Consider the following 167,126-nt stretch of genomic DNA (forward strand, 5'->3'; position numbering starts at 1 on the left):
GGTTATCGTCAAAGAACATGAACAGTCGCTCGATCATGCCTTGCGCATGGGTAGTGTTTTCATCGTCTTGCCAGAGAAACTGGGTAACGCCCAAGGTCGCAGCATTACGCCCTTCATTGATCAGGCCTGCTGCTCTGTACCCTTTGGCGTAGGGGTCGGGCGGCCCAAGCGCAAACACCGGGATTGGCCAGTACGCCACTGATTCACCTGCCGAATTCTTGAATGCGATACGGGTTTTGATGCCTGCAGAGTTTCTCCTGGAGGTTAATGACGGATTGTAGTCTTTCGCATCCTGCGAGTAGATCGAAGCGAAGTTGTCGTTCTTCTTTTTGATGAACTGCCAGATCTTGGACTGGCCGTCTGTGTAAATTCCAAGTCCAACTCCCCGAATTTCCAAGGCGTAGGTGCGGGCTTGGATAGCCTGGTGTTCGGCGTTTCTGAGCTCTATCTGGTTTCGATAATTGGCAAGCTCTGCTTTCTCACTTGCCAAGGCATTGCCCCACCAGTGAGTGCTAAATATCACCAGGAGTAAGCCGACGATAGCGGCAATGCCCCAGGCCATGACGGGTTTCATGTCGCGAAGTACCATGTCGGCTTCCTGTGCTTTGAGTTGGACGACCCAGATGAAGCTAAGCCAGAGCACAATGAGCACCCCGGCGATCAGTTGATAAGGTTTCAAGTTGGGCCGTGACTTAGGGGAAGGGGATAAGTCCTTCATCGGCCATCTCCTTTTACAGGTGCATCGGCTAGCAAGGACGGTGGCGTTAGCGAGACCAGTTCAGCAGACGGGAACACCCCCCGTTGATAATACTTACTACTGGCAGTCACCAATGCCTGAGCTTCCCTGCTCAGGCACGCCCAAGCTGGTAATTCTTTGATTATCTGAAAGACTTTTTTGTCCATCTTCCAATCCGCAATCGCAACCAACACCTCCCGCATAGCCGGATCATCGAGGCTGTGCGCCTGGCCAATCGCAATGTCCATCGCCGTTACCCAGCGTTGGTTCTCCGGGCTGCGCAAAACCGCCGAATGATAGCTGTTAGGGTCCATTTCATCCGGATCTGTGGGCATCCGGGCCTGGATTTCATTAGGCGTTTCTTCACGGAAAATGACGTAATGATCCTGGGTCTTCAGCATCGGATTACCCGACACGGGTTCTTGGCGTATGGCTGCTGTTTGATCGCCGGGCTCTTTGCCAGCGTTCCACCGAGCACGTTCTTCTTCCCGGTCGACCCGGGTAGGGTTGGTACGGACCTTGATCGATTTGAACTCGGCCATCGGGTTGCCCAACGCAGAGCGGATGCTGACGTCATCGGGGCCGTCCATACCTGCCTGGGTGGGGGTGCCGGTTACCGCCTCACCGCCGAACATCTGAGGCGCGTGGGGTGGGTTCAAGGATTCGGCATTGATCAGGCGTTCTTCACCTTTTGCTATAGGCGCTTGCGAGACCACTGCGGCCCCTGACCAGCCGCCTGGGTATCGGGGCTCTCCCTGCGCCCGCAGCACTGTTTGTTGTATGGCGTCACCGACCAGCACCGGCTCGCCGTTGCGATACCGCTTGGTCCACATGCGCTGGTAAAAGCGCAAGGCCTGCAACGCCGCCATCGCTGGTCTTCCGTCAGGCAAGGCGTTGGGCACGCCATAGGTACCGATGCCCTGGACGTCGTCCAGCGCGACAGTGGTGTCGTCCGGACTGAAGTACAGGTATACCTTGCCGCGATTATCACGCTCTGGAAAAACGGTGATGTTGCCGACCTTGTCCTTGCGCGTGCCCTGTGTGGGCGACCACTTTGGGCCCGTGCGACCGCCGTAGGTTTTGTTGTCCCTGAGTGCGGACAGCGGCGGCTGGGTATGAGGTGCCTGGGTGACCGCCGTGGCGATGTTGATCAGCGTCGCGAGTGTGTCATGGCCTTTGGGCGTGGCCTTGGGCAGGACACTGTAAGGCGTGTCCACCATGATGACTGTGTCGGCGCAGCGTTGGCCCTTATCGATCAACAAGGCCTGGGCCAGCAGGGTAATCAAGGTGCCTTGACTGTGGCCCATGATGGTAATGGTTTCATCAGGCGATATGCGACGGATCTCACTGACCAGCATGGCCAGTCGCGTCGCCGCCAACACAAAGTAACGCCGATGCGGCCCTTTTCCCATGTACTGAGGGTTGGATAGCGAGGGTTGCGCAAATATCCGGAGGAGCTTGGCAAAGCCTTTACCGTACATCTCCAGCAGGTTGTTGGTGGCGTTGGCGAAAAAACCGCCGCCCTTGGCAAAGTGCCGGTCCAGACGATTCTCGAAGACGTCCTGGTATTGGTCGCGCAGTTTGGTCGGATCGTTATTTTCATCGCGCTTGATCTCGCCAGGCTCGGCGCGATAGCCCCAGTAGAATGGGATCATCAGGCTGCGGGTTTTGGGATCGTCCGCGTCTCGCTGATAAAGGTACGTATCTGGATCGTCGAGTGTGGCTTTGTGATCCTCACCGCGTTCCTCAATCGGGATAACTTTCGCAGCATTGTAATCAGTCCCATACCGCCCCGCCTTCAGATCAGGCCGATCCAATCGCTCATTCACCCCCTGGCACAACCCCGTCTCTACCGACTCGTATGAAGCCCCCGGGTCATTCACGCCGTGCAAGAAGATCACCACCCCTGGCAGGTCGGCGGGCACCTCCATTTTGCGTTCGGTACTGAAGTTGGGTACCAGCCGGGTGACACTTTCAGCCACGGTAATTTGATCGCCACTCATTGGCTGCCTCCTTTGCTGCCGGTGCTGCGCAGGGCAGCCACTTGTGCCTGGTGCATCGCTTCGCGCTCGACGTGTTCGGTGAGCCCGCTGGCGTCGGTCAGGCCTTGTACAGTGCTGCCGTCTTCGAGCTTGATCTGGTAGGCGTGGTCAACGGCCATTCGCACGCTGTCGTCGGCGTGCCCCGGGTAGTGGAAAGCCAGGCGTTGCGCCGCCGGGTCGCGGGTGAATGCCGGTACCTGGGCGCTGTCGGTGTTGGGCCCGACCCAGTCATGCTCGCTGGCATGGACGATCACCTTGCCTTGGCTGCCGATTTCGACGCCGCCCCCGATCTTGATGTAACTGCCGTCATCGGCCACCAGGCGGATGGTTGGCGCGGTGACGACCACCTCGCCTTCGGCGGCCGACAGGTGCAGGTTTTTCTGTGCGTTGACGGTGATGTCGTCTTCCTGGGCCTGGACCAGCACTTTGCCGCGGTTGGCGATAGCACTGATACCCTCGTCCTGGGCGAAGGCAGCGATGCCCTTGCCGGCTTGCAGGCGCATGGCCGCGCCGCTGGTCAACTGCAGGTGGTCCTGGGCGGTGGTGTCGTGGTTAGCACCGGCATAGTGGATTTGCGAACGCGGTGTGGCACTGGTGATACCTGCCTCGGCCGCAACGGCCATGACTGGCTTGCCCGGGCTGTCGCTGTCGGGCGTTGGCCACTGTTTCAGCGCCTGGCTCAAGGCGTCGATGCCCTCGCTGTTTACCGCTGCCCCGCCTCGTGCGGCAGCGGTTTGCCCGAGGCTTTTGAACAGCGCCCCGCACTCGGCCAGCAGCGTCAGCAGCTCTTCGCGGTCCAGTTGCGCCCCCGTGGCGTCCTGGCGTGCATAGGTGGTCAGCAACATGCCTTGGGCCGCACGCAGGGCAATCGCGGCGTCGGTGCGCAATTCGGCCCCGTTGCCACGGGCCTTGGCCTGGCCATCAGTGCGTGGCTCGGTGAGCTTGCCCAGGTTGAGTGCTGTGGCCTGGTGCGTGGTGCCGACGCGGGCCCGCAAGGCGCCCGGTGTGTCATCGAACAACAGCTCGTTGAACCCACGGCCCTTGTGCTCCTGGGTCTGGATGCCGGAAAGCGCACGGTTGCCGGGCAGGCCGGAGGCTTTGCTGAAACGCGGCGGCGTTTGGTCGGCGTTGTACAGCACCGAGGTGACCACGGGGCGGTCGATATCACCTGCCAGGAAGGTGACCAACACTTCCTGGCCGATACGTGGCAAGAACTGATGACCGAAGCCACTGCCGGCGCTGGGCATCGCCACCCGCACCCAGGTGGTGCCCTGCGGCAGGCTGCTTGCGCGCTGCCAATGGAACCTGACCTGGACCCGCGCCAGTTCGTCGGTAAAGACTTCTTCCCCCTCCGGCCCGACCACGATCGCACTGAGCGGCCCATTGATGGTGGGGCGCGCCACGGTGATCGGGTGGCGATAAGGGATGCGCTGGCGAATACAGACAAATTGATTGTCGTAACCTGCCGGCTCATCCGAAAAGTAGTTGTTACGCCCGCGGTGCTCGACCGACACCAGCAGGAACTGGCGATCATCTGTTGCGCCGCCTTCATGGTCGAAGTGCTGGGTCAGCTCGAAGCTGTAGCCCGGCCGCATGGCCCGGCAGTTGCTGGTGCCGGTAAAGGTCTTGGCTTGGGCTTCGATGATCTCCAGGTGGCGACGGACCAGGGACTCACCCTCGTCGTGCAGGCCATGGCTGTAGGCACCGAAAAAATCATAGACCTCGTAGGGCGGGACGTCGCCCTGTTCATTCAGGCTGTCCATGTGGATGGACAATGGATTTCTTGGCTGCTTGTAATCGAAGGTCTGGATGGCCATCTTGCCCGGTTGCAAGGCCCGGTGACTACGCCACTGGGTGATCGAGTCACTGGTCTCGGTGACGAAGGCGCTGTGGTAGCGGATCTGCGGTTGTTCGGGCAGCGCTTCCAGGCCTTGGGATCGATCCGTGATGATCAGGCTGTGGCCGTCCTTGCAATGATCGAAGTAGAAGAACAGGCCGTCCTGCTCCAGCAAGCGCAACACGAAATCCAGGTCGGTTTCGCGGTACTGGGTGATGTAGCTGTGTGACTTGAGCGGCCTGAGCAGGCGAAACTCGTATTCGCGCAACCCACCATAATGCTCGAACACCCTGCGGATGACCGTTTCAACGGTCTTCTCTTGAAAGATCCGCGAATCCACACGACGCGACAGCATCCATAGCCATGGGCTCAGGGTCGCGCTGTAACGCGCCAGGCCACCGTCACTGCCGAGCAGGTTGAACCGGGTGATGTGACCATGGATGTGGCGGGTGCCGCCGTCGGCCAGTTCGATCTCCAGATGGGCGGGTTGCCCCATCAATGACTTGAGTTCGAGCCTGGCATCCTGGCTGATCAGTGCCAGCTCGAAGCTGAACAGCGTGGACAACCCTTCATTGCCGCTGAAATGCTCCAGCAATAACGCCTGGTCATCCTGAATAGGGGTAGTGAGTTTGATCAGACGGCGGTTCTGGGGTGCAAAAATACTCGTCAATTCCATTGACGTTGAATTCCTTGGCAAAACAAGCTGCGCAACCTATCACAGGTTGCGACAAAACCCGACGCAACGCGTCGAGCCATAGTTTGTCAAGTCGTGACGATCGTTCCAATAACAGGGCTTTTCCCCTATCGTCGAAGGTCCGTCCCCTGAACGATCCGTTAAACACCATGCACAAAGTCATCGTCATCACCGGCGCCAGCCGCGGCATCGGCGCGGCCACCGCCTTGCAGGCCGCCCGAGAGGGCTACCGCATCTGCATCAACTACCACGCCGACGACCAGGCCGCCGAAAACCTCCTGGCACAGGTCCGTGCGCTCGGTGCCGAGGCCATCACCGTGCGTGCCGACGCCAGCGTCGAAGATGAGGTGATCCAGCTGTTCCAACGCGTCGACCACGAACTCGGGCCGGTCACCGCGCTGGTCAACAATGCCGGCACCATCGGCCTGCAGAGCCGTGTCGAGGACATGTCCGAGTTTCGCCTGCTCAAGGTGATGAAAACCAATGTCGTCGGTCCGATGCTTTGCGCCAAGCATGCGCTGCTGCGCATGGCCCGACGGCACGGCGGCCAGGGCGGCGCCATTGTCAATGTGTCCTCGGTGGCCTCGCGCCTGGGCTCACCCAACGAATATGTCGACTACGCCGCCTCCAAAGGCGCCCTCGACACCTTCACCATCGGCCTGGCCAAGGAAGTGGCGGGCGAAGGCGTGCGCGTCAATGGCGTGCGCCCCGGTTACATCCATACCGGCTTTCATGCGCTGTCCGGTGACCCCGACCGGGTGGCCAAGCTCGAGCCAGGCCTGCCCATGGGGCGCGGTGGGCGCCCCGAAGAAGTGGCCGAGGCGATTCTCTGGCTGCTGTCGGAAAAAGCCTCCTACAGCACCGGCAGCTTCATCGACCTCGGCGGCGGCCGCTGATCGCGGCCCTCAGGGCAGCTCATCGGCCAGCAACTGGCGCACGCGTTCGGCCAGTACGTCCAGGTCAAAAGGCTTGGTCAACACGCTGGCCCCCTGCAGCAGCTGGCCGTCACTCAGCGCCGCCCTCTCGTCGTAACCGGTGATGAACAACACTTTCAGGTCGGGGTACTCAAGGCGGCAACGCTCGGCCAGCTGGCGGCCGTCAAGGCCATCGGGCAGGCCGATGTCACTGAGCAGCAGGGCTGGCGGCTCGGCATGTTGCAGGTAAGCCAGCGCTGCCGGGCCACTCTCGAACGCCTCGACCTGGTAGCCCAGCTCCTCCAGTACCTCGGCGACGACCAGGCGCAAGGCCATCTGATCTTCGACCAGCAGGATGCGTTGGCCGCTGGCGCGGCGGCTGTCCAGCAATGCCCGTCTGGGCGCGCTGGCCGGCACCTGGGGCTGCTCAGGGTGACGCGGAAGGTACAGCGTGATCCGAGTGCCTTCGCCAGGCGTGGAGAGCAGACGCACTTGCCCCCCCGACTGGCGGACGAAACCGTAGGTCATCGAGAGCCCGAGGCCCGTGCCTTGGCCCATGGGTTTGGTCGAGAAGAATGGGTCAAAGGCCCGCGCTGCCACCTCGGCGCTCATGCCGCAGCCGTTGTCGACCACGCTCAGGCGTACATAGTCCCCGGGTGGGAGATCCAGCGGTTGCGCGAGCTCAGGGTGCAGCACGATATTCTCACCCAGGATATCGACCGTGCCGCCGGCTGGCAGCGCATCGCGGGCATTGATGCACAGGTTGAGCAGCGCACTTTCCAGTTGCGGAGGGTCGATGAAGGTGGGCCACAGTTCGCTCGCGAAGTGGCTGCGCAGTGTGATGGATGGGCCAATGGTGCGGCGGATCAGTTCTTCCATGCCGCTGACAAGCGCGGTGACCTGGGTCGCGAGCGGTTGCAAGGTCTGCTGACGCGAGAAGGCCAGTAGCCGGTGTACCAGCGACGAGGCCCGTTGCGCGGAGTTGCTGGACAGGTCCAGCAAATGGGCCAACTCCTTGTAACGGGCCTGGGCCAGGCGTTGGTGCATCAATTCCTGAGCATTGAGAATGCTCCCCAGCAGGTTGTTGAAGTCGTGGGCGATACCGCCGCTCAGCTGGCCCACAGCCTCCATCTTCTGCGCCTGGCGCAGCGCCTGTTCGGCCTTGGCCAGGCGTTGCTGCTCCTGCACACGCTCGCTGATGTCGTAGGCGAACAGGTAGGCTCCCTGAACAGTGCCCTCGGGGGTGAGCAAGGCATTGAAGCGTAACTCGAAGTGACGCCGGTTCGGTGCCTGGCCAAAGGCCCCGGATGTGGTGAACTGCTCACCGGCCAGCGCGCGTTGCCACAGCGGCAGTATCAGGCAGTAGTCCGGCGAATCTTCACCCATCAGCGCGGGCATGTGGTCGCCGACGTCCGGCGTGCGCCCGTACAGGTGGTGAAAGTCCTCCTGTGCCTGGCGATTGACTGCCAGCCAACGCATGTGCTTATCGATCACATGCACATTGGCCATGCTGTGGTCGACCAACTCGGCGAACAACCGACGCTCGGCCAGCGCTTCGCTGACACGCTGTTCGAGTTCTTCGTTGAGCCGTTGCAGCGCTTGCTCGGCCTTGCGCCGTTCCGTCATATCCTGGAACAACACGGCCACCTGGCGCCGCTCGGGTGGTTCAACGCGAAACGTCGAAACGGCAAGCACGTGGCCGGTGGCAATCAGCTCCTGTTCGAACTGCAGAGGTTCGCCGGTACGCAGCACGGCGCCGTAACGCGCCACCCAGTCGTCGGCCTCGTCGGGGACCATCTCGCGCAGCTTCTGCCCCACCACGTTCGGGATCCCGGCATGCTTGGCATAGGCCGCATTGGCCATGACGTGAACATAGTCACTCAGCGGCCCATGCGGGCCGTCGAAGAACTCGATGACGCAGAAGCCTTCGTCCATGGTGTCGAACAGAGAGCGGAACAGGTCACTACCCAGCGCCTGCTGGTGTGCCTGGGCTGACTCAAGCTCGGCATTGCGCCGTTGCAGGGCTTCGACCTGCTGGCGCAGTTGCTGCAATTCGCGGTGGGGCATTGGGGCGTCCGGCACAGAGCAGTGCACAACTTTAGCCTGTGCGCCCCGGTGGCGGCTAGAACGATCGCACGATGCGCCCCAAGGTCTCCATGGCACGCTCGGCATCGTCATGCCAGGGGCTGCCGTAGTTCAGGCGGATGCAGTTACCGAAGCGTCGGGTGGGTGAGAAAATCGGCCCCGGTGCGATGCTGATGCCCTGGGCCAGGGCCATGTGGAACAGTTTCAGCGCATCCATCTGCTCGGGCAACTCCAGCCACAGGAAGTAACCGCCGGATGGCTGGCTGACCCGCGTCTGCGGCGGGAAATAGTTGGCGATGGCGGCGAGCATGTTGGCTTGTTGCCCTTCCAGGGCGTAGCGCAGCTTGCGCAGGTGACGGTCGTAGCCGCCGTGTTGCAGGTAGTCGGCGATGGCGGCCTGGGCCGGCATCGACGCGCACAGCGAGGTCATCAGTTTGAGCCGTTCGATTTTCTGCGCGAAGCGCCCGGCGGCTACCCAGCCGATGCGGTAGCCGGGCGCCAGGCTCTTGGCGAACGAACCGCAATGCATCACCAGGCCTTGGGTGTCGAAGGCCTTGGCCGGCTTGGGCGCCTGTTGCGAGTAGTACAGCTCGGCGTACACATCGTCCTCGATCAGCGGCACCTGGTGGCGCCGCAGCAGCTCGACCAACGCCTGTTTCTTCGCCTCGGGCATGCTCGCACCTACCGGGTTCTGGAAGTTGGTCATGCACCAGACGGCCTTGATCGGGTGCTTGTCCAGCGTCTGGCCGAGCGCGGCCAGGTCCATGCCTTCGCGCGGGTGCACCGGGATCTCCACCGCCTTGAGCTTGAGCCGCTCGAGCACCTGCAGGCAGGCGTAGAAGGCCGGCGCCTCGATTGCCACCAGGTCGCCAGGCTCGGTGACCGCCTGCAGGCACAGGTTCAGCGCTTCCAGTGCGCCGTTGGTGATCAGCAATTCTTCCATCGGCAACATCAGCCCGCCGACCATGTAGCGCAGGGCGATCTGCCGCCGCAACTGCGGGTTGCCCGGCGACAGGTCGGTGACCACCATGCGCGGGTCCATGGCCCGGCTGGCGCTGGCCAGCGAGCGCGACAGGCGCTGCAGCGGGAACAGTTCGGGGCTGGGGAAGGCTGAGCCGAACGGCACGGTGTTCGGGTCCTTGATCGATTCGAGAATGGAAAACACCAGCGCGCTGACATCCACGTCGGTCGATTCGCTCAGCGGCTCCAGCGGTTGCGGTTCGCTGAACTGGCGCGGCGCATGGGCGTTGACGAAATAGCCCGAGCGCGGCCGTGCACGGATCAGCCCGCGGCGCTCCAGCAGGTAGTAAGCCTGGAACACCGTCGACGGGCTGACCCCGTGGGCCTGGCTGGCATAGCGTACCGAAGGCACGCGCTGGCCGGGGCCGAGCACCCCGGAGCGGATCAGTTCGGCAATGTCGTCGGCAAAGCGTTCGTAGCGTTTCATGGGGGCTCGGCAAGCAAGGTGAACAGTGAGTGTAAGGGATCAGCGGTTGACCGGTGCGACGAAGCGGCTGTGGGCCACGCTGCGGATCGCCGGTTGATCGCTGTCCTGGATTTCAAAGGCCAGTGCCTGCGAGCTGCTGGCGGGGCGCTCGGCAAGCATGGCCACCGACACCGGCAGTTCGCTCATCTCGCCGGCGGGGATGACCAATTCGGTCTTGCCATGCAGCTCGAAGCCGTCGGCGTCCAGCAGGCGCAGATGATAGCGCTGGCTTTGCTCGGTCTTGTTGATGACCTTGAGCAAGTAGATGTTCTCGATCTGGCCGAGGGCGTTCTCACGGAACAGGCCACGGTCCTTGATCACATCCAGCGACACCATGGGGCGCAACTGCAAGGCCGCCACCAGCGCACCGATCATCACCAGCAAGGCCACCGCATAACCCACCAGCCGCGGCCGCAGCCAGTGCGTGGTGCCGCCTTGCAGGCTGTGCTCGGACTTGTAACCGATCAGGCCGCGCGGGTAACCCATTTTGGCCATCACGTTGTCGCAGGCATCGATACAGGCGGCGCAGCCGATGCAGGCCATCTGCAGGCCTTGGCGGATGTCGATGCCGGTGGGGCAGACCTGCACGCACAAGGTGCAGTCGATACAATCGCCCAGGCCTTGCGCGCGCGCGTCGCTGCCCTTTTTGCGTGGGCCGCGTGATTCGCCGCGGCGCGGGTCGTAGGCCACGGCCAAGGTGTCCTTGTCGAACATCACGCTCTGGAAGCGCGCATAAGGGCACATGTGCAGGCACACCGCCTCGCGCAGCAAGCCTGCGTTGATGTAGGTGGCAGCGGTGAAGAACACGACCCAGAACAACGCCACGCCGCCCAGTTGCAGGCTGAACAGCGCTTGGGCCAGTGGGCGGATGGGTGTGAAGTAGCCGACGAAGGTCAGCCCCGTGAGCACACCAATCGCCAGCCACAAGCTGTGCTTGAACGTACGGCGCGCCAGCTTGTTCAGGCCCCAGGGCGCGGCGGCCAGTTTGATGCGTTGGTTGCGGTCGCCTTCAGTGACTTTTTCGCACCACATGAACAGCCAGGTCCACACGCTTTGCGGGCAACTGTAGCCGCACCACACACGGCCGGCGTAAACGGTGATGGCAAACAGGCCGAACGCGCAGATGATCAGCAGTGCCGACAGCAGGATGAAGTCTTGCGGCCAGAAGGTGGCGCCGAAGATGTGAAACTTGCTGCGCGACAAGTCCCACAACACGGCCTGCCGGCCGTTCCAGTCGAGCCAGGCAGTCCCGAAGAACAGCATGAACAGCAGGCCGGCGAAGCCAATGCGCAGGTTGCGGTACAGGCCCGTGAAACTGCGGGTATGGATACCGCTGACGGCAGGCCGCTTGGGGGCGGCCAGTTCGATGACTTCGATTCGGTCGTTCATGGCTTCGGTGCTCATCGCGCCTCGATCAGGCATGAGCACTATGAGCGCCGAGCTGTTTCCAGCACAGGCTCAGATTTCACCATTAAAACCGTATCAGATTGCCGCCAAATGTTGCTGAAGCCTTAAATCACCGAGCCTGGAACGCTGGCTTTCAGATGCCTGCGGCTATCCACCGCACCGGCTACAGTCAGCGCGTCGGCTTCGCTTTCGGTAATCGGTACACGCTGACCGGCCAGCAGCGCCACGGACATGTGCAGTTGTTCATCGGTGATGATCTCGATGTCCGGGCCTTCGCCTTCGATGCGCAGGTCTTCGCCAATGAGCGTGCAACGGCGTGTGCTTTCTTCGATTTCGATGGGCATGGGGTGGCTCCTCCGGGGTGCGGTTAACAGTTGTGACCGCAGGCCATGCAGGGTTGCTGCATTGTTCGGCCGGGCGGGCACTTTGCCTGATGTGCAGGGGTCAACCATCCAGGTGCCTGTATCGGCCTTTTCGCGGGCAACACATGAGTACTCACCCATGGACGTCATCTGGCAAACCATCCAGGCGGAATTCGCCGACATCACTGACGAACAGGAAGTCACGCGCATCCTCCTGCGCTTGTTGATGGCAGCGGTGCTGGGCGCTGTGCTGGGCTTCGAACGCGAGCACAAAGGTAAATCTGCCGGTGTGCGCACGCACATGCTGGTGTCCATGGGGGCCGCGCTTTTCGTGTTGGCGCCCAGCATGGCCGGGGCCGACGATCAGGCGCTGAGCCGGGTGGTCCAGGGCATCGTCGCGGGCATCGGCTTTCTCGGCGCGGGTACCATTCTCAAAGGTAACGGGCGGGATCCCAGCCATGTCAAAGGCCTGACCACCGCTGCCGGGCTGTGGATGACGGCTGCGATCGGCACGGCGGCGGGTATGGGGCGCGAGGCGACCGCCCTGATCAGCACGCTAATGGCATTGCTGGTGCTGGCAACGATGCCGTTGGTTGTGGACAAGGTAGAAAGGGAGAACGAAGAGAAGCAGAGAGAGGAGGGGAGCGGGAAGCACTGAGGGGAGCCGAAGCTCCCCTCAAAGCGTTGTTGCCTGCTCTTTTCTTATTATTGAGACCGGCCTTTTGTTGTTTTTGTAAGCCTGTCCTGGTGTTACGGGCGACCCCCACCCGGGGTCAAGAGCAAACGTATTTTTTTGAGCGCTGACCTGCTTTCATCCTGAGGATCCGATGCTGACTGCCGCTACCTTGAGGTAGTTTTATTGTTCTGTGCCAGCTCGCGGGGGCGTACCCCTGAAAAACCTGCCTACTTCAAAAAGATCTGCTTGCTGCGCCTCTGCCGTGTTGTTTTTGTTATGTCAGAGCCGGTGCATGTTGTTTTTATTGGGTGTCACGTTTTTTTTTGTTGTTGTACCAAAGATATAGCAGGTGCCGTGCCAACTTTAGAAAACCCTTTAAAATCAAAGACTTGATCGAAAATGGAAAAATCGGGCCACCTGAAATTCTGTCGAATTGTTTCCCTGTTACCCGATTTTTTGCTGGAGCCTGTGGGGGCGGTAACACTCCACCCACACAGATGTGACAGGCGTGTGAACCCTAGTGCGCGCTGCGTGCCCGCGCCACGCGCGAACCATTGGCCCGGCCCAGTACGCCGCTGATGCGTTGCCCGGCCGCGATCAGCCGGTCGAGGTCGATACCGGTTTCGATCCCCATGCCGTGCAGCAGGTACACCACGTCTTCGCTGGCGATGTTGCCCGTGGCGCCTTTGGCGTAAGGGCAGCCCCCCAGCCCGGCCACCGAACTGTCGAACACACTGATGCCTTCGAGCAGGCTGGCGTACACATTGGCCAGCGCCTGCCCGTAGGTGTCGTGAAAATGCCCGGCCAGTTGCGCACGCGGCACCACGGCCGAGACCACCTCGAAAAGCCGCCGGGTATCACCTGCGGTGCCCGTGCCGATGGTGTCGCCCAGCGATACCTCGTAGCAGCCCATCTCATGCAGGGCCTTGGCCACCGGGGCGACCTGTTCGGCACTGACCTTGCCTTCATACGGGCAGCCCAGCACGCAGGAAACGTAACCGCGCACCCGCACGCCGTGGCTGCGCGCTGCCGCCATGATCGGCTCGAAGCGCTTCAGGCTGTCGCTGATCGAACAATTGATGTTGCGCTGGGAAAACGCCTCGGAAGCGGCGGCGAATACGGCCACTTCCTTCACCCCGGCCGCCAGGGCGTCCTCGAAGCCACGCAGGTTGGGCGCCAGGGCCGCATAGGTGACGCCTGGGCGCTGCTGGATGCCGGCGAACACTTCGGCAGAGCCGGCCATCTGCGGCACCCATTTGGGCGAGACGAAACTGCCAACTTCGATGTAGGCCAGGCCAGCGTCGGTCAGGTCATCGACCAGCCGCACCTTGTCGGCGACGCTGATGGGCTGGGCTTCATTCTGCAGGCCGTCGCGGGGGCCGACTTCGACCAGGCGGACTTTTTCGGGCAAAGGCATGGCGGGGTTCCTGTGGCGGGTCAACGGTTGTCGTTATTGTTCAAGGTGGCGGCCAGGGCTTGTTCGCAGCGTTCCTGGGCGGTGTCCAGCTCCAGTTGCATCTGGTGGATGTCTAGCATTTGTTGTTCAAGCTGGGCGCGACGCTCGGCGATCTTCCCCAACATGCTGTTGAGCTGCTTGAGGTTGCCGCTTGTGGGGTCGTACAGTTCGATCAGTTCACGGCATTCGGCCAGTGAGAAGCCGATGCGCTTGCCACGCAGGATCAGCTTCAGGCTGACCTTGTCGCGTGCCGAATAGATGCGCTCCAGGCCGCGCCGCTCCGGGCTCAGCAGGCCCTGTTCCTCGTAAAAGCGAATGGCGCGGGTGGTGATGTCCAGCTCGCGGGAAAGGTCGGAGATGCTGTAGGTCTGGCTACTCATGCTTGGGCTCGGCGTGGGGTATGCCAGTATCCTGAATGCAGGTTGACGTATACGTCAAGCAGGGCGGTGGAGATGTGCTTGTTCACCGGCCTCTTCGGGCTACCGCCAATCATTCAGGCTGCACTGAACGCCGATAGCCATTGGGCGTCTGCCCGCTCAGGCGTTTGAAGAACCGCGCAAAGTAGGTCGGGTCACTGAACCCCAGGCTGTCCGACAGCTGCCCGATGCTCATGCGTGTGTAGATGAGGTTGCGCCGGGCCTCCAGCAACAGCCGTTGATGCACCACTTGCAGTGCGGTCTGCCCGCTCAATGCCCGGCACAGCTGGTTGAGCTGCAGGCTCTGGATGTTCATCCGGGCGGCGAAGTCCTCCACCGACAAATGCTCACGGTAGTGCGCCTCGACCAGGCGCAGGTATTGCCCCAAGAGCTGCCGGTCACGCTCATCGCGGTTACGCGGCGCCTGGCCCAGTTGCTGCCGGCGGCTGATCCACACCATCAGCGCGGTCACCAGGGCTTCGAGCAGGGTTACCCGTGCCGGCTCGTGGCCCTGGTATTCCTGCTGCAGCGTCTCGACCAGGTTGCGCAGCCGCACGCGGTCCTTGCCCAGCGGGTAACACGCAGCCTTCGTCAATACGCTCAGCGGCGCGCCCAGGCGTTGCTCCAGGTCGGCCACCAAGGCCGTACCGAAGGTCAGCACATGGCCCTGGATGTCGGCGCTGAAGCGAAAGCCGTGCACGGTCAGCGGCGGCACCACCTGGATGGCGGCCTCGTCGACGACGCTGCGCACGCCCTCGATCTCCACCTGGGCCTGGCCACGCTGCACATACAGCAACTGGAACAGCTCGGCGTGCTGGTGCGGCTTGATCTCCCAATGGTGCAAGCGGCTGCGCGCGGGGATCGACTCGCAATGCAGCAGGTCGGTACCGGGCCAGGCCTGGTTTTCGCCATAGAGCTGGAACAACGGTACGCCGGGGAGGCTGGATTTCATGTTGAGAATACCTGTCCGGTAATCGAACGCTTTTTGTAAAAGTGCAGGTTTTGCATGGGATAGCACACTTAATTGGCCAGAGTTGCCAGTAAAAATGCAAGTGCGAACCCTAATAGCACGAGACAACAACAATGAAAACTCAGGTTGCAATCATCGGGGCTGGTCCGTCCGGCCTGCTGCTTGGCCAATTGCTTTACAAGGCCGGAATCGACACGGTCATTCTTGAACGCCAAACCCCTGAATACATACTCGGCCGCATCCGTGCCGGGGTGCTCGAGCAAGGTACCGTAGACCTGCTGCGTGAAGCGGGGGTTTCCCAGCGCATGGACCACGAAGGGCTGGTCCATGAAGGTGTCGAGTTGCTGATCGGCGGCCGGCGCCAGCGCTTGGACCTCAAGGGCCTGACCGGTGGCAAGACGGTCATGGTCTACGGCCAGACCGAAGTTACCCGCGACCTGATGCAGGCACGCGAGGCCAGCGGCGCGCCGATCATCTATGCCGCCAGCAATGTCCAGCCACACGAACTGAAGGGCGAACGGCCCTATGTCACGTTCGAGAAGGACGGGCAAACCCACCGCCTGGACTGTGATTACATTGCCGGTTGCGACGGCTTCCACGGTGTTTCCCGGCAGAGCATCCCGGAAGGCGTGCTCAAGCATTACGAGCGCGTCTACCCCTTCGGCTGGCTGGGCCTGTTGTCCGACACCCCGCCGGTCAATCATGAACTGATCTACGCCCACCATGAGCGCGGCTTCGTGCTGTGCAGCCAGCGCTCGCAGACGCGCAGCCGCTACTACCTGCAGGTACCGCTGGAGGAACGGGTGGAGGACTGGTCCGACGAGCGCTTCTGGGGTGAGCTCAAGGCCCGATTGCCCGAGGATGTGGCGGGGCGCCTGGTGACTGGCCCGGCGCTGGAAAAGAGCATCGCGCCGTTGCGCAGCCAGGTGGTCGAGCCGATGCAGTATGGCAACCTGTTCCTGGTCGGCGACGCCGCGCACATCGTGCCGCCCACCGGCGCCAAGGGGCTCAACCTGGCGGCCTCGGATGTCAATTACCTGTATCGGATCCTGGTCAAGGTTTACCGCGAGGGGCGTACCGACCTGCTGCAGCAGTATTCACCGCTGGCGCTGCGCCGGGTATGGAAAGGCGAGCGCTTCAGCTGGTTCATGACCCAGTTGCTGCATGACTTCGGTGAGCACAAGGATGCCTGGGACCAGAAGATGCAGGAAGCGGATCGGGAGTACTTCCTGTCGTCCGAGGCGGGGTTGGTGAACATTGCCGAGAACTATGTGGGGTTGCCGTTTGAGGAGGTGGTGTAAGGGTGTGTAGGTGCATGCCGGGAGGTTTTTGGCGCGCTTGAGATCGAGCGCCGCCCGCGCGGCGCATCGCGAAGCGCTTGCCTTGAGATCTTCAGCGCCCTTGAGATCGAGCGCCGCCCGCGCGGCGCTTCGCGGGGCAAGCCCGCTCCCACATTTGTTGCAACGTGCCATGGCCTGATAGGCCATAGTTGTCAGCCTTGGAGGCTCGACGAGGTTTTTCGGCTGGCGCTGCTGCCGCCTCGCCTGACTTAAGTCATGCGCCAAGGCGAACAACCATGGCCTGACTGGAACGGCAGGTTGCAATAAATGTAGGAGCGGGCTTGCCCGCGATGCGCCGCGCGGGCGGCGCTCGATCTCAAGCGCGCCAAAAGCCCCGCGTCATGCACTTCGAAAGGACACCCCCCAATGCAATTCCCGACCCACCTCATCTGCACCATGTCCCTGGCCCTCGCCACCCAATACGCCTCTGCCGACCAACTGCTCCCCGCACCCCCCGAGCTGCAATCCGGCTACCGCAGCGGCCTGCAACCCGTGCACGCCACCCGCCATATGGTCGCCGCCGCCAACCCCCTGGCCAGCGAGGCCGGGCGGGCCATGCTGCGGGCCGGCGGCAGCGCCATCGATGCGGCAATCGCCATGCAGATGGTGCTCACCCTGGTCGAGCCGCAATCCAGCGGCATTGGTGGCGGAGGGTTCATCCTGTACTGGGATGGCCAGCGTGTGCAGGCGTACGACGGCCGCGAAACGGCGCCGGCGACGGTAACGGAAAAGTTGTTCCTGCAACCGGACGGCACACCGATGCCGTTCAGGGACGCACAGATCGGTGGACGCTCGGTGGGCGTGCCCGGCGTGCTGCGCGCCCTCAAGCTGGCCCACGACCAGCATGGCAAGCTGCCGTGGAGTGAGCTGTTTGCCCCGGCCATCGCCCTGGCGCGCAAGGGTTTCCCGGTTTCGCAGCGCTTGCACACTCTGGTGGCCGGTGACCCTTTCATTGCCGGCTCACCGGCAATGGCCCGGTATTTCCTCGATGGCCAGGGCCGGCCACTGGCAGTGGGCACGTTGTTGCGCAACCCGGAGCTTGGGCAAACCTTCGAGCGGATCGCAGCGCAGGGTGTCGACGCGTTCTACACCGGTGACATCGCCGAGGCCATGGTTGCCCAGGTGCGCAGCCACGCCAATGCCGGGCAACTGTCGATGCAGGACTTGCGCCAGTACCAGGCCCGGGAGCGCACACCGCTGTGCGGCCCTTACAAAGCCTGGCAAGTCTGCGGCATGCCGCCGCCGTCCTCGGGCGGGGTGGCCGTGCTGCAGACCCTGGGCATCCTTGACGCACTGCAGCGCAGCCACCCGCCGCGCGACCTGGCAACCCTGCCGCCGCGCATCACGTCGTCCGTGGCAGGCCTGGAGCCGGCCCCACTGGCAGTCCACCTGATCGCCGAAGCCGAGCGGCTAGCCTACGCCGACCGCGCCCAGTACCTGGCCGACACCGACTACGTGCCGGTCCCGCTCAAGGCGTTGACGGCTCCTGCCTACCTGGCCGAGCGCGCCAAACAGGTCGGTGACTTCAGCATGAAGTACGCGCGCCCAGGCAAGCCGCAGGGCGCGGACCTTGCCTTGGCCCCCGACCGCTCCCCCCTGCGCATTTCCACCTCGCACCTGTCGGCGGTGGACGACAGCGGCCAGGCCCTGGCCATGACCACGTCGGTGGAGGCGGCGTTCGGCTCGCACCTGATGGTCAGGGGCTTCCTGCTGAACAACCAGCTCACTGACTTTTCCTTCATCCCGCAGGAAAACGGCAAGCCCGTGGCCAACCGAGTGCAGCCTGGCAAGCGCCCGTTGTCCGCCATGGCGCCGACCTTGGTGTTTGCACAGGGCTCGGGCGAGCTGGTCGCCAGCCTCGGATCGCCGGGTGGTTCACAGATCATCGGCTACGTGAACAAGGCGCTGGTCGGCCTGCTGGACTGGCGGCTCGACCCGCAGCAGGCCAGCAACCTGCCGAACTTTGGCAGCCGCAACGCCGGTACCGAAGTGGAAGCCGGGTTGACCAGCCAGGCGTTGATCCGCCAACTGGCAGCCTGGGGCCATGAGGTCACGCCCATGCCCATGACCAGTGGCATGCAGATCATCCAGCGCACTGCCACCGGGTGGGCGGGTGGCGCCGACCCGCGCCGCGAAGGCGTGGCACTCGGTGATTAGCCGTGGTAGAAGTCAGCTTTGCCATCCATTAGTTGAATACCAAGATGTCCATCAGCGTGAAATCGAATAGAGCCCTGTTCGACCTCGACCTGCTGCGCGCCATTGTCGTGGTGGCCGATTGCGGCAGCTTCACCACTGCCGCTGCACGCCTGCACTCGACCCAGTCGACCATCAGCCAAAAAGTCCGGCGCCTGGAGGACATGGTCGGCCACCGCCTGCTGGTGCGAGGCAACCGCGACGTGCTGCCTACCGACGCCGGCCAGACCTTGCTCGGCTATGCCCGGCACATGCTGGCGCTGAACGACCAGATGCTCGAAGCGCTGGCCGGGGCCATGGTCGGCGTTACCGTGCGCCTGGGCGTGCCGGAAGACTTTGTCGGTGGGCGCACCACCAATGCGTTGTCGGCCTTCAGCCGGCTGCACCCGCAGGTCAAGCTGGAAGTCACCAGCGGCCTGTGTCGCGACCTCAGCCAGGCCTACGACAACGGTGAACTCGACCTGGTGCTGCTCAAGCAGCGGCGCAATACCCGCGAAGGCGTCGCCTGCTGGCCCGAGCGCCTGCAATGGATCGACAGCGCGCGCATGCCGTCCTTCGAGCTCGACCCGATCCCGCTGGTGACCTTCCCGCCACGTGGGCTGTACCGCGAAGACATGATCAGCGCCATCGAAGGCATGGGCCGGCGCTGGCGCATCAGCTTCACCAGCTCCAGCCTCAGCGGTATCCAGGCGGCAGTGGCCGATGGCATGGGCATCAGCCTGCTGCCACCGCGCGCTGCCACCCGCGAACATCGGGTAATGGGGCAGCAGCAGGGGTTGCCGGAGGTGGACAGTTACGAAATCGTCATCCTCCACCGGCCGACGGCGGACGTGATGATCAAGGCGCTGGCCGAAGTGATGACAGAGTTGCTGGCGGGGGGAGGGATCTGACGCCATGCCCCCGCAGGCTAAAAGAAGCTGCGCTGGGCCTTGAGCGTGACCATGCTGTCGCAGTAGGTGTTGATGCCCGCGTAGGCATCACAGCCACCACCGCTGAGGTTGGAGTTGCTGTAGATCAGGTTGAGGTCGATGCCAAGCCAAGGCCGCGACAGCTCCAGCGACCAGTCCGAAAACCCGTTCACCTGGCTGCCGTCACCGATGGTGAAGGGGGTGCCCAGGCGATGGTGGGCGAGCTTGACGGTGAAGTCGGCATCGAGCAACGGCAACTGGCCGAAGTCGGCGAACAGGGTACCGGTGCGGTTGTCCGGGTTGTCCCGCCAGGCGCCGCCGATGCGGCTGCCCATGATCGATATGCCGCCATACAGGGCATAGCTGTCGGGCCCGGCGATATTGGGCTGGCTGTAGTGGATCAGGCCCACTTCGTAACCCAAGGTGCTGTCGAAATGGTCCTTGTAGCCCAGGTAGCTGTCCAGGCGCAGGGTGGAATCGGGTGTCACGCCCATGCTCGGCGCGTATTGGCCGAGGTACCAGCCGCTGGGATGGCTGAGGTCCAGGCCACCGTGGAAGGCGCCGACCGCGCTCGGCGAGATCAGCCCTTGGGCCATGCTGCGTGAAGGCGTGGTGCCGAGCTTGAAGTCGAAATCGCCCAGTTGGCGCTGGATCTGCTGCGCCTGCAGCGCCTGGCTGAACAGAAGGGCCACACTCAACAACAGAAGGGGCCTGATCATGGTCACCGTCCTGGAAGGCTTGCTCTTGAGCGGCACAGGATACCCGTGTTGCCGAGCAGGGAAAACCACATGGCACTCATTGAAGGGGTTGGGAAATCTCGATCAGGTTGAGGTCCGGGTCCCGCACGTAGACCGACAGGATCGGCCCGGTCGCCCCGGTGCGCTCGACAGGCCCCTCGATGATGGGCCATTGCGCCTGCTCCAGGTGGGCGATCACTGCCTCCAGGCTGACGCTGGCGATGAAGCACAGGTCGAGTGCCCCAGGCACGGGCAGGTGGGCCTTGGGTTCGAACTCATGGCCGCGCACATGCACGTTGATTTTCTGGTTGCCGTATCGAAAGGCCAGGCGGCCAGCGCCGAAGGTTTCCAGCTGCATGCCCATTACTCGGGTATAGAAGTCGGTGCAGGCTTGCACGTCGACGGTAGTCAGCACCAGATGGTCCAGGTGGTCGATCATTGGCAACCTCAGTGGTAAGGGCTGAAGGGTTCAGCCCGGCAGCCACCATGATAGAGCGCCCCGCACGTCTTTCAACTCAGCCACTGAACCCAGGTTGCGTCTCGACCACCTCGGTCACCACTTGCGGGCTTGCCGCGCGCAGGATCACGCGCTTGCGCAGTTCGTACTCATCCAGCGACAGGGCTTGGCGCTGAATGGCTTCGAGTTGCAGCTGGCGGTTTTCTTCGGCGGTGTAAGGGCGCAGTTCGGGGTGGCTGGTGCAACCGCTGAGCACGGCAATGCCAGTGGCGGTCAGGGCAGCGAGCAGCAGGCGGGCCGTGGTGTTCATTGGAAGCTCCAGAGTACGGGGGCAAGTGGCGAATCGATGGAGCTAGGTTATGGGGTGAGCGCGATCAGTAGAAATTGCCCCTCTCGATAGTGACTATTGATGTCGGCAAGTACGGTGTGCAAAACGCAGCCTTTGCTAGGCTTACACCCCACGCGGCTTCACCCCGAGGGAACTGTGATGCGCATGCCATTGCTATGTATCGTGTCGGCGGTGCTCTGCCTGAGCGCTGCGTCGGGTTTTGCCCAGGGCGAATCGCCTCCCGCACCTGCGCCCTCGGCCGCTGAAGCACAGTCGGCCAAACAGCCGGTGTTCAATCAGGAACAGCTCGACCAGATGCTCGCGCCCATCGCGTTGTACCCCGATGCACTGCTGGCGCAGGTGCTGATGGCTGCCACCTACCCCGGGGAAGTGGCCGAAGCGGTGACCTGGTCCAAGGCCAACCCCAAGGCCCAGGGCGATGATGCCGTCAAGCAAGTCGCCAAACAGCCCTGGGACCCTAGCGTTCAGGCGTTGGTAGCGTTCCCGCAGGTGCTGGTGGTGCTCGGGCAGGACCCGGTCTGGGTGCAGCGCCTGGGGGATGCCTTCCTGGCCCAGCCCGATGATGTGATGGGCGCCGTGCAGCGTTTGCGCCAGCAAGCGAAGGCGGCAGGCAACCTGCAAAGCAATCAGTACCAGAACGTCACGGTGCAGGCTGCCCCGGCTTCGACCGCCAGCAGTGCGCCGGCCAGCACCATCATCATCCAGCCGGCCGACCCGCAAGTGGTCTATGTGCCCACCTACAACCCGACCACCAGCTACGGCACCTGGGCCTACCCGGCTTCGCCGCCCGTGTATTACCCGCCCTCGCCGCTGTATTACGCGGGGACGGCGCTGATGGCCGGGCTGGCCTTTGGCACCGGGGTGGCAATTGTCAATTCGTTGTGGGGCGATTGCGATTGGGGGCGCAACGACATCGATATCGACGTCAACCGCTACAACAACATCAACGTGAACAACCGCATCGGCAACAACCAGAACACCTGGCAGCACAACGCCGTGCACCGTGATGGCGTGCCGTACCGCGACAACCGCAGCCGCCAGCAATATGGGCGACAGCTTGACGGGGCGAGCCAGCGTGCGGCGTTCCGAGGCGACGACGCCCAGCGTGCCCAGGCCCGCGACCGCGCCCGCGCGTCAATGGACAAGGCGGGCATCGAACGGCCGGCCACCAGCAACCGCCAGGCCCGTGACCAGGTGCGCGAAGCCCAGGCCAACCGCCCGCGTGCCACCGACCGCCAGCCGCAGGCCAGAAGCAACCGCGACAATCCGCAGGCCCGCCAGACGCTGCAGAACAGGCCGAACAACAGTGCCGGCAGGGCGCGCGACAATGCCTTCGAGGGCGTACGCTCACCCGCGCGTACCACGGCCCTGGCCGATCGCGGCCGCACCAGCCAGACGCTCGCCCAACGGCCGAATGCATCGCGCGCGGCGGGGCACGCCATCTCCCGGCCCAGCGCGCCCATGCGCCGCGGCGGCGGAGGAGGCCGGCGATGAACAGGACAATCCTCACGGTTTGCCTGGTTGCCCTGGGCAGCGCAGGGTCAAGCCTGGCCGCCGCTCAGCAGGCATTCCCGACACCTGAAAAGGCCGTCGAAGCCTTCGTCCAGGCGTTGGGCACGGAGCATGCCGACCAGGCGCGCCTGGCGCAGTTGCTCGGTGACGACTGGCGCACCTACATCCCTCGCGAAGGCGTGCAGCGCAGCGACGTCGATGCCTTCCTGCAGCAGTACCACCAGCAGCATCAGGTCGAACAGAAAGGTGATCGCCAGGCGGTACTGGCGGTAGGCAGCGAGCACTGGACCTTGCCGATTCCGTTGGCACAGAGTGCCAGCGGCTGGCGCTTCGACCTCAAGGCTGGCAGCGCCGAGATCCGTGCACGGCGCATCGGCCGCGATGAGCTGGCGGCCGTGCAGTCGCTGCTCGCCTACCACGATGCGCAGATGGAGTACGCCTCGCAAGACCGCAACGGCAACGGTGCCCTGGAGTACGCCCAACAGATCTTCAGTACCCCCGGCAAGCACGACGGCTTGTACTGGGAGGGCGAGGCGGACGGCCAGGTCAGCCCGTTAGGCCCGCTGTTCGGCCAGGATGCAGTGGGTGACGACTGGTACGGCTATCACTTCCGCATCCTCGACGCCCAGGGCCCGTCGGCCCCGGGCGGTGCCTACAGCTACCTGATCGGCACGCAAATGAGCCGTGGCTTCGCCATGGTCGCCTGGCCTGCAAGGTACGACGACACCGGGGTGATGAGCTTCATGGTCAGCCACGACGGCCAGGTGTTCGAGAAAGACCTGGGGCCGCAGGGCGACAAGCTGGCCAAGGCCATGCAGCGCTTTGACCCGGATGACAGCTGGCAGGTGGTTGCAGTCGACGGCAGCGACTGAGCGGCTTGGCCCTACCGATTATCGTGGACAACGGTGGAGGTTTTGGCATGTCGAATCAGAGCCGGGGCGAACCACTCGGCCGTTCGCATATCGAAAGAAATAACTAGAGCGCTTTGAACAACTCGTCATCCAAGAAGCCGGCGACAAGGAATATCTCATGGCAAAAATTGAGGAAAACGACATATTCACCCAGGTCGTACGCTTTGATGTAACCGCCGACAAGCAGCTAGTGCTGATTGAAGCCATTGCGGCCGAGGTTGAGCGATGGGTGCGATACAGGCCGGGCTTCGTCTCCTCAACCTTCCATGCAAGTCTCGATGGGAAGGCGGTACTCAACTACGCGCAATGGGAGAGCGAAGATGACTTTGAAGGTTTTACTCAGGACTCTGAAACCGCGCGATTGCGAAAAGCCGTCACCGATGTCGACCCCTCTCTAAACCCGCACGCCATGCAGTGCCGGGTGGTTAGAAGCATCGACAGGGCGTCGTAACAACGGAAGTTCGTGCGGTGAGAACAGCTGCTACGAAGCGAACCGCCGCAGCACGCGGTGGTTCAATCAGCCGATAACGCGATCCCAAGTATTACAGCCACTTGCCAGAGCGCTGGCCAAATGCGTCGCAAGCGGTCGAGCACGTTGTTCTTGAGCGCTTGGCTGACAGCCTTGGTGGGTGGTGATGAGTGTGAGGTCCGCTGCGGTGAGAAAGAAGTACCCCGCGCCTTGCGGGGTACTGTGACTGGGGCTCACTCAGCCGCTGAACGACTCCATGAGCACCTGTACCAACTGACCGCCTTCAGGCGTTGCCCAGCTCCCGGCCAGTTCGGCAATCAGCTGGTTGGTGGTGGTCAGCGTTACCCCAGCCTTGTCCATCCGGCGCAGCGCGATGTCATCAGCCATTGCGGTTGGCGACGCGCCCGCGTCGGCGACAACCTGTACTTCGAAGCCGTCACGGACCAGCGAAAGTGCCGGGTAGACGGTGCAGACATCATTGGTTACGCCGGCAATGATGAGCTTCTTGCGACCAGTGGCTTTGACGGCTGCGGCAAAATGTTCATCGTCCATCGCGTTGACGATGCCCAGGCGCTTGATGCGCCCCGCGAACTCGGCCGGGAGGATTTCTTCCAGTTCACTCAGCAACGGCCCTTGCGCATGCTCCTCCATGCTGGAGGTGAGCACGACCGGCAGCTTGAGAATACGCGCCGCCTTGGCGAGCATCAGGGCATTGCGTTTGAGCTCATCGAAGGGCATGGATTTGGCCCAGCCCATGGTGCCAACCTGATGATCGATCAGCAGCAGAGCAGCGTTGTCAGCATTGAAATTTTCGTGAGTCATGATGATCTTCTCGCTAAGTAGGGGAACGGTTGTTGGCTCATTGGCTGTGCAGGCTGCCGAACAACCCGCGTTGGTAGCGCTGCACGGCTTCGCCCAGGGCACCGGGTGACGCCAGCGCCATTGGGCCTTGCCAATGAATGGGCTGGTTCAGCGGCGTACCTGAAAAAACCACTGCCTTTGCGGCGCCGTTTTCTGCCTGCATCGTGATAACCCTCCTTTGCCCTTGGGGCAGATTTACTGGGGCCTTTGGATCAAGCGGACTGAACGGCTGACCCTCCACAGCGACCTCACCATCAATCGGCACGACGAACGCGACATGCCCGACAGGGATTGGAATTTCTACCTCGCTGCCCGCTTCCAGCAGGATGTCCAATAATCGGACATCGGTGGGTAACGAAAGGGGGGAGGCGATCTCGCCGAAGGCCCCAAGGGGGACACGAATCTTCACTCCCGGCAGGCGTACAACGGGTACATCGCGTGCTTCCAGGCTGAAGGCATGGGGAGCCTGCGCCTGTTTGTCCTCCGGCAGATTGATGAAGATTTGCAGCATGTGCACGGTCTTGCCGGGCTCCGCTGGTACCTCTTCATGCACCACGCCGCTACCCGCCGCCGTCCAGTGCAGGCCACCGGGATGAATCAAATTGCGATTGCCCAGTGAGTCCCGGTTATCGATCCCCGTTTCTGAATCCAGAAACAGGTATGACACTGCGGAGAAACCCGCATGCGGATGCGGTGGGAAGGTCGGTCCGCTGATCCAGGCATGATCCACGCCCAGAAACGGATCAATTGGTTTCGCAAACTGATCGCCACGAAGGCTGAACGCTCGGAACTGGCTTCCGTGATTCATACGCTGCAGGCGTGCGGTGGGTAGCATGGTGGCGCTCCTCAGGCCCCTTGGGTCAGGGATGGGTAATCGATGTAGCCCTCTGCGCCAGGCGCATAGAAGGTGTTTTTATCCGGGGCGTTGAGCTCGGCACCGACGCGCAGACGCTCTGGCAAGTCCGGGTTGGCGAGGAACGCACCACCAAATACGGCTGCATCCGCTTTGCCGCCGGAAATAAGCGCCTCGGCGCTTTCTTTGTTCAGGCCACTGCCGATCAGGTAGCTGCCATTGAAGTGCGGACGCAGTGCACTGTGGTAGTCGAACTCGGCACCAAACAGGGCGACGTGCAGGTAGGCGAGGTCGAACGGCCGCAGGTGCTTTACCAGGTAGGTGTAGGTCTCTTGCGGATTGGCATCGACGATATCGTTGAAGTTCATTTCCGGAGAAATCTTGATACCCACGCGATCGCCGCCCACTTCCTCGACTATCGCGGCAAGCACTTCGAGAACGAAGCGAACGCGGTTTTCAACTGAACCCCCGTATTCGTCTTCGCGCTGGTTGCTGCCGCTGGACAGGAACTGTTCCGGCAAATAACCCGACGCTGCATGCAACTCCACACCGTCGAAGCCAGCCTCGATGGCCCGGCGAGCAGCCTGGCGGTAACCTTCAACGACGCCGGCAATTTCGACGATGCTCAGTGCATGCGGGATGACGAAGTCCTGCAGGCCGGTAGCGGTATAGGTTTGGCCCGCGGCCTTGATGGCTGATGGTGCCTGTGGCTGGGCGCCGTCGATCAATGACGGGTGAGAAACACGGCCGCAGTGCATCAGTTGCATGAAGATACGGCCGCCACGGGCGTGAACGGCTTCAGCGACCTTTTTCCACGCTGCTACCTGCTCATCGATTTCAATACCCGGGGTCCGTACATAACCTTTGCCAAGCGCAACCGGGAAAACACCTTCGGAGATGATCAGACCAGCACTGGCGCGTTGCTCATAGTAGGTGGTGACGAGATCGGAAGGAACGCCAGCATCGTCTGCACGTGAACGCGTCATGGGGGCCATGACCATGCGGTTGGACAGCGTGTAACGGCCTACTTGGACTTCGGAAAAAAGAGAGTTCATTACAGTGCTCCTTTGCGGTGATGGGGTTATCATCATTCAATCCGTTGTCGGGATAAATCCGGCAAAATTGAAATGACTGATCCATTTTTGGAGCAATGCTTGGAATACCTGAACGACATGGCTCTGTTCGTCGAGGTCGTGAAGATGCGCAGCTTTCGGGGCGCAGCGGAGTCCATGAACATGCCAAGCTCGACGCTTTCAAGGCGTATCACCAGCCTGGAGAAGCAGATAGGGTTGCGCCTGCTGCATCGCACCACGCGCAAGATTGAGCTGACAGAGGCCGGCCAACTTTACTTTGATCGGTGCAAACGCATTGTCGACGAAGCGAGGCTGGCGCATGAGCAGCTGGGTGAGTTGCTCGCAAGGCCAAGCGGCCTGTTGCGCGCCTCGTTGCCAGTGGACTTCGCCAACATCTACCTGGCGCCGTTGATTGCGGATTTCGCAAGACTGTATCCAGGCATCACCTTTGACTTCGATCTCACACCACGGCAGGTCGATTTGGTCAGTGACCCCGTGGATGTCGTGATTCGGATGGGCGAGCCGGCCAATTCCAACTTGATTGCGCGGAAACTGGCCACCTTGCAACGCGGCCTCTACGCCTCACCTCAATACCTGGGTGTTTCCGGTGTGCCCCACGACCCAGCGGAGCTTGTGCATCACGAATGCCTGCGGATGTCAGGGGCGAGCTCGGACAAGTGGACCCTGACCAGCGAGGGTGCGGTCGAGCAGGTTCAGGTAGGTGGCCGCTTTGAGCTGAACAGTGTGGGGATGTTGCGACGACTTGCCTCGCTGGACCTTGGCATCGCACTCCTGCCTGCCGGTATCGCTGCGCCAGATGTCGAGGCAGGGGTTTTGCAACGGGTATTGCCGAAGTGGCAAGCGACACCGGTACCCGTGTACGCATTGACAGAAACCCGACTGCTTCCCGCGAAAACCCAGCGCTTTATCGAGTATCTGCGAGATCAGCTGGAGCGGCCTTGATGACGAAGACCGGGGCGCCCGCGAAGCGGGAGGGCCCCGATCGTTGCGCGTGGTGCCAAGTCAATCCGCCAGGCTTGAACGCAGCATTTCACCGTCGACCAAACGACTGATACCCAGCGGATTGGCGTTTTGCAGCGCTGGGGGGAGGAGCGCATCCGGGTAGTTCTGAAAGCATACCGGACGCAGGAAACGGTCGATCGCCAGGGCACCGACGGAGGTGCCGCGAGCATCCGAGGTAGCCGGGTAGGGCCCGCCATGCACCATGGCGTCGCACACCTCGACACCGGTTGGATAACCATTGAGCAGCACCCGACCGACCTTTTCCTGTAGCAATTGGCTCAGCCAACCATAGCCGACCAGTTCCTCGGCTTGGCCAATCAACGTAGCGGTCAGTTGCCCGCGCAATGCCTGCACCGCCGTAGCCAGTTGCGCTTGGTCCTCGATCTCGATGATGACCGTGGCCGGCCCGAACACTTCTTCCTGCAGCAATGGATCGCCGCCCAACAATAGGCTGACATCCGCCTTGAACAACTGCGGCTGCGCTTGACGCTCACCTTGCACGGCACCCGCCAAGTGGGTCACGCCTGGGTGGTTGTACAGTTGCTCAAGGCCATGGCGATAGCTGGCCAGTGTGCCTTGGTTGAGCATGGTCTGCGCCGGTTGCTCGGCTATCTGACCCTTGAACACTTCGATGAAGTCAGTGAATGCCGCAGAGCCCATACCGATGATCAAACCGGGATTGGTGCAGAACTGCCCGCACCCCATCGTCACCGAGGCCGCCAACTCACGCGCCACCTGCTCGCCCCGCGCCTGCAACGCTTCAGGCAGCAGGATAACCGGGTTGATGCTGGACATTTCGGCAAACACCGGGATCGGTTGAGCGCGCTCTGCAGCCATGCGGCTCAGCGCATTTCCGCCCTTGAGCGAGCCAGTAAACCCCACCGCCTGAATTGCCGGATGCTTGACCAACCACTCGCCGACACCGCCGCCATAGATCATGTTGAACACCCCGGCCGGCATGCCGGTGCGGATCGCGGCACGCAGGATCGCGTCGGCCACCGCCTCGGCGGTGGCCATGTGGCCACTGTGCGCCTTGAATACTACCGGGCAGCCTGCGGCCAGCGCCGCAGCGGTGTCACCACCGGCAGTGGAGAACGCCAGGGGGAAGTTGCTGGCGCCAAATACCGCCACCGGGCCGACGCCGATCCGATACTGGCGCAGGTCAGGGCGGGGCATGGGTTGGCGCTCCGGCAGCGCGCGATCGATCCGCGCACCGTAGAAGTCGCCTCGGCGCAACACCTTGGCGAACAGGCGCAGCTGGCCGCTGGTACGGCTGCGTTCGCCCTGGATACGCCCGCCAGGCAGGGCAGTCTCGCGGCACACCGTGGTGATGAAGTCATCGCCCAGGGCATCGAGTTCGTCAGCGATGGCCTCGAGAAACGCTGCGCGCTGCTCGGCGGGCAGGTTGCGGTAGGGCTGGAAGGCGGACGCTGCAGCGACGCAGGCGGCGTGAACCTCAGCCTCGGTGGCCTGGCTGAATACGCCTGGCAACGGCTCGCCGGTAGTGGCATCGAGGCTGGTTAGCAGGGTGTTGCTTTGCGCCGAGCGCTGGCCGGCGATGTAGTTGTGACCAAGAATTCGGGTCATGCGGGCTCCGGTTATGAAGGCTGGGGGATCAGGTAATGGCGCCGATCTGCCATGGCACGAACTCATTCTGGCCGTAGCCATGCTGTTCGCTCTTGCTGCGTTCGCCCGAGGCAATGCTCAGCATCATTCGGTAGATGTGTTCACCACGCTCTTCGATGGTCATGCTGCCGTCGGCAATGCCGCCGCAGTTGACGTCCATGTCCTCTTCCTGGGTTTCCCAAAGGCGGGTGTTGGTCGCCAGCTTGATCGACGGCGAGGGCGCGCAGCCATAAGCCGAGCCGCGCCCTGTGGTAAAGGCGATCAGGTTGGCGCCGCCGGCGACCTGGCCGGTGGCAGAGATTGGGTCGTATCCGGGCGTGTCCATGAACACCAGGCCGTGGGCGTGCACTGGTTCGGCGTACTCGTATACATCGATCAGGTCACTGGAGCCGGCCTTGGCCACGGCACCCAGGGACTTTTCCAGGATGGTGGTGAGGCCGCCGGCCTTGTTGCCCGCCGACGGGTTGTTGTTCAGTTCGGCGCCCATCCGCTGGCAATAGGCTTCCCACCACTGGATGCGGGCGATCAGCTTCTCGCCCACCTGCTGGCTGACCGCGCGGCGTGTCAGCAGGTGTTCGGCGCCGTAGATTTCCGGGGTTTCCGAGAGAATTGCGGTGCCGCCGGCCGCCACCAGGCGGTCGACCGCATTGCCAAGCGCCGGGTTGGCGGTGATACCCGAATAGCCGTCCGAGCCCCCGCACTGCAGGCCGACCGTGAGGTGGCGGACGCTGACCGGCTGGCGTTCGACCTGATTGGCTTCGGCCAGCAGCGACTTGACCTGGGCGATCCCGCTGGCAATGGTCTTCGAGGTGCCGCCAGTACCTTGGATGGTGAACGTGCGCAGTGCATGGCTGCTTTGCAGGCCCTGGGCCGCCAGCAGGTCGGGGATCTGATTGGTTTCGCAGCCCAGGCCGATCAACAGCACCGAAGCGAAGTTGGCATGCACGGCATAGCCGCCAAGGGTACGGCGCAGCATGGCAAGTGCCTCGCCACCGGGGTCGACTGCGCAACCGACGCCGTGGGTCAGGGCGACCACGCCATCGACGTTAGGGTAGGGCGCCAACGCCTCGGGGTGGATGTCACGGCGAAAGTGGTCGGCGATAGCCCGCGCCACCGTGGCCGAGCAGTTCACCGAAGTGAGGATGCCGATATAGTTGCGCGTGGCGACCCGGCCATCGGCGCGCACTATACCCATGAAGGTATCGTCATCGGGCGCCTGCTGCCCCTTGGCGTCGACGCCAAAGGCGTAGTCGCGGGCAAAGTCGCCCATCGCCAGATTATGCACGTGCACATGTTCGCCAGCCCGGATGGCCTGACTGGCAAAGCCGATGATTTGCCCATAGCGGCGCAGGGGTTCGCCTGCCTTGATATCGCGGCCTGCGACTTTGTGGCCGGCTGGAATCGGTTGGCGCACCGTGATGCCTTCGTCCAGCAAGAGGCCTTCGGTCAGGGGCTGGCGAGCAACGAGGACATCGTCCAGCGGGTTGAGCCGGATCACGGCGTTGGCAGCGCTTGCACTGCCTGTTGTTGTAATGAGTTGCATGACATTCACCTCAATGGGGCGCCTGGCTCAGGCCAGCCCGCGCTCGCGATAGTCGATCAGGCCAGAAAACAGCATCAGGCCGAAGGCCATGACCACGAAGAAGATCAGGGCCAGGAAATAGGAACCGGTGAACTGCACGATCAGGCCGATCAGGATCGGCACCAGCACGCCGACCATGTTGCCGCAGAAGTTCATGCTGCCGCCCAGCACCCCGGCCTTGGACTTACCGCCCAGAATGGCTGGCAGACACCAGTACATACCGCACCAACGGATGAAGAACAGCGCCACGCAGAGCAGGGCGATGACCAGGCCGGCATCCGGCGTGTAGGCCACCAGCAGGATGCACAGTGCGGCGACCGCGGCGGAGCCGGCGAACATGCTGCGCATCACAGTATTCGGTTTACCGCCGCTGGCTTTCCATTTGTCGGAGACCCAGCCGCCGATCAGCTCGCCAACGAAGCCACACATGAAGATCAGGAAGGTCGCCCCGCCCATGGCCTTGATGTCGAGGTTATGCGCTTGGTGCAGGTAGCTCGGCATCCAGGTCAGCAGGCCGTAGAACACGCTGTTGTAGCAGGCGTAGCCGGCGAACATGCACAGCACAGAGCGGCTTTTGAGTAATTCCTTGAGTACGGCCTTACGGTTGCCGTTGCCCTTGCTCGCGGTATCGTTGGCCTGGGTGATGTAAGCCAATTCAGCGGCATTGACGTGCGGATGTTCGCTGGGGTGGTTGCGGATGTACCACCAGGCCCAGATACCGGCGGCCACTGTGCCGACCCCAGCGACGATAAAGGCGATGCGCCAAGAGTCGAACCAGGTGATCAGGCCGGCGATGATAATTGCGCCGAATGCAGTGCCCAGCGGCGCGCCTCCGTCGACCAGAGTGGCACCGCGGCCACGCTCGTTGGGCGTCAGCCAGGCGCCGTTGAGCTTGGCGCCAGCGGGCATGATTGGCGACTCTGCCACGCCCAGGCCAATGCGCGTGACCAGCAACGTGATCCAGTTATGGGCAAACCCGCCCAAGGCCTGGAATGCGCCCCAGCCGATGGTTGCGACGCCAATGATATTGCGCACCTGGAAGCGATCGAGCAGCACCCCTGCAGGAATCTGCATCAAGGCGTATGACCAGAAGAACGCGCTGAGGATCAAGCCTTCAAGCGCAGGCGTCAGCTCGAATTCGGCGGAAATCATCGGCAGTGCTACCGACAGCGAAGCGCGGTCGATGTAGTTGATCGCCGCCAGCAACAGCAGGATCAGGAAGATGCGCCAACGCACAGTGGTCGGCTTGGCGTTATCGGTCATCGCCAAAGCAGGCGCGGGAGCTGCAGGGGAAGGGCTGTTGTTCATGCTCATCTCACTTTTGTGATTGTTATGAAATGCAGCGGCGGCGCGGCCCTGGCCGCCGTCGGGTCAGAGCGTCTTCACCGCGCCGGGTGCGATGGCCGCAGGCGTCTTGCTGATGCCGTTTCGCAGGGGGGCGCCGAACTCCGCCAGGCTGATTTCGAACACATCGCCCTCGACGGCCTTGACCTGGTCGGCAAACGACAGCGTCGCGGTGCCGAAGAAGTGAATGTGCACATCACCGGGGCGCAAAAACTGGCTGTACTTGAAATGGTGGTACTCCAGATTCTCCAACGAGTGGCACATGTTGTCCTCACCGCTAAGAAAATCCTTTTCCCATATCACCTGGTCACCGCGCAGTATTCGGCTGGTGCCCTGCAGATGGCGTGGCAACTCGCCGACACGCAGTTCGGGACCGAATGAGCAATTACGCAGTTTGGAGTGCGCCAGGTACAGGTAACTACGCCGCTCCATCACGTGGTCGGAAAACTCGTTGCCGATGGCAAAGCCCAGCCGGTAAGGCAGGCCGTCATCACCGATCACATACAGGCCAGCCAGTTCCGGTTCTTCACCCGCATCCTCGGCAAAGGCGGGGGGCTGCAAGGCTTGCCCTGGGCGGACGACGATCGAACCATCGCCCTTGTAGAACCACTCTGGCTGCGCGCCGGCACTGCCTGCTGGGGGGCGGCCACCCTCAATCCCCCATTGGAACATGCGCGCGGTGTCGGTGAGCGCCGCCCCGTCGGCGATTTTCTGCTGGTGCATCTTGTCGCGGGTAGAGGCACTGCCCAGGTGCGTGAGCCCGGTACCGCTGATCAAGCAGTGTGCTGGGTCTTCATGATCGAGCGGCGGCAGCACTCGGCACTCGTTCAAGGCATCGCTGTAGCGCTGGTCGGTGCTGTCCAGACCGCGTTCGAGCACTTGCGCGGCGAGGCTGCGCTGGTTGCGGATGGCTGCAAGGGCCAGTTCCCGCAGGTGCGTGGTGTCGCGCACAACCTGAATCAGGTCGCCTTCGACGACGCCGACGTGGCGCTGGGAGGGTGCGGTTTCGAATTGGATCAGGCGCATGCTGGCTCCGGGTTGTTGTTGTGGGGAAGCACGTGCCAGCCACTTTAAATATCCCTGCCATTGGTGCCTAATGAGAGCTGTTGACCCCGTGATAACTTTTAGTGATCCCCTATGCTGCCACCCTTGAGCTTCATGGCTTCGCGCCTGCGCCTACGTCAGTTGCGGCTGCTGATCAGCCTCGACGAGCTGGGTTCGATCCACAAGGCCGCCGAGGCCATGTCGATTACCCAGCCCGGGGCGACCAAGGCGCTGAACGAGATCGAGTCGACGCTGGGCGCGGTGCTGTTCGAACGGACCAGCAAAGGCCTTGAAGCCAATGACCTGGGCCGTTGCGTGGTGCGCTATGCACGCTTGATTGGTAACGACCTTGCGCATCTGCGTGAGGAGATGCTGGGCATTCTCCAGGGGCATGGGGGACGTTTGTCGGTGGGCACCATCATGGGCGCCGTGCCGATCATGGTGGAAGGCCTGGCGCGTTTGCGCGAGAACCAACCGGACCTATCGGTATCGGTGGTAGAGGACACCAGTGACCGCTTGCTCAACCTGCTCGACCAAGGGCGCGTGGATGTGGTGATTTGCCGAACCAGCGTCAGCTCAAGGCCTACAGCCTATGAGAGCCGGGTTAAACATCAGGAGCAGTTGGTGCTGGTGGCAAACCCGGCGCATCCGCTGGCGGCCTGCGCAGAGTTGACGCTTGAGCAGTTGGCGCAATCGCGCTGGGTGGTGTTCCCGGTAAACATGCCTATGCGTCTGACCCTTGAGCGGGAGTTTCGCGAGGCCGGCTTGAGCTTCCCGCAATACCCCATCGAGACTTCGTCGACTTTCACGACCCTGTCCATGCTCATGCAAGATCGTGATCTGCTCGCGGTGATGCCGTGGGATGTCGCCAGGATGGCCCTGGACCACGGCATGCTGGTGCGTTTACCGCTGCAACTGAAGTCGCGGAGCGAGCCCTACGAGGTCGTGACCCGGGTTGGTGTCGAGTTGAGTAAGCCTGCACAAATGCTCGTAGACATTCTGACGGCCTAACCCTTTCGAGCGCCTGAATACACCGCCTGTAGCGCTCGCGGCGTGTTCTTCGGCCGGCTGTATGCCCCTCCTGGGCGCTGGCCTCCCATCGGCCATGGCGGCTTCATGATTGACAACCTAGCGCTGGAACCCGCAGTGCGGCGGGTCTAGTCGTTTCCAGTACTTGTAATCAGCACCTCGTAGAGCGGTTCACCATCGCGCAGCCGCGCCAGTAAATCGGGCTCAGTAAGATCGGCATGCAGCGCTTTGTCTATTACGGTTGCCAGCTCTCCTGCTGGCAAGATGAGCACACCGTTGTCATCGGCCAACACAAGGTCGCCTGGATTCACCGTAACACCAGCGCAGTTCACTGCTACATTCACCTGGCTTGCGGCGCTTGCGATCAGCTTGGTAGTCAGCTGCGTGGTGCCGCGGGCGAAGACCGGTAATTGGCAGGCACGCAGTTCGTTGATGTCGGTAACTACGCCATCAACGATGATGCCGGCTGCACCTGCGCAGCGAGCCGCGAACTGCGTGACGGCGCCAACGCAAGCGTGGGCATGGTCACCCGCCATGTCGATCACCAGAGCGTCGCCTGGCTGCAGGGAGACCAGGGCGCGATTGACTGCGATGGCATCCGGCTGTGCAAGCCGCAACGTCACTGCCCGGCCGACAATGCGTCCGCCCGGTACCATTGCGCGGATCTCATGGCTGACGAACCCTCGTTCGAGGAAGTGGCCCAGTGTGGCGAAGCTGACTTCTCGCAGCTTTGCGATCAGATCGTTGTCGGTCATTGCCCACGCTCCATGTCGACCAGCTCGGCTATACAGTCGATTTCCAGGCTCACGCCCCACAACTGCACGCAGACGGTTGTACGAGCGGGTGGTGCATGGCCAAGGATTTCCTTGTACACCTCATTGAAGGGCACCAGTTGATCGGGGTCTGTCAGGTAGGCGTTGACCTTGACGATGTGGGACAGGCTGGAGCCCGCCGCTTCGAGGATCGCGGCAAGGTTGGCGAAGGTCTGCCTGACCTGGTCTTTGAAATTGTCGGGCTGCTCTTCCAGGCTGCCCAGTGATGGGATCTGGCCGGCGGTGAACACCAAGTGGCCGCTGACCACGGCTTGGGAATACGGGCCTACCGGGCTGATAGTGCCAGGGGCGCTGTGGATGCGTTGCATTGAGAACTCCTTGGAGCGAAAGAGTGCCACCGGCTCGCCGGCAGCACTGGGTCAGAAATCAGAAAAGCGCCAGGGTGTAGCTGACGATGAGTCGGTTCTGTTCCTGGTTGGGGTCGATTTCGGAGTGCAGCAACCCGTGGCGCCAAGCCAGGCCGAGGCCTTTGAGCGCACCGGCCTGCACGACATAGTCCAGGCCGATATCCCGCTCCCATTCGCTCGCGTCATTTGCGCTGGTGGTGCGGATGTCGTCACCCTTGAGGTACATCAGGGAGAACTTCAGGCCAGGTACGCCGGCAGCGGCGAAGTCGTAGCTGTACTGGGCGAACGCGGTACGTTCGCCTGCTCGGTTGAAGCTCGCGAGCATCCGGTCGGTGTAGAGGTAGACACTGGCACCCCCTGCGCCCTTGCCGCTGAGGGAGCCCTGATTCGGCTGGACGAAGTTGCTTGCATCCGACACCTCCTGATAGCCGCCCATCAGCGCGTGGCCCTGGACGGAATAGGTCAGCGCGGCGCTCCAGGTGTGGTTATCGATCTTGCCGTCACCGTCCTCGGTGTAGCCCCCCACGCGGTACCCACTTGCACGACCAGCAGCGGAGTCGTTGGCTCCATCGGCGACGGTGCGGAAGTAACGCAGATCAGTCCGCAGCGATTGGCCTTCGGGGAGCGCAAGCGTGTGGGTGAGGCCTACGAAGTGCTGGGTGTAATAGTCCTCGAGGTTGGCAACGTAGTATTGCGCCGTGAGTTGCTTGCCGAGCCGGTAGTCGCCACCCGCGAACAGGAACTGGTCGCTCTCACGGGAACCTCCCGCTACCGCCAATCCAGTGCGGTCACTGGAGGCGCGACCCGTGGCACGGTTCAGGCGCCCGCCAGTTAGCGTCAGGCCATCCAGGTCGGTGGAGGTGATCTGCGCCCCCTCGAACGTTTGGGGCAGCAGGCGACCATCGTTGTAGGTCAGCACCGGAAGCTTGGGCATCAGCGTGCCGTATCGCAATTCGGTGTTGGCGACTTTCAGCTTGGGTGTCAGGCCCAGGCGGCTCCACTGTTGAGCCGCGCCCGAGCCGTCATCGGGGATCATGCTGCTGCCACGGTGGCGACCATCCCCGCTATCAAGCGTCACGCCCATCAATCCCAAAGCATCCAAGCCTATGCCTATTGGGCCATTGGTATAGCCAGATTTGAAATCGAGTACGAACGCTTGTGCCCATTCCTCGGTTTTGCTCTGGCCAAGGCTGCCAGCTTGATCGCGGAAATCGTTGTTGAAGTAGAAATTTCGCAGACCAAGATTTGCATGGCTGTCTGCCACCAGGTCAGCCTGAGCGAAAGGAGAGAGGGCGAATACGCCGGCACTCATCAGGTAGTTTTTCATCGTGAAAACTCTACAAACGGAACTGGGAAGCGCCCGCTCCAAAGGCGAGCATTTCGGGGGTACGGCACGGACTTACTGCCGTGCTTGATCGATATCCCGTTCGAAGGTCTCGGTGAGTAGCAGTAGAGCGATCAGAGAGACTGCTGCCGAGCCGATCATGTACCACGCAATCGATGAGCCGGTGCCAGTCCAAGACAGCAACGCGGTGGTGACCAGAGGGGTAGCGGCACTCCCCAGCAGGCCGGAAAGCATGTAGCTGATCGAAAGCCCTGAATACCTCACTCGAGTGCCGAACAGCTCGGCAAGGAAGGTGGCGATGGGGCCGTAGTTGGCCGCAAATGCAGTCATCATCAGGAAGTAGCCGGCGAAGGCCAGGCCCAACACTTTGGTGTCCATCAGCCAGAACATTGGGAAGGCCACGAGTGCCTCAGCGATGATCCCGCCGATGATGATCGGCTTACGTCCGATCCGGTCGGAGAGTGACCCAAAGAACGGGAGCATGCCGATACAGGCTGCACAGGAAACCAGCACCACCGTGAGCATTTCGCCCCGTGTGAAGCCCAAGGTCTGGGTGCCGTAGGTGAGCCCGAAGGCCACAATGAGGTTGTAGGAGGTGCCAGTGGACATGGTTGCCACGCCACCCAGGACAACCTGTTTCCAGTATTTGCGGAACACTTCGAAGAGAGGCACTTTGACCTGGGTGCCTTTGTTCTCTACTGCTTTGAACGACGGCGTTTCATGGATGTTCAGGCGGATGTACAAGCCCAGTCCGATCAGCAGAACACTGAGCAGGAATGGGACACGCCATCCCCAATCCAGCAGCTGTTCGTTGCTCAGCGTTGTGGCGAACATCAGGAATACGAGATTGGCCAGCATCGTACCCGCCGGTACGCCGATCTGAACCCACGAGCCGTACAGCCCACGCTGATGTTTTGGCGCGTGCTCCACGGCCATCAGCACAGCGCCGCCCCATTCCCCACCCAGGGCCAGGCCCTGGATAATTCGCAATGTCAGCAACATGATCGGCGCCCAGATGCCCACCGACTCGTAGCTTGGCAGCAGGCCGATGGCGAATGTGGCCGCACCCATGGTCAGCAGCGAGATCAGCAGCATCGATTTACGTCCCAGGCGGTCACCGAAGTGACCGAACAGTGCGGCACCAATCATGCGTGCACCATAGGCTGAAGCAAAGGTGCCGAAAGCGAGGAGGGTGCCTACCAGGGGATCAAAGCCTGGGAAGAAGATCTTGTTGAATACCAGGGCCGAGGCCGTGGCGAAAAGGAACAGGTCATACCACTCAACGGTGGTGCCGATCACACTGGCGACCGCGACTTTTTTCATGTCGGCGGTGCGTTGTGGTTGCGCGCTGGCAACCTCGGTGTACGCAGGGCTGGTCATTGCCATTTTCTCCCGAAAGATGGGTTCTGGTTGTTATTGGCAGCTGAAGATGGAGCGGCTATTTCTTGTTTTTGGGCAAAGCGTTCCCGTGGGCCCAGCTTTCTTGAATTGGCTGGGCGCCTGGGTGGATCTGGCTAAGTCAGCGCCGGTCGGCGCGGTTCAGCACGGCGTTGAGCAATACGTCGCAGCCCATGGTCACGTCGTTGGGCAAGGCGTCTTCGGCTTCGTTATGGCTCAGGCCGCCGACGCAGGGGATGAACACCATAGTGGTTGGGCAGTGACGGGCCAGGTGAATGGCGTCATGGCCGGCGCCGCTGACGATTGGCTGGTACGGGTAGCCCAGGCCTTCGATGGCTTCGCGTACTGCATCGATGCAGGCCGGGTCGAACGGCGTGGCCGGGCTCAGCCAGTGGCGGTCGATCTGGACTTGCAAGCCACGCTTGGTGGCGATCTGGTCGATGAGTGCACGGGCGCTGGCTTCCATGTCAGCGATGGCGGCGTCTTCGTGATGGCGAAGGTCGAGGGTAAACGCCACGTGGCCAGGGATGGTGTTGCGGGAAGAGCGGGCGATCTGCAATTGGCCAACGGTAACGAGACCTTTGGGTGCGAAGTCGCGTGACAGTTGTTCGAGTGCGGTGATCATTTCTCCCACGCCGAACAGGCAGTCGCGGCGCAAGGGCATGGGCGTGGTGCCAGCGTGAGCGGCCTGTCCACTGATCTCGATGTCCAGCCAGCAAATCGCTTGTCCACCCATCACCAGGCCTACGGGCAGGCCTGCATCTTCCAGGATTGGGCCTTGTTCGATATGTGCTTCGAAGTACGCGTCGAACTCACGGTCCAGAGCAAGCTCACCCGCATAGCCGGTTTGTTCCAACGCTTCGGCCACGCTGACGCCTTCAGCATCGCAGCTGGACAGCGCTTGGGCGAGGGGCAGCTCGCCCGTGAACACCGCGGAGCCGAGCATGGCAGGCGTAAAACGAGCGCCTTCTTCGTTCGTCCACACCGCAATTTCCAATGGGCGCTCAAGCTGCAGGCCTTTGTCCTGGAGGCTGCGTACCACTTCCAGGCCGGCAAGCACACCGTAGATGCCATCGAAGCGACCGCCCTTCGGTTGAGTGTCCAGATGGCTGCCCATGACCACAGGGGGCAGGGCGTCATTGCGGCCTGGCAGGCGGGCGAACAGGTTGCCGATCGCGTCGACATGGATGCTCATGCCGGCCTCGCGGCACCAGCTCGCGAACAGCTCGCGTCCATCTCGGTCTTCTTTCGACAGTGCCAGGCGGCAGTTGCCGCCCTTGGCAGTCGGGCCGACCTTGGCCATGTCCATGAGGCTGTCCCACAGCCGTGTGCCATTGCATGTATGCATGATGTGAGTCCTCAAACAGGCGGTGGGATCAGTATCCGAGCGCGGGGTCTACTTGGTTCAGGAGGGGTTCAGCGCAGGCCAGGCGCCGAGCGTTCTCGGCCACTTGCTGGGCAATGCAGTCGTGAGACGCGCATGAGGCCATGTGGGGTGTGACGACGATGCCCGGCGTGCTCCAGAGGCGGCTGTCCAATGGCAGCGGTTCTTTTTCGAACACATCCAGCAGCGCACCGCGCAGTCGGCCACTGTTGATGGCGTTGACCAGGTCATCCACCTGCACGTGCTGCCCGCGTCCGCAGTTGATCACTGCCGCGTTCGGCGCCAAGGCTTCAAAGGTTTTCTGGCAGAGAATGCCGCGAGTGGCATCGGTCAACGGCAGCAGGTTGATCAACAGGTCGAGGCCATCCAGGAATTGATCGAACGCCCCAGCGCCTGCGAATGTGCGCACGCCGTTCAGCTGCCTGGCACTCCTCGACCAACCTCGGACCGCATATCCGGCCTCGGCCAACTCGCCGGCAATGGCGCCTCCCAGGGAACCGAGCCCCATCACACCGATGCGGTATTCGGCAGCGAGGCGTTGGGGATGACGTTGCCATACCTGCTGCTGTTGTTGGGCAAGTGCTCGGTCGAAGTCCCGGTGGTAGTGGATGACCGCCCAGCGTACATACTCCGCCATTCCTTGCCGGTGAGCCGGATCTACGACTCTGCACACCGGCAATGCTGGCTGGCTCGAGTCGTTGGCCAGGTGATCAACACCAGCAGCCACCGAGTGGATCAGCTTGAGGTTGGGCAAGGCACTGAGGCTGCCTGCGGGAGGGAACCAGCACGCGGCTACCTGTGCCTCCTGGGCAGCGGGATCGTTGGCCAGCACCACGTGTAGCTGGGGAGCGCTGCGCGCGAAGGCAGACTGCAGTTGGCCCAGAAGTGCTTGGTCGGTTGAAAGCAATACCAGCGGCTTCATGAGCAGTACGACTCGCGTTGCTGTTCGATCAAGGTCAAGGCAGCGTCCCAGCTCAGGCTGATGATTTGCGCAGACTCGTCGCGTTGGAACTGTGCGGCGGTGTGGCGGCACACTTCTTCGCTGGGGTAGATGAGCTTGCTGCCGCCGGCCAATGCTTGCACTTGCGCCTGGCAGGCGCGTTCCAGGAAGTGAATCTCGTGGAAGGCCTCGGCAACACTGGCGCCGCCGGCCAGCAGGCCATGGTTGCGCAGGATCATCGCTTTGTGGGTGCCAAGGTCGGCGATCAGGCGCTCACGCTCATCCAGGGACAGGGCGATGCCCTCGTATTGGTGGTACGCCAGCTTTTCGTAGAACTTCAATGCATGCTGGCTGATCGGCAACAACCCGTGCTCCTGGGCCGAGACGGCGATTCCGGCGGCGGTATGGGTGTGGATCACGCAGTGCATGTCCGGTCGTGCCATGTGAATCGCTGAGTGGATCACGAAGCCAGCAGCGTTCACCCGGCGCTCGCCATTGGCCTGGTCGACGACATTGCCATGTTGGTCGATGCGTACCAGGTCGCTGGCACGCATCCGGTCGAATATCACCCCGTATTGGTTGATCAGGAAGTGATGCTCAGGCCCAGGAATACGCAGGGTGATATGGGTGTCGATCAAGTCGGTCATGCGAAAGTGCGCAACCATTCGGTACAGCGCGGCCAGTTCGCAGCGTGCCTGCCATTCGACATCGCTGATGTTGTGCGGCTTGCTCATGAAAACTCCTGATTTAACGAGCGATGGCGGGGATGGGTTGCTGCTGCTCGCCACGTAGGCGAGAGAGACCACAGACGCCGATCAAGGAAAGCGTGGAGAGTGCGGTGAAGAACACGGCGAGTGGCAGCCACTGGCCGGCGAAGCGGTCGGCCAGCAGGGTGCCGATGATCGGCGTGCTGCCCCCGGCGATGGCGCAAATCAACTGGTAGGCCAGAGAGATCCCGGAATAGCGCAGGTGGGCAGGGAAGGCTTGGGTCATGTAGCCGGCGATCACCGCATACAAAGCCGAGAGCGTGACAACTGCCATGGCGATACCGGCTGTCATCAGCACCAGGTTCTGGGTGCCGACCAGCATGAACATGGGGTAGGGCACAGCCATGCACAGCAGGGCTACCAGTTTGAGGAAGCGGCCTTCGCCGATGCGTTCAGCCAGCAGCGCGGCCAGTGGCTGGGTCAAGAACTGCAGGATGGTCACCAGGAACAGGCAGTCGAGGATGGTTGCTCGAGGGATACCCTGATAGGTGGTCACGTAGGTGATCATGAAGGTGTTGGTGAAGAAGAAGCCTGCGGAGCCGATGGTTACTGCGAGGGCGGAAAAGAGGATCTGCCTCCAGCAGTCACGCACCACTTCCAGCACCGGGTATTTGACGACTTCTTGCTTGGCCTTGGCGGCTTGGAACTCAGGGCTCTCTTCTACGCCGAATCGAATTGCCAGGCCAACCAGCATCAACACGCCACTGGCCAGGAACGGCAGGCGCCAACCCCAGCTGAGGAACTCTTCGGGTTCCAATGTAGACACCAGGCGGAACGCGATGAGAGCAAGGAGTAAGCCTGCTGGGCTACCGAGCTGAGCGAATGACGCGTAGAACACTTTGCGTTTGGCCGGAGCATGTTCACTGGCCATCAGGACGGCACCACCCCACTCACCACCGACGGAGATCCCCTGGACAATGCGCAGGGCAATCAGCCCGATGGGTGCCCAGATGCCAGCGCTGGCGTAGCTGGGCAGTAGGCCAATGCCCGTGGTGGCCAGGCCCATGAGAACCATGGTGACCAGCAACATTTTCTTGCGGCCCAGACGGTCACCCAAGTGGCCGAAGACCATGCCTGCCAACGGACGCGCAACGAATCCCACTGCGAAGGTGCCAAATGCCGCCAAGGTGCTGAGCAAGGGGTTGCTGCTCGGGAAGAACACTTGACCCAGCACGAGCGCAGCCGCCGTGGCATAGATGTAGAAGTCGTAGAACTCGATGGTGGTGCCGACAAATGCGGCAGCCGCCGCACGACGCGGCTGTTTTGACGTATGCATGCAAGGCCCTTCTTGGAGTTATAGGCAGGTGGGCAGGTTTGGCTAAGCCGGTCGCGCTCTGTTGGCGCTTTCGAGATTTATCGCCTTGGGCCTATGATTAGTCAATTTGCTAATTCTTATCCGTCGTATTAGCACCGCTACTAATAGGTCACTTAATGAATCCACCAACTTCACGATCTGATGCTTTGGTCAACAAATGGGAAGGGCGTCGATTCTTGAACGACCGCCTGGACTGGAACCTGCTGCGTACCTACCTTGCGATTGGCCAAGAGGGCAGCATCAGCAGAGCTGCAGCCAGGTTGCACGTGACCCAGTCTGCGGTTAGTCAGGCGCTGAGGCGTCTGGAAGAGCAGCTCGGCTGCGCGCTCATTCTCCGAGGTGGTCCGCGTTTTGACCTTACGGCTGCCGGGGAGGAAGTGTTGCGCATTGCCATCGATATTTATGGGGATGTATCGCGCATCAGCGCCGCGGTGGAAAAGGAAAGCGATGACGTAGTAGGCAAGGTGCGAGTGCTGAGCGTCAGTCGGGTGCAGTCACAGCTCTACGACGATTTCCTGGGCGATTTCCACGAGGCGCATCCACGTGTAGAACTGGAAATCGATGTCATGCGCAGCGCCGATATCATCAGCTCTTTGCTGCAGAAAACGGCCACAGCCGGCGTCGGCCTGTGTCGCATTCCGCAGCCCAAGCTCGAGCAGCGTCTACTTGTCAGCCAGCGTTATGCGTTCTTCTGTGGCGTGCGGCATCGATTATTTGGGCGCAGCGATGTGACGCTCGAGTCGCTTCGTGGGGAGAATTTCGTGAGTTTTGTCAGCGACCAGTTGGGCGGCAACCTGTCGCCGCTTGCGATGTTCCGTGACCAGCATGGGTTCACCGGGCGCATCGTTGCATCGTCTCCTAGCGTAGAGGAAGTTCAGCGGCTGGTTTGTGCGGGGTACGGAGTAGGCTGCATGCCTGAACACCTCCTCCATGAAGATGTGGAAAAGGGGCTGCTGTGGCGGTTGCCGCCTGCAGAAGGCATCGTCAACGCAGATTTGCACTTGCTCTGGAACAGGGAGCAGAGGATGACCATGGCCGAGACGGTGTTCCTGGAAAGCTTCCAGCATTGTCTAGCTCAGGCCTTGCTTGCCTGATCAGGTGTGCTCGAGCAGTTGCTGCACCAGCCACTGCCCAGCCGGCCCCAGCGGGTGGCCGCGTGACCAGACCACATCCATGGCGACGCGCCGTGGGTAACCCGCCACTGGCAATTCCACCAGGCCACTGCCGAAGCGCGACACCAGCGCCCTGGGCAGCTCGGCCCAGCCAAAGCCGCGCACGGCGAATTCCAGCAAGGTCAGGTAGTCGGGCGCCGACCAGGCCTGGCCGCGCCCGCGGTGCAGGCTGGGGGCGTAAGTCCGGATATACAGCTGGCGCTCGTTCTCCAGGTGCTGCGGTTGCACTGCCGCCAGCGTGGCCAGCGGGTGCCCGGTGCCGACATACAGCGCAAACTCCGCCTGCTCTGGCAGGCGTGCCACGGCCACGTCGGCCGGGTACTGCGCTTGTGCGGCGAGGATGCCGATGTGCGCCATGTCCTGCTGGATCATGTCGATCACGTCGGCGTCTTCGGCTGGCCCGCAGCGCAGCTCGGTGTGCGGGTAGCTGGCGGCGAAGCGGCTTATCACCGCGCCCTGGAACGTCACGCTGTAGCTGTCGGACATCACCACCGACACCAGTGGCTCGACCTGACCGGCCAGGCGCACTGCCAAGGCATCCAGCCTGGCGCTGGCATCGAGGATCGCCTCGACGTGGCCCAGCACCTGGCGGCCCGCTGCGTTGAGCGTAGGGTGGCGGCCTGCGCGGTCGAACAGCGGGCAACCCACATCCGCCTCGAAGTTGGCGATGGCAATGCTGATGGTCGACTGGCTCTTGCGCAATTTGCGCGCCGCAGCGGAGAACGAGCCGAGGGCGGCGGCTTCGACAAAGGCAACGAGGGCTTCGGGCGAGTAGCGCATAGGTATTGATAAAACCGATAGGTGCTATGTGGTGAGTATCAGTTCCATCAAAGAAAATGTGAAGCACGAGGTCATTATCTGGATGGAATTTGTCATGAAAAAAGCCGCTTTCACCGAACGTCTGGTGCATGCCATTGGCTACGAAGTCTTTGCCGTGCTGCTGTGTGCGCCGCTGTTGTCGTGGATCATGGGCAAGTCGCTGGCCACCGCCGGTAGCCTGGCAGTCACGCTTTCGCTGATCGCCATGGCCTGGAACATGGCTTACAACGCGCTGGTCGACCGCTTCGTGGTGACCCCGCGCATCCAGTGGAAGGCGTTATCGCGTTTCGTTCACGGTTTGGGCTTCGAGGCAGGGCTGGTGGTGTGGTGCCTGCCAGTGGCGGCCTGGATGCTCGAGATTTCGCTGTGGCAGGCGTTCATGGTCGAGCTGGGCTTCTTCGTGATCATTCTGCCCTACACGGTGGTCTACAACTGGGCGTTCGACCGTGCTCGGTACATGATCGAGCAGCGGCGGGCAGCCGCCTGAGCAGACAAACGAGCAAGTCGCATCAGGCTGTGAGAGGATGTCCGCCAACCCAGCCATAAGGCCAGACAGGACCCCGAACACAAGCCTGATGAAGACGCCAAAACGAATCGAACCGCTGATTGAAGACGGACTGGTCGACGAAGTACTGCGACCCTTGATGAGCGGCAAGGAAGCTGCCGTCTACGTGGTGCGTTGCGGCGCCCAGGTACGTTGCGCCAAGGTCTACAAAGAGGCCAACAAACGCAGTTTCCGCCAGGCCGCCGAGTACCAGGAGGGCCGCAAGGTGCGCAATAGTCGCCAGGCCCGGGCCATGGCCAAGGGCAGCAAGTACGGCCGCAAAGAGGCCGAGGATGCCTGGCAGAACGCCGAAGTGGCGGCGCTGTTCCGCCTGGCCAGTGCCGGGGTGCGGGTGCCCAAACCGTTCGACTTCCAGGACGGCGTGCTGCTGATGGAGCTGGTGACCGACGCCGACGGCGACGCCGCGCCACGCCTGAACGACGTGCACCTGGAGGCCGAGGAGGCGCGTGAGTACCACGCCTTCGTCATTCGCCAGATCGTGCTGATGCTGTGTGCCGGGCTGGTGCATGGCGACCTGTCGGAATTCAATGTGTTGCTGGGCCCTGACGGCCCGGTGATCATCGACCTGCCGCAGGCGGTGGATGCCGCCGGCAACAACCATGCGTTCAGCATGCTGCAGCGCGACGTGGCGAACATGGCCCACTATTTCGGGCGCTTTGCCCCGGAGCTGAAAGACACCCGCTATGCCCAGGAAATGTGGGCGCTGTACGAGGCGGGTGAGTTGCGTGCCGACAGCCCGTTGACCGGCGAATTCGCCGATGACGAGCATGAAGCGGACGTGGGTGGGGTCATGCGCGAGATCGAAGCGGCGCGCTTGGATGATGCCCGCCGCCGCGCTGCCCTGGCTGAAGCCGAGCATGGGCCGGTGAAGGCTGAAGAACCACCGCCGCCTTGGTTGCAGTAATGGAGTGGCGGTACTGGCCTCATCGCCGGCAAGCCGGCTCCCACAGGATGGACTGACCCAGGATTCGGCAGCGCTGCGCTCCCTTGTGGGAGCCGGCTTGCCGGCGATGAGGCCAGATTGGCCACTGCATATCCCGGCTATTACCCCCCGCGCAAGACACAATCTCGTCACCCAGCCTTTTCACTGGCGCACAACAGGCATATGGTGTACGCCGTCCGTATTCCCTGGAGCTGTCATGTCCAACATCTTCCCTTCCGTTCGCCCCCGCCGTCTGCGTCAGAACGAGTCCCTGCGCACGATCTTCCAGGAGACCGAGTTCCGCCTCGAAGACCTGATCCTGCCGATCTTCGTCGAAGAAGGCATCGACGACTTCGTGCCGATCTCCAGCATGCCCGGGGTCAACCGCATCCCTGAAAAACTGCTGGCCCAGGAAATCGAGCGCTACGCCCGTGCCGGCATCAAGTCGGTGATGACCTTCGGCGTTTCGCACAACCTGGATGCTACCGGCAGCGACACCTGGAACGAGAATGGCCTGGTGGCGCGCATGGCGCGCATCTGCAAGGACAGCGTGCCCGAAATGGTGGTGATGTCCGACACCTGCTTCTGCGAATACACCAGCCACGGCCACTGCGGCGTGCTGCACGACCATGGCGTGGACAACGACGCCACCCTGGCCAACCTGGGCAAGCAGGCAGTGATCGCGGCAGCGGCCGGTGCCGACTTCATCGCGCCGTCGGCGGCGATGGACGGGCAGGTCCAGGCGATCCGCGGTGCACTGGATGCCGCAGGCTTCCACGACACGGCGATCATGGCCTATTCCACCAAGTTCGCGTCGTCGCTCTACGGCCCGTTCCGTGAGGCCGGCGGCACTGTGCTCAAAGGTGACCGCAAGGCTTACCAGATGAACCCGATGAACCGCCGCGAAGCCGTGCGCGAGTCGCTGCTCGACGAGCAGGAAGGGGCCGATGTGCTGATGGTCAAGCCGGCCGGTGCCTACCTCGACGTGATCGCCGACATCCGTGCGGCTTCGCGCCTGCCGCTGGCGGCGTACCAGGTAAGCGGCGAGTACGCGATGATCAAGTTCGGCGGCCTGGCCGGTGCCATCGATGAAGGGCGTGTGGTGCGTGAAAGCATCGGTGCGATCAAGCGTGCCGGTGCCGACCTGATCCTGACGTACTTCGCCATGGACCTGGCGCAACAAGGGATCTGACGCTAAAAGCAGCAAGAAATCGCTTTGCGTGGAATTATTTTGTGTCCCTGTGTATCTGATGCCAAAGAGCCACAGCTACAGGGACACTGGAATGAAATCACGCAAGAAAAGCGTCAAGCCGATCGGCTTGAAAGACATCACCATCGTCGACGACGCCAAGATGCGCAAGGCGATCACCGCTGCGGCGCTGGGCAATGCCATGGAGTGGTTCGACTTCGGCGTCTACGGCTTCGTCGCCTATGCCCTGGGCAAGGTGTTTTTCCCCAACGCTGACCCCAGCGTGCAGATGATCGCGGCCTTGGCCACCTTCTCGGTACCGTTTCTGATCCGCCCGCTGGGCGGGTTGTTCTTCGGTGCCTTGGGCGACAAGTTCGGCCGGCAGAAGATCCTTGCCGCGACCATCGTGATCATGTCGCTGAGCACCTTCGCCATCGGCCTGATACCGTCCTACGCCTCCATTGGCATCTGGGCGCCGATCCTGCTGCTGTTGGCGAAAATGGCCCAGGGCTTCTCGGTAGGCGGCGAATACACCGGCGCTTCGATCTTCGTCGCCGAATACGCCCCGGACCGCAAGCGCGGCTTCCTGGGTAGCTGGCTGGACTTCGGCTCGATCGCAGGCTTCGTGCTGGGCGCGGGCGTGGTGGTGTTGATTTCCACCATACTCGGCGAGGAGAAGTTCCTCGAATGGGGCTGGCGCCTGCCGTTCTTCCTGGCATTGCCGCTCGGCATCATCGGCCTCTACCTGCGCCATGCGCTGGAGGAAACACCAGCGTTCCAGCAGCATGTCGAGAAGCTTGAACAGGGCGACCGCGAAGGCCTGGCCTCGGGGCCCAAGGTGTCGTTCAAGGAGGTTGCCACCCAGCACTGGCGCGGCCTGGTGACCTGCATCGGCGTGGTGATCGCCACCAACGTCACCTACTACATGCTGCTCACCTACATGCCCAGCTACCTGTCGCACAACCTGCACTACAGCGAAGACCACGGCGTGCTGATTATCATCGCGATCATGGTCGGCATGCTGTTCGTGCAGCCAATCATCGGCCTGCTCAGCGACAAATGGGGCCGTCGCCCGTTCATCATGGTCGGCAGCGTAGGCCTGTTCGTCCTGGCCATCCCTGCGTTCATGCTGATCAACAGTGGCGTGCTGGGGGTGATCTTCGCCGGGTTGCTGATCATTGCGGTGATGCTCAACTTCTTCATTGGCGTGATGGCGTCGACGCTGCCAGCGATGTTCCCCACGCACATTCGTTACAGCGCCTTGGCCAGCGCCTTCAACATTTCGGTGCTGATCGCCGGCCTGACCCCGACCCTCACCGCGTGGCTGGTGGAAACTACCGGCGACCTGTACATGCCGGCCTACTACCTGATGGTGATTGCTGCAATCGGCCTGATCACCGGCGTGACCATGAAAGAGACCGCCAACAAGCCGCTGCGCGGTGCCGCACCTGCCGCTTCGGACATAGAAGAGGCCCGCGAGCTGTTGCAGGAGCACCACGACAACATCGAGCAGAAGATCGAGGACATCGACGAGCAGATTGCCGAGCTTGAGGCCAAGCGCAAGTTGCTGGTGCAGCAGCACCCCCGCATCGATTAAGGTGGGGGTCTGTTCTCTCAGTAGATTATCTATATGGCCGAGGGTTTTTCCGCGCTGCCGCCGCTCAATGGCTTGCGGGTATTCGAGGTGGTGGCGCGGCACCTCAACTTTCGCCTGGCGGCGCAGGAGCTTGGCGTCACCCAGGCGGCGGTGGCGCAGCAGGTTCGCGGGCTGGAGGCCAACCTTGGGATCAAGCTGTTCGAGCGGCTGCCCCGTGGCCTTGGCCTTACGGGTGCCGGCCAGCGTTATAGCAGCGATATCCGCAGCGCCTTCGCCCTGATCAGCAGTGCCACCCAGGCACTCAGGCCCGACGGCGCGCAGCTGACCATCAGCGTTACCCCGACCTTTGCGGCGAAGTGGCTGATCCCTCGGCTGTCGTCATTCGCCGAGCAACACCCCGGCATCGACCTGCAGGTGCTGGCCACCGACCGCCTTTCACAGTTTCGCCCGGAGGGCGTGGACATTGCCGTGCGCTACGGGCGGCCGCCGTTTGGCCCGGCGCTGAATACCGAGCTGTTTCTGCAGCAGCGCATCGTGGCGGTCGCCAGCCCGTCTTTGTTGCAGGCACAGGGGGAACCTGCGGATCTTCAGCAATTGCAGCGTTATACCTTGCTGCACGACGCCCACAATTTCTGGCCCGACTTCATCAGCGAAGTATTTCTGCAGCCGCTGCAGGCATCTGCGCGCAATGTGCGTTTCAACCAGACGGCGTTGGCAATCGACGCGGCCATTGATGGGCAAGGGTTGGCGCTGGCCAGTTATCATTTCGTGCAGCGCGATATCGCGGCGGGGCGCCTGGCGCTGGCGTTCGACCACGAGCTCAGCCTGGACCAGGCGTTCTACCTGGTGTGGCCGCGCACTGCCTATCAGCCCCCGGCACTGGACACTGTGCGTGCCTGGTTGCTTCAACAGGCGTCTTAGTCAGTAGTTTTTCTATCGAGTGTTTGAAGGTTTGCTGCCTCTCTCGAGGCGGGAACCGGGTGCTAGTCTGGGCCCATCACTCATTCAGAATAACGTTCGACCGGGAGGCTTCATGGCTATCGAAAAAGTAGCAATCGTGATCGCAGGTGGCAGTGGCATGGGCGCAGCAGCGGCGCGGCGCCTGGCTGCCGACGGCTTCAAGGTCGGCATCTTGTCGTCGTCGGGCAAGGGCGAGGCGCTGGCGCACGAGTTGGGCGGTATCGGCGTAACCGGCAGCAACCAGTCCAATGACGATATCAAGCGCCTGGTCGATGCTGTGGTGGCCAAGTGGGGCCGTATCGATGTACTGGTCAACAGCGCAGGCCACGGCCCGCGTGCGCCGATCCTGGAAATCAGCGACGAAGACTGGCATCAGGGCATGGAAACCTACCTGCTCAATGTCATCCGCCCGACCCGCCTGGTGACGCCGATCATGCAGCGTCAGCAGGGCGGGGTGGTCATCAACATTTCCACCGCCTGGGCGTTCGAGCCCAGCGAGATGTTCCCCACTTCGGCCGTGTTCCGCGCGGGCCTGGCGGCGTTCAGCAAGATTTTCGCCGACAAGTACGCCGCCGAGAATATCCGCATCAACAACGTGCTGCCGGGCTGGATCGACAGCCTGCCGGCCACCGACGCGCGCCGCGACAGTGTGCCGCTCAAGCGCTATGGCACCTGTGAGGAAATCGCCGCGACCGTGGCCTTCCTCGCCAGCGATGGCGCGGCGTACATCACTGGGCAGAACATCAAGGTCGACGGTGGCATTACCCGCAGCATCTGAGGTTGCCTGGCCAGGCCTCATCGCCGGCAAGCCGGCTCCCACAGGGGGTGCGGCGCTGCAGAAGCTGTGGCCGGCAATTCGGCTCCCATAGAACAAACGCTAACTTACTGATTTGGCGGGGGCCCTGTAGGAGCGGCTTCAGCCGCGAACACCGGCGAAGCCGGTGCCATCCACCGCAGCGCCTGCTTCGCGGCTGAAGCCGCTCCCACAGGGTACGCGGCGCGCTCGCGGGCTTTGATGAAGCCGTTCAGGGCAACAACTTTTCCCGGGCGAGGGTGCCTTTGAGGGTGCGCTCCACCACATCGACCAGCACCATGGTCTGGTGGTCGACTTCGATGTTGATCAGCTCGCCAGCTTTGTAGTTGGCGAAGGTGGTCTGGCGCAGGGTCTCGGGGATCAGGTTGATGGTGATCAGCGTGTCGTCCACCTCGGCCACGGTGAGGCTGCAGCCGTTGACGCCGAGGAAGCCACGGGGGAACACGTACTTGGCCCACTCCGGCGGCATACGGAACTGGATGAAGGCGCCGGTTTCCTTGATCGAGAGCTCGACGATCTCGGCGGTGGAGGCAATGTGGCCGGCCATCAGGTGCCCGCCGATCTCCGCGTTCATCTTCGCTGACCGCTCGATGTTGACGCCCTGGCCGGCCTTGAAAAAGCGCAGGTTGGTGCGTTCCAGGGTGGCGGTCATGGCATCGAATTTCACCTGGGTGCCATCGATTTCAGTGACCGACAGGCAGGTGCCTTCAACACTGACGCTCGCGCCGATCTTCAGCTCTTCGAGCAGCTCCGGGGTGAGGTCGATGGTGAACTGGTTGTGGCCCGGGTAGGTGTTTACCGCAAGCAGAGGGCGAACGGCCTGGACGATGCCGGTGTACATGGATGGGCTCCTGGCGTGGAAAATGATTGCCCGGAAACTATGCCGGTAAGGCCAGGAATGCAAGCTGTGGCACCCGCAACGCCATCCCTGTGGGAGCCGCCTTGCAGGGGCGGGTCGGCAAGGGCCGCAAAGCGGCCCCCGTTTCTGCGGCGCCGCAATTAGTGTCGGGCCTCTGCGCGGCCCCGCCGGGACACAAGGCCGCCCCTACAATAACCGTGGTGTCAGGGTGTTCATACATGCCCACTGCTGTTCACGATCCTCAGGCACAGGGCTTCATAGGGGTCCAGGTTGACCACCAGCCGCCCATCCTCGGTCAGGTCGCCCTCGACCGTCTCGTTGATCATGTCCACCACCGTCCCCGGTGTGAAGCCGGTCAGCACCAGCTCTTCGGCGATCACCTCCTGGCCAAAGTTCAGCGCGCTGATCTGAATGCCGCGCCCGGCCGGCAGTTCGTGCACCATCACCAGCAACCCGGGGCTGCTGACCTCGGGTACCAGCACCTGGCGGCTGGCAGCGATACCGTAAGCCTGGCGCACGGCGAGCAGTTTTTTCACTTTGCTGGCGAACGAATCAGGGTTTTCCAGCTGGCTGTCCAGGCTGCCGTACAGCGAGCGCGCCCGCGGCATGCCGCGCACCGACGCTTCGGCCTGCGGGTCGAGCCCGGCCAGGTCATAAGCGCCCCGGTGGATCCAGCGGGTATCGCCGTCGAGCATCCTCTCGGCCACCGCCTCGGCCGGTAGCGGCAGGGCACCTACCATGTCCCAGCCCGACAGCGCGACCACCCCGGGTTGCATGGCGTTGTACATCACCAGCAGCAAGTGCACCTTCTGGATCAGCTCGATATCCGCCGCGCCGATCTGTTCCAGGTCACGAATGCCCAGCGCCGCCGTGATCAGGCTGGCAGTGGTGCAGGAGATGCCATTGGTGACGAAGCGCAGGTTGTAGGGCGCATGCTCACCCGACAGGCGTTCATAGATTTCTTCGCGGATGTGCTCGCGCAGGATGTTGCCGGGCAGGGTCTGGCCCTTGAACAGGTACATGTCATGGGCATGCAGGGTCCAGAAGTGCACCAGCTCGACGGTGAGCTCGTCATGGTTCTGCAGCGCGTGGATCAACGACGCCGGGTCGATGCCCAGGCCATGCATTTCCTTGAGCATCAGCCGCAGGAATTCGGTGTCGCCGGTCAGCAGGGCATGCTGATAGGCGGGGCGGGTGATGAAGTCGTAGGACAGGTCGGCGCCGCCCTTGGACATCTGCGCGATGTCGTCCAGGGTGAGGTTCAGCTCCTGAAAACTGAAGCCACCGGCTTTGCGGATCATGCCGCCGATGATCTGGTTACCGACGATCGACAGCGGGTGGCTTTCCGACCAGGCAGTGCCGCTGGCGCGTGTTTCGACCCCGAGAAAGCCGTTCGCATCCAGGCGCAGGCCGCGCGCGCCCAGGCAGTCCAGCGCGTGCAGGGCATCGCCGATGATCATCTGCTGGGCGGCAAAGCTTGGGTCCAGCCAGTTGAGCGACGGTTGGCCCTCCTTGAAGTAGTGCAGGTACACCCAACGCCGGGTCTTGCCGTCGACGCCGGTGATGGGCGGCGTGGCGCTCCAGTCGGTTTCCTTGACCCCCGGCTCGAAGAAGATCACCCGTTGCAGCTGGCCGACGATGTAGTGGCGCGCCTTGAGCTCGTCGCACTGGGCCGGCAGCAGGTTGACCGCATCACGGCCTGGCGGCACCTCGGGCAGCAGCGGCCAGTCTTCCTCGCGGACCTCGACCATGTGGTAAAGCCCGGGGTAGGCGCCATGGGCCAGCTCGGCCAGGCGAAAATCGGCGCCCTTGCCGGTGTGCGAGGGGATCAGGTCGTCGATGGTCACGGCGTTGTGCGCCGCCGCCATGCGGCTCATCTGCACCAGCTCCTGTTCGTTGCCGTAGAGCGGGTCGATGTCGAAGCTGATGCGGTCGAAGTTGCCGTCCACGCTGGGCGTGAAATCGCGCCCGCTTACACCACCGGACTGCTTGATGGGGCCGGTATGTATGCCTTGCACACCAATCTCAGACAAGCGCTTCCACAAGGTTTCGTGGCCCAGGGCGCCGAGCACCGAGCAGCCTTCGGGGGCGATGATGGCGTCGGGGTAGACCGTCAGCCACACCGAAGCGATGTCGGTGGCGCGGCGCGGTTGCGCTTCGGCGTAGGGGTTGAGCCACAGGCGTGACTGGCCCGAGTACAGCCGGGCCCGCTCCTGCGAGGCCTTGAGCATGGAGCGCTCTTCGAGCCATTTGACGTATGACGGGTCGGGTGAAGTCATTTCGCGTCCTCTCTGCGTGTCGGCAACCGGCTCAAGGTATGACGATAGTGGACGCTGAACGTTCGGCTGAGGTTTTCCTGGCGGGCATTGTGCCGGGCTGCTATCGCCGGGCCGACAGCTGCTGCGGCGCCAGGAAGGCATCGTGGAAGTAGTTGCGCAGCGCCTGCATCGCCGGGCTGAACGCCCGCTCGCGGTGCCAGGCCAGGCCGACGCTCATGGGCGTGACCGGGTCGCTGATGGTCACGGTTTCGATGCGCTTGCCTTCCAGCGACCAGGGCCGGTGCACCAGGTCCGAGAGGATCGCCACGCCGCTGCCATTGGCGACCATGCTGCGCACCGCCTCGACCGAGCTGGTGCGTACACGCACGCTGGGGCGTTGCTTGGCCAGTTCCCAGTAACGCATGGCGCTTTGTTCGGCTTCGTCCACGGTGAGCAGGATGAACGGCTCGTGGGCGACGTCCGCCAGGCTCACCGCCGAGCGCTCGCACAGCGGGTGGTGGCTGGGCAGCCACAGCCGGCGTTCGGAGTTGAACAGGGTTTCGGAGACGATATCCGGGTGGGTGAGGTTGGCGGTCAGCACCACGGCCATGTCGAAGCGGCCTTCGAGCAGGCCTTGCTCGATGGCGCTGCGTTCTTGCTCGTGCACCTCCAGGGTCACGTCCGGGTGCCAGTGCTCCAGGCGTTGCAGGTGGTGCGGCAGAAAGTAGCCGAGCACCGTGTAGCTCGCTGCCAGGCGCAGCAGGCCGCTGGCGCGCACGTCGGGCAATGGGCTGTTCAGCGCATCGTCGACGCTGCGCAAGATCACGTAGGCGCGGTTCAGAAAGTGCCGCCCTGCGTCGGTCAGGCTCATGCCCTGGGGTGAGCGCTGGAACAACAGCGCGCCCAGCATGGCCTCCAGTTCCTTGATCGCCGTGGTCACTGCCGACTGGGAAATGTTGAGGTGGATCGCCGCTTGGGAGATCTGGCCGATTTCGGCGGTGGCGACAAAATAACGGACTTGGCGCAGGGTCAATGACACGAAGGCACTCCCGGGTATCTGATTTTCAGAAGATACCCTATCTGTTTATAGATCTTCCCAAGGGGTGGCATAGAATCTAACGTGGCCTGCACGCAGTCACAAGCACCAGGAGAGCAGGCATGCAGGCAGTAGACTTCAACTCGGACATGGGCGAGGGCTTTGGCCCGTGGACCATCGGCGACGGTGTCGACAATGAGCTGATGGCCTTTATCAGCTCGGCCAATATCGCCACCGGCTTTCATGCCGGTGACCCGGGCACCATGCGCCGCACGGTCGAGCGGGCCAAGGCGCTGGGCGTGGCGGTAGGCGCTCACCCAGGGTTCCGTGACCTGGTCGGTTTTGGCCGTCGGCACATCAACGCACCGGCCCAGGAACTGGTCGACGACATGCTCTACCAGCTCGGTGCGCTGCGTGAAATTGCCCGTGCGCAGGGCGTCAGCCTGCAGCACATCAAACCGCATGGCGCGCTGTACATGCACCTGGCCCGCGACGAAGAAGCCGCCCAGCTGTTGGTGCAGAACCTGCGGGTGATCGAGCCTGAACTGTTGCTGTACTGCATGCCTGGTTCGGTGATCTGCCGCGTTGCCCAGGCACTGGGCCAGCCGGTGGTGCGTGAGTTCTACGCCGACCGTGAATACGATTTGAGCGGCTCCATCGTGTTTACCCGCAATGTGCGTGGCTACGAGCCGCAGGCGGTCGCCGAGCGTGTGCTGCGCGCCTGCCGGGAAGGCGTGGTGCGTACGGTAGAAGGCCAGGACCTGGCCATCGAGTTCGATTCCATTTGCCTGCACAGCGATACCCCGGGTGCACTCTGCCTGGTCGAGGCCACGCGGGCGGCGCTGGACGCCGCAGGCATCGAGGTGTGCACACCCCGTTGAGTTTCATGGGCCGCCGATGCGCAGACACCGGTGCCACCGCACAGTATTGTTTTTGCCTGCCTTACGATAAAGATTCCAAAAAAGGAGCAGACATGGCCGAGCCGCTTGCCAGTACCCCGATCCGCTATAGCTTCGGTGCCGACGAGCACCTGTTCGCCGAGGTCAGCGACAGCATGTCGCTGCAGGCCTTCTTCAAGGGCATGGCCGTCACCCGTGCGGTTGAGCGCCTGGCCCTGGAGGGCGTGCTCGACATCTGCCTGGCCAACGCCTCGTTCCAGATCCGTTTCGACCCCGACCGCATCGCCCCTGATGCGCTGCTCGAAGCCGTACGCGGCGCCGAGGCCGAGGCGGTGGCCGAGCGCTCGTTGCACACGCGCATCATCGAGATTCCGGTGCTGTACAACGACCCCTGGACCCATGAAACCCTGATGCGCTTTCGCGACCGCCACCAGGACCCGAGCAGCACCGACCTGGAATACGCGGCGCGCATCAATGGCCTGGCCGACGTCGAGGCGTTCATCGCTGCGCACAGTGGTGCGCCATGGTTCGTGTCGATGGTCGGCTTCGTCGCCGGCTTGCCGTTCATGTTCCAGATGGTCGAGCGCGAGCGCCAGTTGCAGGTGCCCAAGTACCTGCGCCCGCGCACCGATACGCCGAAGCTGACCCTCGGCCATGGCGGTTGCTTCGGTTGCATCTATTCGGTGCGTGGGGCAGGGGGCTACCAGATGTTCGGTGTGACCCCAGCCCCTATCTACGACCCGCAGCAGACCCTGAACTACCTCAAGGCGCACATGGTGTTCTTCCGCCCGGGCGACATCGTGCAGTTCAAGCCCATCGATCGCCAGGCCTACGACCGGGCCGTGGCAGAGGTCGAGGAGGGCCGTTTCGACCTGCGCATTCGCGCGGTGGAGTTTTCCCTCGATGCATTTCTCGCCGACCCGGTCGGCTATCCCAAGTCGTTGCAGGAGGCGCTGGCATGATCAAGGTACGCAAACCTGGCCTGGCGACTTCGGTGCAGGACCTCGGCCGCGAAGGCTATTACCACCTCGGTATCCCGCCGTCCGGCGCGCTCGATCAGTACGCGTTGTGCGCCGCCAATCAGCTGGTTGGCAACCCGGCAGGTGCGGCCGGGATTGAGTGTGCGCTGGTAGGGCCGGAGTTGGAGTTCACCCAGGATGCCCTGGTGGCGGTGTGCGGCGCGCAGATGCCGGCGTTGCTCGATGGCCGTGAGCAGCGGCCTGATACCGCGTTTGCAGTCCGGGCTGGGCAAGTGCTGCGCTTGGGCTTTCCCACGGCTGGGGCGCGGGCCTACATTGCGGTGGCGGGCGGGATCGATGTGCCGCAGGTGCTGGGTAGCCGCTCTACATACGCATTGGGGGCGCTGGGTGGTTTCAATGGGCGCAAGCTGGTGGCCGGTGATGTGCTGCCGGTCGGCGTGCCCAGCGGCAAGACCCGGGCCGGTGCCAGCCTGCCCATGGCTTTGCGCCAGGCGTTGGGCGGCGAAGTGGTGTTGCGGGTGGTGCCGGGCTTGTACTTCCACCGCCTGACCGAGGCCGCAGCGAAGCGCTTCTTTACCGATGCCTGGACGGTCGGCTCCGAGGCCGACCGCATCGGCTACCGCTACCGCGGTGGCGGCGCGTTGAGCTTCCAGCCGCGTGAGCAGCCGTTTGGCGCAGGCTCGGACCCTTCCAACATCGTCGACAGCTGCTACCCGATTGGCTCGATCCAGGTACCGGCGGGGCTGGAGCCGATCATCCTGCACCGGGATGCGGTGTCGGGTGGGGGCTACGCCATGATCGGCACGGTGATCAGCGCTGACCTGGACTTGGTCGGGCAGATGCAGCCTAACCAGCAGGCGCGGTTTTTGCCGGTGAGCATGGAAGAGGCGCTTGAGGCGCGGCGGTCGTACAAGAAGAAGCTGGGGTATCTGGGCAGGTTGTTCAGCTGATTTGCCAGGCCAGCTGTTCCGGCCCCCACGGTATCCGCTGCGCTGCGGTCCCTGTGGGAGCCGGCTTGCCGGCGATGGGCTGCAGGGCAGCCCCTAGGTATTAGAAACTGTACTTGGCCGTCAGCATCATGTTGCGCGGTGCCCCCCAGGTGTCGCCGGCATAGCTCACCGAGTTGGCCACAGCCGAATAGAACTTGCGGTCGAACACGTTGTTGGCGTTGAGCTGCAAGTCCAGATGCTTGTTGACCTGATAACCGGCCATCAAGTCGGTAACCGCATACGAGCCCTGGATCAGGCGGTATTCGCTGCCATCGGCCACGGTGAAGTCGTTGTAGATGCGGCTCTGCCAGGCGATGTTGCCACCAATGCGCAATTTCTCCAGCGGGCCTTCGAAGCGGTAGGTGGTGGTCAGTTTGAACATGTGCTCCGGCGTATCGGTGTCGAAGCGCTGGTTCACGTTACCTGGGTTGGCGGCGTCCTTGATGGTGTGGGCACGGGCGTAGGTGTAGCCGGCACCGACTTGCCAGTTGCGGGTCAGCGCACCTTGCAGTTCCATGTCGATACCCTGGCTGCGCACTTCGCCGGAAGCGACGTAGCAGTTGGTCGGGTCGCTGCAGCTCGCCAGGTCCGTCTGCGAGACGGCGCGGTTTTCCTGATCGATACGGAACAGCGCCACGCTGGCGTTCAACGCGCCGTCGAAGTACTCGCCCTTCACGCCGATTTCGTAGTTCTTGCCGTCGATCGGCTTGACCGGGCTGCCGGAGGCGTCCTTGTAGCTCTGCGGGTTGAAGATGTCGCTGTAGCTGACGTACACCGAATGGTGATCGTCCAGGTCGTAGATCAGCCCGGCAAAGCGGGTGACATTGCGGGTGACCTTGTAGTCGGCGGTGGCGCTTTCCTTGTTGTCGTAGTCGTACCAGTCCAGGCGGCCGCCGAGGATCAGTTTCAGCGGGTCAGCCAGGCTCAGGCGGGTGGTCATGTACACGCCTTCCTGGGTGGTGACTTCGCGGGTGTTGCCGGTGTGCACGAAGTTCGGTTTGCCAGCATTGAGCGGCCAGTTCATGTCGTACGGGCTGTAGTCGCGCGTGTCCATGTCGTAGATGCGCTTGCTGGCGCCGACTACCAGCTCGTGGGTGCGGCCGAAGGCTTCGAACGGCCCGCTGACGAAGCCGTCGACGCCGGCCTGGTTTTCCTGGTGCTTGGACTGGTATGCGGTGCGCGACAGCGGCGCATTCAGCCCAGCCCAGCGCGACTGGTAAGAGCCGGTGAAGGTGGCGTCCTGCTGGGAATAGTTGGCGTTGACCTGCAGTTTCCAGTCATTGGCCAGGCGCTGGCGCACTTCAGCGAAGACGGTGTTGATCTCCTGGTCCTTGTTCTCCCAGTCGCTGCCCGGGTTGTAGGAGCGTGAGAAGCCCATGTGATGGCCGTCCAGCGCCGTGGGCATGGCGCCCCAGAAGTAATTGGTCTTGTCCTTCTGGTGGGACAAACCGAGGGTCAGCGTGGTGTCTTCCGACAAGTCCGCCTCGGTCACGGCGTAGAACAGGCCGTGGTCTTCTTCCACATCATCGATGTAACTGTTGGCATCGCGGTACGACGCCACCACTCGGCCGCGCAGGGTGCCGCTGTCGTTGAGCGGGCTGGAGGCATCGATTTCGCCGCGGTAGTTGTCCCAGCTGCCAGCGGCGCCGGTGAGGGTGACTTTCTGTTCAGCCAACGGGCGCTTGCGCACCAGGTTGATCGCCGCCGATGGGTTGCCGGAGCCGGTCACCAGGCCGGTGGCACCGCGCACGATCTCGACACGGTCGAACATGGCCAGGTTGGGCTGTGCCCCGACTGTCCAGCCTTGGTAGCCACTCGGGATGCCGTCGTACATCAAGTTGTCGATGTCGAAACCGCGCGAAGAATACGCCTGCCGCCCAGGGCCGTTGGAATAGTCGAGGTACAGCCCCGGCGTTGCCTTGACCACGTCGTTGATGCTGGTCATCGCCTGGTCGTCCATGCGCTGGCGGGTCATCACTGTCACCGCTTGAGGCGTTTCACGCAGGCTCAGCGGCAGCTTGGTGGCGGTGGACATGGAACCGGTGGTGTAGGACTGCGAGCCCTCGGTGGTGCTGCCCAGCTGGTTGGAGCTGATCTCTGTAGCGCCCAGTTCCAACGTAACGGGCTGGTCGTCTTCGGCCAGGGCCGGTGTGACGATGGCCATGCACACGGCCATGGCGAGCAGATTGCGAGCTGGGAGGGTGCGCGTGGGCGCGAAAGACGACGGCATGAGGGGCGGGTTCCTGTACTTGCTAAACGTTATTCAAAGTGTTTATGAGAACGATTAGCAATAAGTGTGTCAGGATTTGTCGCACCGTGAAAGTCTGGTATGCCAATTTTTTTACATTTTTTTCACATTCAGAGCGCGCAGTAGAGCAGCTGCGGTCAGCGGCACCCCTTCAGGGCGTCGGACGGGTGATCTGCTTGCCGCGCTGACCGGCGACTTCAACGGCCTGGCCATCGCGTTGCTTGCCCTGGCGCGCCAACCCCTCCAGCTGTGGGATCAGCATGCCCTCTGGCAAATGCCGCCAGAAGCGCCCGGGCATGTGCATGCGCAAGGCATCCGGGTTGAGGCGGGCAGGGTTGAAGGTATGGCGGTAGTAGGTGCGCCACAACTCCGCACCAGGATCATCGGCATTGCGCGCCCATTGGCGCCAATCTTCCGGGCAAACACGCCGATAATCGAAAGCCTGCCCATCAAAGCGAATGCCGTCCTGTGGGGTGGCGATCAACCAGCGCTGGCGCCCCAGGCGGTCTGCGAAATGTGCGCTGGCACTCTGCAGAATGTCATGGGCCGGGTCGTGGTAGGCCACCAGGTCAAGTTGCAACCGCTCTGCCAGTGCGCCCGGTAGCGGTACGAAACGAACGAAAGCGTGCAGGTGGTGCGCTTCTCGGCTGACTTGCTTGACGCGCCGGTGCAGTTCGCTGCCCAGACGGTCGCCGGCAAGCATCGCCGTGCGGTCGCCGTGGGCGACGCGCCAGAGCACTTCGTACAGCAGGTTCCAGCGTTGCTCGCCGCGGTAGCGAGCCGCCTGTTCCAGCAGGCTCAACAGCGCAGCCGGCACTTTGGCGCGAAACGGGCCGGGCCCGTCGGGCAGTGCCGTCGGCACTGCCAGCAGGTCGTCGATCGGGCCCTGTGCCCAGCTCACCTCGGCGGGGTCGATGCCATGGCCGAGCAGCGTGCGGGCCTGGTCGCGCCAGGTGGCGAACAGGTCGTGGCACTCGAGCGCGATCATCCCCACAAGCCCATTTGCATTGGCGCTTGCGGCTCACGCAGGCGCGCGCGCAGCAGGCCGCTGCGCAACTCCCCTTCGGCGGGGCGGTAGTCGCTGGTGATGATGAACGGCCGCGCCTTGTCGAGTACGCAACGCAGCTGGATCAGGTCGTCGTAGCGCACTCGCCGCTCGCGGCGCAGCGCTACCAGCCGTTGCACACTGCGCAGGCCGAGACCGGGGATGCGGGCCAGCAACGTAGCGTCGGCGCGGTTCACATCCAGTGGGAACACCTCACGGTTGGCCAGTGCCCAGGCGAGCTTGGGGTCGATGTCCAGCGCCAGGTTGCCTACCTCGCCAAGCAGCTCGCCGGCCTTGTAGCCATAGCCGCGCAACAGGAAGTCGGCCTGGTACAGCCGGTGCTCGCGCAGCAGCGGCGGGGCGGCCAGCGGCACGCTGCCAGGGCTGTCGGGGATCGGGCTGAAGGCCGAGTAATACACGCGCTTCAGGCCGTAGCCCTGGTACAGCGATTCGGCATTGCGCAGCAGTGTGCTGTCGTCGGTGGCATCGGCCCCGACGATGACCTGGGTGCTTTGCCCGGCCGGCGTGAAGCGCGGTGCTTTGGGTTCGCCTGCCACGGCTTGCTGGCCCCGATGAATAACGCCCATGGCCTGGCGAATGGTGTGCGCTTGTTTTTCCGGGGCCAGGCGCTTGAGGCTGGCGTCGGTGGGCAGTTCGATGTTGACACTGAGGCGGTCGGCCAGGCGCCCGGCTTCCTCGATCAGCAGCGGGTCGGCGTCTGGGATGGTCTTGAGGTGGATGTAGCCGCGAAAGTTGTGCTCCTCCCGCAGCAGGCGGGCGACGCGGATCAACTGCTCCATGGTGTAGTCGGCCGAGCGGATGATGCCGGAGCTGAGGAACAGGCCGCTGATGCAGTTGCGCCGGTAGAAATCCAGGGTCAGGCGCACCACCTCTTCAGGCGTGAAGCGCGCCCGCGGCACGTTGCTGGAGCGGCGGTTGACGCAGTACTGGCAGTCGTACAGGCAGAAGTTGGTCAACAGCACCTTGAGCAGCGACACGCAACGACCGTCGGGGGTGTAGCTGTGGCAGATGCCCATGCCATCGGTGGCGCCCAGGCCCTCGCTGCCGCGCGAGCTGCGTTTGGGCGCGCCGCTGCTGGCGCAGGACGCGTCGTACTTGGCGGCGTCGGCAAGAATCCCGAGCTTGGCGATAAGTTGCATGAGGCTGTCTCGCTGTACTGATTATTCATACAGTATTTTGAGATCGGGTTGATTGCAATAGCGGGTGATCAACGGCGCTTGCGCAAGGCCGATACCCGAGCAAATCCGTCAGCTAAGCTTGTGCTGGACTTTACCGATAGCTGCGGGAGACAACATGAACATCACGCACAAGTCAAAGCTTGCCCTGGCCGGCCTGACGCTGGCTTTCGGCATGCTCAACGTTCAGGCCGCCGAGAGCAAAAAGGTCGATGTGCTGTTGGTGGGTGGGGGCATCATGAGTGCTACCCTGGCCGTCTGGCTCAACGAGCTGGAGCCAGGCTGGTCGATGCAGATGGTGGAACGGCTGGACAAGGTGGCCGAAGAGAGCTCCAACGGCTGGAACAACGCCGGTACCGGCCACTCGGCCTTGGCAGAGCTCAACTACACCCCGGAAAAGGACGGCAAGATCGACATCACCAAGGCGGTGGAGATCAACGAATCGTTCCAGATTACCCGTCAGTTCCTGGCCTGGCAGGTCAAGCAGGGGGTATTGAAAGATCCCCATTCCTTCATCAATACCACCCCGCACATGAGCTTTGTGTGGGGAGATGACAACATCCGTTTCCTGAAGAAACGCTACGAGGCGTTGCAGGCCAGCCCGCTGTTCAAGCCCATGCAGTACTCAGAAGACCCTGCGCAGATCGCCAAGTGGGTGCCGCTGATGATGGAGGGTCGCGACCCCAACCAGAAGCTGGCGGTGACCTGGACGCCGATCGGCACGGACGTCAACTTTGGTGAGATCACCCGCCAGTACGTGGGCTACCTGAAGACCCGGCCGAATTTCGACCTGAAGTTGTCCAGCGAGGTCGAGAACATCACCCGCAACGATGATGGCTCCTGGCACGTGGAGTACAAGAACCTCAAGGATGGCAACAAGGCCAGCACCGACGCCAAGTTCCTGTTCGTCGGCGCTGGCGGCGCGGCGCTGCCGTTGCTGCAGAAGTCGGGCATCGATGAGGCCAAGGACTATGCCGGTTTCCCGGTGGGCGGCTCGTTCCTGGTTACCGACAACCCGGCCCTTGCCCAGCGGCACATGGCCAAGGCCTACGGCATTGCCGCGAGCGGCGCGCCGCCCATGTCGGTGCCGCACCTGGACACCCGCGTGCTGGACGGCAAGCGGATGATCCTGTTCGGGCCCTTCGCGACCTTCTCCACCAAGTTCCTCAAGCAGGGCTCGCTGCTGGACCTGTTCGCCAGCGTCAGCGTGCACAACACCTGGCCGATGGTGCGTGTGGGCGTGCGTGAGTTCGACCTGGTGCAGTACCTGGTCGGCCAAGTGCTGCAATCGGACGACGACCGCTTCGAAGCGTTGCGCACGTACTTCCCGCAAGCGAAGAAAGAAGACTGGCGCCTGTGGCAGGCCGGGCAGCGGGTGCAGATCATCAAGAAGGACGACAGCCAGGGCGGCGTGCTCAAGCTGGGCACGGAAGTGGTGACCTCCAAGGACGGCAGCATCGCCGGCCTGCTCGGCGCCTCGCCAGGTGCCTCGACTGCGCCACCGATCATGCTCGATGTGATCAACAAGGTGTTCAAGGACAAGGTGGCGTCGCCGCAGTGGCAAGCCAAGATCAAGCAGATCATCCCGTCCTATGGCATGCGCCTGAACGACCATCCCGATGAGGTGCAGAAGGAGTGGGCGTATACCAATGATGTATTGCAGTTGAACCCGGCAGGCACCGGGGCGGTGCAGTAGCTGTCAGTGCTTGCGCCACTGCAGGGCCCGTCGCCGGTTTGATGGCGATGGGCTCAAGCTTGTGGTGTAGGCCAAATCTCAATGCCGTTCGATCAGCACATCTAAACTTACAAACAGCCCGCCGCTGCTCTCATAGCCGCGGGCACTCACCATTCATCCGACCACCGCTACCCCGGACCGGACATCCCTCGCTGACGGTGGCCTTCTTGCAGAGGAGGGCAGGTCATGGACGAGGCAAGGCTCCACGATTTCATGGGCAAGCTGGTGGGCGACATGGGCGCTGCGGCGACCCTGGCCAATGTGATTCTCGGTGATGAGCTGGGCTTGTACCGGGCCATGGCCGACAGCCAGCCGACCACCCCCGAGGCGCTCGCGGCCAGGACCGGCTGCCACCCACGGCTGGTGCGCGAATGGCTCAACGCCCAGGCGGCGTCGGGTTACATGGTCCATGAGCAGGGCAGTTTCGTGCTGCCCGAGGAACAGGCCATGGCATTGGCGCTGGAGGATTCACCGGCCTATATGGCTGGCGGGGCGGCGGTTGTGGCCGCGCTGTTTCATGACAAGGACAAGCTGGTGGCGGCGATGCGCGGTGATGGCGGGCTAGCCTGGGGCGACCACCACCCGTGCATGTTCAGCGGCACCGAGCGGTTCTTTCGGCCCGGTTACCGCACCTTTCTGGTGGCTGACTGGCTGCCAGCGCTCGATGGCGTGGTTGGCAAGCTTGCGGCCGGCGCCAAGGTGGCGGATGTCGGCTGCGGGCATGGCGCTTCGACGCTGGTCATGGCCCAGGCGTTTCCGGCATCGACGTTCGTCGGCTACGACTATCACGCGCCGTCCATCGCCACGGCGCGTGAGCGCGCCCTTGAGGCTGGGGTGGCGGAGCGGGTGAGCTTCCAGCAGGCGTCGGCGAAGGATTACCCAGGCTTTGACCATGACCTGGTGTGCTTCTTCGATTGCCTGCACGACATGGGCGACCCGGTCGGCGCGGCCCGGCATGCGTATCGGGCGTTGAAACCGGACGGCACGGTGATGCTGGTAGAGCCCTATGCCGAGGATTCACTGGACGGCAACCTGACACCTGTCGGGCGTTTGTTCTACGCCGCTTCGACGTTTATCTGCACGCCGAACTCGCTGTCCCAGGAAGTCGGGTTGGGCTTGGGGGCGCAGGCCGGGGAGGCGCGTCTGCGGGCAGTGTTCGAGGAGGCGGGGTTCAGGCAGTTTCGGCGAGCGACGCAGACGCCGTTCAACTTGATTCTGGAGGCCCGTAAATAAAGGCCTGAAAAAGCAGAAAGGGCGCCTTGCTGGCGCCCTTTCTGTTGCTGCGGCTTAGGCTTCAGCGTCCCAGGGACGATCGCCTTTTTCATCTTTTACGCGGGTCGGCAGGCCCATGACGTCCAACGCCTTGAGGAACGGCTCGGCTGGCAGCTCCTCGACGTTGACCATGCGCTTGGCATCCCATTCGCCGCGGGCGACCAGCAGGGCCGCGGCCACTGGCGGTACACCGGCCGTGTAGGAGATACCCTGGCTGTCGGTCTCGGCGTAGGCTTCTTCGTGGTCGGCCACGTTGTAGATGAACACTTCGCGCGGCTGGCCATCCTTGGTGCCCTTGACCAGGTCACCGATGCAGGTCTTGCCGGTGTAGCCCGGGGCCAGCGAAGCCGGGTCAGGCAGCACGGCCTTGACCACTTTCAGCGGTACCACTTCCAGGCCTTCGGCAGTCTTGACCGGCTGCTCGGAGAGCAGGCCAAGGTTCTTCAGCACGGTGAACACATTGATGTAGTGCTCGCCGAAGCTCATCCAGAAGCGCACGTTCGGTACGTTGAGGTTCTTCGAGATCGAATGGACCTCGTCGTGACCGGTCAGGTACAGGTTTTGCGAGCCGACTACCGGCAGGTCGTCGGTGCGCTTGACTTCGAACATGGTGTTGCTGGTCCACTGGCTGTTCTGCCAGCTCCATACTTGACCGGTGAACTCGCGGAAGTTGATTTCCGGGTCGAAGTTGGTGGCGAAGTATTTGCCATGCGAACCGGCATTGACGTCGAGAATGTCGATCGAATCAATGCTGTCGAAATACTGTTGCTGCGCAAGTTTTGCGTAGCTGTTCACCACACCCGGGTCGAAACCGACGCCGAGAATGGCGGTAATGTTCTTTTCTTGGCACTCTTCGAGGTGTTTCCACTCGTAGTTGCCGTACCAGGGCGGCGTCTCGCAGATCTTGCCCGGTTCTTCGTGAATGGCGGTGTCCAGGTAGGCGACACCGGTATCGATGCAGGCACGCAGCACCGACATGTTGAGGAAAGCGGAGCCCACGTTGATCACGATCTGCGATTCGGTCTCGCGGATCAGGGCCTTGGTGGCCTCGACATCAAGGGCGTTGAGCGAGAAGGCCTGGATGTCGGCGGGTACCTTGAGGCTACCCTTGGCCTTGACGCTGTCGATGATGGCCTGGCATTTGGAGATGTTCCGTGACGCGATAGCGATACGACCCAGTTCGTCGTTATGCTGCGCGCACTTGTGGGCCACCACCTTGGCGACACCTCCTGCACCAATGATAAGAACGTTCTTCTTCAATTTACCTGTTGCTCCTTACTTTTGAGGGCCGGTCTTACGACAGGCTGGAAACGTAGTCTTCGAAACCGAACTCGCGCACCAGTTCGACGCTGCCGTCGAGCTGCTTGACTGCGATGGAAGGCATTTTCAGACCGTTGAACCAGTTTTTCTTGACCATGGTGTAACCCGCGGTGTCGATGAACGACAGGCGATCGCCGATGGCCAGCGGACGGTCGAATTGATACTCGCCGAAGATGTCACCGGCCAGGCACGATTTGCCGCAGACCATGTAGGTGTGCTCGCCATCGTTGGGCGCCATCTTGGCGTTGAGGCGGTAGATCAGCAGGTCGAGCAGGTGCGCTTCGATCGAGCTGTCGACCACGGCCAGTTGCTTGCCGTTGTACAGGGTGTCGAGCACGGTCACTTCCAGCGAGGCGCTGTTGGTGATGGCGGCTTCGCCCGGCTCCAGGTAGACCTGTACGCCATAATGTTCCGAGAAGGCTTTGAGGCGCTCGCAGAACGCATCAACCGCGTAGTCTTCGCCGGTGAAGTGGATGCCGCCACCCAGGCTGACCCACTCGACCTTGTGCAGCAGGTGGCCGAAGCGCTCTTCGATGTGCGTGAGCATCTTGTCGAACAGGCCGAAGTCGCCGTTCTCGCAGTTGTTGTGGAACATGAAGCCGGAGATCTGCCCGATGACTTTTTCGATCTTCTCCGGGTCCCACTCACCCAGGCGGCTGAACGGGCGCGCCGGGTCGGCCAGCAGGTAGTCGGAGCTGCTCACCTGCGGGTTGACGCGCAGGCCGCGGACCTTGCCTTCGGACTGTTCGGCAAAGCGCTGCAGCTGGCCGATGGAGTTGAAGATGATCTTGTCGCAGTTCTCGAGCATCTCCTCGACCTCGTCGTCGGCCCAGGCCACGCTGTAGGCGTGGGTCTCGCCGGCGAACTTCTGGCGGCCGAGCTTGAGCTCGTACAGCGACGAAGAGGTGGTGCCGTCCATGTACTGCTGCATCAGGTCGAACACCGACCAGGTGGCGAAGCACTTCAGGGCGAGCAGCGCCTTGGCACCGGACTTCTCGCGCACGTACGCGATCTTCTCCATGTTGCTCAGCAGCTTGGTTTTGTCGATGAGGTAATACGGCGTCTTGATCATTTAAAGGCCCCCGGCCAGGCCGGCCAAAAAAAGGACACGCATTGTGCCTTCACTTGCTACAGATCGAAAGGGCGAGATAAGCATTTCGTCGCGGTCTTTGCCGTTGGGCGGGAATTTTCCCGAAGGCCGAAGGCTCATTGGAACAACGCTATGTGACATCCTGAGCGCTGGCGCTGCAGATAAAGGAAGAATCCGATGAGTAACCGATACCGAGCAGATGCGTACAGGAGCTGTGCATGAGGGTTGGCGTCATCGCTGATACCCACGGCTTGCTGCGCCCCGAAGCGGTCGATGCGCTGGTGGGCTGCGAGCTGATCGTGCATGCAGGGGATATCGGCAAACCGCAGGTCATCGAGGTGCTCGAGGCGCTGGCGCCGTTGCAGATAGTGCGGGGCAACAACGATGTGAAACTGCCTTGGGCGGCGCCACTTGCCGATGCGTTGCGTTTCGACATGGGCGGCTGGCAGACGCTGCTGGTGCACGACATCGCCGATGTGCCGGCGGCACTGGATGAGCCGGTGCGGGTGGTGATTACCGGGCATTCGCACAAACCGCTGATCGACTGGCGGGAAGGGCGGCTCTATCTCAACCCCGGCAGTGCCGGGCCGCGGCGGTTCAAGTTGCCGGTGACAGTAGCGGTGATCGAAATCGAGGGGGAGCGGCTGGTACCGCGGATCATTCCGTTACTGGATTGACAGTTCCGGCCTCATCGCGGGCAAGCCCGCCCCTACATACCCAGCGCCGCCCCTGTAGGAGCGGGCTTGCCCGCGATGAGGCCGGAACAGTCACTGTCAGTCGACCTGCTCCAACCACGCCTGAATCTGCCCCAGCGTCGCCGTTGCGCCGCCGCAGACCACAATCAGTACATTGCTGTAATCACCCAGCGTTTCGGCGTTGTAAGCCACCGCCAGCGCCGCTCCACAGGCCGGCTCCACCAACACCCGATGGTCCGCCAAAAACCGCTCGCATGCCTCGAGCGCTGCACGATCGCTGACCAGAACACTGTGCACCGGGTGTTCGCGTACGCACACCATGGCCTGATCGGCCACACGCTTGGCGCCCAGCGAAGTCGCCACCGAAGCCAGGCGCTCCAGCTCCACCGGGTGGCCCGCCTGCACTGCCGCATGCAGCGATGCTGCGCCCTCGGTTTCCACCGCCAGCACCGGCACATCGCCCCAACCGTTGCGCTTGAGCCCTTCGACCACACCACTGAGCAAGCCGCCGCCGCCCACCGACAGCACCACCGCATCGGGCTTGTATCCGCTCGCGGCGACTTCATCCACCAGGCTGGCGTGCCCCGCCCATAGCAACGGGTCATCGAACGGGTGGATAAAGGCATCGTCGGGGCCGACCAGGGTTTGTGCCAGCGCGTTGGCCTCTTGCCAGGAGCTGCCATGCACGACCACCTTGGCGTCCTCCTGGTGCAACAGTTCCTTGGCCCGCTCGGTGGTGGTTTCAGGCACCACGACGGTCACCGGCACGCCAAGTTTGCGGCCGGCATAGGCCACCGCAAGGCCGGCGTTGCCACCAGACGAGGACACGAAATGCCGTGCGCCACGGGCATGGTGCACTTCGCAGGCATGGCCGACCCCGCGCAGTTTGAACGAACCGCACGGCTGCAGCGCGTCGAGCTTGAGCCACACGGTACGGCCGGCGGCCAGTGACAGCGGGCGGGATTCGATCAGGGGGGTGTGGATATGCAGCGTCATCACGTAGCTCCATGCTTCAGTAAGAGCTGGATGGTAACGCGGGCTGCGGGGTGTATGTCGTTGAATCTGTGATGAGGTTGAAATCGAGCGCCGCGTGGGCGGCGCTCGATTTGGGCAATGGCGCAAACCTTCAGCGCACGATTACCTCAAAGCAGGCGTACGCGGCGGGATCATTCGGCGCGAACCGGTGGCCTCGAAGGCCGCAGCGAAGCTCAACAGGTTGTTGTCGCTGTAGGCGCGGCCGGCGAAGGTCAGGCCCACCGGCATGCCGATGTCGGCCATCACGCCCATCGGCACGGTGACGGTCGGTACGCCCAAGTGGCGGATGGCAAGGTTGCCGTTGGCCACCCAGATGCCATTGCTCCAGGCGATGTCCGCCGATGCCGGGTTGACGTCGGCATCGGCCGGGCCCACGTCGGCGACGGTGGGGAACAGCACCGCGTCCAGGCCTTGGGCGTCCATCCAGTCTTCCAGGTCCAGCTTGCGGGTTTTTTCCAGCCCGCGCAGGCCGTCGGGCAGGGTTTCGATCTGGTCCCAGGTCTTCAGGCCGCGCTTGGCCATGTTGACGTATTCGTCCATGCCGGCCGCCAGGTCATCCTCACGGTTGGGCAGGGTGCCGGGGTCGTGGGGGAAGATTTGCGGGCCATCGACGTCGGCCAGGCGGTTGAGCTTGGGGTCGTTGTTGGCGCGCAGGAAGTCGTCGAAGCCCCAGCCGGACAACTCCCACAGTTCGTCGTGGAGGAATTGCTTGCTGACGATGCCGCGGTTGTACACGGTCGGGGCGCCCGGGCGGTCGCCCTCGCAGTTGGACACCAGCGGGAAGTCCACTTCCACGACGTGCGCACCGGCCGCTTCCAGGGCTTGGCGCGCCTGCTGCCAAAGGTCGATGACGGTCGCGCGGGTGTTGATGCGCTGGCCGGTCGGGCCGCCGATGCCAGGTTTTTCGGAGGTGCCAGCTTCGGCGTCGGCATTGATGTACATGCGCGGCACGCCGAAACGCTTGCCTTTGAGGGTGCTGACATCAGCGGCCAGGTCCAGGTAGGAAGCCGGGCGCACCGAAGAAGCTGCCGGGATCGGTACCCATGGCTGCAGGCGCCACAGGTCGCCGCGCTTGTCGGCGTCGTCGGCAACCACGACATCGAGGATTTCCAGCAGGTCGGCCATGGTGCGGGCGTAAGGCACCACGACGTCCATGGTCGGCGTCAGCGGCCAGTTGCCGCGTACCGAGATCACCCCGCGCGACGGCGTGTAGGCGCACAGGCCGTTGTTCGAGGCTGGGCCGCGGCCGCTCGACCAGGTTTCCTCGGCCAGGCCAAAGGCACTGAAGCTGGCGGCGGTGGCGGTACCGGCGCCGTTGGACGAGCCGGAGGCAAACGGTGCGGTCAGGTAGTTGCCGTTGTACGGGCTTTCGGCGCGGCCATAAACCCCACGCTGCATGCCACCATTGGCCATGGGCGGCATGTTGGTCTTGCCCAGGCAGATGGCGCCGCCCGCGCGCAGGCGCTCGACGGTGAACGCGTCGCGCTGGGCGACCAGGTCCTTGAAGGCCGGGCTGCCGGAGGCGGCGGTCAGGCCTTTGACCAGGTAGCTGTCCTTGGCGGTGTAGGGGATGCCGTCCAGCGGGCCGAGCAGTTCGCCACGGGCGCGGCGGGCGTCGGAGGCTTCGGCTTCTTTGAGTGCTTCTGGGTTGCGCACTACCACGGCGTTCAGCGCAGTGGCGGTATCGGCTCCATCGTAGGCGTCGATACGCGCCAGGTAGGCCTGAACCAGCTCGACCGCTGTCGTGCGGCCGGCTTCGAGCGCGTCGCGCAGCTCGGCAATGGAAACCTCGGTTACCTCGATCATGCTTTCACCAAAATTTGTGCAGGTGGGGGCTTTTGCGAGGAGTGTACAAGAAGGGCACGGGGGACGCAGGTTTGCGCCGGGGCAAACGGATTTTTGCAACCAGGCATTGTCGGCGCGTTTCGTCTCGCCAGCCCGCAGTGCAAATCTGTGGCAGCGGCCTTGGCGCCGGACCGGTCGGAAGGGGGCCGCCAAGCGGCCCCGATACACTCAGGCCAGGTCCGCCGCTGAATGCCGCTCGGGCACCTGGCTTTGCTCATCACCCCAGGTGCGGTTGACCCGGGTACCCCGTTGCACCGCTGGCCGCTGAGCAATGTCTTCAGCCCAACGCTGCACGTGCGGATACTCCTGCACCGCAAGAAACTGCGCAGCGTCGTACAGGTTGCCGCGTACCAGCTGGCCATACCAGGGCCACACGGCGATATCGGCAATGCTGTATTCATCGCCACCGAGGTAGCGGCTTTCAGCCAGGCGGCGCTCCAGCACATCCAGCTGACGCTTGGCTTCCATGGTGAAACGGTTGATGGCGTATTCGATCTTCTCCGGCGCATAGACATAGAAGTGGCCAAAACCACCGCCCAGGTATGGCGCCGAGCCCATCTGCCAGAACAGCCAGTTCAGGCTTTCGGTGCGCGCAGCGCCCGCCTTGGGCAGCAGCGCACCGAACTTTTCGGCCAGGTACAGCAGGATCGAGCCCGATTCGAACACCCGTACCGGCGGCTCGACGCTGCGGTCGAGCAGGGCGGGGATCTTCGAGTTGGGGTTGACCCCCACGAAGCCGCTGGAGAACTGGTCGCCCTCGCCGATGCGGATCAGCCAGGCGTCGTACTCGGCGCCGCTGTGGCCAAGGGCGAGCAGTTCTTCAAGAAGGATGGTGACCTTCACGCCGTTGGGGGTGGCCAGCGAATACAGCTGCAGCGGCTGTTTGCCGACCGGCAGGTCCTGGTCATGGGTAGGGCCGGCGATCGGCCGGTTGATGCTGGCGAACTGGCCACCGGAGGCTGCGTCGTTGCGCCAGACCTTGGGCGGGACGTAAGGGTGCTTGCTCATGCCTGGAACTCCTTCAAAGGCGCAATACGGTCACGTACAGACGTGGACCTGCATCTATGCCATGGGTTCTGTGCGATGTGCAAATGCAATGGGCGCTGCAGGAGCGGGCGGGCCCGCCGCCGCAGGCGCTGCGTGGACTACGCCACTGGAATGGTCGGGTCTGCCGCCGCCAGTGCCGCGGCGCGGTCATTGGCGGCTGGTGGATAGATCCACACCGTGTTGATCTGCGACTTGAGCTGCTTGGCCTCGGCCTTGTCCGTCGGCGGCGACACCGTGCGCTCCCAGCCCTCGGTATACACCGCACCCCAGGCACCCAGGTCGAGGCAGGTCACGTACTTGGGCTGGCTGTAGGTCATCGGTGCCACGCCGATCAGTTCGGCTGCGGTATTGTTCCCCGCATAACGGCCCAGCGGGATGGCATGCTGGCACGACATCACCGCGTAGTTACCGGCTTCATCGCACGCCGCATAGGCCACATCACCCGCCGCGTACACCGCATCGTTGCCCTTGACCTTCAGGTTGCCATCCACATGCAAGCGGCCCTGGCGGTCGCGTTCGCCGCTGATCTGCTCGGTCAACGGGTTGGCCTTGAAGCCCACGGTCCACACCACCGTGCTCGCGTCGATGCGCTGGCCGTTGTCCAGCAGCACACCGTCGCGGTCTACCGACGCTACGGTAGCACCGCAGATCCATTCGACGCCCAGCGCCTCGGATGCCTGCTCGATGGCTGGGCGGATGCCGTCGCCCAGGGCCGCACCAATCCTGGCCCCGCGGTCGATCACCACCACCCGCGGTTGCGCCTGCTCGCCAAGAATGGCGCGCAGGCGCGCCGGCAGTTCGGTCGCGGTCTCGATGCCGGTAAAGCCGCCGCCGGCCACCACCACGGTGTTGCGTGCGGGCGTGTCGGGCTGGTTGGCCAACGATTTGAGGTGCGCCTCAAGACGCGCTGCACTGTCGATCTTGTCGACATCGAACACATGCTCGATGCCGACCATGTCCGGCCGGTTGAGCACGCTGCCGCAGGCCATGATCAGCCGGTCGTAACCCAGGCTGCATTCGGTACCGCTCTGGGTGCGGTAGCTGACGCGCTTGCTGGCTTCATCGATATGGAACGCCGTGCCTTGCACAAAGCGTACATTCACGGTTTCGAACAGCGCCTCCAGCGGCGCCGCCATGGTGTGCACTTCGGGTTCGTAAAAGCGTGGGCGCACGTGCAGTTCGGCCTGGGGTGCGAGCAGCGTCACCTCGACATCCGTGCGCCCGTGCAGGTCCAGTTGGCGGACGGCGCCGAGGGCGCTCCACAGGCCTGCGAAGCCTGCGCCAATGATCAGGATATTTTTCATCGTTGTGCTCCTGGAAGGTCCGGATAAACAAGGTAGTCCGTGTTTGCGGTCAACGATGTTACGGGCGACGAAGCGCGCACCCTAGGCCAAAGAACCCTGAATTTCGGCCAGCGGCACACAGCGGGCGAAGCGTGCGCGGTAGTCGCGCGGGGTGACTGCCAGGTGGCGCTGGAACGCCAGGCGCATGCGCTCTTCACTGCCGAAACCGCACTGCCGGGCGATCTGTTCGATGTGGTTGTCGGTGTTTTCCAGCAGGCGCCGCGCCGCTTCAAGGCGGAACACCTCGATGGCCTTGGCCGGGGTGCGGCCGGTCTTGAGTTTGTACACGCGGGTGAAGTTGCGCAGGCTCATGTGCGCCTGTTCGGCCAGGCGTTCGACGGTCAGTTGCGGGTCGCCCAGGTGGGCGTTGAGCCACAGGTGCAAGGCTTCGAACTCGGCGCAGTCCTGGCCCTGCAACTTGAGCAGCTCGCTGAACTGCGCCTGGCCGCCCGGGCGCTTGAGAAATACCACCAGCTCGCGCGCCACCTGCATCGCCACATCGCGGCCGCAGTCCAGTTCGACCAGCGCCAGGGCCATGTCGATACCGGCACTCACCCCTGCAGAGGTCCACACCGTGCCGTGTTGGACGAAGATGGATTCGGGGTCCACCTGCACCGCCGGGAAGTCGCGGCGCAGCACCTCGCACATGGCCCAGTGGGTGGCGGCGCGGCGGCCATCGAGCAGGCCGGCGCTGGCCAGCAGAAAAGTGCCGCTGCACACCGATGCGGTGCGCCTGGCGTGCAGGCTGGCGCGGCGCAGCCAGGCCACCAGCGGGCCGTGGCCGGGGAGGGTACGGATAATGTCCGGTGCGCCGGGCACGATCAGCGTATCGACGGCCTGGGTCATTACATCATCCAGGCGCTCGGTGGCCACCGTGAGGCCTTCGGCAGTGGGCTGCAGGCCACCGTCGAGGCTGGCGGTGTGCAGGCGATAGCCCGGCAAGCCACGTTCGGCCATGGCCTTGGTGGCGGCCCAGAACACCGTTTGTGCGCCGCTGAGGTCGAGCAGGCCCATGGCCTCATACGCGACGAAAACCACCACCCGGGGGTGGTCGATGGGCAGGAGCGGGGGGTCAAGCTGAGCGGCGATATCGGTCATGGTTGGGCCCGCTGGCTGAGAGGCGCTTCGGTCCCACGAGTATGGACAGCCTCGGCGCGCCCAGGCAACTGTCAGGCCACGGGTATCACCCCCCTCGGCGCCAGGCTCTGTATGAAAAGCCTAGGCGGCTGCCCCGGTGCGCTGCAGCTGAAGGCTCTCGACATCGCTGCACAGGTACAACGCACCGCGTTCCGGTGAGTTGAACATCGACCGCAGGTTGTGCTCGATATTGCGGCACAACTCATCTGTGCGAATGCTGTGCTGGCTGCAGCCAAAAGGCGTTTGCAGGTCGGTGCCGATGCGCTCCATGGCCAGCAGCATGCAGCCCACCACCGTGGAAACGATCGGGGTGAACCAGCCCAGTGTCGGCACAAGGCTCAGCGGCATGATTACGCAGAACAGGGCGCTGAAAAGCCTTGGGAAGTAGGTGTACGGATAAGGAAGCGGCGTGTTGGCTATCCGCTCCATGCCGCCTTGCCAGTTGGAGATGTCGACCAGGGTCGACTCGAGGCGGGCCAAGCGGATGCTGTCCAGATGCCCTCGTTTGAACTGCGCAGCGATCAGTTCTGCCGAACCGCTCAGTATGTCGTTAGGGAGATTGTGGGTTGCCGCCAGCCGGTCAAGGTCCTGGTCATGCAGCAATGGCGCCAGCGCTGCAACATTTTTCTGGCCCCGCAGGTGCATGCGCAAAGCATGCAGGTAAGCCACGTGACGTCGGATGAGCAGAGCCTTGCACGGGTTGATGCCGTCTTCATCGTCGATGAGCGTCAACACCTGACGGCCGAAGCTTCTTGAACTGTTGACCATGGAACCCCACAGGGTTCGGGCTTCCCACCAACGGTTGTAAGCGCTGGAATTGCGAAAGCTGATCAGCACGACAAGTGCCGAACACAGGAGCGTCAACGGCATGAGCGGTAACTCGATCCCGTAACCTTCTACCAGCATGGCATCGAAGGTGACCGCGATATCCCACACCATCAACCAGAAGAGCGACCAGCCGACATAGGTTATGGTACGGGACAGACATTTCCATTTGCTCATCAATGCAGCTTCCATATTGCATCACTCCAGTATCCAGGATGGAGGCGAACGCTCAGCGCCGTTTTCCTGGCCAGTCTATGAAGTGATGCTTAACGGGAGCTTAATCCGCGATTTTTCGCGCCATGGCAGTCACAGTGCGTCGGGTACGATCATGCTGGCCGGCGCGTCAGCCGCGCGGCGGCGCGCCACCCAGTAATACAACACGCTCGGCACCACCAGGCCGATCAGCCAGGACACGTCCACACCCCCCAGGTAGGCGACCATGGGCCCGGTGTACAGCTTGGTGTCGATGAACGGCATCTGAATCAGCACGCCCACGGTATAGACGCTGATGCCCGGCCAGTTCCAGCGGCCATAGCGGCCGTCGGGGTCGGCCAGGGCAGGGATGTCGTAGCGTTCCTTGGTGATGAAGTAATAATCCACCAGGTTGACCGCGCTCCAGGGCACGAAGAAGGTCAGCAGGAACAGGATGAACGACTTGAATGCGCTCAGGAACGAGTGCTGGCCGAGCAATGCCACCAAGGTGGCGGCGCCGACGATGGCGAGCACGAACACCAGGCGTTGCGTGCGGCTGATGGCCAGGTGGCCACGGAAACCGCTGATGATGGTGGCGATGCACATGAAGCTGCCGTAGGAATTCAGCGTCGAGATGGTCACCTTGCCGAAGGCGATGCAGAAGTACAGCAGCGCCGCCGTGGTACCGGCGCCACCCAGCCCGACGATGTAGGCCACCTCGCGCCCGGAAAACTGGCCACCGGCGATGGCTGCAGCGAACACGCCGAGGATCATCGAGGCCTGGGCACCGATCACCGAACCCAGGCCGGCGGCGAAGAAGGTCTTGACCGCCGAAGTGCTGCTTGGCAGGTAGCGCGAATAGTCGGCCACATAGGGGCCGAACGCGATCTGCCAGGACGCCGCCAGCGAAACCGCCAGCAAGAACGTCGCCCAGCTGAAGTGGCGGTTGTCGAGCAACTGGCCAATGTCGGCGAGCACCAGGATGCGGCTGAACAGGTAGACGAAGGCGATGATGCCCAGCACGCTGGCGACCCGGCCGATCCAGTGGATGACCCGGTAGCCGGCGAGCGTGGCGGCGACGATGACGGCAGCAAAAATAAGGATGCCGGCGCTGTCGCTGACGCTGAGCAACTGGCCGATGGCCTGCCCGGACAGCACCGTGCCGGTGGCGGTGAAGCCCAGGTACATCAAGCACACCAGCACCATCGGGATGGCCGCACCGTAGACGCCGAACTGCACACGGCTGGAGATCATCTGCGGCAGGCCCAGGCGTGGGCCCTGGGCGGCGTGCAAGGCCATGACGGCGCCGCCGATCAATTGCCCCAGCAGCAAGCCGATCAACGACCAGAACACGTCGCCGCCGAGCACCACGGCGAGGGCGCCGGTGACGATGGCGGTGATCTGCAGGTTGGCACCGAGCCAAAGGGTGAATTGGCTGTACACCCGTCCATGGCGTTCAGCTTCGGGAATGTAATCGATCGAGCGCCGCTCGAGCACGGATTTGCTGGACATTGACGGCTCCGCTTCATTGTTTTTGTGTGGGAGAGGGCCATTGGCGAGACGCTGCACGAATGGCGTCGCACCGATATGAGCATGTCTATACAAGTCCGGTCAAGTGAAGCCTGCAGGCCTTTGCAGATGGACTGTTGTGCAAGGCTGATGGGTAACTGTGCCGGTCCCCTGATATGAATTGGCCTTATGCTGTTACGAAATATGTCTAGAACGCCTGAAGAAGGAAGTAGCAATGCCGCTCAAGGACCTGCTGATCGCCCTGGTGGTGATCGTCGCCTGGGGAGTCAATTTCGTGGTCATCAAGGTAGGTCTAGACGGCCTGCCGCCGATGCTGCTGGGGGCATTGCGCTTTCTGCTGGTCGCGTTTCCGGCGATCCTGCTGGTCAAGCGCCCGAACTTGCCGTGGCGCTGGCTGATTGCCTACGGCGCGACCATCTCCCTGGGCCAGTTCGCTTTCCTGTTCCAGGCCATGTACAGCGGCATGCCGCCAGGCCTGGCCTCGCTGGTGCTGCAGTCGCAGGCGTTCTTCACGCTCGGCTTTGCAGCGTTGTTTCTGGGTGAGCGCCTGCGCCTGGCGAGCGTGCTGGGGTTGTTGGTGGCGGCCAGCGGCCTGGCGCTGATCGGCAGTGAAGACAGCGGCCACGTACCGCTGGTGGCGCTGGTCCTGACCCTGTGCGCCGGTGCCATGTGGGGCATGGGCAATATCATCACCCGCCGTTTCGGTTCGGTGGACCTGGTGGCGCTGGTGATCTGGGGTGGGCTGATCCCGCCGCTGCCGTTTCTGGCCTTGTCGTGGTGGCTGGAAGGGCCGGAGCGTATTGGCCATGCGCTGGCCAATATTGGCTGGAGTTCGGTGCTGGCGCTGATCTACCTGGCGTTCGTTGCCACCATGCTGGGGTACAGCCTGTGGAGCACGCTGCTGTCACGCCACCCGGCGGGGAAGGTGGCGCCCTTTTCCTTGTTGGTGCCGGTCATCGGGTTGAGTTCTTCGGCGTGGTTGCTGGGGGAGCGGTTGACAGCGGTGCAAGGGTGGGGCGCGCTGCTGGTCATGCTTGGGTTGTTGGTCAATGTGTTCGGGCCCAAGCTGGGGCAGCGGTTGCGGGCGGCAAGTGCGGGTTGATGGTTCAGGGATCTATTTGCAGAGGTGTTGTGAGTCGATCTCAAACATTTGATTGATTCTGATGGTAACTTTTCTCACGATGTAATAGATGTTTTCCTATGTGGTTTTTTTCCTCTACCGGAAACTTCCTACAACTAGCGTTTAATAGTGCGAAGCTTCCCACGGCATAGTCAGACCCATGTAGGACGCTTGTCCTATTGCTTCGCGCTAGTATCCCCTCATGTTGATTTATTACATGAGGTGGCACAATGCCGGATCCTTTTTATGGCGCTGATGCCAGGCCAGTCGACAGCGGGTTAGCGTGTCTCATCATGCTATCGCGTTACCACGACGTGGCTATTTCCGCGGAACAAGTACTACATGCCCATGTAGCACCGGGCGAGCACTTTTCAGATGATGCAATACTTCGTGTATTCAAACAGCTCGGCCTGAAAGCCAAGAAGCTCAACACCAGCCTGAAGCGGCTGCAGCATTTGCCGTTGCCCGCAATTGCTGTCGACACCCAGGGTAAATATTTCATCATCGCTCGGGTGGAAGACCAACGCGTTCTGGTGCAAGACCCGCATGTCGCTGCTGCACAAACCCTGACCCTTGATGAGCTCTCCGTCCGTTGGGGCGGGGGCCTGATAATGGTCCGTTCCGATGCCGCATTGCCCGATGGGCTATCGCGGTTCGACCTGACCTGGTTCATTCCGGCCGTGGTGAAGTACAGGCGGCTTCTTGGCGAAGTGCTCGTCGTCTCGCTGGTCATTCAAGTGCTTGCGCTGCTGACACCGCTGTTCTTTCAGGTGGTGATGGACAAAGTGCTGGTGCATCGCGGGCTGACCACGCTGGACGTGATTGCGCTGGGTTTGCTGGTCATCGTCCTGTTCGAAACCTTGCTCAGTGGCTTGCGTGCCTATGTAGCGGCGCACACGGCGTCACGAATAGATGTCGAACTAGGCGCCAAGCTGTTCAGTCACCTGATTGAACTACCGCTGGCCTACTTTCAGGCCCGGCGCGTGGGGGACTCGGTTGCCCGAGTGAGGGAGCTGGAAAACATCAGGAGCTTCCTGACCAGCAACAGCATCACGCTGCTGCTGGATGTGCTTTTCACAGTGGTCTTCATCGCCGTCATGTTCCTTTACAGCGGCTGGCTGACATTGTTGGTGGTCGCCTCGCTACCTTTGTACGTTCTCGTATCACTGGCGGTCACCCCGTTGCTGCGCGCGCGCATCGACCAGAGCTTCCAGCGCGGCGCAGAGAATCAGGCGTTTCTGGTGGAGACGGTGAACGGCATCGACACGCTGAAGTCGATGGCGGTGGAGCCACAGATTGCCCGGCGCTGGAACAATCAGCTGGCCGCCTATGTATCGGCCAGCTTCAAGACCCAGAACCTTTCCAACGTGGCGAACGAGAGTGTCGGCCTGATCGGCAAATTGGTCACGGTCGGCACATTGTGGTTGGGTGCGCGCCTGGTCATTGAAGGCGAGCTTAGCGTCGGTGAACTGATCGCCTTCAACATGCTCGCAGGGCGCGTGTCACAACCCATCATTCGCCTGGCCCAACTCTGGACGAGCTTCCAGCAGACTGGCGTATCGATCCAGCGCCTGGGCGACATCCTCAACAATCGTACCGAAATCAACCAGGCCAAGGGGACGGTGCTGCCTGCACTGGCCGGGCAGGTCGAGCTGGACCGCGTGTGCTTTCGCTATCGGCCGGACGGGTGCGAGGTACTACGCGATGTCAGCCTGAAGATCGCGCCCGGTGAAGTGATCGGCATAGTGGGCCGTTCGGGTTCGGGCAAGAGCACGCTGACCCGGGTGATCCAGAGGTTGTATTCCCCTGAGCGGGGGCGGGTATTGCTCGACGGTGCTGATCTGGCCGTCGCCGATGTGGCATCGCTGCGTCGGCAGATCGGTGTCGTGCTGCAGGAAAACATGCTGTTCCGGCGCACCGTGCGCGAGAACATCGCCCTTGGCAACCCCGCAGCGCCGCTCGAAGACGTAATCACCGCCGCGACGCTGGCAGGTGCCCACGCGTTCATCCTCGAGTTGCCGGATGGCTACGAAACCCTGGTCGGCGAGCACGGGGCCAGCCTGTCAGGCGGGCAGCGCCAGCGCATTGCCATAGCCCGCGCGCTGTTCGGCAACCCACGCATTCTGATCTTCGACGAGGCCACCAGTGCGCTGGATTACGAGTCCGAACGGATCATCCAGCAGAACATGGCGCAGATCTGCGCACAGCGCACTGTGATCATCATTGCCCATCGGCTGTCCGCCGTGCGCCATGCCGACCGCATTGTGGTCATGGAGCGGGGCCAGATCATCGAGCAAGGGGCCCACGACGAGCTGCTGAGCGACCCACACGGCACCTATGCCTACCTCCATCGGTTGCAGCTTGGGGCCGCCGTATGAGCGCGGCACTCCACGACCTTGCCGAGCGCTACAAAGATGCGTGGCGAGGTGCCTGGCGCCAGCGCCGGAGCATGGACGGCCCGCCCCGCGAGCGTGACGAACTGGCCTTTCTTCCCGCGGCGTTGTCCCTGCAGGAAACGCCGGTGCATCCCTTGCCGCGCTACCTGCAGTGGAGCCTGCTGGCATTCATTGGCCTGGCGCTGGCCTGGGCCTGTATCGGTGAGCTCGACGTGGTTGCAAGTGCCGAGGGCCGGATCGTGCCCAGCGGCAGGAGCAAGCTGATACAGGCCAGCGAAGTCGCGGTGGTGCAGGCGATCCATGTAGTCGATGGCCAGGCCGTGCGCAAAGGCGATGTGCTGGTGGAACTGGAAGGGCAGTTGACCGGTGCCGACATCAGGCGCCTGGGCAGCGAATTGCTGGCTGCGCAGATCGACCAGGCGCGCGCCACCACGTTGTTGAATGCACTGGACAGCAACGAGCCGCCTGCCTCTCTGGGGCCACTGATACCGCTGGCCACTGCCGCGCAGCAGGCCAGCGCCCAGCGCTGGCTGCAGGGGCAATACCTCGAACTGCGGGCCACGTTGGAGCAGGCCGATGCCGAAATCGGCCAGCGCGAAGCCGAGATTCGGTCTGCACAAGCGCGGGCGCGAGCCCTTGAGCAACTGTCGGTGATTACCCGCCAGCTCACGGCGGATTACAAGCAATTGTTCAGCGAGGCAGCGGTGGCCAAGCATACCTACCTGGAAAAGGAACAGGACCGTCTGGAGCAGGAGCGCGAACTGGCCATCCAGCGCTCGCGCATCGAGGAGCTGAATGCTGCGCGGCTGGCAGCGCAACACCGCCGCGCGGGCGCCATTGCTCAACTGAGGCGCGCCATGCTCGACCTGTTCGGTGATGCCGAGCGGCGAATCGCAACCCTGGCTCAGGAGTTGAACAAGGCCGAACAACGTCACCGGCTCAAGGCATTGATATCGCCGGTGGACGGCACCGTACAGCAACTCGCCATTCACACACAGGGCGGCGTGGTAACGCCTGCGCAGACGCTGATGGTGGTTGTGCCCACCGGGCAGCCTGTGGAAGTTGAAGTGAAAGTTGAGAACAAGGACATCGGGTTTGTCTACCCGGGGCAGGCTGTGGAAGTGAAGGTGGAGACGTTCACGTTTACCAAGTACGGGGTTGTGCCGGGCGTGGTGCTGAGTATTTCAGATGACGCGATTGAAGATGAGCGGCGGGGACTGGTTTATAGCGCTCGGATTGGGCTGGGTAAAGAATCGTTGCGTGTGGCGGAGAAAAATATGCCGTTAACGGCGGGCATGTCTGTGCGTGCAGAGGTCATTGTCGATAGGCGCAAGATCATAAGTTACTTTCTGAGTCCTTTGCAGCGACATGTTCAAGAAAGCTTGGGGGAGAGATAGATGGATTATGAAAAGGTAGGTTCTATTTTTTTTAACGTGATATGGGGTGCGCTTCGGATTTGCAGTGCGTTGATTGTAGTGGTACTTGGTTTTTGTTGGGCTGTAGTGGTCGTAATGTCCAAGCCTTGGGAGCCCGTGGAGAAGGTCATGGTAAATCCTTTGGTGTGCGGGAGAATGTCTGGAATCGTTTACGAGGTGCCAAGACGATATGTGATCTATTGGCCGGAATATGAAGGTAAGAGCTCTTGGGAAGTTGGGTTTACTAAGAATGCAAAAGGGTGTGACGCAAACTTCGTGTCGCTTTTTTTAGCCATGAGCTGGCCGGAACTTACGCCAGTTTCTTTTAGTGATGCGACATCATTTAACTTCAGCGGGGTGACTGTCGGCGTTGAGCCATGGGGGGCTGGAGAATCTGGTTTGAGAGCGGTGCTCAGGAGTTACCTGCGGGCAACGCCTGAAAGCATCGTTGCTCAAGCTGTTTACGATAATGAAATAGGCATGAGTTATGTGGAGGGGGTTCATCGGGCCTTTTCGGATCGCAAACAAGATTTTTTTTGGTTAGAGGAGGGTGGGGGTATGAAATACATTGTTTATTGTGTCAGCGCCTATCATGCGGATCAGTCATATTGTGATTTGAGGTACTTGCTTCCAGGTGCAGATGTGCTGGTGAGTATACAGTTTTTACGAGGGAGGCTAAGCGAATGGCGGAATGTTGTTAGCAAGGTTGATGGATTTTTGTCGAGTTCTGTGAAAAAGGATAATTTGAATGATTAGGTTGGAAGCTTCAGATGTAGAGAAAGCACGGAGTGCACTGGCTCAGCATGGGCCTGCTGCGATGTACGACATACTCGCGGCCAAAGGTGACCAATACGCACTGCTCGCCAATGGCGTGGCGCGTGGCGATTCTGTAGCCGGTGTAGCGGCCATTAGCTATATGAAAGTCGTCGCCGCAGACGCAGGTCGGCCATTGGTAGATAGTGACATTGATGCAATTCGGGTTTCGATGGCTCAAGGCTACTTGGCAGTTCTTGAAAGCAATGTTGCTAACGGGCCAATCACTCAGCAGGTTGCACAAAAAGACGTTGCAAGGTTTCATCGAGATACCTTCGCTTTGCATGGCTATCCTGAAAAGGCTTGGACATTAAGTCCCGTTTTCGATGTGATGCTTGAAGCCAATCATGAGGAATATTGGGGGGTGGTGCTATCATCCGCAGGAAATTTCTTGGATGAAGTTTCGCTGTCCTTTCATACTCATCGTTTGATGGCCATGGCTTCAGTTGTTGCGCCTGCCGAAAATCGTGCACGTGCGAAGGAGTGGATAACGCGAATCGAGACTTCTGCAGGAGTGCCTGATTTAATAGGTGCAGCAACGACCTCGATTTTTAACTCCATCGAAGCGAGCCTCTCTGCGGAGGCGAAACCTGAAGTGAATCAGGACGATCTGCTTAAAATCGAAATCACTCCCACAACCGAATCCCGCCGCGATCTCCAAGGCCAGGACGACATCCGCAACGACGTCTCCAACGGCTACGTCGACCGCCGTCTAACTCACAGCATCGCCTTCACCGACAAAACCCTCGACAACACCGACTTCACCTCCGCACAGCTTGGCAGCCTTGCCACTGGCGGCATCCGCCCTGGCGAGATTCAGCTGGATCCCAATGTGCGTCCCAACCAGCACTTGGCGCAGTTCTACCGTGAGGGCAGCGAACAGCCTGACTTCAGCCTGCGTAACGCCGTGGTGCTGAATGGTCTGGCAGCCATGACCACGGTAAACACCTTTGTCGACCCGTTGCTGCTCGACCTGAGCGGTCAAGGTGTCGGCCTGACCGGCATCGAAGATGGCGTGCTGTTCGACATTGATAACAGCGGAGCTTTGCGCCGCACCGGCTGGGTTGATCGGCAGACCGGCATGTTGGTGCATGACGATGGCTCGGGCCAGGTCAGCAGCATCAGCCAGCTGTTCTCCGAATACTACGGCGGCAAAGCCGGCAGCGAAGGGAACTCGGGCGAAACCCCGTTCAAGGATGGCTTCGCCGCGCTGGCCAGCGTGGATGCCAACGCCGATGGCGTCATCAGCGCTGAAGACGCTATCTGGGCGCAACTGAAGGTATGGGTTGATGGCAACCATGACGGGCGTGCTGATGCCGGAGAGCTGAAAGCATTGCAGGAGCACGGCATTACCCAGATCAAGGCCGGTCAGACCGCGCCGGTGGGTGAGACGCGTCAAGGAAACCAGGTGATGTCCCGCAGCACATTCACCGTCAACGGCGAAGATCGGGAAGTACTGGCAGTGAAGTTCCTCGCCGATACGGTCAGCAACCGGGTCGAAGCTCAGGAAGGCGGTACGTTGCTGACTTCATCAAGCGGGCCCACCTCCCGACGTGCCTATGTGAGCCAGGCCCCTCAAGGCGGCGCGCTGGATGCCGCAGCCTTAGGTGTTGAAACGCTGTACGGCGCTGCCGGCGATGACATCCTCACAGCAGGGCCCACCGGCAGCTGGCTGGTCGGCGGCGGTGGCAGCAACACCTACCACGGTGGGGCCGGCGACGATGTGTTCGTGATCAGCGCCAGTGACGACTGGGCGAACATGCACGGCAACGGCGGGCGGGACACGGCACTGATCGTGGGCGAGCAAGGTGTCGGCCTGAACATGGCCAAGGCAGGGTTGACCATCGCGCAGGGAGGGCGGGGTAAGGACATCATCGCCAGCGGCGGTCAGCGCGGGGTTTTCATCAAGGGTGGCTCCGGCGACAGCTTGCTGATCGGGGGGGGCGGCAATGACGTGCTGGTCGGTGGCACTGGCCGCAACGACATCATTGGCGGCACCGGCAAATCTGTAATCTACGCAGGCCCCAAGGGGGATCGCATTCAGGCATCGGCGGGAGGGAGCATCATTTACGCCGGCGGTGGCGCCGACCAGATCTCCGGAGCGGCTGGCGATGACGTGATCGAAGCCGGGCGTGGTGATGCCACGATCGATGGCGGTGCGGGCACCAACCTGGTCAGCCTGCATGGTGCGCACGACCAATACCTGATCACCCGTACTGACTCGGGGCACCAGATCATGGACACTGTGGCGGGTCGAGACGGGCGCCTGACCCTGAGCAATATTCAGAAATTGAGTTTTGCAGACATCGCCGCCGTCGATCTTCTTGGCGCTGGCGCCATGCCAGTGGGTGACAGACTCGCACACGAGCAGCTGGCTACGTTCACCACGACGGAAACCGCGGTAGTGGTGCCTGCCGCGACGCTGCTGGCCAACGACCAGCCGCTGAACAGCAGCGGGCCGCTGCGCATCGCGTCGATCAGTGATGCCAAGGGTGCGACCGTGCGTTTGAATGAACAGGGTGATGTGGAAGTCACGCCTTTGCCTGGTCATGACGGTGATGTCAGTTTTCGCTATGACTTGGTCGATGCGGTTGGCAATGCCTCGATGAGTGTGACCGAGGTGGGCAGCGGTGCATCGGCGCCACTGCGTGCGACGGTTGTCTTGCGCAATGCACATTCGCCCAGTGATCCGCTGGTGGGGCGCCAGTGGTATCTGGATGAAATCAACGTAGCGCCAGTGTGGCGAGATTTCACAGGCAAAGGCGTGAGAATCGGCCAGTTCGAGCCGGGGGGTGAGTTTGCCGTTGCACCGGAAATTTTCGACATCGAGCACCCCGACCTCAAGCCGAACATTGATGCTGTCTGGCTTCAAACCCAGCGTACCAATGGCACGCTGCCTACGCTCGCGTCCAACCACGCCACGCAAGTGGCGGGCGTGATCGTCGGCGCGCGAAATGATCAGGGCGGTGTCGGTGTTGCCTACGATGCCAGGATTGGCGGGCATTACCTGGCCAACAAAGGCGACGACCTGACCAACCTGGGGCAAATGGTCAATTACGACATTGCCAATAACAGCTGGGGCTTCACCAAGGACTTTGCGCTTGGCAACGTTCCCGAAGGCAAGATCGATACAGCGCTTGCACTGGCCTTCAGCACCACCCTCGCCGCCACCAATGGCCGCGGGGGGCTTGGCACCATTGTCGTGGCGTCCGGCGGCAACAACCGCGACAAAGGCGGCAGTGCGCAGGGCTCGTTGACCAACAACAACCGCCATGCCATTGAAGTGGCGGCGATCAATGCCAGGGCGGACCTGTCGGTGTTGCAAGCCGCTACCGCCCCCTTCTCCAACCCAGGTTCCAGTTTGCTGGTCGCCGCACCGGGTAGTCATGTGTTGTCCAGTGGCGTAAGCCTGGAAGCCGAGCGCGGTGCCACGGTGGGGAGCGCCTACAGTACGACCCAGGGCACCAGCTTCGCCGCGCCGATCGTTTCAGGCGTGGTGGCGCTGATGCTGCAAGCCAATGCGGGGCTTGGTTACCGGGATGTGCAGCAGATCCTCGCGTTGTCTGCACGCAAGGTGGATGACGCCTCCACGCAATGGGCATACAACGCCGGGTACAACTGGAATGGCGGTGGCATGCACGCCAGCCACGACTACGGCTTCGGCATGGTCGACGCACGTGCGGCAGTGCGCCTCGCCGAATCGTGGGGCAGCCAGGCAACCAAGGCCAATGAACACCTGTTGACTGCCAGCAGTGAACCGCTGGCCCAACAGGTTGCAGCTGGGCAGGTGGTTACGGTGTCCTTGACCATAGCCGCTGATGTGCTGGTGGAGCATGTGGAGGTCGACATCCACTCGACGGTGGGCCGCCTTGGCGACATGACGCTTACACTCGTGTCACCTGGGGGTACGCGCAGTGTGCTGCTTGATCGTGCGGGCAAGGCGCCGGGGTCGGGTGATGACGATCTGGGTGATTCGCGTTCGGGCATGTTCACGTACGGGTTCATGTCGACCCATCATCGCGCAGAGCGCTCGGCGGGGGAGTGGACGCTTGAGGTGCGCAATGCTGGCACTGACCTGCCGTTGACGCTCGAGCGCTGGGCGCTGCGCCTCGCGGGTAGCTCCACAACCCTCGATGACGTTTATTACTTTACAGACGACTACGCGAACCTGGTGGCCGAGAGCCCTGGGCGGTCCCAGCTTGATGATGCCAGCAGCGGCAAGGCGGGAGGGCGCAACACGTTGAATGCTGCTGCCGTCAGTCGCAGCATTGCGGTGGATTTGATCAGCGGCAGTGCCAGCATTGGCGGGGCAGCGTTGACTATCGCCCCTGGCTCCGTACAGAACCTCATCAGTGGGGATGGCGACGATACCTTGATAGCGGGGCCTGTCGGGGCATTGCTCGATGGCGGTCGTGGAAACAACCTGCTCAGGGGCGGGGAGGGTACTGACCGCTACGTTATCCATAAACGTGCAGATGGAAACGACGCGATCGAGCTTTTCGAGAGCGCTCGTGAGGTGATCGATCTGATTGGCTTCAGCGACCGCAGTTTTGCTGACCTGACGATGCAGCAGGAAGCTGATGCAGCAGTGATCGACCTTGGCAATGGGCAGACACTGCGGCTTCAGGGTAAAACCGTCGCCGAACTGCAGCCGGCCAACTTCCGCTTCCTCGAGGCGTTCACCGCTTCGCCAGGGTATTTCGAAGGCAATCCCGAAGGGCAGGTCCAACAACCGGTCAACGCAAATATACTGCTGAGTGGTGGCGCGGGTGGCGTGTCGCTGACAAGCGACGACTCAGGGCAACTGGTAGCTTCTCTCACAGGCAAAATCTACATGCCCGCCGCGGTTTCGCCCAGCGTGTTCGTGGTGGCGAAGCAGGAGGGTGTGAGTGATTACAAAAACACGCTGCGCGGGTTCAGGCATGGTATCGACAAGATAGACCTGAGCCAGGTAGGCATCAGTCGATTCGAAGAGTTGCAAATCAGCAAATATGAACGCTTCCAGCTCAATGGCTTCGCCCAGATACATGGCGTGGCAGTCGATACTCCATCATCTGCAGGGCAAGAAGGTGTGGTGAAGTTGCTTTACCTGGATGCGCTCGAAACCGCTCAAGTGACAGCAGAGGACTTCATCTTCGCGCAGCCGGCTGTGGTTACAGCCGAAATGACTGCCGTGCCTGAAGCTCTGGTGCTTTCAGCGCAGGCATCCTTGTTTGCCGCGGAGCAATCGTTGCCGAGCGTGGCAAACCTTGTCGATGCAATGGCTGCATTCGCACCCAAACCCGCTGCTTCTGCACTCTTCGGGGATGTATCGGCTCTGCGCATTGACGCGACGATTGCCGCAGCGGCTTAACCGTGGCGCAAGCAAGGCTGTGTTGATACCCGTTGGCCCCTTCGCGGCAGACCGCCGCGAAGGGGCCAACGCTTTGTTAGACTTGGCCTCTTTTGCCAAGCCAACGGAGCTTCCCGATGATCATCTCCACCACCAGCCAGCTCGAAGGCCGCCCGATTGCGGAATACCTTGGTGTAGTCAGCTCCGAATCGGTGCAGGGCATCAACTTCGTGCGCGATTTCTTCGCGCGCTTTCGCGACTTCTTCGGCGGGCGCTCACTGACGCTGGAAAGCGCACTGCGCGAGGCCCGTGAGCAGGCAACCGTAGAACTCATGGCGCGGGCACGGCAGTTGCAGGCCGATGCGGTAGTGGGGGTCGATTTTGAAATCAGCATGCCCTCGGTACAAGGCGGCATGGTCGTGGTGTTCGCCACGGGCACGGCTGTGCGGTTGAAATAAGGCGAAATGCCACTGGTCGGCTATGGCGCTTTTGGCCGGGCAGTCCGCATGTGACCGGCTAGTCTCTTTTTCACAGGTCGCGTTTTTCCAGGCAACGCTCAACGTGCCGGCGCGGTCGCCACTGAAGGGAGAACAGGGCATGAGTGAGTCCTTTTTCGAAGACATGAATGATGCGTTCCCGATCAACAGCCAGGTGCGTTGCGGTCAGGCGGCCTTCCGCCTGGGCTTCGCCCACATGACCCTGGACGATTCGGAGCAGCTGCAGCCGGCACATCTGCAGCGCAGCAAAAAGGGCCGCTTCACGCCGCGGGTTCCGACCAGAAAGTGAACCCGTTCACACAACCCCGCCCGCTGGCGGGGTTTTTGTTGGCCTTGATTGACCCTGCTCATGGTATTGGTGGGTAGCGCTCGTCGAATCGAAATTGCTGTGCTTTTCTTGCGTGAAATTTCAGGAAAGGAGGATTGTGATCCATGCGAGTCAGGGAAGAGACCTATTGGCAGTGGGCCGATACGCAATTGCACAGCCGCTGCCATGATGAAGCGCTCAGTGACGGCACTACCCTGGATGTTCAGGTGCGCCTGTCACGGCTTGGCGCCACGCAGCTGTTTCTTGGGCTGTATGGCCAGGATGGCAGGGCGTTGCTGGAAGAGTACTACCCAGCACGGCCAGGCGAGACCATGACCCGGGCCCTGGTGTGGGGTGTCGACCGGGCCAGGGCGTTGGCGACCGGTGCGCTGGCGTTGCCACCGCGGCAACGCCAGCGTCGGCAGGCATGAAAAAGCCCGGCCTATGCGGGCCGGGCTCTGGAAGTGATGAGGCTGCTTACTGACCAATCAGTTGAGCGGCTCGATCACCTTGACTGCCTGCCGCTCACGGGCGGCGGGCCATTCTTGTTGCAGGGTCTGCAGCACGCGGCCGACGAATTCGGTGTCGGCGGCGGCCTTCTTGCCGACGTAGCCCTGGCCACGGCGGTAGACCTTGAAGCGGGCGCGCATGCTGGGCAGGTGCGCTTCGAATTCATCTTCGACCGTGTTCGGCGGCAGGCGGTCGAGGCGTACCTCGCCGGTCTGGTTGACCCACAGCAGGTGGTCGTCAAGTTTGTCCTTGCGTGCGGCGAACAGCTGAGCCAGTTGGTCGATGGTCGGATTGTTGTTCAAGTTCATCATAAAGCCCCCATTACCCGTTTTTGTTGGTGTTTTCACAGTTGGCGCTACAGATGTAGCGCGCTACCAAGGCTGCTACCGCAGCATCGCAACAGGGGCTTTCTCACGCTGCCTTTTGGACAGTTCCCTCTCCACGGACGGCTGCGTTACCGCGCAAGCCGTCTGGAATACCCTTGCCACCGCTCCCGATCAGGGAGACGGCTTCATCATGCCCAAGGCCGATCGGCGGCGTCAATCGTTTTGTAGTGAATATTTTTGTCCACTACATCTTGTCGGACAATCCACCCTGAACGGCCTGTCAGCCCCCAATGTGGGTGAGGATTCGGTAGGCGGCGCGCACCCGTTCTTCATTGGGATAATTGCGGTTGGCGAGCATGACGATGGCCTTGCCTTCGGCTGGAATGAACACCGCGTAGGCACCAAAGCCGTCGGTCGAGCCGGTTTTGTTGTACCAGGCGGCGGCTAGCACCGGCAGCGCTGGGGCGAGGCGGCGAGCAGCTTGGGGTTCACGGATGAGCCGGGGGCCGTTGCCATCGATCAGCGTCTCGAGCGTGGTGGGATAGGGGTAGCGTTCCCAGCCCAGGCCTTGGGTCATCGCACCCACCTGGAAGTGGCCTGACTGGGTGATGGCAGTCGCTTTTTGCAACGCCGGTGACAGCTCGCCCGGCTGCATGTGCAGGCGCACGAAGCGCAGCAGGTCGCTGGCGCTGGTCTTGATGCCATAGGCTTCATCGGCATAGGGCCCGGGGCCGACGTGCACCGGGCGGTTCTGCGCGTCGTAGCCTTGCGCATAGAGGCCCTGGGCGGATGCCGGAACGTGCAGGTAGGTGTGTTTCAGGCCCATCTGCGGCAGCAGGCTTTGGCTCATCAGCTCGGCAAAGGGCCGTTGCTGAGCACGCGCGGCCAGGTCGCCGAACAACCCAATGCTTGGGTTCGAATAGCAGCGCTGGGTGCCGTGCTTGGAGCGGGGCTGCCAGTTGCGGTAGAAGTCCAGGACTTGTTCGGGCGTCTGCACGGCGTCGGGAAACTGCAAGGGCAGGCAGTCGGCGCTGTACGCGCCGAGTTCGAGCACGCTTGCCTCGCCCAGCGGTGTGCCGGCAAGGGCGGGTTGGTAGAGCCTGGCGGGGGCGTCAAGGTCCAGCTTGCCTTCGGCACTGGCCAGGGCACCGAGGGTAGCGGTGTAGGTTTTGCTGAGTGACCCGATCTCGAACACGGTATCGGCGGTAACCGGCTTTTTGTCGGCCTTGCTGGCCACGCCATAGCTGAAGTAATGCGCCTGACCGTTGACGTACAGCGCCACGGCCATGCCGGCGATATCCTGCTTCTGCATCAGCGGGCGGATGACTTGGTCGACCTGCACCTGCAACGGGTCAGCGGCGTGCGCCGTCATGTTGCTCAAGGCCAGAGCCGTGGCGAGCGTGAGCGACGCGAGGCGAAGTGGGGGCATGCAGCGTTCCTTTTCTGGTATGTGTCCGTTGAGCGACACCGGTGGGGGTTCCGGCGTTAGCAGGAAAAAGCGCCACACCTTATTGTCTGCCCCTGCACAACGACAAGATGGAAGTAGTCATGAAGTATTTGCGCATGTTGCTCGACAACTTCACCCTGGCCTTGCTCGGGGTGGTGTTCATCGCCACCGTGCTGCCCTGCTCGGGCGACGGCGCCGTCTATTTCGGCTGGTTGACCAACCTGGCCATTGGCCTGCTGTTCTTCCTGCACGGTGCCAAACTGTCGCGCGAGGCAATAATCGCCGGTGCCGGGCACTGGCGCCTGCATGCGCTGGTGTTCTCCTGCACCTTCGTGATGTTCCCGTTGCTGGGGCTGGCCTTCAAGCCATTGTTCGTACCGCTGGTGGGTAACGAGCTGTACCTGGGCGTGTTGTACCTGTGCGCATTGCCGGCCACCGTGCAGTCAGCCATTGCCTTCACGTCGCTGGCACGGGGCAACGTGCCAGCGGCCATCTGCAGCGCTGCGGCCTCCAGCCTGATCGGTATCTTCCTGACCCCGCTGCTGGTGGTGATGTTGCTGGGTGCCAGTGGTGATACCGGCTCGGGGCTGGATGCGGTGCTGAAGATTACCCTGCAGTTGCTGGTGCCCTTCGTCGCCGGGCAGATTGCGCGGCGCTGGATCGGTGCCTGGGTCAAGCGCAATGCGCGCTGGCTCAAGGTGGTGGATCAGGGCTCGATCCTGCTGGTGGTCTACACCGCGTTCAGCGAGGCCGTGGTTACCGGGTTGTGGCACACGGTATCGCCGCAGCACCTGGCGGGGCTGTTCGCCGTGTGCGGCATACTGCTGGCAGTGGTGCTGTTAGGGACGCGCCTGCTGGGCAAGGTGCTGGGCTTCAACCTGGAAGACCGCATCACCATTCTGTTTGCAGGGTCCAAGAAGAGCCTGGCGACCGGGGTGCCGATGGCGCAGGTGCTGTTCGTGGGCAGTGGCATCGGGGCGATGATCTTGCCGCTGATGCTGTTCCATCAGATCCAGTTGATGGTGTGTGCGGTGCTGGCCCAGCGCTATGCCAGCCGGGTAGAGGAGGGCGAGGCCTCCACGGCTTCATCCTGACGAATACAGGGTGTCGTACCGGCCTGCTCAAGGCCGGTACATGCTAACGCGCCTGCCCCGAACTGCGCTGGCGCAGCGCCTTCGCCACTTCGGCCTCGATCTTGTAAGCCGGTCCCTCCAGCGCTTCGTAGTTGCGCGTATAGCCTGTGGCAAACGCCTCCACCCCCAGTTCCTGGTACTGCTGCACATGCTTGAGCTCGTGCGCCCACAGCGCCACGTTATCCTCGGCATCGCTGGCATGGCGGAAGATGATGGTGTCGATCAGCGTCACCGCATTCACATCCGGGTTCTGCAACAAGGCGTTGGCGGCGCTGATCTGCTGCTCGTCGCCAACCCGGTACCGCGCCGCATCGAGCACGGCAAAGTCATACCAGGGTTCGAGCTGGGCACGAATATGCAACGGGATCGGCTCGCTGCCGCTGGCCGTTGCTTCGTCGCGGGCTTGGCGCAACGCGAAGGCCAGGCTGCTGGAGGCCATCACCTCGACGTCCTTGAGCACCTGGCCCGCCTGGCCGGGGTCGATCGGCGCGCAGAAGCAACCCATCAGGCAGACCTGATATTGCCCAGGTGGGCAAGCCTGCTCGGCCCAGGCCGGTGTACTCAGCAACAACGCAGACAGCAGGCTAGCGGCTCTCATTCAGGGCCCTGTCGACGAAGTGGCGGCTGGCGTCCAGCACTTGAGTTTGTACGGCTTCGCTGGCCAGCATGCGCCCGACCACCAATGCCCCGACGCATTGGCTTATCAGCGCCCAGGCCAGTGCCTCATCTTCCAGTGTTTGGCTCCAGGCGGCATGCAGGCCCACCAGCCAATGTTCGGCTTGTTCACGCACCGGCCGCTCGGCCCGGGCGATCTCGACGCCAAGGGGGGGTAACGGGCAGCCGCCTTCAGCGTTGTGCAGGTGCGCGAGGCTCAAATACTGCTGCAGGCAGCGCGCCAGGCGCTCGCGGCTGGCACCCTGGGTGGCCAGGCGCGCCAACGGGCTGTTGCAAAGCTCTTGGCGGACCACTTCGGTAAACAGGTCGTCCTTGGACGGGAAGTGGTTATAAAAGGCGCCGCCGGTCAGGCCGATGGCCTTCATCAGCCCGGCGACACCGGTGCTGGCAAAGCCGCCGCGCTTGGCCAGCGCGCCGCTGCTGGCCAGCAACCTGTCACGGGTCTGTTGCTTGTGGTCAGTGGAATAGCGCACGGAAACCTCTACGCGCGGGCTTGACGATGGCGCGGATCATAACATAGCGTTCGTTTACTAAACGATCATTCATCAATAGGGGCGCGCATGACAAAACAACAAAAAGTGGTGCTGGTGATCGGGGCGGGGGATGCCACTGGTGGCGAAATCGCCAAGCGCTTTGCCCGCGAGGGGTATACCGCCTGCGTGACGCGCCGGCAGGCGGAAAAGCTGCAGCCCTTGCTGGATGAAATCCGTGCGGCGGGTGGGCAGGCCCACGGCTTTGGCTCGGATGCGCGCAAGGAAGAGGAGGTTGCCGAGCTGGTCGAGACCATCGAGCGCGATATCGGTCCGATTGATGCTTTTGTCTTCAACATTGGCGCCAATGTGCCGTGCAGCATTCTTGAGGAAACACCGCGCAAGTACTTCAAGATCTGGGAGATGGCCTGCTTTGCCGGCTTCCTTACCGCCCAGGCCGTGGCGCGGCGCATGGTTGCCCGCGAACGCGGCACCATTCTGTTTACCGGCGCTACCGCTGGCACGCGCGGTGCGGCCGGGTTTGCCGCTTTTGCGGGGGCCAAGCACGGCCTGCGCGCCCTGGCCCAGAGCATGGCGCGTGAACTGGGGCCACGCAATGTTCATGTTGCCCATGTGGTGGTGGACGGCGCCATCGACACTGCGTTTATCCGTGACAGCTTCCCCGAGCGTTATGCCCTCAAGGACCAGGACGGCATCCTCGACCCCGCTCACATCGCCGACAGCTACTGGTTCCTGCACGCGCAGCCACGCGATGCCTGGACTTTCGAACTCGACCTGCGCCCGTGGATGGAGCGCTGGTAAGCCCCCGACTCGTCAAAGGAGTGTGCTGCATGAGCAAAACCGTTGAATTCTTCTTCGATCTGGGCAGCCCGGCCAGTTACCTGGCCTGGACCCAGCTCCCCGCGCTGTGCGCTCGCCATGGCGCTACCCTGCGATATCGGCCGATGCTGCTCGGCGGGGTGTTTCAGGCAACGGGCAATGCATCGCCTGCGATGATCCCCGCCAAGGGCCGCTACATGTTCACCGACCTGGGGCGCTATGCGATGCGCTATGGCGTGCCGTTCGGGCTGCCGCCCGGATTTCCGCTCAATACGCTGGCCTTGATGCGTGGCGTGATCGGCCTGCAGCTGCGCTCGCCGGAACGCTTCGAGGCGTTGCTGGCGGCGCTGTTCAACGGGCTGTGGGCGCAGCGGCGAAACCTTGCAGATAACGCCGTGCTGGCTCAGGTGCTTGGAGAGGCCGGGTTCGACCCGGCCGAACTGCAGGCTCTGGCCACTGACGGTGAGGTGAAGGCGGCACTCAAGCAGGCCACGGAGGAGGCGGTGGAGCGCGGTGTGTTTGGCGCACCGACCTGTTTTGTCGAAGGGCAGATGTACTTTGGCCAGGATCGCCTGGATTTCGTCGAGGCTGCGCTGAGGCAGCAAGCCGGTGCATGACAGTGCCGGCCCCTTCGCGGGCGTGCTCGCGAAGGGGCCGGACGGCTCACAGCCAGATCAGAAGTTGGCCGGGGTATTGGCGCTGATGATCTCCGCCTCGTCCTGGCCGATGTTCTTGAAGCTGTGCGGCAAGGTTGTGGGGATGTAGTAGCCATCGCCCGAGTTGAGGATGCTGACCTGGCCATCGACCCACAGCTCCACGGTGCCGCGTGTGACCAGCCCGCATTCCTCGCCTTCGGCATGCACGATCGGCTCGCCAGAGTCGGCGCCCGGTGCATACAGTTCGCGCAGCATGCGCATCTGCCGGGCCTCCACACTGGCCCCGACCAGCAGCATGCGCAGGCCATTGCGGCCCAGGTCAGGCTGCTCGCTGGCGCGAAACACGAAGCGCTCTTCCCGTACCGGCTCGTCGAAGCTGAAGAACTCCGCCAGGGTCATCGGGATCCCTTCAAGCAGCTTTTTCAGTGAGCTGACCGAGGGGCTGACGCGGTTCTGTTCGATCTGCGAGATGGTCGAATTGGTCAGCCCGCTACGGCGGGCCAGTTCCCGTTGGGAAAGGCTGTTGCGTTCACGCACCAGTTTGAGTCGTGTCCCCGTGTCCATAGCCGCCTTGTAATCAGAGGTGTTAAAAATAATGAGCGACGCATTAAAACACACTCTGCACGCTTGCGCGCTGTGCTTGTCAGGCGCGTCGTTCGCGCGGCATTGGCCATAGCCCGACCAGCAGTAAAAGCAGGGCCACCGCCAGGAACGGCAGGCGTGGATCAAGCGCGTAGACCAGCGTTCCGGCCAACGGGCCGATCACCGCGCCCATGCCTTGTGCAGCGCCGATGGAGCCGGCAGTGGCGCCTTGTTCGGACGCCTGCATGGCATTGGCCGCCAGCGCCGAGAACGACGGGAATACAAAGCCCATACCGGCAGCGGCGACGAAGTAGCAACCCCACAGCCAAGGCGCGCTGGTGGCCAGTGCGCCAGCGGCGAAGCCCAGCGCAGACACCGTGGCGCCGACGCGGATCATTTTCAGCGGCGGCCACTCCAGTTGTCGCAGGAGTACCTGCGAGAGGATAAGCGCCACCCCCACCGTGGTCAGGGCAATACCGGCCGCCTGGGCGGCCTCGGCCGGCCCCAGCTGCAGGCGGTCGAGGGCGAAGAAACCGACGATGATCTGCGACACCGTCACGCTCAGCATGGCGCTGAACGCCACCAGCAGCGGCCGGCGCAAACGTGGGTCACTCAGCCGCACCAGGCTGGGCGCATGGCTGACTGCCAGCGGTTGCGGCTTGAGCTTGAACAGCAGCACCAGAAATGCGCTGGCGGGCAGCAGCGACATCACATGGAACGGCAGGCTCAGGCTATGCCGTGCGAGCAGCGCCGCCAGTGCCGGGCCCAGCACCAGGCCAACGGCGTTGGCCGCGCCCAGCGACGCCATGGCCCGGGCCCGCTGTTGCGGCCCGACATGGTCGGCGATCAGCGCATTGCAACCCACCGGTATGGCCGCATAGAAGGCGCCGATGCAGCCGCGCGCGATCATCAGCCCGACAAACGCCAACGTCGCCCCAGGCAGCCAGCGCAGAGCGCCTTCGACGAACAGGCACAACAGCCAGTAGGCCACGGTGAACCCGGCACTGCCCAGCAGCAGGATGCGCCGACGGCCCAGGCGGTCGGCCGCGCGGCCCCAGGGGCGGGCCAGCAGCACCCAGACCACGCCGGCCACGGTCACCGCCGCACCGGCTTGCCAGGTGGCCATGCCGAGCAGGCGGGCGATGGGCCCGATCAGGGCGACGAAGGCCATCATCGACATGGTGCAGGCCATGGTGGCCAGCAGCAGGGGGCGTAAGTCCAGCGTGGCGGCTGGGGTAAGGGTGGCAGGGTCCTTTGCGGCATTCATGTTGGCAGTCCAGGGCAGTTGAGCAGAAACCACTCAGCTTAATGAGAGCATTTATCGTTTGTCGAGCCTGCCCTGTGGCGCATGCCATCATTCGCTGCGCCGCAGGGGGCCTGGCCACATGCTACGCAACACCCCGTCCCGGCGCACCAGGGCATGCATCAAAGCCGCGCCCAGGTGCACCAGCACCGTGGCGAACAACAGGTAGCCGGCCCAGCCGTGTGCCTGGCGAAGTATTGCGTACAGCTGCAGGTCGTGCGGGGCGATGGCGGGCAGTTGCAAAGGGCGTGGGTAGCCGCCGGCCGACAGCATCGCCCAACCCAGCAGCGGCATGGCCAGCATCAGGCCATACAGCAGCAGGTGCGATGCGCCAGCGGCGATGCGCTGCACGGCGGGCAGGTCGCGTGGCAGCGGTGGGTGTGGCAGCGCCAGGCGCAGGCCGATGCGCACGATCACCAGCACCAGCAGTGCAAGGCCAGTTGCCTTGTGCAATTCGACGAGTGTGGGGTGGCGCAGCGACAGGTCGCCCACCATGCTCACGCCGATGAACAGCATGGCCAGAATCAATATCGCCATCAGCCAGTGCAGCAGGCGGGCCAGCGGGTGGAAAGCTTCGGGTTTCATGGGTGGGCTCCTGCGCCGAGCGATTCGCGGCTGCGGCGGTTGAAGGATTCCGAATAGGCAGCCGAGCGGGCGGCGAGGATCGGGTCATCGGACGGCTGAATGCCGCTGGGCAGGATCAACGGGTCGAAGTTCAAGTCACGGCAGGCGCCTTGCTCCTGGGCATCCACCTGTTCGATGACCAGGGTGCCGGCATCGACAGTTTTACGCTCGGCGGGCCAGGGGCGAGCGGGGTCGTCCTGCGCATCGCCCGGGTCGGCCAGCACCAGACGCAGGGTCCAGCGCAGTGGGCCCTGGGCCAGGCGCTGCTGCAGGTCGTGTTGCAGGAACCGCTTGTCATCGACCTGGCCGGGCAGCGCCGCGAATGGGGTTTGTGGCTCCAGTTGCCAGCGCACCGGGTGGGCAGTGCCGTGGGCATCGATCAGGCGGAACGCATTGATGCTGTGGTACTGGGTGCTGGCGAAGCTGTCGCTGGCTTTGTAGCCCGCAGCCCATTGGCGAAACGCTGCGCTTTCCGGGTGAGCGGCAAAGAACGCCTGCAGCTTTGCCGGGTCCGGTTTGCCGGTGGCAGGGTCCGGTGCACTGGCCAGCACCTGGTCGTAGAACCCTTGGGGCGTGCTCACGGCCAGCACTGGCGGGTTGTTCATCCCCGTGCGCCACACCTGGCCGTCGTCAGTGCTCAGCTGGATGGCCAAGCTGCGTACCGGCACGGCGGTATCCGGGGCGAACGGGTTGGCGCCGCCGATTGCAAAACGGCCGATCACTGGCACGTGTTGCTGGCTGAACGCACGCGCCGTCGACAGTGCCGCGGCCTGGCCGCTGGGCTGGAAGTAGCCACTGACGCACAGGCCCTTGGCGTGGTTTTTACGGTAGCCCGCATAGTGGCCGGCCTGGGCCTCGAAGGTGTCGATGATGCGTTGCGGGGTGAGCTGCGGCCCGCCGATCCAGCCTGCGGCATAAGCAAAGCCGGCGCCCAGGGCCAGCATCACAGCGCCGATACCCGCCAGGCGCAAAGCCTTCTTCGGGCCATGCAAGGGTGAGTTCATGGTGTTTGTCCGGTTCAGTGAAGATGCCGGTACGACGCGGCAGCAGAAAAGTTATTCCACCGGTGGGAATAGATTTTGTTGCCAGGCGTCTGCCCCATACACTGAATAACCCCAAAGGCCGGTAACTAGCCATGCACGACCTGGACGAACAGCAGTGGCGCGAATTACTGCAGCGCCTGCGCCGCTTTGCCCTGTGGCTGACCCGTGAGCCGGGCAGTGCCGATGACCTGGTGCAGGGCACCGTCGAGCGTGCCTTGGCCCGCAGCAGCCAGCAACGCGACGCCGATGCGTTGCGCGCGTGGTTGTTCACCATCCTTTATCGGCTGTTTCTCGACGGTAAACGCCGCGAACGCCTGCATGCGCGTTGGCTGTCGTGGTTCGGTCATGCCGAACGCGAAGAGGAAGCCCTCGGCGGGAACATTGAGAACATTGTGCTGGCCCAGGCCGACCTGCAAGCCTTCGCGCGCTTGTCGGCCGAGCAGCGCGCCTTGCTGTTGCTCGTCAGTATCGAGGGGCTGAGCTACAAGGAGGCGGCCGTCGCGCTGCAGATCCCCATCGGCACCGTGATGTCGCGGCTGTCCCGCGCCCGTGCCGCCTTGCGTGAACTGACCGAGGGCAACCCCCAGCCCCCGGCCTTGCGGAGACTCAAATGACACGCCTGATTCCCAGCGAAGACGAACTGCACGCCTATGTCGACGACCGGCTCACGCCGCCGCGCCGTGCCGAGGTGCAGGCGTGGCTGGCGGCCAACCCCCAGGAAGCCGCACGCATCGACGCCTGGCGCAACGATGCCCGGCGCCTGCGGGCGGCGTTGGCTGGCTTTGGCGAGCAGCCGGGGGCGGCGCAGCTCGACCTGGGCCAGGTGCAGCGGCGCTTGCGCCAACGTCGGCAGCGGCGTTTGGCTTCGGCGGCGGTGCTGCTGCTGGCTTTGGGGGTGGGCGGGCTGGGTGGCTGGCAAGCGCGCCAGGTGACGCTGGCAGGCAATGAATTGCCGATGGCCGATGCGGTGCAGGCGCATCGGTTGTTTGCTGGCAGCGAGGCGCTGGATATCCAGGCCAGTGACCCGACGCAGTTGCGCGATTGGCTTGGCCGGCATTTCAACCGGGTAGGGCAATTGCCCGACCTGACCGGCTACGGCTTCCAGCCGGTGGGCGCGCGGTTGCTGAGCAACGAGCAGGGGCCGGCGGCGTTGCTGGTGTTTCAGGACCGCGCGGGCCAGCGCATCAGCCTGTTCCTGCGCTCACCAGGCCAGCGTTACGAGCGCATGCCGCAGGGGCAGCGGGTCGATGGGCAGTTGGAGGCGCGCTACTGGTCGCATGGGGCATACAACTTTGCCCTGGTCAGTGCCGCGGATGATGTGCGTGGGGCGGGGGTGGGGGAAGCGTTGAGGCTCGGGCTGTAGCCTGTGCCGCAGCAGCCTTTCGCGGGCATGCCCCGCGAAAGGCCGCATTCGATCAGCTCAATTCCAGCCAGATCGGCGCATGGTCCGAAGGTTTCTCCATCCCGCGCAGGTCATAGTCCACACCCGCTGCCTTGATGCGCGGCACCAAGTGCTGCGAAGCCATGATCAGGTCGATGCGCAGGCCACGCTTGGGCTCGTCTTCAAAGCCACGGCTGCGGTAATCGAACCAGCTGAAGCGGTCGGCGACCTCTGGGTGCAGGTGGCGGAAACTGTCCACCAGGCCCCAGCCCTTCAGGCGCTCCATCCACTCGCGCTCCTCAGGCAGGAAGCTGCATTTGCCGGTCTTCAGCCAGCGCTTGGCGTTGTCCGGGCCGATACCGATGTCGCAGTCCTGGGGCGAGATGTTCATGTCGCCCATCACCAGCAGCGGCTGGTCATTCTTGAACTGCCCCTCCAGCAGCGCCTGCAGGTCGCTGTAAAACCGCTGCTTGGCCGGGAACTTGGTGGGGTGGTCACGGCTCTCGCCCTGTGGGAAGTAGCCATTCATGACCGTGATCGGTGTGCCGTTCGCATCCGCGAACGTGCCCCAGATAAAGCGGCGCTGGGCGTCTTCTTCATCGGTGGCAAAGCCTTTGTGCAGGCTCAACGGTGCCTGGCGCGAAAGCAGCGCGACACCGTAATGGCCCTTCTGGCCATGGTAATGCACGTGATAGCCCAGGGCTTGCACGTCGGCCAAAGGGAACTGATCGTCGCTGACCTTGGTTTCCTGCAGGCCGATCACGTCGGGCTGGTGCTTTTCGATCAGCGCCGCCAGCTGATGCGGGCGGGCACGCAGGCCGTTGATGTTGAAACAGACGATCTTCATCGAAAGACAATCCTGGTAAAAGGCCGGATGCTAGCCGACATCGGCCTTGATCACCAGCGTGGCGGCCTGGCAAAGGCACTGCTAACGTGCAGTCAGGGGTGAACGAAGCGCCGCGGTGCACCTCCAAGGCACTGTATGCCCATTCCAGGAGGACTGCCCGCAATGCCCGAAGCCACTGCCGCCCAGGCTCGCGTCTGCACGCTCGATGACGGCTACAGCCGTGAGGCACGCTCACTGCTGTACAACGCCTACCGCCACGAGCCCACCTTTGCCTACATCTTCGAGGGCCAGCGCCCAGGTTACGAACGACGTTTGCGGGTCATGGTGCGTGAATGGGTGCGTCAGCACTTCTACCTGCAATTGCCCGCCATCGGCCTGCTGCTGGACGACCGCCTGATCGCGCTGGCGCTGATTGTGCCGCCGCAGCGCAGGCTGGGGGTGGCCGACAGTTGGGCATGGCGCCTGCGCATGCTGCTTGGCACTGGCCAGCGCTGTACTCGGCGCTACATGGAGTACCAGGCGGCGCTGATGAGCTGCCTGCCGACCGATCAGGTGCACGTGCTGCCGCTGCTGGGCGTGCACCCGCAGTTCCGCGGCCAGCACTACGGCGAACAATTGTTACAGGCTGTGCACGACTGGTGCGCGGAAGACCCCAACACCCAAGGTGTGGTGCTGGACTCGGGTAACGAGCATTACCTCGCGTTTTACCAGCGCCAGGGCTATGAAGAGATAGGCGAGGTGGCTGTAGGGCCAATCCGGGAGCGGGTGTTCTTTCATCCCAACCCGGTGTCATCCATGCCCTCAATTGCCTGAAAGGGCGCCAGGCGGCTCCCTTGAGCGCCTGGCTCTGGTAGCATGCGCCGCATGACGTATTCAGGAAGACTAACCTGGGGCCTGGTTTTCTGGGCCGCCAGTTTCGCAGCATGGGGCCAGAGCGAATTGCTGGTGCAGGTAAAGCCAGCCAACAAGGCGCTCAAAGCCAATGTCGAAGGCTATATAGGTACCCTTGGTGACCGCGATGAAGAGGCGCTGCTGCGCTTCAGTCGCGGGGCTCAGGAGCAGGCGCGCAAGGCCGCGCAGGCACTTGGCTACTATCAGGCGCAGATCGACACCGAGGTCCAGCCGCCCGCCAAGGCCGACCAACCGGCAAAGCTGATCATCCACATCGACCCCGGTGAGCCTGTGCGCCTGCGCAACGTGACCGTGCGCATCGAAGGGCCGGCCAGCGAGATGAAGGCATTTCGCGTACCCGACAGCAAAACCCTGCGCGCCGGCGAGCCACTCAATCATGGCGCGTACGAAGACGCCAAGCGGCTGATCCAGAACCAGGCTTCGCGCTATGGGTTCTTCAGCGGCCGCTTCAGCCGTCAGCGCCTGGCGGTCGACCCGCAGGCCGGGGTGGCCGACATCGAGCTGGTGTACCAAAGCGGCCCACGCTATCGCCTGGGGGCGGTCAGGTTCAGCGGTGACACGCCGCTGGACGAAGACCTGCTGCAACGCATGGTGTCATTCAAACCGGGCACCCCCTACGATTCCGAACTGATCGCCGAACTGAACAACGACCTGCAATCCAGCGGCTATTTCGAGGGCGTGCGGGTGGATGCCGCGCCTACCGCTGCGGTGGCGGAACAAATCCCCGTCGACGTTCGCCTCGATATCCGCAAGCCGCGCACCATGGGCCTGGGCCTTGGCTTCTCGACCGACGTCGGCCCGCGCGGCAAGGCCAACTGGACGCGCCATTGGGTCAACCCCCAAGGCCATAGCTATGGCTGGGAGACGGAACTCTCGGCACCCCGGCAGAACGTTGGCCTATGGTACGACGTGCCGCTGGACCCGCCGCTGACCGACAAGCTGCGCTTCGCGGGCGGTTACCAGAACGAAGAAATCGCCGGCACCGATACGCTCAGTAAATTGCTGACAGTGGGCCCCGAATGGCACAGCAAGTTGCCCAGCGGCTGGCAGCGGGTGATCTCGCTCAAGTACCAGCGCGAAGAGTATCGGCTGGGTGACGATTCGGGCTTGAGCAACCTGCTGATGCCGGGTGTGAGCTTCTCTTATCTGCGCAGCGACAACCGCATAGACCCGCACAACGGCTACCGCCTGCAGTTCGATACCCAGGTGGCCAAGGAGGGGCTGGTTTCCGACACCAACCTGTTGCACGGCAATGTCCTGCTCAAGGGCCTGACCACCCTGGGCCACAACCACCGCTTGCTTGGCCGGGTGCAGTTCGGCGGCAGCGCCACCAACGGTTACAAGAACAACATCCCGCCGTCACTGCGCTTCTTCGCCGGTGGCGACCAGAGCGTGCGCGGCTATGACTACCAAACCCTGTCGCCGAAAAACAGCGACGGCGACCGCATCGGTGGCCGCTACCTGGTGGCGGGCAGTGTCGAATACCAGTACTCGCTGACCGAAAAGTGGCGCGTGGCGACCTTCGTCGACCAAGGTAATTCGTTCAATACGCTGGAACTGCCTAGCCTCAAGACAGGTGTCGGCTTTGGTGTGCGCTGGGTCTCCCCGGTCGGGCCGTTGCGCCTGGACCTGGCCAAGGCCCTCGATGACGACGGTGGAATTCGCCTGCACTTCTCCATGGGGCCTGAGCTGTGATGCGTGTGTTGAAATTCATTCTGCTGGGCATGCTCGGCAGTGTGCTGCTCGTTGTTCTGGCAGCCGGCATGTTGCTGGGTACCGAGGGCGGTAGCCGTTGGCTGCTCGCGCGCGTACCGGGCCTTGAGGTCAACGATTTTCAGGGGCGCCTTGGCGGAACCTGGCAGGCCAGTCGCTTGAGTTGGAGCGACGCTGGCAGCCGGGTCGAGGTGCAGGCACCGCTGTTGAACTGGTCGCCAGCCTGTTTGTTGCGCGCCAAACTGTGCATCGATCAGTTGCACGCCCAGCGCATCGACATGGCCTTTGCGCCGAGCGAACAACCTGCAGACACTGGCCCGCTGCAGCTGCCGGCGTTGCGCCTGCCGCTGGCCATCGAGCTGGGCGAGGTCAAGGTTGGCCAGCTGCGCCTGGATGGCAGCGACCTGCTGGGCGACCTGCACCTGGCGGCGCACTGGACAGCCACGGGGCTGCGGGTCGACAGCCTGCAGTTGCAACGCGATGATCTGCACGTGGATGTGCAGGGCGACGTGCAGCCCGAGGGCGACTGGCCCGTGCAGCTACAAGGGCAGGTGCAATTGCCTGCCGTGCAAGGGCAGGCGTGGCAACTGGCAGTGACCGCCAAGGGTGAGCTGCAGAAAACCCTCGAGCTCGACGGCACCAGCAGCGGCTACCTGAACGCGCGGCTGACCGGCGAGCTGCAAGCCCTGGCCGAACACCTCCCGGCGGCCTTGCACATCAGCTCCGACGCCTTCAAACCTTCGGCATCGCTGCCAGACACCCTGCAACTGAACCAGCTCACGCTTGATGCCAAGGGCGACTTGCTCAAGGGCTATCAGCTGTCCGGTAACGCCAGCCTGCCCGCCGAACAGGCGCCGATCGCCTTGCAGCTTGCGGGCAAGGTCGATGCCAAAGGGGCGAAACTGGAGGCCCTTGACCTTATGGCCAGCGATGCCCAACGGGTCAAGCTGCAGGCCAGCGTTGACTGGCAAAAGGGCTTGCTGGCTGATGCCCAACTCGACTGGCAGGACTTCCCCTGGCTACGCCTTTACCCGCTGGAAACGCCACCTGAAGTGACCCTCAAGCGCTTCAATGCCCAGGTGCAATACCGTGACGGCAATTACCAAGGCACCTTCAATGGTGACCTCGACGGCCCTGCCGGGGCATTCACACTGGCCAGCCCGTTCGAGGGCGACCTGAGCCAGGTACGTTTGCCACAGCTTGCGCTCACGGCGGGGCAGGGCAAGGCTGCCGGCAGCGTCGCTGTGCGCTTTGCCGATACCCTGGCCTGGGACGTCGACCTGCAATTGTCGGCCCTCGACCCGGCCTACTGGCTCGCGGAGCTGCCGGGTACGCTGGCCGGCCCGTTGCGCAGCAAAGGCGAGATGAAGGATGAGCAGCTTACCCTCGATGCGCAGCTTGACCTGAAAGGCCGCCTGCGAGGCCAGCCGGCCATACTCAAGGTCGAGGCCGAAGGCGCCGGGCAAAACTGGACGCTCGGCGCCCTTGCGGTGCAATTGGGCGACAACCGCATAAATGGCAGTGGCAGCCTGCAACAACGCCTGGCCGGGCGTGTCGACCTCGACCTGCCGCGGCTGGGGCAGCTGTGGCCCGGGCTTCAGGGCCAGGCCAAGGGCCGGCTGGACGTCAGCGGTACATTGGCTGCACCGCAGGGCACCTTGACCTTGCTGGGGCAGCAACTGGCCCAGGAACAGAACCGTATTCAGCGCCTTGACCTGGACGCGCGCCTGGACAATGCCCAGCGCGGTGTGATCGATCTCAAGGCTAATGGCATTCGCCTGGGCGATACGGTCCTGGGTACCTTGCAGGCCAACGGCAAGGGCGATATCCGCCAGCAGGCGCTGACGCTTGGGCTTGACGGCCCGCAGCTGAAGCTCGCCCTGGGGCTGGACGGCCAGTTGAGCAAGGGTGATTGGCGTGGCCGCTTGGCCAGCGGCAGGATCCAGGCCGGCGGACAGGACTGGCAGCTGCAGGCGCCGGCTCGCCTGCAGCGCCTGGCCAGCGGCCAGCTGGACTTCGGTGCCCACTGCTGGCGCTCCGGCCAGGCCAGCTTGTGTGGCGAGGATCAACGCCTGGCACCGGAGCCGCGCCTGCGTTACCACCTCAAGCAGTTCCCACTGGACAGCCTGGCCCAATGGCTGCCGAAAGATTTTGCCTGGCAGGGGCTGCTCAATGCTGATGTGAACCTGGACATTCCCGCCAGCGGCCCGAAGGGGACCTTCAGCATCGATGCCAGTGGTGGCACACTGAAGGTGCGCGACAAGGCGCGCTGGGTCGACTTCCCCTACCAGGCCTTGCGCCTGGACAGCACCCTGGCGCCGCGCCGTATCGATACACGCCTGAATTTCCGGGGCGAGCGCCTTGGCGAGCTGACCCTGAATGCGCGCATCGACCCATTGGCCAAGGACAAGCCGCTGTCCGGCGACTTCCGCCTTGCCGGCCTGGACCTGTCGATTGCCCGGCCGTTCGTGCCCATGGTCGAGCGCCTGGCCGGGCAACTGAATGGCAGTGGCCGGTTGTCCGGCACCTTGCTGGCCCCGCAGGTCAACGGCAACTTGCTGCTCAGTGGCGGCGAGGTCAGTGGCGCCGAGCTGCCGGTGAGTGTGCAGGACCTGTCGCTGCAAGCCCTGATCGCTGGCGAGCAGGTGCAGCTCAGTGGTGGCTGGCGCAGTGGCGAGGCGGGCAGGGCGCGGCTGACCGGCCAGCTGACCTGGGGCCAGGTGCTGGGCATGGATGTACGTTTGCAAGGCCAGCAGTTGCCGGTCACGGTCGAACCCTACGCAACGCTCGAGGTATCGCCAGACCTCAACCTGCGCCTGATCGACGACAAGCTGGCAGTCGCCGGCAAGGTCCTGGTGCCCAAGGGCAACATCACCGTGCGTGAGCTGCCGCCGTCAACCGTCAAGGTGTCGGATGACACCGTCATCGTCGGCCACCAGACCGAGGAGGGCAAGCCGCCCATGGCGATGGCCATGGATATCGATGTGGAGGTGGGGCAGGACAAGCTGTCGTTCAAAGGCTTTGGTCTGACCGCCAACCTGCTCGGCCACGTGCACATCGGCGACAACATGGACACCCGCGGCGAACTGAGCCTGGCCGATGGGCGCTACCGCGCCTATGGCCAGCGCTTGACCATTCGCCGGGCACGCCTGCTGTTTGCCGGGCCTATCGATCAGCCTTACCTGGATATCGAAGCCATCCGGCAAGTGGATGATGTGATCGCCGGGATTCGCCTGAGTGGTAGCGCCGAGCAACCCACCACCAAGGTGTTCTCCGAACCGGCCATGAGCCAGGAACAAGCGCTGTCCTACCTGGTGCTGGGTCGCCCCCTTGGCACCTCGGGTGAAGACAACAACATGCTTGCTGAAGCTGCGCTGGGCCTGGGGCTGGCTGGCAGCGCCGGGATTACCGGTAGCCTGGCGTCGGGCCTGGGTATTGAAGATTTCCAGCTGGACACCGAAGGCTCCGGCAACACAACCAGTGTGGTGGCCAGCGGTAACCTGACCGAGAAGCTCAGCCTGCGGTACGGGGTAGGGGTATTCGAGCCGGCCAACACCATCGCGCTGCGCTACAAGCTCAGCAAAAAGGTTTACCTGGAAGCGGCCAGCGGGCTGGCGAGCTCGCTGGACATCTTCTACAAACGCGACTTCTGAGGGCTGCCGTCAGCGTACGGTTGCAGCCTCGACGAACTCGTTGGTGTCGGTGGCAGGCGGGATGCGGGGCTTGCGGGCGGGGGTGATCAGCTTGGTGTATTCCTCGATCAGGCGATTGAGGGCTTCGGGCGGTTCGCTGGCTTGAAACTGCATGCGGATCTGCACTTCATCGGGGTCGCGGGCATCACCCTGGCGGCCCTGCGCGCCGATCGTCACCTTGAAGGCTGCGGTGCTGTCGCGCTCGCTTTCCGCCTGCAGGGCGCGAAGGGCCTCCGTGCTATTCACCCGCACCGATAGGTCAACCTGCATGCGCTCCAAGGCCAGCCCCTTGGGCGAAACCAGGGCGAACAATGGCACGCGAATAATATGGTTTTCGTCCATGGCGACTTCCACCATCTTGGCCTTCATTGGCGCGCCGAGGGCCTGGGGGTCGATATCGAAGAACTGGTCGAACAGGTTGATGTATTGCTGGGCAATAAGGCTGTTGGTGGCTGCTGCGGCTTCTTGAAGGCCCCGGGTGATATCCCGAAGGTCAATGGCTGTCATGGGGGCTGGTGGCTTTTCCAATCAATCGCTCCAGGGGCAGGAGCGCCCCGCCGTGGCAGCGGGGCGGTCATTCAGGGGGGCTGCTGATAATTGACGCCAGTTATGGAGTCGGGGTTGCCGGCTGATTGTTGGCTGGCGACGGTGTACCCGTCAGGACACCGTCGGTCGAAATGGCGTCAGGGCTTGCCAGGGTCGCCTTGGGCACAACCGTCGGCTTGGTGGCGGCATCGGTAAGAAAATCGATGACCCTCATCATCGCCTCTGGCGGATCCTGGCGGCGCAACGTGGTATTGAATGCATAGCGGGCGCGGGTATCGGTCTTGCGGGTTTGCGTGGACTTGTGGCTAATGCTGCCTTTCATCTCCAGCTTGAACGGGCCCCAGCCCAGGGCGCCAGCAATGTCGCCGCTCTTGGCAGAATCGCTGAAATCTTCGGCCGCCTGGCTGATGGTCAGTTCGAACTCGACTTTACCCTCTTCGATGACAATGTTCGGGTGGGTGATGGCCGCCATCAGCGGCACCTTCATGGACTTGCTGACGATACCTTTGTAGTCGCCCTGCTCATCGACGATGGTTTCGTCATAGTCGAACTGGATGGCGACCGCCTTGCCGTCCTGCACGCACACCTGCATGAGGAAGTCGGCATAGGACTTGCTTGCAGTGACCTGAGCCTGAACCATGGCTTGAAGCGGGCCGGCGATCATCCGGTCCATGGGCAAGGCATTGATGACGGATCCGATAAGGCTGCTGTCTATGGACATAGCGGGATTCTCTTTCTGTGGTTGATGTTGCAAATGTGGCCGTCAACGGGCGGCCAGGGTGATTGCCGTCAGCGAGCGCAAGGCTCTTGACGGCGGATGTTGCCGATCTGGCGCAGGCTCAAGCCGTACTTGTCGGCCAGCAGGCTGCGTGACAAGCCATCAGCGCTTTCTTTCTGGATTTGCAGGTTGCGCAACTGCCGCAGGAAGTGGTCTGCCTTGGGGATTTCCAGGGCCACGCCGGCAAAGCGCTTGATCAAGGCATCGAGGGCTGCGCCAGGGAGTACGTCAGCGAGCTTGGTCCGTTCGCGGTGCTTGGGGATGTACTTGGGCCTGCCACCGTAGGCGCAGGTCAGCTGGTAGGCGTTTTCAATACCGACGCATTCGATCAAGGCCTGCAGCGAATGCGGCAGTTGGCTGATGTCGATGGCGGTGAGATCTGGCAATTCCATGGGAGGCTCCCTCGCGGTAGGTGGGGCGCGATGCTTTGAAGACCCGGGGCGGGTCAGCGATTACCAGCGCTGTTCAGTCGTTGGCATGGCTGAATTGTCAGTGAGCGACGAATACCGTCGCTAGGCGCCAAGTGGGCTGGTGTTTGTAGCCTCCGTGAGCGCTATTTGAAGGCAACGGTTTAGCTGTTTGTAGGACATCGCTTCACCGCCGCCCTTAAGGCATTGATTTCTCAATAGGTCGCTTTTCCACGAGCAGTGAGGGTGCCGGTACCCTCAAGGGCAGGGGTAGCCCTGCACCAGGCTTGCGCTGCTGAGATAGGCATAGGGGGAGTCGGTCATGTTCTGGGGCAGGCTGCGCCAGTCGATGACGAGGCAGAAGGCATTGAGGGGTTGCTCATCGAGCATGCCGACGACCTGCCCAGGGAAAGCGCGGCGGTAGAGTGCGAAGGTATTGTTCTGGGCTTCGACCTGGTCTGCCTTGGTCAAGGTCTCGCGGGCAAGCTGTGGCAATTGCGCTTGCGATAGCGTGAAGTAGGCGCGCCCAGGTTCGGGTTGCAAATGGCCAGCTGCGCGGGTTCGCTGCCACAACTGCTGCCATTGGTTGCTGCCGGCGTGGGCAGCCAGCTTGGTGCCCAGCGTGAGCAATTGTTCAGGCGGTAGCGGGTGGGTGTCCAGCGCGTGGGCGGGGAGTGAGGGCAGTATCAGCAAGGTAAACAGGGCGGGTTTGAACATGACGCCTCCGGCATTGGGTTGGGGCCCAATGCTTTCAGGCTTGGTGGGCAACGCTAAGCAGGAAATGCAGCGCCGTAACCCACAGGCGTTGTATCATTGCCGCGGCTCATTGCGAGCCATTTGCCCCCGATGTAGCAAGGAACTATCGATGACACACGTGCAGCGCCTCAAATATTCCCTTCTGATCATCCTGGTGGTGCTGGGCCTCATGCTGGGCCTGTCTCACCTGCAGAAACAGGGCACGATCAGTGAACAGACCTTCCAGATGCTGGCTATCGCCATCGCGGTGGTGGTTGTGGTGATCAACGGGATCATGCGGCGCAAGGTCAAACCTTGACCATGCCGGCCGGCCAGACCTGGCCGGCCCTGCATCAGCGCGGCGAGGGCTGGTCGAGCACCGCGCGCGCTTGCGGGTTGAGGCTGTAGCACTTGTCATTGCCAAGGCTGATGACACCTTCCGTGCACAGGCGCTTGAGTACCTCACGTACGCTGAGGAACGACAGCGGAATGTCCAGTTGCTCGAGTTGCGCGTGCACGCCACGCACGCCAATGCTGCGGCCATCGCGGCCTGCAGTGTGCAGGGCGTCGATGACCTTCAGGCGGATCAAGCTGGTGCGCAGGCCATAGGTGCGCAACAGCTCGCGGATCTGCTCATTGCCGACACGCTCTTCCCCGCAGGCGTCCTGTCCTTTGTCCGCCTTGGCCGGGGCGCGCCCGGTCTGCAATGAGGGTTGCGGGTTGTACATGTGAATGCTCCTTTTCGTGGACTAACCCGAAATATGGGTGCCTCACTTACTAGGACGAATGAGGGCGGCAAATCTGCAGCCTGAGCGTGAAAAAAGTTGCCTGTCGTTTGAAGAAGACGATCCTGCTGCGCAACTTGCGTAAAATTTTCATCTGGCCACTCGTCTGATCTGGAATGATCCCTGTCTCCGAGGAATGCCCGTGTTCTCTATTCCACGCCCCCTGACTTGCGCGAGCCTGGCGGCTGCGCTGGTCGCCTCCAGCATTGCCGTGCAGGCGCGGGAAACCAGCACTGACGCCAGTGCCCAGATTCGCCGTACCAGTTTCGGTGTGCCGCACATCGTGGCCAAGGACGAGCGTGGCCTCGGTTACGGTATCGGCTATGCCTACGCTCAGGACAATCTGTGCCTGCTGGCCAACGAAGTGCTGACGGTCAACGGTGAACGCTCTCGCTACTTTGGTGCGCAGGGCAAAACCCTCGAACAGCGCGACAACCTGGCCAGCGACCTGTTTTTCACCTGGCTGAATACACCGGCTGCCGTGAGCGGCTTCCTCCAGGCTCAGCCCGCCACGGTGCGTGATCTGCTGGAGGGCTATGCCAGTGGTTTCAACCGTGCGCTGGGTGAACGGCGCAGCCAGGGCTTGCCGGCCGAGTGCGGCGATGGTGAGTGGCTGCGGCCGATTACCAGCCTCGACCTGATCAAACTGACCCGCCGGCTGTTGGCGGAGGGCGGACTGGGCCAGTTTGCCGAAGCAGTAGCGGCTGCGCAGCCGCCCCAGTTGGCGAGCCAGCAGGCCGCGCCCGGCTTTGGCGCGGCATTGGCCCAGCAACAGCGCTTCGCCTCCGAGCGTGGCAGCAATGCCGTTGCGGTGGGTGCAGACCGTTCCGCCAACGGCCGTGGCCTGCTGCTGGCCAACCCGCATTTCCCATGGATGGGCGGGATGCGTTTCTACCAGATGCAACTGACCATCCCCGGCCAGCTGGATGTGATGGGCGCGGCACTGCCGGGCCTGCCCGTGGTGAACATCGGCTTCAATCGCCACCTGGCCTGGACCCACACGGTCGACACGTCCAAGCACTTCACCCTCTACCGTTTGCAGTTGGACCCGAAGGACCCTACGCGCTACCTGTACGATGGCCAGTCATTGCCGCTGGCTCGCCAGGCCGTCAGCGTCACGGTCAAGGCTGCGGATGGCACGCTGAACCAAGTGCAGCGACAGGTCTACAGCTCGAAGTTCGGGCCGGTGGTGCAGTGGCCCGGTCGCCTGGAGTGGGACAACCAGGCGGCCTATAGCCTGCGTGACGCCAACCTGGACAATACCCGTGTATTGCAGCAGTGGTATCGCATCAACCGCGCCGACAGCCTGGACGCTCTGAAGGGCTCGATCGAGCAACTGCAAGGTATCCCTTGGGTCAATACCCTGGCCGTCGATGCCGGGGGCCGGGCGCTGTACTTGAACCAGTCGGTAGTGCCGTATGTGGACCAGCCGTTGTTGAACCAGTGCAGCAACCCAGCGGCGCAAGGGCCGCTGGTGGTACTGGATGGCTCGCGCAGCGCCTGCCAGTGGAAGGTCGATGCGCAGGCAGCCCAGCCTGGTATCTTCCCTGCACACCTGCTACCCAGCCTGGAACGCAACGATTTCGTACAGAGCTCCAACGACCCCGCCTGGATGACCAACCCGGCGCAGCCGTTGACCGGCTACTCACCACTGGTCAGCCGCAATGACCAGCCACTGGGCATGCGCGGGCGCTTCGCCCTTGAGCGCCTGCAAAGCAATGCCAAGCTGGGCGTGGACGACCTGCAGCGCATGGTGATGGATGACGAAGTCTACATGGCCAGCCTGGTGCTGCCGGACCTGCAGCAATGGTGCAAAGGTGCCGAGGCTGATCTGCAGGCACTTTGCGCGAGCCTGGCGAGCTGGAACGGCAAGGCAGACCTGAACAGTGGCATTGGCCTGGTGCACTTCCAGAATATCGTCGACACCTTGATCAAGCACCCGCAAAGCTGGCGAGTGGCATTTGACCCGGCAGACCCGCAACACACCCCGCGTGGGTTGGCGGTCGAGCAGGCGGCGGTGCGCACCTTGCTGCGCGAAGCGGCGCTGGCTTCACTGCAACAGGTCGCCAAGGCCGGTGTTACCGAAGACAGCCGTTGGGGGCAGATCCAGCAAGCGGCCGATGGTACGCCGGTGCCCGGTGGCCCGCAGGGGTTGGGCGTGTACAACGCGATCTTCAGCGTGCCCCATGGGCCAGGCAAGCGCCTGGTGGTCAGCGGCACCAGTTACCTGCAGCTGGTGAGCTTTACCGACAAAGGGCCGCAGGCCCGGGGATTGTTGGCGTTCTCGCAGTCCAGCGAAGCCGCTTCGGCGCATTCGAGCGATCAGACCAAGGCGTTCTCGGCCAAGCAGCTGGCGCCCATCCCGTTCACCGAGGCGCAGATCAAGGCTGACCCTGAGTATCGGCAGTATGTGATCAGTGAGCGGGACAAGGCTGCGGTGGCGCGCCAGCCCTGAGTTGTAATCCGCACCGCCCTCATCGCCGGCAAGCCGGCTCCCACAGGTAAACCGCTGCTCTCGGGAACAGTGAAGTACCTTGTGGGGGCCGGCAAGCCGGCTTCCACAGGTAAACCGCTGCTCTTGGGAGCAGTGAAGTACCTTGTGGGAGCCGGCTTGCCGGCGATGAGGCTGCAACGGCAAAGCGAGCAGTTTCAGGAAAACTCGAACGGCTCCAGCTGAAAGCCCTGCGCATCTACCTGCAGGGTCCAGCCGCGACGGTCCCAATCGCCCAGCACGATGCGCCGGGCCGGCTCACCGTTGACCACCAGCTTGTGAATAGCCGGCCGGTGGGTGTGGCCATGCACCAGCGTTTTCACACCGTGCGCCGCCATCACCTTCGGCACTTCCTCAGGCGTGACGTCGACGATTTCGGTCGCCTTCATGCGCGTTTGTGCGCGGCTTTCGCTGCGCAGCTTGCGTGCCAGCTTCTGCCGGGTGGCAAGCGGCAGATGCCGCAAGATCCACAGGCTCAGCGGGTTGCGCAGGTAGCGGCGCATTTTCATGTAGGCCAGGTCGCGGGTGCACAAGGTGTCGCCATGCATCAGCAACACCTGCTCACCGCCCAGTTCGATCACACTCGGGTCGGCCAGCAGCGTACAACCAGCGGCCTTGCAGAAGTCCTGGCCAATCAGGAAATCACGGTTGCCGTGCATCAGGTAGACCGCCGTACCACTGTCGCTCAGCTGGCGCAGGGCCTGGCAGATCGACTGCTGAAAGGGCGTCATGGCGTCGTCGCCGATCCAGGCTTCAAAGAAGTCGCCCAGAATGTACAGCGCCTTGGCATGCCGTGCGCGGCCGTCGAGCAGATCAAGAAACGCCCGGGTAATGTCCGGGCGTTCTTCTTGCAGGTGCAGATCAGAGATCAGCAGTATCACTCAATGATCTCGGCTTTCTCGATGATCACGTCGTCTTTCGGCACGTCCTGGTGGCCAGCCTTGGAGCCGGTGGCGACCTTTTCGATGGCGTCGACGACTTCAGTGCCTTCGACCACTTCACCGAATACCGCGTAGCCCCAGCCCTGGGTGTTCTTGCCGCTGTGGTTGAGGAAATCGTTGTCCGAAGCATTGATGAAGAACTGCGCGGAGGCCGAATGCGGGTCCATGGTGCGGGCCATGGCAATGGTGTACTTGTTGTTTTTCAGGCCGTTGTCGGCTTCGTTCTGGATGCTCGGACGCTTGTCACGCTTCTCGTTCATGCCCGGTTCGAAACCGCCACCCTGGATCATGAAACCCTTGATCACACGGTGGAACACGGTGTTGGTGAAGTGGCCAGCTTTGACGTACTCGATGAAGTTGGCGACGGTCAGTGGCGCCTTCTCGGCATTCAGTTGCAGGACGATGTCGCCGTGGTTGGTGCTCAGTTTGACTTTGGACATGCTGAAATTCGCTCTTTCATGGCATTCGGGAATTAGGGTGCGCAGTGCGCCTTTAGTCACCTGACGCAACATCGGGCGACCGCGACACATGGCGCGCACTGGCCATTTTGCCAGCCTGCGGCAAAAAGCTGCGATAAATCACGGCAGTTTGTCCGGGCCTGGCTGTCAGCAGCTTGACTGCTTCGGCTATGATAGGCCCTTTGATTCAATCGGCCTACCCAGGCCGGACACGTGCATTCAAGGATCCTATGAGCAAGCCCACTGCCGACAACGCGCCCAACGCCGCTGCCAAAGGCGCCCCCGCCGTCCCTGCGAACTTCCTGCGGCCGATCATCCAGGCCGACCTGGACTCGGGCAAGCACAGCAGCATCGTCACTCGTTTTCCGCCGGAGCCCAATGGCTACCTGCATATCGGCCATGCCAAGTCGATCTGCGTCAACTTCGGCCTGGCCAAGGAGTTCGGCGGCGTCTGTCACCTGCGCTTCGACGACACCAACCCGGCCAAGGAAGACCAGGAATACATCGACGCCATCCAGCGCGACGTCAAATGGCTGGGCTTCGACTGGGCCGGCGACGTGCGTTATGCCTCCAACTACTTCGACCAGCTGCACGACTGGGCCGTTGAACTGATCAAGCGTGGCAAGGCCTATGTCTGCGACCTGACCCCTGATCAGGCCAAGGAATACCGCGGCAGCCTGACCGAGCCTGGCAAGAACAGCCCGTTCCGCGAGCGCAGCGTCGAAGACAACCTCGACCTGTTCGCGCGCATGAAGGCCGGCGAGTTCAAGGACGGCGAGCGCGTGCTGCGTGCCAAGATCGACATGGCGTCGCCGAACATGAACCTGCGCGACCCGATCCTGTACCGCATCCGCCACGCCCACCACCACCAGACCGGTGACAAGTGGTGCATCTACCCGAACTACGACTTCACCCATGGGCAGTCCGATGCCATCGAAGGCATCACCCACTCGATCTGCACCCTGGAGTTCGAAGGCCATCGCCCGCTGTACGACTGGTTCCTCGATAACCTGCCGGTACCGGCGCACCCGCGCCAGTACGAGTTCAGCCGCCTGAACCTGAACTACACCATCACCTCCAAGCGCAAGCTCAAGCAGCTGGTCGACGAAAAGCACGTAAGCGCCTGGGATGACCCGCGCATGTCGACCCTGTCGGGCTTCCGCCGTCGCGGCTACACCCCTGCCTCTATCCGCAACTTCTGCGAGATGGTCGGCACCAACCGCTCCGACGGCGTGGTCGACATGTCGATGCTCGAATTCAGCATCCGTGACGACCTCGACCGCACCGCGCCGCGCGCCATGTGCGTGCTGCGCCCGCTGAAAGTGGTCATCACCAACTACCCGCAAGGCCAGGTCGAGCAGCTCGAGCTGCCGCGCCACCCGAAGGAAGACATGGGTGTACGCGTGCTGCCGTTCGCCCGCGAGCTGTACATCGACCGTGACGACTTCATGGAAGAACCGCCGAAGGGCTACAAGCGCCTGGAGCCGGCCGGTGAAGTGCGCCTGCGCGGCAGCTACGTGATCCGCGCCGACGAAGCGATCAAGGATGCTGACGGCAACATCGTCGAGCTGCGCTGCTCGTACGACCCGGACACCCTGGGCAAGAACCCCGAGGGCCGCAAGGTCAAGGGCGTGATCCACTGGGTGCCGGCAGACGCCAGCGTCGAATGCGAAGTGCGCCTGTACGACCGCCTGTTCCGTTCGCCGAACCCGGAGAAGGCCGAGGAGGGCGCCAGCTTCCTCGACAACATCAACCCGGATTCGCTGCAAGTGCTCACCGGTTGCCGCGCCGAGCCGTCGCTGGGCCAGGCACAGCCGGAAGACCGCTTCCAGTTCGAGCGCGAAGGCTACTTCTGCGCCGACCTCAAGGACAGCCAGCCGGGCCGCCCGGTGTTCAACCGCACCGTCACCCTGCGTGACTCCTGGGGCAGCTAAGGAACCGCCGTGCTAAACATCTACAACACGCTGAGCAAGACCAAGGAAGCCTTCAAGCCGCTCGATGGCAACAAGGTGCGCATGTACGTCTGCGGCATGACCGTGTACGACTACTGCCACCTGGGCCACGGCCGCAGCATGGTGGCTTTCGACCTGGTCACCCGCTGGCTGCGCAAGAGCGGTTACGAGCTGACCTACGTGCGCAACATCACCGACATCGACGACAAGATCATCAACCGGGCCAACGAAAACGGTGAAGCGTTCGACGCATTGACCGCCCGCATGATCGACGCGATGCACGAGGACGAGCGCCGCCTGAACATCCTCAAGCCGGACATGGAGCCGCGTGCCACCGACCATATCGCCGGCATGCACGCCATGATCCAGACCTTGATCGACAAGGGCTACGCCTACGCGCCGGGCAACGGCGACGTGTACTACCGGGTCGGCAAGTTCGTCGGCTACGGCAAGCTGTCGCGCAAGAAGATCGAAGACCTGCGCATCGGTGCCCGCATCGAAGTCGACGAGGCCAAGCAAGACCCGCTGGACTTCGTGCTATGGAAAGGCGTCAAGCCGGGCGAGCCGAGCTGGGAATCGCCATGGGGCCCGGGCCGGCCGGGCTGGCACATCGAGTGCTCGGTGATGTCCACCTGCTGCCTGGGCGAGAGCTTCGACATCCATGGTGGTGGCAGCGACCTGGAGTTCCCGCACCACGAGAACGAGATCGCCCAAAGCGAAGCGGCCACCGGCAAGCAGTACGCCAATGCCTGGATGCACTGCGGCATGATCCGGATCAATGGCGAGAAGATGTCCAAGTCGTTGAACAACTTCTTCACCATCCGTGACGTACTCGACGTGTACCACCCGGAGGTGGTGCGCTACCTGCTGGTGGCCAGCCACTACCGCAGTGCCATCAACTACTCCGAAGACAGCCTGCGTGATGCCAAGGGCGCCCTGGAGCGCTTCTATCACGCACTGCGCGGCCTGCCGCGGGTGGCGGCCAAGGGTGGCGAAGGGTTTGTCGAGCGCTTCAGCGTAGCGATGAACGACGACTTCGGCACCCCGGAAGCCTGCGCCGTGTTGTTCGACCTGGTGCGCGAGATCAACCGCCTGCGCGACAGCGACCCTGAAGCCGCTGCTGGCCTGGCCGGTCGCCTGCGTGAGCTGGGTGATGTGCTGGGTGTGCTGCAACTGGACGCCGATGACTTCCTGCGTGCAGGGGCAGAGGGCAAGGTTGACGCGGCTGAAGTCGAGGCTTTGATCCAGGCCCGGCTGCAGGCGCGGACGGACAAGAACTGGGCCGAGTCCGACCGTATCCGTGACCAGCTGACCGCCATGGGCGTGGTGCTGGAAGACAGCAAGGGCGCGACTACCTGGCGCCTGGCTGACTGATGTAAATGGGGGCCGCTCTGCGGCCCATCGCGGGCAAGCGCGGTCCCTGTAGGAGCGGGCTTGCCCGCGATGGGCTGCAAGGCAGCCCCAGGCTTTACTTGCCTGGCCCCGCCAGCGGGCAATGCAACACCAGCTTCGCCCCACCCAACTCACTTTCGCCAATCTCCAGCCCAAACCCATGCAGGTCGACGATCGCCGCAACGATCGACAACCCCAGCCCGAACCCCGCATGGCGGTGGCCTTCCTCGCTGCGATAGAACCGCTTCAGCACTGCAGTTCGCTCTTCTTCGGGAATCCCTGGCCCACTGTCCTCGATGGCGATATGCACGCCCGCATCGTCCTGGGTCGCGGTAATGCCCACCCGCCCGCCTTCAGGCGTGAACTTGATGGCATTGCCCACCAGGTTGGCCAATGCCTCGAACAGTAATTCACGGTCCCCATGCAATGCCGGCAACTGCGCAGGCTGCTGCAGGTTCAGGCGAATGCCGCCGTCCTCGGCCAACGGCAAGTAGAAATCGTGCAGCTCCACCAGCAGATCATGCGGGTCCAACTGCACGAAACCGGCCCGGCGCTGGCGGTCTTCCAGCTCACTGATGCGCAACAAACCGCGAAACCGTGCCATCAGGGTATCGGTTTCACCGATGGCTTGCTCCAGTGCCTCGGCTTGCGGTGAATCAACCGGGCTTTGCTGGCGAATGCGGTACAGCTGTGCGCGCAGACGCGTCAGCGGCGTGCGCAGGTCATGGGCAATGTTGTCGCACACACCCTTTACCTCGTGCATCAGCCGTTCGATGCGGTCGAGCATGGCGTTGACGATGTCGGCCAGCATGTCCAGTTCGTCGCGCCGCGCCGACAGCGGCAGGCGGTGGGTGAGGTCGCCGGCGACAATCAGCTCGGCCTGGGCCTGGATCGCGCGAATGCGCTTCAACGGCCTGCGCCGCAGCAGGTACCAGCCGGCAAAGCCGGGAATCAGGGTCAGTGAGATGCCCCACAGCAATGCATGCAGGATGATGCGGGTGACCACGAACAGCGAGCCGTTGTCGCGGAACAGCACCAGCCAGCGGCCGTCCTGCACCTTGATGGCCACTGCGTCGCAGCTGTCACGGGGCATGTGCGGGTCATCGGCATCCAGGCAGCGCTTGAGCTCGTGTACCTTGCCGTCCATGCCAAGCTCTGGCGGAATGGCACGGATGCGCCCGCCAATCGGGTTGAGCTGGGCGTCGAACAGGCCGTAGGCATCGAAGGCGCGCTCTTCGAACGCCTGGCTGGCGATCAGGGCGTCATCCAGCTGCTTGCCGCTCATGTGCGCGAACAGGTGCTGGCGCTGCAGCATGGAGTGGCGGGTGAGTTTGTTCAGGTAGCTTGAAACCTCGAAGTACAGCACCCCCATGAGGATGCTGCTCCAGGCCACGAAGAGGAAGCTGTACAGCGCCAGCAGGCGGCTGGTCGAGGAGCTCCAGCCCTTAGACGGGTTCAGCAATGGCATAGCCGGAGCCCCGTACGGTACGGATCAGCGGCGACTGCCCGGGGGAATCGATCTTCTTGCGCAGGCGGCCGATGTGCACGTCGATCAGGTTGGTGCCGGGGTCGAAGTGATAGCCCCAGACTTCTTCGAAGATCATCATCCGCGTGATCACCTGGCCACTGTGGCGCATCAGGTATTCCAGCAGCTTGTACTCGGTGGGCAGCAGGTTGAGCGTCTGCTCGCCGCGCCTCGCCTCGTGGCTGATCAGGTCCAGCTGCAGGTCGGCGACCTGCAGGCGGGTCTGGGTCATTGGTACGCTGTTGCGCCGCAGCAGCACTTCGACCCGAGCGGCCATCTCGTCGGAGGCGAACGGCTTGGTCAGGTAGTCATCGCCGCCGGCACGCAGGCCGCGCACGCGCTCATCGACGTCGGACAGCGCGCTGATCATCAGGATTGGCGTGGCGATTTTCAGGTTGCGCAGGGTGGTGACGATGGTCAGGCCATCGACCTCGGGCAGCATGCGGTCCAGGGTTATCAGGTCGTACCCGCCGGCAATGGCCTTGGCCAGGCCCTCGCGGCCGTTGTCGGCCCAATCCACATCCAGACCATGGCTGGTGAGTTCGGCGACGATTTCCTGGCCGGTGACGGCGTCGTCTTCGATGGTCAGTACGCGTGTCATGCTGGTTCCTGGGCGTTTATTGGAGACTTGATTGTGCCAAAGAATAGCCAAACGGCGATTTAAGAAAAATTCATCTACCCACGGCCGGAAAACAAAACGGGGCATGCCAGTGCCTGGCATGCCCCGTGGTTCAGCGTGGCGCAGCGGCTCAGGCGACCTTGACGATCCAGCCAGCCGGCGCTTCGACGTCACCGCTCTGGATGCCGGTCAGCTCGTTGTAGAGCTTTTGGGTAACCGGGCCGACTTCGGTTTCGCTGTGGAACACATGCAGCTTGCCGTTGTACTGGATGCCACCGATCGGGGTGATAACCGCGGCAGTGCCGCAGGCGCCAGCTTCGACGAACCGCTCGAGGTTGTTGATCTCAACGTCCCCTTCGATGACTGTGAGCCCCAGGCGCGATTCGGCCAGCTCCATCAGCGACAAGCGGGTGATGCCCGGCAGCACCGACGCCGACTTCGGTGTAACGAACTCGTTGTTTGCGGTGATACCGAAGAAGTTCGCAGAACCGACTTCCTCGATTTTCTTGTGGGTCAGCGGGTCGAGGTAGATACAGTCGGCAAAGCCGGCTTTCTTTGCCTCGTAGCCTGGTTGCAGGCTGGCAGCGTAGTTGCCACCGACTTTGGCGGCGCCGGTGCCTTGTGGCGCGGCGCGGTCGTAGTCGGAGATCAGGAACTTGTGCGGCGTCATGCCGCCTTTGAAGTAGGAGCCGACCGGTATGGCAAAGACCGAGAAAATGAACTCCGGTGCGGTGCGCACACCGATGTTGTCACCCACGCCAATCACGAATGGGCGCAGGTACAAGGCACCCTTGCCATGCGGCGGGACAAAACGCTCGTTGGCCTTGACCACCTGTTTGCAGGCTTCGATGAACTGTTCGGTTGGCACGCGCGGCATCAGCAGGCGGTCGCAGCTGCGCTGCATGCGCAGGGCGTTCTGGTCGGGACGGAACAGGTTGATGGAGCCGTCCTTGCAACGGTAGGCCTTCATGCCTTCAAAGCACTGTTGGCCGTAGTGCAGGGCGGTCGAACCTTCGCTGATGTGCAGCACATTGTCTTCTGTCAGGGTGCCTTTGTCCCACTCGCCATCGCGAAACACGGACAGGTAGCGCTTGTCAGTCTTGATGTAGTCGAAGCCAAGCTTGTCCCAGTTAATCTCGTTACTCATGACACCCTCGTTTGTCTTGCAGATGCCTGATCGCTCAGGCTGCTGTTATTTGCGCACCTCGCCACGATAATACATCCGTCGCGGATCGGGAACGGCCAGTCACGAATTGGTGGTTATCTCGGGTTCAGCACCGGCGAGGGTAGTTGCAGATACCCGTCCAGCTCGAGCTGCTGAAGAAACACGCAATCATGGGAAGCCACTATCATTGCCCCCTGAAAATGCCGCAGCATAGTCTGCAGCGCTTCAAGCGACGGCAGGTCCATGTGGTTGCCCGGCTCGTCGAGTAACAGCAGATCCACTGCCCGTTCGCGGTAAAGCACGCCCGCCAACGCGGCCTTGAGGCGCTCGCCGCCGCTGAGCAGGCCACTGGGCAGCTCGATGCGCGCGGCATCGAGGCCCAAGTGGGCCAGCCGTGTGCGCAGAAGGCCTGGTTGCAATGTCGGATTAGCCTCGCGCAGGTGTTCAAGTACTGTCTGCTGCCCAGGCAGTGAGCCGCAGTTTTGGTCGAGCATCGCTACTTCGGCGCTCAAGCGGACGCTGCCGGCCTTGATGGGCAACGTATTGCACAGCACCTTGAGCAGCGTCGACTTGCCGCTGCCATTGGTACCGACCAGCCCCAGCCGCTGGCCCAGGCACACGCGCAGGTCGATCGGTTCGGCGCTGCCGCGCGGTAGCACTACGCCCTGCAGTGCGACCACTTCGCGCCCTGTGTGCCGTTGCGGTTTCGGCGCATGAAGCGTGATCGCGCTGTTTTGCTCGACCTGTAGCGCCGCTGCTTGTACCTGCGTTTGCAGCGCCCGCAGCGCGTCGCCATGGTCGCGGCGCTGTTTGCCTGCCGTGGCCTGGCTACGTTCCTGCTGGCGGTCGATGAGTATCTTTGCCTGGTTGGCGGTTTTTGCGTGATGGCGAGCGCGTGCCTGGTGGCGCTCCAGGCGTTCACGCTGCGCTTGCAGTTCGCGGGCCTGGCGCTGGCGTTCATGCCTCGCGTGGGCGAGTGCGTGCTGGGCCTGCTCACGCTGGTCGGCCTTGTGTTGCTCATAGAAGCTGTAATTGCCACCGAATGACTGCAGGCCGAGGCTCGACAGCTCGACGATACGCGCCATATGTGCGAGCAAGCTGCGGTCATGGCTGATCACCAGCAAACCCCGGCCCCACGCTTTGATCATGGCCAGCAGTTGTCCGCGGCCTTCACCGTCAAGGTGGTTGCTGGGTTCGTCCAGAATCAGGTAATCGGCATCGTTGAGCCAGGCACCAAGCAGGGCGATGCGCATGGCCTGGCCTCCGCTGAGGTCGGCAGCGGGGTAATCGGGGGTGAGGTGGCCCATGCCGTGGCGATCAAGCAGCATATGCAGCCGCTCGCGGATATCCCAATGTTCGCCCACGGTGTCGAAGTCGCGCGGGTCGATGCTGCCGTGTTCGATGCGCTGCAACGCGGCGATCACAGCGCCGACCTGGGCAAGGTCGGCGACGCGCACGCTTTGCCGAATCACCTGTTGATCCAAGTAATGCACCCTGCCATGGCGCAAGCAGCGGCCGCTGCTGGGCAAACGCAGGCCGGCAAGGATCTGCCCCAGCAGGCTTTTGCCCACGCCATTGCGCCCGACCATGCCGGTCGGGCGTTGGTCGAAGCACTCGTTCAGGTTGGTAAACAGGGGCCTGCCATCAGGCAAAACCAGAGAGACGCTGTCCAGCGTCAGGGTCGACGTATTCGTCATGCACAACTCCACTCATGCCGCGACATCCCCGGCGCAAGCCGGAGGCTGAAAGCTGGCCGTCGAACAGGACGGCGGCATCAATGGCGCATTGGACGAATACCTCGTGAAGCGGAATACGTGAGCCTAACGGACAGGCGAGGGCGGGTAAAGCACCGCTCGCCGGTTGACTTCAGCGCCCTTGCAAGCGCCTGTTCCAGTCGCCGGCATGGCTGCGTGCACAGGCCTCTTCACTGTCAAAACGCACATGCCAGGCCGGGTGGTCCAATTGCACACCTGCCTCGTCGAGAGCCTGGGCCGTCAGCTTGAGCATGCGCGCTTTCGCTTCCCCCGCCAGCGCTGCGGCCTTGTCCGCTTCGCGTTCGAAGACCCAGGTGATGCGCAGGCTGGTGGGGAACTCGTCAGCATCCAGGCGGTGAGTCAGCCAGGTAAACCCGACAATTTCCGCCTTGGCAGTTTCGCAGGCGTCGGTCAGGCAGGCGACCAGTTCGCGCTCCAGGCGCGCCAGCTCGCGTTTGCCCGGTACTTTCATTGCGCGGCCTCTTCGTCGATTTGCTGACAGAAGCGCAATAGGTTACCGAACGGGTCGCGCACCAGCATTTCCAGGCCCCAGTCGACGCGGGCGGCGTGTGGCCGGGCGTAGCCGTACTGTTTGTCCTGCAGTTCGCGCTCCAGGGCCAGCAGTTCATCGGAACGGGCGAAGACCGTTGAGCCTGGGCAGGCGTCGCCATGGTGCTCGCTCAGGTGCAGGATCAGCCCGTCACGGTGAATTTGCATATAAAGCGGCAAGTCGGGGCTGAAGCGGTGTTCCCAGTCCAGCGTGAAACCGAGGAAGTCGAAGTAGAACTCCCTGGCCTTGTCGACCGAAAAGATGCGCAGGACGGGGATTGCAGGGGCGAGGGGCATGGCGGTTCCTTGGCCGTAGGCTGAGTGCACTGCAGGGCAGTCTACGTTTTCTCCCGCCTGGCTGTCTCGCCTGGCCTCCGCAGCGGCTTGGCGCCGGCACCGAAACAGGGCCGGTGACCGCCCTCGTATCGTGCGTGATGCGCCTGTGTGCCCTATGCCAGAGCCTCTGCGCAAAAGTTTCATGCGCCTTCACCTGCGTAGTTGGCCCGCAAACTGCTATATCCCAGCCAATCGAAATTGATCGAGTGGTCAGGCCTGCAGCGCCTCCGTGCGCGGCCCCCGACCCTCGTAACGGCCATGGGCCATGAATATCAGGGGCTATAGGATGTTTCTGGCAGAACGCCTCGAACAATCTGAACAGGATGCGGGCTGGAGCGCCCACCTGCAGTTGCGCTTCATCGCACGCGGTGGCGTGACCCGCCTTGGTGCGCGCCGGCATTTCGGCCCGCTTTTGGTGCAGCGCCCGTTCTATCCGGAAGGCGCGCCGTGCCACGTTTATGTGCTGCACCCGCCTGGCGGCATCGTCGCAGGGGACCGCCTGGACCTGGACATCCACCTGGAGCCGGGTAGCCATGCGCTGCTGACCATGCCCGGTGCCAGCAAGTTCTACCGCAGTATCGGCCCCACCGCGTGGCTGACCCAGCGCTTTCACCTGCAAGCCGACAGCACGCTGGAGTGGCTACCGCAGGACAGCATTTTCTTCTCCGGCGCCCGCGCCAACCTCGACAGCCGCTTCACCCTCGAACCCGGCGCCCGCTTGCTGGCCTGGGAAACCCTGTGCCTGGGGCGGCCGGTCATGGGCGAATGCTTCGAGCATGGCGCACTGGATAGCCGACTGAGCATCGAACTGCCCGGCGAGCCTGGCCTGCATGAACGCCTGCGTATCACCGGTGGCCAGCTTGACAAGCTCGGCGGGCACCCGCTGGTGGCGACGTTCTGCGCGTCACCGGCCGACCCGTGCGTATTGGAACAGGTGCGGTCGCTGCTCGATGAACTCGACACCCCCGCAGGCGCGACCTTGCTCGGCCCGCTGTTGGTGATCCGCCTGCTCGACCACGACAACCAACACCTGCAACACACCCTGCAGCGCCTCTGGCACGTGCTGCGGCCGGCCGTTCTCGGCCTGCCCGCGTGCCCGCCGCGCATCTGGGCTACCTGAGAGAGCGCCATGGAGCTGACCCCAAGAGAGAAAGACAAACTGTTGCTGTTCACCGCTGCATTGCTGGCGGAACGGCGCCTGGCCCGTGGCCTGAAGCTCAACTACCCGGAGGCGGTAGCGCTGATCAGCGCCGCCGTGCTCGAAGGCGCGCGCGATGGCCGCACGGTGGCCGAGCTGATGAGCCTGGGCCGTGAAGTGATCGGCCGCGAACAGGTCATGAGCGGTGTCGCCGAGATGCTCCATGACGTGCAGGTTGAAGCCACGTTCCCAGACGGCACCAAACTGGTGACCGTGCATGACCCCATCGTCTGACCTGGCTGAGGAGCCCAGCATGATTCCAGGTGAAATCCAGACCGCCGCCGGCGACATCGAACTCAATGTCGGCCGTGAAACGGTCAGCGTCAGCGTGGCCAACCATGGCGACCGGCCGGTGCAGGTCGGTTCGCATTACCACTTCTTCGAGGTCAACGACGCGCTGGTGTTCGACCGTGGGCCGAGCCGTGGCTTTCGCCTCGACATCCCGGCCGGCACTGCAGTGCGGTTCGAACCCGGGCAATCACGCACCGTGCACCTGGTGGCCTATGCCGGCAAACGCGAGGTCTACGGTTTTCAGGGCAAGGTGATGGGCGCGCTGGAGGGCAGGGCATGAGCCGTATTTCGCGCCGCGCCTATGCCGACATGTTCGGCCCCACCGTCGGCGACCGCGTGCGCCTGGCAGACACCGCGTTGTGGGTGGAGGTGGAGAAGGACTTCACCATTTATGGCGAAGAGGTCAAGTTCGGCGGTGGCAAGGTCATCCGCGATGGCATGGGCCAGGGCCAGATGCTCGCTGCCGAAGCCATGGACCTAGTGCTGACCAACGCGTTGATCATCGATCACTGGGGTATCGTCAAGGCCGATATCGGCGTCAAGCATGGGCGCATCGCCGCCATCGGCAAGGCTGGCAACCCGGACGTACAACCGGGCGTCACCGTGCCGGTCGGGCCGGGTACCGAAGTGATCGCCGCCGAAGGCAAGATCGTCACGGCGGGCGGCATCGATTCGCATATTCATTTCATCTGCCCGCAGCAGGTCGAAGAAGCGCTCACCAGCGGTGTCACCACCTTTATCGGCGGCGGCACCGGCCCAGCCACCGGCACCAACGCCACCACCTGCACCCCGGGCCCGTGGTACCTGGCGCGCATGCTCCAGGCCGCCGATTGCCTGCCGATCAACATCGGCCTGCTGGGCAAGGGCAATGCCTCTCGCCCCGAAGCGCTGCGCGAGCAGATCGCCGCCGGTGCCGTGGGCCTGAAGCTGCACGAGGACTGGGGCTCGACCCCGGCCGCCATCGACTGTTGCCTGGGCGTGGCCGAAGAGATGGACATCCAGGTGGCGATCCACACCGACACGCTCAACGAGTCCGGTTGCATCGAAGACACCCTGGCCGCCATCGGTGACCGCACCATCCATACCTTCCACACCGAAGGCGCCGGCGGCGGCCATGCCCCGGACATCATCCGCGCGGCGGGGCAGGCCAATGTGCTGCCGTCCTCGACCAACCCGACCCTGCCGTACACGGTCAACACCGTGGACGAGCACCTGGACATGCTCATGGTCTGCCACCACCTGGACCCGAGCATCGCCGAGGACGTGGCCTTTGCCGAGTCGCGAATCCGCCGCGAAACCATTGCCGCCGAAGACATCCTCCACGACATGGGCGCCTTCGCCATGACGTCGTCCGACTCCCAGGCCATGGGCCGGGTGGGCGAAGTGGTGCTGCGCACCTGGCAGGTGGCGCACCAGATGAAGGTGCGCCGCGGCCCGCTGGCGCCGGACAGCAGCTACAGCGACAACTTCCGGGTCAAGCGCTACATCGCCAAATACACCCTCAACCCGGCGCTGACCCATGGCATCGCCCATGAAGTCGGTTCGGTCGAAGTGGGCAAGCTGGCCGACCTGGTGCTGTGGTCGCCGGCGTTCTTTGCGGTCAAGCCGGCCCTGGTGATCAAGGGCGGGATGATCGTCACCGCGCCCATGGGCGACATCAACGGCTCGATCCCGACCCCGCAGCCCGTGCACTACCGGCCAATGTTCGGCGCACTCGGTGCCGCCCGCCATGCCACGCGCATGACCTTCCTGCCCCAGGCCGCCATGGACCGTGGCCTGGCCCAGGAGTTGGGGCTGCAGAGCCTGATCGGCGTGGCCCATGGCTGCCGTCGCGTGCGCAAGGCCGACATGGTCCACAACACCTTGCAACCGGTGATCGAAGTCGACTCGCAAACCTACCAGGTGCGCGCCGACGGTGAACTGCTGGTGTGCGAACCGGCCCGCGAACTGCCGCTGGCCCAGCGTTATTTCCTGTTCTGAAGGAGCGAAGATGATTGTCCTGACCCGCCGGATCGCTGAATCCGACACGATCACCGGCACCGTCACCCTGGACGTCGACAGCCGCATCAAGAGCCGACTGCGGGTGACCCTCGACGATGGCCGCGAGGCCGGCCTGATGCTCGAGCGCGGCCACCTGCTGCGCGGCGGCGAGCTGCTTGCCGATGCCAGCGGCAGCCAGGTGGTGCGCGTGCTCGCGGCACCCGAAGCCGTGTCGACGGTGCGCTGCCGCGACCCGCACCTGCTGGCGCGCGCTGCCTATCACCTGGGCAACCGCCATGTACCGCTGCAGATCGAGCCCGGCTTGCTGCGCTACCAGCACGACTACGTGCTGGACGACATGCTGCGCGGCCTGGGCTTGACCGTGGAGGCCGAGCAGGCGCCGTTCGAACCGGAAGCCGGGGCCTATCAGAGCGCCCCGCACAGCCATGGCCACGCCCACGACCATCCTTTCGTGCGCCTGCCTGCGCATTCCTGAACCGCCCACCGGAGCCCACAATGAAAAAAACCCTCGCCCTTGTCCTGCTGATGGTCGCACTGCCGGCTTTCGCCCACCCTGGCCACGACAGCAACCCGCTGCACGATGGCCTGCTGCACCCGCTGACCGGCCTTGACCACCTGTTGATGCTGCTGGGCACCGGCGTGCTCGCCGCCTTGACCCGTCGCAACCTGAGCCTGCCCTTGGCGACCCTGGCGGCGATGTTCGCCGGTGCCGTGTGCGGCCACCTGTTCGGCGGCATGCTGGGCATGGAAACCGTCATCGCGGTCTCGGTGCTGGTGGCTGCCGCCGCCGTGCTGCTGCCCAGCCGCCAGTTGCTGCTGGCTTTGGCCATGCCGGTATTTGCCCTGTTCCATGGTTGGGCCCATGGCGTTGAAGCCACGCCAAGTGCGTTCTGGCTGTTCAGCGCCGGCTTTGTCACCGTCAGCGGCCTGCTGCTGGTGGTGGGCTTTGCGGTTGGGTGCCTGCTGCGCCGCCACAGCGGCCTGCAAAAAGCCTTCGGCGGCGGCCTGCTGGCCGGTGCTGCCTTGGTGCTGGTCGGTTGATGAACAGCGACCTGGCACTGCTGCGCCTGCTGCAGCTGGCCAGCCCCGGCCTGCCGGTGGGTGGCTTCACCTATTCGCAGGGGCTGGAGTGGGCCGTGGAGGCGGGCTGGGTGCGTGACATCGAAGGCTTCAGCGCCTGGCAGCGCGAGCAGATGCACGACACCCTCGCTTACCTGGACTGGCCGGTCCTGGCGCGCCTGTACCACGCCTGTGAGGCAGACGATGCCGAAGCGTTTGCGCGCTGGAGCCGTTTTCTGCTGGCCAACCGTGAAACCGCCGAACTGCGCCTGGAAGAGCAGCAGCGGGGCGCGGCGCTGGCGCGCTTGCTCGACGGCTGGCAACTGGGCCAAGCCTCGGCCTGGCGCGCCAGCCTCGAACTCAGCCAGTTGGGCGGCATGGCCTGGCTTGCCGTGCACTGGTCGATCCCGCTGCGCCAGCTTGCCCTCGGGCATGCCTTCGCCTGGCTGGAGGGCGCAGTCATGGCCGGTGTCAAGTTGGTCCCGTTCGGCCAGCAGGGGGCCCAGACCCTGCTGCGCGACCTGAGCGCAGCGCTGCCCGAGGTCATCGACCAGGCCCTGGCCCTGGGCGACGACCAGCTTGGCGGCGGCCTGCCGCTGCTGGCCATCGCCTCATCGCGTCACGAAACCCAATACACCCGTTTGTTCCGTTCTTGAGGACTGCCAACATGCAAAGCTATCAGCAACCCCTGCGCGTCGGTGTCGGCGGCCCGGTCGGTTCCGGCAAGACCGCGCTGCTCGAATGCCTGTGCAAGGCCATGCGTGATCACTACCAGATCGCTGTGGTCACCAACGACATCTACACCAAGGAAGACCAGCGCATCCTCACCGAGGCCGGTGCCCTGGAGCCTGAGCGCATCGTCGGCGTCGAGACCGGCGGCTGCCCGCACACCGCCATCCGCGAAGATGCCTCGATGAACCTGGCCGCCGTGGAAGGGCTGGCGCGCAAGTTCGGCAACCTCGAAGTGATCTTCGTGGAAAGCGGCGGCGACAACCTCAGCGCCACTTTCAGCCCGGAGCTGGCCGACCTGACCATCTATGTCATTGACGTTGCCGAAGGCGAGAAGATCCCGCGCAAGGGTGGCCCCGGTATCACCAAGTCGGACTTCCTGGTGATCAACAAGACCGACCTGGCGCCTTATGTCGGCGCCTCGCTGGAGGTGATGGAGCGCGACACCCAGCGCATGCGCCCGCAGCGTCCGTGGACGTTCAGCAACCTGAAGAAAGGTGAGGGTTTGCAGGCGGTGATTGATTTTATCGTCGAGCGGGGGATGCTCGGGGTCAGGGGGTGATGCCTGTCGGGGCATGACACAACGTTTCAGTGATGCAGAGATAGAGCGCTGCGCGGGCGGTGTATCGCGAAGCGCTTGCCTTGGGATCTTAAGCGCCCTTGAGATCGAGCGCCGCCCGCGCGGCGCATCGCGGGCAAGCCCGCTCCTACATTTGTTGCAACGCGCCGTTCCAGTCAGGCCATGGTTGTTCGCCTTGGCGCATGGCTGAAGACAGGTGGGGCGCCGGCCGCGCCAACCAAAAAATCGCGTCGTGCTAACAGGGCTGGCAACTATGGCCTATCAGGCCATGGCACGTTGCAACAAATGTGGGAGCGGGCTTGCCCGCGATGCGCCGCGCGGGCGGCGCTCGATCTCAAGGGCGCTGAAGATCCCAAGGCAAGCGCTTCGCGATGCGCCGCGCGGGCGGCGCTCGATCTCACAGGCGCTGAAGATCCCAAGGCAAGCGCTTCACGCGGCGGCGCTCGATCTCAAGAACACCAACCCCCCCCACGGCGAACACATCAAGGCATCACTCATTTCACCAACCGCCCGGCTTCCATCTGCGCAATCACCGCCCACAACCGCGGATCGTCGAAATCTTCCACCACCAAACTCGCCCCCGCAGCCAGCAACCGCTCTGGCGTCTGGGTCGTGGCGATACCAACGGTGAAAATCCCGGCACCGCTGGCGGCCTTGACCCCCGGCAACGAATCCTCGAACGCCAGCGCCTGCCCAGCCTCCGCGCCCAGGCGCTCAAGGCCAGTCAAGTAAGGCAGCGGATCCGGCTTCGGCCGCGCAAGCTCCTCAGCCACCAGCACATGCGCGAAGCGCGCCTCCAGGCCCATCGCTGCCAGCATGTGCTCGGCATTGAGCCGAGGTGCATTGGTCACCACACACATGCCAATGCCGTTGGCCTGGGCATGCTCCAGCAGGCGCACCAAGCCCGGCATGGGTTCGAGCGCCGGGGCCAGCTCACGGAACAGCGCCTCCTTGCGATCGGCCAGTACAAGGCATTCAGCCGCGCTTGCCTGCGCAAACAGTTCGGCAAACAACGGCCCATTGGCGCGGCCACTGATCTGGGCATCGAACTGCGCCTGGGTCAGTTCACGGCCGTCATGCTCACGCAGCAACTGGCGGAAAGCCTGCAAGTGCAGGGTGTCGGTATCGGTCAGGGTTCCGTCGAGGTCGAACAGCAGGGCAGTCAGCATCAGGTATCCAGGCATTGAAAAAACATAAGCCTGGGGATGATAGCGAAACCTGACGACGAAGGGGGCTGTTCAGTGTGCCACGAAAAGAGTACAAATGTGCTCCATGGACAATCTAACCCCCAAACGTCGTGCCATTCTCGAATTCATCCGTGAGCGCATTGGCGATCACGGCCAGCCGCCGAGCCTTGCCGACATCGCCAGCCGCTTCGGCTTCGCTTCGCGCAGCGTCGCGCGCAAGCACATCACCGCCTTGTGCCAGGCCGGTTACATCGACGTCACGCCCAACCAGGCGCGGGGCATCCGCCTGGCCGAGCCGCTGCGCCGCCCGGAGATCCTCGAACTGCCCGTGCTGGGCCAGGTGGCGGCAGGGGCGCCCATCGGCCCCGACCTGGGTATTCACGAACAGTTGCTGCTCGACCCCAGCCTGTTCCGCCGTACCCCGGACTACCTGCTGAAGGTGCGCGGCGACTCGATGGTCGATGACGGCATTTTCGATGGTGACCTGGTGGGTATCCGCCAGCAAGGTGATGCCCGTGACGGCCAGATCGTAGTCGCTCGCCTGGACGGCGAGGTCACCATCAAACGCCTGCAACGCCAGCCCGGAGGCTACCGGCTGTTGCCGCGCAACCCGGCCTATGCGCCGATCGATGTCGGCCCCGAGCGCGAGTTCTTCATCGAAGGCGTGTTCTGCGGCCTGCTGAGGCGCGACTGATGGGCGCGGTGGTCGATCTCGATCGGCTGCTCGACCAGCGCCAGGTCTGGCGGGGGCGCCAAGCCCAGGTGCGCCCGAGCGGGTTGCAGCCGACCGGCCATGCCCTGCTGGACCAGCGCCTGCCCGATGGCGGCTGGCCTGCGGCAGCGCTCAGCGAACTGTTGCTGGCCAGCCCTGGTTGTGGCGAGCTGCACCTGTTGTGGCCCTCGTTGGCGCGGCTGACGGCCGAAGGTGGGCGCGTGGTGCTGGTCGCCCCCCCTTTCATTCCTTACCCGCCTGCCTGGCAAGCGGCTGGCGTGGACCTACGCTGGCTGGTCCAGGTGGATGCCGAGCAGGCCGATGCGCTGTGGGCTGCCGAGCAGTGCCTGCGCTCTGGCAGCTGCGCCGCCGTGCTGTGCTGGCCGGAGCGCGCCGATGACCGTGCCCTGCGGCGGCTGCAGGTGGCGGCCGAAACCGGCCAGGCGCTGGCCTTTGCCTGCCGGCCGCAACAGGCCGCGCACAACCCTTCGCCGGCCGCGCTGCGCATCGCCATCGACACCCGGCCCGCGCAATGGCGCGTGCTCAAGTGCCGGGGCGGTATGCCGCCGGCTGCTGCCATCGCCTGCCCTGGGCGGGGCTGATGTAGCATGCTCTGGGCCTGCATTCTCCTGCCGCAACTGGCGCTGGACGCGATCCTGCGCGACCGCGACGACGCCGATGCGCCACTGGTGCTGATCGGCGGGCCGGTGCAGCGTCGCGTGCTGCAGGCCGTCAACCCCTCAGCGGCAGCACTCGGCTTGCGCGCCGGGCAAACGTTGACCGCCGCACGCGCGCTGGCCGATGGTTTCCACTGCGTCGAGGCCGATGACGCGCGCATCGACCAACTGCAGCAACTGCTCGCGGCCTGGGCCTACCGCTACAGTGCCCAGGTCAGCCTGCACTATCCGCGTGCCCTGTTGCTGGAAGTGGGCTCAAGCCTGCAGCTGTTTGGCCCTTGGCCGGTGTTCGAGGCCCGCCTGCGCGAGGAGCTGACAGCATTGGGGCTGCGCCAGCGCATTGTGCTGGCCACCAACCCGGTAGCAGCCCGCATGCTTGCCAACGGCCATGACGGCCTGGCACTGACCGACCCGCAAGACACACGAGCCGCGCTGGCACGCATGCCCATCGCGCGGATAGGGCTGCCCAAGGAAGCCGCAGAAGCCTTCGCCCGCATGGGCTTGCATCAACTTGGCCAGGTACTGGAACTGCCACGCGATGCCTTGGCCAGGCGTTTTTCCGCCCAGGTCCAGTTGCACCTGGACCAGGTGCTAGGCCTGCGCACGCTGGGGCTGGGTTTCTATCAACCGCCAGACCGTTTCGAAACGCGCTTGGAACTCAACTTCGACGTCGAGTCGCACCAGGCGCTGCTGTTCCCGTTGCGGCGCATGCTCAACGACCTTGCCGCCTTTCTTGCCGGGCGTGACTGCGGCGTTCAGCGCTTTTGCCTGTACCTGGAGCACGCCGAAGGGCCGGACACGCAATTGCAGGTTGGCCTGCTGGCCGCCGAGCGTGATGCGGCGATGCTGTTCGAGCTGGCACGTGGGCGCCTGGAGCCGCTGCGTATTCCGTCACCAGTGCGCAACGTGCGCCTGGTAGCCGATGACTTGCCGCCATTCGTGCCTCAGCACCAGGCCTTGTTCGATCCCCGTGCCCAGCAGGCCCAACCCTGGGAACAGTTGCGCGAACGCCTGCGTGCCCGCTTGGGGGACGAAGCGGTCAAGGGCCTGCGCGCTGAAGCCGACCACCGCCCCGAATGTGCCTGGCTGCCCGCCGAACAAGGCGCCCCTGGCAGCCTGCCAGCCATGCCCGGGAGCCGCCCCGGCTGGCTGTTGCCTCAGCCGCAAGTGCTGGAGGCCAGCGGGCACCGGTTGCTGGGGCAGGCCGAACGCATCGAGTCGGGCTGGTGGGACGGTGGCGATGTGCGCCGCGACTATTACCGCATCGAAACCCGTGAAGGGTTGCGTGGCTGGGCCTATCACGACCTGGCGCAACCCGGCCCGCTGTGGCTGCAGGGGTGGTTCGCATGAGCACCCCGGGCTACGCCGAACTGCATTGCCTGTCCAACTTCAGTTTCCAGCGCGGCGCCTCCAGCGCCGAGGAGCTGTTCCGTCGCGCCCGAGAGCAGGGCTACCAGGCCCTGGCAATCACTGACGAGTGCACCCTGGCAGGAATCGTGCGCGCCTGGCAGGCCGCCAAGGAGCAGCAGTTACGCTTGATCGTCGGCAGTGAAGTACAACTGCAGGATGGGCCGAAACTGGTGCTGCTGGTGCAAAACCTCAGCGGTTACCAAAACCTGTGTGCGTTGATCACCCGCGCACGGCGGCGCGCAGAGAAGGGCGATTACCAACTTTTCAGTGACGACCTGCGCCAGCATCATCAAGGTCTGCTGGCGTTATGGATTGCCGACGACCCCAGCGACCCCACACCTGGCCTGTGGCTGCAAGCCTTGTTCGGCGAACGGCTGTGGCTGGGCGTGCACCTGCATCGCGGCAGCGATGACCCACTTCGCCTGGCTCAACTGCGCGCTCTGGCGGCTCGTTTGGGTGTCCGAGCCGTAGCCTGTGGCGACGTGCACATGCACATTCGCGGTCGGCGCGCGCTGCAAGATTGCATGACCGCCATCCGCCAGCATTGCAGCGTCGCCGAGGCCGGGCGGTTCCTGTTCGCCAATGGTGAGCGCCACCTGCGCACCCGGGGTCAACTCGCCGAGCTGTACCCGGCCGACCTGCTGGCCGAAACCCTCAGCATTGCCGACCGTTGCCAGTTCGATTTGAGTGAACTCAAGTATCAATACCCACGTGAGCTGGTGCCCGAGGGGCAAACGCCTGCCAGCTGGCTTCGCCAACTGTGTGAGCGTGGCCTGCCGCTGCGCTGGCCCTCAGGGCCGAGCGACAAGGTCAGGGAAGTCCTGGAAAAAGAGCTCGCGCTGATCGAAGAACTTGGCTACGAAAGCTACTTCCTGACCGTGCACGATATCGTCGCCTTTGCCCGCAGCCAGCACATCCTCTGCCAGGGCCGCGGCTCAGCGGCCAACTCGGTGGTGTGCTTCGTGCTCGGTATCACCGAACTGGACCCGATGGCCCATCGGCTGCTGTTCGAGCGTTTCCTTTCCCGCGAGCGCAACGAGCCTCCGGATATCGACGTGGACTTCGAACATGAGCGCCGCGAAGAAGTGATCCAGTACGTGTTCCGCCGCTACGGCCGGCATCGCGCTGCGCTCACCGCGGTGGTCAACACCTATCATGCTGCCGGGGCGGTACGCGATGTGGCTCGAGTGCTTGGCTTGCCTGCCGATCAGGTGGACGCCCTGGCAAAATGCTGTGGCCGCTGGAGCGATCGCATTCCCGACGAGCAGCGCCTGGCCGAGGCGGGTTTCGAGCCTGGCAGCCCTTCATTGCAGCGCATCCTGGTGCTGGCCGGCGCGCTGATCGGCTTTCCGCGTCATCTGTCCCAGCACCCGGGTGGTTTCGTCATTTCCGAACAGCCGCTGGACCACCTGGTGCCGGTGGAAAACGCCGCCATGGCCGAACGCACGGTCATCCAGTGGGACAAGGACGACCTGGACATGGTCGGCCTGCTCAAGGTCGATGTGCTCGCCCTTGGCATGCTCAGCGCCTTGCGCCGTTGCTTTGACCTGTTGCAGCACCACCGGGGCCGGCACCTGACCCTGGCGACCATCCCCAGCGAAGACCCGGCCACGTACGCGATGATCAGCCGCGCCGAGACCATGGGTGTGTTCCAGATCGAATCTCGGGCGCAAATGGCCATGCTGCCCCGGCTCAAGCCGGTGACGTTCTACGACCTGGTGATCGAGGTGGCGATCGTGCGCCCGGGGCCTATCCAGGGTGACATGGTGCACCCCTACCTGCGCAGGCGGCTGAAGCAGGAGCCGGTCACCTACCCGTCGCCCAAGCTCAAGGAAGTGTTCGAACGTACGTTGGGCGTACCGTTGTTCCAGGAGCAGGTCATGGAACTGGCCATGGTCGCTGCCGACTACAGCCCAGGCGAGGCCGACCAGTTGCGCCGCAGCATGGCTGCATGGAAGCGCCACGGCGGCCTGGAGCCGCACCGTGAACGGCTGGTCCAGGGCATGTTGCGCAACGGTTACGATTTGGCCTTTGCCGAGCGCATCTTCGAGCAGATCAAGGGCTTTGGCAGCTACGGTTTCCCCGAGTCGCACGCGGCCAGTTTCGCGTTGCTGTGTTACGCCAGCAGCTGGCTCAAATGCCATGAGCCGGCGATATTCACCTGTGCCCTGGTCAACAGCTGGCCGATGGGTTTTTACAGCCCTGATCAGCTGCTGCAGGAGGCCCGACGCCAAGGGATAGAAGTGCGGCCGGTTGATGTATTCCATAGCCAATGGGATTGCACCCTGGAACCGGTTGCCGAGGCAGATTTGGCCATCCGCCTGGGGTTGCGCCAGATTCGCGGGTTCGCCGAAGCCGATGCCCGGCGGCTTGAAGAGGCGAGGGCGGCCAAGCCGTGGCGCGATGTTGAAGACCTGTGCTTGCGTGCAGCGCTCGACAGCAGGGCCCGTGCCCGGCTGGCCGATGCCGGGGCACTGCGCGCGCTGGCCAGCGACCGCCATCAGGCACGCTGGCAGGTGGCTGCGGTGCAGCCGCAGCTACCGTTGTTTGCAGACGTGGAGCCAGCGGCTGAGGTTGCAGTGGCGCTGCCTGCGCCAACCGTCGGCGAGGACCTGGTCGCCGATTACGACACCCTGGGCACGACGCTCGGGCCCCATCCGCTAGCGTTGTTGCGCCCACGTTTGCGGGCGCTGGGCTGTAGGAGTTCTCGCGAGCTGGCGGGTGTTGAGCATGGCGATGCGGTCGCCGTGGCCGGCCTGGTGGTGGGGCGGCAACGGCCACAGACTGCCAGCGGCGTGACCTTCGTCACCCTCGAAGATGAGTTCGGCATGGTCAATGTGGTGGTCTGGCGCGAACTGGCCGAGCGGCAGCGGCGGGCGTTGGTGGGGTCGCAACTGCTCAAGGTGAGCGGGCGGCTGGAGCAGGAGAACGGGGTGCGGCACCTGATTGCGCGGCGGCTGGAAGATGTCAGCCCGTTGTTGCAAGGGCTGGATGTTCGTAGCCGGGATTTTCACTGAGCTTACGGGCCGCCTCGCGGGCAAGCCCGCTCCTGCAGGAGCGGGTTCACCCGCGAAGAGGTCTGCGGAATCTCTCAGACCATCGCCAGATGCTGCTTGCGCTTTGGCGCCGGAAACGCCCGATCGATCGCTCGCAGGTCCTCGCTGGTCAAGGTCAATGCCCCCGCCGCCGCATTCAACTGCACATGCTCAGGGGCCACGGCCTTGGGAATGGCGATCACCCCGTCATCGCGCGTGACCCAGGCCAGGCTCACCTGCGCCGGCGTTGCTCCATGCCGCTCGGCAATCTCGGCGATTACCGGGTGCTGCAACAGTTGCCCTGCCTGGGCCAACGGGCAGTAAGCCATGGTCGGCAAGCCGCGCTGCCGGCTCCACGGCAACAGGTCGAACTCGATCCCCCGTTGCGCCGGGTTGTACAGCACCTGGTTGGTGGCGCAATCCGGGTTGTGCAGTTCACGCAGGTCGTCGACATCGAAGTTGGAAACGCCCCAGCGGCGGATCTTGCCCTGCTCGCGCAAGCGCTCGAACGCTTCGACGGTTTCCTCCAGCGGGTACTGGCCACGCCAGTGCAGCAGGTACAGGTCGATGACGTCGGTGCCCAGGCGTTTCAGGCTGCGCTCACAGGCAGCCGGCACGCCGCGCTGGCTGGCGTTGTGCGGGTACACCTTGCTAACCAGAAATACCTGCTCGCGCCGCCCGGCGATGGCCTGGCCGACCACTGTTTCGGCGCCACCTTCGGCATACATCTCGGCGGTGTCGATCAAGCTCATGCCCAGGTCGATGCCCTGCTGCAGGGCGGCAACCTCGGCCGCCCTGCGGGCGGGGTCTTCGCCCATGTACCAGGTGCCCTGGCCAATGGCCGGTACCTCGTTACCTGCCAGTTTCACGTATCGCATGTCACCTCCGGAGTCTGAGTGGTGCAAAGCAGTACCTCAAGCAGCGCCTGGGCTGCCGTGGAGAGTTTATGGTCGCCCAGGGCGATCACGCCGATGCGCCGTTCGACCGCTGGCTCTACCAGCCTGAGGCAGCGCGCGCCAAGCTCTTGCATCTGGTTGATGCACAGCGCTGGCACCGCGCTGACCCCCAGGCCACTGGCGACCATGCGGCCGATGGTCGACAGCTGGTGGCTCTCGAACGCCACCGCCAGCTTGCCGTGCAGCGCCGCGACGTTCTGCTCCAGCAACAGGCGCACCGCCGAGGGGCGTTGCAGGGCGATGAAATCCTCGGCCAGCAATTGTGTCCAGCTGACTTCGGCCTGTAACGCGAGCGGCGAGTCGGCTGGCACCACGGCAACGAAGCGGTCCATGTACAGCGGGTGGAAGCGCAAACCGTCGGTGTTGTCCGGCTCGAAGCCAATGCCCAGTTCGACGCGGCGATGGCGCACCAGTTCCAGCACCTGTTCGTTGATCACGTCGTGCACCGTGACGTTGACCTTGGGGTAACGCTGGCGGAATACCTTGAGCGAATGGGGCAGCAGGTTGCCGGCAAAGGCCGGAATCGCCGCCACCGATACCCGCCCCAGTTGCAGGGTAAAGCGCTGGCGCAGCATTTCCTCGGTGTCATCCCAGTCGGCCAGCAGCCGCCGGGCCAGGGGCAGCAGCACTTCGCCCTCGGCCGTCAGGCTGACGCTGCGGGTGGTGCGGGTGAGCAGGGCGCCGCCCAGGTTGTCCTCCAGCGCCTTGATGGTCAGGCTCAGGGCCGGCTGGGACACATGCAGGTGTTCACCGGCCTGGGCAAAACTCTGGTACTTGGCCACGGCGACAAAGGCGCGCAGTTGCTTGACGTTCATGGCGGGCTCACGGTTGTTTTGAAAAAGTTATCAATCAATGATGAAAACAAAATTAACAAATCAGTCGCCAGCGGTGAAGATGGTTGCACACGCTCACCGACAGCCTCGTCGGTCAACAACTACAAAAGGCGGATCAGCATGGCCGGACTGGACAAGCGCGTAGCAACCTATGAACAGGCCCTCGAAGGCCTGACCGACAACATGACAGTACTGGCCGGCGGCTTTGGCCTGTGCGGCATTCCGGAAAACCTCATCGCCGAAATCAAGCGCCGCGGCGTCAAGGGCCTGACCGTTGTCTCCAACAACTGCGGCGTCGACGGCTTCGGCCTGGGCGTGCTGCTGGAAGACCGGCAGATCCGCAAGATGATCGCCTCCTACGTGGGCGAGAACGCCGAATTCGAACGCCAGCTGCTCAGCGGCGAACTCGACGTGGAACTGACCCCGCAGGGCACCCTCGCCGAAAAAATGCGCGCCGGCGGCGCCGGCATCCCGGCCTTCTATACCGCCACCGGCTACGGCACCCCGGTCGCAGAGGGCAAGGAAGTGCGCGAGTTCAAGGGCCGCAAGTACATCCTCGAAGAAGCCATCACCGGCGACTTCGCCATCGTCAAGGGCTGGAAGGCTGACCACTACGGCAACGTCGTGTACCGCAATACGGCGCAAAACTTCAACCCGCTGGCCGCCACCGCCGGCAAGATCACCGTGGTCGAAGTGGAAGAGATCGTCGAGCCTGGCGTGCTGCTGCCCAGCGAAATCCACACCCCGGGCATCTTCGTCGACCGAGTGATTGTCGGCACGTTCGAAAAGCGCATCGAAAAGCGCACCGTCAAGGCCTGAGCGCCGCCCTTCAGAACAACAAAGAGATCCTGACCATGGCATTGACCCGCGAACAGATGGCGCAACGCGTCGCCCGTGAACTGAAGGACGGCTTCTACGTCAACCTCGGCATTGGTATCCCGACCCTGGTGGCCAACTATGTACCGGCCGACATGGACGTCATGCTGCAGTCGGAAAACGGCCTGCTCGGCATGGGCGAGTTCCCCACCGAAAGCACCCTCGACCCCGACATGATCAACGCCGGCAAGCAGACCGTCACCGCCCGCCGCGGTGCTTCGATCTTCGATTCGGCCCAGTCTTTTGCCATGATCCGTGGCGGCCACGTCGACCTTACCGTGCTCGGTGCTTTCGAGGTGGACGTGGAGGGCAACATCGCCTCGTGGATGATCCCTGGCAAGCTGGTGAAGGGCATGGGCGGCGCCATGGACCTGGTGGCCGGTGCCGAGAACATCATCGTCACCATGACCCACGCCTCCAAGGACGGCGAGTCCAAGCTGCTGCCGCGTTGCAGCCTGCCGCTGACCGGCGCCGGGTGCATTCGCAAGGTGCTGACCGACCTGGCCTACCTGGAGATCGAAGACGGCGCCTTTATCCTGCGCGAAACCGCGCCGGGGGTGAGCATTGAAGAGATCATCGCGAAAACCGCCGGTAAGCTGATCGTGCCGGATGATGTGAAGGAAATGACCTTCTAAACCCTCACACCGTCCCCCCCTGCAGGAGCGGCCCGGCAAGGCTGCTCCTGCAGGGTTTTTGCGTTTTTGCAGATCAATCCGATAAAACCAATAAAAGGAAGTCACCGTGGCCGCTGATATCCAAGACAGCCGCTCCGCCCGTTTTGCCCTGCGCTGTTCCAACTGGGCCGAGCGCTGGTTCCCCGACTCCTGGGTGTTTGCCGCCCTGGCCGTCATGCTGGTCAGCCTCGGCGCCCTGGCCATGGGGGCCAAACCCACCGACACTGCCAAGGCTTTTGGCGATGGTTTCTGGAGCCTGATCCCGTTCACCATGCAAATGGCCTTCGTGGTCATCGGCGGCTATGTAGTGGCCAGCTCGCCACCTGCCGCCCGGCTGATCGACCGCCTGGCGCAGGTGCCGAAAAATGGCCGCTCAGCGGTGTGCTGGGTAGCGCTGATCTCGATGCTGGCATCGCTGCTCAACTGGGGCCTGTCGCTGGTGTTCGGTGGCTTGCTGGTGCGTGCGCTGGCGCGTCGCAGCGACCTCAAGATGGACTACCGCGCCGCCGGCGCTGCCGCCTACCTGGGCCTGGGCGCGGTGTGGGCGCTGGGGCTGTCGTCCTCGGCGGCGCAGTTGCAGGCCAACCCTGCCAGCCTGCCGCCGTCGATCCTGTCGATCACCGGGGTGATCCCGTTCACCGAAACCATCTTCCTCTGGCAGTCCGGGGTCCTGTTGGCGGCGCTGGTGATCGTTTCGCTGGTGATCGCGTACGCCACCGCACCCGGCCCCAACAGCGCGCGCAGCGCCGAAGACTGCGGCGTCGACCCCAGCTTCACTGCACCGCCGGCGCCCCAGCGCACGCGCCCGGGCGAATGGCTGGAATACAGCCCGATCCTGATCCTGCTGATGGTGGCCCTGGCCGGCGGCTGGCTGTACCAGGAGTTCGCCACCAAACCGGCCATTACCGCGATCTCCGGGCTGAACACCTACAACCTGCTGTTCATCATGCTCGGTGCCTTGCTGCACTGGCGCCCGCGCAGCTTCCTCGACGCCGTGGCGCGTGCGGTGCCGACCACCACCGGTGTGCTGATCCAGTTCCCGTTGTACGGCTCGATTGCCGCCATCCTCACCCAGGTCAAAGGTATCGACGAACAGACGCTGGCCCATCACATCTCGCTGTTCTTCACCCAGATCGCCACTCACGACACCTATGCGTTGCTGATGGGCGTGTACTCGGCAGTGTTGGGCTTCTTCATCCCCTCGGGCGGTGGCAAGTGGATCATCGAAGCACCGTACGTGATGCTGGTGGCCAACGACCTGCAATATCACCTGGGCTGGGCGGTGCAGATCTACAACGCCGCCGAAGCGTTGCCCAACCTGATCAACCCGTTCTACATGCTGCCGTTGCTCGGTGTGCTGGGGCTCAAGGCGCGGGACCTGATCGGTTTCTCGTTTGTCCAGCTGCTGGTGCATGTGCCACTGGTACTGGTGCTGTTGTGGGCGTTGGGCACGACATTGCAATACGTGCCGCCGGTGATGCCTTGAATTGACGGGTTGCTGCAGACAGAAGGGCGGCTGAACGCTGCCCCTCTCTACGTCTTGGTGTTGAACCGACGCGCTTCTCATACGAGATTCGTTGCCATGTGAATGCCGCTCATAGGCAGCCATGGATTTTCATCAAACGTACAAGGAGTAAGGCAGCGATGTTCGCGCCCATCAACCGTTCCACCATCCTGACCCTGAGCCTGTGTGCCAGCTTGTTCAGCTCGGTCGAAGCACATGCAGAAGAGGGGGTGCTCGAACTTGGCTCCACCGAAATCCTTGCCCAAGGCCTGGGCAGCACGACCGAAAACCCAGTGCCAAGGGGTTGCAACCGTTGTAGAACGGCACCTGGCCTTCGCCAAGCAGTTGCAGCTTGTGCATGCGCTGGATATCGCCAGTGCTCTCCTTGACCATGGTGACGTTGGCGCGCACACCGTATTGATGAACCTGGCGTCGTCCACACCTGCAATCCGATTGCTCCTACAGGTTTTGTAATAGTTATGCGCTATCAGAAAAATCTGCTGTTCTAGTAGGATCATTTTCCCAATTTTCTATCAAGGTCCCTATGAGCGCCTTCGCGGAGCCCCCCAGTTTCTGGCTTTCACGGCCATCCTCCCTGCGTCCTCGTGACGCCGTCCCCGAGAGTACCCGCTAATGGAATGGCTAGCTGACCCCACGGCCTGGCTAGGCCTGTTGACGCTTATCGTCCTCGAGCTGGTGCTGGGTATCGACAACCTGGTGTTCATCGCCATTCTGGCCGACAAGCTGCCGCCGCATCAGCGTGACCGCGCGCGGGTCATCGGCTTGAGCCTGGCACTGATCATGCGGTTGGGCCTGCTGGCCAGCATCTCGTGGATGGTCACCCTGACCGCGCCGCTGATCGATGTGTTTGGCAAGAGCTTCTCGGGCCGTGACCTGATCATGCTGTTCGGTGGTGTGTTCCTGCTGTTCAAGGCCACCATGGAGCTGCACGAACGTCTCGAAGGCCATGTCACGCAAGCCAGTGGTACGCTGCGCCATGCCGCCTTCTGGCCGATCGTGGCGCAGATCGTCGTGCTTGACGCGGTGTTCTCGCTGGATGCGGTAATTACCGCCGTGGGCATGGTCGAAGAGTTGTCGATCATGATGATCGCGGTGGTCTTCTCGATCGGCATCATGATTGTCGCCAGCAAGCCGCTGACCCGCTTCGTCAACGCCCACCCGACGGTGATCATGCTGTGTCTGGGCTTCCTGATGATGATTGGTTTCAGCCTGACTGCCGAAGGCCTGGGCTTCCATATCCCCAAAGGTTACCTGTACGCGGCCATCGGCTTCTCGATCCTTATCGAGCTGTTCAACCAGCTGGCCCGTGCCCGCCGCAAGCGTAGCCTGCAGCAGCACCGGCCCTTGCGTGAGCGCACCGCGCATGCCGTGCTGCGCCTGTTGGGCGGGCGCAGGGTGGAGGCGGACGAAGTGGGTGAAGAGATCGCCGACCTGGTCGAGGGCGGTGAAGAGCACGTGCTGTTCGACCGCCGCGAGCGGGTGATGATCAGTGGTGTGCTCAACCTGGCCGAGCGGCCGATCCGCACGGTGATGACTGCCCGCGCCGAGGTTGATGTCCTCGACCTGGCGCAGCCTGCAGCTGCCATTACCGAGGCCTTGGCCCACTCGCCTTACTCGCGCCTGCCGCTGATTCGCGAGGGGCGTATCGATGAGCCGCTGGGCTTCGTGCACAAGAAGGAGCTGCTCAAGGAGTTTTTGTCAGGCAATCAGCCAGACCTTGAGCGCATGGCCCGGGCACCGTTGAACCTGCTGGAAAGCTTCAGCATCCTCAATGCATTGGAGCAGATGCGCAGCCAGTCGACGCACATCGCCTTCGTGGTCAACGAATTCGGTGACTTCACCGGCCTGCTGACCATGACCGACATCCTCGAATCGATCGCGGGTGAGCTGCCGGATGCCAGTGAGGTGGAAGGCCCCGGCATCGTCGAGGAGGCCGACGGCTTTGTCGTCAGCGGTGCATTGAACCTCAGCCAGGTGCAGGCGCGGACCGGTTTCAGCGCCCGCGCCACCGAGGATTACCAGACCCTCGCGGGCTTGGTAATGAGCCTTCTGGACCGCCTGCCGGTGGTCGGCGACCACCTGGCCTGGAACGGCTGGAGCATGACCGTGGTGGCGGTGGAGGAGCGGCGGGTGCGCCAGGTGCGCCTCAAACCGAACGCCGACGCTGGCGCATCAAATGCTTGAAGCCCTCTAGCACCAGCACCAGGACTGCGGCCCAGATCGGCAGGTAAGTCAGCCACTGATCCGGGCCGATGCTCTCGCCCAGCAGCAGCGCCACGCCCACCAGCAGCACCGGCTCGACGTAGCTGAGCAGGCCGAACAGGCTGAACGGCAACAGGCGGCTGGCCAGCACGTAGGCGATCAGGGCCGATGCACTGATCGCCCCTAGCAGCGGGATCAGGCCGTACAGGCCTGGGTGGCTCAGCAAGTCTGCTGTCGACAGCGGCCCCTGGATCACGAAGTACAACGCCCAGGGCAGCAACAGGCACATGTCGCACCACAGGCCACCCAAGTGGTCGGTGCGGCAGCGCCGACGCAGAACGAAGTAGATCGGGTAACCGATCATCACCAGCATGGTCTCCCAGGCAAAACTGCCGTTTTGGTACAGCTCGTGGCCAACCCCCAGCGCCGCGCAGCCCACCGCTACTTTTTGCAGGCGTGACAGGCGCTCGCCATAGACCAGCCGGCCGGTCAGTACCATCGCCAGCGGCAGCAGAAAGTAGCCCATCGACACCTCCAGGCTGCGCCCATGCAGCGGGGCCCAAAGAAATAGCCACAGCTGCACACCCATCAACCACGAGGTGCCGACCATGCCCAGCAACAATACGGGCGTCCGGCGCACGCGTGCGAGCAGGTCGCCGACCCGCGCCCAGTCTTTGCTCACCAGCATGAACAGCGTCAGGCAAGGCAGGGTCAACAATGTGCGCCAGCCGAAGATTTCTTCGCCATCGAGCGGTGCGAGCAGGGAGGTATAGAAGTACATCACGGCGAACAGGCAGGATGCCGTGACCGAACAGAGAATGCCTTTTGACACGAATGCCTCGAATAGGGGGGTAAGCGGCTGGATCAGCCGCGCATGATCTCAGGGGGCGCGTCCTGCGGCAACCGCGCAACGCCTGGACGGGTGGCCAATGCCTGGAGAAACTCGGCCGCCGGCATTGGGCGGGCGAACAGATAGCCTTGCTGGTAGTCCACATCGTGCCTGGCAAGGTAATCCCGCTGGGTTTCGGTTTCCACGCCTTCGGCAACGATGCCCAGGCCCAGCTTGCCGGACAGTTCGATGACGCTGTCGAGGATGTGTTGCGACAGCGCGTCACTGCCGATCATCGCTACGAAGCTCTGGTCGATCTTCAAGTAATCGACTTTGAACTGACGCAGGTAATTGAGGCTGGACTGGCCCGTGCCGAAGTCGTCCAGGGCAATCATCACGCCCATTTCATGCAGCTTCTGGAACAGCTCCAGGGTGGCGGGGGTCGCTTCGATCAGCTTGCGTTCGGTCAGCTCCAGGGTAAGTCGCACCCGGCCGGGCGGGAAGTGCTGAAGGAAGGTCTGGCAATCGTTGATGAGCGCCAGGTCGCGGCAATGGTCGGCGGTGATGTTGACGCCGATATGGAAGCCGTCCTCCAGTAACGCCGCATAAGGCGCCAGGCTTTGTGCCGTATGCAACATCAGTGCGCGGGTCATCTCGACGATCTGGCCACTGTGCTCGGCGTAGGGGATGAACAGGTCGGGGCGTACCAGGCCCTCATGCGGGTGGTTCCAGCGCATCAGCACTTCGGCACCGGCCCAGCGGTAATCGCTCTTGCGCACCACGGGCTGGAAATAGGGCAGGAACTCGTCGGCCTCCAAGGCGCGGCGCAATTCGGCGCGCGGGGAGTTGGCGCGGCGGATTTGCCAGCGGCACACCACGCCGGCCACCACCCCGAGCAACAGCAGCAGGCTAAGCAGGGCCGGGTAGTGGCTGCGCAGCAGTTCGCCGGGCTTGGCAGCGGTAAAACCGCCGTGCACGCTGAACGGATAGCGGGTCGAACCCAGGGTAACGTCGGCGACAGGGTAAGCCGGTGGCTGGCCGTGATGTACAACCCCGTCACTGCCCATCCAGGCATTGCCAACGCGCAATTGCAGGTCTTCATCGGGGGCGATCAACCGAAGTGCGGTTACCAGGTGGTCGCCATCGGCGGTGCTGATGGCACCGCGGTCGCCACTGCTGGTACGGTAAACCAGCAGCGCGTGGCCAGGTGTGACCGAGTTGCCGTCCATCAGCCACAGCGTGCCATCGGTGTAGTCGCTGGCGTCAACCGGTTCATCGAAGTCACCGAACAATGAGGTGCAATACAGGGTGTCGTGCTGGAACAGGTTGGTCGAGCGCACGAATGCATTGCGCGTGACCTCGCCACGCAAGGCCAGCTGGGCCTCCTCGCACGGCCTGCCGGCCAATGGCAGCAGGGCCTGGGCAGCCTGGGCGAGGTTGTCGAGGATGCGCTCCACCTGCTCCACCACCTGGCGTGTGGTGGCCTGGCTGCTGGCGCGCAGTTCGCGCTCGATTTGCCAGTTCATCACCACCAGGCCGAACACCAGCGGCACTACGCCAATGGCCCAGGGGAGGAGGGCGCGCCAACTCCAGCGGGCGGAACGTTTAACCGAGAGGGGCATGCTGGCCTGATCTTCATGTAGGAGAATGTGCAGAGGATAGCCGCTTGTCGGAGCCCGTGGCCAAGTAATACGCGACAAAGGAATTTACGCACTGTAGAATCCGTTTACGATTAAAACAATAAGGTCCTTCGTTGTCGAAGGGTCAACTCGACCGAGAATGGGTCCATATGACAGACAATGGGTTCAAGCTGATCATGGGTGGGTTCCTCGCCCGCAGTGTGCGTGGTATTCCGTGCGCCCCGCCTTTTGTGTTCAACATCCTGAGCATTCAATAATTTTCGCTGCAGATGAGGACACGAACATGGCTGATATCTTTGAAAACCCTATGGGCCTGATGGGCTTCGAATTCATCGAACTGGCTTCGCCGACGCCAGGCGTACTGGAGCCGGTCTTCCAGATTCTCGGTTTCACCAAGGTGGCCACCCACCGTTCCAAGGATGTGCACCTGTATCGACAAGGTGGCATCAACCTGATCCTCAACAACGAACCCAAAAGCATCGCTTCCTACTTCGCCGCCGAGCATGGCCCGTCGGTGTGTGGCATGGCGTTCCGCGTGCGCAATGCCCATGAAGCCTATGCCCGCGCCCTGGAACTGGGTGCCCAGCCGGTCGAAATCGAAACAGGCCCGATGGAGTTGCGCCTGCCAGCGATCAAGGGTATCGGTGGTGCGCCGTTGTACCTGATCGACCGTTTCGAAGAAGGCAGCTCGATCTACGACATCGATTTCAATTTCATCGAAGGCGTCGATCGCAACCCGGTGGGCGCAGGCCTGAAGATCATCGACCACCTGACGCACAACGTTTATCGCGGGCGTATGGCGTATTGGGCCGGCTTCTACGAGAAGCTGTTCAACTTCCGCGAGATTCGCTACTTCGACATCAAGGGCGAGTACACCGGGCTGACCTCCAAGGCCATGACCGCACCGGACGGCATGATCCGCATTCCGCTCAACGAGGAGTCGTCCAAAGGGGCGGGGCAGATCGAAGAGTTCCTGATGCAGTTCAACGGCGAGGGCATTCAGCACGTAGCCTTCCTTACCGACGACCTGCTCAAGACCTGGGATGCGCTCAAAGGCTACGGCATGCGCTTCATGACCGCGCCGCCGCAAACCTATTACGAAATGCTCGAAGAGCGCCTGCCGGGCCATGGCGAGCCCGTCGACCAGCTCCAGGCGCGTGGCATTCTGCTCGACGGCGCTTCCGAGCAGGGCGACAAGCGTCTGCTGCTGCAGATCTTCTCGGAAACCCTGCTCGGGCCGGTGTTCTTCGAGTTCATCCAGCGCAAAGGTGACGACGGCTTTGGTGAAGGCAACTTCAAGGCCCTGTTCGAGTCAATCGAGCGCGACCAGGTACGCCGCGGTGTGCTTAACGAAGAATGACTGACGCGTACCGCCGTCACGCATTGTCGGCGGCGGTACGAACACGGCTTCTGCGCTGTCTGAATACACCCCAATAGAAGATCGAGCCGGTGATGATGCCGACCAGCGCAAGTGAAGGAAGCACCTGCGTAAACGCTTGGCGCCGCTCGTTGGCGGCATAACCTTCGGGGTAGCCGACTTTCACGGTGTAGCCAAACTTCGTCGAATGCTCCGTAGTGAAGAACTCGGATTGAGAGGGGCGTACAGCGTCGCGGCTGTCACCATCCGCCCAGATATACGTATCCCCGAATTCCAGCAGCAGTACCACGCCCGTTTGAAATGCACGCAGTTCGTTACGTAGTTCTGTGCCATGGGTTGATGCGATCACGCTAAAATTACCTTCACGCAGTTGATACGCGACACGTACTGCGTTGGGTGTGGCGGATGAATCGATGATCAGTTTTACCGGTGATTCCAGGGCGGCATAAAGCTGGTCGTTTTCGTGGGGCGGTACCAGCGTGTCGCAATAGGTCCGGCCATCGGCAACCAACGCCAACGCACGCAGATACTGAACGTCCTGTATCTGCTTGAGCAGGTACTCCTTCGCTGTCTCGCAAGGGCTGCCGGCATAAGGCATTGCGGCGGTCGCCGCTTCATGTAATCGGTTTATGGACAAGTCAACTGAGTAAATGGCTTCCTTGGCCGAGACACGCGCGGTTTCCCTGAGTTTGCTGTCCTGGTGGTAGTGCATCACCATCAGGCCTGAAGCGATGGGTATGGAACTGATCGCCAACGTCATCACCAGATCCATCATCCCGCGTCCAATAACCTTGAATTTTGACATAGGCCTGCAGTCCTCCTGATTCAAGTTGCCCGAGCTGGACAGTTGAAACAGAGCCTATGGATTCAGGGATGCCCTTACTGTAAGCCGTAGCCGCGTTTGCCTGACGATTTACGCAGTCGGCGTGTCAGACCGATAACTGTTCGAGCGCCTCGACAACTTTTTCGGCCAGCAACGGCGTCGACGCCGGGTTCTGCCCTGTCAGCACGCGGTTGTCGGAAATCACGAAAGGTTTCCAGGGCTCATCATGCTTGCTGTAAATGCCACCTCGCGCACCCAGTTCGGTTTCAGTCAGGAATGGCACTACACTTTCAAGCTCCGCGAGTTTCTCTTCAGTATTCGAAAAACCTGTGACCTGGCGATCCTTGAGCAATAACCTGTTATCGCTGAGCTTGATGTTGAGCAGGCCGACCACCCCATGGCACACGGCGGCGATAACACCGTTTTTTTCGTAGATCTTGCGTGCCAACTCTTGCAGCGGCTGGTTATCAGGGAAGTCCCACATGACCCCATGGCCACCCGTGTAATAAATGGCACAGTATTCGTCGGCCTTGACCTGGCCGGGGCTCAACGAAGTGCCCAGCCGGTTCATGAATGATTTGTCGTCGTAATAGTGCCAATCCAGTTCTGGCGCCATCTGCAGGCTATGCGGATCAATTGGCACGTAACCCCCACCTGGGCTGACATAGTCCACGGTATAGCCGGCTTTTTGTACGGTATCGACAAAATGCACCGCCTCGCCCAGCCATAGGCCCGTGGCTCGGTTCAGGCTCGGGTACTTGGCGGTATTGGTCAGCAGAACCAGTATCTTCTTGCTCATCACTACACTCCTGTCTGTAGTCGAACGGGGAAGTCAGTCCATGGAGCAGGGAAACCTGAACAGCATAGCTGCCGCTCAGGGACATGCACTTGGTTGATGGCGCTGTGCTACCGTTGTTGGGCTGCCATCCTCTACTGTCCTTCAGCGTGCGGCTGCATTAGCGAAGGTGTCACACGGCCGCTATTGCGGCAGCGAACCCGGCAGCAGATGATGCAGCAACCCTTTTTCCCCTAGAGCACAGGCGGATCACTCCATTGATCGCTAACGGTCCTCCGCACAAACCTTCACCCCATGGCGTGCAACTGTCCTCGGGCGCAAAGCCAGCCGCAGGCATGGGTGAGAGGATCGCGCATTTCGACTGGCGGCATACCGGGCTTGGCCCGTTGCAGCATTGGCAGGCGTCGTTGCGCATTGCTGTCGACATGATGCTGCTTTCGCCGTTTCCCAGTGCTGTTGTCTGGGGGCCGGACTTGATCGTCATCCACAATGACGCCTATGTGGCATTGCTGGAGGGTCTTGAGCATGGCTTGGGCACAAGTTTCGATACGTTGTGGCAGGCGGCCTGGAGTGATGTGGGCCCATGGGTATTCAAGGCGCTCGAGGGGCGCTCCAGCTTTGTGGAAGATCAACCGCTGTGGATCGAGTGCGCGAAGAGTGGTGTCAAGGCGTGGTATGCGTTCAGTTATACGCCCATTCGTGATGAGCAACACGAGGTGGTGGGGTTTCTGCATAAGGTGATCGAAACCACCGCCAGCGTGGATATGCATCATAAATGGCGCGAGCAGGCGCAGAGCTTCGAGCGCCAGATCAAGCGCTACATGGATGATCGCGAGTACATGTGGCAGCTGTCGCGCGACGCGATGATCATTGTCACCCGCGACCTCAAGCTGCAGTCTGCCAATCCGGCCTGGCACCGTATCCTGGGCTGGAGCGAGGAACAGGTGAAGGATTTGCCGATCCTGCAACTGATCCACCCGGCAGACCGGGCCGAATTGCAAGTATCTGTGATCGATTTCGTCCGCCAGCGCGGCGCCGAACAGCTCGAAACGCGCATGCGCCATGCGGATGGCCACTACCGCTGGTTCCGTTGGAATGCCAGCTTTGATGGTCATGTGCTGACGGCCGTGGGGCGTGACATCAGCGAGGATCGCGAAGAGGCGATGCGTCAATCCAGAGCCTTGTTGCTAAACAGCCAGCGGTTGGAGGCTGTCGGCCATCTTGCCGGCGGCATGGCCCATGAGATGAACAACCTGCTGTCGGGGATTGGCGGTAGCCTTGAGTTGTTGCAGCGACGCCTGGGCCAAGGGCGCATGGAGCGCATCGACAGTTATGTGGACCTGGCCCGCGATTCGGTGCAGCGCGCCATGAGCCTGACGCATCGGCTGTTGGCGTTTTCCCGGCAACAGCCCCTGGCCCCCAAGCCGCTGAACATGAACCGCCAGCTTGCGGACATGGAGCCATTATTGCGCCAGGTGCTCGGTGCGGAAATCCGCTTGAACTGGGAAATGGATGTAGAGCCGTGGGCCGTCTTGCTGGATGTCGGCCAGCTGGAGAACAGCCTGGTCAATCTTTGCGCCAATGCGTACGAAGCCTGCCTGGGGCAGGGCAATGTGACGATACGCACGATCAACACACGCCTGGCCTCGGCGTTCCCTGATGAGCTCGGGTTGCCGCCGGGAGATTATGTTGCCCTGCAGGTCATGGACGATGGGCATGGCATGCCGGCCGATGACCTGGCCAAGGCCTTCGAGCCGTTCTTCACGACCAAGCCCACCGGTCGTGGCTCCGGGCTCGGCTTGCCCATGGTCCATGGGTTTGTCGGGCAATCCGGTGGTTACATCTGGCTGGAATCGGTGCCGGACCACGGGACCAAGGCCTGCATGCTGTTCCCTCGTTGCCATGAGGCGATAGCAGAGCCGCCCATGCCGCCTGTGCCGCAAGTTTCGCGGGCCAATGGGCAGCGCGTGCTGCTGGTCGATGACGAGCACAACCTGCGTTTGCTGATGCGGGAATACCTTCGCGAACGTGGTTTTGTGGTGTGTGACGTGACGGATGCCAATGCTGCGCTGGAGCGGTACAGGCACGATGGGCCTTTCGACCTGGTGATCACCGACATCGGCTTGCCGGGTGGATTCAGTGGGCGCCAGGTGGCCAGAGCGGTGCGCATGATCAACTCTGAACAGAAGATTCTTTTAATCACTGGCTACACCGATCACCCGCTGGAGCCGCAATTGCTGGAAGTCCCGGGTACAGCGTTGCTGCTCAAGCCGTTCGAACTGGCCACCCTGGGCAATCAGGCGCTGCTCATGCTGGCCGATTGACGGGGCTGGCCTCGCCAATCATCTGCGCCACCTGGGCCTGTAACTGCTTGAGCTCAAACGGTTTGCAGATCAATTGCATGCCTGGGCCAAGAAACCCCTCCCGCGCCATTGCCGTCTCGGCGTAACCGGTGATGAACAGCACCGGCAGTTGCGGGCGCAAGGTACGGGCAATTTCTGCCAGCTGGCGGCCGTTCATGCCGGGCAGCCCCACGTCGCTGATCAGCAGGTCGATCGACTGGGATGAGCGCAGCACCTGCAAAGCTTCGCTGGCATTGCAGGCACTGCGGCACGGATAACCGAGCTCCTGCAGCGCCTGGCACAACAATTGGCGAACATGCGGGTCGTCCTCAACCAGCAATACATCGCAGCCGTTACCCGTCGCGAGCGGCTTGGCAGGCTTGTGCGCCTGCGCCTGGTCGATGTGACGCGGCAGGTACAGGTCCACGCGAGTGCCCTGGCCTATCTGGCTGTGCAGCTCCACATGGCCTTGCGACTGTTTGCTGAAGCCGTACACCATCGACAGGCCCAGGCCGATACCCTGGCCGACCGGCTTGGTGCTGAAGAACGGCTCGAAGGCATGTTCCAGGGTACTTTGCGACATGCCCTGGCCTTCATCGATGATACTCAGGCACGCATAGTCACCGTTTGCCAGGCCGCCGTCGGCGAACTGCTTCGTCGCCACCTTGCAATTACTCGCCACGATGCGCAGCACCCCGCCACTGGGCATGGCTTCACGGGCATTGAGCAACAGGTTGTCGAGTGCTTCCTGCAATTGCCCATCGTCGGCCTGCACGGGCCAAAGGTCGGCAGGTAGGCGCACATCCAGTACAACGTTTTGCTCAAGCGGGGCTTCGAGCCGCTGCTGTTGCAACATGGCATGCAAATCGATGCGCTGGCTGTGCAGTGATTGCCTTGAAGAAAACGCGAGCAGGCGATGGGTCAGCCGCGCAGCGCGGGAAACGGCTTCCTGGCCCATGCGCAGGATACCCTCAACGCCCTTGCTACTCCCTTGTTTCAGGCGGCGGTCGATCAGTTCGAAGCTGCCACCGATACTCGTGAGCAAATTGTTGAAATCGTGAGCGACGCCGCCGGCGAGTTGGCCAATCGCCTCCATCTTGCGGGTCTGGTGCAGGGCCAGTTCGGCGCCCTGTTGCACCTGGCTGCGGGCATCCAGGCGCTGCTGCAGGTCGAGCAATTTGTCGCGTGCCTGATACTGGCGACGACGGTGGCGCAACGCGAGCTTGATCAGCGCCAGCAGCTGTTCTTCCTCGAAAGGAATGGTCAACAGCGTCAGGTTGCCCAGCGGATGGTCGTTAGGTGTCGTGGCAGGGGAGGCTTGAGCGCTATGGGTGAGCAGCACGATGGGCAAGTCCGACCACGGGGGCTGCTCATCGATAAAGCCCTGCAGTAAATCGCGCTGGCTGCCGTTGAGCGTATTCTCAGCAATGATCGCCAGCGCTGCACCTTCGCCAAGGCCGTCTCGCAAGCTGCCGATATCACGCGAGCACAGGCAATCGATCCCGGCGCTCGCCAAAAACGTCGAGGTGTCCATGGCGAGTTGCGTGGGTGCCAGGATAAGGGCACGTTCGTCCAGCGACAGCGAGCTGGCCAATGCGATTCTCCTTGAAGGCACTGCCATGCTTGGCCATGCCGTGGGTGGTCCGATACCCTCTGGACCACAACCCTTCATCCAGGGTTCAAAGCATCTACAACCCTTGCTGCAAGATGGGGTCGTCCGGGTTTTGCCGCTCGAGTTCGGCCAGCAATACCTGAACGTTCTGCAACTGCCCGGTTTCTTTCCAGTACTGGATCAGCAGCACCCGCGCCCGCCGGTTGGCCGGTTGCCGGCTGAGCAGGGTTTCGAGCTGCTTCTGTGCTGCATCGGACTGCTCCAGATCATGCAGGGTTACCGCCAGCGTGTAGCGATAATCGGCGTTGTCCGGTTCCAGTTCGACCGCGCGTGACAAGGCGAGCAGGGCGTACTCACGCTGGTCGTGACGGATCAACCAGAGCCCCAGTTCGTGCTGCAGGAAAGCCGAATCAGGCCGCAGCGCCAAAGCCTTGGCCAGCACCTGCCTGGACTGGTCATGATGGCCCTGGCGCTCCAGCAGGCGTACCTGGGTCGCCAGGGCATCAGGGCTTTCCGGGGCCAGGGCGAGGCTGCGCTGCAGGGCGGCTGCCGCCTGAGTGTATTCATTTTCGTGCAAGTACAGGCGCGCCAGGTGAACCTGGGCTTCGGCGTCGTCAGGCTTTTGCTCCAACGCCTGCTGATACTGCTCCAATGCAGCTTGCAGCGGGCCGAAATACAGGCCGATGGCGTCCGGGTCGAGGCCGAGCAAGGCATCGACAGCGGCAAACCGCACGCTTTGCTCGTCATCGTCCAGCAGTGGCCCCAGCACCAGGCTGCGCTGGGCAGCGGGTAGCAGGCGGCGGATGCTGGCGATCGCGGCGCGACGCACCAGTGGCTCATCGTTTTCCAGGTCTACCTGAGCCAGTTTCAGCGCTTGCGGCGATGGGTAGTTGGGCAGCTCTGCGTACAGGGCGGCGCGGCGGATCGGTGCCAGGTCGTCGCGTTGCAACTGCTGGTAGAGCACCCGCGCAGCACCCGGCTGGCCGTCGTGGGCCTGGCGCAGTGCCTTGACGTAGCTGTGCGGCGGCAGTGCCGCGGGCGCCGAGGGGGGCTCACGGCGCAGATACGCGATACCGACCGATACCAGAATCAGCAGCAACACAGCGATCAGGTAATGGTGACGTCTGGGCATCGGGCGGTCCAAAGCGGGGGAAGCAAGAGCTTGGGGCAGAATGCCTTGGGGTGCAAGCCGCATAAAAAAGCCCCGCGGGCCGAGGCCAGCGGGGCAAACGGTTGGGGGAGGAGCCAACCAAAGGAGTCGTTGAAACGGGACGAGTCAGCGCGCGCTGGCGACTGTCTCCGGCTGCCAGCCACCGCCAAGGGCCTTGTAGATCGAGACGATGCCGCGGTACAGGTCGACTTCGCCCTGCGCCTGCGCGTCCTCGGCACTCAGCCGTTCACGTTCGGCGTCCAGTAGCACCAGGTAGTCCACGGTGCCTTCGCGATAGCGTACCGACGCCAGCTCTGCCGCCTTGCGGCTGGCATCGCTCTGGCGCATCAGCGACAACAACCGCTGCTGGGTTTTGTCATAGTCGCTGAAGGCATTGGCCGATTCTTCCAGTGCCAGCAACACCTGCTGCTCATAATTGGCCAGGGCGCCTTCTGCGTCGGCTTTGGCGCCGCGCAGGCGGGCCCGCACGCTGCCCAGGTCGAACGCTGCCCAGGTAATGCTGGGGCCCAGCGCCCAGGCGTTAGCCGCCGAGGAGCCGATCTGCGAGCCGCGCGCGGCGGTGAAACCCAGGAAGCCGCTGAGGCTCACCCGCGGGAACAGGTCGGCCGTGGCCACGCCAACGTTGGCAGTGGCTGCGGCCAGCTGCCGTTCGGCACTGCGGATGTCCGGGCGGCGCCGTAACAGCTCACCCGGGTCGCCCACCGGCAGCGCCTTGGCGATGGCCGGCAAGGCCTTGGGCGAGAGGTCCACGGTCAGGGCGTCCGGGCGCTGGCCGAGCAGGGTGGCGATGCGATGCCGCGCCCGTGCCTGTACCGCCTGCAGCTGCGGCACGGTGGCTTCGACCCCGGCCAGCCGCGCATCGGCACGCACCACATCCAGCTCGTTGCCGACCCCGGCGTCGCGCAGGGTCACGGTGATGGTGCGTGACTCCTGCTGGGTCTTGAGGTTGGCCACGGCGATGTTCTCGCGCAATTGCGCGCCACGCAGTTGGCCGTAGGCATCGACCAGCTCAGCGATCAGGCTGACCTGCAGCTGTTGCAGGTCGGCCTGGGCGGCGTCGGCCTGGGCATCGCTGGCTTCGATCTGGCGCTGGATGCGGCCGAACAGGTCGAGTTCCCAGGCCATGTCCAGGCCCAGGTCGTAACGCTCGCTGTTGACCCGCTGCTCGGTCTCGCCGGGCACCTGGCCCTTGCCGACTTCACTGCTGGCGCGGCTGGTGACCACCGGCAACTGGTCGTTGGCGGCATCATCGCGGATCGCCCGTGCCGACTTGAGCCGGGCAAAGGCCACGCGCAGGTCACGGTTGCCGTCCAGCGACGCCTGTACCAGCTGGTTCAGTACCGGGTCGTCGAACTGCTTCCACCACACGCTCTCGAAGCGGCTACGGTCGAAGGCCTTGGCCTGCACGGTGCTGTTCAGATGTGCAGGTTCAGTGGCCGGCGCCTGGTAATCCGGGCCTACCGCACAGGCTGCCAGGGCCAATGCCAGCAAGCTCGGGGTCAGGGGTTTGAGCAGGTTCATGCGTGGCTCTCCAGCGATTGAACGCGTTCGGCCTTGCGGGCCTGGCGACGCTCGACGAAACGGCGGATCAGGAAGAAGAACACCGGGGTCAGGAACAGCCCGAACACGGTCACGCCGATCATCCCCGAGAACACCGCGACACCCATGGCATGGCGCATTTCCGAGCCGGCACCGGAGGAGAACACCAGCGGCACCACCCCCATGATGAAGGCGATCGAGGTCATCAGGATCGGCCGCAGACGCAGGCGGCAGGCTTCCAGGACCGCGGCCAGCGGGTCGAGGCCCTTGGCTTGCTCGTCCTTGGCGAACTCGACGATCAGGATCGCGTTCTTGCAAGCCAGGCCCACCAGTACGATCAAACCGATCTGGGTAAAGATGTTGTTGTCGCCACCGGAGACGATCACCCCGGTAATCGCCGACAGCAGGGTCATCGGCACGATCAGGATCACCGCCAGCGGCAGGCTCCAGCTTTCGTACTGGGCCGCCAGCACCAGGAACGCCAGCAGTACGCACAGCGGGAACACCAGCAGCGCGGTATTGCCGGAGAGGATCTGCTGGTAGGTCAGGTCGGTCCACTCGAAGGTCATGCCGTTGGGCAGTTCCTCTTTCAGCAGCTTCTCGATGGCCGCTTCGGCCTGGCCGGAGCTGTAGCCTGGGGCTGCGGCACCGTTGATTTCCGCGGTGATGAACCCGTTGTAGTGCATCACGCGGTCAGGCCCGGAGGTGTCGCTGACCTTGAGGAAGGTCGCCAGCGGGATCATCTCGCCCAGGTTGTTGCGCACCTTCAGCTGGCCGATCTGCTCGGCATCGAGGCGGAACTGCTGCTCGGCCTGGACGTTGACCTGGTAGGTGCGGCCAAAGCGGTTGAAGTCGTTGGTGTACAGCGAGCCCAGGTAAACCTGCAGGGTGTCGAAGATGTCGGTGATCGCCACGCCGTGGGTCTTGGCCTTTTCCCGGTCGATGGCAGCATCGACCTGCGGAACGTTGACCTGATAGCTGGTGAACAGGCCCGCCAGTTCCGGCACGTTATGGCTCTTGGCGATGATGTTCTGGGTTTCCTTGTACAGCGCTTCGTAGCCCAGGTTGCCGCGGTCCTCGATCTGCAGGCGGAAGCCGCCAATGGTGCCCAGGCCCTGAACCGGCGGCGGGGGGAAGATCGCGATGTAGGCGTCCTGGATGTCGGCGAACTGGGCATTCAGCGCGGCGGCGATGGCCGCAGCCGACTGGCTGGGGTCCTTGCGCTCATCGAACGGCTTGAGCGGGGTGAACACGATGCCGCTGTTCGGGCTGTTGGTGAAGCCGTTGATCGACAGCCCCGGGAAGGCCACCGAGTCGGCAACGCCCGGTTGCTTCAGGGCAATTTCGCTCATGCGCTTGATCACCGCCTCGGTACGGTCGAGGCTGGCGGCGTCCGGCAGCTGGGCGAAGGCCACCAGGTACTGTTTGTCCTGGGCCGGCACAAAACCGGTCGGAGTGGACGAGAAGCCCAGGTAGGTCAGGCCCATCAGGCCTGCATACACGAACAGGGCGATGCCGCTGGAACGGATGACCCGGCGCACGCCACCCACGTAACGGTGGCTCGCACGGTCGAAGAAGCGGTTGAACGGGGCGAACAGCCAGCTGCCCAGCAGTTTGTCGAGGAACCGCGAGAAACGGTCCTTGGGTGCGTGGTGGTCTTTGAGCAGCACCGCAGCCAAGGCCGGCGACAGCGTCAGCGAGTTGAATGCCGAAATCACGGTGGAGATGGCGATGGTCAGCGCGAACTGCTTGTAGAACTGCCCGGTCAAGCCGGAAATGAATGCGGCAGGTACGAACACGGCGCACAGCACCAGCGCCGTGGCGATGATCGGCCCGGTCACTTCGCTCATGGCCTTTTGCGTGGCTTCCAGGGGTTTCAGGCCCAGCCCGATGTTCCGCTCGACGTTCTCCACCACGACAATGGCGTCGTCCACCACGATGCCGATCGCCAATACCAGCCCGAACAGTGACAGCGCGTTAAGTGAGAAACCGAACAGGTGCATCACGGCAAAGGTACCGATCAGCGACACCGGCACAGCCAGCAGTGGGATGATCGAGGCGCGCCAGGTCTGCAGGAACAGGATTACCACCAGCACCACCAGTACCAGCGCTTCGAACAGCGTATGCACCACCGCTTCGATGGAACCGCGCACGAACACGGTCGGGTCATAGACGATGCTGTAGTCCATGCCTTCCGGGAAATCCTTCTTCAGCTCGGCCATTTTCGCCCGGACTTCGTCGGAGATGTCGATGGCGTTGGAGCCTGGGCGCTGGAAGATCGGGATGGCGACGGCCGGCTGGTTGTTCAGCAGCGAGCGCAGGGCATATTGGCTGGAACCGAGCTCGACCCGGGCGATGTCCTTGAGGCGTGTGATTTCGCCATCGGCACCGGCACGGATGATGATGTTCTCGAATTCTTCCTCGTTGACCAGGCGGCCCTGGGTGTTGATCGACAGCTGGAAGCTGGTTGAGCCGGGGGCGGGCGGGGCACCCAACTGGCCAGCCGCTACCTGGCGGTTCTGCTCGCGGATGGCCGCGACCACGTCACTGGCGGTCAGGTTGCGCGAAGCAGTCTTGTTCGGGTCGAGCCACACGCGCAGCGAGTAGTCGCCCATGCCGAACAGCTGCACATCGCCCACGCCGCCCAAACGCGCCAGCTCATCCTTGATGTTGAGGATGGCGTAGTTGGACAGGTAGAGCATGTCGTAGCGTTGGTCCGGCGAGGTCAGGTGCACGACCATGGTCAGGTCGGGCGAGGCCTTGTCGACGGTGATACCGATACGCGTCACTTCTTCCGGCAGCTTGGGTTGGGTGCGGGTGACGCGGTTCTGCACCTGTACCTGCGCGTTGTCCAGGTCGGTGCCCAGGGCGAAGGTGATGGTCAGGGTCAGCTTGCCATCGGCGGTAGACTGCGAGGACATGTACAGCATGTTCTCGACTCCGGTGATCGCCTGCTCCAGGGGCGCAGCGACGGTTTCGCCGATCACCTTGGGGTTGGCGCCGGGGAAGTTGGCGCGCACCACCACGGTAGGCGGTACCACTTCCGGGTATTCGCTGATCGGCAACTGGAACAGCGAGATCGAACCTGCGATCAGCAGCACCAGCGATAGCACCGCGGCGAAGATCGGCCGGGTAATGAAGAATTTGGAAAAGTTCATCGGAGTGATCCCTTAACCGCGTGGCGCTTGGGCGCTGGCGACTTTCTCGGTGGAGCCCGCGACCTTCTGTGCCGTGTTGCTGGCCTCGAGCGCCTGGCGTTGCTGGGCGAGGGCGGCGAGGGTCTGTTCGCTGGCCATTGCTGTTTCTTCCGGGGTGACGGGCGAGCCCGGCCGTACCCGCTGCAGGCCCTTGACCACGATGCGGTCGTCCTTGGCCAGGCCGCTGCGCACGATGCGCAGGCCTTCAAGCTTCGGCCCCAGCTCGACGGCGCGGTAGGTGGCCTTGTTGTCCTTGTCCATGACCAGCACGAACTTCTTGCCAAGGTCGGTGCCCACGGCTTCGTCGTTGATCAACATGGCGTCGTACTGGGCGCTGCCGACCAGTTTCAGGCGCGCATACAGCCCGGGGGTGAACTGGCCGTCGCGGTTGTCGAACACGGCGCGACCACGGATGGTGCCGGTGCGCGGGTTGACCTGGTTGTCGACGAAGTTCATCTGGCCCAGGTGCGGGTTGCCGGTTTCGTTGGTCAGGCCCAGGTACACCGGGGTGGTCTGACCGCGCTGGCCTTCACGCGCCAGCTGGGTGTACTTGAGGTACACGCGCTCGTCGGCGTCGAAGTAGGCATACACCTTGTCGGTGGAGACCACGCTGGTCAGCGGCGTGACATCGGCGCTGACGATGTTGCCGGCGGTGTACTGGGCACGGCTGACACGGCCGCTGATAGGCGCCGTGACGCGGGTGAAGCTGAGGTTCAGGCGGGCCAGATCGAGCTGGGCCTGGATCGCATCCACGCCGGCGCGGGCTTCGGCGGCGGCGCTGCTGCGCGATTCGGCAAGCTCGGCGGAGATGGCGTTGCTGTCACGCAGACGCTCACCGCGGCGGGCTTCGTTGGCGCTGCGGATGGCCGTGGCCTTGGCTTGTTGCAGCTGGGCTTCAAGGCGGCGCACTTCAGCCTGGAACGGGCGCGGGTCGATCTGGAACAGCAAGTCGCCTTTCTTGACCTGGGCGCCTTCAGTGAAGCCGACAAGGTCGATCTGGCCGGAGACCCGTGGGCGTACTTCAACCGTTTCCGGCGCTTCGAGGCGGCCGGTGAATTCGTCCCATTCGTTGATCGGTTGTTCGATCACCTTGGCAACGGTGACTTTGGGCGCGGCGGGAGCCTGCACGGCGTCTGGGGTTCGACCGCAAGCGCTGAGCACCACCACTGCCAGGGCAGCGAGGGGAAAGCGCAAGGGTTTGAGTGAGTGGTCCATGGAGAACTCCGCCAATGTATTAGTAGTGGGCGGAGTGTGAGTGCCTTGCGCGTGACGCACGAATCGAACGCAGCGAAGGTTATTATCACGCGCAATGATATGTCGGGATATTTCATCGATGGCGGGCATGGTAGGGTGCCTGTGCCGGCCCTTTCGCGGGGCAAGCCCGCTCCCACAGGTACCGCGCAGCACTCGATGGCAATCGGGAACCTGTGGGAGCGGGCTTGCCCCGCGAAGAGGCCGGCCCTGACACCCCGCACATGACCTAAGGCCTTACCGTGACCAGTACCCCGCAATTCCCCAGGCCCCTTGGCATCGTCGCCCTGGGCATCCTGCAAATCCTGGTCTGGGGCGGTTCATTCTTCCTCATGGCGGTAATGGCCGACCCGATCAGCCGCGACACCGGCTGGCCCAGCCAGTGGGTGTATGGCGCACTGTCGCTGAGCCTGATGGTGTCAGCCCTGTTCGCCCCGCTGTCCAGCCGCCTGGTCGCCCGTTACGGCGGCCGCCCGCAAATGGCGGCCAGCGGCGCGGTGGTAGCAGTGGGCCTGCTGATCATGGCTGCCAGCCAAAGCCTGGGGCTGTTTCTGCTGGCGTGGGCGGTGATCGGCGTGGGTATGGCCATGGGGCTGTACGAAGCCCTGTTCGCCACCCTTGGCGGGCTATATGGCGACGGCGCCGGCAAGGCCATTACCGGCATTACCTTGATCGCCGGCTTTGCCTCGACCCTGTCCTGGCCGACTGTGGCACTGGCCATCGAACACCTGGGCTGGCGCATGACCTGCGTGTGCTATGCAATCGTGCTGTTGTTAGTGGTAGCGCCGTTGTATTGGCGGGTGTTGCCGCCGGGAGGACGGGTCGAGGCGCGCAAGTCCCAGGAGAAAAACGCCGAAACCGGGGTGGATCGCCCGCTCTACCTGCTGTTGACCAGCATGTTCGCCATTGGCGCGATCATCATGACGGCGATTGCCGTGCAACTGGTGGCCGTGCTGCAGGGCCTTGGGCATTCGCTGCCGGTGGCGATCGGCCTGGCGGCGATGCTCGGCCCCAGCCAGGTGGCATCGAGAGTGCTGCAAATCCTGGCTGGCAAGCGTCACCCGATCTGGACGGCGCTGGCCTGGGTAAGCCTGGTGCTGGTGGGCCTGTTGATGGTGACGCTGGTACCGGCGGCCACCGCGGTGGGGCTGCTGGTATTCGGCTGCGGTAATGGCTTGCGGGCGATCGTGCGTGGGCTGCTGCCGTTGGCGATGATGCCGCCGGCGCAATATGTGCTGCTAATGGGGCGCATGTCGCGGCCTTCGCTGATCGGGCAGGCGTTGACGCCATTGGTGGGGGGCTACCTGTTCGAGCACTTTGGCTCGATGGGGGTGTTGCTGACGCTGTGCTCGCTGGCGTTGATCAATGTGGTGCTGGTGGGGGTGGTGATGCAGCGCGTGCGAACCGGTGCTTGGCGATAGCGCTCAAGTGGGGCTGCGAAAGTTTATGGCATGCACCCGGCAACTAACGCTGCCGCTCGGCCACCGCCCGCAAGGTCCTCAACGTCACCACCGGTGCATCCACCACAAACCGGTTGGCCAACCATCCCGGCACATCGCCGGCCGGGTCGGCCTGCAACTGGTAGGTCACCTCGGTCTCGCCCTCGCCCAACGGTTTCATGATCCACTCGCCACTCAGGCGCTGAACGCGGATCAGCCCTGGCTGCTCCGGCAAGCGTCCCGGCTCGGCGCTCAAGTGCCGTACCAGCGTGCCATCGTCCAGGCGCTCGCTGGTGACCTTGAGGATGATGTCCCGTGGCAATGTCGGCCACGGCAGGTTGGTGGTCAGGTAGACCCACGTGCTGTCGCCGTCGACGTCCAGCAGGCGCATCTGCTCGCAGGCGTACAACCATTTGCAGGCCACGCGCAGGTTCTCCTGCAGGTCGGTGAGGGTGCGCACACTGGCTTTCATGGTGCTGACGCCGCGGAACTGCTGGTAGGGGGAGCCGCCAGCGGCGCGCAGGTATACGCGGATGCCTTCGCGGTCGTAGGCCAGGTTCCAGTCGTCGGCGGCCTGTGCGCAGGTGCAGAGCAGCAGGGCGGCAAGCAAAAGGCTGCGGTTCATGGTGAGCACCGCGCGGGGAGTAGGCCCTTGAGTATGTGCGGCAAACACAAAGCCCGCCAGGCGGCGGGCTGTGTTGAAGCGGTCAGGGCTTAGCGCTGTGGGTTCAGCGTCAGGTGCACGTGACGGTTCACGTCTTTGTACAGCAGGTAGCTGAAGTTGCCTGGGCCGCCGGCATAGCAGGCTTGCGGGCAGAAGGCGCGCAGCCACATAAAGTCGCCAGCCTCGACTTCGACCCAGTCCTGGTTCAGGCGGTAGACCGCTTTGCCTTCCAGCACGTACAGGCCGTGTTCCATCACGTGGGTTTCGGCGAACGGGATCACGCCGCCCGGTTGGAAGGTGACGATGTTGACGTGCATGTCGTGGCGCATGTCGGCCATGTCGACGAAGCGGGTGGTTTTCCAGCGGCCTTCGGTGCCCGGCATTTCGATGACGGTGGCGTTGTCGCGGTGGGTGACGAACGACTCGGGAATGTCCAGGCCTTCGACCTTCTGGTAGTGCTTGCGCAGCCAGTGGAAGGTGACGTTGGACTTGCTGTTGTTGCGCAGGCTCCATTCGGCGCCTGGGGCCAGGAAGGCATAGCCGCCAGGTACCAGGGTGTGGTGCTTGCCTTCAACGGTGATGTCCAGCTCGCCTTCGACGATGAACACCACGGCTTCTGCGTTAGGGTCCAGCTCCGGGCGCTCGCTGCCGCCTTCCGGGGCCAGCTCGACAATGTACTGGGAGAAGGTTTCGGCAAAGCCGGTCAGCGGGCGGGCGATGACCCACATGCGCATCTTGTCCCAGAACGGCAGGTGGCTGGTGACGATGTCACGCATCACGCCTTTGGGGATGACGGCATAGGCTTCGGTGAACATGGCACGGTCAGTCAGCAGCTCGGTTTGAGCTGGGTGCCCACCGTGGGGGGCGAAGTAGGAGTGATTCGACATGAACGGTCTCGACTTGTTGTTCTCTCCCCGTGCCTTGGACCACACCGGCCGGTGCGTGCAGGGGATGCACGGACAGCATAGGGGCCAGCCCGTGTCATCCACAAATTAAATGTTGTAATACCCGGTATTTGCTTACTGAATGCGAACCTGCCGGCCTGTGTGGGCTTCAGGCAGGTGGTCGCCCCGGCCAAACAGTTTGTGGCGCAAGGTGCCGTCGGCATAGCCCAGCGGGTAGCGGCCGCGGCGCTGCAGCTCGGGCACCAGCAGCTCGACCACGTTGGCCAGGTCGTCTGGCTGCACGGCATACGTCAGGTTGAAACCGTCGATGCCGGTCTGGTCGAGCCAGGTTTCCAGCTGGTCGGCAATCTCGCTGGCGCTGCCTACCAGCACCGGGCCGCGGCCACCCAGGCCAATGAACTCGGCGGCTTCGCGCACGGTCCAGCGGCGGTTGGGGTCGGCGGCGGTGAAGGCCGCCAGGGCGGCGCGGCCGGCATCGTTCTCGACATACTCGATGTGGGTGTCCGGGTCGAGGCCGGCGAAGTCGATGCCAGTCCAGCCCGACAGCAGGGCCAACGCTGCATCCAGGTCGACGTAGCGGCGGTATTCGGCAAAACGCGCCTGCGCTTGCTCGGTGGTCGCAGCGACGATCAGCAGTGCCTGGGCGTAAATCAGCACCTCGTCGCGGCCACGGCCGGCCACTTCGCTGGCCTGGCGAATGCCGTCGGCATAGCGGCGCAGCACGGTGGGCGTTGGCCCGCTGATGAATACGCATTCGGCGTGCGTGGCGGCAAACTGCTGGCCGCGTGCCGAGGCGCCGGCCTGGAACAGCACCGGCGTGCGTTGCGGCGAGGGCTGGCACAGGTGCATGCCAGGCACCTGGAAGTGCTCGCCGGCATGGCCGATGGCGTGCACTTTCGACGGTTCGACGTAGCGGCCAGTTTCCCGGTCCAGTACCACGGCGTCGTCGTCCCAGCTTTTTTCCCAGAGCTTGTACAGCACCTGCAGGTATTCCTCGGCCAGGTCGTAGCGCTGGTCGTGGCCAAGCTGGCGGGCCAGGCCCAGGTTGCGCGCGGCGCTGTCCAGGTAGCCGGTAACGATGTTCCAGCCGACGCGGCCATTGCTCAGGTGGTCGAGCGTGGACATGCGCCGGGCGAAGGGGTAGGGGTGTTCGTAGGTCAGCGAAAAGGTCACGCCAAAACCCAGGTGTTCGGTGACCCCGGCCATCGCCGGCACCAGCAGCAGCGGGTCGTTGACCGGCACCTGCACGCCGCCGCGCAGGGCGGCGTCGGGGCGGCCCTGGTACACGTCGTAGATGCCCAGTACATCGGCGATGAACAGCGCATCGAACAGCCCGCGTTCCAGCAGGCGCGCCAGGTCGGTCCAGTAGCTGAGGCTATTGAAGGCCACGCTGGTATTGCGCGGGTGGCGCCATAACCCAGGCGACTGGTGGCTGGCGGCGTTCATGCTGAAAGCGTTGAAACGAATGTGACGGGGCATCGCTGACGTTCTCCGCTCAAGGCAGCACGGAAGCCGGGTAGACCGCATCGGCCACCTGCAGCTTGTGCGGGATCAGGCCCAGGCCCTGGAAGGTGTCGGCCAGCTTCTGCTGTTCGGCGACGATCTGTGGGGTGATGGCCACGGCGTTGTAGTTGCGTCGCTCGCTGGCGACTTCCAGCACGCTGGCGTTGATGCCCAGTTGCGGCGCCAGCAGCGCGGCGACTTCGGCGGGTTGGGCGTTGGCCCATTGGCTGACCTTGCCCAGTTCGGCGAAGAAGGTCTTGAGCAGCGCCCGGTGCTGGTCGGCGAAGGCGGCAGTGGACAGGTAGAAGGTGCGGTTGTTGGACAGGCCGCTGCCATCACGCAGGCTTTTCAGGCCAGGCTGGCTTTGCGCGGCGGCAAGGAACGGGTCCCACAGGGTGGCGGCCTGGACGCTGCCCGACTGCAAGGCGGCCACCGCGTCGGCGGCGTTGTTGACGTAGGCCGGAGTGATGTCCTTGTAGCTCAGGCCGGCCTGTTCCAGCGCCACCGCCAACAGGTACTGGGCGTTCCAGCCGCGGCCGGTGGCCACGCGCTTGCCTTTGAGGTCCTGCACGCCGCCGAGGTGGTCCTGTTCCCGTACCACCAGGCCGATGCCGCGTGGGTAGGGTTGTTCGGCGGCGAGGTAGACCACCGGCTTGCCAGCAGCCTGGGCGAACACCGAGGGCGCGTCGGCGGCGTGGCCAAGGTCAATGGCGCCGGTGCTCAAGGCTTCGAGCAGCTGCGGGCCGGCGGCGAACTCGTGCCAGCTGACTTTTACACCCTGCGGGGCAAGGGCTTTTTCGAGGGCGCCGCTGCCTTTGAGGATGTTGATGCTGTTGAATTTCTGATAGCCGATGCGCAGGGTCTTGCCGTCATCGGCGGCGGCATTCGACCAGGGCAGCAGGGCGCTGGCGACGGTCGCCAGCAAGCCGCCGACGAGCAGGCGGCGCAGGGGTGAGAAGGCACGGGCGGGCATGGGAGCGATCCTTGAGCAGGGTGGGAAACGGTGTACTCAGCCTAAGGAGGTGGCGTTTGGCTTTCAATTTTTTAATTCCATTTAGTTAGAATGTTTTGTTCTTTTTATATCCTTTTATTTTTTTCGCATTACGTGTGAGGCTGGGTTTTCGCGATTGACAATTTTTTCACATCCTCTTGCTAGGATCCTGCGCGAACCTTTGGAGCCCCCTTTCATGCCCATCCTGCGCCAGCGCGGCCCGCGCATTGCCCTTGCCGCCACCGCCGCACTGCTTACCGCCACCTTGGGCTTTTTTGCCTGGCAAAGCTTTTACCCGGTCCAGGCCAGCAATGGCTGGAGCGTTGAGGTATTGCACACTGACGTCGCCAAGGCCGCATCGCTGCTGCCCCAAGCCGATGGCAGCCTGCTGGTCAGCCGCGAGCTGGATGATGGGCATGGCAGCATCCTCAAGATCACCGCCCAGGGCGAGCGCGTGGTGCTGATCGACAACCTGTCCAAACCCGACGGCATGGTGGCGGCGCAAGGCGGTTGGGTGTTCAGCCAGGAAGGCGGCCAGGCCCCGGTCAGCCTGTCCCGCGATGGCCAGGTGACGCACCTGTTCGAAGGGGACAGCGTGCAGGGGCTGTGGAACGACGGCGATTACCTGTATGCCATTGAAGACCGCAGGGGCAATGGCCGGCTGATGCGTTACCAGTGGGCCAGCGGCCAGTTGGACGTACTGCGCTCGGGCCTGACCGAAACCGAAGGCCTGGCCCGTTGCGCCGATGGCCGCCTGCTGTACACCGAAAAAGGCACCGGCAAGGTGCGTGCGCTGTCTGACGATGGCCAGGACCCGGTGGTGGTCGAAGGCTTGCGCCATCCCACCTTTTTGATGTGCGACCAGCGCGGCTTGTGGATCAGCGAAGACAATACGCACCGCGCCCGCCTGCTGCGCGTCGATGCCGATGGCACGCAGCACACGGTGCTGACATTCCTCAAGGCGCCACAGTCGATCGTGGCGGATGGCAAGGGCGGCTACCTGCTGGCCGAAGGCGGCCGCAACCGCGTGCTGCAACTGACACCACCGGCCGAGCACAGCACCGCGCAGCGTTAGCGACGGGTCTGTACGGCAGGTATCTGTGGGAGATTCCCCAGCCCTTCGGGCAGCGCTGTCGCGCAGAGAACAAAGCCCGTGAGCGCGCCGCATACCCTGTAGATACCGTCTTGACCCTCACCCTGCAAGAGCGATTTTGGGGTCAAACGGTATCCCCGACTTCACCACCCCGTAAACCAGGTGCAGCAGCTTGCGCATCGCCGCGCAAACGATCTGTTTGTAGG

Annotated in this window: 145 protein-coding genes and 1 pseudogene; 63 read left to right on the forward strand and 83 right to left on the reverse strand. The window is 63.1% G+C overall.

Annotation, left to right across the window (positions count from 1 at the left end):
• The 3 genes from ABEH27_RS08080 to tssI form a co-directional block, all read right to left on the reverse strand.
• Positions 1 to 718, reverse strand: a 718-nt coding sequence (locus ABEH27_RS08080) for a DUF2875 family protein (protein ID WP_346613054.1), incomplete at its 3' end; no start/stop codon positions are given.
• Positions 715 to 2,739, reverse strand: a complete 2,025-nt coding sequence (locus ABEH27_RS08085) for a DUF3274 domain-containing protein (RefSeq protein ID WP_346613055.1) — start codon at positions 2,737 to 2,739, stop codon at positions 715 to 717. The genes ABEH27_RS08080 and ABEH27_RS08085, both read right to left, overlap by 4 nt.
• Entirely contained in the window at positions 2,736 to 5,291 is a 2,556-nt protein-coding gene (tssI, locus tag ABEH27_RS08090; protein WP_346613056.1) for a type VI secretion system tip protein TssI/VgrG, read from the reverse strand. The genes ABEH27_RS08085 and tssI overlap by 4 nt, the downstream gene beginning before the upstream one ends.
• Positions 5,292 to 5,458: 167 nt before the next feature.
• Between tssI and ABEH27_RS08095 the strand changes: the two genes are divergently transcribed.
• The gene (locus tag ABEH27_RS08095; RefSeq protein WP_346613057.1) at positions 5,459 to 6,205 is read left to right on the forward strand and encodes an SDR family oxidoreductase; all 747 of its coding nucleotides are present in this window, start codon (positions 5,459 to 5,461) and stop codon (positions 6,203 to 6,205) included.
• 9 nt (positions 6,206 to 6,214) lie between these two features.
• Here the strand turns inward: ABEH27_RS08095 and ABEH27_RS08100 are convergent, their stop codons facing one another.
• The 4 genes from ABEH27_RS08100 to ABEH27_RS08115 all read right to left on the reverse strand — a co-directional run bounded on the left by ABEH27_RS08100 (position 6,215) and on the right by ABEH27_RS08115 (position 11,545).
• Entirely contained in the window at positions 6,215 to 8,290 is a 2,076-nt protein-coding gene (locus tag ABEH27_RS08100) for a PAS domain-containing protein (RefSeq protein WP_346613058.1), read from the reverse strand.
• A gap of 55 nt (positions 8,291 to 8,345) precedes the next feature.
• Positions 8,346 to 9,755: a GntR family transcriptional regulator MpaR gene (gene mapR / locus ABEH27_RS08105; protein WP_346613059.1), complete on the reverse strand. Its 1,410-nt coding sequence runs from the start codon at positions 9,753 to 9,755 to the stop codon at positions 8,346 to 8,348.
• A 39-nt stretch (positions 9,756 to 9,794) separates the two neighbouring features.
• A complete protein-coding gene (ccoG, locus tag ABEH27_RS08110) occupies positions 9,795 to 11,183 on the reverse strand; it encodes a cytochrome c oxidase accessory protein CcoG (protein WP_346613200.1) in 1,389 nt (462 codons plus the stop codon).
• Positions 11,184 to 11,305: 122 nt separating this feature from the next.
• Complete coding sequence (locus ABEH27_RS08115; RefSeq protein ID WP_346613061.1) at positions 11,306 to 11,545, reverse strand: DUF3203 family protein; 240 nt, start codon at positions 11,543 to 11,545, stop codon at positions 11,306 to 11,308.
• Positions 11,546 to 11,702: 157 nt separating this feature from the next.
• Between ABEH27_RS08115 and ABEH27_RS08120 the strand changes: the two genes are divergently transcribed.
• The gene (locus ABEH27_RS08120) at positions 11,703 to 12,221 is read left to right on the forward strand and encodes an MgtC/SapB family protein (RefSeq protein ID WP_346613062.1); all 519 of its coding nucleotides are present in this window, start codon (positions 11,703 to 11,705) and stop codon (positions 12,219 to 12,221) included.
• Between the two features lie 535 nt (positions 12,222 to 12,756).
• On the opposite strand, the gene ABEH27_RS08125 is transcribed toward ABEH27_RS08120, so the two are convergent.
• The 3 genes from ABEH27_RS08125 to ABEH27_RS08135 form a co-directional block, all read right to left on the reverse strand.
• Entirely contained in the window at positions 12,757 to 13,656 is a 900-nt protein-coding gene (locus ABEH27_RS08125; protein ID WP_346613063.1) for a hydroxymethylglutaryl-CoA lyase, read from the reverse strand.
• Between the two features lie 20 nt (positions 13,657 to 13,676).
• Complete coding sequence (locus tag ABEH27_RS08130; RefSeq protein ID WP_346613064.1) at positions 13,677 to 14,075, reverse strand: MerR family DNA-binding transcriptional regulator; 399 nt, start codon at positions 14,073 to 14,075, stop codon at positions 13,677 to 13,679.
• Positions 14,076 to 14,184: 109 nt separating this feature from the next.
• Positions 14,185 to 15,063, reverse strand: coding sequence for a helix-turn-helix domain-containing protein (locus ABEH27_RS08135; protein ID WP_346613065.1), 879 nt, complete (start codon positions 15,061 to 15,063; stop codon positions 14,185 to 14,187).
• Positions 15,064 to 15,194: 131 nt separating this feature from the next.
• Between ABEH27_RS08135 and pobA the strand changes: the two genes are divergently transcribed.
• From pobA to ABEH27_RS08150, 3 genes are all read left to right on the forward strand, one after another.
• Positions 15,195 to 16,382, forward strand: a complete 1,188-nt coding sequence (gene pobA, locus ABEH27_RS08140) for a 4-hydroxybenzoate 3-monooxygenase (protein WP_346613066.1) — start codon at positions 15,195 to 15,197, stop codon at positions 16,380 to 16,382.
• A gap of 405 nt (positions 16,383 to 16,787) precedes the next feature.
• The gene (ggt, locus tag ABEH27_RS08145; RefSeq protein ID WP_346613067.1) at positions 16,788 to 18,578 is read left to right on the forward strand and encodes a gamma-glutamyltransferase; all 1,791 of its coding nucleotides are present in this window, start codon (positions 16,788 to 16,790) and stop codon (positions 18,576 to 18,578) included.
• A gap of 44 nt (positions 18,579 to 18,622) precedes the next feature.
• Complete coding sequence (locus tag ABEH27_RS08150; protein WP_346613068.1) at positions 18,623 to 19,504, forward strand: LysR family transcriptional regulator; 882 nt, start codon at positions 18,623 to 18,625, stop codon at positions 19,502 to 19,504.
• A gap of 17 nt (positions 19,505 to 19,521) precedes the next feature.
• On the opposite strand, the gene ABEH27_RS08155 is transcribed toward ABEH27_RS08150, so the two are convergent.
• The 3 genes from ABEH27_RS08155 to ABEH27_RS08165 form a co-directional block, all read right to left on the reverse strand.
• Positions 19,522 to 20,241, reverse strand: coding sequence for a TorF family putative porin (locus tag ABEH27_RS08155; RefSeq protein WP_346613069.1), 720 nt, complete (start codon positions 20,239 to 20,241; stop codon positions 19,522 to 19,524).
• Positions 20,242 to 20,317: 76 nt separating this feature from the next.
• Entirely contained in the window at positions 20,318 to 20,698 is a 381-nt protein-coding gene (locus tag ABEH27_RS08160; RefSeq protein ID WP_346613070.1) for a VOC family protein, read from the reverse strand.
• Between the two features lie 76 nt (positions 20,699 to 20,774).
• Positions 20,775 to 21,026, reverse strand: a complete 252-nt coding sequence (locus ABEH27_RS08165; protein ID WP_346613071.1) for a hypothetical protein — start codon at positions 21,024 to 21,026, stop codon at positions 20,775 to 20,777.
• Positions 21,027 to 21,203: 177 nt separating this feature from the next.
• Between ABEH27_RS08165 and ABEH27_RS08170 the strand changes: the two genes are divergently transcribed.
• The 3 genes from ABEH27_RS08170 (at position 21,204) to ABEH27_RS08180 (ending at position 23,939) form a co-directional block, all read left to right on the forward strand.
• Complete coding sequence (locus tag ABEH27_RS08170; protein ID WP_346613072.1) at positions 21,204 to 22,559, forward strand: DUF3300 domain-containing protein; 1,356 nt, start codon at positions 21,204 to 21,206, stop codon at positions 22,557 to 22,559.
• A complete protein-coding gene (locus ABEH27_RS08175; protein WP_346613073.1) occupies positions 22,556 to 23,449 on the forward strand; it encodes a DUF2950 domain-containing protein in 894 nt (297 codons plus the stop codon). The genes ABEH27_RS08170 and ABEH27_RS08175 overlap by 4 nt, the downstream gene beginning before the upstream one ends.
• 157 nt (positions 23,450 to 23,606) lie before the next feature.
• Complete coding sequence (locus tag ABEH27_RS08180; protein ID WP_346613074.1) at positions 23,607 to 23,939, forward strand: antibiotic biosynthesis monooxygenase; 333 nt, start codon at positions 23,607 to 23,609, stop codon at positions 23,937 to 23,939.
• Between the two features lie 255 nt (positions 23,940 to 24,194).
• Here the strand turns inward: ABEH27_RS08180 and ABEH27_RS08185 are convergent, their stop codons facing one another.
• From ABEH27_RS08185 to ABEH27_RS08195, 3 genes are read right to left on the reverse strand one after another with little or no spacing between them, the layout of a single operon-like run.
• Positions 24,195 to 24,779 (reverse strand): isochorismatase family protein, encoded by a 585-nt coding sequence (locus ABEH27_RS08185; RefSeq protein WP_346613075.1) that lies wholly within the window; start codon positions 24,777 to 24,779, stop codon positions 24,195 to 24,197.
• A gap of 37 nt (positions 24,780 to 24,816) precedes the next feature.
• Positions 24,817 to 25,653: a pirin family protein gene (locus ABEH27_RS08190; protein WP_346613076.1), complete on the reverse strand. Its 837-nt coding sequence runs from the start codon at positions 25,651 to 25,653 to the stop codon at positions 24,817 to 24,819.
• 11 nt (positions 25,654 to 25,664) lie between these two features.
• Complete coding sequence (locus tag ABEH27_RS08195; protein ID WP_346613077.1) at positions 25,665 to 26,726, reverse strand: alkene reductase; 1,062 nt, start codon at positions 26,724 to 26,726, stop codon at positions 25,665 to 25,667.
• Positions 26,727 to 26,825: 99 nt separating this feature from the next.
• Between ABEH27_RS08195 and ABEH27_RS08200 the strand changes: the two genes are divergently transcribed.
• Positions 26,826 to 27,707, forward strand: coding sequence for a LysR family transcriptional regulator (locus tag ABEH27_RS08200; protein ID WP_346613078.1), 882 nt, complete (start codon positions 26,826 to 26,828; stop codon positions 27,705 to 27,707).
• A gap of 60 nt (positions 27,708 to 27,767) precedes the next feature.
• Here the strand turns inward: ABEH27_RS08200 and ABEH27_RS08205 are convergent, their stop codons facing one another.
• The 4 genes from ABEH27_RS08205 to araD1 form a co-directional block, all read right to left on the reverse strand.
• Positions 27,768 to 29,354 carry an aldehyde dehydrogenase (NADP(+)) gene (locus tag ABEH27_RS08205; protein WP_346613079.1) on the reverse strand — a complete coding sequence of 529 codons (1,587 nt, stop codon included), beginning with the start codon at positions 29,352 to 29,354 and terminating at the stop codon, positions 27,768 to 27,770.
• A gap of 28 nt (positions 29,355 to 29,382) precedes the next feature.
• Positions 29,383 to 30,936 carry an altronate dehydratase family protein gene (locus ABEH27_RS08210; RefSeq protein WP_346613080.1) on the reverse strand — a complete coding sequence of 518 codons (1,554 nt, stop codon included), beginning with the start codon at positions 30,934 to 30,936 and terminating at the stop codon, positions 29,383 to 29,385.
• A 27-nt stretch (positions 30,937 to 30,963) separates the two neighbouring features.
• Positions 30,964 to 32,283: an MFS transporter gene (locus tag ABEH27_RS08215; RefSeq protein ID WP_346613081.1), complete on the reverse strand. Its 1,320-nt coding sequence runs from the start codon at positions 32,281 to 32,283 to the stop codon at positions 30,964 to 30,966.
• Positions 32,284 to 32,346: 63 nt separating this feature from the next.
• The gene (gene araD1, locus ABEH27_RS08220; protein WP_346613082.1) at positions 32,347 to 33,345 is read right to left on the reverse strand and encodes an AraD1 family protein; all 999 of its coding nucleotides are present in this window, start codon (positions 33,343 to 33,345) and stop codon (positions 32,347 to 32,349) included.
• A gap of 111 nt (positions 33,346 to 33,456) precedes the next feature.
• Here araD1 and ABEH27_RS08225 point away from each other — a divergent pair, with 111 nt between their 5' ends.
• Positions 33,457 to 34,374, forward strand: coding sequence for a LysR family transcriptional regulator (locus ABEH27_RS08225; protein WP_346613083.1), 918 nt, complete (start codon positions 33,457 to 33,459; stop codon positions 34,372 to 34,374).
• A gap of 146 nt (positions 34,375 to 34,520) precedes the next feature.
• On the opposite strand, the gene ABEH27_RS08230 is transcribed toward ABEH27_RS08225, so the two are convergent.
• From ABEH27_RS08230 to ABEH27_RS08265, 8 genes are all read right to left on the reverse strand, one after another.
• Positions 34,521 to 35,147: an RraA family protein gene (locus ABEH27_RS08230; protein WP_346613084.1), complete on the reverse strand. Its 627-nt coding sequence runs from the start codon at positions 35,145 to 35,147 to the stop codon at positions 34,521 to 34,523.
• Positions 35,144 to 35,533 carry a RidA family protein gene (locus tag ABEH27_RS08235; protein ID WP_346613085.1) on the reverse strand — a complete coding sequence of 130 codons (390 nt, stop codon included), beginning with the start codon at positions 35,531 to 35,533 and terminating at the stop codon, positions 35,144 to 35,146. The genes ABEH27_RS08230 and ABEH27_RS08235 overlap by 4 nt, the downstream gene beginning before the upstream one ends.
• A 58-nt stretch (positions 35,534 to 35,591) precedes the next feature.
• On the reverse strand, positions 35,592 to 36,899 hold the full coding sequence (locus ABEH27_RS08240; protein ID WP_346613086.1) for an OprD family porin: 1,308 nt from the start codon (positions 36,897 to 36,899) through the stop codon (positions 35,592 to 35,594).
• A 72-nt stretch (positions 36,900 to 36,971) separates the two neighbouring features.
• On the reverse strand, positions 36,972 to 38,297 hold the full coding sequence (locus ABEH27_RS08245; RefSeq protein WP_346613087.1) for an MFS transporter: 1,326 nt from the start codon (positions 38,295 to 38,297) through the stop codon (positions 36,972 to 36,974).
• 139 nt (positions 38,298 to 38,436) lie between these two features.
• A complete protein-coding gene (locus ABEH27_RS08250; protein ID WP_346613088.1) occupies positions 38,437 to 39,663 on the reverse strand; it encodes a Zn-dependent hydrolase in 1,227 nt (408 codons plus the stop codon).
• A gap of 28 nt (positions 39,664 to 39,691) precedes the next feature.
• The gene (locus ABEH27_RS08255) at positions 39,692 to 40,621 is read right to left on the reverse strand and encodes a glyoxylate/hydroxypyruvate reductase A (protein ID WP_346613089.1); all 930 of its coding nucleotides are present in this window, start codon (positions 40,619 to 40,621) and stop codon (positions 39,692 to 39,694) included.
• Complete coding sequence (locus ABEH27_RS08260) at positions 40,618 to 41,373, reverse strand: class II aldolase/adducin family protein (RefSeq protein WP_346613090.1); 756 nt, start codon at positions 41,371 to 41,373, stop codon at positions 40,618 to 40,620. Before ABEH27_RS08260 ends, ABEH27_RS08255 begins: the two co-directional genes overlap by 4 nt.
• A 13-nt stretch (positions 41,374 to 41,386) precedes the next feature.
• Positions 41,387 to 42,682 carry an MFS transporter gene (locus ABEH27_RS08265; RefSeq protein WP_346613091.1) on the reverse strand — a complete coding sequence of 432 codons (1,296 nt, stop codon included), beginning with the start codon at positions 42,680 to 42,682 and terminating at the stop codon, positions 41,387 to 41,389.
• 155 nt (positions 42,683 to 42,837) lie between these two features.
• On the opposite strand from ABEH27_RS08265, the gene ABEH27_RS08270 reads away from it, so the two are divergent.
• Complete coding sequence (locus tag ABEH27_RS08270; RefSeq protein ID WP_346613092.1) at positions 42,838 to 43,815, forward strand: LysR family transcriptional regulator; 978 nt, start codon at positions 42,838 to 42,840, stop codon at positions 43,813 to 43,815.
• Here ABEH27_RS08270 and ABEH27_RS08275 read toward each other — a convergent pair whose 3' ends face one another.
• The gene (locus ABEH27_RS08275; protein WP_346613093.1) at positions 43,816 to 44,673 is read right to left on the reverse strand and encodes a LysR family transcriptional regulator; all 858 of its coding nucleotides are present in this window, start codon (positions 44,671 to 44,673) and stop codon (positions 43,816 to 43,818) included.
• Positions 44,674 to 44,767: 94 nt separating this feature from the next.
• Between ABEH27_RS08275 and ABEH27_RS08280 the strand changes: the two genes are divergently transcribed.
• The 6 genes from ABEH27_RS08280 to ABEH27_RS08305 all read left to right on the forward strand — a co-directional run bounded on the left by ABEH27_RS08280 (position 44,768) and on the right by ABEH27_RS08305 (position 50,723).
• A complete protein-coding gene (locus tag ABEH27_RS08280; RefSeq protein ID WP_346613094.1) occupies positions 44,768 to 45,199 on the forward strand; it encodes a multidrug/biocide efflux PACE transporter in 432 nt (143 codons plus the stop codon).
• Between the two features lie 88 nt (positions 45,200 to 45,287).
• Positions 45,288 to 46,181, forward strand: a complete 894-nt coding sequence (locus tag ABEH27_RS08285; RefSeq protein WP_346613095.1) for a PA4780 family RIO1-like protein kinase — start codon at positions 45,288 to 45,290, stop codon at positions 46,179 to 46,181.
• 235 nt (positions 46,182 to 46,416) lie between these two features.
• Complete coding sequence (hemB, locus tag ABEH27_RS08290; protein ID WP_346613096.1) at positions 46,417 to 47,391, forward strand: porphobilinogen synthase; 975 nt, start codon at positions 46,417 to 46,419, stop codon at positions 47,389 to 47,391.
• Positions 47,392 to 47,482: 91 nt separating this feature from the next.
• Positions 47,483 to 48,985: a glycine betaine/L-proline transporter ProP gene (proP, locus tag ABEH27_RS08295; protein ID WP_346613097.1), complete on the forward strand. Its 1,503-nt coding sequence runs from the start codon at positions 47,483 to 47,485 to the stop codon at positions 48,983 to 48,985.
• 33 nt (positions 48,986 to 49,018) lie between these two features.
• On the forward strand, positions 49,019 to 49,906 hold the full coding sequence (gene gcvA, locus ABEH27_RS08300; RefSeq protein WP_346613098.1) for a transcriptional regulator GcvA: 888 nt from the start codon (positions 49,019 to 49,021) through the stop codon (positions 49,904 to 49,906).
• A gap of 112 nt (positions 49,907 to 50,018) precedes the next feature.
• Positions 50,019 to 50,723: an SDR family oxidoreductase gene (locus ABEH27_RS08305; protein WP_346613099.1), complete on the forward strand. Its 705-nt coding sequence runs from the start codon at positions 50,019 to 50,021 to the stop codon at positions 50,721 to 50,723.
• A gap of 247 nt (positions 50,724 to 50,970) precedes the next feature.
• Here the strand turns inward: ABEH27_RS08305 and ABEH27_RS08310 are convergent, their stop codons facing one another.
• The 3 genes from ABEH27_RS08310 to ABEH27_RS08320 form a co-directional block, all read right to left on the reverse strand.
• The gene (locus tag ABEH27_RS08310) at positions 50,971 to 51,600 is read right to left on the reverse strand and encodes a riboflavin synthase subunit alpha (RefSeq protein WP_346613100.1); all 630 of its coding nucleotides are present in this window, start codon (positions 51,598 to 51,600) and stop codon (positions 50,971 to 50,973) included.
• A 230-nt stretch (positions 51,601 to 51,830) separates the two neighbouring features.
• Positions 51,831 to 53,897 carry a maltose alpha-D-glucosyltransferase gene (treS, locus tag ABEH27_RS08315; RefSeq protein ID WP_346613101.1) on the reverse strand — a complete coding sequence of 689 codons (2,067 nt, stop codon included), beginning with the start codon at positions 53,895 to 53,897 and terminating at the stop codon, positions 51,831 to 51,833.
• Positions 53,898 to 53,997: 100 nt separating this feature from the next.
• Positions 53,998 to 54,915, reverse strand: a complete 918-nt coding sequence (locus ABEH27_RS08320; protein WP_346613102.1) for a LysR family transcriptional regulator — start codon at positions 54,913 to 54,915, stop codon at positions 53,998 to 54,000.
• Positions 54,916 to 55,034: 119 nt separating this feature from the next.
• On the opposite strand from ABEH27_RS08320, the gene ABEH27_RS08325 reads away from it, so the two are divergent.
• The 3 genes from ABEH27_RS08325 (at position 55,035) to ABEH27_RS08335 (ending at position 57,741) form a co-directional block, all read left to right on the forward strand.
• Positions 55,035 to 55,793, forward strand: a complete 759-nt coding sequence (locus ABEH27_RS08325) for a 5-oxoprolinase subunit PxpA (protein ID WP_346613103.1) — start codon at positions 55,035 to 55,037, stop codon at positions 55,791 to 55,793.
• Positions 55,794 to 55,885: 92 nt separating this feature from the next.
• Positions 55,886 to 56,773, forward strand: coding sequence for an allophanate hydrolase subunit 1 (locus tag ABEH27_RS08330; protein WP_346613104.1), 888 nt, complete (start codon positions 55,886 to 55,888; stop codon positions 56,771 to 56,773).
• Entirely contained in the window at positions 56,770 to 57,741 is a 972-nt protein-coding gene (locus tag ABEH27_RS08335) for a biotin-dependent carboxyltransferase family protein (RefSeq protein ID WP_346613105.1), read from the forward strand. Before ABEH27_RS08330 ends, ABEH27_RS08335 begins: the two co-directional genes overlap by 4 nt.
• A 100-nt stretch (positions 57,742 to 57,841) precedes the next feature.
• On the opposite strand, the gene ABEH27_RS08340 is transcribed toward ABEH27_RS08335, so the two are convergent.
• The 3 genes from ABEH27_RS08340 to ABEH27_RS08350 form a co-directional block, all read right to left on the reverse strand.
• A complete protein-coding gene (locus ABEH27_RS08340; protein ID WP_346613106.1) occupies positions 57,842 to 60,010 on the reverse strand; it encodes a TonB-dependent siderophore receptor in 2,169 nt (722 codons plus the stop codon).
• A gap of 169 nt (positions 60,011 to 60,179) precedes the next feature.
• Entirely contained in the window at positions 60,180 to 61,022 is an 843-nt protein-coding gene (locus tag ABEH27_RS08345; protein WP_346613107.1) for a TIGR03915 family putative DNA repair protein, read from the reverse strand.
• Positions 61,013 to 62,233: a putative DNA modification/repair radical SAM protein gene (locus ABEH27_RS08350; RefSeq protein WP_346613108.1), complete on the reverse strand. Its 1,221-nt coding sequence runs from the start codon at positions 62,231 to 62,233 to the stop codon at positions 61,013 to 61,015. Before ABEH27_RS08350 ends, ABEH27_RS08345 begins: the two co-directional genes overlap by 10 nt.
• Before the next feature lie 154 nt (positions 62,234 to 62,387).
• Between ABEH27_RS08350 and mqo the strand changes: the two genes are divergently transcribed.
• Both mqo and ABEH27_RS08360 read left to right on the forward strand, forming a co-directional pair.
• The gene (gene mqo, locus ABEH27_RS08355) at positions 62,388 to 63,965 is read left to right on the forward strand and encodes a malate dehydrogenase (quinone) (RefSeq protein WP_346613109.1); all 1,578 of its coding nucleotides are present in this window, start codon (positions 62,388 to 62,390) and stop codon (positions 63,963 to 63,965) included.
• Positions 63,966 to 64,190: 225 nt separating this feature from the next.
• Positions 64,191 to 65,237, forward strand: a complete 1,047-nt coding sequence (locus ABEH27_RS08360; RefSeq protein WP_346613110.1) for a class I SAM-dependent methyltransferase — start codon at positions 64,191 to 64,193, stop codon at positions 65,235 to 65,237.
• 54 nt (positions 65,238 to 65,291) lie between these two features.
• Here ABEH27_RS08360 and ABEH27_RS08365 read toward each other — a convergent pair whose 3' ends face one another.
• Together ABEH27_RS08365 and ABEH27_RS08370 are read right to left on the reverse strand one after the other, a co-directional pair.
• Positions 65,292 to 66,536 carry a saccharopine dehydrogenase family protein gene (locus tag ABEH27_RS08365; RefSeq protein ID WP_039602482.1) on the reverse strand — a complete coding sequence of 415 codons (1,245 nt, stop codon included), beginning with the start codon at positions 66,534 to 66,536 and terminating at the stop codon, positions 65,292 to 65,294.
• Positions 66,537 to 66,570: 34 nt separating this feature from the next.
• Entirely contained in the window at positions 66,571 to 67,668 is a 1,098-nt protein-coding gene (locus ABEH27_RS08370; RefSeq protein WP_346613111.1) for a carboxynorspermidine decarboxylase, read from the reverse strand.
• A 236-nt stretch (positions 67,669 to 67,904) separates the two neighbouring features.
• Here ABEH27_RS08370 and ABEH27_RS08375 point away from each other — a divergent pair, with 236 nt between their 5' ends.
• Positions 67,905 to 68,363 carry a metallophosphoesterase family protein gene (locus tag ABEH27_RS08375; protein WP_346613112.1) on the forward strand — a complete coding sequence of 153 codons (459 nt, stop codon included), beginning with the start codon at positions 67,905 to 67,907 and terminating at the stop codon, positions 68,361 to 68,363.
• Between the two features lie 96 nt (positions 68,364 to 68,459).
• Here the strand turns inward: ABEH27_RS08375 and ABEH27_RS08380 are convergent, their stop codons facing one another.
• The 7 genes from ABEH27_RS08380 to ABEH27_RS08410 all read right to left on the reverse strand — a co-directional run bounded on the left by ABEH27_RS08380 (position 68,460) and on the right by ABEH27_RS08410 (position 77,317).
• Positions 68,460 to 69,377, reverse strand: coding sequence for a pyridoxal-phosphate dependent enzyme (locus tag ABEH27_RS08380; protein ID WP_346613113.1), 918 nt, complete (start codon positions 69,375 to 69,377; stop codon positions 68,460 to 68,462).
• Positions 69,378 to 69,518: 141 nt separating this feature from the next.
• Positions 69,519 to 71,222: an amidase gene (locus tag ABEH27_RS08385; RefSeq protein WP_346613114.1), complete on the reverse strand. Its 1,704-nt coding sequence runs from the start codon at positions 71,220 to 71,222 to the stop codon at positions 69,519 to 69,521.
• A gap of 207 nt (positions 71,223 to 71,429) precedes the next feature.
• Positions 71,430 to 72,269: a glutathione-dependent disulfide-bond oxidoreductase gene (yghU, locus tag ABEH27_RS08390; RefSeq protein ID WP_346613115.1), complete on the reverse strand. Its 840-nt coding sequence runs from the start codon at positions 72,267 to 72,269 to the stop codon at positions 71,430 to 71,432.
• Positions 72,270 to 72,406: 137 nt separating this feature from the next.
• On the reverse strand, positions 72,407 to 73,612 hold the full coding sequence (locus ABEH27_RS08395) for an NAD(P)/FAD-dependent oxidoreductase (protein WP_346613116.1): 1,206 nt from the start codon (positions 73,610 to 73,612) through the stop codon (positions 72,407 to 72,409).
• Positions 73,613 to 73,693: 81 nt separating this feature from the next.
• A complete protein-coding gene (locus ABEH27_RS08400; protein WP_346613117.1) occupies positions 73,694 to 74,749 on the reverse strand; it encodes a helix-turn-helix domain-containing protein in 1,056 nt (351 codons plus the stop codon).
• A gap of 120 nt (positions 74,750 to 74,869) precedes the next feature.
• Entirely contained in the window at positions 74,870 to 75,805 is a 936-nt protein-coding gene (locus ABEH27_RS08405; RefSeq protein WP_346613118.1) for a bestrophin family ion channel, read from the reverse strand.
• A 114-nt stretch (positions 75,806 to 75,919) separates the two neighbouring features.
• Entirely contained in the window at positions 75,920 to 77,317 is a 1,398-nt protein-coding gene (locus ABEH27_RS08410; RefSeq protein WP_346613119.1) for a cytosine permease, read from the reverse strand.
• 232 nt (positions 77,318 to 77,549) lie between these two features.
• On the opposite strand from ABEH27_RS08410, the gene ABEH27_RS08415 reads away from it, so the two are divergent.
• The 8 genes from ABEH27_RS08415 (at position 77,550) to ABEH27_RS08450 (ending at position 89,646) form a co-directional block, all read left to right on the forward strand.
• A complete protein-coding gene (locus ABEH27_RS08415) occupies positions 77,550 to 78,437 on the forward strand; it encodes an EamA family transporter (RefSeq protein WP_346613120.1) in 888 nt (295 codons plus the stop codon).
• 248 nt (positions 78,438 to 78,685) lie between these two features.
• A complete protein-coding gene (locus ABEH27_RS08420; RefSeq protein ID WP_346613121.1) occupies positions 78,686 to 80,833 on the forward strand; it encodes a type I secretion system permease/ATPase in 2,148 nt (715 codons plus the stop codon).
• Positions 80,830 to 82,248: an HlyD family type I secretion periplasmic adaptor subunit gene (locus tag ABEH27_RS08425; RefSeq protein WP_346613122.1), complete on the forward strand. Its 1,419-nt coding sequence runs from the start codon at positions 80,830 to 80,832 to the stop codon at positions 82,246 to 82,248. The genes ABEH27_RS08420 and ABEH27_RS08425 overlap by 4 nt, the downstream gene beginning before the upstream one ends.
• Entirely contained in the window at positions 82,249 to 83,022 is a 774-nt protein-coding gene (locus ABEH27_RS08430) for a hypothetical protein (RefSeq protein ID WP_346613123.1), read from the forward strand.
• 61 nt (positions 83,023 to 83,083) lie between these two features.
• The gene (locus tag ABEH27_RS08435) at positions 83,084 to 88,432 is read left to right on the forward strand and encodes a S8 family serine peptidase (RefSeq protein WP_346613124.1); all 5,349 of its coding nucleotides are present in this window, start codon (positions 83,084 to 83,086) and stop codon (positions 88,430 to 88,432) included.
• Positions 88,433 to 88,548: 116 nt separating this feature from the next.
• Entirely contained in the window at positions 88,549 to 88,869 is a 321-nt protein-coding gene (locus ABEH27_RS08440; RefSeq protein ID WP_346613125.1) for a YbjQ family protein, read from the forward strand.
• A gap of 139 nt (positions 88,870 to 89,008) precedes the next feature.
• Positions 89,009 to 89,197 (forward strand): hypothetical protein, encoded by a 189-nt coding sequence (locus tag ABEH27_RS08445; protein ID WP_346613126.1) that lies wholly within the window; start codon positions 89,009 to 89,011, stop codon positions 89,195 to 89,197.
• A 143-nt stretch (positions 89,198 to 89,340) separates the two neighbouring features.
• The gene (locus ABEH27_RS08450; protein WP_346613127.1) at positions 89,341 to 89,646 is read left to right on the forward strand and encodes a hypothetical protein; all 306 of its coding nucleotides are present in this window, start codon (positions 89,341 to 89,343) and stop codon (positions 89,644 to 89,646) included.
• A gap of 57 nt (positions 89,647 to 89,703) precedes the next feature.
• On the opposite strand, the gene ABEH27_RS08455 is transcribed toward ABEH27_RS08450, so the two are convergent.
• Positions 89,704 to 90,036 carry a hypothetical protein gene (locus tag ABEH27_RS08455; RefSeq protein ID WP_346613128.1) on the reverse strand — a complete coding sequence of 111 codons (333 nt, stop codon included), beginning with the start codon at positions 90,034 to 90,036 and terminating at the stop codon, positions 89,704 to 89,706.
• 295 nt (positions 90,037 to 90,331) lie between these two features.
• The gene (ampC, locus tag ABEH27_RS08460) at positions 90,332 to 91,480 is read right to left on the reverse strand and encodes a class C beta-lactamase (RefSeq protein ID WP_346613129.1); all 1,149 of its coding nucleotides are present in this window, start codon (positions 91,478 to 91,480) and stop codon (positions 90,332 to 90,334) included.
• Between the two features lie 107 nt (positions 91,481 to 91,587).
• Between ampC and ABEH27_RS08465 the strand changes: the two genes are divergently transcribed.
• A complete protein-coding gene (locus ABEH27_RS08465) occupies positions 91,588 to 92,592 on the forward strand; it encodes a bile acid:sodium symporter family protein (RefSeq protein ID WP_346613130.1) in 1,005 nt (334 codons plus the stop codon).
• Between the two features lie 43 nt (positions 92,593 to 92,635).
• Here ABEH27_RS08465 and ABEH27_RS08470 read toward each other — a convergent pair whose 3' ends face one another.
• Positions 92,636 to 93,229, reverse strand: coding sequence for a DUF4157 domain-containing protein (locus tag ABEH27_RS08470; RefSeq protein WP_346613131.1), 594 nt, complete (start codon positions 93,227 to 93,229; stop codon positions 92,636 to 92,638).
• Entirely contained in the window at positions 93,216 to 93,779 is a 564-nt protein-coding gene (locus ABEH27_RS08475) for a TetR/AcrR family transcriptional regulator (protein WP_346613132.1), read from the reverse strand. Before ABEH27_RS08475 ends, ABEH27_RS08470 begins: the two co-directional genes overlap by 14 nt.
• An 87-nt stretch (positions 93,780 to 93,866) precedes the next feature.
• Here ABEH27_RS08475 and ABEH27_RS08480 point away from each other — a divergent pair, with 87 nt between their 5' ends.
• Both ABEH27_RS08480 and ABEH27_RS08485 read left to right on the forward strand, forming a co-directional pair.
• A complete protein-coding gene (locus ABEH27_RS08480) occupies positions 93,867 to 94,598 on the forward strand; it encodes an SDR family oxidoreductase (protein ID WP_346613133.1) in 732 nt (243 codons plus the stop codon).
• Between the two features lie 29 nt (positions 94,599 to 94,627).
• Complete coding sequence (locus ABEH27_RS08485; protein WP_346613134.1) at positions 94,628 to 95,233, forward strand: 2-hydroxychromene-2-carboxylate isomerase; 606 nt, start codon at positions 94,628 to 94,630, stop codon at positions 95,231 to 95,233.
• A gap of 57 nt (positions 95,234 to 95,290) precedes the next feature.
• Here the strand turns inward: ABEH27_RS08485 and ABEH27_RS08490 are convergent, their stop codons facing one another.
• The 4 genes from ABEH27_RS08490 to ABEH27_RS08505 all read right to left on the reverse strand — a co-directional run bounded on the left by ABEH27_RS08490 (position 95,291) and on the right by ABEH27_RS08505 (position 98,785).
• On the reverse strand, positions 95,291 to 95,836 hold the full coding sequence (locus ABEH27_RS08490) for a cupin domain-containing protein (RefSeq protein ID WP_346613135.1): 546 nt from the start codon (positions 95,834 to 95,836) through the stop codon (positions 95,291 to 95,293).
• A 79-nt stretch (positions 95,837 to 95,915) separates the two neighbouring features.
• A complete protein-coding gene (locus ABEH27_RS08495; RefSeq protein WP_346613136.1) occupies positions 95,916 to 97,121 on the reverse strand; it encodes an MFS transporter in 1,206 nt (401 codons plus the stop codon).
• Between the two features lie 87 nt (positions 97,122 to 97,208).
• Positions 97,209 to 97,742, reverse strand: a complete 534-nt coding sequence (locus ABEH27_RS08500) for a cytochrome b (RefSeq protein WP_346613137.1) — start codon at positions 97,740 to 97,742, stop codon at positions 97,209 to 97,211.
• Positions 97,739 to 98,785 carry a catalase family peroxidase gene (locus tag ABEH27_RS08505; protein ID WP_346613138.1) on the reverse strand — a complete coding sequence of 349 codons (1,047 nt, stop codon included), beginning with the start codon at positions 98,783 to 98,785 and terminating at the stop codon, positions 97,739 to 97,741. Before ABEH27_RS08505 ends, ABEH27_RS08500 begins: the two co-directional genes overlap by 4 nt.
• A gap of 131 nt (positions 98,786 to 98,916) precedes the next feature.
• Here ABEH27_RS08505 and ABEH27_RS08510 point away from each other — a divergent pair, with 131 nt between their 5' ends.
• Both ABEH27_RS08510 and ABEH27_RS08515 read left to right on the forward strand, forming a co-directional pair.
• On the forward strand, positions 98,917 to 99,438 hold the full coding sequence (locus tag ABEH27_RS08510) for a sigma-70 family RNA polymerase sigma factor (RefSeq protein WP_346613139.1): 522 nt from the start codon (positions 98,917 to 98,919) through the stop codon (positions 99,436 to 99,438).
• A complete protein-coding gene (locus ABEH27_RS08515; RefSeq protein ID WP_346613140.1) occupies positions 99,435 to 100,187 on the forward strand; it encodes an anti-sigma factor in 753 nt (250 codons plus the stop codon). Before ABEH27_RS08510 ends, ABEH27_RS08515 begins: the two co-directional genes overlap by 4 nt.
• Positions 100,188 to 100,239: 52 nt before the next feature.
• Here ABEH27_RS08515 and xthA read toward each other — a convergent pair whose 3' ends face one another.
• Positions 100,240 to 101,052, reverse strand: coding sequence for an exodeoxyribonuclease III (xthA, locus tag ABEH27_RS08520; protein WP_346613141.1), 813 nt, complete (start codon positions 101,050 to 101,052; stop codon positions 100,240 to 100,242).
• A 162-nt stretch (positions 101,053 to 101,214) separates the two neighbouring features.
• On the opposite strand from xthA, the gene ABEH27_RS08525 reads away from it, so the two are divergent.
• Genes ABEH27_RS08525 through ABEH27_RS08535 form a run of 3 tightly spaced genes read left to right on the forward strand, consistent with a single transcriptional unit; the run spans position 101,215 to position 107,330 of the window.
• Positions 101,215 to 101,865 (forward strand): GNAT family N-acetyltransferase, encoded by a 651-nt coding sequence (locus ABEH27_RS08525; RefSeq protein WP_346613142.1) that lies wholly within the window; start codon positions 101,215 to 101,217, stop codon positions 101,863 to 101,865.
• A 51-nt stretch (positions 101,866 to 101,916) separates the two neighbouring features.
• Positions 101,917 to 103,659, forward strand: coding sequence for an autotransporter assembly complex family protein (locus ABEH27_RS08530; RefSeq protein ID WP_346613201.1), 1,743 nt, complete (start codon positions 101,917 to 101,919; stop codon positions 103,657 to 103,659).
• Positions 103,656 to 107,330 carry a translocation/assembly module TamB domain-containing protein gene (locus ABEH27_RS08535; protein ID WP_346613143.1) on the forward strand — a complete coding sequence of 1,225 codons (3,675 nt, stop codon included), beginning with the start codon at positions 103,656 to 103,658 and terminating at the stop codon, positions 107,328 to 107,330. The genes ABEH27_RS08530 and ABEH27_RS08535 overlap by 4 nt, the downstream gene beginning before the upstream one ends.
• 9 nt (positions 107,331 to 107,339) lie before the next feature.
• On the opposite strand, the gene ABEH27_RS08540 is transcribed toward ABEH27_RS08535, so the two are convergent.
• The 4 genes from ABEH27_RS08540 to ABEH27_RS08555 form a co-directional block, all read right to left on the reverse strand.
• Positions 107,340 to 107,897, reverse strand: a complete 558-nt coding sequence (locus tag ABEH27_RS08540) for a DUF2589 domain-containing protein (protein ID WP_346613144.1) — start codon at positions 107,895 to 107,897, stop codon at positions 107,340 to 107,342.
• Positions 107,898 to 107,976: 79 nt separating this feature from the next.
• Positions 107,977 to 108,636: a DUF2589 domain-containing protein gene (locus ABEH27_RS08545; RefSeq protein ID WP_346613145.1), complete on the reverse strand. Its 660-nt coding sequence runs from the start codon at positions 108,634 to 108,636 to the stop codon at positions 107,977 to 107,979.
• 68 nt (positions 108,637 to 108,704) lie between these two features.
• Positions 108,705 to 109,085, reverse strand: coding sequence for a Mor transcription activator family protein (locus ABEH27_RS08550; RefSeq protein ID WP_346613146.1), 381 nt, complete (start codon positions 109,083 to 109,085; stop codon positions 108,705 to 108,707).
• Positions 109,086 to 109,358: 273 nt separating this feature from the next.
• Positions 109,359 to 109,817, reverse strand: coding sequence for a hypothetical protein (locus ABEH27_RS08555; protein ID WP_346613147.1), 459 nt, complete (start codon positions 109,815 to 109,817; stop codon positions 109,359 to 109,361).
• Between the two features lie 148 nt (positions 109,818 to 109,965).
• On the opposite strand from ABEH27_RS08555, the gene ABEH27_RS08560 reads away from it, so the two are divergent.
• The gene (locus ABEH27_RS08560) at positions 109,966 to 110,154 is read left to right on the forward strand and encodes a hypothetical protein (RefSeq protein WP_346613148.1); all 189 of its coding nucleotides are present in this window, start codon (positions 109,966 to 109,968) and stop codon (positions 110,152 to 110,154) included.
• Positions 110,155 to 110,188: 34 nt separating this feature from the next.
• Here ABEH27_RS08560 and ABEH27_RS08565 read toward each other — a convergent pair whose 3' ends face one another.
• Complete coding sequence (locus ABEH27_RS08565) at positions 110,189 to 110,563, reverse strand: fe2+ zn2+ uptake regulation protein (RefSeq protein WP_346613149.1); 375 nt, start codon at positions 110,561 to 110,563, stop codon at positions 110,189 to 110,191.
• 199 nt (positions 110,564 to 110,762) lie between these two features.
• Here ABEH27_RS08565 and ABEH27_RS08570 point away from each other — a divergent pair, with 199 nt between their 5' ends.
• Positions 110,763 to 113,075: an acylase gene (locus tag ABEH27_RS08570; protein WP_346613150.1), complete on the forward strand. Its 2,313-nt coding sequence runs from the start codon at positions 110,763 to 110,765 to the stop codon at positions 113,073 to 113,075.
• A gap of 194 nt (positions 113,076 to 113,269) precedes the next feature.
• Here the strand turns inward: ABEH27_RS08570 and ABEH27_RS08575 are convergent, their stop codons facing one another.
• The gene (locus ABEH27_RS08575) at positions 113,270 to 113,992 is read right to left on the reverse strand and encodes a UDP-2,3-diacylglucosamine diphosphatase (RefSeq protein WP_346613151.1); all 723 of its coding nucleotides are present in this window, start codon (positions 113,990 to 113,992) and stop codon (positions 113,270 to 113,272) included.
• A complete protein-coding gene (locus ABEH27_RS08580) occupies positions 113,989 to 114,492 on the reverse strand; it encodes a peptidylprolyl isomerase (protein WP_346613152.1) in 504 nt (167 codons plus the stop codon). Before ABEH27_RS08580 ends, ABEH27_RS08575 begins: the two co-directional genes overlap by 4 nt.
• Before the next feature lie 248 nt (positions 114,493 to 114,740).
• Here ABEH27_RS08580 and ABEH27_RS08585 point away from each other — a divergent pair, with 248 nt between their 5' ends.
• Positions 114,741 to 116,444 (forward strand): glutamine--tRNA ligase/YqeY domain fusion protein, encoded by a 1,704-nt coding sequence (locus ABEH27_RS08585; protein ID WP_346613153.1) that lies wholly within the window; start codon positions 114,741 to 114,743, stop codon positions 116,442 to 116,444.
• Between the two features lie 9 nt (positions 116,445 to 116,453).
• Entirely contained in the window at positions 116,454 to 117,836 is a 1,383-nt protein-coding gene (cysS, locus tag ABEH27_RS08590) for a cysteine--tRNA ligase (protein WP_346613154.1), read from the forward strand.
• 94 nt (positions 117,837 to 117,930) lie between these two features.
• On the opposite strand, the gene ABEH27_RS08595 is transcribed toward cysS, so the two are convergent.
• From ABEH27_RS08595 to ABEH27_RS08620, 6 genes are all read right to left on the reverse strand, one after another.
• Positions 117,931 to 119,322, reverse strand: coding sequence for a HAMP domain-containing sensor histidine kinase (locus ABEH27_RS08595; protein ID WP_346613155.1), 1,392 nt, complete (start codon positions 119,320 to 119,322; stop codon positions 117,931 to 117,933).
• Entirely contained in the window at positions 119,300 to 119,980 is a 681-nt protein-coding gene (locus ABEH27_RS08600) for a response regulator transcription factor (protein WP_346613156.1), read from the reverse strand. The genes ABEH27_RS08595 and ABEH27_RS08600 overlap by 23 nt, the downstream gene beginning before the upstream one ends.
• 148 nt (positions 119,981 to 120,128) lie before the next feature.
• Complete coding sequence (locus tag ABEH27_RS08605) at positions 120,129 to 121,145, reverse strand: branched-chain amino acid aminotransferase (protein WP_346613157.1); 1,017 nt, start codon at positions 121,143 to 121,145, stop codon at positions 120,129 to 120,131.
• Between the two features lie 113 nt (positions 121,146 to 121,258).
• Positions 121,259 to 122,860, reverse strand: coding sequence for an ATP-binding cassette domain-containing protein (locus ABEH27_RS08610; RefSeq protein ID WP_346613158.1), 1,602 nt, complete (start codon positions 122,858 to 122,860; stop codon positions 121,259 to 121,261).
• A 169-nt stretch (positions 122,861 to 123,029) separates the two neighbouring features.
• Positions 123,030 to 123,389, reverse strand: coding sequence for a hypothetical protein (locus ABEH27_RS08615; protein ID WP_346613159.1), 360 nt, complete (start codon positions 123,387 to 123,389; stop codon positions 123,030 to 123,032).
• Complete coding sequence (locus ABEH27_RS08620) at positions 123,386 to 123,763, reverse strand: glyoxalase superfamily protein (RefSeq protein ID WP_346613160.1); 378 nt, start codon at positions 123,761 to 123,763, stop codon at positions 123,386 to 123,388. The genes ABEH27_RS08615 and ABEH27_RS08620 overlap by 4 nt, the downstream gene beginning before the upstream one ends.
• Before the next feature lie 325 nt (positions 123,764 to 124,088).
• On the opposite strand from ABEH27_RS08620, the gene ABEH27_RS08625 reads away from it, so the two are divergent.
• From ABEH27_RS08625 to ureG, 8 genes are read left to right on the forward strand one after another with little or no spacing between them, the layout of a single operon-like run.
• A complete protein-coding gene (locus tag ABEH27_RS08625; protein ID WP_346613161.1) occupies positions 124,089 to 124,922 on the forward strand; it encodes an urease accessory protein UreD in 834 nt (277 codons plus the stop codon).
• Between the two features lie 9 nt (positions 124,923 to 124,931).
• Complete coding sequence (locus tag ABEH27_RS08630; RefSeq protein ID WP_346613162.1) at positions 124,932 to 125,234, forward strand: urease subunit gamma; 303 nt, start codon at positions 124,932 to 124,934, stop codon at positions 125,232 to 125,234.
• Between the two features lie 19 nt (positions 125,235 to 125,253).
• On the forward strand, positions 125,254 to 125,571 hold the full coding sequence (locus ABEH27_RS08635; RefSeq protein WP_346613163.1) for an urease subunit beta: 318 nt from the start codon (positions 125,254 to 125,256) through the stop codon (positions 125,569 to 125,571).
• Positions 125,568 to 127,271, forward strand: a complete 1,704-nt coding sequence (ureC, locus tag ABEH27_RS08640) for an urease subunit alpha (protein WP_346613164.1) — start codon at positions 125,568 to 125,570, stop codon at positions 127,269 to 127,271. Before ABEH27_RS08635 ends, ureC begins: the two co-directional genes overlap by 4 nt.
• Before the next feature lie 10 nt (positions 127,272 to 127,281).
• The gene (ureE, locus tag ABEH27_RS08645; RefSeq protein WP_346613165.1) at positions 127,282 to 127,767 is read left to right on the forward strand and encodes an urease accessory protein UreE; all 486 of its coding nucleotides are present in this window, start codon (positions 127,282 to 127,284) and stop codon (positions 127,765 to 127,767) included.
• Positions 127,768 to 127,787: 20 nt separating this feature from the next.
• A complete protein-coding gene (locus tag ABEH27_RS08650) occupies positions 127,788 to 128,333 on the forward strand; it encodes a HupE/UreJ family protein (RefSeq protein ID WP_346613166.1) in 546 nt (181 codons plus the stop codon).
• Positions 128,333 to 129,007: an urease accessory UreF family protein gene (locus tag ABEH27_RS08655; RefSeq protein WP_346613167.1), complete on the forward strand. Its 675-nt coding sequence runs from the start codon at positions 128,333 to 128,335 to the stop codon at positions 129,005 to 129,007. Before ABEH27_RS08650 ends, ABEH27_RS08655 begins: the two co-directional genes overlap by 1 nt.
• 11 nt (positions 129,008 to 129,018) lie before the next feature.
• Complete coding sequence (gene ureG / locus ABEH27_RS08660) at positions 129,019 to 129,642, forward strand: urease accessory protein UreG (protein ID WP_008093751.1); 624 nt, start codon at positions 129,019 to 129,021, stop codon at positions 129,640 to 129,642.
• Between the two features lie 512 nt (positions 129,643 to 130,154).
• On the opposite strand, the gene ABEH27_RS08665 is transcribed toward ureG, so the two are convergent.
• Positions 130,155 to 130,829, reverse strand: coding sequence for an HAD-IA family hydrolase (locus tag ABEH27_RS08665; protein WP_346613168.1), 675 nt, complete (start codon positions 130,827 to 130,829; stop codon positions 130,155 to 130,157).
• A 94-nt stretch (positions 130,830 to 130,923) separates the two neighbouring features.
• Here ABEH27_RS08665 and lexA point away from each other — a divergent pair, with 94 nt between their 5' ends.
• From lexA to ABEH27_RS08685, 4 genes are read left to right on the forward strand one after another with little or no spacing between them, the layout of a single operon-like run.
• Complete coding sequence (gene lexA / locus ABEH27_RS08670; RefSeq protein ID WP_346613169.1) at positions 130,924 to 131,541, forward strand: transcriptional repressor LexA; 618 nt, start codon at positions 130,924 to 130,926, stop codon at positions 131,539 to 131,541.
• Entirely contained in the window at positions 131,541 to 132,161 is a 621-nt protein-coding gene (gene imuA / locus ABEH27_RS08675) for a translesion DNA synthesis-associated protein ImuA (protein WP_346613170.1), read from the forward strand. The genes lexA and imuA overlap by 1 nt, the downstream gene beginning before the upstream one ends.
• A 6-nt stretch (positions 132,162 to 132,167) precedes the next feature.
• Positions 132,168 to 133,586, forward strand: a complete 1,419-nt coding sequence (locus tag ABEH27_RS08680) for a DNA polymerase Y family protein (protein ID WP_346613171.1) — start codon at positions 132,168 to 132,170, stop codon at positions 133,584 to 133,586.
• Positions 133,583 to 136,663 carry an error-prone DNA polymerase gene (locus ABEH27_RS08685; protein WP_346613172.1) on the forward strand — a complete coding sequence of 1,027 codons (3,081 nt, stop codon included), beginning with the start codon at positions 133,583 to 133,585 and terminating at the stop codon, positions 136,661 to 136,663. The genes ABEH27_RS08680 and ABEH27_RS08685 overlap by 4 nt, the downstream gene beginning before the upstream one ends.
• A 74-nt stretch (positions 136,664 to 136,737) precedes the next feature.
• On the opposite strand, the gene ABEH27_RS08690 is transcribed toward ABEH27_RS08685, so the two are convergent.
• Positions 136,738 to 137,559, reverse strand: coding sequence for an aldo/keto reductase (locus tag ABEH27_RS08690; RefSeq protein WP_346613173.1), 822 nt, complete (start codon positions 137,557 to 137,559; stop codon positions 136,738 to 136,740).
• Positions 137,547 to 138,452, reverse strand: a complete 906-nt coding sequence (locus ABEH27_RS08695; RefSeq protein WP_346613174.1) for a LysR family transcriptional regulator — start codon at positions 138,450 to 138,452, stop codon at positions 137,547 to 137,549. Before ABEH27_RS08695 ends, ABEH27_RS08690 begins: the two co-directional genes overlap by 13 nt.
• Before the next feature lie 138 nt (positions 138,453 to 138,590).
• On the opposite strand from ABEH27_RS08695, the gene ABEH27_RS08700 reads away from it, so the two are divergent.
• From ABEH27_RS08700 to ABEH27_RS08710, 3 genes are all read left to right on the forward strand, one after another.
• Positions 138,591 to 139,289 carry a CoA transferase subunit A gene (locus ABEH27_RS08700; RefSeq protein ID WP_346613175.1) on the forward strand — a complete coding sequence of 233 codons (699 nt, stop codon included), beginning with the start codon at positions 138,591 to 138,593 and terminating at the stop codon, positions 139,287 to 139,289.
• Positions 139,290 to 139,324: 35 nt separating this feature from the next.
• On the forward strand, positions 139,325 to 139,981 hold the full coding sequence (locus tag ABEH27_RS08705) for a CoA transferase subunit B (RefSeq protein WP_346613176.1): 657 nt from the start codon (positions 139,325 to 139,327) through the stop codon (positions 139,979 to 139,981).
• A 106-nt stretch (positions 139,982 to 140,087) separates the two neighbouring features.
• On the forward strand, positions 140,088 to 141,506 hold the full coding sequence (locus ABEH27_RS08710; protein ID WP_346613177.1) for a TIGR00366 family protein: 1,419 nt from the start codon (positions 140,088 to 140,090) through the stop codon (positions 141,504 to 141,506).
• A 309-nt stretch (positions 141,507 to 141,815) separates the two neighbouring features.
• Here the strand turns inward: ABEH27_RS08710 and ABEH27_RS08715 are convergent.
• Positions 141,816 to 141,926: pseudogene (locus ABEH27_RS08715) on the reverse strand (dihydrodipicolinate synthase family protein); the annotation flags it as partial.
• Positions 141,927 to 142,157: 231 nt separating this feature from the next.
• Here ABEH27_RS08715 and ABEH27_RS08720 point away from each other — a divergent pair.
• A complete protein-coding gene (locus tag ABEH27_RS08720; protein WP_346613178.1) occupies positions 142,158 to 143,729 on the forward strand; it encodes a TerC family protein in 1,572 nt (523 codons plus the stop codon).
• On the opposite strand, the gene rarD is transcribed toward ABEH27_RS08720, so the two are convergent.
• Together rarD and ABEH27_RS08730 are read right to left on the reverse strand one after the other, a co-directional pair.
• The gene (rarD, locus tag ABEH27_RS08725) at positions 143,692 to 144,579 is read right to left on the reverse strand and encodes an EamA family transporter RarD (protein ID WP_346613179.1); all 888 of its coding nucleotides are present in this window, start codon (positions 144,577 to 144,579) and stop codon (positions 143,692 to 143,694) included. The two genes, ABEH27_RS08720 and rarD, sit on opposite strands and share 38 nt — an antisense overlap.
• Before the next feature lie 32 nt (positions 144,580 to 144,611).
• Entirely contained in the window at positions 144,612 to 146,198 is a 1,587-nt protein-coding gene (locus ABEH27_RS08730) for a cyclic diguanylate phosphodiesterase (protein ID WP_346613180.1), read from the reverse strand.
• A gap of 301 nt (positions 146,199 to 146,499) precedes the next feature.
• On the opposite strand from ABEH27_RS08730, the gene hppD reads away from it, so the two are divergent.
• Positions 146,500 to 147,576, forward strand: a complete 1,077-nt coding sequence (gene hppD / locus ABEH27_RS08735; RefSeq protein WP_346613181.1) for a 4-hydroxyphenylpyruvate dioxygenase — start codon at positions 146,500 to 146,502, stop codon at positions 147,574 to 147,576.
• 16 nt (positions 147,577 to 147,592) lie between these two features.
• Here the strand turns inward: hppD and ABEH27_RS08740 are convergent, their stop codons facing one another.
• Both ABEH27_RS08740 and ABEH27_RS08745 read right to left on the reverse strand, forming a co-directional pair.
• Positions 147,593 to 148,399 (reverse strand): CSS-motif domain-containing protein, encoded by an 807-nt coding sequence (locus ABEH27_RS08740; RefSeq protein ID WP_346613182.1) that lies wholly within the window; start codon positions 148,397 to 148,399, stop codon positions 147,593 to 147,595.
• Positions 148,400 to 148,523: 124 nt separating this feature from the next.
• Entirely contained in the window at positions 148,524 to 149,216 is a 693-nt protein-coding gene (locus ABEH27_RS08745; protein WP_346613202.1) for a type 1 glutamine amidotransferase domain-containing protein, read from the reverse strand.
• A 332-nt stretch (positions 149,217 to 149,548) separates the two neighbouring features.
• Here ABEH27_RS08745 and ABEH27_RS08750 point away from each other — a divergent pair, with 332 nt between their 5' ends.
• Entirely contained in the window at positions 149,549 to 151,537 is a 1,989-nt protein-coding gene (locus tag ABEH27_RS08750; protein ID WP_346613183.1) for an ATP-binding protein, read from the forward strand.
• On the opposite strand, the gene ABEH27_RS08755 is transcribed toward ABEH27_RS08750, so the two are convergent.
• The 5 genes from ABEH27_RS08755 to mexE all read right to left on the reverse strand — a co-directional run bounded on the left by ABEH27_RS08755 (position 151,521) and on the right by mexE (position 160,289).
• Positions 151,521 to 153,149 carry a response regulator gene (locus tag ABEH27_RS08755; protein ID WP_346613184.1) on the reverse strand — a complete coding sequence of 543 codons (1,629 nt, stop codon included), beginning with the start codon at positions 153,147 to 153,149 and terminating at the stop codon, positions 151,521 to 151,523. The genes ABEH27_RS08750 and ABEH27_RS08755 overlap by 17 nt on opposite strands.
• 94 nt (positions 153,150 to 153,243) lie before the next feature.
• The gene (locus ABEH27_RS08760; RefSeq protein WP_346613185.1) at positions 153,244 to 154,299 is read right to left on the reverse strand and encodes a tetratricopeptide repeat protein; all 1,056 of its coding nucleotides are present in this window, start codon (positions 154,297 to 154,299) and stop codon (positions 153,244 to 153,246) included.
• Between the two features lie 144 nt (positions 154,300 to 154,443).
• Entirely contained in the window at positions 154,444 to 155,859 is a 1,416-nt protein-coding gene (locus tag ABEH27_RS08765) for a TolC family protein (protein ID WP_346613186.1), read from the reverse strand.
• Positions 155,856 to 159,035 (reverse strand): efflux RND transporter permease subunit, encoded by a 3,180-nt coding sequence (locus ABEH27_RS08770; protein WP_346613187.1) that lies wholly within the window; start codon positions 159,033 to 159,035, stop codon positions 155,856 to 155,858. Before ABEH27_RS08770 ends, ABEH27_RS08765 begins: the two co-directional genes overlap by 4 nt.
• A gap of 12 nt (positions 159,036 to 159,047) precedes the next feature.
• Positions 159,048 to 160,289, reverse strand: coding sequence for a multidrug efflux RND transporter periplasmic adaptor subunit MexE (gene mexE / locus ABEH27_RS08775; protein WP_346613188.1), 1,242 nt, complete (start codon positions 160,287 to 160,289; stop codon positions 159,048 to 159,050).
• Between the two features lie 329 nt (positions 160,290 to 160,618).
• On the opposite strand from mexE, the gene ABEH27_RS08780 reads away from it, so the two are divergent.
• Positions 160,619 to 161,746 (forward strand): MFS transporter, encoded by a 1,128-nt coding sequence (locus ABEH27_RS08780; protein WP_346613203.1) that lies wholly within the window; start codon positions 160,619 to 160,621, stop codon positions 161,744 to 161,746.
• A gap of 43 nt (positions 161,747 to 161,789) precedes the next feature.
• Here the strand turns inward: ABEH27_RS08780 and ABEH27_RS08785 are convergent, their stop codons facing one another.
• The 4 genes from ABEH27_RS08785 to ABEH27_RS08800 all read right to left on the reverse strand — a co-directional run bounded on the left by ABEH27_RS08785 (position 161,790) and on the right by ABEH27_RS08800 (position 165,809).
• Positions 161,790 to 162,389 (reverse strand): START domain-containing protein, encoded by a 600-nt coding sequence (locus tag ABEH27_RS08785; protein ID WP_346613189.1) that lies wholly within the window; start codon positions 162,387 to 162,389, stop codon positions 161,790 to 161,792.
• A gap of 89 nt (positions 162,390 to 162,478) precedes the next feature.
• Positions 162,479 to 163,315: a bifunctional allantoicase/(S)-ureidoglycine aminohydrolase gene (locus ABEH27_RS08790; RefSeq protein ID WP_008093910.1), complete on the reverse strand. Its 837-nt coding sequence runs from the start codon at positions 163,313 to 163,315 to the stop codon at positions 162,479 to 162,481.
• A 132-nt stretch (positions 163,316 to 163,447) separates the two neighbouring features.
• Positions 163,448 to 164,812 carry an LLM class flavin-dependent oxidoreductase gene (locus ABEH27_RS08795; protein ID WP_346613190.1) on the reverse strand — a complete coding sequence of 455 codons (1,365 nt, stop codon included), beginning with the start codon at positions 164,810 to 164,812 and terminating at the stop codon, positions 163,448 to 163,450.
• A gap of 16 nt (positions 164,813 to 164,828) precedes the next feature.
• On the reverse strand, positions 164,829 to 165,809 hold the full coding sequence (locus tag ABEH27_RS08800) for an aliphatic sulfonate ABC transporter substrate-binding protein (RefSeq protein WP_346613191.1): 981 nt from the start codon (positions 165,807 to 165,809) through the stop codon (positions 164,829 to 164,831).
• 214 nt (positions 165,810 to 166,023) lie between these two features.
• Between ABEH27_RS08800 and ABEH27_RS08805 the strand changes: the two genes are divergently transcribed.
• Complete coding sequence (locus tag ABEH27_RS08805; protein WP_346613192.1) at positions 166,024 to 166,902, forward strand: hypothetical protein; 879 nt, start codon at positions 166,024 to 166,026, stop codon at positions 166,900 to 166,902.
• The last annotated feature ends 224 nt before the right edge of the window (positions 166,903 to 167,126 follow it).

This window comes from Pseudomonas sp. P39-UII1 (genome assembly GCF_039672635.1).
Lineage (GTDB): Bacteria > Pseudomonadota > Gammaproteobacteria > Pseudomonadales > Pseudomonadaceae > Aquipseudomonas.

Bases quoted from the DNA above. Each gene is read 5' to 3' on its own strand.
- ABEH27_RS08085 (WP_346613055.1), bottom strand. From the start codon at position 2,739: ATGAGTGGCGATCAAATTACCGTGGCTGAAAGTGTCACCCGGCTGGTA.
- tssI (WP_346613056.1), bottom strand. From the start codon at position 5,291: ATGGAATTGACGAGTATTTTTGCACCCCAGAACCGCCGTCTGATCAAA.
- ABEH27_RS08095 (WP_346613057.1), top strand. From the start codon at position 5,459: ATGCACAAAGTCATCGTCATCACCGGCGCCAGCCGCGGCATCGGCGCG.
- ABEH27_RS08100 (WP_346613058.1), bottom strand. From the start codon at position 8,290: ATGCCCCACCGCGAATTGCAGCAACTGCGCCAGCAGGTCGAAGCCCTG.
- mapR (WP_346613059.1), bottom strand. From the start codon at position 9,755: ATGAAACGCTACGAACGCTTTGCCGACGACATTGCCGAACTGATCCGC.
- ccoG (WP_346613200.1), bottom strand. From the start codon at position 11,183: ATGAACGACCGAATCGAAGTCATCGAACTGGCCGCCCCCAAGCGGCCT.
- ABEH27_RS08115 (WP_346613061.1), bottom strand. From the start codon at position 11,545: ATGCCCATCGAAATCGAAGAAAGCACACGCCGTTGCACGCTCATTGGC.
- ABEH27_RS08120 (WP_346613062.1), top strand. From the start codon at position 11,703: ATGGACGTCATCTGGCAAACCATCCAGGCGGAATTCGCCGACATCACT.
- ABEH27_RS08125 (WP_346613063.1), bottom strand. From the start codon at position 13,656: ATGCCTTTGCCCGAAAAAGTCCGCCTGGTCGAAGTCGGCCCCCGCGAC.
- ABEH27_RS08130 (WP_346613064.1), bottom strand. From the start codon at position 14,075: ATGAGTAGCCAGACCTACAGCATCTCCGACCTTTCCCGCGAGCTGGAC.
- ABEH27_RS08135 (WP_346613065.1), bottom strand. From the start codon at position 15,063: ATGAAATCCAGCCTCCCCGGCGTACCGTTGTTCCAGCTCTATGGCGAA.
- pobA (WP_346613066.1), top strand. From the start codon at position 15,195: ATGAAAACTCAGGTTGCAATCATCGGGGCTGGTCCGTCCGGCCTGCTG.
- ggt (WP_346613067.1), top strand. From the start codon at position 16,788: ATGCAATTCCCGACCCACCTCATCTGCACCATGTCCCTGGCCCTCGCC.
- ABEH27_RS08150 (WP_346613068.1), top strand. From the start codon at position 18,623: ATGTCCATCAGCGTGAAATCGAATAGAGCCCTGTTCGACCTCGACCTG.
- ABEH27_RS08155 (WP_346613069.1), bottom strand. From the start codon at position 20,241: ATGATCAGGCCCCTTCTGTTGTTGAGTGTGGCCCTTCTGTTCAGCCAG.
- ABEH27_RS08160 (WP_346613070.1), bottom strand. From the start codon at position 20,698: ATGATCGACCACCTGGACCATCTGGTGCTGACTACCGTCGACGTGCAA.
- ABEH27_RS08165 (WP_346613071.1), bottom strand. From the start codon at position 21,026: ATGAACACCACGGCCCGCCTGCTGCTCGCTGCCCTGACCGCCACTGGC.
- ABEH27_RS08170 (WP_346613072.1), top strand. From the start codon at position 21,204: ATGCGCATGCCATTGCTATGTATCGTGTCGGCGGTGCTCTGCCTGAGC.
- ABEH27_RS08175 (WP_346613073.1), top strand. From the start codon at position 22,556: ATGAACAGGACAATCCTCACGGTTTGCCTGGTTGCCCTGGGCAGCGCA.
- ABEH27_RS08180 (WP_346613074.1), top strand. From the start codon at position 23,607: ATGGCAAAAATTGAGGAAAACGACATATTCACCCAGGTCGTACGCTTT.
- ABEH27_RS08185 (WP_346613075.1), bottom strand. From the start codon at position 24,779: ATGACTCACGAAAATTTCAATGCTGACAACGCTGCTCTGCTGCTGATC.
- ABEH27_RS08190 (WP_346613076.1), bottom strand. From the start codon at position 25,653: ATGCTACCCACCGCACGCCTGCAGCGTATGAATCACGGAAGCCAGTTC.
- ABEH27_RS08195 (WP_346613077.1), bottom strand. From the start codon at position 26,726: ATGAACTCTCTTTTTTCCGAAGTCCAAGTAGGCCGTTACACGCTGTCC.
- ABEH27_RS08205 (WP_346613079.1), bottom strand. From the start codon at position 29,354: ATGACCCGAATTCTTGGTCACAACTACATCGCCGGCCAGCGCTCGGCG.
- ABEH27_RS08210 (WP_346613080.1), bottom strand. From the start codon at position 30,936: ATGCAACTCATTACAACAACAGGCAGTGCAAGCGCTGCCAACGCCGTG.
- ABEH27_RS08215 (WP_346613081.1), bottom strand. From the start codon at position 32,283: ATGAACAACAGCCCTTCCCCTGCAGCTCCCGCGCCTGCTTTGGCGATG.
- araD1 (WP_346613082.1), bottom strand. From the start codon at position 33,345: ATGCGCCTGATCCAATTCGAAACCGCACCCTCCCAGCGCCACGTCGGC.
- ABEH27_RS08225 (WP_346613083.1), top strand. From the start codon at position 33,457: ATGCTGCCACCCTTGAGCTTCATGGCTTCGCGCCTGCGCCTACGTCAG.
- ABEH27_RS08230 (WP_346613084.1), bottom strand. From the start codon at position 35,147: ATGACCGACAACGATCTGATCGCAAAGCTGCGAGAAGTCAGCTTCGCC.
- ABEH27_RS08235 (WP_346613085.1), bottom strand. From the start codon at position 35,533: ATGCAACGCATCCACAGCGCCCCTGGCACTATCAGCCCGGTAGGCCCG.
- ABEH27_RS08240 (WP_346613086.1), bottom strand. From the start codon at position 36,899: ATGAAAAACTACCTGATGAGTGCCGGCGTATTCGCCCTCTCTCCTTTC.
- ABEH27_RS08245 (WP_346613087.1), bottom strand. From the start codon at position 38,297: ATGACCAGCCCTGCGTACACCGAGGTTGCCAGCGCGCAACCACAACGC.
- ABEH27_RS08250 (WP_346613088.1), bottom strand. From the start codon at position 39,663: ATGCATACATGCAATGGCACACGGCTGTGGGACAGCCTCATGGACATG.
- ABEH27_RS08255 (WP_346613089.1), bottom strand. From the start codon at position 40,621: ATGAAGCCGCTGGTATTGCTTTCAACCGACCAAGCACTTCTGGGCCAA.
- ABEH27_RS08260 (WP_346613090.1), bottom strand. From the start codon at position 41,373: ATGAGCAAGCCGCACAACATCAGCGATGTCGAATGGCAGGCACGCTGC.
- ABEH27_RS08265 (WP_346613091.1), bottom strand. From the start codon at position 42,682: ATGCATACGTCAAAACAGCCGCGTCGTGCGGCGGCTGCCGCATTTGTC.
- ABEH27_RS08270 (WP_346613092.1), top strand. From the start codon at position 42,838: ATGAATCCACCAACTTCACGATCTGATGCTTTGGTCAACAAATGGGAA.
- ABEH27_RS08275 (WP_346613093.1), bottom strand. From the start codon at position 44,673: ATGCGCTACTCGCCCGAAGCCCTCGTTGCCTTTGTCGAAGCCGCCGCC.
- ABEH27_RS08280 (WP_346613094.1), top strand. From the start codon at position 44,768: ATGAAAAAAGCCGCTTTCACCGAACGTCTGGTGCATGCCATTGGCTAC.
- ABEH27_RS08285 (WP_346613095.1), top strand. From the start codon at position 45,288: ATGAAGACGCCAAAACGAATCGAACCGCTGATTGAAGACGGACTGGTC.
- hemB (WP_346613096.1), top strand. From the start codon at position 46,417: ATGTCCAACATCTTCCCTTCCGTTCGCCCCCGCCGTCTGCGTCAGAAC.
- proP (WP_346613097.1), top strand. From the start codon at position 47,483: ATGAAATCACGCAAGAAAAGCGTCAAGCCGATCGGCTTGAAAGACATC.
- gcvA (WP_346613098.1), top strand. From the start codon at position 49,019: ATGGCCGAGGGTTTTTCCGCGCTGCCGCCGCTCAATGGCTTGCGGGTA.
- ABEH27_RS08305 (WP_346613099.1), top strand. From the start codon at position 50,019: ATGGCTATCGAAAAAGTAGCAATCGTGATCGCAGGTGGCAGTGGCATG.
- ABEH27_RS08310 (WP_346613100.1), bottom strand. From the start codon at position 51,600: ATGTACACCGGCATCGTCCAGGCCGTTCGCCCTCTGCTTGCGGTAAAC.
- treS (WP_346613101.1), bottom strand. From the start codon at position 53,897: ATGACTTCACCCGACCCGTCATACGTCAAATGGCTCGAAGAGCGCTCC.
- ABEH27_RS08325 (WP_346613103.1), top strand. From the start codon at position 55,035: ATGCAGGCAGTAGACTTCAACTCGGACATGGGCGAGGGCTTTGGCCCG.
- ABEH27_RS08330 (WP_346613104.1), top strand. From the start codon at position 55,886: ATGGCCGAGCCGCTTGCCAGTACCCCGATCCGCTATAGCTTCGGTGCC.
- ABEH27_RS08335 (WP_346613105.1), top strand. From the start codon at position 56,770: ATGATCAAGGTACGCAAACCTGGCCTGGCGACTTCGGTGCAGGACCTC.
- ABEH27_RS08340 (WP_346613106.1), bottom strand. From the start codon at position 60,010: ATGCCGTCGTCTTTCGCGCCCACGCGCACCCTCCCAGCTCGCAATCTG.
- ABEH27_RS08350 (WP_346613108.1), bottom strand. From the start codon at position 62,233: ATGCAACTTATCGCCAAGCTCGGGATTCTTGCCGACGCCGCCAAGTAC.
- mqo (WP_346613109.1), top strand. From the start codon at position 62,388: ATGAACATCACGCACAAGTCAAAGCTTGCCCTGGCCGGCCTGACGCTG.
- ABEH27_RS08360 (WP_346613110.1), top strand. From the start codon at position 64,191: ATGGACGAGGCAAGGCTCCACGATTTCATGGGCAAGCTGGTGGGCGAC.
- ABEH27_RS08370 (WP_346613111.1), bottom strand. From the start codon at position 67,668: ATGATCAAGACGCCGTATTACCTCATCGACAAAACCAAGCTGCTGAGC.
- ABEH27_RS08375 (WP_346613112.1), top strand. From the start codon at position 67,905: ATGAGGGTTGGCGTCATCGCTGATACCCACGGCTTGCTGCGCCCCGAA.
- ABEH27_RS08380 (WP_346613113.1), bottom strand. From the start codon at position 69,377: ATGACGCTGCATATCCACACCCCCCTGATCGAATCCCGCCCGCTGTCA.
- ABEH27_RS08385 (WP_346613114.1), bottom strand. From the start codon at position 71,222: ATGATCGAGGTAACCGAGGTTTCCATTGCCGAGCTGCGCGACGCGCTC.
- yghU (WP_346613115.1), bottom strand. From the start codon at position 72,269: ATGAGCAAGCACCCTTACGTCCCGCCCAAGGTCTGGCGCAACGACGCA.
- ABEH27_RS08395 (WP_346613116.1), bottom strand. From the start codon at position 73,612: ATGAAAAATATCCTGATCATTGGCGCAGGCTTCGCAGGCCTGTGGAGC.
- ABEH27_RS08400 (WP_346613117.1), bottom strand. From the start codon at position 74,749: ATGACCGATATCGCCGCTCAGCTTGACCCCCCGCTCCTGCCCATCGAC.
- ABEH27_RS08405 (WP_346613118.1), bottom strand. From the start codon at position 75,805: ATGGAAGCTGCATTGATGAGCAAATGGAAATGTCTGTCCCGTACCATA.
- ABEH27_RS08410 (WP_346613119.1), bottom strand. From the start codon at position 77,317: ATGTCCAGCAAATCCGTGCTCGAGCGGCGCTCGATCGATTACATTCCC.
- ABEH27_RS08415 (WP_346613120.1), top strand. From the start codon at position 77,550: ATGCCGCTCAAGGACCTGCTGATCGCCCTGGTGGTGATCGTCGCCTGG.
- ABEH27_RS08420 (WP_346613121.1), top strand. From the start codon at position 78,686: ATGCCGGATCCTTTTTATGGCGCTGATGCCAGGCCAGTCGACAGCGGG.
- ABEH27_RS08425 (WP_346613122.1), top strand. From the start codon at position 80,830: ATGAGCGCGGCACTCCACGACCTTGCCGAGCGCTACAAAGATGCGTGG.
- ABEH27_RS08430 (WP_346613123.1), top strand. From the start codon at position 82,249: ATGGATTATGAAAAGGTAGGTTCTATTTTTTTTAACGTGATATGGGGT.
- ABEH27_RS08435 (WP_346613124.1), top strand. From the start codon at position 83,084: ATGTACGACATACTCGCGGCCAAAGGTGACCAATACGCACTGCTCGCC.
- ABEH27_RS08440 (WP_346613125.1), top strand. From the start codon at position 88,549: ATGATCATCTCCACCACCAGCCAGCTCGAAGGCCGCCCGATTGCGGAA.
- ABEH27_RS08445 (WP_346613126.1), top strand. From the start codon at position 89,009: ATGAGTGAGTCCTTTTTCGAAGACATGAATGATGCGTTCCCGATCAAC.
- ABEH27_RS08450 (WP_346613127.1), top strand. From the start codon at position 89,341: ATGCGAGTCAGGGAAGAGACCTATTGGCAGTGGGCCGATACGCAATTG.
- ABEH27_RS08455 (WP_346613128.1), bottom strand. From the start codon at position 90,036: ATGATGAACTTGAACAACAATCCGACCATCGACCAACTGGCTCAGCTG.
- ampC (WP_346613129.1), bottom strand. From the start codon at position 91,480: ATGCCCCCACTTCGCCTCGCGTCGCTCACGCTCGCCACGGCTCTGGCC.
- ABEH27_RS08465 (WP_346613130.1), top strand. From the start codon at position 91,588: ATGGAAGTAGTCATGAAGTATTTGCGCATGTTGCTCGACAACTTCACC.
- ABEH27_RS08470 (WP_346613131.1), bottom strand. From the start codon at position 93,229: ATGAGAGCCGCTAGCCTGCTGTCTGCGTTGTTGCTGAGTACACCGGCC.
- ABEH27_RS08480 (WP_346613133.1), top strand. From the start codon at position 93,867: ATGACAAAACAACAAAAAGTGGTGCTGGTGATCGGGGCGGGGGATGCC.
- ABEH27_RS08485 (WP_346613134.1), top strand. From the start codon at position 94,628: ATGAGCAAAACCGTTGAATTCTTCTTCGATCTGGGCAGCCCGGCCAGT.
- ABEH27_RS08490 (WP_346613135.1), bottom strand. From the start codon at position 95,836: ATGGACACGGGGACACGACTCAAACTGGTGCGTGAACGCAACAGCCTT.
- ABEH27_RS08495 (WP_346613136.1), bottom strand. From the start codon at position 97,121: ATGAATGCCGCAAAGGACCCTGCCACCCTTACCCCAGCCGCCACGCTG.
- ABEH27_RS08500 (WP_346613137.1), bottom strand. From the start codon at position 97,742: ATGAAACCCGAAGCTTTCCACCCGCTGGCCCGCCTGCTGCACTGGCTG.
- ABEH27_RS08505 (WP_346613138.1), bottom strand. From the start codon at position 98,785: ATGAACTCACCCTTGCATGGCCCGAAGAAGGCTTTGCGCCTGGCGGGT.
- ABEH27_RS08510 (WP_346613139.1), top strand. From the start codon at position 98,917: ATGCACGACCTGGACGAACAGCAGTGGCGCGAATTACTGCAGCGCCTG.
- ABEH27_RS08515 (WP_346613140.1), top strand. From the start codon at position 99,435: ATGACACGCCTGATTCCCAGCGAAGACGAACTGCACGCCTATGTCGAC.
- xthA (WP_346613141.1), bottom strand. From the start codon at position 101,052: ATGAAGATCGTCTGTTTCAACATCAACGGCCTGCGTGCCCGCCCGCAT.
- ABEH27_RS08525 (WP_346613142.1), top strand. From the start codon at position 101,215: ATGCCCGAAGCCACTGCCGCCCAGGCTCGCGTCTGCACGCTCGATGAC.
- ABEH27_RS08530 (WP_346613201.1), top strand. From the start codon at position 101,917: ATGACGTATTCAGGAAGACTAACCTGGGGCCTGGTTTTCTGGGCCGCC.
- ABEH27_RS08545 (WP_346613145.1), bottom strand. From the start codon at position 108,636: ATGTCCATAGACAGCAGCCTTATCGGATCCGTCATCAATGCCTTGCCC.
- ABEH27_RS08550 (WP_346613146.1), bottom strand. From the start codon at position 109,085: ATGGAATTGCCAGATCTCACCGCCATCGACATCAGCCAACTGCCGCAT.
- ABEH27_RS08555 (WP_346613147.1), bottom strand. From the start codon at position 109,817: ATGTTCAAACCCGCCCTGTTTACCTTGCTGATACTGCCCTCACTCCCC.
- ABEH27_RS08560 (WP_346613148.1), top strand. From the start codon at position 109,966: ATGACACACGTGCAGCGCCTCAAATATTCCCTTCTGATCATCCTGGTG.
- ABEH27_RS08565 (WP_346613149.1), bottom strand. From the start codon at position 110,563: ATGTACAACCCGCAACCCTCATTGCAGACCGGGCGCGCCCCGGCCAAG.
- ABEH27_RS08580 (WP_346613152.1), bottom strand. From the start codon at position 114,492: ATGTCCAAAGTCAAACTGAGCACCAACCACGGCGACATCGTCCTGCAA.
- ABEH27_RS08585 (WP_346613153.1), top strand. From the start codon at position 114,741: ATGAGCAAGCCCACTGCCGACAACGCGCCCAACGCCGCTGCCAAAGGC.
- ABEH27_RS08595 (WP_346613155.1), bottom strand. From the start codon at position 119,322: ATGCCATTGCTGAACCCGTCTAAGGGCTGGAGCTCCTCGACCAGCCGC.
- ABEH27_RS08600 (WP_346613156.1), bottom strand. From the start codon at position 119,980: ATGACACGCGTACTGACCATCGAAGACGACGCCGTCACCGGCCAGGAA.
- ABEH27_RS08605 (WP_346613157.1), bottom strand. From the start codon at position 121,145: ATGAGTAACGAGATTAACTGGGACAAGCTTGGCTTCGACTACATCAAG.
- ABEH27_RS08610 (WP_346613158.1), bottom strand. From the start codon at position 122,860: ATGACGAATACGTCGACCCTGACGCTGGACAGCGTCTCTCTGGTTTTG.
- ABEH27_RS08615 (WP_346613159.1), bottom strand. From the start codon at position 123,389: ATGAAAGTACCGGGCAAACGCGAGCTGGCGCGCCTGGAGCGCGAACTG.
- ABEH27_RS08620 (WP_346613160.1), bottom strand. From the start codon at position 123,763: ATGCCCCTCGCCCCTGCAATCCCCGTCCTGCGCATCTTTTCGGTCGAC.
- ABEH27_RS08625 (WP_346613161.1), top strand. From the start codon at position 124,089: ATGTTTCTGGCAGAACGCCTCGAACAATCTGAACAGGATGCGGGCTGG.
- ABEH27_RS08630 (WP_346613162.1), top strand. From the start codon at position 124,932: ATGGAGCTGACCCCAAGAGAGAAAGACAAACTGTTGCTGTTCACCGCT.
- ABEH27_RS08635 (WP_346613163.1), top strand. From the start codon at position 125,254: ATGATTCCAGGTGAAATCCAGACCGCCGCCGGCGACATCGAACTCAAT.
- ureC (WP_346613164.1), top strand. From the start codon at position 125,568: ATGAGCCGTATTTCGCGCCGCGCCTATGCCGACATGTTCGGCCCCACC.
- ureE (WP_346613165.1), top strand. From the start codon at position 127,282: ATGATTGTCCTGACCCGCCGGATCGCTGAATCCGACACGATCACCGGC.
- ABEH27_RS08650 (WP_346613166.1), top strand. From the start codon at position 127,788: ATGAAAAAAACCCTCGCCCTTGTCCTGCTGATGGTCGCACTGCCGGCT.
- ABEH27_RS08655 (WP_346613167.1), top strand. From the start codon at position 128,333: ATGAACAGCGACCTGGCACTGCTGCGCCTGCTGCAGCTGGCCAGCCCC.
- ureG (WP_008093751.1), top strand. From the start codon at position 129,019: ATGCAAAGCTATCAGCAACCCCTGCGCGTCGGTGTCGGCGGCCCGGTC.
- ABEH27_RS08665 (WP_346613168.1), bottom strand. From the start codon at position 130,829: ATGCTGACTGCCCTGCTGTTCGACCTCGACGGAACCCTGACCGATACC.
- lexA (WP_346613169.1), top strand. From the start codon at position 130,924: ATGTGCTCCATGGACAATCTAACCCCCAAACGTCGTGCCATTCTCGAA.
- imuA (WP_346613170.1), top strand. From the start codon at position 131,541: ATGGGCGCGGTGGTCGATCTCGATCGGCTGCTCGACCAGCGCCAGGTC.
- ABEH27_RS08680 (WP_346613171.1), top strand. From the start codon at position 132,168: ATGCTCTGGGCCTGCATTCTCCTGCCGCAACTGGCGCTGGACGCGATC.
- ABEH27_RS08685 (WP_346613172.1), top strand. From the start codon at position 133,583: ATGAGCACCCCGGGCTACGCCGAACTGCATTGCCTGTCCAACTTCAGT.
- ABEH27_RS08690 (WP_346613173.1), bottom strand. From the start codon at position 137,559: ATGCGATACGTGAAACTGGCAGGTAACGAGGTACCGGCCATTGGCCAG.
- ABEH27_RS08695 (WP_346613174.1), bottom strand. From the start codon at position 138,452: ATGAACGTCAAGCAACTGCGCGCCTTTGTCGCCGTGGCCAAGTACCAG.
- ABEH27_RS08700 (WP_346613175.1), top strand. From the start codon at position 138,591: ATGGCCGGACTGGACAAGCGCGTAGCAACCTATGAACAGGCCCTCGAA.
- ABEH27_RS08705 (WP_346613176.1), top strand. From the start codon at position 139,325: ATGGCATTGACCCGCGAACAGATGGCGCAACGCGTCGCCCGTGAACTG.
- ABEH27_RS08720 (WP_346613178.1), top strand. From the start codon at position 142,158: ATGGAATGGCTAGCTGACCCCACGGCCTGGCTAGGCCTGTTGACGCTT.
- ABEH27_RS08730 (WP_346613180.1), bottom strand. From the start codon at position 146,198: ATGCCCCTCTCGGTTAAACGTTCCGCCCGCTGGAGTTGGCGCGCCCTC.
- hppD (WP_346613181.1), top strand. From the start codon at position 146,500: ATGGCTGATATCTTTGAAAACCCTATGGGCCTGATGGGCTTCGAATTC.
- ABEH27_RS08740 (WP_346613182.1), bottom strand. From the start codon at position 148,399: ATGTCAAAATTCAAGGTTATTGGACGCGGGATGATGGATCTGGTGATG.
- ABEH27_RS08745 (WP_346613202.1), bottom strand. From the start codon at position 149,216: ATGAGCAAGAAGATACTGGTTCTGCTGACCAATACCGCCAAGTACCCG.
- ABEH27_RS08750 (WP_346613183.1), top strand. From the start codon at position 149,549: ATGGGTGAGAGGATCGCGCATTTCGACTGGCGGCATACCGGGCTTGGC.
- ABEH27_RS08760 (WP_346613185.1), bottom strand. From the start codon at position 154,299: ATGCCCAGACGTCACCATTACCTGATCGCTGTGTTGCTGCTGATTCTG.
- ABEH27_RS08765 (WP_346613186.1), bottom strand. From the start codon at position 155,859: ATGAACCTGCTCAAACCCCTGACCCCGAGCTTGCTGGCATTGGCCCTG.
- ABEH27_RS08770 (WP_346613187.1), bottom strand. From the start codon at position 159,035: ATGAACTTTTCCAAATTCTTCATTACCCGGCCGATCTTCGCCGCGGTG.
- mexE (WP_346613188.1), bottom strand. From the start codon at position 160,289: ATGGACCACTCACTCAAACCCTTGCGCTTTCCCCTCGCTGCCCTGGCA.
- ABEH27_RS08785 (WP_346613189.1), bottom strand. From the start codon at position 162,389: ATGAACCGCAGCCTTTTGCTTGCCGCCCTGCTGCTCTGCACCTGCGCA.
- ABEH27_RS08790 (WP_008093910.1), bottom strand. From the start codon at position 163,315: ATGTCGAATCACTCCTACTTCGCCCCCCACGGTGGGCACCCAGCTCAA.
- ABEH27_RS08795 (WP_346613190.1), bottom strand. From the start codon at position 164,812: ATGCCCCGTCACATTCGTTTCAACGCTTTCAGCATGAACGCCGCCAGC.
- ABEH27_RS08800 (WP_346613191.1), bottom strand. From the start codon at position 165,809: ATGCCCGCCCGTGCCTTCTCACCCCTGCGCCGCCTGCTCGTCGGCGGC.
- ABEH27_RS08805 (WP_346613192.1), top strand. From the start codon at position 166,024: ATGCCCATCCTGCGCCAGCGCGGCCCGCGCATTGCCCTTGCCGCCACC.